The sequence below is a fragment of the Psychrobacter sp. Sarcosine-3u-12 genome (assembly GCF_002836005.1).
In the GTDB taxonomy this organism is placed as follows: domain Bacteria; phylum Pseudomonadota; class Gammaproteobacteria; order Pseudomonadales; family Moraxellaceae; genus Psychrobacter; species Psychrobacter okhotskensis.
In genome coordinates this window covers 1-230,686 of sequence record NZ_PJBY01000110.1, presented here as the reverse complement: position 1 = coordinate 230,686, position 230,686 = coordinate 1, and the positions used below count along the sequence as shown (strand labels likewise).

Sequence of the window (230,686 nt, the reverse complement as noted above, 5' to 3'; positions counted from 1 at the left end):
AGGCGAGCATTTATCTTTTCATTAATATCGCTAGCACTGCTACTGGGTATGCGCCCCTGTTGATCGATAAAAAGGTTGATAGTGTCAAACTGCTGCGCTAAAACGCTGTTATTCGCCGAGCTTTTGGTGACAGGCTTTATATCGTCTAATAAACCAGTACTGTCATTTAAAAAAATATCGTCTAGTGTTTTGTACTCACGACTTTGATAGATCTCATCGAGTTTAATCATGACTGTTGGCTTCTCGCTTAGCTTTTTGGTTTCTGACATAGGAGATAACTTCAGTCATACGCCGCTCGATAGCATCTTCTGAGTTTCTATTAGGCTGACGACCTTTATTCTTGATAAAAGCAACTATCTTTGGCCACATCAGGACCGCTTCCGCTTCAGTTACGGTAGAACGGCTGGCATGCACGACGTCATTGATGGTTTGTAGTACTTCTTTGTCGACGGTTCTAGAGAGGACTTCATAAGCATCATGAAATGGGTTGACCGATTTAACAAGATCAATGGGAAGGTTGTTTACATTGACAAACTTACTGCCAACCTTCACAAAGCCGTTGCTAGGATTTGAGTCATTGCTACTGCTTGATTTGGTTTTAGGGTTATATATTTTTGCGTCAGCTGGCAAGTGGCGCTCTTTAATAATGTCGTTTTCATTGAGCTGACTTTTTCGTTCAGCATTGAGAGTAGCGATATCTACATACTCAGTGCCTTGCTTAATGAAACAGCGTTCATTTTCGATGATCGCATCTTCAGGAATATCCTTACCTTCAACCACGCCGCCTTGGCGGTTGATGGTCATATATTGCATCACACCTTCTTGTACCTGCCTTACTTCGTTGGCATCTAGTGATGGATACTTGCTACGAATAATACTTGGGATGACGGTATCCGATACAGCCTCGGTCTCGACGTTATTGGTTTCGGCGGCGATATACTTTTTAATATAATCTACGTTCTGGCATAGCTGAGCTAATATCTCTTCACGGTCTTGGTTAAGTATATTCATCACTCGATCAGAGGGAGGGTTCACAGTGTCATCAATAACAATGGTACCTGCCGGCAAGTCTAGCGTGCCTAATATGTCTATCTCACTACGACGTTTAAAGTTGATATTAGGTTTAAGCACTTGCTCCATAAGCAGCGACAAGGTAATGGCTTTTAGTAAGTCATTAACAGAGCTTGTCACCTCAGACTTATCCGCTTCTGGCTCAGCGATTAGGTTAGTAAATTGAGCATGGTGTTTGCCCGCGCTATCGCGTGTTGAGCGCCCAATAATCTGTACTACCTCGGTTAGAGAGCCGCGATAGCCAATGGTTAATACATGCTCACAATACTCCCAGTCGAAGCCTTCTTTCGCCATTCCAAGAGCTACGATGATATCCATATCATCACGAGAGATAATATCAGCTAAGTAAGCCTGTGTATTCACCCTTATGGCGTCATCAGTGACTAGGTCTGCGAGTAGTAAGCGTCTGCCATCATGCGTACGTATGGTGATAACGCCAGTATTCTCATCACGAGATTCACTTTCACCGATAATATCTATGATGCGACCAACGGTTTCGTATTTGTCTGTCTCAGCCGTTAAGCTATTGACGTTAGGGATGTGAATAATGGTCTTTTTACTGGTATCTAAGCACTCGTTTAAAGCATCAAAGAATGACTTTTTATAAAAGTGATAGCCCAGTCCCAGTGACTTTAAGTGTTCATAACCATTTAGCTGTTCGTAATAGGTGTAAGTCACCTTATCGAACTTTTCTTCATCGCTATCTGACAAGATAGGCACTGAATCGCCACGGAAGTAGGAGCCAGTCATTGCCACGATATGCGCGCTAGTTTGCGTCATAATGCCATCTAGTATGGCTCCCAAGCGGTTAGAGTCATCTGCTGATACATGGTGGAATTCATCAATACCGATCAGCACATCGTTAAATAGCTCGATACTACCGCCATCTTCGATTACCTTATCAAAGCCATATCTAAAGCTGTGATGGGTACAAACTAGGACTTGGGGAAGAGAGTTATCACTGACGTCTGAAGTTATAAACTCTGAGAAGATAGCAGTCTTGCGAGTATCACTTTGAGCAAGACTTAAGCATAAGTTATAGCGATCTGCTACTTCCCAATCGGCAAAAAAACCATAATCACTAAGCGCGGTAGATTTAAAAGACTTGCCAATGCTCATCTCAGGCACGGCAATGATGACTTTTTTGATGCCTTGATTTATCAGCTTGTCGAGTGCCAAAAACATCATGGCGCGTGACTTACCAGAGGCAGGTGGAGACTTAATAAGCAAATACTGGCTATTACGCTTCTCGAACGCACGTGCCTGCATTTCACGCATGCCCATCGAATTATGTGTTTTGCTTTGACCCGTGCGGGCATAAGTTTGATTTAAGATATTAACGGGCTGAGACATGGTTTACTCTACTATGGACAAGATGTGTGGCGTTATTTTTTAGGCTGCGGCTCGTATAAAAAGCTACTTAGCTTTCTTTTTACCTTTGCTCTGTTTTTCAGCTTCGATAAGCTGCTCATAGCGTGCCAGCAAATGCGCCAAGCGCTCTTCGGTATTGGCAAATCCTTGCGGGCGATACAGCTTATCCACTGCATCATCGAGTGTGCTATGCGCTTGTTTTAAGTCGTCAGGCATCTTATCAGGGTCATATAATTCTGCGAGAGTCATGCCAGCATTACCGGCGCGGGCAAGTAGTATTTCTTCCGCGAGATTTTCAATGTTCTTTTTCTGCTCGTCAGTGGCATCAGGGAAGGGGAAAGTGTTATATACGATGGTTCCAGAATAGTTGTAATCGCTTTTTAATCGACCAGTTACTAGACGCATCCATTCGTTATGAATTATAGAGTTTAAAATACCAAAATCGTAGAGAGTGCCATTTGGTATCATTTGATTACGATCACTGCTAATAACATCTGAGCTGAAAAATCCCATGGGTATATATCGACGACGCTCTGAAGATACTCTAGGAACAAGAATATAATCCCCTGAACTAGGTTGTCTGATTTCTCCAAATAAATGAGGCTTATCAGCTAGTTTATTGGTTGCAGGCTTTTTGCTAGCAAGACGCATTTTCTCGACAGCTTCTATTTTTCTATATACTTCAGGGTTACTAGTAAGCTCACTCAGACTTTCATCTACTAGCCATAAGCACCAGCGTTCTTTAGAGTTTAAAAACTCAACAGACCCAAGCATTCTTTGTATCCACTTTTCTGAACTTGGTTCGTTATGAATCAAATTCATTTTTTCTTCAGAAGTTAATATCAAATGCCCTCCATCAACTGGCTTATTACCGTAAATCATTTTTGAGCCATCATGAATAGGTATGCCTCGACTTTCAACAGCGATATTTGAACCAGATATTAAGTAAGGGCTTATATTACCAACAGTTTCACTATGCCAAGCTCTATTAATTAGTTTAAAGATTGTTTTTTTACTACTGGATTTCGCAGATAATCCAATAATTACTACGTGTACAGCAGCATTATGTTTAGCGTTATTGCGCCATGGGAATGTTTGATAGGCAAAGCGAATATGAATGCTCAAATTAAATATATAGGGGAATAGCATAGCTACTTGTTCACCCTGAGCAATCGAGTTGGTTGATACTAAGGCAAGTTCGGCATTAGAATTAGCAATATACTGTGCACCTTTCCAAAACCATGAAGTCACATAATCGAGAAATTTAAACTTTTTGAATCCTTTAAATACTCGCGTCATATCCTCTGTTTGTTCATCTGTACGATTTCCTGAGCCTCCAAATGGTGGATTACCTACGATATAAATCTCGTCACTGCCATTATTTGGACAGACTTCATTCCAGTCCAAGCGTAAGCTGTTGCCATACACAATATGCCCACTCTCTTTGAGTGGCAGCATCGGCGTGGATGCGCCAAGCTCTTGCTCGAATAGTACATTCATTTGGTGTTCAGCGAGCCATAGTGACAAACGCGCAATTTGACTAGCAAAGTCGTCATACTCGATACCGTATAAATTATCCAAGCTGACCACACTATCAAAGCCTAGACCTAATAGATTGTCTTTCGAGCCTAGTAAATCGCGTTGTGCTTTTAATACATCAATTTCTAGTTTCCGTAGCTCTTTATACGCAATAATCAAAAAGTTGCCTGAGCCGCAATATCCGTAACATATTATAGTGGTGACATTGATAAAACCCTTACAAATCCATGATATCAGGATGATTTCGAATGTCACTAATTAAGATGGTTAAGTAGTGACATTTTATCTTTTTTGTCATCGCTTAGAGAATAGGTTCGTGATCACAGTTCCTTACTCAACATTCGTTATTTATGAAGTATAATAACCCTTGGTAGCTTAAGGGGTTTATTTTGGATTCAGGACAATTTCTTTATACTGTAATAAGCGATACTTTAGATAGAGAGCTTGATCGCAAGCGTAATCTTGAAACTAAAGTTATGTCATTATTTCGATTATGGATTTTTTTACTTACAACATTTACAACTGTAATAGTTTTCTTGATGAACTATAACTCAGATGTTATTCGCTCTTTAGTTGCAGTTAGTAGTTATTGGCTGAGTTTCTTTATAGTTATTTTTTGCGTAATTGCTTTTATCCTCTCACGTTTACTATGTCTTATGATTAAGATGGCTGGCGATTCATTTGGTATAAGCGACAAAGACGAAATTGGCTTTAAATCAAGTGAGATTGATAGCATGATTACTTCTGAAATTAACTCTTTATACTCTGGGGCATGTAAGCAACTAAACTCCAGCATCAAGGATTATGACAAGCACAATAAGAAAATAGGTGAGTCGATAAAAGAGTCGCTACCTAGAATCAACAAACTACTTATTGGCTTGTTTGTAATGCTTGTAATTCTAACTCTAATTATGATTGTTATTTAAGGCTATATTCTATGAACGATAAAACAGTAAATGACAACTCCACAACAGCAGGTGAGCAGCAAAATCATGAACCAACACAGGGTAGTGATAAGGCACAGATAACTCCTCCAACTGGAATGTTTCCCCGCTCTGTAGGCGACTCTCATCCTGACTCTAAATATAAAGACAGAAACTAAAGGTTAAGCGGTTTTTGATAAAACCTTTTAATCCACTGTGATTGTAGAATGCTATTATTATAACGATAGCATTCTATGCTCCCACGATTTTACCACTCGCACTATCCATTCTATAGTCTTTAATATCTCCAGAAATAACTAAATTAATTGCTTTTTCAATCTCAGTAAGCGGAGCATCAAACCATTCGGTTGCCTTGTAAACCTTGTCATCAGACCCTTTCAACGATACTTTTACCCTCTGATCATAGAAAAAAGCATGCAAGACACCTTCAACACTTCGGGCGTTTGCATCATAAACTTCCCACTCAGCAATAATATCTACTGCTTGTTGTAAAAAAGCTGTATCCCTAATCGAATGCTTAGTTCTGGCCTCACCTGTCAGGGTGGAAAAACCAATTTTATGAAGGTTTTTGTAGTGCGCTAAATTGTCTGGAGTATCAATTAGTTTTGCAATATAGATAACACCAGTTAGTTGACGTTTATCACCGAAATTTTTAGCTAGTTCTGTGTCTATCCATTCTGAATCGTTGATTAAAAGTTGGTAGCTATTCTCGTACTTATATTGAGCAGTAGCTAGTGAATGAGTGAGCATATTCGACTCTGTGCCATTAGCAAATATTAGGCGCAGACGCTCTTGGCTACGAGTATTCTTTCTGGCTTCTGCTTTATAAATGTCAGCCACATAGCAAAGCAATCCATTCAAAACAAAAACACTTCCAATGGTAATGCTTTTTGAGGAGGCGAAGTTTGTTTTAGTAAAAGAGCCAGACTGTATTGCATGGTATATGCGCTCAAATGTTGCCTCAAACTTATAAAAATCCTTGCACTCAAAGCGTCTCGCTACATCCTCATCATCATACTGATCATAGGTGGCGCGTAGACTGTTTTGACTGTCACTGATTAAGATATCTGATTGAACATCGTCAAAAATACCCAGCTCATCACTGTTAAAAATATCTTGCAAACTGGTAAATGAAACTGATTCACTAGGAGGTTCTATTTCGGCCTGTTGTTCTTCGTTGCTAATATCTTGATAAGCAGCGTCATCTCTATCGCTTATCTCCTTATCCAATAACGTATGCTCATTTGGAACGTCAGAGTTGGAGTTTTCACCAACCAATAGTCCATGCTTATCAAAGGCGATTAATTCTTTAGCAAACGAGCTATTGGCCTTCATAGAGGCAAGCTGCCGCGAGAGTATCTTTTCATTGATACCGCCAGTATCCGCATTGGGTAAACGCTCATGTGTATCAATAAACGAGTTTATCTCAGCAAACTGCTGTTCTAAGAGGCTATTGTTGGTTGGTTTTTGAGAGATGGGTTTAACGTCATCGAATATACCCATAGTGTCATTGGCAAATATATCTTCTAAAGATTTATACTCACGACTTTGATATATCTCATCAAGCTTAATCATGGCTATTCACTTCTTGTTTCGCTCTTTGATTTCTAGCATAGGACATGATTTCTGCCATACGCCGCTCTATATCACTATCTGCATTCTTATTAGGGTTGCGACCGTTTTTCTTAATGAAAGCAACTATATTAGGCCAAGCTATAACTGCCTCTGCCTCAGTTACGGTTGATCGGCTAGCATGGACGGCATCACTAATGGTCTGTAATACTTTTTTATCAACTGTCCTAGAGAGAATTTCGTAGGAGTCGTGAAAAGGATTGACTGACTTCACTAACTCAATCGGAAAATTGCTTACGTTGACAAACTTACTGCCTATCTTTACGAAGCTATTGCTAGAATTACGCTCATTTGTACTGCTAGAATTGCTTTGAGGATTATAGATTTTAGCATCTGTAGGTAAGTGGCGTCCTTTGATAATATCACTCTCGTTTAGCTTGTTTTGGCGCTCTAAGCTTAGTGTAGAGATGTCTATATACTCACTACCTTGCTTAATAAAAAACCTTTCATTTTCAATCACGGCATCATCTGGAATGTTCTCACCCTCAATCACACCGCCTTCACGGTTAATCGCCATATACTGCATAAGACCTTCTTGCGTCTGGCGTATTTCATTTTCATCTAAGGCTGGGTATTTACTTCGAATGAGGCTTGGAAGAACGGTATCTGAAACCGCTTCGGCTTCTATGCCATTAGTTTCTGCTGCTAGATATTTTTTGATACTGTCTGGGCTTTGGCATAACTGGGCCAGTAGCTCATCCCTATCTTTATTAAGTATATTCATCACCCTATCAGATGGTGGGTTCGTAGAGTCATCAATAATTACGGTGCCAAGTGGTAAATCTAGTTTGCCTAATAGATCTATTTCGCTACGTCTTTTAAAGCTAATACTAGGTTTAAGGACTTGCTCCATGAGTAAGGATAGGGTAATGGCTTTTAAGAGGTCGTTTACAGTATCTTTAACTGTGGATTTATCATCATCAGGCTCACCAATTAGGTTGGTGAATTGGGCATGGCTCTTGCCTTCGCTATCTCGCGTAGCACGGCCAATAATTTGCACTACCTCAGTAAGAGAACCACGATAGCCAATGGTTAATACGTGTTCACACCAAGGCCAGTCAAAGCCTTCTTTAGCCATGCCAAGAGCCACAATGATGTCCATCTGATCTCTGGATGTTATCTCGGCTAAGTAGGCTTGGGTATTCGCTCTTAAGGCATCATCAGTCACCAAGTCAGCAAGTAGTAATCGCCTACCATCGTGTGCGCGTACTGTGATTACCCCTGTATCGTCATCACGGTCTTCCATTACACCTATAATGTCAATAATGCGGCCAACCGTTTCGTATTTATCGGTTTCAGCGGTAAGGCTATTAACGTTAGGAATATGAATGATGGTTTTTTTAGAGGTATCCAGGCACTTATCTAAAGCATCGAAAAATGACTTCTTATAAAAATAATAGCCTAACCCTAATGATTTTAAGTGCTCGTATCCATTAAGCTGCTCATAGTAGGTGTAGGTCACTTTTTCAAATTTTTCTTCATCACTGTCAGATAGAATAGGTACTGAGTCACCACGGAAGTAAGATCCCGTCATTGCTACAATGTGAGCGCTGGTCTGCGTTATGATACTGTCTAATATAGCGCCAAGACGGTTCGAATCACTTGCTGATACATGATGGAACTCATCAACACCAATAAGCACATCGTTAAATAACTCAATGCTACCGCCATTTTCTATCACTTTATCAAAACCATACCTAAAACTGTGATGGGTGCAGACCAACACCTGTGGTAGAGAGCTTTCATCCGCATCCTGAGTGAGAAATTCAGAAAAAATAGCCGTCTTTCTGGTATCGCTTTGGGCGGTATTCACACATAGGTTATAGCGTTCTGCTACTTCCCAGTCTGCAAAAAAACCGAAGTTGCTGAGTGGTGTTGATTTAAAAGACTTACCAATACTCATCTCTGGTACAGTAATAATGATTTTTTTAATGCCCTGGTTGATGAGCTTATCTAGGGCTAAGAACATCATTGCTCGTGACTTGCCTGATGCTGGAGGTGACTTGATAAGCAAATACTGGCTATTACGCTTTTCAAATGCACGTTCCTGCATCTCGCGCATACCTAAAGGATTATTTTGTTTGCTCTGACCAGTTTGAGCATAACTTTGATTTAATATATTAACAGGCTGGGACATACCGATATTCACTCCAGAAAAGATAAAATAAGAAATATTGGTTTAGGTTTTTTTCTTTTTAGTTTTAACCTGTTTTTCTGCTGTAACAAGATTTTCATAGCGAGCTAATAGGTGTGCTAATCGATCCTCCGTATTAGAAAATCCTTGTGTGCGGTATAGCTTGTCTACAGCATCATCAAGATTGGCGTGTGCCTCTTTTAGATCGACTGGCATCTTATCTGGATCATAAAGCTCAGCTAGTGTCATGCCAACATTACTAGCACGAGCTAACAGAATTTCTTCCGCTAATTGTTCTATTTGCTGTTTCTGCTTATCAGTTACTTCGGGGAAAGGAAAAGTATTATAAACAAGGGTTCCTGAATATCTATAACGGCTTTCCAATCTACTTCCCACTAAGCGCATCCAATCAAGATGCGCAGTTGAACTTATAACACCAAGGGTATAAAGATCAGCGTTTGGAATTATAGAAACTAGATTAGAAGCTATAGTATCTTCACTTGAAGCTATATCAAAAGGAATAAACTTCCTTCTCTCCGAAGATACCATTGGTGCGATAATGAACGTACCTGTAGAGGGATGCCTGTCTTCACCAAAAAGATGAGGCGTAAGCGCAAGTTTTTGAGTTGCCTTTTTTTTACTATCTGACCTCATTTGAGAAACTAACTTTAGTCGCTCATTGATTGGATGAATGTCTTGTAAAAACTCTAGTCGCTCATCTTTTAACCATAGGCACCATCTTTCTTTTGAGTGTAGAAATTCATCTGAGCCAACAAACTTTTTGATATATTTTGTTAATTCAGGATAGCCCTCTATTAGTTCTTTTTTTTCATCAGTTGATAATATCAAATGACCTCCATCTTTAGGGGCGCTACCGACTGTAATGCTTGGTATTTTACTGAAAGGATTCCTGCGACTCGAGACTATAGTTTTGCTTCCAGCAACAAGGTATGCACTAATTAACTTTGTTTCTTCGACATGCCATGTGCCGTCTATAAGTTTATGAATTAATTTTCGGTCATATTTTTTTGGAGTTAGACCTATAATTACAACGTGTACACCAGCATTATGCTTAGCATTATTACTCCAAGGAAAGCTTTGATAAGCAAAACTAATATCTATACCTAGCTCAAATATATGCGGAAAAAGCATTGCTACTTGCTCACCCTGAGCAATCGAGTTGGTTGATACTAATGCTAGTTCAGCATTAGAGTTGGCGATATACTGTGAACCTTTCCAAAACCAAGAGGCTACATAGTCGAGAAATTTGAATTTATCAAACCCGTTAAACACCTTGGTCATATCTTCTGTTTGTTCATCCAACCGATTCCCCCAGCCTCCAAAAGGCGGATTACCAATGATATAAATCTCATCACTGCCGTTATTAGGACATACATCATTCCAATCAAGGCGTAGACTATTACCATGAATGATATGACCGCTATCTTTTAAGGGTAACATTGGTTGAGAGAACCCCAGCTCTTGCTCAAACAGGACATTCATTTGATGCTCAGCTAACCATAATGACAATCGAGCAATTTGACATGCAAAATCGTCATATTCAATACCATAGAAGTTATTCAAACTGACTACGCTATCAAAAGATAGCCCTAATAAATTATCTTTAGCCCCTTTCATTAAGTCGCGCTGCGCTTTTAATATATCAATCTCAAGTTTACGCAATTCTTTATAGGCAATGATCAAAAAATTGCCTGAACCTGCACAACTGTCGAGATTTTTAATTTTACTAATACGCTCAAGCAAGGCACTTAAACGCTCAGCCTTATTGTTTTTATGACGATTATCATTACTAAGCTCTATTACAGAATCCAGCTCCCCTCGTAGCTCATCTAAGAACAAAGGTTGAATTACTTTCATAATATTACTGACACTGGTGTAATGCTGTCCTAAACTGCCACGCTGCTCAGGATCAATCACTGCTTGAAACATTGACCCGAAAATATCTGGGTTAATCTCAGCCCAATTCAATCGTGAGCACTCTAGCAAAATACGGCGAGTACGAGCATTAAATATAGGGATGGCAAATGGGTACTCAAACAAACTGCCGTTTACATAAGGAAATGCCGTGAGGTGCGTAGGTTTAGTTTTACGCTCTATACTAGACTCATGCAGGTCAAGAACCTCAAATAGATCAAACAGCACACTATCAACATCATTACCATCTATATTTGTGGTTGAGTCAATAAGGTCGTGGAACTGATTTGGCGCAAATATGCCTGTATCTTCGGCATATAAGCAGAATAAAAGACGAGTCAAAAATATATTTAGTGCATGTATATCGTCAGCGGTATCAAACTCATTATATTTGCGAATATGATCAAATAAGCGCCCCATTTTCTCAGATGCTTGTACATCCGCAGGGTGTTCAGAATATTCACGGGCGCGTTCTAGCCCAGCAAGCGGTAGCAGAAAATTATAGTTCTTATAGAGATCAGTAAAGTCACAATCAAGAGTTTCATCGAATCTTGTGTCATTAACCAGTACGGTATCAAAGTCTGTCACCATGATCATACGGATTTTGTGCTGGCTAATAGTCGGGCTGTTTTTTAATTCATTTAGGGTTTTATTCAGGTCTTGACCCACACTCACGGGCTTAAAGTAGATGCGCTGCTTATTGGCTACCTCGCCAGTTTCAGGACTGGCTGCTACGTTATAACGACTGTCACTTTTCTTAAGCGAGGTGATAGTAGCTTTCGAAACGTCCAAAAGTGCTAGGAACTCATAAATAAAGTCATCTTTTTTATCTTTATTTACCGTTTTAGTGGTTAGTTTCTCTAAGTCTTCAAAAAACTGAGTTTGATTAAATGCCATTGTGATCTCTAATTATTGATTATCGGTTGATGTGTTGTTATAGATTTTATCTAGCTTATTTAAACAGAATGTATAATCTTAGGTCAGGCTTACTGCATTGAATAAAGCTCTCTCACATCACTCCTTTCTCTTGCGCCCAGTGAGTGAAAAATATTTACTTATGACATTCTCGATACATCAATTGCTGGTAAGCGGGCTTTCAATCGTTCATTTTCCAACGTTAAATCAACAATTTCACGCTGAGTCTCTACTAACATTGATAGGGCTTTATCTCTTTGTTCTTGTAACGAAGTGACTTGCTCCCTTAATGCTCTATTTTTTGATCTCTGAGCAAGCATCATTTGTCTTGAAGACTTCTGGACGGGATCTTCCTTGTGGTCTTCTATCCATTTTTGAATTTGTTGGGATAGCTCAGGATATCGAGAACTCCGTAAGGCCGATGGATTCACACCTGCTTCTTTAGCAACGTTATTCTGACTTACAATAGTTCCTTTAGGTAAGATTTCTGGCTTATTAGATTTTAAGCGTTCAAATGCTTCCAAGAACCTTATTTCCGCCTTGCTCAATACTCTTTCTTTGACCTTTGGTTTAGCTTCTATGAATGACATGAATGGCTCGCTCCGCTGATTCTAGTTGGGCTTGTAGAGACTCATGTAGTGGTGTTCCAATTTCAACAACACTTATTTGGCTATTTAGCACATCTTTTAGCTGATTGATCATTGGTAACTTTTCTTTATCTATCAATGCAGACTTACATGGCTTTTCATCACCAAAGCCCATACAAGAGCTAATATTGCTTATTCCACCTAGAGGACAGGGTGGTCCTAAATTGGCACAACCACCAAGAAACGTCTCACGGTAGCTTACCTTGCCAGATTTAGCAGCCGCTAAAAGCTGCTTATGATCTTTTTCTGATATCTCAGACAATAGCTGTTCTTTTCGTTTTTCAGTGTGTGGAGAGATGTAATGGTCAGCTTGTAGTTCTTTAAGGTCTCTGACTATAGACTCGTACATTTCACGTAAATAAAAACTACGAGCTTCATCATTTAAGGGTTCTTTTAACTTATAATAATTCTGACCGTAATACTGGCTCATAGCTCGACTAGCATGCTTTAGCTGGTACTGTACTGAGAACTCTGAAACAAGCCCACTTGCAAGCATATTGACGGCTCCTGTACGTCTTAATTGATGCCATGCTAAAGGCCAGACTTTACCAACCGAATATTTTTCTGGATCTAAGCCACTTGTAAGTCTATTAGCCATTTCTAGATCTGTTTCAGTTATCCGAAGTTCATTTTCATCGAATAACTTAGGCCATATCTTTAAGGCTTCGTTATACTTACGTGAATTTCTGAACAGGTTTTTATTTTGAGATACTCTTTTAGGCACCCAAGGTTCATGTGAAGTGCATTGTAAAACAGGATTATCTATAAACTCTTTAGGTAAGTTTACATAAGGGTTTTCTTGAGCAGCTAGCATTCTTAAAGATGCAATACTAACCATAGCGTCAATAGCTGTCTTCACACTTGGAGATACTATCCAACGAGCATTGCTATCTTCAAGAGTCTTAGTGGTAGCTCCTCTTATTAAATAAATATCAGTGCCTAATGGGTCTACTTCAACTTCAAAACAGTCAGCTCTTAGCCTATTGCCTTCTTCGACACGCATTAGAGAGAAGTTAAGTGTATAAGCCAACCCTACAAAGCTAATTAAGCTCATATAGCTTGAAAGCGCTCTGACACCATACACCTCGTTAGCATTGCTCCATTTTTTTAGCAAAGTATCTATTTCAAATCTCTTAGCTATATTATCAAAACCACCATAGAATATCTGGCCTGACTTTCTCTTGCCTATATGCCTATTACGATTGAAAGGCGACTTCTCTGCCAACCCGTCAAATGTGCTTGAAAGCTTGCCATCAGCATTATTAGCATAAGCCTCCAAGCAAAACTTATAACATTCTTCTATCTTTTCTCTATGTGCTATAAAGTCATCTAAGCATTCTTTCAATCGCGTTACCTGATAGTGCCATAATCTAGTAGGGATGTAAGCTGTTTGAACCTTATCGCGTTTAACTATTGCGCTGATAAAGACTTCCATACCCTTTTCATCAAGAATAGTAAACCCAAGTTCTTTTGATACAAACATAAGATCGTTGAGGTAAGTAATTAGATGTTTTTCTTTAATCGTAGGATTAGAGGCTATTTCTTTAATTATGTCTGGAAAGTCAGACAGCTGAGAGGCACTAATGTTATGTTGTGAGCAAATTACAAATACGGGCTTTATTGTTGCAAACTTAGAAACTAGAGATCTTGGGTTAGTTACTGCTGCATAACCCCAAAGCCACCAAGCGACAATTTGTCGTAATAAATTGGCGTTATCTTGACTAAGTTTATAACCTTGCCCGTGCCCATCGCCAAAGTAAATCTTTAAATTACTACCCTGCCAAATTGAAAAATCCCATCGAGCATCACCGTACCGTGAAATGACACTACCATCTGTGTCAACAACAACAGGAAAGTCAGACGAAGGAGGCCAGCAATTAGGACGGAAGTTAGGTGAATCTGCCTCAATAAATGAAGCAGCAATTTGTAATCCTGGAAGGTTTGATATATTCATACCATAACCTCCAATAGTCTTATATAGCCATCCCAAGCAGGATGGTACTTACCTGAGCGAATAGAGTTTTGAGCATCTTCCACCCATGTATTTCGGATCTCACTACCATCAGAAATGGCTTTGAGCTTTGATGTGATTCTATCCATTACAAGGTTACCTGGGTGGATATGGTTATGTTCAGATGGTTTATAGAGATTAGTTTCAAGTCTTTTGAGTTGTAAGTGTGATGCCAGTTTCCAACAATATTCTGAACTCATTACATCCCTATGTTTCTCACAAAACAGGCAGCCTTCTGGACTTATACAGTCAGGCTCAGGTGCATTTTCTGGGAAATTAACTACTTGCTTAGGTTGATGTGAGTCTACGCACAGTCCTGGACCAGGCGCTAATTGAGCGGGGTCTACCAAGTTATGAAACTCTATAATTTCACTTGATGCTCTTTGATGATGAGGGCGCATATAGTCTTTCAGCAACACTTCTGTTGTATGACCCATTTGCTCTGCTGTGAGATTTAAGTCATTTGTTTGCCTTAATAACCAGTTGATACGTGTATTGCGCAATTGAGTAGGGTTAATAAATAGAAGGTTATGCTTTTTGAGCAAGTTCTTGAGAGTGCTGATGCTTACCTTAGATGTTTTGGTACGAATCATGCCTCGGCTTATCATTGGGAATAGCCTTTCATCGTTTTGACTTAACTCTGTCTCATCCAGCCAATCTAAGTATCTCTGTAGGTGGTCACGATACGCTTTATAACAGCGAAAAATGGCTTCACCCTCTCTGCGACCCTTATAGACTCGAAAAACTTCATAGTCCTCTCCATCAGACTGCCATCTGTAAGTGCTTTTGCTTAAAGCTACTGCTTGAGATAGGTTCATCCCAGTTTGTGCTATGAATATTAGTAACTCTGATTCAATTCGGAGATTTAGAATTGATGACCTTTTATGAGTATCTAAAAGACTGATGCTCTCTGCTAATGGTTGTCGCGCAATGATAGCCGCTTTCTTTGTACTACTATTTTTTATTGTTTCAACATCTAAGTAAGGATCAGCTAAATTGCCAGCGACCGTTAAGGACTTATTTTCATTGAGTAAGATTTCTATAGGTAAACTGCCGCGCACAGTTTTAATGTCTAAATGATTACAAATGGTAGTTAATGTATGTCCAAACTCAAAGGTGTCTACTAAATTCTGCTTATCAGCTTTTGTGTTCAAAACCTTAGTGGATTTTTTTGGTCTTTTGAGCCTCGTTGTAAGCATAAGACTGTGCCCAGGCTTAGCACCTGGTAGGTCTAAAGCTTTGGCGATTAAATTTGCTATCATTGAGGCTCTTTTATATGCCGTCATTTGAGCGATATCTTTATTAACCTTAACTCTATTTAGTAAATGCTCAGTCCAAGCTTTAAAGGTAGGTATGATAGCCTTCTCTGTAGAAGGCATATCAGTAATATCTATCCAACTATAGAATGACCATATACGTTCTAAATATGTACGCAGAGTTTGTTGAGAACTTCCTTTACTAACATAAGAATTTAAAACTTCATGCAACCTTATAATGAAAGGCAGCCTGTCTTGAACTATATCTCCAAATTTACCATCACTGATAGCTTGGATTACTACATCACGTCTAACACTTGTAGCCCCTCTATATAACAAGACTTGCAAATCCCAAGGTGTTTCATGAGTACCTAATGCTAAACCTTTAAAGGTAAGATCTAATTCAGACATTTTTATGGCTCTCTATTAATCCCATAAAAGCTTGGGTAAATGCATCAGATACTTCTTTCATTGCTTTGTTGTTTTCAATGAACTTAATGTACTTCATAGTTGTGATTTCATCCTTATGGAGACATGCTTCTCTGACGAACTGAATAGACTCACTAACGGGCATGAATTTTAGAGCTAATTTCATTAGCTCGGTAGCATACGTGGCACGAGTTCTATGAAAATGAAAGCCTCTTAATACCTTTACACCACAATCCTTTCCTATACTGCGAAAACGAGACATCTCAACATTTACTGCACGACTATTATCACCGCTATATGTGTTGCCATATCTAGTTAAGAACAGAATATCCTGATCTTCATGAGACGCTAGGGCTTGACGCTTTAAACGCCTCGTACTCATAGCGTAATCTAACAGAGTATCAACCAACTCTTTTGGTATTGGAACTGAACCTGTTACATCAAACTTTGTGGCTACTGGCGGTCTAGCGCCAGGTCCTACAGATAGGGTGTTCAACCCAACATTTGGGATAAGAGTGGCATTTTGAAGGGTAGATACTTTTAAGTCAGTAATTGAGCCAAGTCGCAAACCTGTGAAAAAACCTATTCTTAACATCAAAGCAAATTCCTCAGAAGCCCGTTCATCAGCCAAGGTTAAAATTTCTTTCATACCTAAAGCTGATACGGGTAATAGCCCATCTTCAAGGTCAATAGACCCTGCTACTTTGCGATTCGGAATAGCTAGATCTGTACTAGATACACGTAAAGTGTGCTCTAATCCAAATCCGTTCGTGATCTTAATTCCTACGAATTTATCTTGCCACATAGGCCAATCTGGAGAAATTAAACCTTTCTCTTTTACCCATTTATAATATCGGATGACTGACGACATTCTTTGAGATGTCGTACTAGGGGCTAACTCACCTAAGTTTCTAGCTTGTATTAGTGCGCCTCTAAATCGAATTAGGCATCGTTCATTCTCTCTCTCAGGAAAATGCCACCAATCAATTGATTCAGCCTCTAACCATTTTGCATAAGCCAGTAGGTGAGACATATTAGATCTTACAGTCTTTATACTACGCTTAGAAGAAGTCGCCTGTTCTAAAGCCCATAAGTTTGCTTCTGCCCAAGTTGAGTTATCTTCCCAAACTATTTGAGGCAGTCTGTTGATGCTTTTAATTTTGAGTTTATTCCAGGATATAGAATTATTCTTGACTTGAATTGAGCGAGGTTGGTAATTGATAAATTCTAGGCTAGCCACTTTTATTTCCTTAATACCAGATCATCATTAGAAGTAATGTACTAATAATCAAATAATGATATCTATGTATTAAGTCATCATTATGTCACTAGGTTATCATGTATGATGTGTTATTAAAAGTACCTATGTAACGTTTACCGCAAGCTGGGTCAAATACTTTGATTTGGCTAATACGGGTAAGCAGGGCATCTAAACGCTCAGCTTTATTATTCTTATGGCGATTGTCATGACTCAGCGCTATCACCGTGTCTAGCTCTGTACGTAGCTCATCTAAGAATAGCGGCTGTATGACCTTCATGATATTGCTAACACTGGTGTAATGCTGTCCTAAGCTGCCACGCTGCTCAGGGTCGATCACTGCTTGAAACATGGAGCCGAAAATATCAGGGTTAATCTCGGCCCAGCTCAAACGTGCGCACTCTAGCAAGATACGGCGTGTCCGCGCATCAAACTCCGGAATGGCAAACTGATATTCGAATAAGCTACCGTTTACATAGGGGAATGCACTTAGATGAGTGGGCTTGGCATGACGCCCTGGGCTAGACTCAGGTAAATCGAGAACTTCAAACAGCTCATACAAGACGCTATCGACGTCACTGCCATCTATATTGGTGGTTCTATCAATCACGTCATAGAACTGATCTGCTTTAAAGATACCGGTATCTTCGGCATAAAAACAGAATAGTAGTCGCGTTAAAAATATATTGAGCGCATGCAAGTCATCAGCAGTATTAAATTCATTGAGCTTACGGATATGGTCAAACAAGCGTCCCATCTTTTCAGACGCTTGGACATCAGCAGGGTGCTCTGAGTACTCACGCGCACGCTCTAGGCCGGCAAGTGGCAATAGGAAGTGGTAGTTCTTATAAAGATCGGTAAAGTCGCAGTCGAGTGTCTCATCATATTTAGTATCGTTAATCAGTACGGTGTTGAAGTCCGTTACCATTACCATGCGGATTTTGTGCTGATTGATGATTGGGCTGCTTATCACCTCACTTAGTGCTTTAGCAAGGTCTTGATCTTCATCTACAGGCTTAAAGTAGATACGATGCTTATTGGCAACCTCGCCAGCCTCGGGATTGGCTGCGACGTTAAAACGACCGTCATTCTTTTTAAGAGAGGTAATAGTAGATTTTGAGACATCTAGCAGCGTTAGAAAATCGTATATAAAGTCTTCTTTTTTATTCTTATCAATGACTTTAGTGGTTAATTTTTCTAAATCTTCAAAAAACTGGGTTTGGTTAAATGCCATGGTTGTCTCTGTAGATGAATTACGGGTGTAAATAAGCAGGCTAATGTGCAATTATAGCGCTATCTTATCGTATTTGAAGTCTTAGATGTTCTGAATAGAGTGGATATAGTATTTTATTGCTTATGTAGTCAATACGCTACAAGCTTATTAAAAGGGGTCAATGATGATAGTTGGTACTAAGTTTCAGGGTGATTCTACTCGTATTGCAAAGATTCAACATGACAGCTATGGGGAAGCGTTACGTATAATCATTGATTTTGCCACCAATAAGCATCTTAAAGCTGAGCAAGTCGTCGATGTTCGCACAGAACTGAGCGACTTACGTGATGAGCTTACAAGTTTTGATCATAGAACTTTGCAGTGGCTGCATGATTCTATTGCAGCTGCTTTTCGTATGGATTACTGTCTTAACGCGGATCTGTTTACCTATGCGACGCAAAACTCTCATACGTTAGCAGAAATTATTGATCTTTGGTCTGATTTTCTAAGAAAAGAGCTGGTGAGAGTGTTTGAACAATATTTGCAGTTTCCAAGATTAGTTCTTATCGCGGCTCTCTATCCAAACCCTGATCCCAAGGGTTCAGATGCAGAAGATGAGCTATATAGATTGACCAAAATTTTATATCCTGAATTAGAATAAATATTTATCTTAAGTTTTTACAATTATAATTTTACGAGCCATATCTTTTATGACACTCTTAAAGTAGCCAAGGGAGGCCAAAGTTGTCAAAGAATGAGATACTGAAGAAGCTAGTACTCAATCAAAGTAATAATGGTAATTATTTTGCTGAGTTCGAACATAATGGTGAGCCATGTCAGGTGCATTTTGCTAAAAGCAAAGTAACAAGTGACCATTTTTATACGCCACTAATTACAGGGATTAGTTATTGGGCGAGCGTTAATCTAGTAGACGGTAAAGGTTACGTGAATCATCTATTGCCTTTATCTAAACACCAGCATCAAAGTTCAGAGATGCAATACTATTGCCATTGCAAACTGCTAGAAAACGGTTGCGTTAAGTTGAGCCATAAAGTGAGCGAAAACGAAGGTAATCGCGATATAACATTACCTAAAAGTATGATCTCCAATTTTGAATATCGTATATTTCATAATAGCCAAGTCATAGTGACGTTTGGGCACAATAATAACGGTTTTTTTATTAAAGATTGGCAAACTAAGTATCCTAATAATATTGATAAAGGTGATCTGACATCCATAATTAAAAAAAGTCCGCATCCAAAAGCACCTTATATTGCTAGATACAAAGTTGAAGATACTTATTTGCCTGTTGAGATATGGTCTAGTTTATTAGAGAAGGAAGGTATTTGTAACGTTAATGAAGAGGCTCGTATTAGCGCGACGCTAACAGTAGATGATCAGCAAAAAAAAGCAAATATCTCACTAACCTTAGACCATCAAGCACTGATGAATAAGTACAACCAACCCAAAGCAAAGCTGACGTTTATCGGTATTAAAGACACAGGAAAAAGTGAACTTTACCAGTTTGAAACAACATTAATCGATGGCATCAGTCTCTTAGTCACTGTTTTTTCGTACGAACTCAAATTTATGAATAAAGGTATTGGCTCCTTTCAAGCAGGGCAGTCCGTTTCTGTATGTTTAACCTACCAGATAAAAGATAAGTGGTGTAACTTTAAAGTACCCGTAGCATCAAAAAATGACTACAACGAGCAATTTCGCTGTATAACAATGACCTCTGTAGATAATGAAGGTATGGCATTACTAGAAACCATAAAACCGCCACATGATAGAGTGCTGTTGCCCACAAGTGAACTGATAAAACACGGGATTTATAAGATTCATTCAGAGGTTATTTTTGGTTTACATATCACACGAGAGGCCTTGGATAAGCCTTGGAAAGAAAAGCTTTGGCACATTGAATGCATAAATTCAAACTTCTTTGTTGGCCTTGAGAATGGGGTTAGTTATAAGAGCGAATGTACGATTATTGAATCTTGGAGCCGCTATGACAATCGGCCTGAGTATGTGGTTGATCTTGATAGATATGATAAAAATAAATACAAGGAGGATATCTATGCCTTTCATAACCACTGCGCCGCTAAAATAAGTAATCAATATGCTGATCTATTAGTAATTATTCCTAAATCTTTATTAGTTCGATCGGGTTTTAAGGCGCTCAGCTCTGAGGTTAAGCTAAATATCGCTTTTAAATCAATTAAGTTCCCAATGTTTGGAACCAAAGCGGCAACTTTTTTATGTGCTGATCGTCTGTATAGTAGTGTTGAGTTAACGCATGGTGCTGATGAGAGTAGATATGTCCTCGCGGAATTTTATGAGAAGTTAGGCTCTAATGGCTCTAAAGAAAAGTATCGATTTTCTATCGTTGGGAGTGAAGATACCGTTGATTTTACAGATTGGAGTAGTCAATTAAGCGGTATTCCTGATCTAGATAAATATCGATATAAAATACGTATTAAACAAAATAAACAATACATTAATGTCAAAGAACTTATTTCAGCGAGCATAAGATGAGCCAAACGCTACAAGTGTTTTATAAGCAAATGAGTTTTGACTCATTGACTAAGCTTAACGAGGCCAGACGTAATAGGTTACCACTTCCTAAAGATCTAGAGTCTTGGTCAACCATGCTCAGTCAAGAAATAGTATTAAGCAATGACTCTTCTTTTAAGCGAGATCAACGCTATTATGTGTTAGTAGAGTTTGTCAAACGAGGAGCCAAAAAAGGCTATGTGTTATTGGCAATACCAGTCACTCTCGATATACCTCAAAAAAACCCGCAGTGCCTGCATTTATTACCCAATATTGCAGAGGGTATCTCATTAAATGCAGAATACTATTTAGGAGAGCATAATCATGACACACCTAAAATACAGCTAAACGATACACCTTTATCAACAGAATCACTCACATGCTTTGTTTGTGTTGGCACAGCACAAACTTGGTTTGAAGAAGCCTGTCAGTTTTTTTACAAAAGTTGCAATGTCTCTTCGCTAAAGGAGATACAAGAAAAATTACAAAAGCAATTAAAAGATCAAGAGATTTATCTTCAGTTGTCTTTGGTCGAAAAGCCCGATGATGGCCCTAAGAAGCAATTGATACAGTTATATGAGGGTTTATTATCTGATGGCGCTCAAGCTTATAATCATACTGCTTTGCCTAAACTACTATCGGTTTATGATTTTGATTCGGTGAATCCTCAAGCATTAGACTTTACGGAGCAGCATTTGTATGACTCATTGTTGACTACAGCTAAGGATAGCTATAATCCGAATATGCCGTACTTGTTAGGTCATATGGACATCCAAAAAAGTAATGATCAACCAAAAAATAGTCAAACAGAGCAGTCAGACTTATCAAGCAGACAGCAAAGAATTACGCTAGCCAATAGTCGTGAACTTTTCCCTTTAGACAATACTCAGCGTCATGCGTCAATAGCTGCTGCTTGTTTAGACCTCAATTATGACAATAATAATAGCTATGGTCGAGTGTTGGCGGTCAATGGTCCACCAGGCAGTGGTAAGACCTCAATGCTCAAAGCAGTGGTTGCACATTATGTGGTAAAAGCGGCACTGCTCAAAGAGCCATGTCCTATCATCGTGGCAAGCGGTGCAACTAATCAATCAGTAAAAAATGTCACCTCAGCCTTTCCTGATGTAGTGCAAGATGATAATGATGAGTGTTTGCTTGAATATCAGCGCTGGATTCCAGATTGCCCAACCTACGGCAGTTTTTTCGCCTCACAAGACGCTGAAAAAAAGTTAAGTCACAAAGAAAAAGAGCAAATTCCAATTCTAAGTATCGTGGGACAAGACAAGCCGTATAATTTTGAGTGGAAAAATGTAGGGGCGCAGCTTAACGACTTGCATGCCAATGATAAGTTAGCCATTTATTATCTAAAAAAGGCTAGAGTATTTTTTAGTCAACAAGCTCTACCAGCACCAACTGATGTACAGCAAGTCGTCGATGATTTGCATCATTTACTGTCTTATACTTATCTTGAAATGGCAGATGCATTGCACAGCGCCAAAGAGCAACTTTTCTCGGACAATGCTGATTTGGATAAAGTATTTCCGTTACATCAAGAAGAACATCATCTGCCAGCTTTTAAAAATACTCGTGAAGACTTAATTAAACTTTATAAACATGATGACGTAAAGGTTTATGAAAAAGTATGCCGTGAAATGATACGTGATGAAGCTATTGAGTCTGAATATTATCCACTTGTATTGCGTCGAGCAGCGCTAAACTTGTTGATCGAGCAATGTATTGATTTAGAGTACCGCACCCAGCTGTTTCATTTGGCTGCTCGTTATTGGGAAGGTCAATTTATTATTGATCAAGCCTCTAATTTGCACTTTTCACGTACCGAAGACAATATAATCGCAGGTTTGCGGCGTGTATGTATGATAACGCCTGTCATTATCTCAACCACCAATCGTCTGCCAGCTTTACTAAAGATTAAAAGCTATCCGCAGGGAGCGACTCAAACAGATTATGTGTATGGAGGCATCGACTTACTCATCACTGATGAATCGGGACAAGCAACTATTATGAGTGCACTGCCATTAGCATCTTTGACCAAGCGTTTAATTTCTGTTGGTGATGTATCGCAATTAGCACCTGTGATTAATACAAAGTCAGATGTCTCACCGTTTGATGAATATCTAATTTGGCTAAAACATGGATATTCATCAAAGCAGATCGCCACACTGTTTAAAGAGCAATTCTCAGTGTCGCATGGTAGCTTTTTGCATGTGGTACAGGAGAGCTCTAGTTTAAACTACCAAAGCAAAGGCTTTATGTTGCGAGGGCATTATCGCTGTTATAAAAATATTATCGACTACTGCAATCGCTTAGTATATGAAGAAAAGCTGTTTTATATTCCACCTTTAGATAAAGACCGTAAAGATGAAGGGTTGCCTGCAATGGCCTATGTAGAGTCAACAGGGTCTTCTAGCAAAGGGGACGGTGGTTCGTCTAAGCAAAATAAAGATGAAGCTGAAATGATTGCGCAGTTAGTGTTGGAAAGTTATAAACGGTGGCAAGAGCTATTGGAAAAGAAAGGTAGAGTCCCACGCTTGCAGGATATGGTGGCTATTATTACGCCATTTAATAAGCAACCACTTGCTATACGACAAGCTTTAATTGCTGAAAATAAAGCTCAAGGTATAGTCATTCCAGAACAAGAGATTGTAGAGACCATTATCGATACCATTCATACGCTACAAGGTGCCGAAAAAGATATTATTATCTACTCTGGCGTACAGTCTCATGATGATGGCGAAACCTTATTTTTTGAAGATCAACCTTACCTTTTAAACGTGGCAGTCTCTCGTGCCAAACAGTCATTTATTGCCTTTTTATCACCGACATTATATAAATTGGACAGTCCTGAAGTTATTGGAAACAAAGATTTTCAAACAACCAACTCTATACATTATCTAGGCTGGTACATGGCTAACTTTGGTATACGTCTTTTCCCAAATTATCTATTTGTCGTCGAAGCGCCGGGTAAGCTAAAATCACTTCAAAAAATATTAAAAAGTGACTATATTGTATATGCCACAGGTGGTGCTATTACCAATATAGATCTTGAAGATGCCTCGGTAGAGGTGGCAAGCAAGCAGCTACGACCCCAATATGAGCTACTGCCCAATGGGGAAGACACGCTGAAGGTGATTTTAGAGCAAGGTCCACAAATCAAAAAGATTTATGTAGCAACTGATGACGATAATGTTGGTGAGGCAATAGCTTGGCATCTGTATCATGCTATCAAACAGCGTGCGCCACAGCTTATAGAGAAATTTGAACGGGTGGCATTACGATCAATAACTGAAGATGGGGTACGTGAGGCGCTTAATAATTCAAGACAGATCGATCAAAATATGGTGTCCGCTGAGGTTGCCCGGCAGGTTATCGACCGTTGGTTGGCACAGTATATGTGGACGTTGCTAAAAGAGCATTTACCCTATGGACATGCTGGTCGTCAAGGTATGGGGCGAGTAAAGGCGGTGATATTGGATTTGATAGCTCAGCATGAAGCAAGCGTAAAACAGCATAAATCCACTACTTTAAAAGTTAAATTAATAGTGAATGGGCGTGAAGTGATGGGACAGGTGGCAAACGTGCCCGATTACTATCTAAAGATGGTAGCAGAGCGCATTGAAGAAACGGGTAAACCTATCACAGCAAATAGTGAAAAATACACACTGGTTGATATTCAAAGAGATATAGTTGAGTATGAGCCTTTTAGCCGCTCAACGCTTGAGATTATGTCATTAGCTTGGCAAAAGTACCGCATGACGCCCGCAACAACCATGCGCATATTACAGCAGCTTTATGAGGGGAATTCATGACAAATAGCGCCCACGATGATATCTCTATTATAGATGAAGATGCATTAGCTCATATTCACAAGGATGATGAGCGCAAACTATTTACACTCATTAAAGAGATGCAAGACAGCGAGGACTTCGGTGCTGCTCAATTTATGCGCCAAAAGATACAGCTTGAACTTGAGATGGCAGAAGGGAAAGATAATCTTTTTATCGACCTGCAAACTAATATGGCTTTAGAAAAAGGCTGGCTAGGTACGCCTTTGGGCGCACTTTTCAATAGTGGTAACAATGAGCAATCGAGCTGTTTGTCAGAAGAAGATATTAAAGCTATTGAAAATGGCGACTTTATTATGAAGCTATCTTTACAGGATGATTCCGAAGCCTTATCACTCACCCATCTATTACAAAATATGGATATCTTTGAGGTGGGTCGTCCATCTACAGCGGCATCTGTGATTGAAACTCTAATGCATGACAGTGAGCTGATAAATATAGTAAAAGAAGGCGATAAAGTAGAGATGACCGAGCAGGGGCGTGAGACCTATGCAGTGTTGCAAAAACACTTGGGCGATGTGGCCACCTTAGATTGGAACAGTCACTTTATATCGCAACTAAGCAAAGTTGAATCCGGTGAAATACCACCAGATATGCCTATCTTTGCAGTATTTGAGAGGCTATATGGTAAAGAGGAGAGCGAGTCTTTGCAGTATCTAAGCTGGACCAATCCTGACGATTTGTATCAAGCATCCGATATAGACGCTCATGAAGACCAAGCGGGCATCGATAATGCGGCTATCGGAAAAATAGCCATTGAACGCAATAATAAGCAGTCATAGTCGTGGGCTATATTACTTATCCCCGTACAAGCGGCTCAAAAAAAGACATCAAGCGTGCACAAGCTATATTGACGTTGATTGAACAATTATTACTTAGCTTTAATCCCAATGATTTAAGTTTGCTGTTAACACTGGTCGCAAGGATTGGCTGGGCTAATTTACCGCCCGCACTTCGCAATAAACTATTACAGCTTCTTTATTACGATTTATTTAGGAGAATCAACGCACGTAAAGTTGAGGACGCTAAGGCGCATCGTAGTACCGTCAGTATAATGACAAAGGCGCTAGTTGATGTTACGTTCAGCATCTCTAATAAAACTGCCTTTGATGAAGCAGAGCTGCCTTTACATGAATACCTCACAGCCAGTGGTCATTGGGCAGTGTCATTAGGGCGGAAGGTAAACCCAGTTCACTATCCTCAGGATTTACTTATATTTGATAACGGTATACATGTGATATTGACCGCTGGTATGAGCCGTGAAAAATACGATACCGACCAACAAAAGCAAATCAGGACTGCCGCTAGATTATATGACACTGATGCCTTGCAAACTCTCAAGGTCGCGCATAAACAAGGTATGCTAGTAACGCTTAATTTATTAGCTGATTATATAATTGAAGGTAATATGGATAGGGGTTATGATTTAGAAGCCATACCCAAGAGTTTAATGGATTATCATAGCGTAAGATATGAAGTGTTGAAGCTTATTAAACCATTTAACAATTATAACCAATCTGCCCACGCCAATAATTTACCACAACAAAAAATTCACCGCGGAAAAAATATATCTTTTGCCTTTTATTTGACAGGGCTTATCAGAGAAAGCGCATTAAGCTTTTGGGTAGAAGATAGTCAGACTAGAGGTACTGAATGTCGATTTTTAACCATTCAGCTTATCATCATAGCTCGAAGATTTATAACACAACGACGTGAGCCAACCCTTTTAGCGTGGTCGGAAGAAATAGAGATCGCATTGATTGATTTTTTTACTACCGTTCGTGTAAAACGAGCAATAAATAGCTCACCCCGACTGTATCTTAAAAAAGAAGCAGAGGTGCTTGCTGCTTGTATAAAACAAGAGCTATTACAACATCCACTGTCTTCAAATAAGTCTGTGCCGATATTAGCAGCGTTTCCTACAGCGATGCCTGATATCGTAACAAAGCTACCTAACTTAGAAAGCTCGGAAAATGAGTATATTGAGTTCTTATAATGAGTAATGATTTTGACTATATCACAGTAAACAAGGTGCTCATTCAAGGTGGCGGCATTATCTGCTTGCAGTCCTACGAAAATGACGATATGCACGTTATGCCGCCCGCCGCTATCAAAAAAGTTACTTTAAATAATGAGTATTCTTATAAAACTACTTTGCTTACTACAAACGTCACCTTAGCAGACATAACCGTATCCTCACTGGGCACGATTTGGGCGGTGGATATGATGGGGCATTTATATAGTTCTAAATCTAAGTTAAATGGTAGTAACTTGTATGAAAAGCTGGAAACTCAAGCGTACGCATTAAAATGGTCTTATCAGAGGATAACAGAGCAAACGCCCGCTTGTATCATTGGTGAAGATAGTGACTTATGGATAGCAACCTTTGAGGGTACGTTGATTCATTATGATGGACAAAGTTTTACCAGTTATGCCGGTATAAAGCGCCCCATCAGATTTAAAGAAGTAAATGGTGATTATTTCTTAATGGGGTATGGCTGCCAGCTAATGCAGTATGAAAATAAACAATGGCATGCTATGACGTTTGACCTCTCAATTACATCAGACACACCTATCAATGATGTCACCTATGCTAATGGTCAACTGCTGGCGGTGTCAAATTTAGGTTTGATATTACGCCAACAATCTAACAACATATTTGTAATCGCTATGAATATGCCAGATATTCCTTGGTTTGGCTGTGACACCTTCAAGGGCGCAGTATATTTGGCAGGGGGTAGCAAGGGTGCTTATATGCTGCCAAAATCAGAGAATAATAATTTGTCCGAAGTTACCCTGATCAAACAAGGGTACTTTGTGGCAGTTGAGGCTTTGGATAGCAAGGTGATATTTTTACAGGCAAATACCACAAGCGCAAATTTTGTGTGCCATCTGCCATCCGCACGAAGAGAGTGGTTTCTGGTCAGCACTTAGATGAATAGACCACTACTTAAATCAATAAGGCAGGGGTAAGCTGAATGAAACTAAGTATGGATAAGGTTGAAGTGAGTTATGTCTAATATAGTTTTAACTCCCAAGAACAAGGACGGTGTGTTTTTTGATTGGGATTATACGGCCGATGAGTGTATTGAGCAGCTATCACTATTGACGCAAACAGAATATAGCGACAATGATACTGGGAATGCTGACCTGATATATACTTCAAAAGAGGTCGCTATTTTTTCAGAATGGATCGCTTTATCGCTTGAAACGCAATCGGTTGTATACTATCAAAATGAGTTTAAAGAAGTAAGCAAATTAATAAACGCAATAGCGTCTGCTACTCTGTCACTGGCTGCTTCTTTAACCGCTCGCACTTGTCTGCGAGAGTATCCTAATCTACTGAACACAGGACTGCGTGCAATATTGACGCAAACTCAACATAGAGTAGATTATAATCGGTTATTAGAATTATATCGTCTGCTACCAAAGATACCATGTGCCAAGACGCTAGATATTTATATCATGTTTCAATGTCACTTTGGTTTTAGTAATACCCTCAGCCGTTGGCAAAGCGATTTTAATTATCATAAGCAGGAGAATGGCTGGCACGATTACAATGCAGTGCAACTTGAAGTGGGTATAGCCTTAATTAAAGCGCGTACTTATGAAGAGCCTTCATTGACGACTAAACTAGATGAACAGTTTTCGGACTATATCCTAGCCTTAGAAGGTATGCCATTAGCAGCCGAATGGTTTCCTTGGTTATTTTGGTTTATTTCTCATAAAATCTGACGAATGATATCGTTAAGAAACTTCCTAATTCTTTGAGCTAAGCATAACGCTTTGCGGCCTGAATTTAGCTCAGGCCGCAAAGCACAGATAGGTATTAATTTACATAAAACCAATAACTTTTAAATCATGTTAAGTAGCATTGAATAGTTCTGTCTTGAGGCGTATAAGATGCACTCATATCTTCATTTGACCCCTTCTTTGAATATAACTTTATACTCGCCCGCATGACCACCTATTTCAATGTTACTACCATCGCTGTATTTAATTTCTTTAATCACGTCGCGATACTCAGGTAACCACTGTGCTCTTGGTTTAACGAAGTAGTTATATTCGTTACTAGCATAAAAGCTATCAATAAAAGCGTTGTAGTCTTTTCTAACTCCATTATGAGCGGGATTCTCTCCGGTGCAGGCATCTTCCATCCAACCAAGCAAGTAAACCATATCGTTACTTGTGATAGCATTTGATGATTTAGTGAACGTAACAGTAGCAGTTTTAGCATTGTTTGATGAAGTGATTGTTTTATCTACGCTGCTTGGAAAGTTTTTATCAATCCCTTTTTGTACGCCTGTAGCAAAGCTATCAACTAGACTCAGCGCTCCTTTTCCTAAGGTACTGTCTGCCCATTGTTTGACTTTCAGCGCAGCCAGATAAAGTCATAAGACTTCCAATAGCCAAGATCGATAGTGTTTTATTTACTTTCATAATTTATCCTAATGATTTTTTATTATATTTAGTGAGAATTAAACGTCGAAAGAACAGACGGTATTGTCGATTTCGTTATTTCGGCTTCTCAGATAGGCAAGGGGATTGACATACTCAGGTTTATAGAAATCATTTAAATTTTTTGCGATTCCATAATCAGTACTTAAAACAGCAGCTGATGAATCTCTGATTACATAAATGTAGAGTGGTTCTTGTCCTTCTTGCTCCCATTTATAAAATTGTCTTGAAAACGAATCTTCATCATTGACATCACAGTCCGAAGTCACACGAGTCAACTCGCTTATTCTAAAAAAATCATCAAGCTCATAATCTGCATTAACCTTACCTTCGTCAGAACCAAAAGTTATAGCATTGGGCTCTGTTTCTGTACCTTGAACAAAGATACCTCCATAGTTTTTCAAACTACCATTCATATAATAATTAAAACCTTCGGGTGAATATCTATCTTGAACTGGAGTTTCATTAAGCCAGCTTTCGACTCCGGGTAAACCAGAAAGAGTACTCCAGTTCCAATTTTTATTAAGTTCTACGGCAATATAATCAGTAATCTGAGTAAATTTAGGCGGGTTTTCATCTACCACTTCGACGACTTCCACTTCTGCTACAGGCTCAGTAATAGCTGTTGATTCAGCCGTAACTGTTTCTGTGGAAGCTACTGCCTCAGAAGTAGCGACTTCTGTGGTTTCCTCTACTGGTGTTTTTTCAGAGCAACCTGTCAGAGCAACTAGGCTACTCAAGGCAAATAAAGATAAAATTCGATTGGCTTGCATTGAAAACTTACCTAATATTATAAGTGATGAATAATAAGTAGTGAGACTCGACTTACCTTTGAAATTATAATGGCTGATTTACTCCTGAAATTAGTGATCCGACGAACGGTAATTCTAGCTAAGTCTCTAAAACAGAGGTCTTCAGGTGAATAAGATAAAAATATGAAACTTTTTTTGATAAGTTTTGATTTTAGCTTTAGAAAAAGACACTATTTTCTATTGCTTAGTTAGTTGTAGCTCTCTTCAAGTACGTCTGATAAGTAATCGTAATTCTTAAGTTCAAGACTCTTTACCCTTTTTCTCAATAATAATAGTTGTCACTTTTTCATTATCAGCATTTTGATAGACATCGATAGTACCGTTTTCAAAGTAACCACCAATCACATCAGGTGAGTCGCCCATAGGATCGATATAGACATGATCATATTTGGGTTCGATGACGACATTGCCTGAGGTATTTATAATCTTTTAACACTGTAGCTAAACCGCTAGAGAAGTCCAAAGCTGTCTCGTATGTAAAAAGAATCACTGTATTACCTTCTTTATCCATATAGCCCCACTTATCTTTTTTTAACACTGCCACCAATCCTTCAGAGAAGTCTCTAGCATCTAAGAACCAGCCATAATCTGCTGCGATATCTACTGGTATGACAAGCTCACCTAAGCTATTGATATACCCAATCATATAAGCGCCTTCAGAATTTTTATTTGAGTTGTTCTTAAGGTATGCCATCTCTTCATTAAAACTGCCGCAAAAGTCATATTCTGCTTTTACGGCTACGTTGCCTGCTTCCTCCTTAAAGCTGCATTGTTCTGAGTACTCGCCATTGACTATAGCTTAGTGAACTAGATCAGTAGTAACTTCAGGCTTTGTCTCATCTTCTAATATGGTTACTGGTCCTACTGGTACTTCGGTTTATTCGACTACGTTATCAGTAGTTACGATATTAGTTTCATCAGATGTAGCATCATTGTTACTGCAACCACTGAGAGCAAAAGCTGTGATTATTGACAGCGTTAATAGTTTCGTTCGCAACATGCTAGTTATCCCCTAATTTCTCAAAAATAATTAATAATAGCAATATTTTGTTTGCTTTTATTCTAGAGGTTAGACAAGTTAAGTTTTTTTTCTAAAGCGTTTTGCATTAAATCATACAAGTGAGTACTTAAAAATTTGAATTAAACGAATGTTTTAATTTACATTTGCCACATAACACAAAAATATCACTTCTGGAAAGCTATCCGACGAACGGTAGCTAAATATTTTCGTTATTTAACTACCGTTCGTCGGATTGTTAAAAATAATACGTTTAGCCACTTATAATTTATACACAATTTCTGGCTAACAGAGTTTGCCACTTCAAATTACAAAGGAAAGCAAATGAAAGTATTTAAAATGCTAGCTGTACTCAGTACTTTAGTTTTTACGTTAACCGCATGCGAAGAGAAAGTAAGGAGTGTAAGCTACTACAATGAAAATCCAGATGAAGTGAGAAAGATGAAAGAAAAATGTGAGTTGGAGAGAGAGAAGGGTTATGAGTTGAAGGGTACTTTAGCTCAAAACTGCAAAAATGCTACGTCAGTCTCTATTAGTAGTATTGCTTCGAGGATAAGACAGTAACAAACCTCAAGTTAACATCAGTTAGCTAAAAAATACAAATATCAAAAAACTATATAAGCTAATTTCGATACGGTTTTTAGAAGTACTTAGCTATATTCAAAGTAGTAAACTTTGATATTCGTATTGAAAATGATAAGTAAGCCTGAAGTCAAAAATCCTAGTGAATTTATACGCTGTAAATCAAATATTAGTTGAATAAATAAAGTAGGTTTTTAAACTTATACTCAGTATTTATAGACTAAAAATCATCACAAGGATTGTCTATTAGTTTTTCTAAAATTTTTTTATCTAGCACTGCCAATGACTGTATTAGCTAAAGCTACTGTACAAGCCAAAGATGTTGGCCTTACGAATAACGTAGTATTGCTACTAATATGTAAAAAGCTGATTTTTGTCATGTGTATAAAGCAGCGTAGTAATCTCCCTCTAACTGATTAGAGAATCATCATTATGACCATTCAAACTGTATTTGCGCCTGACAATAACGCTCCTAAGTTTGACTTAGATAAACCAAGCCAGCTAACACAGCTGCTTACTAATAAGAACTTTTGGATAGTCGTCGCGATTTTATCTGCTCTGTTCATGCTTATTGTTGGTAGCGTGGGCTGGCTAATCATTATATATGTAATATTTGGGATACTTGGCTTTATATATTCTATATTGAGCACATTTATTAAAGCACTTATTACAGAAAGTAAGTACGACAAAATTCCGCCTTACTTTCAAAATACCCATGACTACTTCAAACGTCACTTGGTACAAGATCACAACTTCAATGTAGATTATGAGTCGGTAGGTATTTTGATTGATGCACAAGCTAGACGCATTGCCTTTACCCTTGACCCTAAAACGCGTCCGCAGGTGCTTGTATGTAACTTCAATGATGTACAGCGTTGGCAAGCATATTCTCAAGGAGTGGAAACTCAAAATCAATATGGCGCCACTCTAAGCTCGATGAGTAAGTATTATGTTAGCGTTTATATTAGAAATCCTGAGCAGCCTAGGTATGATTTTTTTACTACAGATAGTACAGATGCTGATCAATGGGTAGCAAGATTAGGTGCATTATTAAACTAGTAGTGCATATAATACAGAAATAAACTAAAATCGATTATTAAACAACTGATATAGGAATATGCATTATGAACAAAAAAACGTTTAGTCTAGGTATCATGCTTGGTTTGTTACTAAGTGCTCCCGCTATAGCTGCCGATTATAATAGCTTCTTAACACCAAGCTCTTTGGGTAAGGATGTTAAAACTTTGAGCAGTCAGTATAAGCTTGGTCTAAAAAAACAGAATGGTAGTAGTTATAATAATAGCGATGCTTACGATTGCAACGTCAACGTGAGTGTCAATAGTCGTAACCTAATAACGCATATTAAAATCTCTCCAAACACTGAAAAATGTGATTATAAAGCAACCTCAAGTGGCGTTAATTTCAATTCGAAAACGACTAAAGCAGTAGATATTCTTAACCAAGCTAAGCTTAGCGATATTAAGTTTATACCAGGATGTTTTAACTGTCCTTCTCGTATTGAGTTACCTGACAGTCTAGTCGTTAATAAAGATCAAGATAACTACTACACCGAGTTTGAGATAGGTGGTTATAACAGTGAGTATCTTAAGTTTATGGGTAAAAAGCTACTCGGCAGTTTTAGCGAAGATGACTACTATCCAACTATGGATAAACTCGAGACCAAGCTTGGGAGTAGTCCTAGCAGCTATAACCGTAAAGACTTCAAGCTTAAAGCGATTCAAACCTATGATCTTCAGCAGCAACCATGGAACTATGCTATTGGCCTTAAATAGCTGAGCAAAAAAATTGTCTGATGACAATATAGTATTTAAATAACTAATAAAGAGATGGAGAACTACCAGTATGAGAACGATAATAAAAAGTCCTTTGCGAACCATAACGCTGGCAGCAATAGTGAGCGCAGGCTTAGCTTTGTCAGGCTGTAGTGAGATGAATACAGTCATGACCGATTTGCAAAATGCGACCACTTCGGCTATGCCCAGTCAAAGTACACCTCAAGTTAGAAAGGTATCACCAAAGCCTACCGAAAAGCTAGATTTAGTTGGACTAGTCGGCTGGTTTGAAAATAGCTGTGGGTTTGATGAAAGATATAATTTTTTTAAAGAAACATTTATGGGAGAACAGTATCAATCTGGGGTAGGTTCGGTCGCTTATGTCAAATCTGATTATCGTAAGAACCTGCCAGCTGCCATTAATAATGTTATTAAAAACATCTCTGTAGTACAAGATAATCAAGGCGTACATTATTACGTTGATTTTATCAATGCGACTTATCGTGGCTACGACTTATCACGCTTAGAGCTGTTTTATCAGCCTGAGACTGACTATATCTATGATGTACTCTACTTTAAAAATAATAACTTTATAGAGCTAAAGCCAATCTTTAAGACCACCACAGATGATTTGGATAACCTTCAAGGCGGTGAGTTTAATGTACAAAATCGTTCGGTAACGTGTTATTTGGGGTTATAAGTTAATAGCATAGCTTTGCCCCGTCACAATCGACCAAACCCCAAGCTTAACCTTCTTACCTAATAAAAGTATAAAAATCAATAACCTCTTAAAGCTATATTCTTTATAGTTTCAAGAGGTTTTTTTATGCCTAAAATAATACTAACTGCTTAATAATACTAATTATTTTACGATGTTAAGCCCCACAACACTAAAGCGTTTGACACCTAGATGATTATTGGATAACATGAATTATATTCACTGTTATTATTTATATGATGAAAAATAATAAACTTAAGGTTGGGCAAAAACTTGCCAATCCTAGTAAGGATGATTTATATGTACATCCGTATGCTAAAGCGCCTTTATGTGTCTGGCAGAGATTGAGACCTAAAACGACTTATATCAATATGAAGTCTTTGGACAACTTCTACCGTCCACCACTTCGTTTGATTGATGGAGAGGACGGTACTTTTTATTTCTTTAATGATTTCCAAAGAGTCGATCAGGTCTTAAGGTTCGAGAGTAGTAGTGATTACCCATGTTTAATAATTCCTGAAAGCATTAAAGATGTTCAGCAGCTCGCATGGAGGGATGTTATAGACTTAATTTTCTTGAAAGGTATTCACCATCCTGATTTGTTTAAAGCGCTTAAAAGTACGGCGCCTCAAAGTGTTATATGTCAGCTTATGGGGGTTAAGCAACTGACTGTAAGAGAGTATTGCCATTTTGCAGGTATTAGCCAGAGTAGTTATGAATATCGCCAATGTAAGTTTGCACTAGAAGAGCGAGTTCTAGGTATTCCTCAAAGTATGAGCTGGTTGAGTGGTGCACCCTAATGAATATAAAGCAGTTTGATAACAGCGAATTACAGAGGGTTTTAGATCATCTAGTGCCACTGGATTCACCGTACTGTATAAAGGTACAAAGTCTGATTATTAATACTCTTTATATTAATCCAGGCTTTTGCCTACATATCAGTGAACATGCCAACATAGATATGCCAGTATTTGCATCGTCTGAATGTGAAGCTATTGTCAGGGAAGTCGTCAAAGAGAAAAAGATCGAGGCTTGGGCAGTCACTTATATGCTGGTCTTGTTTTACCAGAGGTATGGCCAAGCACGTAGGGATGATGAAGCGTGGCAGTTTATGAGTGCATATCTGCAAATAATTATTATGATTGCTATACGTAAGGATGAGCACTCTGCCAAAGTCAGTCAGCTAAGTGTGCGTCTAAGGATGGGGTTAAAGGACAATAACCCACAATCTGAGATTGTTAAAAAACTGATTAATATCCATGCTCAACATGTTTCACTGACGAAGGCACTAGCAGCATTACGCGTATATGAGGCTAAGATAAGAAGTGATGAAGAGTCAGGTAAAGTGGTTAATCAAAAGTTGGCTGGTAAAATTGGTCAAATAAGACTTGCCTATGAAGTTGTTGCAGAGAATAAAGCGTTTGTGGGTAAAACCTATACCAACTCACAAAACAATGAGCTTAGTAAAGAACACTCTAATAAGCGATACCTTGATTGTACTGATGAACCATTAAGAGCAACAGTATTTGGCAAACCCCATAAAAATGATAACGTGGCGGACGCTGAAAATACTGCTGATGATGACCCGCCTGCGCTCTTAGATAATGATTTTAAGCCTTCCAGGACAACCGCTAAATCCTCAGAATTACAGCAATGGAAGCTAAAAAACAATTATCGACATGCCCGCCGTAACCAGTTTCATTTTCCTACTAATCTACGTCAACTAAGTCTACTGAGCTATCAGATGTTATTTGCTCGGGTGTGGCAGCTTTTTGGCGTTGTTAGCTATAAACAGCGTCAGGTTTATGCGGTCATATTACTATCACTACTAAGTGGTCGGAAGATTCAAGACGTGATTTATGAGTTAGAACTGGATAAAAGTCAGCGCAAGTGGTTGAGTCATGAGAGCGGTTCGGCTGCTGATAGTTATGCTATGAGTAATACTATTAACGTAACTTCAAATCGTAGAAGCCACTTATTGCCACATCGTCAAAGCCATGATAATGAATTTAAATTACCTCTGCCAGCGAGGCTACAAGCAGTTATTGAAAATAAGTTTTCGGTGGATGGCAATGAAGTGTCTGAAGTGCTGGCAAGCTTGAAAGTGAAACTAGAGCTACCGGTGTTATCAAATCAGCATATTGACGCTTGTTTATATACAGTTATAAAGAATGAGCTGCAAGAGCCATTACATGCCGACATGATTACTGGAGTTGATGTGAAACACAGCTCGCCCTTGTACTACACCAGTATTGAGACAATAAGCTTAGAGAAGACTTACTACAGCGCCATACAACTATTGACCGAATACTGTACTGCGGACAGCCAAGGTGAGCTGCGACAGCTTAGTATGTCTAGCACGAAAAGCAATCGTTATAAAAAATATATTGGTAGTGACATGACTTTAAATATTGATATCTGCCAAAGATTTTTTGATGAGCTTGCTGAAGCAACTGAGAGTTATAACGGTCGATTAAAGCGGAACGTAAGCATAAGGCAGGACCGTTATATTGAGCAGTTTAATGCTTATGGTGTCTGGTTATGGCACATCATCTTTATTCAGACTGGTATTAGACCCGTAAAGCATGCGCCTGGGCTTTTAAATCAATTTGATTTTAGGCAAAGGCTGTTATGGGTGTCGGATAAAGAAGAGCGTCAGGGACAAGGGCAGGGAAGGCTTATTCCTCTTAGTGATTTCTTAATCACAGCGATTCAAAATTATATTGAATATATCAAGCAATTTGCGGTCATGCATAATTCTATATATCCCAATGACCAATTTCCTATAAATAAAATTTTGAACTCTAGTCAGCCACTCATTCAGCTATTTAGCCAAAATCCCAAAGGCTTTAACGGTATCACGCCTAGTAAGGTTCGCTATCAGATAAAGCATTTTTTTAGTCATCAAGATAATTGGCTAAGACACCAATTACGTTCACTACTAACGAATAGGTCTCCTGAGCATTTGATCTGCGCCCTATATGGTCATGAACATCCAGATCAGGAGGCTATGCATCCCATGTCGTCATTATCCATTAATGAGCTAAAAGCGTTATCCGCTGACTTAGAGAAAGTTGCAGTTGCGCTTAATCTACGACAAGTTGAGGTGAATATATATGGATAATGCCGTTGCTCATCAGTTAAGAGAAGAAAATAAAAGCAAGAGTCATGAGAGTATCAAAAATGAGGCAAAATTTTTGATAGCTGCGTATATTGATGACAATCACATACTCACAGGAACAGACCTAACTGAATACTATCAAACCATTGGTAGCATACTTGAGGTGCATTTTGATACTGCGCATAGCTATCACTTAGCCAGACAAGGATTTTTAGAATACATACGGAGTTATAACAAATCTCATGAACTGAGTATGGATGAACCAGTTGTGCCAGTCATAGCAGAGCGTGATCATTTAACAATATCCTATGATTGGATGGTAAGTGGTGCTCAAGTAAGCCTTGCTAGCCAGCAAATAATTGAGATATGGCAACGGAAAAGAAGGTTCTCAAACAATGATTTGATTGAGTCAGTGCTCTACTGTAGCGTGATGTATGGGGGATTGAATGACATAGATGTGTTAAAAGCACTGTATCAATGGCTCCTAGGCGAACGTGACATACATCAATTGAAGGTACCAGCAACTGATGAATTACCAGATTCAGGTGTCAGCAGCGAGAGTTTGGCGCTAATCTTGCTCAGTATTGATGATGACAATTACGGTTGTTCTTATACGCAAAGTCATACCTCAGAGGATGTATCTGCTACAAGCTTACAGCGCTATGTAGAGTACATACCTGATGATATGACACTTTGCTTTTTATACGCGCTAAAAGATAAAAAGTTAAAAAAAGAAGATGTGAAGTCGTTTGAAACCATTATCAGTGATATTTGTAAGAAGCTAAAACTACAAAATAAAGATAAAAGTAAACCGCATTTATCACAGTTAATAAAATACGCTGACTATCATTGGCGGCAAATGAAAGGAGGCGATATAGACACTGCACTGGCTATTGTTAGACAGGGCAAGATTAAAACGACGGGCTTAACCACAAATAAGCTTATTAATTATAATCAAGAGGTGATTAACTCAAATCTACAGCCGCTCACTTGGGAAGAGTTATTTGTAGCAAGCTTTTCAGAATCTGACGAAAAGGGTACCAATAGTAGGGAGTATCCAAATTTTAGTAAGAATCTCATTAAAGAGGTTCAAGATGCCCTTAAAGGCAGTAAAGCATCAGCTATTATGCAAGTAGAGTTGTTACAACAGGGGTTTACCCAGCCTAATGCCATGCGTCTCTTAGGATGGGTCAGAAGCTTGTTGAGTGATAGTAACAACAGGTTAGATACCATTAGTAAATATCTGGGATGTATTGGTCGGGATTGGCTGATGCTAACAATGGATGAGAATCTTGATGAATGGTCTGGTGAGGACTTTGAAGCTGTATATGAGGAGATCATTCAAAGTAAGATTAAGGATGGAAGAAAGCAGTCTATTTTAAACAAAGAATCAGACTTTGGCGAAGACAATCTAGATACGGATGATGATTTAGTTGGCTGTGCAGACGATGTGTTAAGTCAAGGTAGTCTCAATGTCTTGAATAATGTGTATTTAAAGAAAAATAAAGTTTCATATCTGGATAAGCTCAAAGATACTCAAAAATTTACTTATGGCAGACTACGAGCTTTCCATGATTATCAGCGAGCGCACTATAATGCGCCATTTGTGTATTTCCCGTGGGGTAATAAACGCCAAGTGGTAAATGCGAACATGATATCACCTCGGATATATCTTGCGATGAAAGAGTATCTGGTCAACTCGGATTTAGGCGATGAACAGAAAAACCTGTGCTTAGTAGTCTTAAGTCTTGCGTATCGGACAGGGTTGCGAATCAAAGAACTTATCGGTGTTAAAGTTCGTGATATAGCTGACATCTATATTGATGAGCATGGACAACGAATAGAGCAGCCACAAATATGGTTAAGACCAAATCGCTATCGGAGATTGAAAAGTAGCAGCGCAAGCCGCCTTATACCCATTAACTGCCTACTTAAGAAAGACGAGCTAAAACAACTTATTCAGTTATATCGTCAGCAGAAAAGATTGAAGCGTCGTTACTTGTTTTCTCAAGGTTCAGGCGATCAGCCATTACCCAGTGTGGTTTTTAGTAATCTCATGAAGTTAATTTGGGACAGATTGCTAGGAAAGCACGACTTCACATTTCATAGCTTTAGGCATACTGCGATTAGTCAGCTGGCGTTAGTACTAAGTAAGTCGCCATTGGCACAGGTGATGACTGATTATGATAATGAGCAGTGCGAAAAAGTAATAAAAGGCGTCCTTGGCTATCACAAGGATCAAGGCTCCTGGTTTGGGCTGGCTAGCTTTGCAGGGCATTTAACGTGCGACACAACCTTCGAGCATTATATTCATACTGCTCATCTGCTGGCAGGGGAACAGCTCAGTAACGCTTACTTAGAGCTACCTATAACCGTTTTAGACTTAATAACAGGACTAGATTATTCTGTTATATATAGACAAGACAAAACTGCTTATGATGCAACGACAAAGACGGTGCAGCTAAATAAGATAAGATCATATTTACTTAAAAAAATAGCTATTAATAAAACACCATTATTTAAGAACGTAGATGAACCTGATAACAATACTAGTCACCAACTGTTGAAAGGTAATTTGGATGAACTTGAAGAGTCGAATACGAGTTCAATTTTCATTCATCCTAAATATGCGGACGTTATAGGTTTTCTAGAGGAGCTACAGAGGCTAAACATAAATTCTCGAGATAAACTGTTACCTGAAGTTGCTATTAGACATGGTATAAGTCTAAATGAATCTAAATGCTTATATCTGCGCGCTAGTGAGCTGTTCGACGATGATAGGCTATTATTAGGTAGGCCTAAAGGTAGTAAAAACCAGGAAGTAATCATTAGAGCATTAGATAGGGCATATCAGATGTCTATAAAGGATCCTGAGAAATTGAGAATGTTTATTGAGATATTTACGGATAAGCATAACTTAAATAACTCATCGATTCATTTCGGTATTAAGGAAACCCAGCTGAAGATGCTACAGAGTTTTATGCTGTTAGGTTGTCAGCTTATTGATGCCAGTCATTGGCAGGTTAGGGCATATAGCGAGCAAGCTGTAAGTGATATTAAAAAAGACTTCAGTCTGAACAGCTCAATACGTGTCGGTGCTCGTGAAAACTTCCACGGCTATGAGGTAAGGGTAGTACAGAAAAAACGTAAACACTCTGACAAAAACTTGGCTACCACTGATCACTATTATGCATCATCGGGGGTGCTTAAATATCTAGGGTATCTTTTGATTGTGTTAATTAAACATGATGATAGCTAGTTAACAATCATTGTCGTTGCAAGTAGCAGCTATGAAACAATTAAGTTCGAGTAATTAAATTAGGGGCTGTCCTAGATAAGCAAAATTATTTAGGTTTATTATGTGAATCAACATCTAAGCTATCTAGCTCAGACCTATATTCTTCAATTACAGACTCCGCTGTATCGATAAAGACAGTTAAGTTTTGAATGCGTTCTTCTATATTTTCAATTTTATCTGTCTCTACTGTCTCATCACCATAAAACCTACTTAAAAAGGATTCTGGAGAGTTAAAAGCTTCAATAGACTCAATGAGTTTCACAATATCACTGTTTTTATCAGCAATATCGTTAAGGTGTTTTAAGACACAATGTGACATGACTACTTTTGACGATTTGTCAATAGCTAACAGTCTTTCTTGCCATCCTGCTTCGCTAACTTCAAGTGTGTCTTTACTATCATAGGGATTAAAAAACGAGCTAATGGGTATAAAGGACTGAGGGCTTATCTTCTCTAACGTATCAATAAGGGCTTGGTTTTTCTTAAATAAACTATCTTCATCTGCTAAGCAATATCTTAAGCGCCAAAACTCTAAAATTATTTCTTTAATTTCAAGTTGAATGGTTTTTGTCTCGTCGGGATTATTACATTCTTTTTCTTTATCAAAAAGTTCAGCTAAATAGTGAAGCATCCATCTTTCTAAAGTATTGGTAGAGCTTTCAAGCCCATATTCTTTTATAAGGGTCTTGCCTAACTGCTTCAGTGAGTTAATATCCATATAGTTCGCTTTCCTTAGTGATTAAATATGCTTTTTTACTATTAGGAATATACCCAAACTCCTTGTAATAATCCTCCTCCTTTCCATGTCTTGAATGAAGTCGATGTTCACCTGAAAATGATACTATTAAGTTCATATTTAAAGCTTTAAGCATACTGATGAGAAAATGCTTAGAAACGAGCATTTTAGTACCACGGGAGTACTCTTGATTACGAGAGCGCAAACGCCCCCAATAAGACGTTCTAATAACTTCACTACCATTTTTATCAAACCAAGTCTTACCAAGTGAGTCACAGCTTATGTTCATAAGTTCAATAATACTGTCAGTAGGCTTTAGACTTCTATACTCAATAGATGCTGACCAAGGGTCTTTCTCGAAAATGGTATTATCGAACCATTCAGATTCTGTTATAAATGATGTTAAATTAAAGATACCGTTGCCAATGTTAAAGTCATCGCCTTGTTTTGGTAAACAATAATCGCTAGGGTCTGTGTAAGACTGCAACGAACGTAATAAAGCAAAAGATGTCTTAGGATTTACTAAGCTTGAACGCATGTTAAAACTTTTTTCTTTTCTATCAAGTACTTCTATCCAACTACCCCATATGGGTAACCAATCGTTATCAAAATTTAAATGTTCATCAAAGTCGCTTGATGACATACTGTACTCCCAACTTGGACTATTCTGCTCTATACCAATATGCCACTCGGTCGTTCGTTTAGGTGTAGGGTCTCTATAGTTCGATAGCCAAACGCCATTCAGCAATGTAAAATCATACTTCGATAGCCAATAAGAAAAGGTGTCCCAGTCTTGTTGAACTAAGGGCCTTTTATTTAGCAATATATCTGCCGCAATCATCAGTGAATGATAGTTTTTATAAAATTCTAAATCTTCTACTTCTGGTGCTGAGCCATGACTATGATTTGTTGCTTGCCACTCATATATTGAAGATGAGTGTCTATGATCTGTTAATTTATTCGGATTATTAAACAAGCTATCTTTGACAAGAGATACTTCATAGTAGGCATATTTGGCATGTAAACCAAAATGTTCGCCAAGAGGCTCAATCCAATAAGGTCCAAAATCAATACCAAATGAATCTACTTCAGACTTATCGATATTCTGATATTCATCTAAATTAACAGCTTCTTTTTCTATAACCTCAAAATTTGAAGTTCCAATTGACTCGTAAGCTTTTACTTCAGTCAGTGTTAAACTAATAATATCTTGCTCATGTAGGTTCAGAAGAATTTTAGCAGAATACAAACGGATTAAAATGTGAGGTTTATCTGGATTTATATTAGACTTGAAGAAGTCAATATAAGGTGCTATTGCGCTGGTGTGTCCATTAGAAACCTTTAAAAAAGCTATGAGCAACCATTGAAGGGCAGTATAACTGTAACAACTGAAACGGTTGTCTATAAAAGCTTTATTAGCTTGAGTGTCTATTTGGTTTACTAAAGCATCTAATACGGGTTTTTGTTGGAGCTCTCCCAGTACTTTGACAGCATGAGCATTAAGCCAACGTGTATAAAGAAATGGTGAGGCTAGCCCTGAAACAAGATAACCTGCATAGGCTTCCTCAATAGTATCTGGAGGTATCAAGTGAGCAAGCCACTCACCGTCAGATATATCATCAGATAAATCTTGTTCCAACAAGGTTAAACCATATTCTAATACGTCTTTTGAGTCTCCAGGATCGATGATTTTACTAATCATGCTTACCATGTTAAATAGTTGGTCACTATCTAGAAGTTCCGCACTTTCTGAACGCCCTAATAATACCTGTCCAAGTAACTCACTCTCTGGGAGATTAGATATTAAACTCATTACAGTAATTAACTTTAAGTCACCATAGCGAAGACTGATAAATAGTTCTAATGCATGCCTGCGACAATATACTTTGAATTGTTCGCTAAAACATTCTCTTACGGCTTCACGTCTTTTCCATTTATCAGGTATTGTTTTCAAAATAAAGTTTAATCTATATATTCCTATTTTTGGATCATTTAAGGTCGACTCTATATAATCGTAAACGTAGGCATTGGACAGCCTATTATGAAGCTCGCTATAGTATCTATCATCTAATGAACTATATTCTTTAATACTTAGGTATCTATCTTGAGCTGATTGATAATCGTATTGGCTATCTAGTTGATCGTCGATAAAAACGCTGCCCCAATCTATACTCTCGACTGTAGAGCTACAATCATAGCTGGAGTCTTTTGATTTCAATTCATCAGGCTCATAGGTATCTAAAAACCGTTGTATTTCATCTATTTGTAGTGAGTAATTATCGTATAGCTTTTTAAGTATAGTTATATTGTTTTCAGATGGATTAGGTATAACTTGATATTGATAGACTATAAGAATCACAGCCTTTTGGATTTCATTATCTAAACTATTAAATTGAATACTATCTAATATTTCTTTTAAATAAGAACCTGCTTCTAAGCAAAGCAAGGAAAGAAGTGCTAATGGTGAGATAAGCTTATGTTCTAAAAGCTTTTCTCCTATTGTATTGATTACTAATTCATCTTCTCCAAAACGTCTATCACGCCATCTACTTGCAATAGCTAAAGCTGAATTTGGATGGATATCAACGAGTGCTTTAACGGTTGCATCCCAGTTAAAATGGTCTTCGTATATATATTTATATGTGAGCTCAGAACATCTAGCGAATCTGTAGGCTAGTTCAGGTTGTTCACTATACATTAACCCATTGGTATTAGAAGCATGATAAATTAAAGCTTCCCATCGAGAAAAGTTTTCATCGCCAATCTTACTACTGACTTCTATAGCTTTATTAAAATATGACTCAGCCTGCTTGGTATCTAACGGTAGTATTGCTCTCGCAACTTCTACAATATCGTCCAGTATCTCATTTGCATTTACTTGAGCTTTAATTGCTCTCTCGAAGTTTTTTTGGCTCAAATCGTAAGCGAGTTCTTTAAGTTCAGAATGCTGACAGCATATTTTTGTAAACTCATTTAGGGTTCTAGGAAGTAATGTAATTTTCCTAATACTTAAATAATCAAATAACTCCTGTACTAACTGTTTTATGTTTTGACTATTAGTAATGATAATTTTAAACCATGCCCATACAATGTCTTCTGCCATACTACGATTAAAGCGATATTCATCTGTCTTAGGGAGATAGGAGTCATTTAAAACCATAATAATCGACTCTTCAATACCTGAAATGGTTGACGTAGATAACAGGCTATCAGCTAACAATTTATACCAAGGAATTAATTTTTCAATATTATTGGTAATTTCATTCAGTTCAGATGAACTGTTAGATTCTTCGATTTTTTCTTTAGTGTCTTCGTCAATAATGTCTTCTATTGTTAATTCGCTAGCTTGCCACTTAGCTAATAATGCATAAGCAAGCATATATATTGATTTTTCATAGTGACCACGAGTATCTTCAAGTTCATAAGGGAGTCTAGTTGGCATATAACGAGATAATACATCTGAGGCAGTTATGTTATTACAGACTCCAGACCTATAACAGGCAAGTAGATAGTTCGTTATGGTATTCAAACTTATAGTTTTAATACCATCTTCCAATTTAATCAAAACGCCTTTACGACTTATAATTTTGAAAGATCTTGATAAATATTGAGCGGGAATATCATAGTTATGTTTAACGGTTTCGTTTACTATACCCAATGTGAAATAAATGTTATTGCTGGCATGTTGTAGCATGGACTTTAAATCTGCCAACTTGTTGTAAAGTAGAAATTCCTGTGCTACTTGAGTTGCTACCACATAGATTACTGATTTTGGTTTCCATTTATTCAGCCAAATTAAGCTTTGTTCAGCGCCATGTATGTTGAAATGAGCAATAAATAGCCGCACAATATCTTTATCATCAACTCCTGTATGATATCTTTCATCTTCAGGTTGCTTGAACAAGCTATGAAGCCAGTCTTCAGCTACTCGAAGTTTACTTCTTGCTTCACTCATTAAGTTTTCTTTATATGAAAGCAGTTGCGCTTCATAGGCGAATTTTGCACCTAGCCATTTATTTTCTAAAGTGAAAATATCGTTAGCGATTAACTCTTGTAACTTGTTATCATCAAAAAAAACTGAAGCTAAGTCTAAATTTTCTGCTATTAAAGCATTTTGTCGGGTTTGAGCGGCACTTTCACCCCCAGCCATTAATGCTAGCTTAGCAACATCAACTAACCTATTAAGCTTAATGCCTGCTTTGATTGCAAATTGAAGCCGTTGTACTTCAATGTGTCTTCTTTCTAGTGAGGAGGTTTCATGTAGAAGTTTAGAGCTTAAGACTGCATCGAAAAGATCTTCATATTCCTCAGCCTCTAGCATTAGCTGTGGTAAAACTGAGGCAACATAATGTGAGTCGCTAACCAGAGGTTTGAGCGTAGTGATATAAGCTCCAAGTTGTTGACTGTCTTTGGGACGATACTTGTCTCTAAACCAAGTTTCTGTTGGTTCATCAATAAATTGGATATAATCATCTAGTAACCGAATGGGATGTCCACCAATATCTGCGATAAAGCTTCTGATTTGCTCTTCAGGAACCTGTGATATTTTCGCGAGTACCTCGATAGGTAGTAGAGGTCTAAGAATCGCAATAGACTCACACAGCTTGTCTATTTTGGCGCTCTCAATAAAGTTATCTTCTTTAATCTTATCGACGGCTGCTTCTAATAAATCACTTATAGTGTCTTCAATGCTTTTAGGGTTTGTACCGAAGAAGCGTAGGGTTTCTGGTAAGCTTTGCTCTTTTGCCAGTGCCATATATTGGATACGTGGATTTTGAGATGTTAGTCTGTGAAATTCCGACACATCTGCAGGCGATATTTGATCATAGTGTTTTTCTAAATTATGCTTAGTCTCTTCAAGAGTAAAGGGGTTTAAATTCAGTAACTTAACTGCTGAAGGTGCATCAAGTAACGTCAATCTGTAGGGTCTACAGAAACTAATTAATTTGACATTGTCAGGAAAAGATTCTTTGATTAAGTCTTTAATAAAAGATCTGACTTCTCCAAATTCTTCAGCTGCCATTTGAGCGTTATCAGCGGCATCAATCACAATCGAAAGGATTGCGTTAGGGTTAATGTAGCTAAGCTTCTCTGCGGCTTGCTCAATTCTTGATAAAAATGCTTTAATATAATCGAAATCTGTAGCTGAGGAGCTTGGAATTAAAGGATGGGATAACCCTTTTGCTGCTAGTTCATTAGCTATTTGAACCAAAGCTGTCCTGTGAGTATGCCTTAAAGTTGAGGTGTTTCTATAATCCCCATCTCCAAAACAATCGTAAACAATAGAGATTGAATCTTCAGGTAGGTATTCATGAATGTGAGAAGCAAAGATAGTTTTGCCAACACCACCTTCTGCTTGAATTATAAAAACATTGAAATTATCATCAATAATCTGGCTAGTAAGTTCTTGCTCTTGATCACGTTGAATAGGGTTCTCAACTGTCTTAATTAGATTTTTCACTGGAAACAGAGCATCTTCATTCGTATTAAGCGTTCTTAAAACGTCGATTTTATTAATAGAGTTGCTATTTTGACTTTCGCTTAACGCCTTTCTCGTGATTAGCTCTTTTAAGCTAATAGGGGAGTGTGCGTCAGAACCAGCGAGATAAGTCGCGGTTTCTGAGGCAAGAATATTACGTTGTTCCCAGTAATCGTCAGCAGTGATATCAAAAGTTATTAATTTACAAAAGTCAGAGAGATGGTGACCGTTTAAGCCTGTATATAGCTCAAGTTTTCTTTGATTAGTCAGATTAGTAGAGTGCCCTAAAGCTACTTGTTTGATACTCTCATGAAAGCCTTCATTAATAGATCTGTTCGATACGAATATAAACTTGAGCTTAGCTTGGGCTGATTCTTTACCAATAACCTCAATAAGAGCTTTGTAGCGGTCGCTGAAACCTTTTATCGTATTTCTTAGTTTACTTGGGTCAAAAGGAGTTTCTTTACTTTTCGTCGTATGCTTTAGCTGATAATATTTTATGCTATCAGCTGTCTCAAAACTTTCTCCGCCATAATATTCAGCGACGTCAACCACATATTCTCCATCAGAAACATGCTGGTCACCTAGCTCAACAGAAGAGACTCCTTCTATCGTTATTAGCTTTAATTTGGAATCGGACTGTAGCAGTAATAAAGCTCTTCTTGATGCCCATAAATAGTGAAACTGGTCACCATCACGGCTTGTTCTGACTAAATCAGTTGACGACATTTTAAAGAACTCTTTTTGGGATTTTAGTAGGTTAGTAATATTTACTGATTATTTCAGCTTGTGTCAAGCAAGCATGCTGACAATAGAAAGACTCTATTGAGTTTAAAGCGTCTCTTAATTGGCGCTGTGATACTTGAATATACTGTAGAGTGACATCATCGCTCGATTTAGCTTCACGATGATTGAGCAAGCGTTTAAGGACTGGATAGCTGATATTTAAGCTATTGGCTACTGTGCCAAAAGTACGACGCAAGTCATGAGGCGTAATATATAGGTTTGCTTGATTACCTATTGCTCTATAACTACCACTTAAATCTTTTATATGGTTGTCGCTGGCTTGCAAGTCACTTGGGAATACCCATTGCTTACCAGAACTAATTCTCCACCTTTCTTCGAGCAGGGCCTGTAAAATATTACTAGTAGGCATATGATAATCAGAACCATTTTTGGTATCTTTGAATATTATCCTGCCCGCCTTAAGGTCGATGTCAGACCACTTTAAAGACTGTGCTTCGTTTAAACGCACACCAGTGAACATAAAAAGTAGCATGATATCTCGTGCATTATTGCTATGAGGCGCTTGCATGTGTGAGCTTCTATCAACATAGTTTAAAAGCGTTTTTAGGTACGTACCTAAATATTCTTCTTCTATATGTTTGGTACGTGGCTTAACTCTATTCCAATCTTTCTTTGCATTAAGTATGCGTATAGGTTGCTCTTTGATTAAAAAGTCTTCGTCATCATCTAAAAAGCTATCACGGCAGTAATTCCAAACTGATCTCAGAGCTCTCATAGTTGCATTAGCCTGAGCTTCGCTATGCTTACTTATCTCTTTATGTTTATCACTTATCATTGACTTAGTAATATCATTTAGAGAGATATTTAGCCAGTCTTTCAGCTTATTTAGTATTTGACGATCATAAGTGGTTATAGTGCCTTCGGCTAAGCCCGTCTTTGTTGATTTGAAGTAGTCATATGCCTCCTTGAGAGTTGGTACGCTATTAGTCTTATTTTTCGGCTCTTCCAAGTTCTCGTGAAGACCATCATAAACATGCATACCTTTTTTTATATTTGCCATCATTATGCTGGCTTTTTCACGTGCTTCGGTTAGCGTAATCAAGTGTGTTTCTTCTACTTCATCTCGATATAGCTTTCCATTTATACGCTTATGTAATGTATAGCGTTTAGACTGCTTACCTACACGTAGCGCAAATCCAGTTAATACATCATCCATATAGATATCAGTACCTTTAGCGGTATAGTCTATTGAATCAATAAATTTTTTGGTAAGTCTAACCTTCATATATCACCCATGCAGCAGTACATAACCATAGTGTTAGTAGTTATCATACTTTAATTACTATAAGGGTCAAAGTATCAAGATAGTATCAAAAAATTAATTACATAAATGCGTTCCCATAAATTTTAGACAATAAAAAACCCTTACGAGTCAATGACTGCAAGGGTTTGAATATGGTGGGCCCAGTAGGACTTGAACCTACGACCAAAGGATTATGAGTCCTCTGCTCTAACCAACTGAGCTATGGGCCCTAACGGTAGACGCACAATGATACCTGATTTTTTTTATTTTTCAAGTAAAAGTTAGCAAATCGCGTAGAGTATTTGACGGCTTGTTAATAACTGCCACCGGCCAGCGTCAAACTACGTCCACCATCTACCGCGACTATCTCGCCGGTTACATAACTTGCTTTAGCCAAATATAGCACACTATGCGCAATTTCATCAGGCATTCCTATTCTTTGCATAGGAATGGAGCTAACGATGCTTTGTTGTTGCTCATCATCAAGCGCTTGATCGCTATCAGTCTCAGGCAAAATATTGACTCCAGGGGCAACGCCATTGACACGTACATCAGGTGCCATATCGAGTGCGAGAGATTGTACCATCATTCGGTGAGCGGCTTTCGCCATGTTATAGATGGTATAAGTGCTGAATGGCTTATTGTGTGCATGGATATCGAGTAGGCTAATGATGCAACCTTGCCGTGCTTTAAGATAGGGATATAACGCTTGGCTTAATAGTAAGGGCGCTTTTGCATTAGTCAAAAACAATTCGTCCCATTGCGCGTTTTCGATACTACCAAGCGGACTCGGATAAAACCGTGACGCATTATGTACCAGCACATCGAGCTGACCAAAACTTCCTATGATATTTTGGATGAACTGGCTAAGAGCCGAGCTGTCATTAACGATTGCCAAATCAGCGACGATTACCACGGCACTATCGGCTCGATTTTCATTTAGCTCATTGGCTAGGGTATTTGCTGCATTCTTACTATGATGACAATGGATAATCACCCGATAGCCCTGATAGTGTGCGGCACGAATAATAGCGGCACCAATACGCTTGGCGCTGCCAGTCACCAGCATCACTGGTGCAACAGTATTTTCTGTTAAAGATATCTTAAGTTTTTGATTCATAGTTAGGTTTTAATAGACATTGAAGAGTGATTTCTAAGCCATCTTTTCAGAAGGTATTGATGACATATCGTGCGCTTGTAAGTGTTCAATTCTGGCTTGTCGCAATGCAGCACCAATCGCTGGACCTTTGAGGTCTGATTCGATATCTTTGACGCCAATAGCATGGAAGCTGCCTAGAGCTAACATCATCTCACGGTGCTGAGAAGCGAGCTGTAACACGTGACTGGTTACTAGCAGTTGCGAGAGCTTATCAGGCTCTTTATGAGCACTATAGGCTTGAATAAGGTCTATTTTTTCGCTCGGGCTCAACTCGTTTATACGCTTTAATTTTTCGCCTTGTTGCACGAATAAAGTCGCAAACTGAGTTTGGGCTTTTGGTATTTTGGCGGTGTTGCCTATTTCAGTAATGGCTTTTGTGGCAGACATCGTTTCACTGGGTACTAAACCGAATAACGCCGGATTAAGGCTCGACAGTAATAACGCCCAGCGTTGTGATAAGTTCAATTGCATTTGACCCGCGAAATACAGTGCGGTCTGTACCGTCTCTCTTATGTGACCGTTAATGCTCCACGTCTGATGTAAGGGCGCAAAGTATTCTGTTAAAGCATCGATTTCGAACAGTTGCTGCCAGTATACCTGAGGAGAGACCTGCATCATTGCACGGCTCGATTCTTGCCAAATGCGCTCGCTACTTAAATGTGTTAGTTCGCCCGAGCTGACCAACTGACGCATCAATTCCAGTGTTTCGCCAGCGATGATAAAGCCCAAGTCATAATACCGTCCATAAAAGCGCGCGACTCGCAGAACACGTAATGGGTCTTCGCTAAAAGCACTAGAGACATGACGTAGGGTTTTGCTTTTTATATCATCCAGTCCACCATAGTAATCGACCACTTCGCCACTGATAGGGGTGGCGTCAGTGAGGCTAGTAACTTCGATTGCCATGGCATTGACGGTCAAGTCGCGACGTTGTAGATCGTCTTTTAAGCTGATATCAGGACTGGCATGAACACTAAAGCCTTGATAGCCTTGACCTTGCTTACGTTCGGTACGAGCTAGCGCATACTCTTCATGACTGGTAGGGTGCAAAAACACAGGAAAATCTGCGCCGACTTGTTGAAACCCAGCAGCTATCATCTCAGCTACTGTCGCCCCAACGACGACGAAGTCTTTGTCTTTGATAGGACGACCTAACAGTCGATCACGTACTGCGCCGCCGACGAGATAAACTTGCATAATATTCCCTAGGTATTGACCCAATTGGCATTCATAGCATGAATAGAAGTGGTACTGAGCAAAAAAAACCAGTCAATGCTTTATTAAAAGCGTTGACTGGTTTTAGTATAGCAGACCGTCGCGATAAATAAATTATAGCGACGGTCTCAATAGTGTACTCATACTATCATTGAGCTTCGTCCTTTAAATCCTGAGCTTCATTCTCTAGATCTTGAGCTTCCGTCACGGCAAGCGCAGTCATGTTGACCACACGACGAGCGGTAACTGATGGCGTTAGGATATGGACTGGTTTATTCGCACCGAGCAAAATAGGACCAATAGAGGCGCTACCAGTTGCTGTTTTGAGCAGGTTAAAGGCGATGTTTGCTGAATCAAGCGTTGGCAAGATAAGCAAGTTTGCGGCACCTTTTAATGGGCTTGATGGCATATCTTCTAGACGAATCGCTTCGTTCAGAGCAGCATCACCTTGCATCTCGCCTTCAAAATCAAAATCAACATTCATATCGGTTAGTAATTGATACACTTTACGCATTTTGACCGCGCTGGCACGGTTTGAGGTACCAAAGTTAGAATGTGATACGAGCGCAACACGTGGCGTGATCCCAAAGCGGCGTAATTGATTAACGCCCAGAACGGTCATTTCAGCCAGTTGTTCAGCTGTTGGATCTTCATGGATATAAGTGTCAGCGATAAAAATATTGCGATCTTGCATAAGTACGGCATTCATCGCATAAAAATCTTTGACGCCTTCTTTTTTGCCAATGACGCTTTGTACGTAGTCTAAATGCAATTGATAATGGCTAAACGTACCACATATCATACCATCGGCATCGCCATTTTCGACCAATAGTGAGCCGATTAATGTGGTCTTGCGACGAACATCACGGCGGGCAAGTTCAATACTAACGCCTTTACGCTTGTTCTTCTCATAATAACCCTGCCAGTACTCTTTATAGCGTGGGTCGTCATCTTGATTGACGATAGTGATGTTCACGCCATCTTTTAGACGCAAGCCCAGTTTTTCGATATTGGCTTCGATAACTGAAGGACGACCAACCAAGATAGGTTGCGCCAGCTCTTCGTCGACGACGACCTGAACCGCAAGTAAGATGTTATTGTCTTCGCCTTCACAATAAACAATGCGTTTTGGTGCGGCTTTGGCACGAGCAAAAATAGGCTTCATGACGAAGGCTGAGTTATAGACAAACTCAGACAGACGTTGACGATACGCCGCAAGATCTGTGATAGGGAGCGTGGCAACACCGGAATCCATCGCCGCTTTGGCAACCGCAGAAGCGATTTCAATGATTAAGTTTGGCTCTAGTGGACCGGGGATTAAGTAGTCACGACCAAAACTTTTCATCGATTCGATGTTTCTTACGTTTGTGGTCGGTGTCGCTTCAACGTGCGCCATGGCAGCAATCGCACGTACACAGGCAACTTTCATCTCTTCATTGACAGTTGTGGCACCGACGTCTAATGCACCGCGGAAGATGTAAGGGAAACATAAGGCATTGTTGACTTGGTTTGGATAATCCGAGCGACCAGTTGCCATAATGACGTCTGGACGCACAGCATGTGCCAACTCTGGCATAATTTCTGGTGTGGGGTTGGCAAGGGCAAATACAATAGGGTCTTTTGCCATACGACGAACCATATCTTCTGATAAAGTTCCTGGCATAGATAGCCCAAGGAACATATCGACATCATCCATCACTTCATCGATAGTAGTCGCGGTCGTGTCACGAGCGTAGCGTTGCTTTGTTTCGTCAAGGTTTTCACGGCTGGTGCTAATGATACCGCGTGAATCTGACACAATGATATTGTTTTTATTGACACCAAGTGCACAAATAATGTCTAAGCAAGAGATTGCTGCTGCGCCAGCACCTGAACAGACGACTTTGATATCTTCAATTTTTTTGTCAGTGATAATCAACGCATTGAGCATGGCAGCGGCAACAATGATTGAAGTACCATGTTGATCGTCATGAAATACGGGAATGTTCATGCGCTTACGCAATTCACGTTCGATTTTGAAACATTCTGGTGCTTTGATGTCTTCTAAGTTAATACCACCAAATGTTGGCTCAAGAGAAGCGACGGCTTCGATGAACTTATCTGGATCGTTTTGGGCAATTTCAATATCAAAAACATCGATACCTGCAAACTTTTTGAATAGAACGCCTTTACCTTCCATCACTGGTTTTGACGCCAATGGCCCGATATTACCTAGACCCAGTACGGCAGTACCGTTGGTGATGACGCCGACCAAGTTGCTACGCGCTGTATACTTGGCAGCCAAGGCTGGGTCTCTTTGAATTTCAAGACAGGGTATGGCAACACCTGGTGAATAGGCGAGTGCCAAATCACGTTGATTGGCCAATTGCTTGATAGGCGTAACTGAGATTTTACCCGGCCTTGGGAACTCATGATAATGGAGGGCAGCTCGTTCAAACTGCTCTTTTTCCGTAGTAGGGTTATCCGTATTCAAAGTGATATCGTCATTCATAATAATTGCCATGGTTGGAATAAATTGGAATAGATTAAATGGTGATAAAAAAAACTAACGCCTAACCCTCAAAAAACCATGAGATATGATGAGAAGAGGGTAAAGTCACACTAAAAAAATAAGTATCGGCAAAAGATAAGTATCGGCGCTTAGATAGCAGCGAAAAAAAGCAATCCTGCAAAATAGTCATTCTAGCATTATTGGCATTTCACTGCCTAGTCAACAGCTGTGAATTATGCGAATAATATAATTAAATGATATTCATCATTTAGCCCGTTGATAATGCCAAAGATTGGAGTCAAATATCAACCCCATTCCTATTATGTTTCAAAATATTACAGTATAGCAGGCTTATTAAGACGAACAACTAATGGGCATTTGCGGTGCATGAGGCGTAGGCGGCTTACTATCCAGTTCGATAGCGATATCTTGAACATTATAAGGGTCGGCGAGTAGCTCGAACACCCGATTAACTTCTTCAAATTGACCTTGTTCAGCGGCAGTAATGGCACGCTGAGCCATGCTATTACGCAGCACATAAACGGGATTATTCTCTCGCATGCTATCGAGCGCTTGTTTGACAGACACTGACCGTAATTGGGCCAGATAGCGCGTCGACCAATCTTGCCAAACTTTACTTGCCTCATCGGTGAGTTCTGCTGTCAGGGTAGACAGTAGCTGCTGCTCATGAGGATAATCATCTGGTGCTACGAGAGCCAATAATGCTCTAAAGCTATTGGTATAATCGAGTAAGTTATCTTCGAGCAAGGTGAGCCATTCAAAGGCCAAGGTTAAGCTCTCTTTTTCGTGCGGCAGACCGAGCTTACGGCACAGTCCCTGTTGGTAGTGCTGCATAAAGGTCGCCTCGTAAGGCGCCAAACAGTCAGCCAATGTCTCACGGGTGACTCCTTCTAGGCGCATAAAATGCGGTAGCCAAGTATTGAGATTCCAATGTCCGATAGCAGGCTGATTTTGATAAGCGTAACGCCCAGTATGGTCAGAATGGTTGTTAATCCACGCCGGATCGAAGCGCTCCATAAAGCCAAACGGCCCAAAGTCTAAAGTGCTTCCTGTAATGGATAAGTTATCGGTATTCATCACGCCATGAGCAAAGCCGATTAGCTGCCAGTCCGCAATCATTCGTGCGGTACGCTCAACCACGGCGGTCAAAAATGCCAACACGGGTGTCTCGCTTTGGCGGCACTTTGGATAGTACGTATCAATCATATAATCGGTAAATTCATTGAGTAAATCAGGGGCGAAGCTGGCAATCCACTCGACATGACCTAAGCGAATATGACTGTCAGCCACCCGCATCAATGCCGCACCTGCTTCCACACGCTCGCGACGTACCCGAGTATCTGAAACCACAAAACCCAAGGCATTGGAAGACGGGATACCTAGCTGAGTGAGGGCATGACCACATAAATACTCGCGAATAGTACTGCGTAACACGGCGCGCCCATCACCCATCCGCGAATAAGGCGTTAGGCCGATACCTTTAAGATGTAAGTCTTGCAACGTATCATTATTATCGAGCACTTGTGCCATCAGTAAGCCGCGCCCATCACCCAATTGGCCTGCCCATTGCCCGAACTGATGACCCGCGTAAGCCATGGCTAAGGGTTCAAAATCTGCTGGCAAGTATTGACCACCGAGTATCTCAACCCAGCGCGCCATTAAATCCTCATCATCTGCCCAGCCCAATTGCTGTGCCACCTGCAGGTTGAAGTGACCAATCCGTGGATTTTCTAGCGGTGTAGGAGGTTGTTTGTGATAGAGACGTGTGTCTAGATTGACGTAGGTGTTTTGATAGCGCATACAAGGCTTTCCCATCGGCTGATAAAATCGAATTATAAAGTGAGTAACTTACTATAGCATAGCCTTACCATTGCAGCGTTTCGCTCTGTCCATCTCTTGTAATCTATACCTTCAAATTTTGCCTAATTAATCCTGTCCGATTTCATGCGCCTTGCAGATAAATAAGTGCTGTGAATAAACGCTAAACAAAAAAATCCCCCTATCTTTACAGATAGAGGGCAGGAGAAACGTACAATAAAAGCTAAGATAATAAATCTATAAACGCTTACGCCGCTTTTGGACTTTGACCGATAGAGCGAAACGCCGTTTTTAGATTGCTGTTATGCGCCAGTATTTTTTGCTCAACTTTGGCATAGTCGTGCTTTAGCATCTCTTCAACTTCATGCAAGCGATCAGCAAACTCGGTCTTTTTCAGCTCAATAGTTTTGGCTTTTAGCGCTTGCCATTCTTCGACCGTTTGCGTAAAGGCATCATATTCAAACTTGATGCGATCTTGGAAACTCTTCATCGCATGCGGAATATCAAGTCCGTTTGCAGTAGCATTATCAATCTGCTGTTGAGCCTTTTTGAACTGCATTTGCACTTCAGCATGCTTAATGGTGGTGTCGTCAACCGTGCGTAATTCACTGGTTAGCCCAAGTTTAGATAAGCCCAAGATAAGCCATTTAGTTGGATCATATTGCCACCATTTCACGCCATTACGATAGTCGTATTGGAAGAAGTGATGATAGTTATGATAGCCTTCACCCCACGTAAAGATAGCAAGGAAAAAGTTATCGCGTGCACTATTGGTATCTGTATAAGGACGCGTACCAAATATGTGGCATAGCGAGTTGATAAAGAAGGTAAAGTGGTGGGTCAGCACCAAACGCAGTAGACCTGCCAATACGAGCGTGCCCCAAACGTCACCGATTAACCAACCAACTGCCGCAACCATCGCCACGTTGGTAGCCAGTACCCATAAACCATAGTATTTATGCTGAATCTGTAGCACTTTATCTTTGGTCAAATCAGGAATGTTTTTATAATCAAAGCGACCACTAGGATAATTGCGTAACATCCAACCGATATGACTGAACCAAAAACCACGTCTTGCTGAATAAGGATCTTCCATGCGGTCATCAACATGACGATGATGCGTACGGTGGCCCGATACCCAATCAAAAGCAGAGCCTTGAACCGCAAGGGTTGAGCCAAGTAATAGGAAGTTTTTTACCAAGGGATGGGCTTTGTAAGCGCGATGCGACAGTAGGCGGTGATAGCCTGCAGTGATACTAATACCGGTCCACACCATAAAGGCACCAAACACACCCCAAACTGGCGCACTAACTTGATGGGTCAACAGGTACCATGGCGTAATGACGGCAGCAGCAATAGGCGTCGCAATTAGAAAAATCGCTGGAACCAAGTTGATTGGCGACTTTTGAAATTCAAGCTCAAGCGGATCGATACCCTCATAGTTAGCGACTGCATTGGCATCTTTATAACCGCTCGTCGTCGCAAACTGCGTATCGGCAGCCTCATCAGTTTTGCTTTTGCCAGTATCAAGCCACGTCTTCACGCGCAGCGCCTGAGTACCAGCATGCTGTATAAGCGAATCACCCGACTTCATGGCGAAACGCAAGCCCTTAAGTGGTAAGCCTATTACTTTTTTAGCAATCATGTAATATTCCTAATGATATTAATTTCAGCCTCCATATTAACCTAAAAGACCAGTAAAGTGAACAGTTATACACTAGAAAAATATTTCTAAATAACAATAACTTGTAGGAGTTATGGTAGCGATTAACCCAAATAATCCCTTACTTATCAGCAATTAAGTGAAAGTGTAAGTAAAAAGATAAATATGTGTGCGATAAAAATGTATAAATGACTATCGAGCCAATTAATTAGCTGGCTTTCTTAAGCCATTTTCAAGCAAGTTTTTTGAAATATGACAAAAAGATAGGTAAGAAGCTCCCTTACTTAGCGCGTGAGAAAATAGGTTGGATAATCGGTGATGATGACGTCGACTTGCCACGTAATAAGCTGTTTAATCGTTTCGCTATCATTGACGGTCCACGCGCTGACTGGCAGGTGATAACGATGACAGTGCTTAATGACAGCTTGAGTCAGCAATGGATAGTGAATACCTAGCTGGACGCAGCCAAGTTGCAGGGCAGTTTGTGGTGCGCTTAGCAAAGTTTTAGGGGTGCGAATCAGTAAGCCACGCGGAATGTGTTGTAAGGTTTTATTGCGTTGCAACCGCGCGTGTAGTTCGACATCGAAGCTGGTCAGCGCTATAGGCAAGCTGGCAAGAGGACTATCGATTAAATCGTGCATTAATGCTCTAATTAATTTGCCGTAATCCGTGCGCTCATGAGTCTTTATCTCAAGCTCTATATAGCTAAAATTGGTCAATGCTTGATATGCGCGGTCTAAAGTAATAAGTGGGTGTTTATCCTGACGATAGCGCTGAATCTCAGCGAGCGTTAATTGATCGATGCGCGATTGCTGACCACACATGCGTTGTAGATTGTCGTCATGGAATACGATTAATTGCTCATCCGCACTCAACTGTACATCAAACTCAACCCCTGCTAAACCTTGAGGATTGAGACGTTGAGCGTGTTCAAAACCTGCTAAGGTATTCTCGACTGCTTCACCACGCGCACCGCGATGACCGAGTAAAAGTGTATTGTTAAGATTTATCATAATGAGGAACTGTCGGCTATTTTTACGAGTAATGATATAGCGTCCAACCGACAGAATCTAACGAAATTTGCAAAATAGTTTTGGATTAAATACCGTCTTAGAGGGTTGTGATATTGAAAAGTAAGCTAATATTTGAAAGTTGTTTCAGGAATAGTTTGTTGCAAGTTTCCGCTAGAATTAAGCCCTTGTTTAAATATTCTTAGCGATGATATAAGTATGTATTTGTTATGTTTTTGCAACCAAACATAGGTTTTGGGCACAATGTAAGACATTATTTGTACAGCAAGGGGTCACACTAATGACCATCTCATTTAAACACCGTATAATAATGTGATTTTCAAATCTATCGCGGCAAGTGTTGCGATCTGAATGTCAAATACTGTCCATCGCTGACGGTAAGAATTAGTAAATTGGGAGCAAATTGAGTATGAGCGCAACAAAAAGCAAGTGGATCAAATGGCAGCACGTCGCCGGTATTAGTCTGATATGTGGTTTGGCCGTGACAGGTTGTGATCGCTCAGATAAAGACGATAGCGCTGAGACGACAGAGGCAACAGTAGAACAGCCAGCAGTTGACGATAATGTCATCACGCCTGCCGTCAGTTGTGATGATCCGATGGTACAAGACCGCTTGAAATCCGCGCTAAAAAACACGCTCAATCAGCAGGCTCAAACGTTGGCTGCCAATTATGTCAATGAGGCAGAAATCAGTCTAAATAGTGGTGTTGTCACTGACAAAATCAATGGTATTGTCATTGACGTACAAAATGCAGCGATCTTACAAGAAGCCAATAACAACGGCATGACCACTTGTCAGGCAAGCGTTAGCATGACTCTGCCAAGCGAAGATTTGTACCAGGCCAGTCAAGTACAAGCAGCCGGTAACCAGCCAAGCTTGCAGTCTCGCTTAGCGCAAAACAATATTCGTATCAATAATAATATGCTCGTTGACGACGCCTTTACTTATGTCGTTGGTACTCAAGGTGGTCAAGTTCGTACCCGTATTGCTGGACAACCGGCATTATTGACTGTGGTGGCAGATGTGATGGCAGGATCTGCATTTAAGTCAGCAGTTGATGAGCAACGTTCCCAGCGTGCCGCTCAACAGGCTGAGCGTCGCCGTGACACTGCACAGAACAATAATAACAACAATCAATCAGCGCCAACCCGTCAGCCAAGAACTGTGACGCCGACGGCCCCTGCTCGTCCAGCTGAGCCTGCTACGCCACCGACTATTAACAATCCAAGTAGTAGCCAAAATAACAGTCAGAGCAGTGCTACAGAAAATAATCAAGCAGCGCCAAGCACTGACACCAAAAAACCGGCAACCCAAACCTCGCCAAAATTAGTACCTAATGATGAGAGCATTGATATGGTCATCATTGAAGATGACAGTGCTACTTATTAAGTCATAAAAACGCAGCAGTTGCTACGTGATACAACTATAAAAAAGCCCGCTACATTAACGTAGCGGGCTTTTTTATAGAACTAACCTTTTTGGATAAGGTGGGATTGCTATAGTAAAACTACATCATTTGCCTTTATGCTATGGGTGACTATTTATCATTAGCAAAATCTTGCAAGACTTGATTGTCCCACAGCACCTCAGAGACTTGGGCAGGGTCGGTACAAAAACGCGCGGCAACGAACAACCAATCAGACAAGCGATTGATAAAGCTAACGGCAGTACTGCGAATCGCTGCTGGACGCTCTTGCTGCAATAGTACCGCTTGGCGCTCAGCGCGGCGGCAAACCGTACGCGCGACGTGTAGTTGACTGACCAATAGTGAGCCTGTCGGCAAGATAAAGTCCTTGAGCGGTGGCAGAGTTGTGTTCATCGCATCAATTTGTTGTTCTAGCCATTCAATATGGCTGGCATTAACGCCTTCATATTCTGGCATGGCGAGCTCACCGCCGATATTAAATAATAAATGCTGAATTATGACCAAGGCTTGAGCAAAGTCTAACTCTTTTTGCTGTTGTAAGCGTTCAGGCAGATGTTGTTGGTTTGCGTTTTCATTATCAGTAGCTTGTGTTAAGTGTGCCCGTACCAAGCCGATGTGTGAGTTGAGCTCATCGATATCGCCCATTACGCTAAATAAATTGTCGGCTTTACTTACGCGACTGCCATCTGCCATACCGGTGCTACCATCATCTCCGGTGCGCGTATATATTTTGCTTAAGCGATTGGCCATTTCTACATCCTTAACGGTTTTTATCATTGAATAGGGTTAGTTGCGCGCTCATTGTAGTATTTTCCAGCCGATTTCGCTAAGATAATGGGTTAAGTTTTATAAAGCGTTTATAAAGCGGTAACTTTCAAGTTTATAATCTTATTAGTCGCGGTTAGTGGCTAATAGTACGATACTCATATTTTATCGTCATCTCAATTTATCTATCTTGTTCTAATTAAAAGGCTTTTATACCATGACCACACCTCTTGCCGATGCGATGTCTCAGCTTGCCATTTATGATTCACTGACGGGCGGTAAACGTCAGTTTGTACCACTTAAAGCCGGGCAAGTAGGTATGTATGTGTGCGGCATGACCGTTTATGATTATTGTCATATTGGTCATGCGCGGATGATGATTGGCTTTGATATGGCAGTACGTTGGCTAACACAAATAGGTTATGACGTTAATTATGTGCGCAATATCACTGATATTGATGACAAAATCATCGCGCGCGCGAATGAAAACGGCGAGGCTATCAGTGCATTGACTGAGCGCTTTATTAAAGCAATGCATGAGGACTTCTCAGCCCTTGGCTGCTTGACGCCTAATACCGAGCCGCGTGCGACTGACCATATCGATGAGATGCAACAAATGATTGAGACGTTAGTTACCGGCGATTATGCGTATGCTGGCGATAACGGCGATGTCTATTATGCTGTAGATAGCTTTGCAGATTATGGTAAGTTATCAAAACGTAATCTCGATGATATGCAGGCAGGCTCGCGCGTTGATGTCGAAAACGACAAACGCAACCCGTTTGATTTTGTCCTATGGAAAGCGGCTAAACCTCATGAGCCGCAATGGGCATCACCGTGGGGTCAAGGACGTCCAGGTTGGCATATTGAATGCTCGGCGATGTCGACCAAGTGCCTAGGCAATACCTTTGATATCCATGGCGGTGGTCATGATTTACAATTTCCACACCATGAAAACGAGATTGCTCAATCTGAAGCAGCGACTGGCTGCGAGTATTCACGTAACTGGATGCACGTCGGCTTTATCAACGTCGATGGCGAAAAAATGTCTAAGTCATTAGGTAATTTTTCCACAATTCGTGATGTTATTGCACATTTTCATCCTGAAACGCTGCGCTTCTTTTTATTATCCAGCCATTACCGTAGCCAAGTAAACTTCTCGGATAGTGCGTTAGATGAGGCTCATAATAGCCTAAGCAGACTATACCAAGCGCTCAAAGTTGCTGAACAGCAAAAAGGTGAGGAATTGACGATTAATGATTCTTTAATAAATGACGCTTACAGCAGCCCTGCTGGACAAGATTTTATCAAAGCCATGAATGATGATTTTAATAGTTCAACGGCGATTAGTGTCTTGTTCGGGCTGGCACGTGATATTAATAAAGCCATCAAAGCTGAAGATTTAGAGAGTGCTTGGCAATGGGCGCAGCAGCTCAGAGCCTTGGCACAGGTACTAAATATCTTGCAGCAACCAGTGTCACAGTTCCTACAAGCAGTCATTGGCGATAAAACCGATGATAATTTAACTGATGCGACTATTGATGGATTAATCATTGAGCGTGCAGAGGCTAAAGCCAATAAAAACTTTGCGCGTGCCGATGAGGTGCGTGAGCAATTAAAAGAGGCGGGCATCGAGCTTGAAGATAGCCGAGCTGGCACGACTTGGCGCCGTGCTTAATAGTGCTGTGTTTAATAGTGCTTTGCTGAATATAGAAGCTATCAACAATAAAGTACGTCAACTAATAAATTAAGTCAGCATTGCGCTGGCTTTTTTTTGTAGACTGCATTAGGTTAGAAACACACCGAGGCCAAGACTTTTCGTATGCAAAATTCCTTTCATTCTCTAAATAATACACCAGTTAAAAACGTCAATCATAAATCTGATGCCATTGAAGATTTTGGTATCGATGACAATGCTATGCGTCATCATAGTAGACTGACACTTTTACTCAGCATGCTCGTCATGGTATGCAGTGTGTTTTATCTTCCTGCCTATGCGGCAACCAGTAGCGATACAACAGTTGATAGGCAAGACACTACAAAAAATACTGAGATGGCAAAGCCAGAAAACCTGATAGATTATACAGCGCAGAAAATTGATCAATTCAAACAAGACGGCATTAGTGTCTCAGATATTGCAGAAGAAACCTTCAATCCTTTAGACAAGGATGCCGTGCAGCAGGCAGGCATACTGCAAGGAGATACTGGTCTCACTGGTGATTATAACGAAAGCTATTATTCCTTAAACAAGCTAAATGCAGGATTGCCGCCGTTAGCTGAACCACCGAATTTATCTACGCCGCTTGCCACATTAGAGTTTTTTCAGTCAGCCGTCATGAAGCAGCAGTATGACTTGGCCGCTTATGCACTCAATATGAACCTCATTGATGACAAGTTGCAGCGTAATCGGGCGATTGAGCTGGCCAAACAGCTTGATTTTTTGTTGGTTGAAAAAAAACTCTATGTTTTTGATAAATTGCCAGACCGTCCTGATGGTTTGATTGAGCCACCGCTTGGCAGCACCAACAGTATTCAAGGGATTCCTAGACGCTCCATTCAGCTTGGTTATATCGATTATCGTGAACGTCGCGTACCGATACATTTGGAGCGTGTGCGCATTGATGATAGTGCGCCTTTTTGGATATTTTCTGCCCAAACGGTTGGTAATATCGATAACCTCTATGAGCAATATCATCCTGCAAAGTTTGAGCGTTATTTACCGGCGTGGACAAAATTACAGTTATTTAGTATCGCCATCTGGGAGTTTTTAGCATTACTTATCTTCTTCTCATTTACCATGGGGGTTGGCTGGTTATTGAGTAAAGGCGCAGGCAAGCTCCTTAATTGGTATGTTAGAGATAAAGAAGGCAATCGGCTGGGTACGGTTCACCATAATAGCGTGGAAGATTTGGTCAATAAGTTGACGGTACCCTTGACCTTTACCATCAGTTTTTCCTCGGTATTTACCTTGGTATCGGGCGGTTTTCCTTACTTGGATGCGGTCGCTTCATCGACACGTCCGATCATTTGGGTGGGATTGGTCTTTAGCGCGTTGTGGCTGGGTATTCGAGCGATTAATTTTTTTGCCAATCGCTACAAAGATTTGCAGATTGAAAATCTAGGCGACGAGCAGTTTGATAAAGGTCGTCGTCGCCGTACTTACGTTTCTATATTTCGCCGCATTTTTATCTTCGTCATGATCCTTGGTAGTATTTGGATTGGCCTCAGTGAGTTCACCAATATTCAAGGATTGGGTAAGACCTTGCTGACTTCCGCAGGTATTGCTGGTGCCGTTATCGGTATCGCCGCTCAGCCGATATTGGGTAATGTCATTGCTGGTATGCAGGTTGCCATCACTCAGCCAGTGCGTATTGGTGATACGGTAATGATGGAAGGTGAGTGGACGACGATAGAGGATTTGGGCTATACCTATGCGGTTCTGCAGACTTGGGATGAGCGTCGGTTGATTATTCCAATGCGCCACTTCGTCACCGAAATCGTAGAGAATTGGTCGCATACAGACTCGCATCAAACCTGTGTTATTTATCTCTACGTCGACTATGGCGCTGATATCGAAGCAATCAGGCAACAATATATCAAGCTGGTCAAAGCGAACGACTTATGGGACGGTGAAACTGAGCCTGAAATGTATACAGTATCCGTGTCCGAAAACACCATAAAATTACGCTGTAGCCAAGCGTCTGATAGTCCTATCAACGCTTGGCGGTTGGAGTGTCAGGTACGCGAGCAGATGTTAAGTTATTTATATGCTGAACAGCAAGCTTATCTCCCCGCTGAGCGCTTGATATTTAAAGACACTAGCGTATAAGTTGGAACGGTCAATAGGTATAGTGGACAGCAAGCAAAGTGGCAAAAACAGACAAACTATTGATGTTAAAATAAGCTAACAAATAAGCATGCGATTTGCTTGTTTATTTGTTATAATATGGCGTTATTTTTAAGGGATAACTGAGCGATTAAAGATAAGAGGTTGCAGTATTTGTGTCTTCTTACCACTGATAAATCAATAGCTGTTTTCCAGTGCTTTTGTTTACTGATAAAAAATATCTAATGACAAATAACAACTGGTACATTGCTTATTATCTAAAGCTCTATGATTCAAAGCCTTTCATAAATAAGGGTTGAACGTCGTAAAGTCATAATGGTGATCTTGATTGATTGTCTTAATGCGAAAATCCCACCCATCAAAATAACCACCACTAGGGGTCTGTATGTTACGAATTGTCGATGAAGCCTTTACCTTTGATGACGTTTTATTGTTACCAGCCTACTCTGAAATTCTGCCAAAATCTGCTGATCTGTCCACGCGTCTGACCAAAAGTATCACACTGAATTTGCCATTAATCTCGGCTGCTATGGACACGGTCACCGAATCTGAAATGGCCATTACCATGGCACAGCTAGGTGGTTTGGGTATCTTGCATAAAAGCATGGATATCGATAAGCAGGCCACGCAAGTACGCCGCGTCAAAAAATTCGAAGCAGGAACCGTGGTTGATCCTATTACCGTTCACCCTGAAATGACGATTGGTGAATTATTAAGATTGACTCAAGACAATAATATTTCAGGTGTACCAGTGGTAGAGAAGGGTACTGATAAAGTCGTTGGTATCGTGACCCATCGTGACTGGCGTTTTGAGACCAATTTGTCGTTACCAGTTAGCCATATCATGACGCCAAAAGAGCAGCTAGTCACCGTGCAAGAAGGTGAAAGCAATGAAAATATCAAAAAATTGCTGCATGAGCACCGTATCGAAAAAGTGATCGTGATTGATGAAGACTTTCGTCTGCGCGGTTTGATTACGGTCAATGACTTTGCCAAAGCTGAGAATAATCCAAATGCGTGTAAAGATGAGCAAGGTCGCCTACGGGTTGGCGCTGCTGTCGGCACTGGCGCAGATACGCAAGCGCGCGTTGAAGCCTTAATCGCTGCTGACGTCGATGTTATCGTGGTCGATACCGCCCATGGACATTCAAAAGGCGTGATTGAAAAAGTCTCTTGGATCAAGAAAAACTTCCCTCACGTACAAGTCATCGGTGGCAACATCGCAACCGGTGATGCCGCTCTAGCATTACGTGATGCGGGCGCTGATGCAGTAAAAGTCGGTATTGGCCCTGGTTCTATCTGTACCACCCGTATTATCGCGGGTATTGGTGTGCCACAAATCTCGGCCATTGATAATGTAGCCAGCGCCCTGAAAGACAGTATTCCATTGATTGCTGATGGTGGTATTCGCTTCTCAGGTGATATGGCAAAAGCTATCGCGGCCGGTGCTTCATGTATCATGGTCGGCTCACTAATGGCTGGTACCGAAGAAGCGCCAGGCGAAGTTGAGCTATTCCAAGGTCGTTATTATAAAGCGTATCGCGGTATGGGTAGCTTAGGTGCGATGTCAGGTCAAAACGGCTCATCAGATCGCTATTTCCAAGATGCCAAAGATGGGGTAGAAAAGCTGGTTCCAGAAGGTATCGAAGGTCGCGTTCCTTATAAAGGACCAGTGGCAGGCATCGTCAATCAGTTGGTTGGTGGTTTACGCTCATCAATGGGCTATACTGGCTGTGCGACTATCGAAGATATGCGTACCAAACCACAGTTCATTAAGGTGACGTCTGCGGGGATGAAAGAGTCGCATGTTCACGATGTGCAAATTACCAAAGAAGCCCCGAACTATCGAGTAGATTAATTCATATTCTGTAGTCCTACTGACGTTGATAATTGCTGACAGACAGTAGGATAGTGACATCAAGATACAAACAGCCAACAATGCCCCGTCATTGTTGGCTGTTTTTTTTGTAAAATACACAAATAGAATATACTGGTTATTGCCTTGCCTACGCGCCCGTCTGGCGTTTCATTTTTAGACTTGAGGAACATTTATAATGAGCTACTTTGGCACTGATGGTATTCGCGGAAAATTTGGTGAATTACCGATTACCCCTGATTTTATTTTAAAATTAGGCTATGTGACTGGACTGGTGCTCATAGAAAACAATGACAATCCTACTCGTAAGCCGAGCGTGGTCATTGGCAAAGATACTCGTCTATCAGGCTATGTCATCGAAGGTGCGCTACAAGCAGGCTTTAATGTGGCAGGCGTTGACGTGTATATGGTAGGACCATTACCAACACCAGCTATTGCGCATCTCACCCGTAGCTTTAACGCGGATGCTGGTGTCGTTATTTCCGCATCGCACAACCCATACTATGACAATGGCATCAAATTATTCTCAGGGGATGGCAAAAAATTGACCGATGCGATGCAAAATGCCATCAATGATAAATTAAAAGCCATGATGGCTTCTTCTGATAGTAATGATGCGCTCATGCCTATTCTTGATCCAGCAAAATTAGGTAAAAACAACCGTATTGATGATGCCAAGGGTCGCTATATTGAGTTCTGTAAAGGCAGTTTCCCTTATCAGTACGACTTAGATCATCTGACCATCGTGGTCGATTGTGCCAATGGTGCAGGTTACAGCGTCGCCCCAAGAGTCATGCGCGAGCTGGGCGCCAACGTGATTGCTATCAATAATACACCGGATGGTATCAATATTAATGCTGACTGTGGCTCGACCCACCCAGAGAGTTTACAAAAAGCCGTGCTCGAGCATGAAGCAGATGTCGGTATTGCCTTAGATGGCGACGGTGATCGTATCGTGATGGTCGATGAAACCGGTAAGTTGGTTGATGGCGACGGCATCTTATACGTGCTTGCTACTCAAGGCAAAACACCTGCAGCGGGAGTGGTTGGTACGCTCATGACTAACATGGGCCTAGAGTTGGCATTGAAGGAGGCGGATATTGCCTTTACCCGTGCTAAAGTAGGCGATCGTTACGTTATGCAAGAGCTTGCAGCTAATGACTGGATACTAGGCGGCGAACCATCTGGGCACATATTATGCTTAGACAAAAGTCGTACGGGCGATGCTATTATTGCAAGCTTACAAGTATTGGCTGTCATGCAAGCGCAGGATAAAGCCCTAAGTGATCTCACAGAAGGTTTTGAAGTCTTGCCACAAAAACTGGTTAATGTACGCTTATCTACTATGCAAGATCCTTTTGAGCACAAAGAGCTGGTCGCCGCTTTTGATAAAGCCCGTGCCACTCTAGAGGGTCGTGGTCGTTTACTAATTCGTCAATCGGGTACTGAGCCAATGATTCGAGTGATGGTCGAATCAGATGATGAGATAGAGTGTGACGTTATGGCAAATGATTTAGCTGAGCAAATCAAAACGGTATTGGGTTAATCGATATTTATAACATGACAACAGTCAGTAAAAAACTGATAATCGTCATCAATAAGAATATGAATAATAAGGAAGCAGTATGAGCATGGACTTTACCGATCAGCGCCTCTCCTATGAGAAGGGCACACTTGATCAACAGTCAATACCCACCTCACCATTTGAGCTATTGAAAGCGTGGATGAATGAGGCACTAGCACAAAAAGTGCAAGAACCATACGCCATGAGTTTGGCAACATGTGGGGCAGACAACAAGCCCAGTGTACGTATCGTATTACTGCGCGAGATTACCGATAATGGCATTATTTTTTATACTAATTATGAAAGTGCCAAAGGTCAAGATATCGCTGAAAACCCCAATGCAGAAGTGCTGTTTTTTTGGCATGAGCTTGAACGTCAAGTTCGTATCAGTGGTTCTATTGCTAAGATTGATACTGCAAAATCCGCTGCTTATTTTCAAAAGCGTCCACACGATAGCCAAGTAGGCGCATGGGTCAGCCAACCACAGAGCGGTGAAGTGGCCAGCCGTGACGTCATGGAACAGACCTTTAATCAGCTACAAGCTGACTATCCAGACAATAGCCAAGTGCCAGTGCCAGCATTTTGGGGTGGTTATGAGATTACCATTGAGCAAGTTGAGTTTTGGCAAGGCCGTGCCAATCGTATGCATGACCGCATTGTGTATACCCAAGATAGCAAACAGAATAATGCCAGTTGGACAACTAAACGTTTACTACCATAAAGTTAAATGAATAAGTGTAAGACTGATATATTTCAGCTTGTTTTAATGCTAAAAAAACCACTTTAAATCCAGTTATATTGGTATTTAAAGTGGTTTTTTTATGCTGGAGTGTATTCACTATGCTCTATAGTCAAGATATACTAAAAACGCGACGATATTGCTGATATCATTTTTTTGTGACCTCTGTCTGTGCAGGCACAGCAAGCAAGAAAAATGGATATCAGCAGTCTTAGGGTCTGTTGAACATTCAAATGTGGCACTGGCAGTGGCTATTTTTTAGACAATACGCAGTGAAATTTTTGACGCCTAGTCGTTCTAGGTTAGATAATTTCGCTATGTATTGGCAAAAAATAGCCCTGCCCTGAAAGGCTGATACTAAAATCACCCCAAACGTTGTTGTAAACCTAGCTAAGGTCTCGACATTATCGTCGGTTTACGCCTGATTTGATAAAAGGTTTGGGACGATTTTAGCAATCAGCAGTCCTAATATTTGAATGTTCAACAGACCCTAGTTTTTTGCTTTAATATTGGTATCGACATCGACCGAAACAGACATACCGGGACGTAATTGGGTAAGGGCAGCCTGATTTTGGTCTAAATCAATGCGCACGGGGATACGCTGGGCAATTTTAATATAGTTGCCCGTCGCAGGGTTGGCAGCTGCAGCACTAAATTCACTGCCAGTGGCTGGTGAGATGTTGCTGACATGACCACTAAATTTGGCACCACCCAGCGCGTCAACATGGATGGTTGCAGGTTCACCAATAGCCATATTAGCAACTTGCGTTTCTTTAAAATTTGCGATAATCCAAATGCCTTTGGGTACGATGTACATGAGCTGTGTACCCGCACTGACATATTGCCCTTCTTTGACACTGACTTGACTCAACTGTCCGGCTTCAGGGGCGGTGATAATGGTGTTGTCTACATTAATCTGCGCTTGCTTGAGAGCTGCTTCAGCATTTTTTATATTGGCATCGAGCGAAGCGCGGCTACCACTGGTCTTTTTACGGTTTTCACGAGCTGCTTGTAAGTTCGCTTCAGCTTGTTGAACGCCTGCCTGCGCTTGTGCAAGTTGTGCTTTTATATGAGCCACTTCTGCCTTTGATACCGCGCCGATGGCATCTAAACCCTGATAGCGATTGACATCTTCACGAGCACTATCGACACTCACTTTGGCGCTATATAAATCCGCTTCGCGTGCTTCAATCTGTGCTTGGCTGGTTTGTGTGTCCTGAGCATTGCTAGAGCGGTTGGTAACCGCCACTTCAATATTGGCCTGCGCCTGCTCAAGCTGTTGTTGAAACGCGCGATCGTCTATTTTTATTAGTAAATCACCCGCTTTTACTTGGGCAAAATCCTGTACGGCTACTTCGGTGACATAGCCAGATACTTGCGGACTAATAATGGTTGTTTGCCCTTTCACAAAGGCATTGTTCGTTTGCTGCAAAGTCGGGGTAAAAGGCGGTAGCTTCCATGCATATAAAATCAATGCCACGCCAATGAGTATTAAGGCAATCAATAAACCTAGATTTAGGTAGGATTTTTTCATAGGTGACCAGCCAGTGGCTGCCACAATCGGCTCTTTGGGCGGCATTGGTGGTTTATCACTGGTATTTTGGCTATCGACAGCCGATTTATCTGTATTTTTATTTGTATTGATATCCGCTTTTTTATTCGAGTCGGTAGCGGCAATTTCAGGCTCTACTGATTCGTTATTATTTTTTGGAGAGGCAGTTACTTTTACTTTAGCTGTATTAAGGGTCGTATTAAGCAGCGCGTCAGTTGGCGTCTGAGATTTTTGGTTAAGCTCACTGGGGTTTTCTTTGCTCATGACGCGCTCCTAAAGTTTGAATAAATATAACAATTATGTTCGATATTTCGATGATGTTATGCAAGATGGCGAGCAAAAATTAAGGCATTTAAAGCCGCTATTTTCCTTCACGCATTTTGGCAATGACAGCCAGCTCGTTAGCAAGGGGATTACGTTTGTGATAACGGTTATAGAGATAATTTATCAATAAAATAACAGCCGACAAAGTCGCAATACTGGCCATAAGAAAAAACAAGTCATCGTAAGCTGCGACGGTAGCTTGCCGCTGGATGCCTTGCAGAACTTGTCCCATGGCAGCAACGTTGGCTTGGGTAGAATCTGTTATTTGACCTGATAAAGCCCTACCTGCGCCTGCAACTTGTGCTACTAACTCAGGATCCCCTAAGTTGAGTGAGCTGACCATATCGGCATAGTGCACTTGCGTGCGAATAGTGGTAAAAGCTTGAATAGCCGCCGCTCCTGCAAGCCCGCCCACCGTCTGCGAAATACCAAAAATCACTGAAAAACTAATAATATACGCAGGGCCACTGGCAATGGCTCGTAAAAACCCTTCAAAAACCAGAGGACCCATAAAATACACTGCGGCAAAAGCAATGAGGAATTGGCTAAAATAAAACATCGTCGGCGCCGAGTTAATCGATACACCCGTATCCAGCCAAGAACCTAGAGCGATTAGCGCCACTGCAAAAATAACAGGTCGACGCAAATCTATTGGATTGGTACTAAAAATACTAATGACCAATGCCAAGATACTGGCTGCTAATATCACAGCATAAAAAGTGACCAGCTGATCATTACCATAGCCAAGATTGGCCAGTAGTCCGGCAGCGCCAACACTTTGCTCGGATAGCAAGATACGCATGACCGCACCCGTTGTCATAAAAGCAATAATGTTGCGACTACGCATCCAGCGCACCTGTAGCATTGGGTTTTTTCGGTGAGTCTCAATCCATAGTGCAATGCTAATATTGACGCTTGCAATGATGAGCGGGTAGCTCAGCCAAGGTGTTGTCCACCACTGTATACGGCCTTGTACTAAAAACACCGCCAATGCTGCAAGACCACTGGCAAAAAAAGCAAAGCTTAAAAAATCCAGTTTTTCGAATACTTTTTCAGTATTGCCCGGTGGTAGCTCTAATATATTAATGAGTCCAAAACAAATCAAAGCCAAACCAAATTGAAATAAAAACAAGCTTTCAAGCTGACCATCGACAGCGAGATAGGGTGAGATAATCCGTGATAAGGGAATTCCAAACTGTACCAAGCCAAAGCCTAATATCAAGCCACTAGTACGTTTGACGGTTGGCATACCTTGCAAGCAATAGAATAAGCCTAATATGGTCATGCCACTAGCAACCATACCACTGAGTCCTCTAGCAATGATTTCTAAGTAATAAGGATCAATTTGGATACTGGTAGCGTTCAATAGATGGCTACTGACCAACCACTGCAAACTCGTGGCCGCCAATAAAAAAAACAAGGTAATTTTACTAAAGAGTGACATGCCAAATTGCTGGCGAATTTTGTACAGTAGCACCGTAATACAAGCATTGGTCATATTATAGCTGACAGATATCCAACCACCTTCGACTGGTGTTAAGCCCATTTCGCCCTGAATTTGGGACAGGTTTGCCACCAATAGCCCATTTTGAAAGCTGGCGGTTATCCCAATAAAAATTCCGATCATTAAATAACATAGTTTACGGCGTGTAGGATGATCAGGGTTGGCAGGAGAACCAACCATCATTGGCTGTTCATGCGGCTTAAATTTGTATTCAGTATTCATGGGCGTAAGATGATCGGCGTGGTTGGATAGAACAAGACTGGACAAAACAAGACTGGGGTATTGCTACCCATAATGGGCAGCGCTATCATCAGAGTGATAAAATGAGAAAAATAGCCCAAGCTGAGTTTGGGCTATTTTATCATAAATTTTATGGTTGCTTACCGTTTTGCCTGTTAGCAACATTGCATTTTGGTAACATTGTCTAATCAGTAACGGTCTCGTCATATTTGGCTTCTAAGCGTATAGCACGCTGATGACTATCAAGACTGGCCAAGTGTAATGCATACTGCTTAATATTTGGATAGTTGTCTAATTTCTGACGACTGGCCAAAATAATTAAGTCAAATGACAACATAAAGTCAGCACCGCTAAGCTGGTTGCCGACGATATAAGACTTACCCTCGACCGCTGCATCTAAATACTTGAACAGTCTGGTTTTTTCTGTCTCTATATAACCGTTCAAAAACTCATTGTCATTGATACCTGCTTTTTTGGTAAACAATTCAAGCATTAATGGCAACATTAGCGAGCTTTCAGCAAAATCAATCCACTGTAGATAATGGCCATAATCTGTGCTATCAGGAGCAGGGCGCAAACGATCTGGCGCAAAACGCTCAATCAACAATTCAGTAATGGCACCTGACTCCGAGTATATTTCACCATCCATTTCGATGACCGGTGACTTACCAAGGGGATGTACGGCTTTTAAGCTATTAGGTGCCAGATGCGTTTTAGCATCGCGCTGATGGCTAATAACCTCATAAGGCTCGCCTAGCTCTTCTAGCAGCCACAAAATGCGTAGCGAGCGTGATTGGTTTAGATGATGCAGTCGAATCATAATAGTACTCTTCTTTACTTTGTCAATTGGATTAACCGTTAAGCTTTGCGATCAAACGCTTAGCGGCTTCTTCTGACGATGCTGGGTTTTGACCTGTGATTAACAAGCCGTCTTCTACCACAAACGATTCCCAATCAGCTGCTTTTTCATAATTACCGCCATTGGCTATCAGCGCATCTTCTACTAAGAACGGCACTACATCGGTAAGGCCAACCGCCTCTTCTTCTGAATTGGTAAAGCCAGTGACTGTTTTTCCTTTCACTAAATATTCGCCATCGATTTTGACATTTTTGAGGGCAGCAGGAGAGTGACAAACAAAAGCAACCGGCTTATCTTGCTTCACAAACGTCTCAATCAAATTAATAGAGTTTTTATCCACTGCCAAATCCCATAATGGGCCGTGACCACCTGGATAAAATACTGAGTCAAAATCTTCCGCTTTCATATCAGCAAGTTTTTTGGTATTGGCAAGATGCTTCTGCGCCTCAGAGTCTTCTTTAAAGCGCGTCGTATCTTTCGTTTGCGCATCTTCAGTATCGCTACTAGGATCAAGAGGTGGCTGACCGCCAGCAGGAGAGGCTAGGGTTACATTGACACCAGCATCCAAAAACGCATAGTAAGGGGCGGCAAATTCTTCTAGCCAAAAGCCTGTCTTCTTACCAGTATCGCCTAGTTGATCATGTGAGGTTAGTACCATTAAAATATTCATAAGTGTCCTTATTTATTGTTGATGTTGTTTTTAAATTATTGAGTATTAGCAGTCATGCTTAACTATTTATACTGAATTAATTATTCGTACTTAATTAATTTAATATTGTCATTAGCAATGACTGCTAACAGTATTCATGGTTAATATGTCACTTTCAGTAGTTGTCGTAACGAATTATGTTGTGAAGTCGTTATTTAATGACTTAATTAACGTCACTTACTCGACGTCAGCTACTTTTACGACAGTTTTACCAAAGTTATCGCCATTGAGCATACGGACAAAGGCATTTGGCGCATCATCTAAGCCTTCAGCCATATATTCTTTAGTTTTCACATCGCCTGACTCTACCCATTTACTCATGGTTTTCAAGAATTCTGGGAAATGATCGCCATACTCTTCAAAGATGATAAAGCCTTTGATGGTTAGACGGTTGGCCAATACTTGACCCATTAGCATACCCAAGCGATCTTTACCATCAGGCAGTTCAGTCGCGTTGTATTGTGAGACCAGACCACATACTGGGATACGTGCATGAGCATTTAGTAATGGAATCACTGCATCAAACACTTTGCCGCCGACGTTTTCATAATAGATATCGATACCGTCTGGGCAGGCAGCTTTTAATTGCTCAGCGAAGTCATCCGCTTTATGATCAATACAGATGTCAAAGCCTAGCTCATTGACAGCGAAATTGCATTTATCGACGCCGCCGGCGATACCAACCGTACGTACGCCATACTGATTACCTACTTGACCAACGGTTGCACCAACTGGACCGGTTGCAGCAGCGACGACTAGCGTTTCGCCTTTTTGTGGTTTACCGATATCGGTCAAACCCATATAACCGGTAAAGCCCGGCATACCGAGGACGCCTAAGCCATAAGAAGGGTTTGGCATATCTTTATCTAATTTCAACACGCCTTCGCCATCACTGACGCTGTAATCCTGCCAGCCTGAATTTGATACCACCAAATCACCGACGGCAAATTTATCAATGTTAGATTCAACGACTTGGGCAACCGTTCCACCCATCATTACGTCACCGACTTCTAAGGGATCAGCGTAGCTTTTGGCATCGCTCATACGTCCGCGCATGTACGGGTCTAATGATAGGTAAACCGTACGCAGTAGCATTTCATTGTCATTTGGCGTTGGGATATCGCTGGTAGCCATATCGAAGTTGTGAGCTTTTGGCGCGCCATGAGGACGACTGGCCAGTTTAATTTGACGGTTTGTTGCTTGGTTTTGTTGCTCATTAAAATTATTGTCAAAGCTCATAGTGAAGCCCCTTTTTTATTTATTAAGTGTTAGATGTTGATGGTCAGTTAATGACTAATATTTAGACAGTTAACGGTTTAACGGTTAGATATTGCATAGTCGTTTTTTAATAGTTATTGACTCTTTGCTTGTTGAAAGCTAATGGCGGATTAAAAGGGCAGTAACTACTCATATTTGAATAGCTACTGTTACTGCAGTCATTAAAGATACTGGTATTCTAAAAAGTGGTATTTTGGCTATCAATATTTTGAGCGTTGTTGTTTCAGCCAAATACCATTCAATCTCAGACAGCATTCGTTTACTGTGTTGATTGGTTACGAAGCTTTGCTGGTCACTGCACGATCTAAGATGCGACGTGATACGTCAAGATCATTCGTGCCGTGCTCACCCAGTTTGACCATTTTATGAGATTCGAGCTGCTTAATAATAGGGTCAATTGCTGACTGGTCTAATTCAGCATCTTCTAAACTGACTGGTAAACCAAGCTCGCGGAAGAAGTTCTCAGTATTGACAATCGCTGTCTCAATGATGGTGTCTTCGTCTTGAGTGCTATCAGTAAGGTTCCAGACATTGCGTGCATACTGGAGCAGTTTGTCTTTTTTGCTGTCTTTTAGCTCACGTAGCACTGAGGGTAAGACGATGGTGAGCGTACGTGCATGATCAATGGCGTGCAATGAAGTTAGTTCGTGACCAATCATATGCGTCGTCCAATCTTGTGGCACACCAGTACCAATCAGACCGTTCAATGCCATGGTCGCGGTCCACATGATGTTTTTACGCGTTTCCATGTTTTCTGGATCTTTTTTGACGGCAGGGCCTTCTTCAATCAAGATTTTTAGTAAGCTCTCAGCGAAAGCATCTTGCACTTTTGCATTGACTGGGTAAGTCAAATACTGCTCCATAACATGGACAAAGGCATCTGCAACACCGTTCATTACTTGACGTTCAGGCAATGTTAAGGTTTTCGTTGGATCTAAGATTGAGAATTTAGGGAAGGCCAATGGGTTACCAAAGGGCAGTTTTGCCTGACGTTCGCTATAGTTGACGACACCGCCTGAGTTCATCTCTGAGCCCGTTGCTGGAATGGTCAATACAGCACCTAAATCAACGGCAGAGTCGATATTTCTGCAATAGCTAGTCAATGCATCCCATGCTTGCTCACGTGAGACAGACCCATCTTCTTCAGTTAATGAAGACACAAGCGCGACAAACTTACTGCCATCAATGACTGAACCGCCACCGACTGCTAATAAGAAGTCAATGTTATGTTCATTGACCATGTCAGCTGCTTTCAATAAAGTCACAAATTCTGGATTGGGCTCGATACCACCAAACTCAAAAATTTCACGATTGCCACTGGCTGCTAACGCTTCTTTAACTTCATCTAAAGTACCAGTGCGCTGAGCTGAGCCGCCACCGTAAGTAATGAGGACGCGAGCATCAGTAGGGACGAGCTCTGATAGTTGTTTGATTTGGCCTTCACCAAAAACGATACGTACTGGGTTGTAATATTGGAAGTTGTTCATAATTTTCCTAAAGGTTGTAGAGTGTATGTCTTACTTTTTAAAACTAAAATTCGTGATGCGTGTTCTAAACATCTGCACGCATTGTACATGAATTAGACCGGTCGTCTAGAGCTTGACCGTGAATGGTTACAAAACTATCGTAAAGCAAATGGTATGAATCTAATGAATGACTATCTATAACCACGGTGCGTTTTTATCAAAAATGTACAATCTAATTTATCAGAAGCATAGACCTAATTAGAGACGTACAGCTTCATGAAAAACAGGCGGCTTCGTTGAAAAAGCACCGTGAGTGACAGTGTGTGATGATGGTGCGTGCTGACAGTTAGCGACCCATTTGCGAAGTCGTCATTTGCCATACTTCGGCAAGCGGTGTATTGGTTTGGCTGGTTTTGGCGATTAAGCTGGCACCAAGCCACGCAAAATACCAGCGCTTAGCCATACTTTCGGCAGCGATATTGTCAGAGTGTGGTACAGAACCATCTATCCATCCCGCTTTTATTTGTGTGGCTAGCCAAGTAATGGTCTGCTGATAACCCGCGTCTAGCGCTTCACGCATGGTCTCTGACATATCTGCCACCTCTGCGCTAAGCTTGACGACCAAGCATTTTTCATGGTCGCAACCATTCTGCTGGGTGTCATACCAGTTTTGAAAGTAGTTATAGAGTTTTTGCTGCGCATTCACATCCTGCCCGCCGATCGTTTCTAAACGGTTCTTATAATTGACAAAATAGTGACTGATGATTGCTTCACCAAACGCCTCTTTTGACGCAAAGTAATGGTAAAAAGAGCCTTTAGGCACACCTGCGGTATCCAATATTTGCTTGATACCAACGGCGGTAAAGCCTTTTTTGGCAATCAGTTGATAACCTGTGGCTAACAGATGGGCTTTAGTATCTGGTGAAGTGGTGGTTGCAATAGCAGACATAAAGGCAATGTCCTCCTAGATTTTTTTTGGGTAATTTGTATGAAGTAACTTAAAAAATAGTACGTGAAAAAATAGTACGTGAAATTCAGAGCGTTATGAACAAGGATACTCGAGTATTTTTTTTAGCAATTTCTATCTGATGTTACGTTTATTCAACAATATTTAATGATAAATAATTCTTATTTTCATAAGCTCTATGGTAGCATTAGACCAGTCGTCTAGCAAGTTACGTTTTATAACCGCTTACTTATAACTGATGATTGATAACTGATTATGATTGAGATTTTATCAGATACTAAATTTTAAAGACGTTGACGAGATTTTTAATCTCTACTCGTTATCTTTTAGAATAGTGCGTTCAATAATGAAGTTTTATCAAAAATGTTTTCACATAGATTTTTTGGATGACGTTACTTATTAAGGGCATCATTTATTAATAATATTATTAGTTATCTATCATATTGCTAGCTCAACCGTTCTACCTCATAACCATAAGATAAATAAGGACAATTATGTCAACTGATACCAATAAAACCAACGCTTACAATGATTTTCATCTGCAATATATCGCAGGCTCATGGCAGCAGGGTAAAGACGATAGCGTCAATACCAACACCAATCCCTTTAATGGCGATACATTGGTCGAAATTCAGCAAGCAACAGAAAAACAACTTGATGAAGCGTATCAAGCCGCCAACAAGGCACAACAAGCTTGGGCCAAGCAAACGCCCGCCGAACGTGCAGCAGTGCTTTATAAAGTCGTTAATATCTTTGATGAACGTCAAGATGAAATTGTAGATTGGCTAATCAAGGAGTCGGGTAGTACTCGTATTAAAGCCATGGCAGAGTTTAGCAATGCGCGCGCGATTACTTTGGAGTCCGCTTCATTTCCTAGCCGTGTACATGGTGAGATTCGCGCTTCTAACACCCCTGGTAAAGAAAACTATATTTATCGTGAGCCGATGGGCGTCATTGCCGTTATCAGCCCATGGAATTTTCCATTACATCTAACCCAACGCTCAATTGCCCCAGCATTGGCATTGGGTAATGCTGTGGTGCTTAAGCCTGCTAGTGATACGCCGATTACTGGTGGTCTATTGTTTGCAAAAATATTTGAAGAGGCGGGTCTGCCAAAAGGCTTGCTCAACGTCGTCGTCGGTGCTGGTAGCGAAATAGGCGATGCCATCGTTACCCACGATATTCCAAGTTTTGTCTCCTTTACGGGTTCTACGTCGGTAGGCAAACACATCGGTGAGCTGGCCAATGGTGGTGATTACATCAAACAAGTCGCGCTTGAGCTCGGTGGTAATAGCCCATTTGTGGTATTAAAAGACGCGGATATTGAGCAAGCGGTAAAAGCCGCCGCCTTTGGTAAGTTCCTGCATCAAGGTCAAATCTGTCTCGCTATCAACCGTATTATCGTTGAAGACGAGATTTATGATGACTTCGTAGAGCGATTCTTAGCTCATGTTAAAACCTTAAACGTTGGTGATCCGAACAAGCAAGATACGGCAGTGGGTCCAATTATTAATGAAAAACAAGTCAAATCGCTGAAAGAAAAAATCGCTAAAGCACAGGAAGAAGGTGCCAAAATGATTTTGAGTGGTGAGATTAAAGGTCAAGTCGTACCGCCGCATATCTTTACTGAAGTGACTCGCGAGATGGATTTGTCACGTAATGAGGTGTTCGGACCATTGGTTGGTATTATTCGTGCCAAAGATGAGGAGGATGCGTTATCGATAGCCAATGACTCCATGTATGGTTTATCTAGTGCGGTATTTACAGCAGATATGCAAAAAGGTCTGCGCTTTGCTCGCGGTATCAGAGCGGGCATGACCCATATTAATGATATCTCAGTCAATGATGAGAGCAACATGCCATTTGGCGGCGAAAAAAACTCAGGTATTGGTCGCTTCAATGGTGAGTGGATACTGGAAGAGTTTACCAGAACGCATTGGATATCAATGCAAAACGAACCGCGTCAATATCCATTCTAATTTAGCCGTTTTAGCTAGTCTTTTTAACTAGCTGTTTTAATAGTATGTTCTAGTCGAGTTAGAATTGTTAATAATGAAAAAGACCGCTTTTATAGCGGTCTTTTTTTTGTGAGTGTCAGCTGTCATTGTGAATCGCTTTATCTAAAAACAGGCTATCGAGAATGAAAACCTAGCAAAGCTTCAATCTCTTCAATAGTTATCTTTCTAACGAGCGCTTGCTCTTCTACTGATAGGCGATTGGTATGTTCTTTTATCATCGTATGGATGCTACGGGAGATCTCAGATGTCGTTGCATAATACATTTGCGGCTGTTCTTTGGTCAGCGTCATCAAAAACTTATTAACGATTTTACGCTTTTCAGCAGGTGCATTTTCTTCAGTCATAGTATTCTCCTAAGTGTCCACCATTTAATCAGCCCACTCAAGTAGAGTCAATGCTAGCGATTACAGTAGCTGCAAAAAGGCAGGTATTTAACACGTCCTATACTGTATCGCTTTTTTTAAAATATTATAGTCATAGCGTAGGGGCTTTTAAATTCTAAAGGATAAGCATGAGCAATCAGTTAGTAGCTAATGAGTCAGGTGAAAAAACAGTATTAATGCTGTTTCATAATGATCTGCGCGTGCATGACAATGCGACTTTGAGTCACGCTGCAGCGTTGGCTGATAGTGGGTCTTTAATAATGGTTTATGCGTCGGAGTTGACCGATAGTCAAACGCCAAACTGGGGGCAAGCTTATCACTTTGATGAGAGGGGATTGGCGCGCCAGCAATTCTTAATGGAAAGTTTGGCAGATTTGAAGTCATCGATACAGCGTTTAGGCAATAGGTTGTTGCACTTAAATCAAGATAAAAAAGCAGACGAAGATGCGTTTACCCAGCTTTGTCAGCTTATTGAATCACAAAATGTTAATGATATCTGCGTTAGTAACACCGCCGACTACGCTCAGAATTTGGCTTATAAAGCGCTACGAAATAAGTATCCACAAATCATTTGGCACTATCAATCGACCGCAACGCTGTTTGGCACAATGCCAACTCAAGAGCTACCCAAAAGCTTTACTCAGTTTCGTAAAAAAGTAGAGTATGAGCATAATCTATTGAGCGCTCAAGACGCTCTTGCCATTTGTCAAACTCCTACTAAGCTACCATCTATGCCTAAAACGCTAGATAGTAGCCATTATACTTTTGAAACCAAAACATTTGATAAATCTGTACAGCTAGAGCCAAACTTCAAAGGCGGAGAAGGGCAGGCACTTGTACATCTAAACAATTATTTCGAGTCGGATGCGCCAAGTAGCTATAAGACCACTCGTAATGCGTTCGATACTTGGACTGACTCAACGAAGTTCTCGCCATGGCTGGCTAACGGTTCACTATCGGTCAAAGTCTTATTAAACCGTTTGCGTCAGTACGAGCAGGAAGTGATCGCTAATGACTCGACGTACTGGATATGGTTTGAGCTGTTATGGCGTGAATATTTTTACTGGTATGGCGTCACTCATGACAAGGAATTATTTTTATTCAAAGGTATCAGTCATCAAGCGCCAGCCAATCGTCATAATCAACAGCGCTTGGAGGCGTGGCAAAATGGCGAAACGAGATATCCTATTATCAATGCTTGTATGAAGCAGTTGAATAGCACAGGATATATGTCGAATCGAGGTCGGCAACTGGTTGCCAGCGCTTTTATTCATGAGTTAGGACTCGATTGGCGCTACGGTGCGACTTATTTTGAGCAGCAGTTGATTGATTATGACGTCTGCAGTAATTGGGGCAATTGGCAGTATCTAGCTGGAGTCAGCGCTGACCCTAGAGGATGTCGTCAGTTCAATCTAAAAAAACAAATGCAGCAGCATGATCCAGCAGGCGTGTTTATGGATAAATGGTTGTCTTAAATATTTCTTATCAGCTCAAATAACATATAAGTATGACTTATGAAAAAACCCAGTCCTTATTTAACGTTTGCCGGCGTCATTCCGTTCGTTGCCTGCGCCATCTTTATCACTATGGGCATTGACGCTATACGGGTACTGGGCGCAACCACGCAGATTCTTTCAGTCTATGGGTTAGTCATTGCCTCATTTATGGCAGGCGCGCATTGGGGCAATCATCTGGGGTTGGCTGATAACCATCCGTGGGCTGTCAAGCTACCTGTGCTCAGCAATATTATTGCGCTGCTGCTATGGCTTGGCTTTTTAAGTCTATCAACGACTGGTTTTGTCTGGTTGCTTATGATTGGTTTTATTTGTCTGCTGCTCATCGATCATGGCTTACGTCGCGCTGATGTTATTGATAATAAATATTTTACCGTTAGAAAATACGTGACCCTAATCGTGATTTTTTCTTTGTTTGTAGCCGCTATACAAATCTAAGGACTACTTGCTTAACATCTGTATTACTTTATTAAATAGACATTAGAATTTAAGGCTATCACTATAGTCGCCTTTGTTGCATACATTCATCATTCTATAAGCTATCCAGTACATTAGGCATATTGTATAATTTATAACATTCATTTAATATGAACTTTTAAGTAAGCGATTTAAATCAATTCTAAGAAGACTGCTATGCACTCTATCAAGCTACCGAGTAAAGCACCATACTCTCCACATCCTATTCTTAACCTCAGCTTTCGCCTATTTTTTAGTGCAGCGGCAGTATTTGCGATTATCATGATGGTGTTGTGGTCGTTTGTGTTTACCGGACATACCGACATCGATGCTCAGGTTTTAAACCCGCTGTACTGGCACGGTCACGAGATGATTTATGGTTATGCACTCGCTGTGGTGGCGGGTTTCTTACTGACGGCAGTAAAGACATGGACAGGAGTGATGATGCCGCATGGTTATTCGCTACTGGCAATCTTTGCTTGTTGGTTGCTGGCGCGTTTAGGATGGTTGGCTTTTGGGCTTGGCGTCACCATTGCAGGAAGTAGTGCATGGTTATTATATGCAGCGGCATTATTTGATTTGTTGTTTGTCGGCTCGATGGCTTTCGTTATATTTCGCGCAGTGCTACAAGTCAAACAATACAAACAAATGGGAATTTTGGCCAAGCTGGCGCTACTAACACTGGGTAACGGTCTGTGCTACTGGGGTATTATAAGCGCAGACATGAGTACGACCAGAGTAGGTATCTACTTGGGCTTTTACTTAATCATTGGCTTAGTGCTAACTATTGGGCGGCGAGTAGTCCCTTTCTTTATTGAGCGCGGATTAAGTGGGGCTGGCACTGGCACTATAACGCTACGAAATAGTAAAATTCAGGATATTGCCAGCTTGGCTTTTTTCTTCGCTTTCTTTTTGGCCGATTTGTTTTATCCTAATAAGTATTTGCTGACGATCACGGCACTTGGCGTAGCCGTGGTCAATATCATTCGTTTGTTGGGATGGTATAATCGCGGTATTTGGCAAAAGCCACTGCTGTGGTCATTATATATTGCCTTTTTGGGAATGTGTCTGAGTTTCCTGCTCTACGCTTTGCAGCCTTGGCTGGGCTACGCGCATAGTATTGCGCTGCACGGATTGGCCATTGCAGGGGTTGGGATGATGACGGTGGCGATGATGACGCGGGTATCGCTTGGACACACGGGCCGCAGTATTCATCAGCCACCAAAGAGCGTGAATGTCGTATACATTCTGATGATACTGGTATTTGTCAGCCGAGTGTTATTACCGCTGGTTGATATGAATCATTATTTGTTATGGATTATGGTGGCACAAAGCGCGTGGATTGCTTGCTTTGTACTGTTCTGCATCAGTTATTTACCGATGCTAGCACGACCAAGACCAGACGGCTTATTTGGATGATATGCATGAGAGCAAAAATATCGAAAACGTATAATATGAAAGCATTAACTTTTAATAATCTCAAACTAGACAGGAGCGCGAATCAATGCGACTAACCAATTATAGTGACTACGCGCTGCGCTCATTGATTTATTTAGCGGTGAAACCAGATCAGCATTCACTGGCCAACATCAGTGATATCGCCAACAGCTATAATATCTCAAAAAGTCATTTAACAAAGATTATTCATCAGCTCGGTCAGCTTGGCTATATCGATAGCGTGCGTGGCAAAAACGGTGGTATCCGGCTGGCATGCGCGCCAAAAGACATCAACTTGGGCGTATTGATTAAGCAGATCGAACCAGATTTTGCGCTAGTAGAATGTTTTGCGACGCAGTTGCCCAATGGCGAGCGCCAACCACATTCAAAAGGATTGCCCATTACGCTAATAGATGAGTCCGCATCTATCTCTAAGGTAGGCTGTGTGATTAGTCCAGTTTGCCAATTAAAAGGGGTGTTTTTTGAAGCGCTTACAGCCTTTATTGCGGTGCTTGAGCGCTATACATTGGCTGACGTGATGAATAATGAAGCGGAGTTGGCAGCATTATTGTCTTAAATTGCTTTACCATCAAAATCATTCTGTTCAAGGTTTTGGAAATAGACCCTATAATAATAAATTCATAAAAAAGCCGCTGATAATAGCGGCCTTTTTGCATTGAAAAATTTAGATACTGATAAGCTTTAAGCGCTTTCTAGTTTAGGACGCGCTTTATCAATGGTTTTTAACAATGCGGCGGTGAATTCGCCTGCTTCAAACTCGATCATATGGGTATGTGCCGCGCAAAAATGACGGACATCCCAATCATGAGCCAAGCTTGTTGCCCAGTCGCAATACTGTTTGCCAGCATTAGTTTCATTCTTCAGGGCTTTTTCGGTATCAGGTTGCAGTAGTACGTCAGGCAACACGGCATCTAGTAGCTTTAAAGGTGGCGTCACAAAGGTATCATCGACGTGCAAGCTGCGGCTGTCAGGATGATAAACCAATAGCGAACCAGCATGAATCTTTTCATCAGGCGCAATATAATAAATGCCCTTGGGTAAAGAGAAAGCCAGCTCAGGATAGCGCTGAGCTACTGCTTCGCTTTCAACCAAATCATCTGCCCATGCTACCTCTGGCACTTGTTCGGCATGACGGCTACTACCGTAAAATATAGCCTTTGGAAAGTCCTTGGCCATTTGCGCACAGTGTACCGTATGGAAGGGGTGGACATTGAGCACCGCCTCGACATCTTGACCGTCATTGGTCAATGCCATGACCTGAGCACGAACCTCATCGGTCAACGTATAGCTGTCCAAGAATACAAACTTTCCTGACTGTAAGCGTACCAAAGAGCATTGCGCGCCTATATTAACGACACCGCCTATTTTAAACGAGCCGCGTATGTTCCAAAAGCCTGAGCCCAAATCATGAATCTCGTCTGACATAGTTATTATTCCTTTTCATTTTTATTTATCATAACGGTACTAATCATAACGGTTCTACGACGTTACGCCTGCTCAAGCTTAGGACGCGCTTTGCTTACTGCCTTGACTAACGCCTTTTCAAATTCACCTTCTGCAAAGGTTGTTAACTCTGAGTGCGCTGCGCAAAAGTGACGCACATCACGCCACTCATGAGCCAAGCTCGTTGCCCAGTCGCAATACTGTTTACCAGCATCAGGCTCGCTTTTTAGCGCTTTTTTGGTCGTTGGGTGCAACATTATCTCGGGTAGCACCGCGCGCAGTAACTTTGATGGTGGATTCATAAAAGTATCATCGACGTGTAAGCTTTTACTGGCAGGATGAAATACCAATAATGAGCCTGCGTGAATCATCTCGTTAGGCGAGATATAATGCACACCTTGGGATAAAGAAAACTCTAGTTCAGGATAGCGCTGTGCCACCGCTTCGCTCTCCACCAAGTCATCTGACCATTGGACCTCAGGTATTTTTTTATGATGGCGGCTACTGCCATACATAGTGGCTTGCGGGAAATCCTTTGCCATCTGTGCGCAGTGAATCGTGTGAAAGGGGTGCAAATTAAGCACCGCTTCGACATCTTGACCGTCATTGGTCAATGCCATAACCTTGGCACGAATATCACCGGCCAATGCATAGCTGTCCAAAAATATAAAACGTCCCGATGCCAGCTTGATCAGTGAGCATTGGGTACCGATATTTAGGACGCCGCCTATACGAAAAGTTCCGCGTATGTTCCAGAATCCTGAGCCTAAATCTATAATTTTGTCTGTCATAATTATTTCTCCTTAATTGATCAATGATAAACAGTCTCGCCATGGATAATGACTTAGGACACGCTTAAAGTCTGTTATAAAAAAGATGTTATGTGTGGCGATATTCCATCAGCGCAGTGAATTCAAGAGAAATTGTCATTAATAAACGCGCATTCGCTTGGCTTTTTTCACTGCTGATGGGTTTTAATGCTTATAATTTACGCTTATTATTTGTGCTATTTCTTGTGATTGTTTAGACCATTCAAGTTAACTCATTTAAGCCTTCTCAAGCTCAGAACGGGCGCTGTGGATAGTAGACAATAATGCTGCTTCAAATTCACCTTCTTCAAACACTACTAAACCTGAGTGCGCGCCGCAAAAGTGACGCACATCGCGCCAGTCATGTGCCAAATTGATGGCCCAATCGCAATAATTTTTGCCCGCATCTGGTTCATCTCTTAGTGCTTTTATCGTCGTGGCATGTAAGTTTATACCCGCTTGTACCGCATTGAAGCGTTTTGACGGTGGCGTCTCGATGGTATCGTCGACATATAAGCTTTGGCTGGCAGGATGGAATACCAAGAGCGAGCTTGCATGTACCGTATCGTCAGGGGCAATATAATGAATGCCTTGCGGTAGTGAAAATTCAAGCTCAGGATAACGCTCGGCGACCGCTGCACTTTCAACGTAATCCTCACTCCAGGTTACTTCTGGCACTTCTTTATGATGACGTGCACTCCCGTAAAATAGAGCATGTGGAAAGTCTTTTGCCACTCGCGCACAGTGCACCGTATGAAAAGGATGTACGTTGAGTACGGCTTCTATGTCCTGCCCATTGTTGGTCAGCGCCATCACTTGCGCGCGGACGTCACCCGTGAGCGTATAGCTGTCTAGCAGCACAAACTTTCCAGAGTGTAACTTTACTAAGGCTGATTGATTGCCTATATCGATCATGCCTTGTCTCACGAACGAGCCGCGAATGTTCCAAAAACCTGCACCCAAATCATGTATCTGGTCTTCCATTGTAGATAATCCTCTTTAAATCATAGCTGAATTCGATACCTAAATTCGAATGTTCTTAGACCTAATATACGCAAATAAAGGGAGACTTAAAGCAAATGTCACCATTCCTATACACCGCTTTACGGACAGTCTTTATAATTGTAAGCAGAAATGCGCGGGTTTTTGCTATAGTTTTCGTTGGCACATAAAAACTTATCGAAGCGTGTGTCATTATTAATATGGCGCTGCATCCACGCGATGCCAGGCTTACTCAGCAATATCTCGTTAAAGCGGTAACTTGGACAAAAGTGGCTACCATTGTTTACTTCAACTATCATTTTGGGGCCGGTGGCATTTTTATAGAAAGCGTTGCTATATTTATTGTTAGGCGCAATCCGATCATGCTCGCAGGTAATGACTAAGGTTGGCGTTTTTACCGCGCCATAGCTTTTGTTATGGTAGGGTGCTAGTGGCATGATGGCTCGTACTGTGCTGCGCTCCGTTGCCAGTCTAAGCGCACCGCCGCCGCCCATCGACCAGCCAATAGCACCCAACCGCGTAGGATCTATCATGCTGCCGACGGTGTCATCAGTGATCATGTGGTCGAGCGCGGCGTTCAATTGAGCCGCTCTGCTATCTGGATCGTCATAGATAGAGTGGGTATTGATAGTGATAACGACGAAGCCCCAAGATGCCAGACGCGGCCCCCACCATTTAATAGCAGCCTCGTAAGACACATAACCCGGAACCACAGCGATAGCGCCTAACAGACCGCAGCCGCTAGCATTGGTCGGGTAGTGAATCGTACCACCACCGAAACCCTTTGCTGACTGTCGCGAAACGCGTTTGGTGCGGACAGAGAAGGGACCATTATCACGAGTATCTGACAGAGCATCTGCCGTGATTGCGCTATCTGCAATACAGTCTGATGGCATCGCTGGTACTTCTGGTAATGCTTCATTTACTGTATGAACTGTAATCTCAGATAGGCTGAGTTCAGCCAAAGTCGGCATAGAAAAAAACAACGCGCCCGTGACAATAATAGCTTTTGCAAGCCCAGCATTTTTTACCATGATAAACATTCTTGTATGTGAGGGTTGTATAATTTTGATTGGCTTAGCTATTGATTTTTTATTCTATTTTTGACGCTATACCTGATAAGGCAAAATAATAGTAGACATTAATCTTTTAATTGTCAAAGCCATAAACCGCCTGCACGGTATCGAATGCGACTAGGCTACAATGCCAATTTGAAGGTAAAGCGTGGCTAATGTTAAGTAGCGCGGCTAATTTTAAGCAAAGGTATTTCTATAAATGGCGGCGCTATGATATAAAGAAAAATGGCAATATTTTTTGGTCAAATAACAAGGCTAATGTAGCGCCAATAACACATCTAAAACTGAGTATGAGGTCTGATGTGGTAACATAACTCGCTTGTCTTTAGGATAAATATTTATCATTTAAGAGGTGTTTAGTATTTAAGAAGTATTTACTATTTAAAAATACCATTTTATCCTATAGATTTATCATATAACGCTTTTAGTATCTATAGTCAGTGAAAAGTAATATCGAACCATCACGCACTACTGATATCCATTTTCCTTGCTTGCTGTGCCTGTGCAGACAGAGGCTACAAAAAATTGATATCAGCAAGCAATACCGTCGCGTTTTTAGGATATTTTGACTATAGCTGTATCAACCATCTTTCATCCAAGTCAATAACAGGTATTTATCACTGTCATGGCATAACCAATATAGTCAGCCTCCTTGTGAATCATTCTACTGATCAGACCCAATATACCGCCCCACCGCCTTCCACTTCGCCAAATGGTTCTACGTCATGGGTTTTAAAACTCACCTTTGGCTTGATTGGCATGTTTGCTTTTTTACAAGTGTATTCTATTCAAGCGGTGCTACCTGTCCTGATGCTAGATTTTGCGGCGACTGAAGTCCAAGCGGGCATGATCGTTGGAGCAACTGTGTTAGCGATTGCTATCATGTCACCGTTTTTGGGTATGCTCTCTGATGCTGTGGGGCGTAAATCATTTATCGTTGGCGCGTTACTGTTTTTAGCGATTCCGACGGCGTTAATTGCGCAAAGCCCTAGCATTGGCTGGATGGGTATGTGGCGCTTTATACAAGGGTTGTCCGTGCCCGGTATCACTGTGGTGACGATTGCTTATATCGGTGAAGAGTTTGAGGGGCGGGCAGTCACTGAATTGATGTCTTTTTACGTCTCAGGCTCAGTGTTTGGTGGCTTTATGGGACGGTTTTTGCTCGGTCATTTACACGAGCTTATCGGCTGGCGCGCAGGCTACTATGTAATGGCAGCGATGACGCTGATTGGTGCGCTTTGGGTGGGTAAGATACTACCATCGTCACGTCACTTTGAAGCCAACCCGAACTTTCGCTCAGCGATACAGACACTTAGCGAGCACCTGACCAATCGTTATGTGGTCACTGCCTGTTTACTTGGTTTCTGTGTGCTATTTTCCTTAGTTGGCTGTTTTACCTTTATCAATTTGTACCTAGCAGGCACGCCCTATGAGCTTAGTACTGGGGCGCTGGCTAATATTTTTGCGGTATATTTAATTGGGGTGGTCATTACGCCATTATCCTCTACCTTGCTAAGACGATTTGGTTCAGCACGAACCGTTCGGGTAGCCGTTGTTGTATCAATGCTTGGGGTATTATTGACCCTTGTGACGCCACTTTGGGGTATTGTGGTAGGACTTGCAATTATGTCCTCGGGCGTGTTTGTCACGCAGGCGGCAACCATCAGCTATATCGCAGTCAATGTCAAAAAAGGTCGCTCATTGGCTTCTGGTTTATACTATATGGCCTATTATGCAGGTGGTACTTTAGGTGCTTGGCTATGCGGGATAGCCTATGCGCGCGGTCAATGGTCGCTTACGGTAGGGTTGTTATTATTCGTGCAAGTCTTAGCGTTATTGGTCGCTAGCTTTGGGATGGTTAAGACAAAATACCGAGCCACTTAAACGATATATAACCCAGTAAAAGCTATAGAAAAATTACGGCTACTATGTCAATACTTACGCAAGCAGCCTTTACATATAAGCGGTTTTTTCTTACTATCAGTATCAGGCTTATCGAACATATCTTTTATTAAAACAATAATTTTAGTTTGCCTCAAACCCTTTAATAGCTATTAAAATTATCAAAAATACTCAACAAGGACGTCAGATTTATGTCAAATATTTACCACAGCGCACCAGCTGCTTATGAGTTTCCACTTCTGATCAAGCAATTGTTAAACCGTGCCAAAACCGTCTCACAAGATCAAGAAATCGTTTATGCGGATAAAAAACGCTTTACTTATAAAGATCTGTTTAATCGTATCAATCGCTTAGCGAACGTTTTAGCCGACTTGAATCTCGCTACTGGTGATGTGGTCGCCGTCATGGATTGGGACAGCCATCGCTATTTAGAGTCCTACTTTGCAGTGCCGATGTCGCAGTATATTTTGCAGACCGTCAATATCCGCTTATCACCAGAAAAAGTGCTGTACACCATTAATCATGCGAAACCAAAAGTGCTGATGCTGAACTCTGAGTTTGCCGCACTGGTGAAGGATTATCAGTTTGAGAACTCTAGTATCGAGCATATCATCTGGCTAGATGACAATGGCATGACAGTAGAAGGGGTCTTTGGTGACAATCAAAAGCGCGTAACGGGTGAGTACGAAGCTTTGTTAGAAGCCGCTGATGATACTTTTGACTTCCAAGACTTTGATGAAAATACCATTGCGACGACCTTTTATACTTCGGGCACCACAGGCGATCCAAAGGGTGTGTTTTTTAACCATCGTCAGCTAGTACTACATAGTATGGCAGAAGCCGCCACCCTAGGTATGTTGCCGAACAAACAAGGCGTGAGTAACGGCGATGTTTATATGCCGATGACGCCGATGTTCCATGTACATGCATGGGGCTTTCCTTTTACCGCGACGATGGTCGGTCTCAAGCAGGTCTATCCGGGACGCTATGCGCCTGATACCTTGCTGGATTTGATCATTAACGAAAAAGTCAGTATCACCCATTGTGTGCCGACGATTTTGCAAATGGTACTCAAAGAAGCACAAGATCGTGGGGCCAGTTTTAATGGTCTAAAAATGATCATCGGTGGTTCAAGGTTGACCGAAGGTTTAGCAAAGTCTGCATTGGCGCAAGATATCGAAGTCTATACGGGCTATGGTATGTCAGAGACGGCGCCGCTTATTAGCTTGACAGAGTTTAGCCTCAACGAACCAGAAATGACGGAAGAAGAGGATATTGCTCGCCGTTGTATGACGGGCAAGCCAGTGGTCATGGTCGATGCACAGGTATGGGGCGAAAACAATCAATCGGTGGGTACGGGTGAAGAAAATACAGGTGAGCTGGTACTGCGCGCACCGTGGTTGACCCAGAGCTATCTGAAAAATGACGATGCAGGCAAAGAGCTGTGGGAAAACGGCTACATGCATACTCAAGATATCGCCTATGTCCGTCCTGATGGCTACATTAGAATCACCGATCGTCTAAAAGATGTGATCAAATCAGGTGGCGAGTGGATATCATCGCTTGAGATTGAGACGATTTTATCTCTGCATCCAGCAGTGGCTGATGTGTCAGTTATTGGCGTTCGCGATAAGCAGTGGGGCGAGCGTCCATTGGCCTTGGTGGTACTCAAGCCTGATTGCCAAGATACCAAGGTGGAGGACATCAAAGCCATCGCTGAGAAAGCGGTAGAGCGCGGTATCATTCCTAAATATGGTGTGCCCAGTCAGTTTAAGTTCGTTGATGAGTTGCCCAAAACTTCTGTAGGCAAACATGACAAAAAAGTCATGCGTGAGATGTATGCCGATCAGACCGAGGTATAACGTTACTGGCCCACTTTTTTAAAGCTATAGGCTGTTAAGGTATTTGAATGCTGATGATAATCAAACAGATTAGACGCTTAATAGTTGACCTTTATTGTTAGCTCTGCTACATTTTAAACCGATACATAATGTATCGGTTTTTCAGTTCTGGCACGGATGACCAGTACCTTATTACGATATTATTTATCACCGCTATATTTACAATTATATTGCATCATATCTTGTTTACGCTAAGGACAGCTATTATGAGCGACCCAATCAAAAACCAAGCCACAACCCAACCTTCTCAAAATGGCCAAACTCAAGTCACTCAGACTCCAAGCTTTGCTGATATTTATCACGATTCTATTAACGACCGTGAGCAGTTTTGGGCAGAGCAAGCCAAGCGTATCTACTGGCATAAAGAGCCTGAGCAAATCCTCGATGACAGCAATTTGCCTTTTGCCAAATGGTACGTCGGCGGTGAGACCAACCTTTGCTATAACTGTGTCGATCGCCATCTGGCAGAGCGTGCAGAGCAAGATGCCTTTATTTGGCTATCCTCTGAGATTAACCAAGAGTTAGTAGCAACATTCCCAGCAGTCGTCGATGCCTTTAGCGATTTAGGCAATAACGTCGAGTTTTATACCGACTATACCAAGCGCCGCCTGACTTATAACGATTTGTATAAAGAAGTGAATTACTTCGCCGATGTGCTACAGCGTCATGGTATCGAGAAGGGCGATCGTGTCATTATCTATATGCCAATGATTTTGGAGGCCGCTTATGCGATGCTAGCATGTGCTCGTATTGGCGCAGTTCATTCTGTAGTCTTCGGTGGCTTTGCCGCGCACAACCTAGCGATTCGTATGGACGATGCTGAGGCAAAAATGGTCATTACGGTAGATTCAGGATTGCGCGGTGGCAAGGTTATCAACTATAAAAACCTCGTCGATCAAGGTGTTGAACAAGCCACTGTGAAGCCTGAGCATGTGCTGGTCGTCAATCGAGGTATCTTGCCTTATGAGCCAAAAGCTATCGATGTCGATTATGCAACCCAACGCCGTATCAGTTGTGAAGCCAATGCGATTGTCGAGCCAGTGTGGTTAGAATCCAATACGCCATCGTATTTGCTCTATACTTCTGGTACTACGGGTACACCAAAAGGCGTGCAGCGTGATACCGGCGGTCATGCAGTGGCGCTAACAACGTCGATAGATTATATCTACGATGGCAAAGCCGGCGAGACCTTTTGGGCAATATCCGATATCGGTTGGGCAGTGGGGCACTCTTATACCATTTATGCGCCATTGCTCGCTGGCATGACCAGTGTGATGTATGAAGGCTTGCCGCATCGTCCAAACCCTGGTATCTGGTGGCGGATTGTTGAAGCCAACAAGGTTAATATCCTATTTACCGCACCGACGGGTGTGCGTATGCTGAAAAAGCAAGATGAGACGTGGATGACACGCTATGATGTCTCTAGCCTCAAGTCATTCTTTTTAGCAGGCGAGCCACTTGATGAGTCAACGGCCAATTGGTTGACCAAGCATTTAGGGGTACCGATTTTAGATCACTATTGGCAAACAGAGTCTGGCTGGCCGATTTTAAGCAATACGCCCAAATTTAATCATAAACCGCACAAACAAGGCTCGCCCGGTTATCCCATGTATGGTTATGATGCCCACGTCATCAATGAAGAGACCGGCGAGCCTTGCGCGGCTGGTGAAAAGGGTTTGCTAGCGATTAAAGCGCCATTACCACCCGGTTGTCTTACTACGGTATGGCGTAATGATGAGCGCTTTGTCAGCAGTTATTTCGGTCTGTTTGATGGTCAACAGTATTCCACCTCAGACTATGCGGTAACGGATGAAGAAGGTTATTTTTATATTCTCGGTCGTACCGATGATGTGATAAATGTCGCGGGTCATCGTATCGGCACCCAAGAGATTGAGGAGGCAATTAGCATGCATCCAGAGATGGCTGAGTGTGCGGTCGTGGGTATTCAGGATCAGTTAAAAGGCGAGTTGCCCATTGCTTTTTGTGTGCTAAAAGATCATGACCAAGTAGCGACGACCGAAAACCGCTTCCGTATTGAGCAGCAAGTGATTGGGGCAGTGGTAAAATCTCTTGGTGGTATCGCAAGGCCCGCGGCGATTTATTTCCCGCAAGCATTACCCAAAACGCGCTCTGGCAAAATCCTACGCCGTGCTATTCGCGCATTAGCAGAGAATAAGCCTACCGGAGATATGTCAACGCTTGACAATCCAACGGCCATTGACGCCATTAAACAGTCTATGAAAGATTATTAATCTAATGGCGTATCAATTGAAAAAAACCAGCCACCTTTGATACCGAAAAAGCCCATGCACAATCATGGGCTTTTTTTGGCCTAAATGTAGAGACAAGCAGTACACATAAAACACTTGACCCTAAAATTGATTTATTGTTATAGTCAATAATGATACAAAATAAATCACTTTAAAATAAAGCTTTATTCGTAGAAACTTATCGTTTCTAATTCTCTTTATAGATATGAAGATACCGTCAAACGGTAATCTTGCAAAAAAGATAAGGATATCTTATGCACCACGTTCAGCAGCTCATCAATGGTCAATTTGTTGATTCTAATACCAGCGAATGGATTGATATCACCGATCCCGCCACCCAAGAAGTTATCGCTAAAGTCCCTCAAACCACTGATGATGAAATCAATCAAGCCGTCGCTGCCGCTCAGAAAGCCTTTCAGACGTGGCGCAAAACGCCAATCACCACGCGTGCGCGTATCTTTTTAAAGTATCAAGCACTCATACGCGATCATATGGATGAGCTGGCAGAAATCCTGACAGCAGAGCAGGGCAAGACTATCGCTGACGCTCGCGGTGATGTATTCCGTGGTCTAGAAGTCGTCGAACATGCCGCAGGTATTGCCAATCTGCAAATCGGCGACTTCGTTGAAAACGTCGCCTCAGGCGTAGACACTTATAGCATTTGGCAGCCACTTGGCGTCTGTGCTGGTATCACGCCGTTTAACTTCCCAGCGATGATTCCACTATGGATGTTCCCAATGGCGATTGCTACAGGTAATACATTCATTCTAAAGCCTTCTGAACAAGACCCGATGGTGACCATGCGTTTGGTTGAGCTTGCCGTTGAAGCGGGCGTACCTGAAGGTGTGTTAAACGTCGTACATGGCGGCAAGGCGACGGTTGATGCCATTTGTGATCATCCAGATATCAAAGCGGTTTCGTTTGTTGGTTCTACCAACGTCGGCAAGCATGTCTACGAGCGCGCTAGTAAATCTGGCAAACGTGCCCAGTGCATGATGGGTGCCAAAAACCATGGCGTTATCCTACCTGATGCCAATAAAGAGCAAACACTCAATCAGCTAGCGGGTGCAGCCTTTGGTGCCGCCGGTCAACGTTGTATGGCATTGTCAGTCGTGGTGTTAGTCGGTGCAGCAGGTGAATGGATTGACGATATCAAAGCCAAAGCAACAGGCTTAGTCGTATCCGCAGGTAAGCATGATAAAGACTTAGGTCCACTAATTTCTCCTGCCGCAAAAGCCCGTGTTGAGCATTTGATTGATACTGGTGTAGAAGAAGGCGCTAGCTTGATTCTTGATGGTCGTGGCATTACTGTCGAAGGCTATGAGAAAGGCAACTTTGTAGGACCGACTATCTTTGATAATGTCACAAGTGATATGCAAATTTATCAGCAAGAAATCTTTGGGCCTGTTCTGTGTATCATGCGTGCAGCTGACCTTGATGAAGCGATTGAGCTATTGAATGCCAACCCACATGGTAATGGTACGGCGATCTTTACTCAGTCAGGCGCTGCGGCACATAAATTCCAACAAGATGTGCAAGTCGGTCAAATCGGTATTAACTTACCAATTCCTGTGCCACTACCGATGTTCTCATTCTCAGGCTCGCGTGCTAGTAAACTTGGTGATCTCGGTCCTTATGGTAAGCAGGCGGTACAATTCTACACCCAGACCAAGACGGTTACTGCACGTTGGTTTGATGATGAGGCAAGCCGCGGCGTGAATACCACTATTTCAATGTAATCGTTAATCCACTATATTGGCAGCATCTCAACAACATAGCGACAATCTTACTCAGTATGTTTTGACAAAGCATGATTTATGATTGTCGTTTTGTCGCTGCTATACTGTATAACGATATTGAACTGATGACTTATTAAACTTTCTTCACCATATTTGCTATGCAAGCACAAGGATGACCCTATGGATTTCTCATTAACGGAAGACCAAATTGCTTTTCGCCAAACCGCTCGGCAATTTGCCCAAAAAGAGCTAAAGCCGAACGCGGCTGAGTGGGATCGTACCTCACATTTCCCAATCGATGTCATCAAAAAATCAGGTGAGCTTGGATTTTTAGGGTTATATACCAATCCAGAATATGATGGCTTAGGGCTACCGCGCTTAGACTCTGCGATGGTGTTTGAAGAGCTGGCATGGGGTGATACGGCAGTCGCTGCTTATATGAGCATTCATAACATGGCGGGCTGGATGATCGGTGAGTATGGTAGTGATGCTTTGTGTAAAAAGTATTTACCCAATATGGTCAGTGGTGAATGGCTTGGAAGCTATTGCTTAACTGAGCCAAACGCCGGTTCTGATGCTGCCTCATTACGCACCAAAGCTGATAAGCAAGGCGACCATTATGTACTCAATGGCGAAAAAACCTTTATCTCGGGCGCAGGCTCGACTGACGTCTTAGTGGTCATGGCACGTACAGGCGGTGCAGGCCCAAAAGGGGTTTCAGCATTTGTGGTAGACGCTGACAGCGATGGTATTGAGTATGGTAAAAACGAGCATAAAATGGGTTGGAAAGCGCAGCCGACGCGTACCATCAGCTTTAAAGATGTCAAGGTGCCAGCAGAGAATTTAATCGGCGAGGAAGGCCAAGGTTTTCGCATTGCGATGAAAGGCTTAGATGGCGGTCGTATCAATATTGGTATCTGTGCGGTAGGTACGGCGCAGTCAGCGCTAGAGACAGCGACAAATTACGTCCAAGAGCGTAGCCAGTTTGGTAGCCCGATTGCCAGCTTACAGTCCGTACAGTTTAAGCTTGCGGATATGCTCACTCAGACCATTACCGCGCGACAAATGCTGTATCTAGCGGCTAATAAAGTCGATAACAATGATGGGCAAGCTTCTACCTATTGTGCGATGGCAAAGCGTCTTTCCACTGATCTTTGTTTCGATGTTGCCAATGAAGCCTTACAGCTACATGGTGGCTATGGTTATCTAAATGAGTATCCGCTAGAGCGACATGTACGAGACTTGCGTGTTCATCAGATTTTAGAAGGCACTAATGAGATCATGCGAGTGATTGTCTCGCGTCAGCTCATGCAGGATGATGCATTGAGTCAATTGCGTTAATCGAAGTACGCAACTATTTTATGACAATACTTTTATAGCAATACTTTAAGTTCGCTATGGTTTTCTATAGCTATTTTACCTAGCGCTTAACCAATAAATCTTACCAAATTCAGATAAAATAAAGGATTATTTATGACGGATTATACCAACCTCAAGTTATCAATTGACGGTCACATTGCTACCGTAACACTGAATAACCCACCAGCCCATACGTGGACGATGGACAGTCTACCAGCGCTAAAGCAGCTGGTTACTGACCTCAATGCCAATGATGATGTTTACGCCTTAATTATCCATGGCGATGGCGAGAAGTTCTTTTCAGCAGGTGCGGATTTAAACAATTTCTCAGACGGTGATAAAGGCCAAGCAATCAGCATGGCAATCGCGTTTGGTGAAGCGTTTGAAGCGCTATCAGCGTATCGCGGTGTCAGTATCGCGGTTATAAATGGTTATGCGATGGGCGGTGGACTTGAGTGCGCGCTGGCCTGTGATATTCGTATCGCAGAAGCGCATGCACAGATGGCTTTACCAGAGACGGGCGTGGGCTTATTGCCATGCGCGGGCGGTACCCAAAACCTCACTATGTTGGTTGGCGAAGGCTGGGCGAAGCGTATTATATTGTGTGGTGAGCGCGTCGATGCCGAGACCGCATTACGCATTGGCTTAGTCGAAGAAGTTACGGCAAAAGGTGGCGGTTTATTAGCGGCACAAGCATTGGCGCAAAAAGTTGCTAAGCAATCACCTGTTGCCGTCAGTTACTCTAAACAGCTTATCCAAGCCGCAAGAAATACCCCGCCTGCACAAAACCTTATCCATGAGCGCGAAGCTTTTGTTAAGTTATTCGACACCAAAGATCAGCGCGAAGGCGTGCAAGCGTTCTTAGAAAAGCGTAAACCCACTTGGCAAAATAAATAGGCCAAATTAAATCAGACTTAGCGCTAATATTTTTCCTTTTAATTTTTAGGTTACTTTTATGACAGCAGCTACGACAGCGACGGACGATACTAATAATCAAAATTCCGTAGAAACAATCACACAAGAAGCGCCAGTACTGTTCGATACCGAGCCGACAGAGTGTGGCCATCTTATTGGAATAATGACGTTAAACACGCCCAAATCTCTCAATGCGCTCAGTGTTGAGATGTGTCAGTTATTAGCCCAGCAGCTAGAGCAGTGGCAAAATGACGATCAGATAGTGGCATTGGTATTAAAAGGAGCAGGCGACAAGGCGTTTTGTGCTGGCGGCGATATCCGTAAGCTGTATGACAGTATGTCTACCAGTGCGCCGCTACCGAACCCATATGCGACAGAGTTTTTTGGTCATGAATACCGTCTTTATCGGCAGATGCATTTTTATCCAAAGCCATTAATACTCTGGGGTGACGGCATTATTATGGGTGGCGGCATGGGTTTGATGGCTGGCTGTAGTCATCGTTTGGTCACTGAGCGCACCCGCTTTGCTATGCCAGAAGTAACTATTGGACTGTTTCCTGATGCTTCTGGCAGTTGGTTTTTACAGCGCATGCCAGCTAAAACAGGTTTGTTCTTAGGGTTAACAGGTGCGATGTGTAACGGCAATGACGCTTTATTATCTAATCTTGCAGAGTATGCCGTTGCCAGTAGTGATTATGATGCCATCATACAAAGCTTAAAACAGAGCGATTGGCAAGTGGCAGCAGGTAGCACCGATAAATGTCACAACAATAGCGCTCATAGTATCGTTAGTCGCGCGCTGGCAGCACAGCCTGTTGCCGAATTGCCTGCTAGCAAATTAGCAACCTATTGGCATCCTATCCAACAGTTGATGAACAGCGGTGGACTGGGAGATATTGATGCACTTCTACAAAGTGACGAAGCGCTAGCAAAGCTAAACTCAGACTTTGCAGCAGACAGCTGGACGCAGTGGGCAGCAGACACATATCGTCAAGGTTGCCCAGTTACCGCCGCTTTGACCTACGCGCTTTATCATAAAGTCACGGACTTATCGCTAGAACAAGTTCTGTATTTAGAGGCCAACGTAGCGGTACATTGTGCGGCCAATCCTGACTTTAAAGAAGGCGTACGTGCGCTACTAATTGATAAAGATCGCAATCCACAATGGTCGCGTTCATTAGCAGACTGTCTCAGTACCGAAGGGCAGGAATATATACATCAGCACTTTGTGAACCCTTATGCTAAAGGCGAGCATCCTTTGGGCGATTGGTTGGGTGATGAAGCTTTAGGCAGCCAGCTTGTGCGCTAAGAGCTTGTAACCTCGTTATAAGAATCAGGTATAAATTAAAAAACGTAAAACTATGTGTAGCACTGTCTGCATAAGCAATCATCAAGGAGCGATGAGATGGGAACAAAGGATTCAGGTTTAAGCAATAAAGACTCAAATAATACTGGCAAGCCAAATATAGCCTTTATTGGGCTTGGCAATATGGGCGCACCGATGGCAGAGAATTTATTAAAGGCAGGTTATATGCTCTCTGTCTATGATTTGTCTGAAGACGCTACCCAGCGCTTGCAGAAAGCAGGTGCCAGTGTGGCTGCTAGCCCTAAAGATGCTGCGAACAATGCACAAGTCGTCATTAGCATGTTGCCTGCGGGCAAGCACGTCCATTCTGTCTATTTAGGTAATGATGGAGATAATGGGGCCGAAGGCCTACTGGCAGAATTGCCCAAGGGTACGTTGGTCATCGATAGCAGTACCATCGCGGCAGCTGATGCAAGATTGGTAGCAGAAGCAGCAAGTAAGCTTGGTATAGACTTCTTAGATGCGCCAGTCTCTGGCGGTACAGGCGGCGCCATCGCTGGTAGTTTAACGTTCATCGTTGGTGGTAGCGACGATGCGTTCGCCAAAGCTGAGCCGATACTCGCTGTTATGGGCAAAAATATATTTCATGCTGGCGACCACGGTGCTGGACAAGTCGCGAAAATCTGCAATAACATGCTGTTAGGCATTCTAATGGCCGGAACGGCAGAGGCGATTAATTTGGGGGTTAAGAACGGCCTTGACCCTAAAGTGCTATCAGATATTATGCTACAAAGTTCAGGTCGCAATTGGACATTAGAGGTCTATAACCCTTATCCGCAAGTAATGGAGAACGTGCCATCTAGCAATGGTTATAAAGGCGGCTTTATGAGTAAGCTCATGCAAAAAGATCTTAACCTTGCGATGCAAACGGCTAAAGATACGGAAGTTGAAACCCCAATGGGAGCCAAAGCGACAGAACTTTATGAAGCACATACGGTAGACAACGGCGATAAGGACTTTTCTAGTATTATGGCGCGCCATGATAGCTCAGTACTATCTTAATGCTCTAAATGATTAAGTCTCTTAAGCAGTTTTGAATACTGTGGTTTAATGAAGTATTAAAAGACTGTTCTTGATAGTGCGACTAAGAAAAGTATAAAAATAGCCCTGCCCTGAAAGGCTGATGCTAAAATCACCCCAAACGTTGTTGTAAACCTAGCTAAGGTCTCGACATTATCGTCGGTTTACGCCTAGTTTGGGACGATTTTAGCAATCAGCAGTCCTAATATTTGAATGTTCAACAGACCCTAAGTTCATCTATCTATTACCTTCAATTTTGTAGCTCGTATACCAGCGTCTGAATATCCTTCGCCGCTGCCTGCAAACGCGGCACGTGTGTCATTAGCTCATCTAATGACACGCGGATGGTTGGGGCGTGAATATATAAAGAAGCCAAATAGCGTGACTTTTTATCCAACACAGGCACCGATACCGCTACCATCTCTGAAATAAACTCTTCATTATCGATACCAATACCTGTTTCAGCGATACGATCAAGCTCGGCATTTAGAGTATCAACGTCAGTGATCGTATTTTTGGTGAATTTGTCTAGCGGCAGTCCTTGGAGGATTTTGTTGCGACTGGTGGTGGACAATTGACTCAGGTACAGCTTACCTGTAGCGGTACACCACATCGGTGATTTTGCGCCCACTGGTAGATAAATCTGTAATGGCAGCGACGTTTGAGCGCGGTTGGTATAGAGCATATCCATGTGATAGGGAATAGCAATACCACAAGTTTCTTTGATCTCATCAACTAACTTGTGCAAGATCAGCTGTCGTTCATTAAAAAACTGGCGCTGTTGCCAGAGCTCGACACTTAGGTTGCGGACCCGCTTACCGGGTATAATACCGCCACCGATATCAACGGTCACAAACCCTTCATCAACCAAGTTCTGAATTAGTCGATGGATGGTGGGTTTTGGGATATTTAGCTCTTGCGACAGTTCAAGTGGAGAAAGAGGTTTGGAGGCATAGGACACCGCTTCGATAATCTCTAACACACGGGTAATCGACGATACTTTAGGCATAAAAATGGCTCAATAATAAAAAATAATAAGGCAGAGAACGTCAAAACGTTTTAATCGATGAGTCAAATACTGGTAAAGCTAAGACACGACTGAATAACTCTCTAATTTAGCATAATATCAGTCTCAGACAAGCAATAGTCGCACTATGTAGTCAATCCGCTATAAAAGAGTGACAGCCTTTACCCAACTTGAAGTATGATTGCTAATTCTGCACTCGGTTGCCTTTACTCTCTTTTAAATGGAATCAACCATAATTAGTTGAATTATTATTTAAACATAGGCTTGTCGTATGATTCCTGCTCAAAATGGTCTTAGGCCAAAAGCTGCAGGATAAGCAATAAAAGATACGTCAACTCACAAATCACAACAAACTGTAGTAATAAGCCATATAACTACTATTGAATTAGTTTCATGGCTCGTCCATCATAATGACATATTTTGTAATACCATTACATGAACATTAAGCCATTTAGTATTCGTGTCTGTGCTCTTAAGTTACTTTGAGAGCGTTGTGTAACTGGAAGCCGAAGTTTTGCTGGTTAGTGTAGTAATTATTACAATTTCTATGCAATCTTTACATAATGGCAAATAAAAAGCGCGTTTATAGGGGTGACTTTTTGAGCCAAAATTGTTTTAATCTGCTCAACAAAATGATGGTTTAAAAAAAGCTGAATTATCATTTTTTATGGGCGAGTTATTTCACACTTTAGGAGAGTAATTATGAAATTTATTAAACTATCTGCAATCTCTGCCGCTATTCTAGCGTCAACTGCGGCTTTAGCTGCTGAACCTGTTATCGTTGTTGACGAAGCTGATGCTGTTGTATACGAAGCTGAGCCTGTTGCAGTTGCCTATGAAGCTGAGCCTGTTGCTGTCGCTTATCAAGCTGAACCTGCTTATGCATACAATGCCGACGCTGGCATAGTTCGTAACACGACTGGCGCAGTTTTTGGTGGTACTAAAACTTTCTTCCAAACCGCTGTTAACCCAGCCGCTGTTAGCGCTGAAGTGGGTACTTTAGGTTATGGTGCGAACATTGCTTGGTCAATGAACGAAAAAACTGAACTACAAGCTGGTTGGGCAGGCGGTGATGTAGCTGACCTATTCGGCGGTGATTTTGATGCAAATGATGTTAATTATGAAGTTGATTCAGACTTCAGCAACCCGTACCTTGGCGTTCAATACCGTCCTGCAGCTAACTGGTTCACTATGGGTGCTGGTGTTATTGTTCCTGACAACGATATCGATGTAACTGCTAATGCTAATGGTGGTGGTGAAAACAGCTATTACCAAATTAACGATGTTAAGTATAGTGCAGATGATGTAGGTACTCTACAAGGTACGTTGGAACACCGTAACAAGCTAGCTCCTTATGCTACTATTGGTTTCCGTCCTAACATCGGCAACAACTGGGGTGTATTCGGCGAAATCGGTGCAGCATACATGGGTAAAACTGATGCGACTGTTAATGCAAAAAACCCAGAAAAACTAGTAGGCATTTCTAATGGTGTTAATAATGTACCTTCTGGTTTAAATGCTGGCCAAGTTGCAAATCTTGCTGAGCAAGAACTTGAAGATAAAGATTGGTTAGAGTGGTTCCCAATTGTTAAACTTGGTGCAACTTACCGTTTCTAATCTAATCGCAGTCTAAGCACTGTATTTAGAGTAAGTAAAAAAGGCGGCCTTCGGGTCGTCTTTTTTTGTTTGCATTAAAGCGGTAATCAGTAAAGTATTATCCAAGTAGGTGAATAATCTGGGCTATCTAAAAAATAACGACAGTTTGCTGCGACGATAAAACCGCAATGTGATAGTCAGTCTTATCATCACCAGTGATAACGAAAGATGATTTCTCACTCATTTTGTCAACCAAGCTGGGCAGTAAATAAGAGTAATCCATTCCCAATCCTTGCGCCAATTTATACTGATGAATCTTGATAAAGCTTTCTTTTATTTGCCAAAACAGCTTAGTCATGGTGCTGCGATCGCTTGCTGATAAGGCTTGTAAGGCGGCAATTTCATAAGGATGATAAAAGCGCTGTGCCACGTTCCGTGCAACCTCATTGGTCTCTATATCGATACCTACGGCGTGACGTCGACTGATGGCCACTGCAATTTTATTATTAGAAGATTTATGGCTAGGGTGACGAAAGTCTGTATCACTATCTGTATGCCTATCGTTTTTATAACCCGCACCCGTATGGCTAAAACATACGTAATATTTACTGTTCATCAGTCGATACGGGAAGTCGGATTCATCTAAGGTGTCAGTGATTGCTAACTTATTGAGCAATGCTTTTAACAGTAGCCGAACGCCTTTGCGTTGTTGCTGACGTTGATTGTAAGCGATATCCCGCACAGACAAATGACTTTGCGATGTATAATGCTGCCAGTTAGCATCATGTAGCTGATGCAAATTCATATCTGGTATATTAAAAACGGATAAGCATGCCGATTTACTCCTTGTTTCTCTAAGGTGTAAAGAGAGAGATTCGCTCACCTCTGCGGTAGCGCACCATGTCATTGGAGCAAGCTGAGTATATTTAACGTCTATTAACTGCAATTTTTGCATCATTATTATTCATTTTGTGCTTTTTGATATCCGCTATCTTAACTGACTGAAATGCAAAAAGCCCAGCAATATTGATATTACTGGGCTTTGATAAAGCGTATAAAGCTTTATGGATTATTGGCAGTTTACTTGATTTTAGTAAGACAACTCAGCACGGCGGTTTTGTGCATAGGCGTCTTCAGTATTGCCAGCTGCCGCAGGACGCTCTTCGCCATAGCTGATGACACGAATGTTATTTACAGCAACACCTTGAGCAGCAAGATAGTCACGTGCTGCTTGGGCACGGCGCTCACCAAGGGCGATATTGTATTCACGGCTACCGCGTTCATCGGTATGACCAGCGATCACGACACCAGCGGCTGGGTTTGAGCTTAACAAGCCTGCGTGTTGGTTCAACACACTGGCTGCTTGTGAGGTGATTTCACTGCTATCAAAGCCAAAGTAAACAACCGCTTGTAAGTTTTCAGCACCAGTAATAACGGCGTTTGAATTGTCTACAATAACAGCACCATTGTAGCCAGCTTGACCACCTGGGATACCTAGTGGTGCAACCACGACTTCAGAGGTAGCACGCTTGGTTGCACAACCTGTGGTAATGGCAACGGCGCTTGATAATACAGCGAGGACAGCGATCTTAGAAAAACTGATTGACATGACGAGCTCCTAAAATTTTAATTAGATTTGTTGTTTTAAACTGCTTACGATAAAACTTAGGCAATTACTATCTATCATATACTAAATGTTACTTTATGTAAGTAGTATTACTGTAAATAATCTGCAAATTACATAAGGTCTTTCATACTATTCAAACAACACGCGAATTTTTACCAACGATGTTTGCCCCAGTTTTCAGGATTGGCCCAATAATCTGCATTGAGCCAGTTTGGTAATTGCTTATAATCGTACAAATTAAATTGCCATAATGTTGGTAATGAGGAGTCTGGTAGGGAGTCATCTATAGCACTGCTGCCAGTTACTTTCACAGACGGTTCGTCTAAAATATCAAATGGCGTAAAGCCATAAGCTTTTAGGTCTATGGAGCTATCAAGTGCAATCAGTAGATGCGCGGCATAAAGATCGCGATAGCGCATGAGCAATGGAATATATTGTGGTAATAGCTCTGCTGATAAAGTGGGTAGCCAAAAGCAGGCGAGCTCATAACGTTCTGATAATTGCTGTTGCGTAAGTTCTGATAACGTTGATAAATGCATTTTTCCATTTTCATCAGCGTATTTTTTCAGTGTTGGCTGTAGGGCTAAACGCTCAGTTTTATCTTGCACCACCCACAGCAAATCAGAGCTATCATTGATTTGATCAAAAGTGATTTGATCAGCAGTGGTTTGTTCATTCGTGTCTGGCGACTTCACTTGTGTTGCTAATGATGGTAATAGCACATCAATATAATCTATTAAGAGTGGTAGGGTAATAGTTGCGCGATTAGCAGATTGTGTTGTCATTAATAAACCATTGATTGTTGGTGAGCTGTGTCTCTATTAAATCATTTTCATGGCGACTATCCAATGGATGATTGACGCTTTTGATATTTGCGTCGGATGATAGGCGTAATAATCTTGAGGGTTGCTCTTGAAATCTGCTGGTTTAGGTCAATGTAGCTAAATGTCGCTATTATTCTAATGATCATAAAAATTGTGCATAATTGACGTCCCGCCCTAATGTGATTTACCCAAATTTTTACTATAAATAATAATAGGAATCCCTATGTCTACTGCTGAAACTGATGCTCAAATTATCAACCCTGAAATGCCAGATGTGCCGCCGCATGCACCGAGTAAGATCAACTTAAAAGATTATAAAAAACCAAGCTTTGATGTAGAAACGGTTGATTTAGATATTAAGCTATTTGAAGAATATGCTCAGGTAGACAGTACCCTGAAGATGGTGCGCCAAACCGCTGGGAACATTGTATTATTTGGTGAAGAGTTGGAACTGCTGGCTATTACCATGAATGGTCGTAAGTTATCAGATGCAGATTATCAGCAACAAGCCGGTAAACTTACCATCACTGATATACCTGATGAACTTGAGGAAATCACTTTAGAGATTCAAGTACGTATTTGTCCGCAGACCAATACCGCCCTTGAAGGGCTTTACATGGCAGGTAGCGGTGACGATACCATGTTTGTGACTCAATGCGAGCCAGAAGGCTTTCGCAAGATTACTTTTTATCCAGATCGCCCCGATGTACTCGCGATATTCACCACCCGTCTTGAGGCCGATAAGCGCTATCCGACGTTACTAGCCAATGGTAATTTGGTAGAGGCAGGTGAGGTTACTGGTGCGTCAGACCGTCATTATGCGATTTGGCATGATCCGACCAATAAGCCAAGCTATCTGTTTGCCTGTGTCGTCGCTGACTTAGATGTATTGACGGATTCTTATACCACTAGCGAAGGTCGAGGCGTTTTACTAGAAATATACGCCAAGTCTGCCGATATCGATAAGTGTGATGTCGGTATGCAAGCCCTAAAAGATTCGATGAAATGGGATGAGGTTAATTATGGCCGCGCTTATGATTTAGACCGCTATATGATTGTCGCCGTTAGTCAGTTTAATATGGGCGCAATGGAAAACAAGGGTCTGAATATCTTTAATACCGCTTGTGTGTTGTCTAGCCCTGAGACCACAACGGACTCGCGTAGCTTTAGTGTGAAAGCTATCATCGCGCATGAGTACTTTCATAACTGGACAGGCAATCGCATCACGTGCCGTGATTGGTTCCAGTTGTGCTTAAAAGAAGGCTTTACTGTTTACCGCGATCAATCTTTTTCAGCCGATCAACAGTCGAGTGCCGTACAGCGTATCGATGATGTCGCGACTTTGCGTGCCCATCAGTTTGCTGAGGACGCAGGGCCACTGGCGCATCCTGTACGCCCTGAAAGTTTCGTTGAGATTAATAACTTTTACACGACGACCGTTTATGAAAAGGGTGCTGAAATCGTTCGTATGATTGCCAATACTTTGGGGGCAGATAACTTCCGTAAAGGTACTGATGAGTATTTCCGTCGTTACGATGGGCAAGCAGTTACCGTTGAGGACTTCTTGTCTGCGCTTAGTATTACTGATGATAAAATTGAAGATTTTATTGATTGGTATCGTCAACCTGGTACGCCAGTGGTGTCTGGTCACCAAGATTATGACAGCGCTACGCAAACATTGACCATTACTTTAAGTCAGCAAACCCGCCATGTTAGTGGTTTTGATGCGCCAAAACCTTTGCCTATTCCCGTAGCGACCGCGCTATTTGACCAAGATTCTGGTGCTATCGTCGCCGAGCGTATGCTGCTACTCGATCAAGCCGCGCAAACCTTTACCTTTGAAAATGTGACTAGCGAACCAGTAGTATCATTGCTGCGTGACTTTAGTGCGCCAGTACAGCTTAATTATGACTATCAAGATGAAGATTTGGCATTCTTACTCAAGCATGAAACCAACGGCTTTAACCGCTGGCAAGTGACGCAAATGCTGGTCAATCGCATCTTGCTGCAAGACCAAGGCGAGAAGAGCAACCCTGAAGTGTACCTACAAGCATTAGCGCAGACCTTGCCCGTGCTCGCAGCTGACGATGCGATGTTGGCGGCGCGTTTGCTTGATATTCCATCAGCGCAAGAGTTGGCTTCTGCTATTGCTGAAGATTATGATCCAGAGTTGGTCAAAGCGCAGCGTGAAGGCTTATATCAGCAAGTGGCAGAGATGCTAAAAGACCAATGGGCAGTACTTTATAAGCAGCTGCCCATGCAGTCTTATGAAGATAGCGCCGCCGCTCGTGGTACTCGTGCCTTGCGCAATGTGATATTAGACATGGCATTGACGGCTAACGTTGATGGTGCCAATGAATGGGCACAGCAGCAGTATGACAATGCCAGCTGTATGACGGAACGTTTTGGTGCATTAAAAGTGATGGTTAATCATCAATTGGCAGATGCGGATGCCTATTTGGCGGACTTTTATCAACGTTTCCAAGCAAATGACTTGGTTATCGATTTATGGTTTAGTGTGCAAGCATCAGCTGATACGGTCACTACTGAGGCTATCCAATCGTTGCTCACTCATACTGATTTTGATTGGAATACGCCCAATCGTGTGCGCTCAGTGATTAGCGCTTTTACCTCGCAGCCGACCGTCTTATGGACGGCAGAGGGTTTAGATATCTATATTGCTGTGATTAAAAAGTTGGATGATGCCAATCCTGTCTTAGCATCGCGCTTGTTGCAGGTGCTGGCGCGCTGGAATACCTTGGCTGAGCCACGTCGTCAGATGGCGCATGATAAGCTGTTAGATTTGCAGCAAGCCGTGTCTTCTAAACACGTGCTCGAAAGCTTAACGAGCGTACTAGGCGCAGCAAGTGAGTAGGACGGTTAGCTTAAGGCCTGTCCTCAAATTTATAAGCTGAAGTATAAAAAAAGCCCGTTTGACATTAATTATGTCAAACGGGCTTTTTGCTGAGTGGCCTAATAACGATTTATTATGACCAATCGCTATTAACGGTTAGGCAATACATCTTTTACCATGTCACGTAGATTGTATAGCGCAGTGACTGTGCTATCCCAATCTAAGCAACCATCGGTGATAGACTTGCCATACTCAAGCTGGCTCAAGTCAGCAGTTAGCTTTTGACTGCCGCCTTTAAGATGACTCTCAACCATCATGCCGATGATGGATTTGTTACCGTTTTGGATTTGCTCGGCGACGTTATTAATAACCATCGGCTGCAAGTACGGGTCTTTACCTGAGTTAGCATGGCTTGAGTCAATCATAATCTTGCTGTTGGTTTTTCCTTTTGCTAGCTCATTTTCCACTTGCGCAACAGCAGTTTCATCATAGTTAGGCTTGCCATTACCACCGCGTAGTACCACGTGTGCGTAAGGGTTGCCTTTAGATTTGATGATAGAGACTTTGCCATCTGAGGATAACCCTAAGAAGCTATGACCTTCTTTAACCGCTTGCATGGCGTTAACCGCAACCGTCATACCGCCGTCCGTACCGTTTTTGAAACCAACTGGGCATGATAAGCCAGAGCTCATTTCGCGATGCGTTTGGCTCTCAGTGGTACGTGCGCCGATTGCTGACCAGCTGATTAAATCCTGCATGTACTGCGGAGTATTTGGATCCAACGCTTCAGTCGCGCAAGGTAAGCCTTTCTCATTCAAATCAAGCAATAACTTACGAGCGGTACGCAGACCTTTTTCAATATCGAAGCTGTCATTCATATCAGGGTCGTTGATCATACCCTTCCAGCCGACCGTGGTACGCGGTTTTTCAAAATAAACGCGCATCACAACGAATATGCTGTCTTCGATCTCTTTTGCCAATGCAGCTAAGCGATCGGCATATTCGTGAGCGGCTTTGATATCGTGGATAGAGCAAGGGCCGATGACCACAAACAGACGCTTATCTTTACCATCCAAAATATCTTGGATCGTATTACGCCCTTTTAGGACGGTTTTATAGGCTTCGTCTGATAAAGGTAGCTCAGTTTTTAGCTCAGCGGGGGTGATCAAGGGAATGAATTTTTCAATATTCACGTCATCAATATCTGCATTATGGGTAGCTGGTGTTGTCATGATTATATATCGTCTAGCTGATTTATAGGAATAATCATTATGAGGACAAAAGTGCTGATTGACAAGGGTAGTGGCGCAGTTAATTAACTGATAACTGGAATGTGTAAACCAAAACTTCGTTATACTTCACCGTACTTTGTTCTGAACTGGGACTTTTAAACACCAGCTTACTGCGCAATTTTTTGCTTATGAAAGCGTCTTTGGGGGTTATCAGCCAACTGTGCTGAACTTTTATAAGCTAATTTAGCTATTTATAGCACGGTAACGTATGATGACAACATAAATGATATAACGCTACAATAGTAGTGAGGCAAGCATTTGCAGCTGTTAGCGCGGCATTACTCACTCGGTGGGTTATATTTTATAATAATTCTATTTTTGTTCATAATAATTGTACCCATTGTCATTTTTCATATTGAGAGCTTGTTATGACCGATTCTGCTACTTCCCATAAACATACTGACTTTATTGATCAGACAGATACCAATCAGCAGATGCCTGAATTTAAGACGGCACCACTGGTTATTGGTATTGTCGCAGGTGAGGTGTCAGGTGACAGTTTGGGGGCAGATTTTATGCAGCAGATGAATAACCTGCGTGATGATATCGTTTGGGTAGGCGTTGGTGGTACTAAGATGCAAGCGCAAGGATTGCAAAGTATTTTTCCACTAGAACGTCTGGCAGTGATGGGCTTGGTGGAAGTCATGGCGCAATTGCCTGACTTACTTAAAGCGCGCCGCGAGTTATTGAGCGCCTTCAAAATCGCTGATATCAATTGGTTTATCGGCATTGATGCGCCTGATTTTAATCTACGAGTCGCCAAAAAGTTAAAGCCAAAAGGCGTGTTTTGTGTACAGTACGTTAGCCCCTCTATTTGGGCATGGCGCGAGTCGCGTATTCATAATATTAAAGCAGCGACCGACCTTGTACTCTGTCTATTTCCGTTTGAGCTGCCAGTATATGAGCGCCACAATCATCCAGCGATATGTGTGGGTCATCCTTTGTTACGTACTATTGATCAGACCTTGATAGAGACGCCTATCAATCAGAGGCGCAGTGAGTTGGTCTGGCACAACGATGGTTTGCAGCAGTTTTTTATCGAGCGGTTCGATGATGTCAGCCAGCTTATTTGTGTGATGCCAGGCTCTCGGCGCGGGGAGATAACGGCTATTTTACCTCTTATGCTGGATGGTATTCAAAAGTTAATATTACTAGATCCGAAGCTGTGTTTTATCATTCCAACGGTCGATCAAAACCATCAGTATATCGTCCAAGACGTCATTGATCGACGATCAGAGCAATTGCGTGCCGCTATCGTGGTGGTCTATGACGACAGCCAGCCAGCGTTTAGTCAGCAGGCTATGGCTGCCTCGGATCTGGTGATGCTAGCATCTGGCACGGCAACCCTTGAGGCGATGCTGCTTGAGCGCCCAATGGTGGTGGTATATCAATTAAATAAGCTGACCTATCAGATTGCCAAGCGTCTGATCAAAGTCCCTTATGTGGCACTGCCCAATATTTTAGCCGACACCGCCATCGTCCCTGAGCTGATACAGGAGCAGGCGAGTGGTGATAATATTTGCCGCACCGTCATGCGTCTGTTGCAACCGCGTGCTTATGCAGAACAATTAAAAGCGCTTGTCGCTACCAAGCAGCTATTGCAGCAGCAAAGCAATCATGAGCCTGCTAATAGCGTGATTGATCAATGGTTTATGCAAAACCAGCATAAATCCTAAGGGATAATTGCGCATTATTTATCTTTAACACCTAAATCAATAAGACCACAAAAAATCATGAGCATTCAGAACAACCCTACAGATAGTATTATTCCGATTGACAAAAAAATCCAACAGATTGATATAAAATCCCAGTGCATTGATTTAGCCGAACCTATCCATTTATATGGGCAAGTGAATGTGACTAAGCTGCTCACTGAATATGGGATAAATACAGAGCCACACTTAAATACACAACAGCATGTAGAACGCTCAACGCTGCACAGCTCAACGCTGCAAATAGGTGTTGATGAAGCAGGGCGCGGACCACTTTTAGGTAGCGTTAATGTGGCCGCAGCGATACTGCCTGCCACGTGGTCAGGATTGATTGAAGAACAACCCTTAAAAGACACGCCTTTATCCATACTGACGGATTCTAAGCAGTTGAGTGAGAAAAAACGCGATATTCTTTATCCATTGGTGCAGCAAAATGCTGTGGGTTTTATCATCGCTGAAATACCAGCAGCGGTCATCGATCAGGTCAATATTTTGCAAGCAACGATGCTCGGTATGCGCTTATGCACTGAAGGATTGTTAGAGGCTATCGCTGAGCATCTTGCCACATCTATGCTGACATTTGAGGTTTTGTTCGACGGAAATCGCTGTCCTCAAGTAAACAATACCAAGCTCGCTGAATTAGGCATAGATCACTCTGCGATTGATTGCCAAGCATGGGTAAAAGGGGATGCGCGTCATACCAGTATCGCCGCAGCCAGTATATTGGCAAAAGTCAGCCGTGATACTACTATGTATACACTCGATACTCAGCATCCTGAATATGGGATTGCCAAACATAAAGGCTATCCAACCAAAGCGCATATGGAGGCGATTCAACAGTATGGGGTGCTACCCGAGCATAGACGTAGCTTTGCACCAGTGCGAAAGGCGTTGGAGAGTTAAAGACAAATGGAGAATTGCTTATTTATATAAATAGCCTAAGCAGAAATTATTTATCAATTTAAAAAAACATCCCTTAGTCAAAAATGAATGGTTTTTTGAGATTATGCGTATTAAGTTTTCATGTTTTATTAAATGACATTTGAATCGTTATTCGATAATATCCGTCATAGCTGATTTATTGCTCATAATAGGCACACCACTATCTTACAGGATAAAAGATGACTCTCAAATTACGAGAAAAAAACCTCGCGGCAGTAATATTTTTAACAGCGTTTTTGACGGCTTGTGGCGGCAGTGGCGGCAGTGGCGGAGACTCAGATGGCAGCACTAACAATACTACGCCCAAGCCAACACCGCCTGTTGCTAGTCCTGATGATACCTCGACTGATAAGCCTAATGACCAGACTGATAATGAGGCAAAAGCTGCATTAATTGCCAATAATACCTTTAGTCTAGCGCGCACCAGCTGTGGTCTAAGTGGTTTGTCTGCCGATACTGCACTGGATAATGTTGCGATTCAACATGCAAAATACATCAAGCATGTATTTGCTAATAGCACGCCGACTGCTTTTAGTCCGCACTATGAAAATAAGATTGCAGATATCGCCAACGTCACGGGTGATAATAACCCATTCTTTAGCGGAGTCAGCTTCACAGATCGGTTGTTACAGGCAAACTACGGCAACGCCCAATATGGTGTGACTGAGAATATTGCTCAGTCGGTCTATTATAGCTCGGCTGGCAATATTATAGGCTCTGATATAGTGGCAGGTGCAATGGCGAAGTCATTATTGGCAGCGCCTTATCATCTGCGTTCTTTGATGCTACCAGGCTCGAGTTTGACGGGTACGGGTATGGTCACTTATAAGCCTTATGGCAAAGACACGACCAACAATCAGGGTTATATCTTAGTCAACCATGCCTCAGCGACCAAGGCAAGCAAAGACAATACGGTGGTAGGCATATTCACTTATCCTTGCCAAGGGGTCAGTGGTACGGTGACTGCGCTGTATAACGAAACGCCAAATCCTGTCAAAGGAACGGGTCGTGACCTACGAGCTGATCCTATCGGGCAGCCCATCTATGTCAGTATGCCAGCTGCCCAGACCATTAAGCTCAGTAATATCAAGTTCCATGATGTTCAGCGTAACATCGATGTGCCCACTGAACTGCTTGATTATGGGCAAGATCCCCATAAGAATACCGTTTATGAGCTACCAGCGAACGAAGCTTTTATTTTACCCATTACGGATAATCTAAAAAGCTGCAAAATCACCACTAAAAAAGATCAAAACTGTGGTTTGCATGGCGAGAGTGAATATCGTGTAAGCTTTGATGTGTTAGTGGACAATCGAACGCTAAAGCAGCAGTCGTTTAGCTTTAGCACGGGTAAAGTGAACTACTAATCTATAGGGTATACCCTAGAATAAATAGGATAAAACAAAACAAGGGCTGAACCAGTTATCTGATTCAGCCCTTGTTTTTGTTATTATAAGTAATAACGCTTAGAATGAAGAATTCGGCTGCTGTAAAAATGCGTCTTCTTCTGCAGTCGACTCACGACCCAAGGCTTCATTACGGTGTGGATAGCGTCCAAATTCATCAATAATGTCTTTATGACGGCGTTCAAAGTCTAAAGTGGTTGGGTCATTTAGTTGCTCAAACAGCGGCAGATAGCGTTTATGGATAACAGCTGATTCAGAATGCATAAACGGCATAATAGTAAACTTGCGCCACTCCATCGGTAGGGTCTCAAAATGCGGCTGGGCAATGGCTTCTTGCGCTAATGCCACGGCCATACCGTCTTGAGCAAAGGCGCACGCTTGCTCGCGACATAGATTGCGGGAAAACTGATCTAAGACAATAATCTCTGCCAATCGTCCTGCCAAATTAGTGATTGAGCTATTCACATCGTTGTGATTGTCAGACCATCGCCACGGCGCACATTCACCGTGTTTTGCTGCTTGCCAGATTTTGCCAAACTTAGCCTTTATTTGCTTATCAAAGTTGTCATTTTGGGCAAACCAATATGGCTCATTATCTTGGTCGAACCAAAAATCCAACACTGCGCGCGCCTCAGCATCTAGATACTCTACATTAATATTCTTTGAATCGAGTTGCGATAAATTGGCTTGGCTAGCAGAGCTGGAATAATCGGTTGATAATGACATAAGATATTCTAATTACGGTGGATTTAGTCTACTATAGCGCAAATATTTATATCTGTCATGATACCAACAGCAGCTATTAGGTAACCTCTTATGAATGCAAAAACTTCGCTGAAAACCACAAAATCATCCTTGCCACCAACGCCTTATTATCTACTCGACGAAGCGGCAATCGTTGCCAATATGCAGATTATCGCGCGACTGTGTGAGCTGTCAGGCGCTAAAGCCTTATTGGCGCTCAAATGCTTTGCGACTTGGGGCGTGTTTGATGTGATGCAGCCCTATTTGCACGGAACCACTTCGTCGTCACTCAATGAAGTCAGACTTGGCTACGAGACTTTTGGTAAAGGTAAAGACAGTGATAATGAAAAAGAAACGCATGCTTATAGCGTCGCTTATAGTACGGATGAAATCGATGAAGTATTAAGCTATGCCGATAAGATTATCTTTAATTCAATCTCGCAACTTAACGCCTTTAAAGAGCAAGCGGCGGCAAAGGGTATTCCAGTTGGGCTACGCTTAAATCCAAAGACTAGCAATTCATCGTTTATCATCGCTGATCCTGCGCGTCCATTTAGCCGCTTAGGTGAGCATGATAAAGATAAGATTGCGGCGGTATTGAGTGATATCACTGGCGTCATGATTCATAACAATTGCGAAAATGACAGTTTTGAGGCTTTTAGCGACAGCTTGGCTGATATCGAAGCTAGATTTGGTGACGTTTTAGCGCAGCTTGAGTGGGTCAGTTTGGGCGGTGGTATTCACTTTATCGCCCCTGATTATCCACTAGAAAAACTTGCTGAGCGGTTGAAAGGCTTTAGTGAAAAATACGGCGTACAAGTTTACCTTGAGCCGGGTGAAGCGAGCATTCATGGCGCTGGATCACTAGTTACAAGCGTTTTAGATACTATGCATAATGAAAAAAACCTAGCAGTCGTCGATGCCTCAATAGAGGCGCATATGCTGGACTTACTCATTTACCGCGAGTCAGCACCCATTGCAGCGATTAATAAAGAGTCGATTAATATCTTACCTGTCGATATGGCCAAAACAGCTGACGTGGTGGACAACACTATTATTTATGGTCGTTCTTGTTTGGCAGGCGATATTTTTGGTGAGTATGCCTTGCCTAACCAATTACAGGTAGGCGATAAGATTGCGTTTGGTAATGCGGCAGGCTATACCATGGTAAAGAAAAACTGGTTCAATGGCGTCAACATGCCAGCGATTGTAATTCGTCGTCTGGATGGCAGCATTGATGTGCAGCGCGAGTTTGATTACCAAGATTATAAGGCGAGTTTGTCATAACACTATTATGCTTGGCATTATTCAATAACACTGCCAAACAACTATCTAGAAATGAGTATTGCTCTCAGATTTTCTAAGTTATGTTGTAATTTTTGCCGAAAAGTAAGTAAAAATTGTTATAATCGCCACGGGCAAAAACAGCTGATTTTGCCCGACGGGTGCGTGGGTTTTCCTCGGTCTTCCTTTTTAATTCACGCATATCATTCACTCGTTTCTGTTTTGACTAGCCACCTCTTAGGCGATGACAGGGACACAAAGGAGGATTGTTGCATTGAATACCAACCAACAAGCTAAGCCCAATAAAAAAGACGTACTCATCATCGGCGCCGGCGGTGTCGCTCAAGTGGTCGCGCATAAATGTGCGATGCATAATGATGTGCTCGGCGAGATTCATATTGCCTCACGTACCAAGACTAAATGTGATGCCATCGCGCAAAGTGTCAAAGACAAAGAGAGCTTTAAACAAGCTGCTATCTTGCACACGCACCAAGTTGATGCCATGGATAGCCAAGCATTGGCACAGCTTATCCAAGATACTGGTATACAAATTGTTATCAATGTCGGTTCGGCATTTGTCAATATGACTGTATTAGAAGCTTGTATCGAGACAGGTGTTGCCTATATTGATACCGCCATTCATGAAGATCCGCGCAAGATTTGCGAGACACCGCCATGGTATAACAACTATGAATGGCAACGTAAACAGCGCTGTGCAGACAATAATGTCACGGCGATTTTGGGTGCAGGCTTTGATCCCGGTATGGTCAATGCCTATGCGCGTCTTGGTTACGACATGATGGATGCAGGCTCGGTCACTGATATTGATATTATTGATATCAATGCGGGCAGCCACGGTAAATACTTCGCCACCAACTTCGACCCTGAGATTAATTTCCGCGAATTCACCGGAACGGTCTACTCTTGGCAGGACAGCAAGTGGCAATCTAATAAAATGTTTGAAGTAAAGCGTACTGACGATTTACCCGTTGTTGGTGTGCAAAACAGCTATTTAAGCGGTCACGATGAAGTTCATTCATTGTCTGCTAACTTAGATGTGCCCAACATTCGCTTTTGGATGGGCTTTGGTGAGCATTATATTAATGTTTTCACCGTGCTACAGAACTTAGGTCTATTGTCTGAGCAGCCAGTGATGACTGCGGAAGGGCAAGAGGTTATTCCGCTAAAAGTGGTCAAAGCCGTGCTACCAGATCCAAGCTCGCTTGCACCAAACTATACGGGCAAGACTTGCATCGGTGACAAAGTTAAAGGTAAGATTAATGGCGTTGATAGCGAAATCTTTATCTATAACGTCTCCGATCATAAAGACGCTTATAATGAAGTCGGCAGCCAAGGTATCTCTTATACCGCAGGCGTACCACCTGTCGCGGCTGCGATGTTAGTCGCGACTGGCGAGTGGGATGCTGGCAAGATGGTCAACGTTGAAGAGCTAGATGCCAAGCCATTTATCAATCTGCTCAATAAAATTGGCTTGCCAACGCGTATCAAAGATAGCGAAGGTGACAGAGCATTAGAGTTTGATGTTTAAATAACGAGTTTGATTTAGAAAAGCCTATCTTTTATAGATAGGCTTTTTTATGTCGGGATTTTTTCATTAATTTTATGAGAAAGGGGGAGAGCTCATTGTGTCATCCGCTATTATCTGCCATTAAAGAGTATGACTCACCTAGAAATGTCAGTCATATTATAAATATAAGTCACTGAACTGCCTGCTTCAATAGTTCAATCAAATTTTATCAAAAAGACAGTCGAAGCTTAATTTTTTAATCAAATTAAGCTTACTAAATATTGCTTAAATGTATGTTTTAGCTTATTCTTGTAACAAATGTGTTAGTCAACATTCATCCATTAAAGCATTCTCTATTTTTATGAATTCTAATATACTGTTTTTAGAAAAAATAAAAAGTGCTATCCAATTTAACTATTAACGAGTATAGGGGAATTTTATAATGAACTGTCTAAAATGTGGTTCTGATAATTGTCAGCGACTTGAAGTGGTATACGAATCTGGAACTCAACAGATTAATACCACCAGTCGCACAGTTGGTGGTGGTGTTGCTAGGGCAGGTGTAGGTGGAGGAGCTGCTCACACTACCACAAGTGGCACATCACGATCTACACTTGCAAATAAAGCTGCCCCGCCTGTAAAACAAGGTATCGGTGTTTTTATCATTATGATTGTTGTAGGCGTTTTTATGCTAGCTGGTGGGTGGTTTTTAAAGCTTTTAGGTATCGCTGTAATAGGGTTTGCCATTTATCTTATGAAGAAGGCATTGAGTTATAATAAAGTTGAATTTCCAGAAAAGTATGATTATTGGATGAATCAGTGGATGTGTCATAAGTGTGGTGATATTTATCATAAAGCATTTGATTGAATTTGATATAATTTTATTTCTCTGAAAGATGCTTATATTTTAATATAACAGTTTTAACTCAATTAGTATTATTTTAATAAACCTCTTGCATAAGTCGTCACTAGCCTTTGAATCACTTTTCAGTAAAATAGTGCTTTTGCAAGAGCTCTAATATTGCATAGTTATTTGAGTTAACAGATAACATCCATTTCAAGCCTATTCAATCAAGCAAAAACTTAATCCGTCACACATTACTAAAATAAATTAGATACTATGCGCCAGTTATTGCTAACAAAGAGGTAGATAGCTGCCCCGTATTTGTCATCTAGCGCTATCTCCCTATTGCCAAACTAGCCTAGATAAATAATGTTAAGGCTTGCCGATATAAAATATCTATCATTATAATGCTACAGATTTTCAATAGTGTCTTAGTAGTCAGCGGACACAATGAATAAAGATAAAAGCATGAATTCAACAAAAACTTGTGGGTGGTCTTATGAAATCCTTAGCACTAAAAGTACCACCACCAGCACAAGTCATCATTACGGCAGCTGCCATGGTTGGCGTGTCTAAAGCTGCTCCTGCTTTGAAGTTCTCCTTCAGCGGCTCAACTACGCTAGCCATTGGTTTGGGTGTTATAGGGTTGAGTAGTGGCATTATGGGCGTGATTCAATTTAGAAAAGCTCAGACCACCGCCAATCCACAAGCCCTTGAGCAGGTCTCTAGCTTAGTGACTGATGGTATATATCGATATAGCCGTAACCCTATGTATGTAGGTTTGGTGTTTGTCTTATTAGGCTGGGCACTATATTTGTCTCACTATCTAGCGTTTGTATTATTACCCATTTTTATACTTTATATGACACGTTTTCAGATCCAGCCAGAAGAGCAGATGATGAAGCAAAAATTTGGTAAGAAGTATCAGGTTTATATATCAAGAGTCAGACGCTGGATATAAAAGGAGCTAATGAGCCTTAATGTAAGTAAGTATTGGCCAAAAAAAATTTCAATAAAAAATATGAGAATGCTATGCAACTAGAAATTAATGTCGTTGATGCTTTTACGGATACTATTTTTAAAGGCAATTCAGCGGCGGTTATCATTACAGATAGCTGGCTTGCTGATGAGTTAATGCAATCGATTGCCTTTGAAAATAATTTATCTGAAACGGCTTTTATTGTGGCTGATGACAAAGACATTTATCATATCCGCTGGTTTTCACCATTGACTGAGATTGCTTTTTGCGGACATGCGACTTTGGCTTCTGCTTTTGTGTTATTTAATAAAAACCCTAATTTAGCGTTTATTAAATTTTCAGCCAAAGCGGTTGGTATATTAACCGTCGTGCAAACAGATGATGGCAAAATACAAATGGACTTTCCTAATGCTAAGCCCGAGAAAGTTGATAATATTCCCGATAGCTTGCTAGCAGGATTATCTATTGCACCAGCTGAAGTTTATAAAAATACCCAAGCTTATTTTGTGATTTATAATACTGAAGCCGACGTATTAACAGTAGCGCGCGATAACGAACAGCTAAAACAGCTCGCACCCTTAGATGTGGTGGTTACTTGTCAGGCTAAGTCTGCTGAATATAAAGAATACGATTTTATTTCTCGTTATTTTTGGCCAGCCAATGGTGGCGATGAAGACCCAGTCACAGGTTCGGCTCATACGGGACTTGCGCCACTGTGGGCAGAGCATTTGGGTAAAAATGAATTGATTGCTTATCAAGCATCAACTCGAAGCGGGGTTTTAGACTGTGTCGTCGCAGGCGATAGAGTGCTTATTTCTGGCAATGCCGTGCAGTATATGACAGGCTTTATCACGGTTGAGGAGTAGCGGGTTTTGACAGAATTAAAGACAGTAGCGCTGTTCGCTTTGACAGCATTAGCTGAGATTGTCGGTTGTTATCTGCCTTATCTATGGCTGCGGGAAGGTAAGTCAATTTGGCTGCTTGTTCCCAGCGTGCTTAGTTTGGCCGCTTTTGTTTGGTTGCTGACATTACATCCAACGGCTGTGGGTAGAGTCTACGCAGCTTATGGTGGGGTATATGTGGTGATGGCGATTTTATGGTTGTGGACGGTGAATGGTATTCGACCAACCACGTGGGATATAGTGGGTTCGGCGGTCGCGCTGTTAGGGATGGCGATTATTATGTTTGCACCGCGCAGTACTTAGGGCGTATCTTCAATTCACTCGATTGTATCTAAATGGTCTAAAAATGGCTAAATTTTGCCGAACACCGTCAAACAGCTGACTAATATCCCGATATTATTTGCGCTATTTTCTCGTTTGACGGCGATTTATCTCATTTTTATGACTATTTTTAAAATGAGGATACACCCTAGTATCAAAGCATCATCTAATATAAGAAATGCCAATCAAATATAAGAAATGCCAATCAAATATAAGAAATGCCAATCAAACCTTGAGGTTCGATTGGCATAGCTTTAATTAATAGGGTTTCAATTAGCACAGTGGTGCATTGAATATTAATGTTTACCTAAAATACTACCACTGTCTTCTTTCTTTGATTGTTTAGCCGCTTTTTTCTCTTTTGCCGTTAACAGTGGCTTCTTTTTTACATTCTTCTTACTATCTTGACCTTTACTCATGATTTTTTCCTTTTTAGGTAGCTTATACCATCCTCTAAGCCAAATTAGCTGACTAGTAGGCGATATTGCTACAATGGCCGCAAACGCTGCGTACTGGATTGAGTATAGGCTGAAGGGTAGGTAATAGATAGCCTCTGCACAATTCACCTACGATTCGATCCAACCCTGCCTTTGTCGATGCTATGCCTTAAATTCGTATTTTATAAATAGACGTTGTAGGCAATAGATTTATTTAGCCAATGTTGCTATTAATAAGTGCTTACTTACGGATACATGCCAATTTGCTATAATAAGCGACAAGCCAATGATTCGCTGTGGCAAACCTTTAGTTATTAATATTTAGCACGATAGTGCTTACTGTTTTGGTCAAAATTATTATGCGTATCCGTAAACTTTTTAAATTTGAAAATGCTCATATCGTGCGTAACTGTAGCTCTGAGCGTTGCAAGCATTCTATCCATGGTCATAGCTATCAGATTGAGCTGATTCTAGAAGCCAAGCGCTTAGATCACGGGCAAATGGTCTATGATTTTGGCTTATTAAAGTCTTCGATTAAAGACATCATCGACAGCTTTGATCATGCCATTTGCTTTTGGAATAAGGACGATCCTGAGTATATTGAGGCTTGTAAAAAGTTCAGCGCACGCTGGATAAGTTTGCCAGTCTCGCCGTCCGCAGAGCAGTTCTCGCGCGTGATATTCTTTTGGGCGCAAGAAATTCTAAAACAAACCCAAATGCAAAACGGTGAGTCTGATGTCAGCGTTTACTCGGTGATTGCCCATGAGACGGCAACCGGTTACGCACAGTGCTTTGCTGATGATGTGGCAAACGCGCAAATGGGCGAGCTTAATTTAGAAGAATTTGAGTTCAGCGACCAAGTGAGTGCTGAATGGCATGACACCGAGTTGTATACCAAGCTGATTCGCGGTGAGCGCTTTATCAATCCATCCGTGACTATGCAGGTACATACGCAAGTACAGACAGGTAAGCCTGATGCTTAATAGTACAATGGAAGACAAAAACGTAAAAATGTTGACGCTGTATTCTGAAGCCGATACTCAGCGTTTGGCGGCACAATTGGCGGCATTACCACTATCCGGTAGTGTCTGGCTAGCGGGTGATTTGGGCGCAGGTAAAACCACGCTGACGCGTTATTGGTTGCAAGCGCTCGGACATTCGGGTGCCGTTAAAAGCCCGACTTACACCTTAGTGGAACCTTATAGCATCGAGCAAAATGACGACTCAATTAAGCCTGTTTATCATGCTGATTTATATCGTCTGCAAGACCCAGAAGAGCTGTCTTTTATCGGTTTCGATGAGTATCTCGATGAACCAAATGCGCTGGTCATTATCGAATGGGCCAGCCGTGCGGACAGCTACTTACCACCGCCGACTATGTTTATCGATATGACGCAAGCCAACAGCGCTGATATAGATAAAGAGGCTCGTCAAGTTGAGCTGCGACTATCGAAGGCGGGCCAAGCACAAGGCTTAGATTTATCCTCTCTTAAAATTTAGGTTAGACCCCGTTAATGCTGCTGAGACTATAGAAAAGTATGACATCCATTAATGCCAGATAATCTCTCCAATAGCCGCATCAAAAAATTATCGCCGTTGCTCATCAATCAATTAGCAGCAGGTGAGGTGGTCACGCGTCCAGCCGCAGTGGTCAAAGAACTGCTTGAAAATGCGATTGACGCTAGTGCGAGTAATATTGAAATTCATATTACCCAAGGCGGCATGGGAATGATTGAAGTGATGGACAATGGCACGGGCATTCATCCCGATGATATGGTCATGGCCATTACCCGTCATGCGACCAGTAAAGTTGCGGATGTCGCTAACTTACATGGTATTACAACGTTAGGCTTTCGCGGGGAAGCCTTGGCAGCGACGGCAGCAGTTTCTCGTTTGACCTTGACCAGTAGTCATGATGACAGTGGCATCGGTCGTCAGTTGCAAGTTGCTGGTGTATTGGACGATGTGCCAAAGCTCATACCCGTTGTGCATCATCGTGGTACGACCATTACCGTAAAAGATTTATACTTTAACGTGCCAGCCCGTCGCGGTAATTTAAAGTCTATCGCGACCGAGTTTGGTCATATTGAGACAATAGTCCGTGAAGTCGCACTGGCGCGAGCAGATGTGGCATTGACGCTGTTTCATGATAATAAAAAGCGGCTGTCTCTTTCTTCAAGGTCTGTCGATAACAACAATCATAGTAATATAAATCGTCTGCCATTATCGCGTCTTGAACAAGCGACTGGGTCATCACTAATGGATAATGCGTTAGAAATAGCGATAGATCTCAGCAGCTTGGTGCAGTCACCTGCAGAGTATGCTGGCAATAGCTTTGGCGCTCAAGCAAGCATTAATGGTTGGTTGTGGCCTATCGCTCATTCGCAGGATACTTTACCAAAGCTAATCTATGTGAATGGCAGGCTAGTAAAAGAAGCCTTGGTTAGCAATCAATTGCGCCAACTTGCCCAAAGTACTCAGCTGGCAGGTATTGGCTACGCGCTTTATTTTGATTTGCCAACCGAGTGGCTCAATATCAATGTACATCCATCCAAACAGCGCATCAAAATCAGTCCGCTCAACAATATCATGGCGCATCTAAGTCATGATATTCGGACAAAGCTTAAAACGATTATTAGCAAAAAGACCATTGATTCTGCTAATGATGATAGTCAAGTATTAGATAATCGTCTACCTATATATAACGCCTTTGCTGCTGAAAGGGAACAGACATCATCTACCATTCGTTTAACCAAAAGCCAGCAAGTACAAGCACCCAGACAGCCATATCAGTTGTCAGTAAGTAAAGCTTTTTCGCAAAATTTAGAAGAGCGTCTTTCAGGAAAATTCTATAGTGATGACTCTTCAGCGAAGAGTATTAAATTATTAAGTCCAGTTTCAACCAATAACGCTAATATTCTAAGTAGCTCGTTACTAACAAGCGAGTCTTTACCAGTTTGCTTAGACATCATTACGAGCTTAAATAACCTAGCAATCGAATCTTCTTATGCTAAAGACATCGATAATAAATCACTGCCTTGGTTATTATTTTACTATCACGGGCAATGTTTACTCATCAGTGCAGCAGATTGGCAGTCGATGTTAAGCTCATTATTTGAGTCACAAGTGCTTAGCAATAATTTTTCCAAAGAAGGGGAAATATTAGAGGGCAAGTCGATAGATAGTGCAGCATATATTAATCAGCAACTGGCTACCGTGAGCGCGCAAATGTCAGCGCAAGATTTGATAGTATTCTTAGCTGATATCGACTCGTTACTTATTAATAACGCACTCAAAACGATAGACAGTCAGCAGTTAGTCGCGTTAATGCTCTCGTCTGTGAATAAAAAAAATAACTAAATTCTCTTTCTGTTACCCAAAACATTATTAGTAAAGGCAACTTTATGCAACATTCGTCTGATAGCTCGTCTTATCGCCTAAATCCCAATTTGGCAGATAATAGCGTGGTGTGTTTGATGGCACCAACCGCGAGCGGCAAGACAGCACTGGCTTATGAGCTGTATGATACAGGGCGTTATGAGCTCATTTCAGTAGATTCAGCGCTGATATACCGCGACATGAATATCGGTACAGCCAAGCCTACGACGGAGGAGCTGGCGCGTTATCCGCACCATTTAGTTGATATTATTGACCCGACGCAGAGCTATAGCGTTGCAGAATTCGTTAATGATGTTGCTCGTCTGATTGATCGCTGTCATGAAAACGGCAAAATACCCTTGCTCATTGGCGGTACCATGATGTATTACATGGCGCTATTAGATGGGCTATCTCCAGTACCAGATAGCGATGATAGCGTCCGTGCGCGGGTGGAGCAATGGCGACAAGATGAAAGTATAAGTGTGCTATATGACTATCTAGGTGAAGTTGATGCGGTGAGCCACCAGCGCCTCAATGCCACTGATACTCAGCGTATTACCCGCGCTATTGAAGTGTATTTGCAAACAGATATCCCAATTAGTGACTGGCAGCGAAAGCCCAAACAAGCATTGGCCCATAATCCCAATCAGAACTGGCATGTATTGGCAGTGATGCCTGATCGTCCATGGTTACATGAGCGTATCGAGCAGCGTTTAGACATCATGTGGAAAGAGGGTCTGGTAGCTGAAGTAATCAGGCTGCTTGAGCAGTATCCACTAACACCGAATTTGCCGTCGATGCGCTGCGTTGGCTATCGGCAAGTCTTAGAATATCTCGTGCATACTAATCATCCAATATTTGAACAGCCGCATTTAGACAAGGCGTTGTTTTACGAGGCTTTTGGCGAATTAGACAGTTCACTAAGTAATAAATTACAACAAGATAAAGCGTCTCAGCCTCTTCTTGAATCAAGTTTGGCCGATAGCCAAACCGAGGTGCTTGCTTGTCAGCAAATGCAAAATAAGGCATTATATGCGACAAGACAGCTAGCAAAGCGCCAGTACACTTGGCTTCGCAAAGTAATGCAACTGCCCAGTACTGCGACACCAGTAGCAATAAGTCCCAACTCTGCTGATGATGCAAATGACTCTATGAACCATACGTTAGAGATTAAAGCATTCACAACAATGGCAGAGGCAAGAAACTATCTGCTTTAGCCATTCTTAAAGGCGTTATTTGCTTTAAAGTCTGTCTTGATTTTGCTCCATCTTATTAGAAAAACAACATAGCAGCAACGCTTCATAAACACACTAGAAAGTAATGACAATTAGTTTCAAAATACAACGTTAATAGCTGTTATAATTTAAATTCAGTAAAGTGGTGTATTTTGCGCGATCGCCATTGCTTTATTAACTATTATTAATTGACGTTTGTTGATAAAAACAGTTTATGAAACAAGTAGTTACTTAATTATCTACAATAATAATGTATTCACGATAAAGTGGAATCGCTTAAGAAGGACCAGTGTTTATTTAGATACGTTTTATAAATAAAACTTATTATTGTATCTACTCTTAGCCATTATAATTGAATCAACACTTAAAATAATTGGCGCTTAAAACATAATTATATAATATTTAGGAGAGATTTCATGTCAAAAGGACAAACTTTACAAGATCCGTTCTTGAACTCGCTGCGCAAAGATCGCATTCCTGTCTCTATTTTTTTAGTTAATGGTATCAAATTGCAAGGTCAGATTGAGTCGTTTGACCAGTATGTCGTGTTGCTCAAAAATACCGTGAGCCAGATGGTTTATAAGCATGCCATCTCGACGGTTGTACCAGCGCGTAACCCGCGTAGTAGCACAGCGACAGGCACTACCGCTCAGCCTCAGAGTGCCGCGCCAACCAGTTATCAAGGTAGTGGTTTTGAACGTGGTAGTAATCCTGCTAGCGGCAGTGGTTTTGAAGAGCGCGGTTTTGCTGCTAATCGTAGTGGCTTCAACCGTGGTGGCTTTAGCCAAGGTCAAGATCGCGGCTTTGAGCGTGGTAGTTTAGGACAAGGTCAAGATCGCGGTTTTGAACGTGGTGGTTTTGGTCAAGACCGTGGGTTTGAGACGCCAGCAGACAGTGCGAGCTTCGAAAGTAAGCCAAATAACGAGTCTGATGATAACAACTAAGTTGATAATAAATAACCGATCATAGACAGGAAGTATTTTGCCTATAGATGCGTTATCTCGACTTGATATACTTAATCAAAACCTGCTGCTATAGTGGGTTTTTTTTGTATAAATAGACGTATAATAACTACTAAACATTGATATCGATTTGACGTTGCTATTGGGTTTTGCGGGGCATTATTAATATTGCTCAGAGTATAGTAAAATATCTTATCGATTCATTATAAACATAGAGCTGATGCATGAGTAATAGCCAAAGCAATCTGACCCATGAGCAATATATTAGTACCGCTATCGAAGCCATCAATACCGAGATATCGGCGTTAGCACTACTGACAGAGCAGATAGACGATAGATTTGCACAGGCTTGCGATATTATCTTGGCCTGTAAAGGTCGGGTAGTGGTGACTGGTATGGGTAAGTCAGGATTGATTGGGCGCAAAATCGCTGCGACCTTTGCCTCTACTGGTACACCCGCTTTTTTTATGCATCCTGGTGAAGCGGGGCATGGAGACCTAGGTATGCTGGTGAAAGGCGATGTGTTGCTGGCCATCTCAAACTCTGGCGAGTCAGACGAAATTAAAATGCTGCTGCCTGTGGTTAAGCATTTAAATATTCCACTGATTAGTATCAGCCGTGATAAGCGTGGCATGTTACCGCGCGCAGCTGACATTGTATTGACCTTGGGTAAATCGCAGGAGGCCTGTCCGCTAAATCTTGCGCCCACTTCTAGCACCACCGCTACATTGGCGCTAGGCGATGCCTTGGCAGTGGCTTTAGTGCATGCGCGCAATTTTACGTCAGAGGATTTTGCTTTATCGCATCCAGCAGGGGCGTTAGGTCGTCAACTGCTCACGCGCGTCGAAGATTTGATGCATACTAAGTCAGAAGATTTGCCACTTATCAATCAACAAGCCCCATTGCAAGAGGCGCTTTTTACCATGTCTGCTGGGCGTTTAGGTATGACAGTGGTCATTGATGATAATGACAGAGTTGTCGGCGTATTTACAGACGGTGACTTACGCCGTGGCTTAGAAAAAGGCATTGATCTACAAACCCCGATGCGCGATGTGATGGTACACGACCCACGTCGCATCAGTAAAAGCATGCGCGCATCAGACGCTTTGAGTGTCATGAACGAAAACGGCATTAGCCAGCTATTGATTATCGATGACGAAGATCGCTTGGAAGCGATTATTACGGTTCATGATTTACTGCAAGCAGGCGTTAAGTAAGCATTATCAACGCTACATAAATAATAACTAAAAAGTCTTTGAGAAAAATATATTTAAGAAAGAGATAACTTATGCAAGACTTAATAAAAAAAGCGGGACAAGTGAAGCTATTGGTATTGGATGTTGATGGCATTTTGTCGAATGGACAAATTATCTATGATGCTAACGGTATTGAGACCAAGGCGTTTTCGGTACACGATGGTGTTGGCATTAAGTCGTTAGCACGTTATGGCATTTTGACTGCTATTATCACGGGTCGTAGCAGCGCCATGGTGGATAAGCGCGCTGTCGAGATGGGCGTGCATTACGTGGTACAAGGTCGTGATGACAAGCTTATTGCCTTAAATGAGTTGATATCTACCCTTGACCCTGCCCTCAATATTACAGCTGCTGATTGCGCTTATATGGGTGACGACTTGCCCGATATTAAGGCGATGCAAACTGTGGGATTTGCGGCAACGGTGCCCAATGCTCATGCCGAGGTCATTAAGCGTAGCGACATGGTTACCACCCGCGCAGGCGGTACGGGGGCAGTTCGTGAAATATGTGATCTTATCTTAAAAGGTCACGGTCATTATCAAGACTTTATCGCGCACTATACGCTTGATGAGGTACAAACTCAGGATAACTTGTCGTGAATACTCGTGTTTTAATAGTTTTAGCGTTGATTATTGCTGGTATTGCTGGCTGGTTTTTTCAGCAGCAAGGAGATATATCACCGCCAGTCAGTATGGAAGCGACGGATGTTGATTATGAAGCGACCGACATCAAGGCGGTGCAAACCAATGAGCAAGGCGAAACGGAATATGAGCTTACTGCTGAATCGTTGACACACAATCCGGTGACTAATGAGGATGAGATGTCCGGTATTACGATGAATTGGGAGCCCTCAGATGAGCAGCGCTATCGTATCGAAGCGGGTAGTGCTGCTATTAGCCAACAGACTGGAGAGCTGAGTTTGTCTGGTGGCTTTACCTTAGTTAGTGAAGATAAAGCTGATGGCGCATCAGATATTGAACCCATCAAAGTGACGGGTAATACTTTAAAAGGCAATACCAAGTCAGGTCAAGTTTATAGTGATGAAGCGGTCAAGATTGAACAAGGGATGAATCGATTTGAAGCATCGAGTATGAAAGCCAATCTTGAGACTGGAGAATATGAGTTCGGTCAGGTCGCTGTGAATTTTTCTCCTGCTGACCGTCAAGACAAAGCCTTGTTTTAATCACCGTTGCCTTTTACAGTAAATGATTACGTCAAAAAGCATTAAAACAATATAGTTGGTTCAGAATAATTGAGAGACAGGACAGATGAGCGAAAGTGCTATCTATAGTACGCCGAGTGACTCTAATAACCTGAGACCGTGTCCGATTAATATAGAATTGACTATCGTTAGCATAAAGTTTGCAAATCCTACTACTACTACTAATAATAAAACGAGTAATATTTATGAAATCTAAATTTTTGCCTACTTTGCGCTTATTATCGACCCGCTCGATTCAAGTCTCTCCTCGTCTGCGCACGCTATCGGTCATGATGTTGCTAGCGTTACCACTATACAGTCATGCGCTGCCATCAGACGCCAACCAACAGATCAAGCTGTTGGCAGATAAAGCCACGTATAGTGAACGTACCGGCGTCACGAGTTATTCTGGTGGTGTGGTTATTACTCAAGGTACGTTTAAGATGACCGCAGATAATATTACGGTCAACTTATCACAGGGTCGTAGTATCAACTCTGCAGTAGCGACCGGTCGTCCAGCCACTATGCAACAAGTAGTTACCCAAGAAAAAGGTGTGGCGAAAGGTCAGGCCAATAAAATTGATTATAATGCCATCACTGGTATTATCACGTTGACTGGCAATGCAAAGCTTGTACAAAATGGTGCCAGTTTCGCAGGTAATGTCATTCGTTATAGCTTAAAGGCGGGTGATGTAGAAGCGACTGCTGGCGGCAATCAGCGCGTGGAGTTGGTTTTCCCGCCCAGCAACAGTAATAGCCAGAGCGGTGTACGCTAAGTTGTACAAACCAGTCTGTAGCAGCGCTTAAATTTCGATAACACTATGAGTAAGTTATGAGTGATAACCAAAATCTTGACCCTTTAGCCCCAACCATCAACGCTGAGCCTGTCGCGCGCTTGTGTATGAAGAACTTAGGTAAGCGCTATGGCAAACGTTGGGTCGTCAAAGATGTCTCGTTTTCTGTTGATCAAGGTCAAGTGGTTGGATTATTAGGCCCTAATGGTGCCGGTAAAACCACCAGTTTTTATATGGTCGTCGGACTGGTTAACATGGATAAAGGCAGCGTCAGCTTAGGCAACATGGATTTATCCAAATATGCCATGCATGAGCGTGCTCGTGCTGGTATTGGCTATTTGCCGCAAGAAGCCTCTATCTTCCGCAAACTGTCTATTGAAGACAATATCTTAGCTATTTTACAAACGCGTACAGAATTGACGGCCAATGAGCAGCGCCAAGAGCTTGAAAAACTAATCGGTGAATTCAATCTAGGACATGTACGCAAATCTTTGGGAATGAGTGTATCGGGCGGTGAGCGTCGCCGTTGCGAGATTGCCCGTGCCCTAGCAGCTGATCCGAAGTTTATCTTGCTCGATGAGCCTTTTGCGGGCGTTGATCCTATCTCTGTTGGTGATATTAAAGATGTGATATTAACGCTAAAAAATCGTGGTATTGGCGTACTAATCACGGATCATAATGTCCGCGACACGCTCGCTATTTGTGAAAAAGCTTATATCGTCTCAGAAGGTGCCATTATTGCTGAAGGTACAGCTTGCGATGTTTTAGATAATGAATTGGTGAAATCTGTGTACCTAGGTAAAGATTTTCAGGTATAAATCAGTAAGTTAACCACTATTCACGTTCGTTTCTGTTTTTATAAGTTGGCATAAAGTCTCAGCTATCTTTTGTGTCAACGACCATAATTCATACCCTATTCGTTATTATCCCTGCTACACAGCCTGTCATCTTAACGGCTTCTTCATACAATTATTCTCATATAAACACTTAAAAAAGTATTCTGATATTTTATTATTGATCGTCTGTATAAGGCTCATACATTATGGCAAAAAATAAAAGCAGTTATGTCTGTCAGCATTGCGGGGCGCATTTTGGCAAATGGGCAGGGCAGTGTACGGATTGCGGGGAATGGAACAGCTTGGTTGAAGCGCCAAACGTCAGTATGCCGCATCATAATAAGAATACTGCTAAGCCTAATGCTAGTCGAGCGGTGTCTCGTAGTACAGGTGCACCCGCTGGCAACTATGCAGGCACTCATAGTGCGGTCATGCCGCTTAATGCTGTCAGCGTCGGCCTAGATACGCGCTTGCCCACTGGCATTAGCGAGTTTGATCGTGTGCTTGGCGGTGGATTGGTTGCTGGATCTGTCGTATTAATAGGCGGCGACCCCGGTATTGGTAAGTCGACTATCTTATTGCAAACAGCGACCAATATGGCTCGTGCTGATTCGCTGGCAGGTAGTGCGCTTTATGTGACCGGCGAGGAGTCACTGGCTCAGGTTGCTATGCGTGCCAAACGTTTGGATCTGCCTGCTGACAGACTTCGGGTATTGGCCGAGACCAACGTCGAGACTATTTGTGCGGCTTTAACTCAAGAGCAGCCAGCCATTGCTATTATTGACTCTATTCAGACTATTTATACAGATGCCATCAATTCTGCACCGGGCGGCGTCAGTCAAATTCGAGAATCTGCGGCTATTTTGACACGGTATGCCAAGCAGACGGGCACTGCGCTATTTTTAGTGGGGCATGTGACCAAAGAAGGTACGCTCGCAGGGCCACGCGTGCTTGAGCATATGGTTGATACGGTATTGTATTTTGAGGGACAGTCGGACTCCCGCTTTCGGATGATTCGCGCCGTCAAAAATCGTTTTGGTGCGGTTAACGAGCTCGGTATTTTTGGTATGACCGATATGGGACTGAAAGAAGTCGCCAATCCGTCAGCGATATTTTTGAGCCGTTATGATAAGCCCGTGGCTGGATCGGTCGTTATGGTCAGTCGTGAGGGTACGAGACCGCTATTGGTCGAGGTACAGGCGTTGGTTGATGATTCGCAAGGTCAACCTAGACGTATGGCGCTGGGGCTAGATTTTCAACGCTTATCCATGCTGCTGGCCGTCATGCATCGTCACGGCGGTATTCATACCAGTGGACAAGACGTGTATGTCAACGTGGTTGGCGGCGTCAAGGTCATAGAGACAGGGTCTGATTTGGCTGTATTATTGGCTTGTGCTTCAAGTATCAAAGAAAAGCCCTTGCCTTCATCCTTAGCCGTGTTCGGTGAAGTAGGCTTGTCTGGAGAGATACGCCCTGTACCTAACGGTCAAGAACGATTGAAAGAAGCGATGAAGCATGGTTTCAAGCACGCTATTATTCCTAAAGCTAACGCACCTGCGAAGGATTCTCCTCAATTTAAAGGCATTAATGTGATTGCCGTTGAACGTCTCGACGATGCTATCGAAAGTGCGTTTGAGTTGTAAGCGATAGGCTTATAGCTTTATATTAAAAAAGATAAATGTCAGACATAAAAAAGCGCCTAACTCATTGTGGTTAGGCGCTTTTTTCGTTTTAGCTATAACTTTAGTTATAAAAATGTAGGTTTAGAACTAGGGTCCTGAAACACGTTCAATCGAGACGTTACCAACCCCTTTGCTAGTGATACCTAGTTGCTTAGCAGCACCATAAGACAAATCCATTACTCGGTTACCGTGGAATGGACCGCGATCATTGACTTTTACCACGACGCTTTTGCCATTGGTCTTATTGGTGACTTTGACATAGCAATTTAATGGTAGTGAACGATGAGCCGCTGTCAGGGCATTCATATCAAAAGTATCACCACTGGCCGTTTTGCGACCATGAAATTTACGGCCGTACCAAGATGCCAAACCGGTTTGCTTAAATTTGCTCACTGAGTTAGACGCGACTGCTGTTAAACGCTCTAGCACGTCTTCGTCATTGCTTACTTGAGCGGTATCGCTCGCTAATAGTGAGCTGCTAAGTGCTAATGAGGTAGGCTGACGGGCAGACTTAACCAAGCTTGAAGCACCGTCATGTTGACGACTAAGCTCACCGAGGACACGGTCGATATGGGAGGCGTTATCTTGCGAAATCATTGCAAGGGTGGTTTTTGCTTCTACCGCATTGGCATTAGATGCGACTGCAGAGCCAGCAAATAGACATACTGACATTGTAAGTAAACCAGATAAACGCTTATTCATAAATACCTCTATAACTTATACATTAAAACCTAACTCTAAAAATCTTAGATCGAGTGTGACAGACTTAGACCAATCTAATCGTGTCGCAAGCTCTAAAGCCTATATATCAATCGGTTATTCTAATCACGATTGATGCAAAAGATGGCTTTTATAGGGTCTAACATATGATAATTTTCATTTTGTTATCATAAATGCGTTGCAGTAGTAAATGACTGAAACGTTTACGATGTGCTCAAATGATAGTTAACAACATTAATTAAGTACCGACTCTCATAGTTAAATAACTAAAGTTTCAATGGTCAGTACCGACATTTATCATATCCGATAAACAAACTTCCATGTATTGCTAAATTAATAAACGTTTTAAAGTGTATTACGTATTACTTTGTTATTAAAGCGTTAACTAAGTAGTCGATTTGAAAGTCTGAAATCTCGGATTTGCTAACTATACGGATGAGCTATAACTAAAATATAATTAAATGCTAAGTTTGTTAGTAGCTCTGTACGGGTTATGTAGCAAAACACAATAAAACGAGGTTAACGCAATTATTTGTAAAAAACAAGGATTAAAACCTATCAGTGTAGAGTAACAATAGGGGGAGTTTTAGAGGAAAAAAGCTGTAGTATAAATATATTTTTTCTAACTATATCAGTAGTTTAAGGTAGGATGTGGCTATGATAAATGATGGGTAATATCAAAGAATATGTAGCATTAATTACAAATAAAACGAATTATTAGCTCCTAAAAACTGCTTAAATTCTATCTTAATATTCTAATTTTTGGATATTAAGGCTGCTATTTTTTAATTAATAAGTCGCTATAGTTTGCGTTTTTGATACTTTCAAGAGTCACGTATGGCGTGTTTATACAGACATTCCAAGTCCAAAGTTTCATGTAGGCTTTAAAAAAAGACGCCATAAAATAGCGCCTTTTTAGCTGTTACCGACATAGTATTTTTTCATTATCTCATATTAAGATTAAAGCCATGCTCTAGTTAGATTTATGGGTATGAATGGACATTAATAACCCAAAGCCTGCCATCAAAGTGACGATTGCCGTGCCGCCATAGCTAACGAAAGGTAGAGGAACGCCAACAACAGGTAAAATACCGCCAACCATACCGACGTTGACGAACACATAGACAAAAAACGACATGGCGACCGCGCCTGCCAATAGTCTGCTATAAACATCGGGATGGGTAAAAGCAATATATAAGGCGCGTGTGAGTAGACAGGCATACACGAACATCAATAACATAACGCCCAACAGACCGAATTCTTCAGAAAACGCGGCAATAATAAAGTCAGTATGGCCTTCTGGTAAGAAATGTAGATGCGACTGTGTGCCTTCCAAATAGCCTTTACCCGTCAGCCCCCCTGCGCCAATGGCGGTTTTGGACTGAATAATATTCCAGCCAGCACCTTGCACATCCGCTTCCGGGTTGAGCAATGTCAATACTCGGGTTCGCTGATAGTCATGTAACAAAAAATTCCAAGCGATGGCGATAAGCGGTATCGCTAAGATGGCCGCTCCTGAAATCATTCGCCATGACAGACCTGCTAAAAAAAGCACAAAAATGCCGCTGGCCGCGACCAGCAGCGAAGTACCCAAATCAGGTTCTTTGGCAATCAATAGCACCGGAACGATAATCAACGCTAATGTAATGGCGATACTTGAGGCTGAAGGAGGTAGATCGCGCTTAGACAAAAACCAAGCGCACATCATCGGCATGCCAAGTTTCATAAATTCTGAAGGCTGCACGCTGCCAAATCCTGGCAGGTTAATCCAGCGCTGTGCACCCATGCGCACCTCGCCAATAATATCTACCAATACTAATAGTACGAGTCCTAGAACGTAAAAAACAGGCGTAAAGCTACGATAAATGCTGGGCGGTATCTGAGCCATGGTAAACATGACGGCAAACGCTACCCCGTAGCTAATCATCTGGCGTATGACCATGCTCCCATCTTGGGTCGAAGCACTATATAAAATCGTTAAACCAATACAACAAACCGTCAATAAAAGCAGAGTCAACCATGGGTCAATATGAATACGTTGCCATAGCGTCGGTGCATGACCCTGACCTAAATGGTGGCTCTGACGGGAAAAACGGTATTGCGGATTAGAAGACATAGGCAAAATGTGGCTGGCAATTGGCGTAAAAGAGAAGTCTGATTTGACACAAACAAATGATTAATCAATAAATATAAGGTATTCATTCTAATAGATGCTAACCAATAAAGTAACACATTAGTAATAAAGTCACGTAACTATGAAGATTATAAGGATAAGTGTTAATTACGAATAGGTCGCTAAGAATTAGATGCGATAGTTTAGCCTGCTTGCTAAAAATTTGATAGTATCGGTAAAACGTTTTTAGCGGGTGTTTCTTGCAATGATCAATAAAAAAAACCATGTCTATGGGCAGATTCACAAGCCTATTATTGCCTTATTGGTTTGTGCCAGTAGTATCAGCGTTCATGCGGCTATCGTGAGCGACAGCAGTGAGCGCCGCATTCAAGTCCGTCATGGCAATAGTAGCGATAATAGTAGCAGTAATCCCTATATCAAGCCTTCTACTAATGCGACATATAACTCTGGTGTTACTATGTTAAGTGGAGCAAGGCTAAGTGGCGCAAATGTGGTGACTGGCGATAGCATGCAGGGCTTGATTCAGCAAAAACAACGCGATTTCAATTTTGATGCCAGTGTATCCATTGAAGAGAACAAACGCGTCAACATCAATAGACACGCGCCTAGCTACAGTACCACCTATCCCTCTACTTACAGTACCAGTAATAATACTTATAATAATTTTACCAGTATAGATTTTAACGGCTGGCTAAACAGCAATAGCTACCGAGCGAGCCAAGTTGCCGACTATCAACGCTATTTAAATGCGCGAGTGGGTGCTCGTAATGTACCGCCCTTGTCTCAATTACTCACGACGGCACGCAGTTGGGATAAATGTGGCTATGAGCCTTATCAGCTGCCGCCGCAAGAGTTATGGGCCAATGTCGTGCCCACATTGCGCCTGTATAGTGAGCTAAAAAACCAAGGTATTTTACCCGCTAGTACTGAGATACGCTCGGTATATCGCAGTCCTGGACTCAATGACTGTGCTGGCGGGGCAAGTAGCAGCAAACATATGACCGCAGGCGCTATAGATATTTGGGTGCCTGAGTACGAAGACAATTTATGGCTGCTCAGCACCATGCAAGATGGTTTATGTCAGTTCTGGCAATATCAAGGTCAGTCTCATAACTTTGGGTTGGGGTTGTATTCCACAGGCGCTATCCATTTGGATACTGATGGATACCGCAAATGGGGCTTTAATCATGCCAGCAGCAGCTCTTCCTGTCGCTATTGATAAAGCCGATATTATCGTAAAAACGAATATAATTATCCAGTTATACTCATACGTATATAAACCATTTTCTATTGCAACAAACGATGGTGTATTATGTCAAAAATAATACACCATCGTTTGCTGTAAGCGGGATTTATGAAAAAGCGGTACTCAGCAGTAGAAAGATTGAGTCAATCAGACAGACCTAAAAAAAGCACTTTGCGCTCAACCTCAATGTATACAGGGCTATGTTGCTCAGTGTTGCTGTCTCTTCTGTGTGTTAGTGCTTGCAGTCCAGACCCTGCTTCTGAAAATAGCTTGCCCAATGCAAATGCTTCGGATGCAGAAGATATCGAAGAAAATATCAGAAATTCTTATGCGCTTCTCGCCGCTAAACGTCCTGATATATGTCCAAAACTGCTGCAAAAAAACGTCGATGATGACACTATCGTCCGTACGGCTGAGGTCTTGATATCAGATTATTGTGACTATTATTTATACCCAGAAGCAGGTCAAAGCATCGATATTAATATTAATAGCGATCAAATCGAGACGTTATTAATTGTCCCAACCATGCATAACTTTGCCAATGGTCCTTATCAAGTTCAATCTTATGATAAACATGTGATTCGCTTAAATTATGTCGGGGCAACTCACAAACCCACGCGCTTAAGCTATGACGTAAACATCACCATCACTAGCTAACGTAACCTAAGCTGACGACTTTACATAATAGTTAGTACTTGTAACGTCATCCTTTATTTTTCTATTGTCTATTCTTCTTGTATTTCATATAGTTACTTTCAATAGTTACTGCCAATAGCTATCTTTAATAATTTGTCTAAAAGCACTTTTATAAGTGCTTTTTTTGATCTTCATTATTATTAATAATCACTATTTATCGGCCTTCCAAGGATCCTCTTGTCCAACAGTGACAATCAAAAAGTTATCAGGTTTGAGCGTATCGCGCATGGTTTCATTGACCTCTGGTAATCGTACTTGCTCAATACGGCTCACATAATTGGTCAGATAATTATTGGGCAATTGATAAAAATTCATCATTCCCAATAAGCTATTGATACCGGCGTTGCTGGCAAAGCCCATCGGAAAACTGTTCTTTAAATTGTCGGTCGTCAAGCGCATCTCAGTGCTAGTAATACCATTATCCAAAGTATCATTGATGACGTCTAAGCTGGCATCAATAGCAGCGCGCGCTTTATCATTGCGCGTCGAAAAACCAATCTGGTAAGGGCCGCGCGCTAGCATCGGACTCATTGAGCCTGAAATACCATAGGTATAGCCAAGGTTTTGTCTGATTTCAGTCATCAGCCGCGCATTAAAGTCACTTCCTGCCAGCACTTCGTTACCCACGGCAAAGTTAGTTTGCTTCTGCTGTGCGATAGCATCGGTGGCGCGTTTATCGCCCAGTTGTCCCATTAGTACGGTCGTTTGGGTGCTGGGAAAAGGAATGTGAATATGCTGCGCTTTTGTCAGTGGTTTGGGCTCAGGTAGCGTTGTCGCGGCTTGACCGACCGGCAAGTCAGCAGTGATATTGTCAGCAAGTTTTTTGGCTTGGCTTAAAGTCAGATTGCCTGTCATCGCGATAGAAGCATTTGCCGCAACCAAATAGCGATTTTTGAAGTCGATTAATTCTTTTCTTTCAATAGTCGGTACACTGTCGAGTGTGCCAACGGAAGGGTGGGCGTAAGGGTGGTCGCCATATAAAGCTTCATTAAAAGCAATACTCGCAAGGCTATTGGGGTCTTGTTTTTGCTGCTGCAAACCGACCAATAACCGCGCTTTGTTACGAGCTAGGATATCTGCATCAAACGCTGGCTCATTCAGCATTTGAGTCATCAAGTCGACGGCAGGCAGTAGATGTTTGTCATCGGATAAGCTGCGTAGCGAGACGATAAACATATCTTTATAGGCGCTACTGCTCAAATTCACTCCCAAGGTTTCAACAGCGCGGGTGAACTCATTTTCATCTAAGCTTTTAGAGCCTTGTTCCAACATCGTAGCGGTCATATTGGCAATGCCAAAACCGGCTTTGCGTATGCTGCCATCTCGGGCACTACCTGCATTAAAGCGTAAATCAATATCAACAATGGGCAGGGCGGTGGTGCGTACAAAAAGCACAGGAACGCCAGATTTGGTTTTGAACGGTTGAATGGTTGGCACTGTGACTTTTAATGGCTTGGCATCAGCGACACTTGTGAGTGTTGATAGTGCGGCTATTGGTGCATTTATATCAACGGCAGATGATGGCGTACGAAAGTCTTCGCTACCAGTGGTATCTGCCTGAGCGGTGGTCGTCAATATCGTCAAACCTAATAATATACTTAGGCTCAAGTAGGAACGCTGCTTAAACCCAGGTTCGAAATGAGGTTTAAATTCGCGCTTTACTAATGACATTAAAGGGCTTCTTTTTATATTCATGAGAAAAGTAGTCTGAGTCATGGCTTTCTTCTTATTAATAAGGTCTTTAGCATTGTCTTATCAGTGAAAATATTGACAGCACGTTGTTATTATTGATTTTTGCTTACCGTTTTTTGACTTATTTGCTTTGTAGATGCTTTTTCTTCGGAGGCTTGCTCTGTCGGCGGTATCACATGCATGACGGTCAAATTATCTTTGACCAAGTACTTTTTACTGGCCGCTTGAATATCAGAGATTTTGACACCATCGAGCTTGGCTGGTAATTCAGCAAGCAGCCTGTCATCGAGACCGATAGACTGTAGCGAGCCAATCATGCGCGCCTGACCCTCCATGCTATCTTGCGCATAGACCAATCCAGTGACCGTATTGGTTTTGGCGCGACTGATTTCGTCAGCAGCAATAGGATCGGTTTTGAGCTTTTCTATTTCAGAAATTATGGCTTGCTGCGCTTGTTCTAAGCTGACACCTTCACGCGGCGTCGCTTGAATTAAAAACAGTCCATCACCGCGATCGAGCAAGTCATAAGAGGTGCCAACTGTGGTGAGCAGGCCTTGTTCGCGTATCAGTCGGCTCTCTAAGCGAGCAGACAGACCACCATCCAATACGTCTTGTGCCAACGATAACGCGTAAGCTTGTTTTTCATTGGCTGTGCCGGCAGTGACGAGACTGGGCACGTTATAACCCATCAGCAAAACCGGTACTTGTACCACTTGTTCAGACTCAACTTGCTGATAACCCCGGAAGCCCTTTTGACTGACAGCAGGTCGTTTGGGCAGATTGCTTGGTTTTAGCTCACCGAAGTAGCGTTTGACTTGCGCCAACACTTCTGTTGGGTCAACATCGCCAACTATCACCAAGGTTGCATTGTTGGGTGCGTACCAAGTCTTGTACCACTCTTTTAGCTCTGGGAGCGTAATGGATTCAAGCTCACTCATAGGGCCAATGACAGATTCGCCTTTTGGGCTATCAGGTAGCGCCAACAATCGAAATGATTCATAAGCTTTGGCAAGTGGGTTGTCATCAGTACGTTGGCGTCGCTCCTCCATGACCACTTGGTGCTCTTTGGTAAATTCTTTGTCATCAAAGATTAAGTTTTTCATTCGATCGGCTTCAAGCTCTAGCGCCAGTGGCATACGGTTGGCTGGGAATAGCTCGTAATAACCCGTATAGTCATAACTGGTAAAGGCATTGTTAACGCCCCCAAATTTGGCGATTAGGCGTTCATAGTCGTCACTTGATACAGTAGAGGTACCTTTGAACATCATATGCTCTAGCAAATGCGAGATGCCGCCTTTATCAAGCGGCTCATCTGTCGAGCCTACTCGATACCAAATCTGGGTCATGGCGACGGGTGCGCGGTGGTCTTCTTTTACCACGATCTTTAGACCGTTTGCTAACTGATACTCATGCCGACCTGACATATCCATAAACAATGCTGACGATGGCTGGGATTCCTTGCTGTCTGGGCTTTGGACAAGCGCGTTTCCATCCGCTGACGAAGTAGTGCCAACGCTGTTAGTCTGACAAGCGGCAAGGGTAGTTGCTATCGCCAAAGCGCAGGCAAGGCGTAAGAAGCTAGCAGGTAAGGGTAAGGTCGAGGACATGGTAGGTTCTACTTATATAAAAAGATGGCTGAATGTATGCATGCTAAATATAGTAATCGACAGTGCTGGCGTTACAGCGATTTATGCGCGCCAACCATCACGCTAGCCGTCGGCTTAAACTCTTGCGTGGTGTTACAGCCAGTCGCTGACAGCGCGATGGTGGTTATTAATAGAGCCGCACTGATATTGGCAATTTTTTTATAATAATCTGATAGCGATGACATAGGTGATTCCTAATATGAAGTTATTGAATAAAGCTCGCTAAGAGTAGGCGAAGTTACGCATATTGAAGGTCAGATTTTTGTGTCCAAACCTTAAGCTAAACTTTCTCAACCATTCATCTCATCTAATGAATTCTAGCATTTAACCTCGGTCTAGGATGGTAAAGGCTGAGAGCAACTTGAATTATGCTAAACTAGGCTAAAAATAATCTATCATTTGAATGATAGAAAACGGACGATATACTGACCGATTTTAAAATAAACATCTTACTAATAATGATAACTTTTAGGGCAAGCTTATGAATAACCCAAACAATAGCAATCGTGTGGTCATTAACCTTGAAGGTGGTCTTGATGATTTAGATGACGATGATATTACCTTACCCAGCCTACCGGTGCAATCTATGCCCATCGTTGATGAGGATATCGTACCAACCAAACCGTTAGATGATGCTGGGATGACCGATAAGCATCATGACAATGCGGCAAATAATGACAATGCAGTGAATAATGATAAGGCCACAGAGCAAGAAACGACGACAAACAAAGACGTCTCAAGCGCCCATGCTGCTGAGAGTATCGCTTTAGCCACGCCGATTGTCATGACAGAGGAGCATAACGTACCTAAAAGTTCCTCTGAAAGTTTTTCGCGTGCCAAGGAAACACAAGCTAACAGCAAGACTAATACGGCTTCAACCATTTCAACCATTCCAACCATGCCATTACAAGAGCAATTGGGAGATACAGCAAGCGTAAGCCCAGAAACTAATAAAGTACAACAAGCAGAAAAGCCGTCGCCATTGCCAGAAGACTCACAAGAACAGCAGGATAATAAGAAAAAAGGCAGCTGGTTTAACCGTATGAAAACGGGGCTGAGTAAATCACGGAAGAACTTAGCCGAAGGGATGGTCAGTATCCTGATCGGTGGCAAAGAGATCGATGATGAGCTGTTAGAAGAAGTCGAAGATCAGCTATTGGTCGCCGATATCGGTGTCAACGCGACCAACCGTATCATCAAAAGTCTCACTGAGCAGACAGACCGTGGTGACTTAATTTATGCCCATTCATTGTATAAAGCGTTGCAAACGGAACTGGTTGATATCTTAACGCCAAAAGTCGCGCCACTGGTGATTGATACCAGCAAAAAACCCTTTGTAATTTTAGTAGTGGGCGTCAATGGGGTCGGTAAAACGACGACGATTGGTAAACTTGCCAAGCGCTTACAAGGCGAGGGCAAATCTGTCATGCTCGCAGCTGGTGATACATTCCGTGCTGCCGCAACCGAGCAGCTACAAATCTGGGGTGAGCGCAATAATATTCCAGTCGTGGCGCAGGGTCATGGCTCTGATAGTGCCTCTGTGATCTTTGATGCCATGCAATCTGCCAAAGCAAAAAATATCGATGTACTGATCGCCGATACTGCTGGACGTTTGCAAAACAAAACGCATCTCATGGCGGAGCTAGAAAAAGTTGTACGCGTCATGCGTAAAGCTGATCCAAGCGCACCGCACGAAGGCATGATTGTTCTCGATGCTGGCACGGGTCAAAATGCGATCAATCAAGTAGAACTCTTTAACAAAGTCGTCCCATTAACGGGTATTACGATTACTAAGTTAGATGGAACGGCCAAAGGTGGCGTGGTCTTTAATATTGCCGAAACCACAGACGTGCCGATTCGTTATATTGGCGTTGGTGAGTCGATTGATGACTTACGCGCTTTTAGTCCAAAGCAGTTTGTCGCAGCCTTGTTCGAAACCGACGATAAAGAGTAGTACTCGATAGTTTGTTTGAGTCGATGGTCAATGATAGAGCCTTAAAAACGTAATGATTTAACAGGGGAAAACCATGATAGTCACCGAAGCAGCTTTTGGATCTAACCAGTTAACGTTAATTGCCAGCGTCAATGAGCATAGCAGCCCTAAACTGGTTGAAGTCAACTGGCAGCAGACGGGTGACGCTTGGCATAGCTCAAAATCCATTCCCAAACTTAAAAAGCACTATGGCCTTGTTGATAAGAGCTTTACGTTTATCAATGAGGATAAGCTAAGCGAAAATGAACCGGCTCAAGCGCTACTATTAGAGACTATAAAGCAGTTGGATGAGTACTTTAAGGGTGAGCGTCAAGCGTTTGACTTAGCATTAGATCTGTCTTTGGGCACGCCATTTCAGCAACGAGTATGGCGGGCATTACAAAACATCGATCATGGCGCAACTATCAGCTATGCAACGCTGGCACGAAATGTGGATAATCCCAAAGGCTTTCGCGCGGTGGCCAATGCCAATGGTAGGAATCCTTTTAGCATCATCGTTCCTTGTCATCGCGTCATTGCTAGCGATGGTAAGCTTGGTGGTTATACGGGTGGGCTGGATAAGAAAGAATATTTGTTAGCGCTTGAAGGGGTCACTTGCAAGGCTTAGTCTAAAATAAGTGCTTATCACTCGTCACTAAAAAAAGGCCAAACATTAAAAAACGTTTGGCCTTTTTATTTGATATTCTCAACCCGAACTATTGCTCAAGTTGCGCCATTACCTCATCTGAGAAGTTCACATTGCTATAAACTTCTTGCACGTCATCGATGTCTTCTAGCATATCAATCATCTTCATGACTTTTTCGGCATCATCCACATTGTCTATCTCAGCAGTAGTTGACGGCGACATGGTTACTTCCGCGTTGTCAGAGACCAGACCTGCAGCATTAAGCGCATCTTTGACTTGACCGAAAGTTTCCCATTCGGTAATGACCAGCAAGCTGTCGCCATCATTTTCGATATCAAGCGCACCAGCATCTAGAGCGACCAACATTACTTCGTCTTCTAAGCTTGTGTCATTGAAGGTGATTTCACCGCGCTTAGTAAAGAGATAAGCCACTGAGCCAGAGGTGCCAAGATTACCGTCATTCTTAGTAAAGGCATGGCGTACTTCGCTGACGGTTCGGTTAAGGTTATCAGTCATGGTTTCGACTAATACTGCCACACCGCCAACGCCATAGCCTTCATAGCTCACTTCATCCATATTGTCATTGTCATCGCCACCCGTACCGCGAGCTACTGCACGATTGATAGTGTCCCTAGTCATATTGACTGACAATGCTTTTTCGATAACAGCACGTAAGCGTGGGTTTTTATCAGGGTCAGGGTCGCCTTGCTTGGCAGCTGAGACAATTTCACGAATAATCTTGGTAAATACTTTGCCTTTTACCGCATCTTGACGCGCTTTACGGTGTTTAATATTTGCCCATTTTGAATGGCCTGCCATATGACATCCTTAAAGTTTTACGTGGTTTTTATGGTGTGAATAAAAAGACTATGAATGATAATATTTGATACTTCGTAAGCGGTTTTTATTATATGATTGAGCTGTTTTTTGAGGTAATTGACTTACCTGCAAGTTAACGATTTGTATGTCGTTAGCAGTGCTTTTTTGCTACACTATTATTTTTTGCGTTATGGCTGCCTATATCGTCACTTATCGAACCTTGATAATAACTATTGATAGTCATAAGGTGTGGGATATTATAAACCACTTTTACGCGTTTTGACCAATCTTAGCTTGTCCATGCTAGCCTAAATCGTTCGGTTTTTTTAAACCATTGATCTTGTGACTCTATTGACTCTATGAAGCAACCAACTAACGAAGCTATTACTCACCTGCGTAACCGCATTCATATTATTATCGAAGGCACAGATACCCGCATGGGTAAGCTGTTCGATGTTGTATTGTTGATAGCCATTTTGGCCAGTGTTGGGGTGGTAATGCTGGACAGCGTGCTATATATGCGTTTGCAATATGGCACGCTGTTTTTTTATGCAGAATGGTTTTTTACGATTTTATTTACCATTGAGTATGCATTGCGCTGGTTTTCAGCGCCCAACCGCTTTCGTTATGCCTTTAGCTTTTTTGGGGTAGTGGATCTACTATCCGTATTACCCAGTTACTTAAGTTTATTGTTTGTAGGCGTGCAGTATCTGTTGGTTATACGTGTTTTGCGTATTTTACGTATCTTTCGCGTACTCAAGCTCAAAGCTTACATGCAACAAGCAGGTTTTTTGGCCTCGGCACTCAAAACCAGCCAGCAAAAAATTACGGTATTTTTCTTATCGCTGGTATTATTGGTTACGATTTTCGGCTCGATTATCTACGTGGTAGAGGGGCCTGAAAATGGCTTTACGAGTATTCCACTGTCTATCTATTGGGCGGTTGTTACGATGACTACGGTAGGGTATGGCGATATGTCACCTAAAACTCCGTTGGGTCAAGCGATTGCGAGTATGGTCATGATTACGGGTTATTCAATCATTGCGGTACCAACGGGCATTTTTACTTCTGAGCTTGCTCGAAATATGCGTCCACAGCTTAACCCCATTACGTGTCCAAACTGCGGAAAATTTGGTCATGCCGTGAGTGCTGTTTTTTGCGACCGCTGCGGCCATGCACTGCATGTGTAATGTTCACTAGTCTTTATTTTTCTATGTAGGCTAGAGGCTAGGGCGTGTCCTCAATTCAACCGATAGCAATCTAAATGGGCTAAAAATGGTTAAATCTTGCCAAACATCGTCAAATAGCTAGGTAATACATCGATATTATCTGCACTATTTTCCTTGTTTGACGGCAATTTACCTCATTTGTATCACCATTTTTAAAATGAGGACACGCCCTAGTTGGTTATATACTCAGCGACCAGTGGTGACAGGTCTATTTCAACACCCAAATTGACTAGGTTCCAATATTGTCCTGACACGGTACGATCTAGCATCATCGTCGTGGCTGAAGGTTGAAATTGCCCGAAGTATTTTAATGAGGTGCGCATTTGGCTGATGGCTTCATGATGAACTTGACTGCTGCCAAAATCAAAAGCCCCTTCTTGATAAGGTGCAATGGATAGCGGCTTCATACCAATAGCCAGCCACTTTTCATAGAATTCACCCGGCACATTTTTATCATCCTCACGGCGAATATCAAGAGCGATTAAGTCTTGCTCTAGTGCGGTCACATCACCTTTGACGGCATGCTGCGCGAAGCGGCGAAACAATTGAACCTCACTATGACTATAGCTGCGAATACCGCCAAAATCATAGGCTACGACACTGCCATCATGACGAAACGCAAAATTACCGGGATGGGGGTCACAGTGCATCCGGTATAAGCCAAACAGTTGACCTGCAGTAAAGTGAAACAGTCGTTTGGCGATTTTCTGTTTGATCTCATTATTCCACGTCGCGGCGACGGTCAGCGTCTCTCCAATCTCCTCAGTCAATGTCAAAACCCGTCTGGTAGAGTGGCTGTTAATGACTTTGGGGATAATAAGTCCTTGGTCATCAGTATGAAAAGCACCGAATACCTGTAGGTTGTGAGCTTCTTTGACATAGTCCAACTCATCATGCAGGCTTTGACGAATCTCGTTAAAGAGCTGCTCCTGCAATTGTTTGCTCATATTCAAGACGCCAGCGATTTTTAGCGCCATGCGCACTTGTTTGAGGTCACTATCACAGTTTTCATCGACATCGGGGTACTGTACTTTGACCACGACTTTTTGCCCAGAGGGTAGAATAGCCCTGTGTACTTGTCCAATGGAAGCGGCGGCAAAGGGTGTTTCTTCAAACATCGTAAACAGTTGATCGACAGGAGCTTTGAGCTCACGTTCTATTTGTGCCCGTATCTGCGCATAAGGCATGGGCGGTGCATCTTTTTGCAACTTTTCTAAAGCGGTCGCAACCTCAGGTGGAAATACGTCCTTATATTGTGAGGCAATTTGTCCCACTTTCATCACCGCGCCCTTCATTTCACCAAGCGTTTCGGCTATTTGAATACCCACGTCTTGCATCAATTCTGAGCGTGCCTGCAGACGTTTTTCTTCGTCACTTGATAGGTGCCTTAATGAGTTTTTAGCGGCTTTGCCGGCAATACTCGCTGTCATGCCAGCCAGTTTCATAAAGCGTTTTCCGGACGATTTTGCCATTCATATCACCATGTAGAGGTTTATTTACCAAACCGTAATTTTATTATTTTAAGCAAGTAATTGCTGTTTGACTAGTGTGCTAAAGATAAGGTTGTCTTGCGCGAATGAGTTTTTTCTTTCTGTATGACTTTCTCAATATATTTTAGCATCAGCCTAAAAGGACAGGGCTATTTTTTGCTGATTCTTTGATAAAAAGAGACGCTTAGAATGACTAAACTTACTATTTTTATCTTTGAATCGCCTAAAAAACAGTCTCTGTCAGTGCCATGATCGAATGTTCAACACGCCCTAATCATTTAGGTTTATCTTATAGGTATTAGCTAGCCAATAATCTAAAGCCATCTGATAACCTCTATGTCCTAAGCCACAAATGACACCGACTGCAATATCACTAAAGTAAGAATGCTGCCGGAAAGCTTCGCGAGCGTGTACATTAGACAAGTGCACCTCGATAAATGGCTTTTGCGTGGCCGATAACGCATCACGGATTGCGACCGAGGTGTGAGTGAACGCTGCAGGATTGATAATGATGGCATCTACTTGCGCTGCTGACTCTGCTAAAAGCCCATAGTGTTGAATCTCATCGACCAGCTTGCCTTCATGGTTTGACTGTATGCAAATCAGCTCAACACCGTAGTTTGCCGCGCGCTCAATGAGGCCCTGCTCAATATCTGCCAGCGTCGTATGGCCATAAATCTCCGGCTCACGCTTGCCCAGTAAATTGAGATTGACGCCATTAATCAATAATAATCTTTGGGTCAAGGTTGTTTTTACTGATTGGTCAACGTGTGCTACTGGCGCTGCTGATTGAGAAGGGGTGGTCATAATGCTCTCTATCGCTATTGAAGGCTACGGATGATTGATGCGTTACTGCTAAATAAGTAGGGTTAATACAGAAAAAGCTGTGCCATAAAACCCCTCTTATCGCATTATGATAACAGCTTGTCAGCAAGGTTATAAAAAAATTACATCAAAAATCAAGCTAAGTTTTAAAAACCGTGTTAAAAGTCTTTATGTTGCTAAAAACCCGTGCTATGATATTTTTTAAGCAATCTATATTGCGAATTTGTTACTACTACCATTATAAGTTTTTATAATGAAGCATCTAACATAAACGATGATGAGTACAAAAGCTATTTTGGTATGAGTAAAAGGTATAGCAAAACAGTACATTCAACATAGTTAAGATAAGCATTCATCTTGTCTGTCTATACGAATGTATGTTGCGTCATAGCGTTTAATTCTGATTTCTCAATCTTAGACCCCGTTTATATGCAATGTTGCAAAGGAATTTGGGGCTAAGTGACTTTTTTAGGAAGTAATATTATGTCAGCTCGTGAGCAAGGTATCGTTAAGTGGTTTAATGACTCAAAAGGCTTTGGTTTCATTCAACGTGATAGCGGAGAAGATATTTTTGTCCATTTCCGCGCGATCCAAGGTGATGGTTATCGCTCTCTAAAAGATGGCGAAAAGGTTGAGTTCAGCGTGGTCGAAGGCGACAAAGGTCTTCAAGCTGAAGAAGTCAGAAAAGTAGAAGAATAGTCGATACAGTCATTAGCACAGTTTAGTTATAATGTCTGGATAAACTACTGATATACTACCGAGTCAAGCCCGTCTTATCTTACCTATGTTGATTTTCATTCAGCATGATTGGTGAGAGTAGGCGTTGTGCTTGGCTTTTTTTATGCTTATCAATGTACAACTTTTAGAGGCGTACTTATATTGGTAGCGATATACAGCTAGGCTGAGTCTTGGCATAAGCCTATCATTGATTGAAAAATACAAGCGATTCATACAAAAGGATGATTTTTTGAGTAATTTTACAGCGTTTACTGATTTACCACTCTCTGCACTGACCTTGCGCGCGGTAAGTGATTTAGGTTTTACTGAACTGACGCCTATCCAAGCACAAATATTACCGCATACCTTGGCAAATCAAGACGCTATCGGACAGGCACAAACTGGCACCGGTAAGACGGCAACGTTTTTGTTGACCATTATGGAGGCATTACTCAAGCGTCCTTTTACCAGTGATGAAGAGCGCTATCTAGGTGAGCCGCGCGCAGTGGTTATGGCACCAACCCGCGAGCTTGCACAGCAAATATTTGATGATTGTATCGCTTTGACCAAATACACCTCGCTACACAGCGTTTGTATTATGGGTGGCACCAATTATGAGACCCAGCAGCATGAGCTTGAGCGTCAAGATGTCGATATTTTAGTAGCGACGCCCGGTCGTCTAATTGATCTTGCCAATAAGGGCATGGTCTATCTGGATCGAGTAGAAGTGCTGGTGCTAGATGAAGCAGATCGCATGCTGGATATGGGTTTTATTCCGGATATCAAGCGCTTGGTTGGTCGGATGCCTTCGAACACCGATCGCCAAAGCTTGTTATTCTCAGCCACTTTTAACCAAGATGTGATGAACTTGGCCTATCGTTGGTTACATGAGCCGCAATTTGTTGAAATTGAGCCTGAGCATAAAACCAGTGAGTTGGTCGATCAGCACTTTTATTTATTGACAGAAGATCAAAAACTAGCGGCATTGCAGCGTATTATTAGTGATAGCGCTGTCGATAAAGTGATTGTCTTTGCCAATCGCAAAGATCAAGTCAAGCGTCTATATCATAAGCTTCGTCAGGGACATAAAATTGTGATGTTGTCAGGCGATGTCATTCAGCAAAAACGCGAAAAATACTTACAGCGTTTTAAAGATGGTCACGCTTCTATCTTGGTTGCCACCGATGTCGCAGGGCGCGGTATTCATGTCGATGATATCAGCCACGTGGTCAATTATACCTTGCCTGATCAGCCAGATGATTATGTACACCGCATTGGTCGTACGGGACGCGCTGGACAGACTGGTATCAGTATTAGCTTCGTTAGTGAAGATGATGCTTTTAACATCCCTGCGTTAGAGAAGCATTTAGATACTAAGTTTACGCTTGAGCAATGGCAGGAATAAGTGGTCTGCTTAATAATTTCGGATGTATAGAAAAGACCTTAACATCGTGATTGATGTTAAGGGCTTCTTTTGATTAGGGCATCACAATGCCAAGCGCTTTAATTTTTATTCAGCATTTTCTATCATAGTATCCTGATTGTTTTCCATGTTTGCTTCACTACTCGTATTGCTCATATCATGCATACTGTGATCCATTGTGTCAGTCGTAGCAAGTGTCATCTCATGATTCATTTGACTCATATCATGATGGCCATGGGTATCTGTATTTGTATCAGTAGTCGTCGCAGAATGGCTGCCATGATCCATCGTTCCATCCATGGTCATATCCATCATCTGTGAATCATTCATCTGCATATGATCGCCATGCATAGTGGACATATCATGCCCACCATGCATATTTGCCATCACTAATGGGACGACAATGATCGCCATACCTGACACGACCATCAGTGCTCCATTCATCTGACGTAGACGAAAGCGTCCAATCTTGTCGCGTAGCCAGCCAACGGTCTCGTGCGTGGCAACCAGCATCGGCACTGTACCCAGGCCAAAGACGAACATTAATGCCGCGCCGCTTAATGGGTTGTGGGCAACCACTGCAATCAGTAGAGCGCCATAAACCAAACCACAAGGCAAAAATCCCCACAATAGACCCGCTGACAATGCTCGTGGAAAAGTGTTTAAAGGAAAAACTTTTTGACGAAGGGGACTGAGATACTGCCAAAAACGCATGCCATAGCGCTCAAGCTTGCTCAAAAATGGCGCACCAAGCATGGTCACACCAACAAACACCAATACCAAACCTAATAAGATACGCGGCATATTATTGCCTCGCATCAAGGGTTCTAAAACAGTCGTACCAATCAAACCTGCGACTAAACCCAACAGCGCATAGCTGCTAAGACGCCCTAAATGGTAAGTTACCACAAGGGCGCGGCGTTTAGCGGGACTAATGTCTTTCATCGATAGACCAAACGCTGTCACCAGACCCCCGCACATACCCAAGCAATGTGGTGAACCAAAAAATCCCATTAGTAATGCCGCAACAAGTAAGGCGGTGGTCATGGGGCAATTCTCCTAAAAATGGCAAAAGGCGCGCCTACTTTTATAATTGGTCTTTAATATAGCGGGTCAGCAATATAGTTTGATTACTGACAAAAAAATCAACAGTAGGGCGCACAGGTAAGATGATTTAAAGCTATGGTTTGAGGTTGTCATCGATATCATTATCGAAGGGATTTTCCCCATTCGCTAATTTGTCATTATTAGCAGTATCCGTCGCGACGGTAAGGTTAATCTGTGTACTTGCAGCTGATTGCTCGTGAGCCTGCATGGTTTGCCGACGTTCTTGACGATCATCTAATATAATACGCTGTGAAGCGTTGTCTAAATCTTCAAATTGGTTTGATTTAACCGCATAACGTACTGCCCAAATGGCAACCACAAACAGCATGAGACTTAATGGAATTAATAAAAATATACTGAGCATGGCAAATCTCTTTTATAGCAGTTTCTGACGTTATTATACACTTGTCATCAGGGTGATGGACGACTTGCAGAGTTGAAAGTAATATAGTAGATGATTGGAAAAGGAGCAGGTACAGAGGTTAATGGTGGCGAAAACTCATTACCAACGTTATTGCACAGGCGTTTTTGTTGCATTTCCTCTGGGGGTCAATAGCTGCTGTGAAGTGACATCATTGGCATTGCGACAGTCCATCTGTGGACGTATCACATCACGCAAATAGGCGGCGACTTCATAGACGGCGCGCCGTGAGTGGCTCAAGTTTTGTGCTGGTTTCATCCAATCACGCCTGACGGGCAATGGCGCATCAATAGGCGTGCTATTGATACCATTTAAAGCAAATTGTCTACGCGCCCGTGCCATATGGTAGCTGTCGGTAATAAGATACACGTGATGTAGCGGAATGCGCTTAGCGGTAAAGCGGGCATTTTCGCAGGTATTCATGCTAGCATTTTCGCTTATCAATCCATCAATGCCATGCTCGATGAGCCATTGACCGAGCCACGGCGCTTCGGCACCGCTGAGGACAATAGGCAACGGTAAATCGTGATAAGCGGTGGCAGCAGTACGGGCGCGATTAAGACTGTAGCTATTGAGGATGATTTGGTTATTGTGATCGTTGGTGAGGCCGCCACCTAGCACCACATAAGCAGTAGGCGGAGAACTCTTGGCAGCCGGAGGCATGTTAGGTAATGGCAAAAGCGAAAACATATAAACGATCGCTTGCGAGAATAGCGGGGTGAATAAGCTAATTAGCACTAAAATAACAGACGTTGAGCCGAGCAAAAAGGTGATGTTAATGATGCGAAACAGCTTCACCATACGTTCGGCTGACTGCAAATAATAGCGCCATAAGCGTTTGGATAATAGGCGCTTAGACCACATGCTCATCATACCCAATAGAGCCATCTGCATTTATCCAAACCGGCTCACGCGATAGTTGAATCGCAAATTTTTCATAGACGTGAGCAGCGATGTAGTATTGGGCAGTTGCTACGTCATCTTGGGTTGCTTGATAAGGGCTATGATTGGTCAGTACCAGCGCCTGCTGCTGATGGGTAACAATAGGGGCAATACCACCCCCTTTTAAGCCAGCTTGTTCAATCAACCAACCAGCGGCAACTTTCACCGTTGCATCAGGCATTGGGTAGCCAACGATAGTAGGATAGATTTCTTTAAGAGTGGCGAATTGTGCTTGCGGAATAATTGGGTTTTGAAAAAAACTGCCACAATTCGGTAGCTGTTTAGGATCAGGGAGTTTTTGCTGACGAATATCGATAATTGCTTGCATGACATCGGCAGGGGTAGGCTGTAGGCGATTTTTCTGCTCAGCATAGCGCTGCGCTACTGTCTGTACATCACCGTAACTGGCAAGAATTTTACTCGCATCGGTATGCAATCTAAATCCCACACGGCTGATCAACCATGTATTGAGTGCGCGCTTAAAAATACTATCGCGATAGCCAAACTGGCAGTCTGCCAGCGATAGACGATGCCACGTTTGAGTTGGCAAATGATAAGCACGAACGTATTGCAAACAGTCTTCTAACTGGACACCGTAAGCACCGATGTTTTGTACAGGTGCGGCGCCGGTCAGACCCGGTATCAAGGCTAGATTCTCTAGTCCATACCAGCCTTGGTCAACGCTATAAACCACTAAGTCATGCCAGTTCTCACCCGCCATCACTTCAATATCGACATAATTCTCTGTTTGCGCCGTCATCGTGATGCCACGCATCTGTGGCTGTAATACCGTCGCCTCTAACTGCGCTGGCAACAACACATTGCTGCCGCCAGACAGTACAAACAATGATGGCTTACGCTCAGGATTATTGGCATAGCTTGCCATAAAACTGTCTAGCTGAGCTTCATTTGTTAGGGTCACGACAGAGTCAGCGACACATGCCAATGCCATGGTATTACCATGCGACAAATCGACCGACTTAGCATTAAGTAAGCTAAGCGGTAAATCAGTCGACATAGTCTGTTGAGCGCTAGAATCAAGGCGAACAGCTGAGGTCATAACATAGCCTATATGGCAAATATAAAAAATTATGCGATGTTTAGGGTCTATTGAACATTCAAATATCAGCCTTTCAGGGCAGGGCTATTTTTTGCCAATACATGGCGAAATTATCTAACCTAGAATGACTAGGCGTCAAAAATTTCACTGCGTATTGTCTAAAAAATAGCCACTGCCAGTTCCACATTTGAATGTTCAACAGACCCTATTATAAAGGATGCAGGGTGCAAAAGTAGCATAAATATAGATTGTTTGGCTAGCAAGTCTTCCAGCTTTCAATCCAAGCTTGTGCACTTGACTCGATACGTTCAATCACTTCTTCAAAAGCATCGCTATCGCCTTGATAAGGGTCTGGCACGTCATCGCCGCCGTAGGTTGGATCTTCTTCACTGAATAATGCCAACTTCGCTAAATGGTCATCTGTAACCGCTAAGCTATCCTTGATAGCTTGTAGATCAGCTAAATTCTGCGTGTCCATCGCCAGTATCAAGTCAAAATTACGAAAGTCGTCTGCACTCACTTGGCGAGCGACCAGTTTATTGATTTTATAACCATGGGCTTTTGCATGGCGCTGCGCTCGCTCATCAGGGGCATGACCAATATGCCAGTCGCCAGTGCCTGCTGAGTCTACTTTAATTGACAAGCCTGCGATCGCCGCCTGCTGACGAAAAACTTCCTCGGCAGTCGGTGAACGGCAAATATTTCCTAAACAAACCAATAATACAGACGATGGGGTACAAGTTTTCATCAGCATAATATGACCTTTTCTTACAGCAAAAAAAACATGCCATAAAAAACCAGCATGGGTAATGCGGTTTATGAGCATGCTATCTAGTAAACTAATAAGGGATCAGCGTAACGCTTAATACCTTGAATGGCAAGGGCAGAAGCTAAACAACAGGGTCACGCCAGTGATTATTGCTCAGCTGCTCAGCTTTTAGATATAGAATGATTTGTTAACATTAGTCTTGGTTGCTTTTAAAGCGTTGTAAATCGCGGCGCTCTTTTTTATTGGGCTTGTTATCAGGGCGGGCAAGGTTGGCAAGTTTGCGCTGCTCGGCATAATAAGCGCGGCGCTCTTCACTTTCCTCGGTCTCTGAATATAACACTTGCGCGGCAGTCGCATTACCACGTTGTGCTGTTAATGCTTCGACGACGATGGTTTTTTCGGTCATGGCAGTGGCTGAGCCTTGGCGAATACTCAATTCATCTCCGACGGCAATCTCTTTGCTGGTCTTGACTCGGCTACCAGCATAATGCACCCGTCCGCTTTCGATGGCTTCTTTGGCAAGGGTACGGGTGCGATAAAAACGCGCGGCCCATAACCATTTATCGAGACGCATACGCACAGCATCGGGCTGGCTATGGCTGGGTTGATTGTGGTTTTTATTGTGTTTACTCATCAAAACCTCATAGATATCAATAAACTAAGATAATAATGGTGCTTTTTTTAGATATTAAAAGAGTGATGAGTGATTAAAGTTTTTCAAAATGGGGTTTTATGGTGAATAAGTAAAAAAAATTAGCCTTCATTTTGATTTGTAACTTTAACAGCCATTTCTTTAGCGTCATTTTTATGTAAATGCTCTAAGCCATTTATCACCCCTGTGATGTTTTCTACAGTTTTATTTTGGCTTAGTTTAAATTGGGCTTGTATCGAATCAATAGACAATCTAAAGCCAATAATACCGCGGCACATGGCATCGATATAAGTAGCTGGTGCGTCATCTAACGACCAAGGATTATTGTTTATTACTTCTTGCTGCGCCGTCATGGTAGCTAATATCCATTTAAGGGTATCAGTGTCTTCAAGCAGCTCAATTTTAGATTGAATATGGACGCTTTGATAGTTCCATGTCGGCACTTCTTTATGAGTTTTAGCTTTGCTAGGGTACCAGTTAGGGCTAATGTAGTGTCCAGAATCTTGAAAGATAATTAACCATGAGCTGTCTGCTAAAGCCTGTTGGTAAATAGGATTTTTGCGACCAAAATGACCGTAAAGATAGCCGTATTGAGAATTGATGTTTGCATCATCTTTATACCAAAATAACGGTATATGACAGGCTTCCATACCATCATTAGTTTGGGCAATCAAAGTTGCTAACGGATTAACGGCGATAAATTTAATAATATTGTCAAAATTGTCTTCGGCAAAAACAGTAGGGATATGCATCGCGTTCTCAATATTAGTAAGCGGCCAATCCTAGTGGGGTAGGCCGCTTAAAATATGTTGTCATCATTATGGTTAAAAAACCATTTTTGAGATTACTTTAAAAATAATTGATAACCGACATTGTCAGTGATGGAAGTACAATCATAGCCAATATCAAGTAAGGCATCTTGCAGTAAACGTGAGTTGCTTTCAGAGGCTTGTAGACCCACTAACACGCGTCCTTCAGCAGCGCCATGGTTGCGATAATGGAACAAGGTAATATTAAAGTCGTCACCCAGTTTTTCTAAGAAGGTCAATAACGCACCCGGACGCTCAGGAAAGGTAACTTTTAATAATTGCTCATTTTCGACATGGGCATGACCACCAATCAAATGACGGATATGCGATTTAGCAATGTCATCATCAGTCAAGTCATGCGCCGTATAACCATCTGCTGCCAATTGATCACTGATCGTTTGACGCTCTTTATCGCCTTCTTTTAGGGCGATTCCGACGAATATGGCTGCAGGCTCCATCGAGTCTGGTGATTTTTTGCTATCGGCACGGTAGTTAAACTCGGTGATATTACGACCATGTAGGCTACGGCAGAAGTTTAAGAATGCCCCAGTCTGCTCAGGAATTGTCACGCCAAAGATGGCTTCTTTTTTCTCACCTATCTCAGTACGCTCAGCGATATAGCGCAGACGGTCAAAGTTCATATTGGCACCGCAGATGATGCTTACGCAGTTTTTGCCTTGTAGATTATGAGCTTCGATATATTTTTTCATGCCCGCAACGGGTAACGCGCCAGCAGGCTCAACGATGCTACGGTTTTCTTCAAAGATGTCTTTGACCGCCGCACAGACTTCATCATTGGTACAAGTGACAACGTCAGGCTCGACCAAAGGCCCTGAGTTATCGCTTTTTTGCATACGGACGATATCAAAAGGCAATTCACCAATTTGCGCGACTGCCACACCATCGACGAACAGTCCTACTTGCTCAAGTTTTACGCGTTCGCCAGTCTCTAACGCCGCTTTTAGGCAGGCCGATTGTTCTGCTTCTACAGCGATGACTTTAACGTGCGGGGCAACTTCACCTAGGAAGGCTGCGACACCTGAGACCAAACCACCACCACCAACGGCAACGAAAACATAATCCATGTTGCGCCACTGCTGGGTTAGCTCAAGTCCAATAGTGCCTTGTCCAGCGATAACCAATTCATCATCGTAAGGAGGAATGAAGGTTAAGCCTTCACGCTCAGCACGATCAATCGCATAGCGGTTGGCTTGATCGAAGCTATCACCATGCAGATCAACGTTGCCACCAAGCGCTCTGACGGCATCTACCTTGATATCAGGGGTAGTGGTTGGCATAACGATGATATTATTAAGCGATAACTTGCGTGCCGAGTAAGCCACGCCTTGCGCATGGTTACCTGCCGACGCACAAATCACGCCGCGCGCTTTTTGTTCATCGCTCAATTGGCTGATGCGGTTATAAGCACCGCGCAATTTAAAGGATTTGACTGGTTGCAGGTCTTCGCGTTTAAATCGAATATCATTAGCAAAACGTTGGGTCAGCTTGGGTGCCGCTTCAAGTGGCGTTTGAATAGCAACGTCATAGACAGTGGCTTGTAAGATGGCGCGTACCCAATGTGACAGCATAATGATCCCTAAAAAATGAATATAAAAACGAAATAGATTAGCCTATGCTGATTTTGATTATCATGCAAGGCCCTATTGCAGTTTTTATAGCAGTTTTACTGCACTGATGGTTTTTAAGTAAAAAAACAGCCTTCTTATAGGGTAGTGAATTCAAAAGTATTGAATTATTTCCATATGTCTGTATTATTGGACATATGGAAATAACAAATGCTATCGCAAGCTTCGCTGCGCTGTCTCAAGATACTCGTCTCAAAGCCTTTAGGTTACTTGTCAGTCAAGAGCCTGAGGGCTTGCCTGCGGGTGAGATAGCCCGTCAGCTGTCTGTGCCGCATAACACTATGTCGGCGCATTTATCGGTGCTGGCACGAGCAGGGTGGGTAGTGTCAAAACGCCAAAGTCGGCAAATAATCTATCGCGCCTCGTTGTCGCATATGGAGGCGGTCGTGCAGTTTTTATTGCAAGACTGCTGTGCGGGACATCCAGAGCTGTGTGCCTCGCTCATGGAAATTTTGAGTGGATGTGAGACTGCTAAACTTAATAATAAAGACAATCTGTAAAGTAAGCGCTAAGCCGATAGCTGACTCAATAACTATCTCTTAACTAATAGAAGTAGTAGAACTAATAGATTCTTAATAAACGTTTTCTGAACAAATATATTATTAATAACCATACCCATAAAATAGGTGAGATTGCTATGAAACCATTAATTTTTCATAATCCTAACTGCGGTACTTCTCGCAATACGTTAGCCATCATGAAGGCATCAGGCGAGCAGCCAAAAGTAGTGGAGTATCTGAAAAACCCGCCAACCCGTGATTACTTGGTTGAGCTATTGGCAAAAATGAACCTCTCGCCAAGAGAGTTGCTACGTAGTAAAGAAGCCATCAATGATGAGCTGGGCTTAGACAATCCTGAGTTATCTGATGACGACATTATCGATGCGATGATGGCCCATCCTATCTTAATTAACCGTCCTATCGTGGTCACGGATAAAGGCGCAGCGTTATGCCGACCTTCAGAGCGAGTGTTTGAATTGTTAGAAAACCCAGTGAGCAGCTTTACTAAAGAGGATGGAGAGGTTCTACATCATGGTAAAGGTTAATACAGGGCAATCTGACATACACGATTTATCCAATCTAGATGGCTTATTCAATCTAGATGACTTGCCCAATATTGATGCCAGTCAATTACAACCGATTGATATTGAGTCATTGATTGCGCCAAATGATCCGCGTCATCCGCCTAAAATACTAGTGCTATACGGGTCATTACGTGAGCGCTCGTTTTCGCGGCTGGCGGCTGAAGAGGCAAGCCGTCTATTACGTTGGTATGGCTGCGAGGTACGGATGTTTAATCCATCGGGTCTACCGCTGCCAGATGATGCTGATATCAATCATCCAAAGGTACAAGAGCTGCGCGAGCTGGCGCAGTGGTCAGAGGGTATGCTGTGGGCGAGTCCAGAGCGTCACGGTAGTATGACTAGCATTATGAAAGCACAAATCGATTGGATACCACTCGCACTGGGCGGCGTACGTCCAACCCAAGGCAAAACCTTAGCGGTGATGCAAGTCAGCGGTGGCAGTCAAAGCTTTAATACCGTCAATCAGCTGCGTATTCTTGGGCGCTGGATGCGTATGATTACTATCCCCAATCAATCGTCTATCCCTAAGGCCTTTTTAGAGTTTAATGACGATAATCGCATGGACAAGTCGCCCTTATATCTGCGTCTCGTTGATGTCTGTGAGGAGCTAGTAAAGTTTACTTGGCTCACTCGTGGACGCTCAGCTTATCTGACTGATCGCTATTCAGAACGGGTAGAAAGTGCCGAAGCAGTGTCGCAACGTGTCAATCAAAAGTCGATTTAGTCTTTTATATAGTTGACCCACTTTAAAAACGATACAGTACGGTTGGGATGAATTTTGTGCAGCATCGAAAGATAACAGCACGCAAGGAAAATTTATCCCAACTGCACGATAACATCAGCGTATCGATTTTATTTCGAACTGATTATAGATTCAATCGGCTAAACCAAATAGCTCAACAAAATCGGTTAAACCAATACGGTTAAAAAAGCCAGCTCAAATAAGGTTGCTCCATGCTCGCATTAATTATCTTTATCGTGACTTTGGTTTTGGTGATATGGCAGCCTAAAGGATTAGGCATTGGTTGGAGCGCGCTGGGTGGGGCTTTAATCGCCTTAGCTTTTGGCGTGGTGCAGTTATCCGATGTCGGTATTGTATGGGACATCGTCTGGGATGCAACCTTTACTTTTGTGGCGCTAATTATCATCTCGCTTATCTTAGATAGAGCGGGATTTTTTGGTTGGGCGGCGCTACATGTGGCCAGACTTGGCAATGGGCAGGGACGGTTGTTGTTTCCCATGATTGTGATACTGGGCGCATTTATCTCCGCGTTTTTTGCTAATGATGGTGCCGCGTTACTACTAACACCGATTGTCATCGCTATATTGCTACGTCTTAATTTTTCACCGCCATCTGCGTTGGCTTTTATCATAGCCACTGGCTTTATCGCTGATACCGCCAGCCTGCCGTTAGTGACTTCTAATCTGGTTAATATTGTTAGCGCCAATTATTTTGATATTGGCTTTGGACGTTATGCAGCAGTCATGGTGCCGGTAAATATTGTCTCTGTCATCGCGACATTAGCAGTGCTATGGGTGGTATATGCCCGCCAAATTCCAACACACTATTCTATTGCCAGTCTTAGTGCACCTGCATCCGCTATTGAAGATCCGATGGTGTTTAGGGCAGCTTTTCCGCTATTAGCATTATTAATGGTTACTTATTTCGCGACTGAATCACTAGGTATTCCTATTTCCCTCGTCACTGGCGCTGCTGCACTGCTGCTAATAGCTATTGCAGGGCGCTGTTGGCAAGGTGGTCGGGGTGCTATTGTTTCTGTATCTGATGTCGTACGTAAAGCGCCTTGGCAAATCGTGTTGTTTTCAATCGGTATGTACTTAGTCGTTTATGGCTTGGGTAACGCAGGATTAACGGCTTATGGTGCTCAAATACTTAACTGGTTAGGGCAGCAGGGCAATGTTATCGCTACAGTAGGGACTGGATTCCTTTCGGCTATCGTGGCTTCTATCATGAATAATATGCCATCGACCTTAGTGGGCGCACTGGCTATTGATAGTGCGCAAGTACCCGCAGCCACTCGTGAGCTGATGATTTATGCTAATGTGATTGGTAATGATTTGGGACCGAAATTTACGCCTATCGGTAGTCTGGCGACTTTATTGTGGCTCCATGTATTGGCAGAAAAAGACTATAAAATAAGCTGGGGGCAGTATATGAAAATCGGTCTGCTCATTACGCCGCCAGTATTACTAGTCACGCTGTTGGCCTTGGTGTTTTGGTTGCCTTATCTGTCTTCATTTTAAAAGTTGAGTAAATGACTTGCGATTAGTGTGGCTATTACGCTGACATATATCAAAGTCATCGGTTATAATAGCGGCGCATTTTACCTTTTTTACAATGATACGTTTATTCTGCCAAGGATTTATGATGAGTGATCAGCAAGTACAGAAACAAGCCGCAGCCAAAGCTGCTCTAAGCTATATCGAAGACGACATGATACTTGGAGTAGGCACAGGCAGTACGGTGAACTGTTTGATTGAATTGTTGCCGACCATCAAGCTTGCTGGCGCGGTTGCAAGCTCGCAGGTGACGGAAGACAAACTTCGTGCTTTTGGTATTGAAATCGTTGATTTGAACTTTGCTGGCACGCTAGATGTCTATATTGATGGTGCTGATGAAGTTAATGCCCATTTACAATTGATTAAAGGCGGTGGTGGTGCACTGACTCGTGAAAAAATCGTCGCTGCAGCGTCCAATAAGTTCATCTGTATGGTTGATGAGAGTAAGAGCGTTGAGATATTGGGTCGCGAGTTCCCCGTACCGATAGAAGTACTACCACAAGCGCGCTCGTATGTGGCACGTCAATTGGCTCGTCTAGGCGGTGATCCTGTTTACCGTGAAGACTTTGTGACTGATTATGGTAATGTAATTTTAGATACTTATGATTTGGATGTTAGTAATCCGATAGCGCTTGAGAAAGAGTTGAACAATATCGTTGGGGTCGTCTGTAATGGTATCTTTGCTGCCAACCAAGCCGATGTATTATTAAAAGCGGGCAGTACTGGCGTAACGACCTTTACCCGTTAAAGGGCTTGTTAACTGACTAATAATTGTTGGGCGACAATAAAAAGGCAGACCACAATAGATGTGATCTGCCTTTCTTATATGGTTTATTTTATAATTACTTCGGGCAGAGGTTTTTTATGCAGGTATAGTTAGCGAAAAGTAATATCAATAAATGACGCACTGCTGATATCAATTTTCTTTGCTTGCTGTGCCTGCGCAGACAGAGGCTACAAAAAATTGATATCAGCAATACCGTAGCGATTTTAGGATATTTTGACTATAGTTTAATCTTATCTTTTAATAAAAATTCCATCAGTGCTTTTTGGGCATGCAAGCGGTTTTCTGCTTCGTCCCACACTACTGAACGCGGGTCATCAAGCATATCGTGAGAAATCTCTTCACCGCGGTGCGCTGGCAAGCAGTGCATAAATACCACGTCAGGATCGGCTTTATCGAGTAGTGAAGGTGTCACTTGATAAGAGGCAAAACGGCGTGCACGAGTGTTTTGTTCAGACTCTTGCCCCATACTGGCCCAGACATCGGTGACAATCAAATGAGAGTCTTTCGCTGCCTCTTGAACGTCTTCCACAATACTAACGCAATGCGAGAAGCGTTTCATCAGTTCAGGGTCAGGCTCGAAGCCATAAGGCGCCGCTACACGTAACTCAAAGCCAAATTGATTGGCCGCTTGCATGTAAGAAGCACACATATTGTTGCCGTCACCAACCCACGTGACGATTTTATTTTCGATACTGCCGCGATGCTCATAATAGGTCTGCATATCAGCCAAGAGCTGGCAAGGATGAAAGTCATCGGTAAGGGCATTGATAATAGGCACGCTTGAGTATTCAGCAAAGGTTTCAACTTTCTCATGACCAAAGGTACGAATCATGATGATATCAACCATACTAGAGATAACGCGAGCTGAATCTTCTAATGGCTCACCGCGTCCTAGCTGGGTATCGTTGGGTGACAAAAAGATAGCACTACCGCCAAATTGCCCCATACCAGTCTCAAATGAGATGCGCGTACGAGTGGACGACTTCTCAAAGATCATGCCGAGCGTACGACCCACAAACGGTTGATATATCTCACCGGCGTGTTGCATCTTGCGCAACTCGCTGGCGCGTTTGATTAGGTTTTCTAGTTCTTGTTGGGTTAAATCAGATAAGGTCAAAAAATGGCGCAAACTCATAGTAATCCTAGCAGTCGATCGCGGTCAATGAAACGTCATCAGTCTGTAATAGCATTGCGTCAGTGCGTATGCTGGGGTGACAACAAACTTTTAGTATAGCGCAATTAGTCTTAATGTAAATGTCCAATTTTTCTGCGCCTAATATACCCATCATTCGAGTGTTAAGTTTATGGTTACCTTGCGATATTAAGCTTGTATACGGTTTGGCCTTAAGCTGAGACGGCATAATAGCTCGTAGCTAATGGTGCCAGCGTGGGCAGCGACTTCGTCAACGTGTGGCGCATCGCCCCAGAGTATGACCTTACTATTCAACGCGGTATCTTCTGGTACGCTACTGACATCAATGACGATCATATCCATGGCTACTCTTCCAAGTACCGCACATCGGTAGCTTTGATGATTTATGCTATCTATGACAGAGACGTAAGCGTCGTCGCTGACCACACGCGGATAGCCATCACCGTAGCCGATACTGACCAGTGCCGTTTTGGTGTCCTGTTGTGCGGTCCAGCGGCTACCATAACCAATGGCATCTCCTAGATCGACCGTCTGCAGTGCCATAATCTGGGCGCTAAACTCCATCGCTGGCTGCAAACCCAATTCTTGCGCATTTTTATCAATGACGGGGGCACTACCATATAAGATGATGCCGGGACGTACCCAGTCGTAATGGTGCTCTGAGAAATTGACGATACCGGCTGAATTGCATAAGGAACCTTTAATATCGGCGCTAATGGTTGCTTGCAACGTACTTAACACCTCCGAAAACCGCTGAATCTGTAGCACGTTTAATGGATGAGTGCGGTCATCGGCATTGGCAAAGTGAGTCGTTAAAATAAGCTGATAACCTGCTTTATGTAACTGTATAGCCGCTGCAATCACACCTTCTGCATTGAAGCCCAAGCGGTTCATACCAGTGTTGTATTTAATCCAAACTACTCTGGTTGCGCTATCAGCGGCTGGCATATTGTCCAACGCCCACTGCAACTGCTGGTTATGATGAATCACGCAGCTAATATCATGCTCAATCGCTTGTTGCCACTCATCAGCGGTAAAGGCACCTTCGATTAAACCAATGGTTTTATCCCAGCCCAATTGTCTGGCTTCCAGCGCCTCAGTTAAGGTTGCAACGCCGATACCATCAGCTTGTGATAATGCGGGCAGTACCGCTGCGATTCCGTGCCCATAAGCATTGGACTTGACCATAGCGAGGACTTTAGACTGGGGTGCCAGTTTTTTAACTTGGTTAAGATTATGAGTGATGGCTTTTGGTTTAATAGTAATGGTGCGCATAATCGGCTTCTTTATCAGCAAAGTTATAAAGCCAGTGAAACATCGATCAACTGATGAATCACTGGCCTTTTTATTAATCGTTATTTATTGATGGATACTTATTCATCATTTTCGAAACTCGCGTTTTGATAGTATTCTGGCGTCAGGTTAATAAAGCGGGTAAATTGCCCTTCAAAGCCCAAACGTAGGGTACCGATAGGGCCGTTACGCTGTTTACCAATGATGATTTCAGCCACGCCTTTGTGATCTGAGTTTTCATTATAAACCTCATCGCGATAGATAAACATAATCAAATCGGCATCCTGCTCAATCGCGCCCGATTCGCGCAAATCCGACATGATAGGGCGCTTATTGGGGCGGTTTTCTAGACTGCGGTTAAGCTGTGATAAGGCGATGACGGGGCATTCAAGCTCACGTGCTAGCGCCTTGAGACTCCGTGAAATCTCAGAGATTTCCCCAACACGGTTGCCATCAAGATTAGGGACTTTCATCAACTGTAAGTAATCGACGACGATAGCGCCAAGTTTGCCATCATGGTTTTTTGCAATACGGCGGCAGCGTGAACGCATCTCAGATGGTGGCAAAGCAGTACTATCATCAATATAAAGGTGCTTAGATTGCAAGTGTTGAATGGCATTCATCATTTTTGCCCATTCATCTTCATTCATTTGCCCAGAACGGAGATGCGTCTGATTAATCGCGCCCCATGAGGACAGCAAACGCATGACGATAGACTCTGCGGGCATTTCCATCGAAAATACCACCACGGGCAAATCTTCATTAAATAAAATCCCTTCTGCCAAGTTCATGGCAAAGGTGGTTTTACCCATAGAAGGACGCGCCGCTACGATGATTAAGTCACCTGCTTGCAAGCCTTGCGTTTTGTTATTCAACTCCGCAAATGGCGTTTGTAGACCAATCATGCCGTCTGGATTGGACTTTAGCTCTTGAATTTTATCAATAACGTTGGTCAAAACCGCGGTAATGCCGACGGGTCCACGCTGCTCAGCGCGTTTGTTATGCTGCTCATTGATACTGAATATCTTGCCCTCGACGCTGTCCAAAATATCACTGACGGTTTGGTCTTTGGGATTATAGGCCAGCGTTAGCATCTCGTTGCCAGTCGTGATCAATTGGCGTAGGGTAGACAGCTCACGTACGCGCTGGGCGTAGGCGGTCAGGTTGAATAAGGTGGCAGGGCTTTGGCTCAAGATGTCGGCCAAATAACTGTCACCGCCCGCACTTTTTAGCAGTTTCTGTGCTTCTAGCCAATCATGAACCATGACCGTATCGTAAGGCTCGTTGACCGCCGCTAGATGAGCAATGGCATCAAAAATATACTGGTGCCGCCCCGCATAAAAATCGTCTTTGGTGACGATATCTGCAATCTTGTCATACGCCTCTTCGATACTCATCAAAGACGCGAGCAAGGCCTTTTCAATATCAATATTGTGCGGCGGTGTCTGATTGAGTAAGTCGTCGGTTTTTTCTTTATCTGCCATGAGTGCCTAATATGTCAAAAGTCGTATAAAAAAGGGTGTGAAAAGTGTTTAATATAAATGCTTATTTTAGCAATGATACAGCAAAGCAAGCGCGCTGCACTTCTACGACAGTAGTACCAAAAGGTGGTCTCAGCGTTTGCTTAAAAATGTTAAAATGAGAAACGAAAGTTTAACACATAATGCACTTTTTTCAGACGCTATAAACAACTATCTAACCTAAATCAGGGTTGTAATACGTAAAGAAATCGTTTATACAATGTGAATATAAATATTTTTTCTAACAATAAAAATAATAATTAAATCAAATACTTATTTTGAATATAAAGGGGTTGCTATTATGCAAGATACACAAAAAAAACTGCCATTATTAATCACAACCGGTGAACCGGCAGGCATTGGTATGGATGTGGTACTGCTATTAGCGGCTGCGGGCAAGTTGCAAGATTTTGAACGTCCAATATGGGTCACGGCAGATAGCACCGCTATACAAACGCGGGCAAACGAGCTTGTGGTGGCTGGTGTGCTCGAAAGCTGTCCTGCTTGGCAAATACTGGATGTAAATATAGAAGCTGATGATTTTTTAAGTCAACTATCACAGCAAACTATGGATAGCGATAGTGCTTTTATCCTGCTGAATACGCCTTGTGCTGCGCCAGTCGTTCGTGGAAAAATCGACATTAACAATTCAGCGATGGTTGCCAAGCAATTAGCAATTGCCCATCAGATGGCAACCAACCAAACAGTCGCTGCTATCGTCACAGGGCCATTGCAAAAATCAGCGTTGATAGATGCTGGTATAAAGTTGCTCGATGGCACGATGTTTAGTGGTCATACTGAATTTTTTATGCAGCAAAGTGGCTGTGAGAAAGTCGTGATGATGCTCGCTAATCAAGCGATGAAAGTGGCGCTCGTCACCACACATTTAGCATTAAAGGATATTCCTGCCGCCATTACCGCTGAGAATGTGCGGCAAACGGTACAAATTGTCATTGATGATATGCGCGAGAAATTCGGCTTAACGCAGCCGCGTATTTTGGTCTGCGGTCTCAATCCGCATGCAGGCGAGGGCGGGCATTTGGGCGTTGAGGAAATTGAGATTATCAATCCCGTATTGCATGAGTTTATCGATGCGGGCGTCGATATATCAGAGGCAATGCCAGCGGATACCTTGTTTACACCAAGACATTTGGCAAATTGCGATGCGGTGATTGCGATGTATCATGACCAAGGTTTGCCGGTGCTCAAATCGCACGGCTTTGGCGATACGGTCAATCTAACCTTGGGTTTGCCTTATATCCGTACTTCTGTCGATCATGGTACGGCGCTTGATTTAGCAGGCTGCGGCGGTGCGAGTGCGACCAGCTTATATCAAGCGTTGAATATGGCTAATGAAATGGCAGACAAATCGCTTATTAATAGACCTCTGGCATAAGTCGGTGCCTTAGCGAGATTTATCGCGCAGTATTTATTGGTTAGCTTTATCGTAAATAATGACTATTTATAAATCATTGAACATACCCTGATATAAGTGGTTCCATTATACAAAAATTCTATTACTCGTCATCCAAGCAAACAACATGGAGAAAGTTTTGGTGATTAGATTACTTATACTACTTTTGTTTCTTTGCTTAGCATCAGCTTGTAGTAGTGAAGTAAAACAACCATTCAGTTTGGATTACCTATACAGTGCAGATCCTACAGCTGATGCTCTGAAAGCTATTTCGAAGGGTGATTTACACGTTTATGCCACTTACAGTGGTGGTCCCTACACTCCCGAAATAAAGCGAGGGTGCGTTAGCGATGAAAATATTGTTCCAATAAGAGGAACGTCACATGGATATGAAACTTATAAGCAGCATCAATTCAATACTTCAGCGGATTTATACGCTAAATATTATAATTTTCAAATTAAAGCTTATCTCATTAGAAACGGAGATAAATGTTTGAGCTGGACAGACTAAGGTTAATGAGATCATCCCATATTCTGTGTAACAGCCATTTAGATTAAATGCTTACTAATACGCTCATCAAATATAATCACTCTTATATGAATAAGGGCGGTTGTTTAGTGAGGACTTGAACTTTATCCTGTAGACTAATAGTATCAATGGTTTAAGAACAAAAAAGGCTCTGCGTCGGTTGCGCTAATGTATGAGCAGTTTACCGATAAAATTTCTCAAAAATACAGCAAATTTATGAGCTGTGCTATAATTTGTCATTATAAAGCCAATATATCACTGGCATCGACTTATCGACCCTTTTTTTTACCTATTAAGACTTTTTTATGTCCAAGACTCCGTTTGATGCTCAAACTATTTCCAACAGCTTAAAAGCTGCCAAACACCAACCGCGTAAACGCTTTGGTCAAAACTTCTTACATGACCGTAGTGTTATCCGTGAGATTGTTGAGAGCATTCGTCTAGAGCGTGATGATAATTTAATCGAGATTGGGCCAGGAATGGGTGCGCTGACTGAGCCATTATTGGCAGAAGTCGATGCGATGACCGTGGTAGAGCTGGATCGTGATTTGGCCGATAGCCTTCGTATCCGTATCGGTGCCAATAGCCATCCAAATTTTACGATCATCAAAGACAATGCCATGCACGTTGATTATCGTGAGCTCTATAGCCCTGAGCGTGGCAAACTACGTGTGGTGGGTAATTTACCGTATAACATCTCTACACCGATACTTTTTCATCTGCTCAGTTATGCTGATGTGATTCAAGACATGCACTTTATGTTGCAAAAAGAAGTGGTCGAACGTATCACCGCTGATGTCGGCAGCAAAACCTATGGTCGCTTGTCGGTCATCATGCAATATCACTGTGATACCGACTATCTATTGACTGTGCCACGTGGCGCATTTAATCCACCACCAAAGGTCACCAGCGCAGTCTTTCGCCTGACCCCGCATATCAATAAGCCAATAGTGGCAGAAGACGAAGAGTATTTCGCCGTTGTCGTGCGCGAAACCTTTAATCATCGTCGTAAGACACTACGTGCTATTTTTAAGAAGTCTACCTTGTTGCCGACATTGAGCGAAGAAGACTTTGCTACTTGCGCTATTGATCCACAAGCGCGTCCCGAGACCTTGAGCGTAAAAGACTTTGTCAATTTGAGCAATCAGGCGCGCAAAATAGAGGTTTAATTCATCATTCAAAAATATTTATTTAGAAATAAAAAAAGTCATTAGATAGAGATATGAGGGTTTATGAGCTTTCGCCACCAGTACGTCATCGGTGATCTGCAAGGTTGTTATGGGGCGTACCTTAATCTACTCGACACATTAGATTTTGACTCTGCGCAGGATAAGTTGTGGTTTGCAGGTGACTTGGTGGCACGCGGCGAAGACTCGTTGAATACCTTGCGTCATGTAAAGGCGCTTTGTGAGCAAGGCGCAGCAGCGACAGTACTAGGTAATCACGATATTAATTTGATCGCTGTTTGGCGCGGCGCTGCAAAGCTCAAGAAAAAAGACAAAACAGCTCCTATTTTTGCCGCCGATGATTGTGATGAGTTGTTAAACTGGCTACGCCATCAGCCAGTATTGGCTTATCCTGATGAGCAGACGGTATTGGTACATGCTGGTATACCGCCGCATTGGACTATTGAAGCAGCCGCAGACTATGCCCAGCAGTTAGAGGCGCAACTGCGAGGCAGCTTAAAACAGCTTGATCGATTGTTGCCGAACTTATATAGCAAGACCGCTGATGAGTGGCATTCAGACATTGATGGCTTTACCAAGATGCGGGCGATTGCAAATTACTTTACGCGTATGCGTTTGTGCAAGCAGGATGGTTTGCTCGAGTTTAGCTTTACAGCAAGTTTAGATGACTCGATGCCAAAAGACTTTTTGCCATGGTTTGAGTGGCAAGTACCGCGCACGCGTAAGATATTATTTGGTCATTGGGCGGCATTAAAAGGTGAGGTCGATTTACCACATGCCCGCGCCTTGGACGGTGGCTGCGTCTGGGGTAATTACTTATTGGCTTATCGATTGGGCGATGAAGATGTCATTACCTCAAGTGCCCATTGTCATCCGCCATAACGGCTGGATTTGCTAGCCATAGCTGTAGAAACAGTTGGCTGTAACTGTTTCTATAAAAAAATCATCTGCTAGACAATAAAAGAAGCGATTATATAAGCCACCAAAACTGCCGATTTAACTGGGCAACTTAGGTGGCTTTTTCGGTTTTGGCAGTGGGGTTTTGGCATCGCCTGCGTTTTTGCTATCAGAGTCAGCATTCCCTGTCTCATCACTACTCACTTCATCGCTGTTAGCCGCCAGGCTATCAAGGGTTTTCGTAGTTTTATCATATTGAATATCATCGGTGTATGGCACACTATTGAGATCGTCATCCAGCAGACCATCATCGAGATCTACTATTTTTTTGGCCATGGTTTGATTCGCGGTGTTGTGCGCTTCACGATTACCCGTCGTAGGATCAAAGTTATTGTCAGCTGTCTGATTGTCGTATTGTATGTCGGTCACTGCTGGATCATTTTGCATATTGCCTTGCATTGATTTGGGTAGTATTTTTACGTCCGATAAACGTCGTACCACATAATTACTGGGTAAGGGCTTGCCGCCTTTTTGCGCTGAGGTATCGTCAAAAATCATGCGACCTTGGCTATCGATACGCGCATATTTCATGGGTTTATCACGTGGCCAAAAGAAGTCAGATGGATGACTGATAATGTGACCAAACACCAGTTTGGTCAGGCGACCCCATTCAAAGAAGCGCACTTCTTTTGAGCGTAGCGCCACGAACAAGGCGAGGGAGAAGCTGACCATTAAGTTGACGATACCGATAAGGGCGACACCAAGAATGGACAGTAAGATGACGTTCCAGCTGATTTGATCGGCAGGCATGTTGAATAACCCATGTGCCAAGTTGGCTGAGGCAAAGGCAATATGGCGAATATCAATGGGTAAGCCAAAGATAAAACCAATAGTGGCGGTGCTACCTAAAAATACGCCGAATAAGAAGTTGCCCATGATGGCACCCAAATTGGCTTCTACAAAGCCGCCTAAACGCTGTAACCATGATTTGGGAAGCAGGAACTTTAGCAACTTATGGCGCTGTATACGGGCGCCAACATGATTATAAACCGCTAAATTATCGTAATAGCCAGCGATCAAACCCGATAAAAATAAATACACACCAGCGATAGCAGCATGGGGCAGGGCGAGCGAGCGAAAAGGGTCGAGATCATGGAGGAGATGGCCCGCCTTCTCGGTATCAATCATCGGTGTGCCCGTATATTGCAGCCAAGCAAAAGAGATGATAAGGGCAACGGGTATCGCCACCATCACATTACCCATAATAGCGATAAATTGGGTACGCAAAATATCAACGACCAATTCTGACAGCTTGGTCAGCTGTCGAGATTTTTTACCAGAGCCGTCTGATATGGTGGAGGCAATAGCCGCCGCTGTCATGGCAGGCTGCTTGGTGGCGACCGTACCGCGAATGACATGAATAAAAACAAAGCCCAAACCATAAATCATACTATTAATAAATGCCCGACCCATCGGTGCGAGGGCCAAATGATAAGCCAGTATCTTGGTGGTCGCCATAAAAGCAATGATAAAGCCCCCAATTGAGGCTTTTTTGAACATTTCCTGATAACCGGCCTTATCAGTACTAATGTAATGCTCACCGACGCGGCTTGCATTTTCTGTCACTTTTCGCGAGAGTAACTTGGTATTATTATCGATCAAATAACCGATACTATAGCGACGATTGGCGGTGGTAATCAGCGTTTGGATGAGTTCAATGACGGCAAGATCACGCTTGTTATAATCATCAGTCACCAGCTCAGTCAAGATACGCATACGCTGCAAGCTTTGGTCTAGACGTAGCATCATATTGGTCAGACGAATAGAAATACCCGTCTTATAAATACGTTTACGCACCGTGGCAACGATGTCTTCGCACTGCTCAATCATGACGAGCAACGGCGCTGGATCGACCGCTTTTTCGGGGGTAATATCAGTCAAGGTATCAAGCTCATGCGCCTGTCTATATTGATTGACGAACAGTACTGCTTCTTGATTTTGTGCTACAAAAGACGCTGAGTAGTTTAATATTTGGGGGTAAGATTCCATCAAATCAGGGTGCAGACCGATACCACTGATGCGATAAGACAAAATGATAATCGCGTTTAAAATACTATTTTTCGCCGTAGCGACCAGATCTAAATGCGCTTCTTCGACTCTGATTAATTCAACCAGCTCATCCCACTTTTCTTTGTCGATATTGGCCAACCAGCGCTCGTCAGAGCGCTTATCAAATAAATAACCAACCAGCTCAACAACGGAGTCCTCTTGCGGCAGTAATGGCAAAAAGCGATGACCGACTAAACGCCGCAAACTGTTAAAAAATCCTTGATCCGACATGATGCCCGTGTCGGTATAGAGCGCAATTTGCCGGTATTGGATAATGAGTTTTAGTACAAAGCTTGCCAGCCCGTCTCCATATTCTGGATGATGGCGTAAGATATCAATCAAATCCTGAATGTTTTCATTGGCGAGCGCAGGCTCTTTATCGCTCACCCGTAGCTCATCTATTAAGCGTTTTAGTACCGCAGGATCGGGTACATCACTTAGCGCCGTAATCTGCTGTAAAATGCGTTTTAATTCTGGCACGTCGCATCCTCTATCATGGTGGTTTTAGCCGTTTTTATTGTTAGGTTTCGAATATTTTTTTTGTTAGGTTCCAAACAGTGTTATTTGGTATACCGTATAGGCTATGCTAAAAACTTGGTCATCTTATGAAGTCACTCGAACGCTATAGTCAAGGAATTTTAGAATCGCTGCAAGGCGACCGACCGCAGATAGTACACTGAGTACATCTAGGGCGGGTAACACCGTAGCGGTTTAGAAATGCTCTGACTATAGTTTGTCTTGCGTTATTCTAATCGGAACCATGCATTGATAGTGAGTTATTTTGTTAGCAGTTATGCTGAAAATATTTTTGGCAAAAAAAGGGACAGTAGCGTAACTGTCCCCTTATTTAAAATCTTATAGAATGGCGATGACGGCTATTTAGCTAGCAGGTACATCAAAGTAGTCAAGATCAAAGTTCATCATCGGATCGCTACCTGCTTTTACCATTTGCGCATGCGCATCGATACGTGGCAAGACACGACCGACAAAGTAATCAGCCAGTTTGGCCTTGTTGGTGTAGAACTCGCCCTCTTGACCGTTAGCGGCTTCCACCATCAATGCAAACATGTACGAATAGCACAGATAGCCAAAGGCATGCATATAGTCAACAGCACAGCCATTGATTTCGTTTTTACGCTCGCCAATATTAGCCAGTACCGTTTGGGTAAGAGTTTCTATCGTATCCGCAGCCTCTAGGGTTGCTTGTTTGATCGCATGATCCGCTTGCATATTATTGACGAAATCACGAATCTCACCTAAGAAGTGGGTGACGTATTTGCCATTATTTTTTGCCACTTTACGACCTAGTAGGTCAAGTGCTTGAATACCGTTGGTGCCTTCATAAATCTGGGCAATACGCGTATCACGAACGATCTGCTCCATACCCCATTCGCGAATATAGCCATGACCGCCGAAGACTTGCTGACAATCAACCGTGGCTTCTAAGGCTTTGTCGGTCAAAAATGCCTTGGCAACTGGCGTCAGTAGGGCAACGCGAGCGGCAGCAGCAGCAGCTGCTTCTGGATCGGTACTAAATTTTTCTTCATCAAGGTTTTTGGCGACATACATTGCAAAACAGCGTGATGCTTCAGTATTGGTCTTAGCATTTAACAGCATGCGGCGGACATCGGCGTGATGAATAATCGCGTCAGCTGGTTTTTCTGGGCTTTGTAGTTGGGTGTCGCTACGGCCTTGACCACGGTCATTGGCATACAGTGCCGCGTTTTGGTAAGCAAGCTCAGAACCACCAAGTCCTTGCAGACCCATGGTGACACGCTCATAGTTCATCATGATGAACATAGAAGACAGACCCGTGTTTTCAGCACCAACCATCCAGCCTTTTGCATTGTCAAAGTTCATGACGCAAGTGGCCGACGCTTTGATACCCATCTTATGTTCGATAGAACCAACAGCCAAGGTATTACGCTCGCCCAAGCTGCCATCTTCTTTGACCAAGAATTTTGGTACGACGAATAAAGAAATGCCTTTTGAGCCTTCTGGGGCGTTAGGCGTTTTTGCCAATACTAAGTGAATAATATTATCAGTTAGGTCGTGTTCACCACCTGTGATGAAAATCTTAGTACCAGAAATCTGATAGCTACCATCATCATTTGGCACCGCTTTGGTCTTGATAATACCTAAGTCAGTACCGGCATGTGGCTCTGTTAGGCACATGGTACCAGCCCATTCGCCGTTATACATTTTTTCTAGATAGGTTTGTTTCTGTTCTTCTGAACCGGCAGCATTAAGACACAATGTGGCGCCAACAGTCAAGTTAGGGTAGAGGGCAAACGATTGGTTGGCAGTGAAAACCATCTCTTCGGTCAGCATAGTGACCATTTTTGGGAAGCCTTGACCACCGTATTCAGCGTTACCGCTTAAACCAACCCAGCCAGATTCGGCATATTGTTTATAAGCGTCTTTGAAACCTGTTGGCGTAGTGACAACGCCATCACCCTGAAAAGTAGCACCTTCTTCATCGCCACTACGGTTAATAGGTAGCAGAACGTTTTTGGTCAGTTTTGCCATTTCTTCTAAAATCATATCGACAGTGTCCATGTCAACATGAGCCAGATTGTCGTTGTTTTGCCAAAATTCATTCGCTTTAAAAACATCATTTAAGATGAAGCGCATGTCATTAAGAGGGGCATTATAAACAGCCATAAACATTCCTTTGGTTCAATTGAATAAAAATTAAATACGTTAAGGTTATCGGTTGTTCTTTTTGAGTTAACCTTAATGGTCAATAGCTAAAGTTTAGCAAATTAGAGGCTTAGCTTGTGTATTTCTTCGTGAATTGCGCGTACACCAAAAATGTTTTTTTGGCAAATAATCGTTTTTATAAGCGCAACTGTATCGCAATAAGCAAATCGGCAACACACCTTGGTATGTTGCCGATTTTAATTACAATAGTGATGTTCATTAAGCAAATATTGGATCTACTTAGGGCTTATTAAAAAGCAAATTGATCAACATCCATCGTCATGTACGGTTCAACGCCAGTAGCGATACGCTGTACGTGAGTAGTGGTACGTGGTAATAGTTTTGCAAAGTAGAATTGTGCGGTTTTAATCTTGGCATCATAGAATGCTTGCTCGCTGCTACCGTTAGCGATTTCAGTTTGCGCGACCAATGCCATACGAGCCCATAAGTAGGCTAGAGTGACGTAACCACTGAAGTATAAGTAATCAACTGCCGCGCCGCCGACTGCATCTGCGTTTTCAGTCGCTTGCATACCGATACGTGACGTCAAATCGCCCCATTCTTTTAGATGCTTGGCAAGTGGACGGATAAACTGACCCATCTCGTCATTGTCACTGTTTTCTTCACAGAACGTTTGGATGATTTGTACGAAGTTGGCAAGCAATTTACCTTGTGAACCCAACACTTTACGACCTAAGAGGTCGAGTGCTTGTATTTCAGTAGTACCTTCATAAAGACAAGCAATACGTGTATCACGGACGTTTTGTTCCATGCCCCATTCGCTGATAAAACCATGACCGCCATAGACTTGTACGCCATGGTTAGCCGCTTCTAGACCAGTCTCAGTCAAGAATGCTTTAGCAATTGGTGTCAATAATGACAGCATTTGGTCAGCAAATTTCAGGTTGTCGCCTTCGCCTTTGGCAACGGTATCCGCAAAATGCGAGAGGTAATAAACTAGGGCACGACCGCCTTCTGCAAAGGCTTTTTCGGTCAACAACATGTTACGAACCGCTGGATGGACGATGATAGGGTCGGCCACTTTTTCTGGCGCTTTAGCACCTGATAGTGAACGCATCGCTAAGCGGTCTTTGGCATAAGTCAGTGAGCCTTGGAACGCATACTCTGCTGCCGTTAAACCTTGAACTGCCGTACCGATACGAGCGACGTTCATAAAGGTAAACATGCACTGTAAACCACGGTTCTCAGGGCCAATCAAGTAACCAGTTGCGCCATCAAAGTTCATGACACAAGTCGCTGAGGCTTTGATACCCATTTTGTGCTCGATAGAACCACAAACGACTTTATTGTTCTCACCCAAGCTGCTGTCTTCGTTGACCATGACTTTAGGAACGATAAACAACGAGATGCCTTTGGTGCCAGCAGGAGCGCCTGGTAGACGAGCCAAAACGATGTGAATAATGTTATCGGTTAAGTCATGCTCACCAGCTGAGATAAAGATTTTTTGACCAGTGATGCTATAGCTACCATCTTCTTTTGGCTCAGCTTTGGTACGAATGATACCCAAGTCAGAACCTGCATGCGCTTCAGTCAAGCACATAGTACCTGACCATTCGCCAGTGACCATTTTTTCTAAGTAAGTTTGTTTTTGGGCATCAGTACCATGATGTTCAATGGTCTGGATGGCACCATGTGATAGGCCAGGGTACATAGAGAATGACCAGTTAGCTGTACCAACCATCTCATTAATGACCGTCGATAATGAAAACGGCATGTTTTGACCACCGAATGCTTCTTCAGCAGACAACGCTGGGAAGCCAAGCTCACAATACGCTTTGTATGCTTCTTTAAAACCTTTTGGCGTGGTAACAGCGCCATTGTTAAACTGACAACCTTCAGCATCACCGCTTTGATTCAGTGGTGATAGCTCATTTTCAGCAAAGCTCGCTGCCATCTCAAACAGGCTGTCCATCAACTCGCGATCTGCTTCTTGGAACGCAGGCAAAGTTTTGTAGTGACTTTCGCTGTCGAGTAACTCATGCATCACGAATTGAATGTCACGTAAGGGCGCTTTGTATTGCATAACTTCCTGTCCTTTTTGGAATGCAATCGAGACCAATAGCTGGTTATCCTGTCTCATGCGCTAAAGTTTCGCGCATGAGACAGAACTGACTGTATCCGAAGTGTCTACTGGAATGGTAGAGACGGATACGGCTCATCTAAGGTGTCGATTGTATAAAATAGTATTGAAACGAATGGTGATTGTTAAAGTCAGTTTAATGTTCAATTGGCTCTAACAAATGCACCATAAAAGATAGGCTTTCATAGGCGATTATACAAGTTTAGTGACAGCACTGATAAGTCATGAACCTACCTTGCATCCGTTATGCAATCAACGTTAGGCGAAAAAAATGAATGATAATAATCGACTAAAAAACTAGCGAGTCATTTTTACAAAAAGATTTGAATTTGTCTTCAATCTGGACAAAAAAGGGATTAATAAGCTAGAAAGGGCAAAATCGACGAAAAATGGTATTAAATAAGTTGTTAATATCATTATGTTAACTGCCTTACTGACTTTAGTTTGCTGATATTTCTCTTGCCCTTTACTATCATTACCAAAGTCAATATATATCTTAAGATGTCTTATTTGGATGAGTACTGCTGCCTTAGCAGTTCGGTTGCGATATCAGCAGTCACTGGTTTGCCGAACCAATAGCCTTGCCCGTACTGGCAACCCATGTCTAATAGTAAATCACGCTGCTGCTCGGTTTCGATACCTTCAGCGATAACTTGCATGTCAAGTGCCACTGCCAAATCTAAAATTGCCTTGACGATGGCGTATTGAGTACGGTTGGTTTCAATCTTTGATATAAAACTTTTATCGATTTTGATAAAGTCAAAAGGGTATTCTTGTAAATAGCTTAAAGATGCATAACCTGTGCCGAAGTCATCTAGCGCCAAACAAATCCCCAACTCTTTTAGTAAATCGAGCTGTTTCTTGACATTGGCATGGCGTTGTATCAATGAGGATTCTGTTACTTCAATATGCAATTGTTGAGCGCTGATGTCGTACTGTAAAAACAAGTTGCTGACCATTTCATAAAAATCAGGATGGCTAAATTCAGCAGCATCCGCATTGATACAGATATGCTGATCGAAGCCAAGTTTTTGCCAAATTGATAGCTGTTGTGCAATTTGGACTGCCATTTGTGAGAATAGCTCAAACGACAGTTTGTGAGTAATGATGGCGTTCATAAAGTGGACAGGTTTTAGCAGTCCGCGAGTGGGGTGCTGCCAACGTACCAGCGCCTCAAAGCCAGTGATGGCTCCGGTATCTAAGGCAAACTTGGGTTGATAGTAGGGTATAAACTGAACTTCATTGCTGGCTGCTCTAAGCTCGGCCTCTAGCTGTAAACTATTGGCAGTCGCTTCGCTGATTGCTTTATTGTACCAACAGATGTCGTCGCCACCTTGTTGCTTCACATAATGTAAGGCCTTCTCGGCTTTGGTCAATAGCCCCGCCATTTCGTGATCATTTTCAGGGAAGTAACTGACGCCAACGGAGATGTGACAATAAATGTCCGCATCTTCGGCTGGCTCATCATTGATAGAGAACGGATGCTCACACATTTGCATCAAGCTATCTAGCTGATTACGTACGGTATTGGCGTCATTACATTCGAACAATAAAGCAAAATCATCACCACCAAAATGAGAAAAACAGCGTAAGTTGTCAAGCTTTAAGGTTTTGACCCGCAGTACAAAGTTCTCTATGAGTGTATTGATACCGTCAGGGCCGAGTAGGCTGGCAAGATTGCGATAACGATCAATATTAAGACGTACAATCACCACCTCTTGATAACTCTCTAACAACAGCTCACTGGTCTGACTCAAAAACACCTTGCGATTGGGCAAGCCGGTCAGTTGATCGTAATTAAGCAGATGATCCACTTGTTTTCTGTCCTCGACAACAGACGACATATCACGAACCACACCGACATAATAAGCCGTTTGCCCCACATAGATTCTGCGATAAGTAATGTGACAGTTTAGGACTTGTCCATAGCGATTCGCCATCGAAAAATCGATTTCATGAAATCCTTCGCTGTCTAAGGCTTTGGTGAGATCATGTAAAATTGCTTGCTCTTCTTTTGATAAGAATTCAGCCGCATATATACCAAGCGGTCGGCCCAGCAAAAAAGATTCGCTGTAACCAATCATAATCTCATAAATGGCATTGACTGATAGATAACGAAAGTCTGCATCTAGGATAAAGATGGCGTCTTCAGATTGCTCGCATAACTGGGTCAACAGTTGCTGCTTGTCCGAGAGTGGAAGCGTGGTAAAAGTAGTCATAGTTGGACTCATTAAATCAACATCAAGCCAAAAAAGTTAGCCAGTTTTTGCTAGACATAACCTTGGTAAATCATATCGTAAGCTTAGCGGTACAAGTTATACCCCCAGCGTGCAAGGCAATGAAAAGGGTCGTATCAGCACGCTTCGTTTACCCTAGCTATCAGCATGATATTGGCAATAACATTTTGTCGTTAATAACGAAGCGCGTGCAATGTCGCCAAGGCAACGACCGGCGCAGTCTCAGTGCGCAATACGCGATGGCCAATTTGCCAAGGCGCAAAGCCCATTGCTTGTGCTTGTGCGCGCTCATCATTACTCAGACCACCCTCGGGGCCGATGAGCAACTCTACGTAGGGTTTATCTCTTTTTAGTGCAATTGATAGCGTCTCTGGCCGCAAAGGTTGTCCTGCTGCTGGCACGCTCAGTTGCAAACGTAAATCTGCCGGTTGCTGTAATACTTGATAATAAGAATCTTGGCTCAGCTCAGCTACTATAGGGCTGACCACCATTTCTTTTTCGTTTAATTTTTCGCTAGCGGCTATATTTAATAGCCAGTCATCAATCGATAATGGCGCAAGAATAAGTGGTGGGCGATTGAGGCCGCATTGCTCACAGGCGGCGATAGCGACTTGTTGCCAATGCGCCAACTTTTTTTCAACTTGTGCGGGTTTGAGGTTGACCTCGCCATGATGACTGCTGAGGAGTTGGATCGCAGTAACGCCAAGCTCGGTAGATTTTTGAATGGCATAGTCCATGCGTTCGCCACGACTCATCACCAGCCCGATTTTAGTTAATATAGAAGCGCTGCGGTCATTCTCGATCTGGGTCAGTAAAGTCGCTGTGGCATTTTTTTTACTAATTGCTTGTAGCTGTACCTGATATTCGCCGCCAAAGCCATCGAACAAAATGCCTTGGTCACCGATATTTGCGCGTAGTACCCGGCACCAATGATGGACAATACTGTCTGTTAATTCGACACTAGCACCCATAGGCAAGGTGCTAAGTTTGGGGAAGGGGGTGTTCGTATCGTTACTGGAGGCATAAAAAAAACGTCGCACAGTCGCTTAATCCTTTAATTGAACAATAATCCATCCCAATATATTAGCAGAATATGAGCTGAGAAGAGAGGGGTATTGTTACAGGTGTTTGGGGAATAAAAACAGCTCAAATAAGGCTGTCCTTAGCATAAGATGAGTCATCAGCAAAACAAAAAAACTGGCGCTCCTAAGAACGCCAGTCATTAAGCAATACATTCGGTCAATATTTAAGCAATCAAACCTAACGCTTCAACCAAACGCTTGTTTGGCTCAACCTTATTCATGCTATAAAAATGCATGGCAGGTACGCCCTCGGCAATCAAGCGCTCACATAAACGATAGACCACATCAAAGCCGAACTCGCGAATAGCGGTGCGGTCATCGCCAAAATCTGCCAAGCGCTTACGCACATAGCGAGGAATATCAGCACCACAGCTATCGGCAAAGCGTACGAGATTGCTAGAGTTGGTAATCGGCATAATGCCTGCGACTAACGGCTGCGCTACTGTATCGATACCGCGCTTCTCTAACGTATCACGCAGATATAAATAACTATCCGCGTTATAGAAAAACTGGGTAATTGATGCATCGGCACCAGCCTGATATTTATTGACTAAGTTGTCAACATCAAACTCAAAGCTACGCGCTTGTGGATGCATCTCAGGATAGGCTGCCACCTCGATACGAAAATGATCACCTGAATATTCACGGATAAACTTCACCAAGTCTAACGCAAACGGTAGCTCACCCATACCTACTTGACCTGAGGGTAAGTCACCACGCAGGGCGACCAAACGCTGGATGCCTAAGCCTTTATAAAGATCGAGCAGTTCGGCGATTTGACTTTTATCATCACCGATACAAGACATATGCGGCGCAATATCAGTCTCACCGCGCGCGCACAAAGCTTGGACAATATCCAAAGTGCGGCTACGGGTTGAACCGCCCGCACCGTAGGTCACTGAAAAGTAAGCAGGTGATAGCTTATTCAGCTCATCATAAGTGCTGAGGAGCTTTTCATGTCCTTGCTCGGTTTTGGCTGGGAAAAACTCAAAGGAGAAAGCAGGCTTAGTCACAGTCTGACTCCTATTAGTATTTATAAGCGTCAGGCTTAAACGGACCTTCGACAGGTACGCCTAGATACTCGGCTTGCTTTTCAGTCAGTTTCGTCAAAGTACCGTTAAAGCCTGCAACCATCGCCGCCGCGACTTCTTCGTCGAGTTTTTTCGGTAACACTTTGACATATAAATTATCAAAGCGCTCATCGACTGGCAGCTCAGCGAATTTTTCTTCAAATAAGTACATTTGTGCCAATACTTGGTTAGCAAATGAGCCATCCATCACGCGTGATGGGTGACCAGTGGCATTACCTAAGTTCACCAAGCGACCTTCAGCAAGCAAAATCAAATAATCGTTTTCGTCATCCGAGCGGAACACTTGATGCACTTGTGGCTTAATCTCAACCCAGCGCCAGTTGTCACGCATAAACTGCGTATCGATTTCGGTGTCGAAGTGACCGATGTTACAAACGACGGCACCCGGTTTCAATGCTGCTAGCATGTGACGATCACAAACGTGATAGTTGCCAGTAGTGGTAACAATCAAATCAGTGTCTTCTAATAGGCGAGTATTGATGTTTTCTGCACCGCCGGTGTTATCGCCGTTGATGTAAGGTGACAATACTTCATAGCCGTCCATACAGGCCTGCATAGCACAGATAGGATCAACTTCTGAGACACGTACGATCATGCCTTCTTGACGTAAGCTTTGCGTTGAGCCTTTACCCACATCACCATAACCGATGACTAGCGCACGGCGACCGGCAAGGAACATATCGGTAGCACGTTTGATGGCATCATTTAAGCTATGACGGCAGCCGTATTTGTTGTCATTTTTAGACTTGGTAACCGCGTCGTTAACGTTGATAGCCGGTACTTTTAGCGTACCCTTATTTAGCATTTCAACCAAACGATGGACACCTGTAGTAGTTTCTTCAGAGATACCATGGATGTTATCAAGCATTTGGGCATAATCGTTATGAATCAAAGCAGTCAAATCACCGCCGTCGTCCAAGATTAAGTTAGCATCCCAAAGTTGACCTGAGGCTTCGCCGTCAACATGGATTTGTTGACGTAAGCACCACTCGTACTCTTCTTCGGTTTCGCCTTTCCAAGCATAAACAGAGATACCAGCAGCAGCAATCGCCGCAGCAGCATGGTCTTGAGTTGAGAAGATGTTACATGAGGTCCAGCGTACTTCCGCACCTAGCGCGACAAGCGTCTCAATAAGGACAGCCGTCTGAATGGTCATGTGGATACAGCCAGCGATTTTTGCGCCTTTAAGCGGTTGGTCGGCTTCGTAGCGACGACGCAAACCCATCAGGGCAGGCATTTCGGCTTCAGCTAGGGTGATTTCATGGCGACCGTAATCAGCAAGGCTAATGTCGGCAACTTTATAGTCAGTGAAAGAGGGGTCGATCGTATGGGCAGATGGGGTGTTAGACACTGCGTCCATAATATGCTCCTATCAGTTAATAGATAAAAAGAATAAAAACGCAGGTGCCGTTATTTGCGCTGTTCATAACCCAAAATGGTCATAAACAGTTAACCGAGCCTAACATAACAAATGATTTGCAAAGCGATAAAGCTTATATGCAATAAAATTTATTATGGCGCAACACCTCTCGGAGGTCGTTATTGTAATAGATGAATCAGTGATTGTCACCTATTGGATAACATAAATATTAGGCAGTAAAGGTATGAGTGATTTTGCCTTTTTGGTGGGCACAAAAAAAGGCCATCGTTGGATGACCTTGATTGTTGATATACATTTTGTGCAATTTGATTGGGTTTAGAACCAGTTATAAGTTAATGAGGTAAAGAAGTTAGTGCCGTCAGTGTTATAGCCAAGCGCTGTCACATAGTCTTTATTAGTAATATTATTTAAGCGAGCACTCATTGTTAAATTATCCGTCAACTGATAATTGCCACTAATATTAAATAGACCAAAGCTATCTATGATCTGTGAATCAGCATTGTTTACACTGTAATAATAATGACCTATATATTCATATTCAGCACGGATATCTAAACTCGGTAAACGATAGCCTAAGTAGATAAGGCCTTTGTTCTCAGGGCGAATAGGGAGGTAGTTACCATTGTAATCAATAGGATTACCAAGATAGTCGACTTTACCCGTGTAATCACTATCATCTTTAGCTTTTTGGTAGTCGTAACTGCCTCCAAATAGGTAATTATCAATTACCCAATCTGAAGTCAATGTCACCCCTTTGATTTTGGCTTTGTCAGTATTTATTCTTTGTCCATAAATGTATTCAGGGGTGCTTTTACCATCACTGGCAATAAGGTCGTCGACCTTATTATGGTAACCTGTGATGCGTGTCGATTGCAGTGAAGTATTATATTCAATGAAAGCTTCGTAGTTATCACTAGTTTCTGGTTTTAGATTTGGATTACTGCCCCAACTTTTAGGTCCGTATAAGTCATTAAAGGTCGGTATGCGATAGCCTTTAGCGTAACTTGCGCCAATACGAAAATCAGGGCTAATATTATAAGCACCGCCTAAGTTATAAGTAGTTTCGCTGTCGAAATCTGAATAGTCGTCATATCGTATATTGGCTTGCGCGTCGAAGCCATTATATGACAGCAAATAACCCAAAAAACCACTGGTAGTTTTACGATCATCGGCATCATATACATTTGACTCAAGTTTTTGCTTCAAATGCTCAGCGCCCAGAGTTAATTTGCCGACTGGCAAGTCTTGAACGCTTATTAAGCTTATTTGCTGCTGCTTAGTATCATATTGGCTGCCATTATTTGCGTCAGTCTCATAAGTCGTTGATTCGTCGATACTATAACCATATTGAAGTTTTGTGTTGCTGCTATCAGTAAAATGTTCAAGATAGGCACTAGCAGCCCCACTTTCTTGATCTGAAAAGGCATGCTTTAGAGCAGGAGCGCCCGTCATGTAATCATCATAAGCGTCAATATCTGTTGTTGATTTTGAATAAAGACCGCTAATTCCAAATCTTAAACTATCGTTAATTTTTTGATTAAGAAGTAAGCTGTAGTTATCACTCTCAAAGCCATCATCATCAGTCTGACTTGGTAGGTCACCAGGTAAAGTAGCGTTAAATCCGTCTGTTTCGTTATGACTGGCTGCTAGGCTCAGCGTAGTACCCTTGTCATTAGTAAATTGAGCGCTCGCTCCATATAAATATTGATTATGAGAGCCAATACCTGCGGTCACAGCAACGTTACTTTGTTCGATATTATTGCCTTTAGTGAATACTTGGATAACGCCGCCCATCGCGTCTGCACCATAAATACTAGAGCCTGAAGCACCATACAAGACTTCAATACGATCAATCTGATCCGCTGGAAGTAGATTTAAGGTTGCACCGCCCGCACTCAACGAGCTATAGCGTACGCCATCAATGAGCACTAAAACTTGTTTGCTATCATAACCGCGCATATAAAAATTTGAGGTAGTACCTGAGCCGCCATTAGTGTAATGACTGAAACCTGGCTGATGTTTCAAAATATCAAGTGCCGTCTGACCCTGATAACGTTGTAGCTCTTCACTATCAATGATCCGAGTTTGAGCAATGACGTTACTCGTTTTAGTAGGCGTACGTGTGGCGGTCACCACAATTTTATCAAGCTCAACTTGTGGTAATTCACTATCATTGACTGTTTCTAAGTCAGTGTCAGCTGGTGTGACAGCCATGGCTGTATTTACGGCAAATACACCAAGCGCACTTAAAATACAGCAGCGTAAATAAGTAGACGAAGAAGAACGTGTTAACAACATAATGATTTCCAAGGTTACATGAGCAAAGGTTAAGAAGGTAAAGTTTACAAAAAACAGTAGACAAGTTAAACAACGCTCATTATCTATAAATATGCCTGCTTTATAAACCACTTTTAGCCAATATTTATTCACGCTAAGCTGAGCCAGTTTCATGATAGTAGATTATTAAGTCATCCTCGTGCACTATACAAGGCATTTGTTCTCTGATTACTGTGTTCATACTCAGTACTGACCTATCATTAGACACATCAGTCGGCATAAAAATATGTAATCAAAAACACGACCGTTAGTTATAATTGCTATCATGGCAGCAGGTCATATTCATTATTGGCTGTTTCAGCTATTTTTTATGTATCACTGTTGATATTTATAAATATTTTATCTATAAATTAAGAGGTTTGTTTTGTCTACTAAGCGTCGTATGAGTCCTGCTAGCTTACCTTTGTCTTTAACGGCATCATTATCAAGAACACTGATTGTGCTGAGCTTATTGCTGACTTTATTATTTAGCCTGATACTGCCAAATGCTGCCCTTGCTGCTGAGGCCAGTGTATTGGGAATTGGCGGAACTAGTGAGGCTGCTAGTACCAGCGAGCCGCTACCTGATTCGTTCGGACGAGATACCCCGCGGAATACGGTGCAAGGATTCATTAGTGCGCTTGGCGAAAATGATTATTTGCTGGCGAGCAATTATCTTAATTTGTCAAAATCAGACAATCCAACGACTGCTGTGCGTCAATTTAAGCAAGCGCTTGACGCGGGTGGACGCTTTTCAGCTGATTTGCAGATTAATAATACGCTCGAAGGCAATTTAGCCGACCAACTACCGCCCAGCCAAGAAAATGTGGGTAACATCAGTATCGGTGATAAAAGCGTGCCGTTATTGCTTGAGCGCGTCGTCTCAAAGCAAGGTGAGCAATACTGGCAGTTTTCTACCGAAACGCTCAGCTCAATACCAGAAGTTCTAGAAAACACCGATCCTACCTTGGTGTCTCGTTATACGATCGACTCGCTAGAAGGTAAAAAGCTTTTCGGCTATCAATTGGTGGATCTGTTCGCCGCCTTGGCCATGACTGTGAGCAGTTTTTTATTGACCTACGTCATGGTATGGCTGCTGTATCATTTGTTAAAGCTCGTTTATCCACGCGTGCGCGGTGTGGCATTACCAGTGCCGGACAAGGTTATCTTGCCCCTTGCGGTAGTGATTATGGCGCTGATATTGTCTGAGGTGATGGTCTATTCTGGGGTGTCAGTGACGCTGCGTGAGCCAGTCAATCGCTTTACCGAGATTGCATCGTGGCTCGCTATAACGTGGTTATTACTACGTGTCATCGATGCTATTTTCACGCGTGCTGTTAACTTAAGCTATAAGAAAAACCATACTGAACGGGTTTCGATATTAGGGTTGATGCGAAAAGTTGTTAAGGCCTTACTACTGATATTTGCTGTGATCGTCATTTTTGGTAATTTAGGCTTTGATTTGACAACAGGTATCGCAGCCTTAGGTGTCGGTGGTTTGGCTTTAGCACTTGGTGCGCAAAAAACCATCGAGAACCTCGTGGGAAGTGTGGTCGTCGTGGCGGATTCGCCCGTACGTATCGGCGACTACTGTAAGTTTGGCACTTATGAAGGTACGGTCATCGATATCGGTATTCGCTCATCACGTGTACGCACCTTGACTCGCACGATTGTCACTGTCCCCAATGGTGACTTCTCGTCCATGCAAATCGAGAACTTTACCTCGCGTGATATGTTTCGCTTCTTTCATCAGTTATATCTCAAGCGTACTGCCGATATTGACGTGGTCTTCAAAATGGTCAAAGACTTAGACGAGTTTTTAAATGAGCATTATTTGACCAATAATGAATGGAATCAAGTCAATATTTTAGAGCTGCGTCAAGACTGTTATGTGATTCAGTTACAAGCTTATATTAATGCTAACGACGTCATGGAGTTTTATGACAAGCAAAATGTGGTATTCGTTGATGTGCTCAATCAAGTGGCAAAATATAAGGTCGAGCATGCGCTACCAACCCAACAGTTGATTGTCAATCAAGCGGAGCTTGAGCATCATATGGATAATGGTCGTGATAATAATACTGCGCTCGACTCTGTTGCAAATACGCCGAATGATGACAATGCTTATCACAATAGCAATGATAATCTTAGTGATGATGACGACGCTAATATTGATAACAATGCGGATAATAGTACTGCTAGTGATAGCGAGCATAAATCTATCAACGTCAGTAAAAATAGCAGCAAAGATGCCAGCAGTGCGAACAACGACAAAGTCGCTGACAAACAGAAAGAAAAGGCTAAAAAAGCTCAGTCAAAAAAAGCCCGTAAAATTCATACTTATGCGTTTGCAAAACGTAAGTTTAAGCATTCCAAAAGAAAATTTGGTTTCTCTATTTGGAACCAGCCATAGTATTTATGGTGAATCGACTTTGTAGAAATGGCTTTGCAGAACTGACTTTTAAACAGGCGGTAGCGGGTGAAATGAGGGCGACGGTCGTTGGCCATCCCTTTATTTTTTTGGTTTATAGCGATAAAGGGGCTGCCAGTTATCCAGTTATAATGGTACGGCAGTTTTATCCCGTAACAAGCCATAGTACGACCATAGCAGCAGACTGGCGGCGCTACGATGTGGCGACCAACTTTCGGTCAAGTGGTTTAGCTGTTTTGGGGTCGGACGCTCTGCTAGACCTAGTAACTCCATCGCTGCGACTTTAATCGCCAAATCGTCGACTGCCAATACATCTGCGCGTTTTAAAGAAAATAGTAGATACATCTCAGCCGTCCAGCGCCCAATACCAGTGACTGCTGTCAGAGTGTTTATAACCTCTGCATTTGCCATCCTTACTAGCGCCGCAAAGTCTATGTTATGGTCTACTAGTGAGCGGACATAACGTATCTTTTGCTTAGATAGTCCTTGAGCGCGCAATGTTTCATCCGTCGCTTCGCTAATGGCTTTAGGGGTGGTCAAACCTGCCGCAACAACTCGTTGCCAAATGCTAGCCGCTGCGGCTACCGATAGCTGTTGCCCAACCATCGCTCTCATTAATTGCTCAAAGCCACCGGCATTGTGCCTGAGACTGGGCACGCCAACTTGCTCATAAACAGGTGCAAATCTCGGTTCGATGGCAATCAAGGCGATGATATGCTCTTCTAATGCTTTAGCATTTTCAATAGTTTGTAGACTCATAAATATCTTATCCTCATTGATTGCGATACTGCTAAAGCTAGATGCTAAATATTATGTAAAGAGTTATTTTAAGAATGAGCATAACAAAAAGGACTGCATAGATGCAGTCCTTTTTTTTCTTTAACCGAGCAGCTTATTCGCTATCAGTTTTAGGCTTTTTAAGCAGTACCAATACAGCGCCATTGCCACCATCTTTGGGCGGCGCAGAGCAAAATGCCAATACTTCTGGCAATTGACGTAGCCAACCGTTGACGCAGGTTTTTAAAATAGCCTCAGAACCTTTACCATGAACGATTTTTACCATGGTTTCGTTGTTCTGTTTCGCTTGGCTCAATAGTTGAGTCATAGCCGCGCGCGCTTCGTCAATGGTACAGCCATGGATGTCTACTGCGTCATACCAACGCAGCTTGCCCTGTTTTAGCTGGGTAAAAACCTTATTTTGCAGCGTTGGCTGCTTATAAGACAAATACGCTTCGCCAGCGACGGGGTTGAGTAGCGCTTGCATATCTGATAAGCCTGCACCCAAGTCACTCGTTTCACTGCCTTGCGCAGCGGCACGTTTCGACAGAGTCGCGGCGTCAGGTTTGCGCACTTTTGCGGCATTGGCAGGGGAGCGGACATTTTTGTCCTCTAGCTGATCTACACCATGCATCGCTTGCATAAAGAGAACTTTATCATCATCGATATGCTCACTGTCTAATTGTTTGACCGTTTTTTTGACCTGCTTTTGGGTAAGTAGCGAGACAGGTTCTGTGGGCTTGCCATTGTCACCATCAGGCGAATTGGTATCGCGACCTTTGCTCAGTTGTCCTTTGAGCTCTTTGAGCTGGTCTTGCATTTCTTTTGAAAATAGAGAATTTGACATAAAAGTTAACGTATCGTTGGTTAATGAAGGAATGATTGATTGATTTAAACTGTTCAGAAGACTGAAGCCACTTTACCCGTCTGCTGCGACGCCCGCAAGTAAGGATTGTAACGCTTGTCCGGGGTGATCCGTTTTCATAAATTGCTCACCGATCAAAAAGTGCTGAATATCGTTATTGAGCATCAAACGAATATCATCGCTGCTATGGATACCGCTTTCGGTGACGATAAGCGGTTTCTGTGCTGTGGCTGCGCTATTAGCGTCATCCGCCAATGCTTCGATTAAAATATTTTTTAGATCAAGCGTGGTTTGTAGATCGACATCAAAAGTATTCAAATCACGGTTATTGATACCATAGATATTATGCTCGGAGCGTGGCAGTTTTAATGCGCGTTCAAGCTCAGCTTTGGTATGGACCTCAATCAATACATCCATGCCCAGCTCGATACTGAGCGCATGTAGTTTTTGTACTTGAGTATCATCCAGACAAGCCATGATTAATAATATACAGTCGGCACCCATGAGATATGATTGGTAAATTTGATACTCATCAATCATAAAGTCTTTGCGCAGTATCGGTAGGCTTGCGGCATTGGCAGCTTGAATCAGGTAGCTGTCATCGCCTTGGAAATAATCGCGATCCGTCAATACAGACAAACAGCTCGCGCCAGCTTGCTCGTATTGTTTGGCAAACAACGCAGGCGCGAAGTTATGATTGATAACGCCTTTAGAGGGAGAGGCTTTTTTAATCTCAGCGATGATACCGATACCATTGTCTTTAGCAGCGGTAACTCCTACAGCTCCCACAGCTCTTAGAGCAGCGGCAAAACCTCGACGTGATTTTTTATCAGTCGCTACTTGCGCTTTTAACGCTTCAAGAGATAGCACATCGCGAGCGGCTTTTACTTCTTCTACTTTGGTGGCGACGATGCGCTGTAATACCGAAGGAATATCTGTATTGGTTGTGTTCATACTGGTATCCGAATATTGTTAAAGGTAAATAAATAAGCAACAATGGCTATTTTTGCATCTCGTTAACACGGATGTATCCGTTAAGAGCTAGCCGCTAGCTGCTGAGTATATTTGGCTAAAGACTCAAGCTTGATTAACGCATCGCCATTTTGGATGACTTGTTGAGCACGGCTGACACCATTAGGATAATTGCTGGCAAGTCCTGCGGTATATATCGCCGCACCTGCATTTAGGGCAATCATATCACGAGCTTTTAGGACCGCGCGATCATGAGTCTCTTCACCTGATAAAGCGGCGCGTATTAGCTCAAGGCTTTGTTCTGGAGAATCTACATCAAGCCCAATCAGCGTTTGTGATTCGATACCCGCATCCTCTGGCATCATCTCATAGACAGAGATTTCACCCTCTTTTAATTCAGCTACTGTGGTCGAAGTGGCGAGGCTGATTTCATCTAAGCCATCCTTTGCACCGACGACCATGACATGACGTGCGCCTAGATTTTTCATCACTTTGGCGATTGGCTCACACAGCTGAGCAGTAAAGACGCCAATGACCAAATTGGGCGTGCCAGCAGGGTTGGTTAATGGCCCTAAGATATTAAAGATAGTGCGCGATTTGAGCTCACGACGGACTGGATTGGCATAACGCATCGCGCTGTGATGATTGGGCGCAAACAAAAAGCCAACGCCTTGATTTTCGATGCAGTCTTTTGCTTGCTCAGGTGTGAGCGACAGACTAATACCCGCTTGCTCCAACAAATCTGAGCTACCGGATCTGGTAGAGACGCCGCGATTACCATGCTTAGCAACTTGAGCGCCTGCCGCTGCCACCACAAACGCCGACGCTGTAGAGACGTTGAATAAATTCGCACCATCACCGCCCGTACCGACGATATCGACTAAATGAGCACAGTTCTTAGGTTCGATATTCGCAGCCAAAGCGCGCATGGCACTGGCTGATGCCGTAATCTCGTCGATGGATTCACCTTTCATACGTAAACCAGTCAAAATAGCGCCCATCATCGCATCGCTACATCTGCCTTGCATGATAATCAGCATGACTTGATACATCTCATCAAAGGTCAAATCAATATGCTGAAAAATTCGACCCAAAGCCGTCGTTAGTAGCTTATGGATGCCTTCGTCCGATAGTTGGGCAATATTATCTGCGGTGTGGGTGTCCTCTATCTTTACAGTACTCATTAGGCTCTCGCTTTATATTATTTATATTGGTGTATAGGGTGGTCAGAATTTTTATTATCAATCATGCATTTTTAGTAACATTAACCGACTTGTGGCAATGCCTTTGAGGCTGATACTGCCAGATTATGAGTTTGCAAAAAGTTATTGAGTAGCTGATAACCGGCTTCGCTCAAGATGGACTCAGGATGGAACTGTACGCCTTCAATGGCCAATGTGCGATGACGTATGCCCATGATTTCCTCAATACTACCATCGGCGTGCTGCGTCCATGCGGTCAACTCTAGACAGTCGGGTAGACTGGTTTTGTCGACGACCAGCGAATGGTAACGCGTGAATTTTGAGGAGCTAGGTAAGTTAGCAAATATGCCCTTACCATTGTGGTAAACGGCGGATAAGCGCCCGTGCATCACTTCGCCAGCTTTGACCACCTGTCCACCGAATGCTTGTCCAATCGCCTGATGCCCGAGACAGATGCCCAATATAGGGATAATACCCTTAAAAGTTTCGATAACGTCTAAAGAAATGCCGGCACGGTCTGGATCGCAAGGCCCTGGACCAATGACGATGGCATCGGGAGCCAAGGTTTGAATCTGCTCAATGGTCATCTGATCGTTACGCCATACCGTGATGTCCTGCTGCAACTCACCGAAGTACTGTACGATATTGTACGTAAAGCTGTCGTAATTATCGATCATTAGAATCATTGTGTAGTCAACTCATTGATTTTATTTTTCAAAAGGTAAATTTGCTCTTATTATTTATGCATTGAACTCAACATAAAAGCGGCTTGCTTTACTGGCTAGTTATTGTAAAGGACATCATCTTACCACTATTTTGTGGTCTATAAAATGTAGGACATGGCCTAGCGTTTCAAAGAGCCAAAAAATTAAAATGCACCATAAAAATGCAATGTTAATCATTGGTGCACTTGCTACTGCACTAATACAGTGCGAATATGCGCTTATATATACTACTCTTAAATGTTGTCCATAAAAATAATGGCTCAGTTACCTCTTAATATAGTTAAATTACTATTATAAATTACTGAAATTATTGCCAATAATTAGGTTGTTAGTACTAAATATTATATTTAGCAAGGTAACTTGGCACAGCAGTTGCACCATTAGTGTTATCAATATTATTAGATATTGGATATTGGTTACTCTAAAAATAATTGTTAATAAGCAATTGAAGAGTTCAGCATTATGAGTCAGATGTTGCTAAAATGGGGTCAGTCTGCATTTGGCTGATGACTATTTTGGGCCAATGATTTTAGACCAGTAATTTTAGCCCAATGATAGCTGCGCACACTGACGGATAGTGTCACGAGTGTTGATAAACATGAACTTGCAGGCGCTACAAAGCCGCTATGTAGATCCAAAAGCCAGTCCCATATTTTAAAAAGTTTTCATTCATTACTTTAAATCGTAATTTTTTAATTTATTACTTTAAATCGTAATAACGTCATAACCATAACGGAGATTATTCATGTCGAACAAACTACTAGATCTTATCAAATCCTCTAATGCCAAATGGGTCGATTTTCGCTTTACCGATACCCGTGGTAAAGAGCAGCACATCAGTTTTCCAGCGCATAGTGTAGACGAAGAAGTCATGGAAGACGGTAAAATGTTCGATGGTTCATCTATCGCTGGCTGGAAAGGCATTGAAGCGTCAGATATGATCTTGCGTCCTGATCCTGAGACCGCTTTTTTGGATCCGTTTTTTGATGCCGTGACCGTTGTGGTGACTTGTGACATCATTGAACCCTCTACGCTACAAGGCTATGACCGTGACCCACGCTCTATCGCCCGCCGTGCAGAAGAGTACTTAAAGTCTACTGGTATCGGTGATACGGCTTATTTTGGTCCTGAGCCAGAATTCTTTGTATTCGATGAAGTAAAATGGTCGATTGAGATGTCAGGGGTTAGCCATAAAATCGTCGCGGAAGAAGCTGCATGGTCAACCAATAATGACTATGAGTGGGGCAACATGGGACACCGTCCACGTGTTAAAGGGGCGTATTTCCCAGTACCACCAATCGATAGCTCACACGATATGCGTGCGGTGATGTGCGAACGTATCGAAGAAATCATCGGCGAAGGCTGTATCGAGGTGCATCATCATGAAGTGGCACCTTGTCAGTCAGAGATTGGTGTCGCTTTCAATACGCTCGTCAAAAAAGCGGATGAAGTACAACAGTTAAAATACGTGGTTCATAACGTTGCGCATCAGTTTGGCAAAACCGCGACCTTTATGCCAAAACCAATCGTTGGCGACAATGGTTCGGGCATGCACGTGCATATGTCAATCTCAAAGGATGGTGTCAATACCTTCTCAGGCGATGAGTATGCTGGTCTGTCTGAAACGGCGCTATATTTCATCGGCGGCGTCATCAAACATGCCCGCGCTTTGAATGCGATTACCAACCCATCGACCAACAGCTATAAGCGTCTAGTACCGCATTACGAAGCACCTATCAAGCTTGCGTACTCAGCGTCTAACCGCTCAGCGTCTATTCGTATTCCGCATGTTAGTAGCCCGAAAGCCGTCCGTGTCGAAGCGCGCTTCCCTGATCCAGCCGCCAACCCATACTTAGCGTTTGCTGCGCTATTGATGGCAGGCCTTGATGGTATTCAGAATAAGATGCATCCAGGCGAAGCCGCTGACAAAAACTTATATGACTTACCACCAGAAGAAGAAGCACAAATTCCAACGGTTGCTGAGAGCTTAGAAGTAGCGCTGCAAGCATTACGTGATGATCATGAATTCTTGTTAAAAGGCGATGTGTTCACCCAAGACATGCTAGAAGCGTTTATTGCCCTGAAAGAAGAGGAAGTACAGCGCGTCAACGTTACGGTACATCCAGTAGAGTTCGACTTATACTACAGTTGCTAATTAGTAGTGAGTAGGCTCAATTGTTTTAAATAAAAAACCAGCTAAATTGCATTTAGCTGGTTTTTTTATAGTACTTAAAACAACAATTGTTTTAAAATAAGCGTCTTAGGACGAATGCTTGATAATAAGTGCTCGTTACATCTCTACTCGCGATACCGTTTCTTACTGATGAATTTTTTTAGGATTTAAGCCCACGGTTTCAGTTTCTATAGGACGGCGCGGACAGTGAGTTGCAATGCTCAGTTTTTCATAGCCAGCCATAATAATGATAACAGCAGGCAATGCCATGAAACGCTCAACCTTAAGCCTTTTCTTAGTAATCACCTTGTTACTATTTCAAATAGGCTGTATGCAACAAGAAAAAAAGCAAGACCCCTATAAAGAGGGTGACATCGTCACTTGGAAGATTATAGATAAGAAAGGTAAATATGAATCAGAAATGTCTGATCAATACAATCTTCAATGTGTCATTCGAGACGATATTGGATTAGGTTGCTTTGGTAACTCTACTAACAGTCAAGTCTCTGGCATAGTTTTTTCATTTTGGAATAATGAGAAAGTCAAAGCTATTTCATACGAGCCTATTTATGGTGGTATCAAAGTTGAATGGTATTTTCATCGTAGTAACTTAGAGCATTGGCAAGAGATTGATGATGCCATTTGGCGACTATTAGACACTTGGAATATATCGCCAATAGAGTAAACATGGATTAACTCAAGAAGTCATATCCTCATAAATGCCTACATAAAAGTGCTGCTGTCGTAGATGTACTATTCTAGATTAGAGTTTGCTTTCCATTTATCTAATATAACAGACGCTACTGTTATTACTTTAAAAATACCCCATAATGGTATTATTATACTTATTAAACACGCGCACTTATTAGGTTAACTGACTATGGTTTCATCATTAAAAAGTACTGTTTTTTTAAATAAAGGGTTGTCGCTAAGTCTGCTGACAGGGCTCATCATTAGCGCAGCCAGTCTTTACGCACCGATGGCAAATGCCGCCGCTATTTATAAAGTTGTTGATGAGAAGACCGGTCAAGTCACCTTTACCGATCGTCCACAAAATTACGAGCAGCAAGCGGGCAAAGAGATTAGCCAGACGACGTTGACAACCGGTAATGAAACGAATAGTTCAAACAGCAATAGCACTGAAAGTAGTCAAACTGCTAGCAATGCCGCGCCCGCCAATGACTCAACAGCTAAGGCAGCGGTCAACTATCAGCTCACCATCACTGAACCGAGCGAAGAACGCGCTTATCGGCGTCCAGCGCAGAGTATCAACGTAGCGCTACAAGTTCAGCCCGCGCTGCAAGCAGGCGCTAGTGTCCGTATTTACTTTGATGGTAATGAAGTCGCTCAAGGTCTTAATGCGACGATAGCGACGATAGACGCTTTGCCAGGTGCGCATACGATAACGGCCGTCATTCAAAGTGATAAAGGTCAAACGTTGCAGCAAGTCGCCAGAACTGTCTATGTGATTCAAAACAATACCACCTTGCAAAATAATAAGAAAATTGCAGAGCAGCTTTTGGCGTATCAGAATTTACCGTGGCATCAAAAAGTGATGCTAAAATTGCGTCAAAAAAACGGGAAGCAGGCCAACTCTCAGAGCAGTAAACCTATGACTAGCAATGCTTTTACTAAGTAATTAAGTAAGTGGCTTATTTATTAAGGCAGCTAAATAAAGTATTAATTCTAGGTTGTATGGTTTTTAGACGTTAAAAAAGGGCAGTCACTGTATTCAGTGATTGCCCTTATTTTTAAAAACTATTTGAATATTCAACAGAATCTAATTATATCTATCTTTTCAATTTATTTAGTTAACTCAATCGTGCCGTTGGCAGTGACCGAGATAGTGCTCTCACCAGACTCAAAGCTTTGGCTTGGCACTGACTCATCAGATGCAGCTTTCATGCTCATTGCGCTATACATAGGACGAGGATAGTTGCTACCGGTGTTTAGATTGACAGTAACGACCCGATAACCGCGGGCATCCCAAGCGCGGGTGAGGTTTTTAGCTTGCTGTTGAAACGCACGAGAGGCTTCTGTCATTAGCTTCTGCTCTAAGGCGTCTTTTTTCACGTCTGAAACCCCAAAGTTTAGATTGTCCATGACCAAGGTTTCTTGCAAATCAGCAATAAGTTGGCTCGTTGCGGCGAAATCTGTACTTTTAAGATCGATGTTTGCTTGTCCAGTCCAGCCAATGATTTTGTCATTTTTATCATAGCGTGGATAGGTGCGCTGCTGTCCCGTAGTCACTGTCACCTTAGGGTAGCGCTTAGCGATTTTCATCGCATTATTGATAGAGGTATTGAGAGTGGTGGCCAGCGTTTTAGCATCGGTGGCTTGTGCTTTTTTATACAAGCTGGCTCGTACTTCATCGTTTTGAATATCTTCTTTGACTTCTGCCTGAAAGCTAAGCTGATCGTAGCCTGTTGGCTCTGCATGAGCGCTGCCCATCATTGCTGTCAGTAGGGCCGCAGTACCAGTAGCCAGAGCCGCTTTATTGAGTAGAGTGGTTTTCATTATGATCTCCTAATAAATGATAGTTATATGAGTCGTGTATTGATTACGCTTATTCTTATACGGTATGTTGTTTGTATCGTTTCTTATTCAACATACCTCAACTAAAATAGCAAAAATTAAAGAGGTTGCTGTGAGAATTTTGTCACTTAAGTTACAGGCTAAGTTATAAGAATGACGTGGTTATCTCCTTTATTACCTTAATTTTTGCCATTATTTAGCCTCTTAAACGAAGAGTTTTACGATTGGGGTTGTAATCACAAAAAATTCTTGTATAATCTGCAACTGGTGGCTCCATTGGTAGCCTCGCAACATTGTTCTATGAATCCCGCCAGGACCGGAAGGTAGCAACGGTAATAGTTATGATGTGTGCCGAGGATGTGCTTTTGGAGTCGCTTTTTTTTGCCTAAAATTTGAGTGCGATCTTAATAAAATATAAACAACGCTCATTTGCTATATTAAGCCCTTCATTGTAAAGGGCTTTTTTTGGCTCGCATTTCGTTAAATTTTAACTTCTCATTGATTAAGATAGGTTAAAATACAATGTATTAACTTTTATTAACATTCTAGATATTTTAGGATTCTTTTATGAAATTGTTCGTTTGGCTGTTCATTGCATTCGTGGTGCTAGTGGTGGTATGTGGCGTCTCGATATTTAACAAATTGGTACGCGCCCGCAACCAAGCAAAGAATGGCTTTGCACAGATAGATGTGCAGCTAAAGCGGCGTCATGATTTGATTCCCAATTTAGTCGAAACCGCCAAGCGTTATCTGACGCATGAAGAAGAGACGCTGACTCGTGTGATTAGTGCACGTAATCACGCCCAAAGCTTGCAAGACTCTAATAAACATCAGCCAGACTCGCTTGAGCATATGGCGCTATTTGCCAAAGCAGAGGGTATGTTGTCGAAAGCGTTGGGGCAATTTTCTGCGGTTGTGGAGGCTTATCCTGAGCTAAAAGCAGATAGCTTGATTAAGGAGTTGATGGATGAGCTGACCAATACCGAAAACCGGATTGGCTTTGCCCGTCAGCATTATAACGATAGCGTGATGTTTTATAACAATGATCGCGAAGTGTTTCCTAATAATCTTGTCAGCACAACTTTTGGCTTTCGTCCACTTAGTCCATTGGTATTTGAAGATAGAAAACTCATTGCTCAAGCACCTGTCGTCGATATGGGCTGATATTTACATACTGTCAAATGCACTTAGTTATGGTTAGGTAAGAGTAATAGATGGATTTTTTTGGTGCACAGCGTAGCCGTACTCAGCGCAGCTTATTGCTCTATGGGCTGTTTTTTCTCATTGTCTTTGCCCATTTGGCAGTAGCGCTGGCTATCATGGCGCTACTGCTGACGATATTTACTGGTGGCGTTTATAAGTGGGTATTAATACTGGTTGCTGTTTGGACGCTAGGTAGCTTTGTCATTGGTAGTTTTTTGGAATATGGTCGCCTAAAAGCAGGTGGTCGCGCTATTGCTCAGCGCGTGGGTGCAGTGCGGTTGTTTATCGATCACAGCCAAGATGCGTGGGAGCATAGTCAGGGGGTTGCCCATCAGCATCAGCCTGTACAAAAAGTTCGTTTTAGCACCCTTCATATTGCAGTGCGTGATGAGCGCGATTTCCCGCCTGTCTATCGGCGTTATTATGAGATTGCCCAGCAGCTAGCCATTGCTTCAGGTTTGCATATGCCAATTTTATATGTGCTGCCTGAAGAACAAGGCATTAATGGTTTTGTAGCGGGTCGGCATAGCCAAGATATGGTACTCGTCGTCACTCAAGGCTCGCTTGATAAGCTATCTGATGAAGCGCTATACGGGCTAATAGGGCATGAGTATGGTCATATATTGCATGGTGATGCGACGTTTAATTTGCAGTTAATGGTGATACTGGCAGGTTTGCAATTACTCTATGATTGGAGTGATTCTATTAATAATTTTGGTGCTAGTTATAAAGGCAGTCATAAAAACAGTCAGCAAAACTATTTTGATGGCTCTTTTATTAATAGTGCGGTTAAGCAAAACAACCCCTTGCCGCAAAGAGCAATTGATAGCCATGCGCGTCGCACTGAAGCGTTAACAGCAAACTTTAACACTCATAGTGAATGGGTAAGCTATTGGCAAGCTCAGTCGAATAAACAGTCACAAAGCCAGCAATCATCAACACAAACTCAGTCGATGTGGCTGCAAAATAATAATAAGTTCGATAGCCAAGCACCGCGCAATATTTGGACATTATTAATACATGGATTGAGCTTTTCCAGTATGGCCAGTGCGCAACTGATTAAACACAGCTTTAACCGTGAGCGCGAGTTGCTCGCCGATGCGACCAGCGTACAGTTGACCCGCTCACCGGCGATTATGGCAACGCTAAAAGCCATTCATCAAGACTCGCTTGGTTCGCGCTTAACTGGCATCACCGATATTAATGGATTAAGTCATTTCTTTTTTGCTAGTAGTGGTGCCGATTTGGGTGACGTATCGTGGTTTGCCACGCATCCAAGTTTGGCTGAGCGCATGAGTGCCATCAATGCCAATGCTTATCATGATTTCGCCGTGCAAGTGGCTAAAGAAAAACGTCTCAATCAGCAAAAGATAAAAGAAATTTATGAGCAGCGCCGCTTGGGTGATTGGGGTGTAATAGTAGTAAATAGCCTAAGCAATAATAAGCAAGAGAAAAATGCACATCAATCGCGAGTATCTGCAGTTCAATCGGCGTCAGATATTTATGAAAGCGCGACCGATAAAAACCGATATTCGGCTGATAAAAGACTTAATAGTAACTTCAATGATGTTATTGAAAAAGATGCTATCGAAAAAGAAATCGCTGCCTTTTCTACTAATGAAATGAGAGGTGAACCAGACACAGATAACGGGCTTGAGTTTGTTGTAGAGCAAGATGTTGTTATTAATGGACGTTTTCAGGTACAAGCACAAGATGTCGGTACGCATCAGTTGCTTAAGCCATGGCAAGCCAAACCTGATAGTGATTTGCCATCAGATACCTTGATTGGTATCGAAGATATACAAAAAGTATCGCTACCGCAGTATATGCTCAATCACAGTTATCACCCGCTAGGGGCGCAAGCTTTGATTGAAGCTGTGCTGCTTTGTCATCAGGGTTATGTGCTGTCAACAACAGCAACTTATGACTTAACTGATATCTGGCTCGGGCTTGATGAGGATAAGAAGTTTTCTGCTGAAATCACTACTAACTCTAGGGCGGATATTAGCAGTAACACACAAATTTTATCGCATACACTCGATCATAAATTATTAGCGGCAGTGGCAAATCTTGACAGACGATTAGACAGTGTTTTGATTATGTTGGCGTTAAAGCAACTACGCCAGCATGATTTATCAGAAAGTGCTATTGATGAATGGCGCTTAAAATATGAAGCCAGTCATAGTAATCAAGATCATCAACATTATAGGCAGCAAGAAAAGTGTCGGACGATGCTAGTGCGCTATCAGCAAGGTATCATTGAGCTGTTTGAAAACTCCCTTACGGCTGATCTAAGCCAAAATATCGCTGATAATATAAATAATGATGATTCTATTGATAAATCTACATCCGTATTAAATCCTTTAGAGAATACGCGCTCTCGATTGTCTCGCTCGCCTTCGATTTTAGCGTTATGGCAGGCGCTAAAGCTGCAGAAATTGTTGCCCGTATTGTCTGCCGTATTAAACGATACACAGGTTCAGTCGCATCTTCCCCCTCAATATCCATACTATCAATGGCAGCAAGTATTGCACGCCGGCACGGATGATATCTATGCTCAGCTTGACCCATCAGGGCAGGTGTTTGATGGTCTTGATGTTGCCGCAAAAACCATGCTTACTTTATTGGCGTATCGCTTAGCAAAGGATGCCAAGGGTCAGGTCGTATCTGCACTAGATAGCTCAGTACCTATCTCAGTACCTATCTCAACACCTATTTCAGTGCTCAGCTATAATAGTGCTAGCGTTGCTCATTATCTTGTAGATTTACGCCGTCATGCACGTTTGCTTGATATTGATTTAGCAGCCGTTAGTGAGGCAAATTTGCAATGGTTGTTATTGACTGCGCAAAGTTTAAATAGTGTTCAATTACTGGCATTGATAGAAGCGGTGCCTATTTTTATAGCGTCTGCCAGTCAATCGTCTGATTCTAAAGCCAAAGGTGATGATAATTATCGACAGAGGCAACAGGGCGATGCTCAAATAGATTATAATGCGATTAATAATGAGCCTCATGGTTATAATGATTACTGGCAATGGCTGAGTACGTTGCATACAGTGATGTTACACGATACGATAGTCAGTCAAGATGAGTATGATTGCTTGACCGAGCTTGCCAATCATTGGCTAGGCGTTCGGCAGCTTTTTTGAGCAATGTCATTAATTGCATTTGAGTATTCTTTTGATAGTAAAAGCCTGTAAATCCATTTTAGACAAGTAGGATAGTAAATAAGCATGAGTGATATCCAAGACCCGCTAATTGTATTGCAGCATCGTATGCAGCAGCGCCAGATTTTAGCGATGATGGGTATCAATCAGTGGGTGCAGCCAAGCTCTGAGACATTGAGTATCGCTGATATTTCTGCGCCTGCTCTGCCTGAGCAGACTGTAGCTAACTCAACTTTAGCTAATGCCAGCACTCCATCTAATGCTACAGCTTCTTCTGCGACGAGCACCGAACAGCCAAGCATTGAATCTTCTAATATTGAACCCCCAAATATCGATACTATAAACGTCGCCATAGCAGATATGGTAGATGATGAGTCTAATCATTCTTATGATGACGCTAATGAAACAGGCTTAAGTCCTTCTGACCAACAAAGCCCCGTCATCTATAGTTTTGACTCGACTGCCCCTGATATCTCCAAGCCGGCCGTTACCTCACTTGTAAATACGGTCGTTCAGCACACTACGATTGATAATATAAACGACGCTCCGAGCTTTGAAGACGTTGGTTTTAAGGAAGAGGGCTTTAAAGAGGAAAGCTTTAAAAAGGTAGCACCATTTGATTTACAAGGTGGTCGCTATGGCGATTGGGTAATTTTGGTTGATATTCAAGCCCTTAATTATGACAGCCAAAAGCTGTGGCAAAATATCACCCAAGCGCTCTCCATCAATTGTGAGACGACCTCATTCCCTATTTGTGAAGGTATGGATACCGCTGAGCTTGCTAATGCCAGCCTTGCAGGATATGTCTTTAAGATTGGTCGTCGCGAAGAGATAAAAGTTGCCGCATTGACAGTGTTACCTGACGGTCTTGAGCATCCGAACTTTACCACTGTGCCGACACTCGATGAGATGCTTACTGATAGTAGCCTTAAACGTCAGCTGTGGGAGCAGTTATCAAAGTAGTATTAAAGGCTTACCACTTACGATTATTACGACTACTACGACAGAGATTAAAAAGTAACGATAATATTCACCTTTATCATTGAATCTTTAATAACCACGATGATTTCATCATATCTAGGATAATGATTATGACCACCAAAGCCGCTCCTAACCGTGTACCCAACTTTTCAGCGGGACCTGCCACCATACCGACCGCCGTCTTATCACGCGCTCAAGAAGAGTTGCTTGATTGGCAGGGACGCGGTATGTCGGTCATGGAAGTGAGTCACCGTAGTAAAGAGTACATTGCGATTACCGAAAAAGCCGAAGCCAAATTGCGCTCGCTCATGGACATTCCAGATAACTATAAAGTACTGTTTTTACAAGGCGGTGCCAGCTTACAGTTTTCAGCGATTCCGTTAAATCTATTAAATGGTGGACGCGCAGATTACCTAACGACGGGTACTTGGTCTGGCAAAGCGGTTAAAGAAGCGCAGCGCTATGCCAAACTGGGTTTGGGCGAGGTTAATGTGGTCGCAACGAGTAAAGACAATAACTTTACCGATGTGCCAGACCAAAGTGATTGGAATCTGAGCGCAGATGCGGCATATTTTCATTACTGCACCAACGAAACCATTCACGGTGTGCAGATATTTGAGCCGCCACAAGTCGATGCGCCGATTATCGCCGATATGTCTTCTTGCATTTTGTCACAGCCCATTGACGTTTCTAAGTTTGGTATGATTTACGCCGGTGCACAAAAAAACATCGGGCCAGCAGGACTAATTATCGTCATTATCCGTGAAGATTTATTGGGCAAAGCGAGTGAGTGGTGCCCGCTGCTGATGAATTATGAACACCAAGCTGAAAAAGAATCCATGTCAAACACGCCAGCGACGTATTCTTGGTATTTAGCAGGACTAGTATTTGATTGGTTAGAAGAGCAGGGCGGCGTTGCTGCTATCGGCAAAATTAACCAACAAAAAGCGGATTTATTGTATAAAACCATCGATGACAGCCGCTTTTATAGCAATCCAGTAGCCAAAAAGTATCGCTCTATCATGAACGTGCCGTTTACGTTAGCCGACAGCAGCCTTGATAAAGTGTTTTTAGAAGAGTCGGCGGCAGCAGGCCTCATGAATCTAAAAGGTCACCGCGATGTCGGTGGTATGCGCGCCAGCATTTATAATGCAGTGTCATTAGAGTGGGTACAGCAGTTGGTTGACTTTATGATTGACTTTGAAAAAAAGCACGCTTAAGTTAGTACAGGCTTTGAAACAAAAGGCGCAACTTTAAGAGCTGCGTCTTTTTTTATGTCTATTAGCGTTTTTTTAAGTAGCATAATGCGTTATGTAGCATCCTTAACACCGCAAAGCATTAGGTTAAAAAACCTAAGTTTGTTATGATAAAATTTCTTCAATTGCCTATTTTGCCGTCAGTCGCGCATTTTTTATCCAAGTCGGTTTAGAGTAGAAGGTCGTTATGAGGGGTATTACATAGTCATGATGCTAAAAAACACCATGCTAAAAGCCGTCTTGCTTGTCATGACTAGCAGCTGGATACCTGTTAGTATCGCAGCGCCAATCACCACGACTGCGCTTGGGCACAATAGTACCACTGAGTATATTGACGTACCATACATGCCCTATGCCAATCCAAAGGCGCCCAAAGGTGGTACGCTTTCATTGGATGCACGCGGCACCTTTAATGCGGCCAATAAATGGATGACCACAGGTGTGGCGATGGTTGGTACGGACTATCTGTATGATACCTTGATGACAGGCTCACTCAATGAAGCCTTTACCATGTATCCGCAGCTGGCTGATAAAGTCACGTATGATCCTGATGATACCAGTTGGATTATTTACCATATTAATCCTGCCGCACGCTTTTGGGATGGCTCGCCGGTGACCAGCAGTGACGTCAAAGCCACTTATGATGCGATATTGAATAAAGGCCCGATGTATATCCGCAGTTATTTAGGCGATATTAAAGACGTTGAGATTATCGATAAGCAGCGGGTAAAGTTTGTTTTTAAGTCTGATGACAATAAAGAGATTTTATTGACGGTCGGCCAGTTTCCTATTTTTGCTAAATCCTCGATTGATACAGATTTTGAAAAAATAACCTTGACGCCGCTCATGGGTAGCGGTCCTTATAAGCTTGGCCGCGTCGATGCGGGGCGTGCGGTCAGCTATGTGCGTGATCCCAATTATTGGGGCCGTGATTTGATGGTCAATCGTGGTCGCTATAACTTTGATATGATTAAATTTGTCTATTATCAAAGTGATGAGATTGCTTTTGAGGGTTTTAAATCTGGGCAATATCGCTTCCGCCCGGAAAACAAAGCCTCTAATTGGGCAACAGGTTATAATTTCCCAGCTGTCAAAGCTGGTCTGATTAATAAAGAAACCATAAGCAGCGAAAATCCAGTACCGATGCAGGGTCTGGTGATGAATATGCGTAGGCCAATTTTTCAAGATATTCGCGTCCGCCAAGCATTGACGGCAGCTTATGATTTTGAGTGGATGAACAAAACTTTATTCCATGGGCAGTATGAGCGCTTACAAAGCTTCTTTCATGGCTCAGAGCTTGCTGCTACTGGTACGCCATCTGCGGCTGAGATGCAGATATTAAGCCCATTGCTGGCCAAGCTTGAACCGATTCAGCGACAAGCGGTATTAACGGAATGGCGATTGCCAACCAGTGACGGTAGCGGCTTTAATCGTAAAGCCTTATTAGAGGCGCGCCAGCTGTTGCTAGATGCGGGCTTTTATTATCAAGATATGAAGTTATATCAGCCAAACGGCAAGCTTGCTCAGATTGAGATTTTGATGACAGGCGAGACCATGGGGCGCGTGCTGTTGCCTTATATCCGTAATCTAAAGCGTTTGGGCTTTGATGCGAGCTTACGTCAAGTCGATGGGCCGCAATATTACGAGCGCATACGCCGTTTTGACTATGATATGGTCGTCGATGTCTTCGCCCAAAGTCTATCACCTGGTGCTGAGCAAGTGGGTTTTTGGGGCAGTGCCGCTGCTGATGAAGCAGGTAATCATAATACTATCGGTATTAAAAATCCTGCGATTGACAGTGTTATTAAAAAACTGGGCGACGCTAAAAATCGCGATGAGATCGTCTTATATACGCACGTACTTGATCGCCTGCTACGGGCAGGACATTATTTAGTCCCTTTATACGGCAAACCTAGCACCAATGTTGCCTACTGGAATCAATATCGTCATACTGCAAAACTCCCGACCAATGCTATCGGTATCGATTATTGGTGGACAGATAAAGAAGCAGAAGCTCGCGTTAATCTATACTTAAAGCAATAGTTTAAAATAATGGCTTAAAACAGTTATTTAAAAATTATCATTTAAACCAGTAAATAAAATCGTGTTTCATTTGGTTTTTAAAATTTAATAAAAAACATCAGTAATAAAGACAATCACTGCTAAGGATTTTATATGAGTATTCGTATTCACCCCATTAAAGCGTTCAATGACAACTATATTTGGACACTCATTAATGAAAATAATAAGCAGGCGATTGTCATTGATCCGGGTCAAGCCGAGCCAGTTATCGCCTATTTAGAAGAAAACGGCTTAGAGCTGACGTCCATCTGGACCACACATCATCACCATGATCATATCGGAGGCGTCGCCGAGCTACAAGAATCTTATCCAATGACTCATTTGGTTGCGCATACCGAGCACAATGTCGATGAAGATCAAACTATTAAAGACGGCAGTACGGTCAGTGCTTGGGGCTGCTCTGCCCAAGTATGGGATATCTCAGGTCATACTGCCAGTCATGTAGCATATATCTTGGATATCGATGGACAGAAGCATTGCTTTTGCGGTGACACCTTGTTTAGTGGCGGTTGTGGGCGTGTATTCACTGGCACGATTGAGCAGTTGTATGAGAGCTTTAAGCGCTTAAATGAGCTGCCTGCTGATACGCTGCTGTATCCAGCCCACGAATATACTGCCAGCAACTTACGCTTTGGTTTGTCTATCGAGCCTGACAATGCGGCTATGCAGCAAGCGCTGGCTCAAGCAGAAGAAAAAACGGCACAGGGCATTCCAACACTACCTGTGACCTTAGAACATGAGCGCGCGATAAATGTGTTTTTGCGGACGCAAGAGCCGAGTGTGATAGCAGGGGTAAAGTCTAAAGTCACTATCGATGATGATAAGTCTTTAACTATATTTGCAGCATTACGTGAGCTAAAAAATAACTTCTAAATGCTAAGTTGTCATCTCTCTTTATTTTAGGAAGCCGTCGTTATGGGTCGTTATATCTTGAAAAGGTTACTGCTGATATTACCGACGCTTTTTTTGATATTACTCGCAAACTTTGTGATTGTACAAGCAGCGCCTGGTGGTCCTGTCGAGCAGCAGTTGGCGCTTATCGAACAAGGCGCAAAAGACAATGTGCTTGGTGGTAATATTGGCGCGGGCAGTGCAGGCAATAACAGCACTTATCAAGGGACACGCGGTTTATCAGAGGAGATGGTGGCGGCGATTAATGCTCAATATGGCTTTGATAAATCGGCACCAGAGCGTTTTTGGCTGATGCTAAAAAATTATGCCCAGTTGGATTTTGGTGAGTCGTTTTTTAAAGGTCAGACGGTGACCGACCTGATTATAGAGAAACTACCCGTATCGATCTCGCTAGGGCTTTGGAGTACGCTGCTGATTTATATGATCGCCATTCCACTCGGGGTTTATAAAGCCATGCATCATGGCTCAGGGATCGATAAAGCCACTGCCATGCTACTGGCTATCGGTCATGCGATTCCTGTCTTTGTGTTTGCTGTCATATTACTGGTGTTTTTTGCTGGGGGTAGCTACTGGAACATTTTTCCACTGCAAGGATTAACTTCCGAGAATTTTGATCAATTAAGTGCGCTTGGTAAAGTGAAAGATTACTTTTGGCATCTGGCATTGCCGCTCTTAGCAAGTACCGTTGGCGGTTTTGCAGGCTTGACTTATTTGACCAAGTTTAGCTTTTTAGAAGAGCTTGGTAAGCAATATGTGCTTACTGCTCGCGCGAAAGGCTTGGGTGAGCGTCAAGTGTTATACGGTCATGTCTTTCGTAATGCCATGCTGATTATTATTGCTGGTATCCCAGCGGCTATCGTTGGGATTTTCTTTGCCGGTAATTTTCTCATTGAAATTATCTTTAAGCTTGATGGTTTGGGGTTGTTAGGTTTCGAAGCCATTCAGCAGCGTGATTACCCCGTGATATTTGGTACGCTATTTATCTTTACTTTGCTCGGATTATTATTGCAGTTAATTAGTGATTTGAGTTATCACTTAATTGATCCGCGTATTGATTTTGAGGGGCGCTAATGTCAAGTCATCCATTATCCTCAACACCCTCAACTGCCTCTTCTATTCCACTAGAGAAAAAGCGCCGCTTAAACCCTATTTGGCAGGCACGCCTTAATCGTTTTCGCCGCAATCGTCTCGGCGTGATATCGCTGTTTGTTTTTGCGATAATATTTGTCATTTGTATGGCAGCCAATGTGATTGCTAATGACAAGCCGCTGCTGGTGCAGTATGAAAGTAACTATTATTTCCCCGTATTAAAAGCCTATCCTGAAACAACTTTTGGCGGTGTGTTCGAGACTGAAACTAATTACAAAGATCCTGCTGTGCAAACGCTGATTAATGATCAGGGTTACTATGTGATGCCGCTCATTCCCTTTGCAGACCAGACACCGAACGTTGAGCTAGGGATTCCATATCCAGCCGCACCCAATAGCCAAAACTGGCTTGGGACAGATGATTTGGGTCGTGATGTGCTGGCGCGGATACTTTACGGCATGCGGGTATCGTTGCTGTTCGGTCTGGCACTGACGCTAGCAGGCGCGCTTATTGGTATTATCGTTGGTGCGATACAAGGGTATTACGGTGGCTGGGTAGATTTGGCAGGGCAGCGCTTCATGGAGGTATGGGGCGGTATGCCGCAGCTATTTATGATTATTATTTTAGTCAGCTTATTTAGCCCCAGTATCACCATGCTATTTGCTATGATGCTGTTGTTTGGCTGGATGGGGCTGGTCGGTTTGGTGCGGGCAGAGTTTTTGCGTGCGCGTAACTTTGATTATGTCCGTGCTGCTCGTAATCTTGGGGTGTCAGACAGCCAGATCATGCTAAGACATATCTTGCCTAATGCCTTAGCATCAAGCTTGTCACAGCTGCCTTTTATTTTAACAGCCAATATTATTGCTTTGACGGCATTAGATTTCTTAGGGTATGGTCTGCCACCCGGATCACCGTCGCTTGGCGAGCTAATGGTACAAGGCAAAAATAACCTTGATGCACCTTGGCTCGCGCTATCAGGGTTCTTTAGCTTAACCTTTATTTTATCATTGCTCATCTTCGTTGGCGAAGCGCTACGTGATGCCTTTGATCCGAGGCGCTCTTAATATGACAACTGCTAAGATGATAACCGCTAATACGACAACTATTGCTGAAAAAAATAAACTTTCAAACGAAAATAATAGCAATGCCCAAAACAAGCTCATGCTAGCAGTAGATAAGCTTAGTATCATGACTAATGCAGGCGTTGCTCTGGTAGATAAGCTATCGTACGAGCTAAGGCAAGGACAAACTTTGGCCATCGTTGGGGAGTCAGGCTCTGGTAAGTCGATTGCTAGCCTAGCGTTATTAGGTTTGTTACCAGACAATTTGACGGTTAGCGGTGAGGTGCAGTTAGCAGATGCAACAGGAATAGCTACATTGCCGGTCACTAATGATAGGGCACGTAATGCAGCACTGCAATCTGTGCGCGGGCAGCGTATTGGTATGGTGTTTCAAGAGCCGATGACGGCGCTCAATCCACTGCATACGGTAGGCAAACAAATTGCAGAATCCTTGCGTCTCAGCGGCGTAGCCAAAAAACAATGGCGTGAAAAAAGTATTGCCTTACTAGACGATGTCAACATCACCAATCCTGCTGATAAGCTGAATCGCTATCCACATGAGCTGTCTGGTGGTCAGCGTCAGAGAGTCATGATTGCCATGGCATTAGCGCAGCAGCCCGATATCTTAATCGCTGATGAACCAACCACCGCGCTTGATGTGACTTTGCAACATGAAATCCTTGCCTTATTAGATAATCTTAAATGTCAGCACAATATGGCGATGGTATTAATCAGCCATGATCTCAATTTGGTCAGGCGCTACAGTGATGATGTCATCGTTATGCGCCAAGGGCAGACGATTGAGCAAGGGCAAACTACAGCGGTATTCAGCGAGCCTAAAGCCGACTATACGCGCTCGCTTATCAAGCAAGATTTCGGACAAGCGCTCAGTTTATTGGATGATGAAAGTCAGTTACCAATCGTATTGAATGTCAGCAAATTACAAGTACAGTTTCCTGTAGAAAAAAGCTTGTTTGGCGGTACTAAACGCTGGTTTGATGCGGTAAAAGATGTCGATATAACCCTACAAAAAGGGCAGGCATTAGGCATCGTCGGTGAGTCAGGCTCTGGAAAGACCACCATTGCCCTTGCGCTAAGTCAATTGCTTAGCAATCAAGCACATATCAGTGGTCAAATAATGATCAATGGACAAGACATTACAGCATTGTCCAAACGTGAACTGCGCACCTTCCGCTCGCAGATTCAAATGGTGTTTCAAGACCCCTTTGCCAGTATCAATCCGCGTATGACTGTCATGCAAATCGTCGAAGAAGGATTATTGGTGCAAGGGGTCGATAAAGTAGAACGCCAGCAGGCGGTGATGGACAGTCTGGCGACCGTGCATTTACCGTTAGCGTTTGCGCAGCGTTATCCGCATGAGTTATCAGGCGGTCAGCGTCAACGGGTGGCCCTTGCGCGCGCACTCATTATGCAGCCCAGTCTGTTGATATTGGATGAGCCAACCTCTGCGCTTGATAGCACCACGCAGGTCACTGTGGTTAGCTTGCTACGAGAGATTCAACAAAAACTGCAAGTCAGTTACGTCTTTATTAGCCATGACTTAAAGGTAGTACGCGCGTTATGTCAGCATATTGTGGTGCTGAAAGACGGCATGTGTATTGAGTCTGGTCGTAGCGAAAATGTGTTTAATAATCCACAGCACCCGTATGCTCAGCAGTTATTACAGGCAAGCATGATTTAGCCTAGGGTCTGTTGAACATTCAAATGTGGCACTGGCAGTAGCTATTTTTTAGACAATGCGCAGTGAAATTTTTGATGCCTAGTCATTCTAGGTTAGACAATTTCGCCATGTATTGGCAAAAAATAGCTACTGCCCTAAAAGGCTGATGCTAAAACCACCCCAAACGTTGTTGTAAACCTAGCTAAGGTCTCGACATTATCATCGGTTTACGCCTGATTTGATAAAAGGTTTGGGACGATTTTAGCGATCAGCAGTCCTAATATTTGAATGTTCAACAGACCCTATTAAAAGATCAACAGTCAGAAATGAATAGCTACGTAATTACATAATCATGTAGCTGCACTAATTTTGAAATAAGTGGAACACTCTACATGATCGGCAGGCTCAAAATAAAACCTATCCAAGCCCGAGATATCAGCGAGTCAAATCGTCCCTCAACCACGCTTGAGCTGCTATTTGACTTGGTTTATGTCATTGCTGTCGCCGCCGCTGCCAATGGTTTTTATAATCGCTTGAGTGAGCACGATTTTTCAGGTTTTTTGACCTTTACTGTGGCATTTTTTATCTTGTGGAATGCGTGGACCAGCTTTACGTGGTTTGCGTCAGGCTATGACCCTGACGACTGGTTTTATCGCATCTCAGTCATGTTTCAGATGTTTGGCTCTCTCATGATAGCCGCCAACATTCATCAGTTTTATGAGCAAGGGCTGACTTGGATTGGGGTGACGGGTTATGCCATCATGCGGCTAGCAAGCTGTAGTCAATGGTGGCGTGTCTATCGACAAGTTCCAGGTCATAAAAAAGTCGCTGGGCGCAGTATGGTCGGTCTGTTAACTTTACAGGCGTTGTGGATTATCTGGTTGTTTTTACGATCCGCGTTACAAACGCCCGCCTTGTTTCTGTTCATAGCAGCAGAACTACTCATGCCAGTATGGGCACGTTCAGAGCAGTTTGATAACTGGCACCCTGGACACATTGCTGAGCGTTATGGACTCTTGACCATTATCGTATTGGGCGAGGGTGTGGTAGGGGTTAGTAACAGTATTCAATATTTTTTGGTCAACTCTACCTCTGCTGCGAGTAGCATCCTGTTACTCGGCTCAAGCTTAGTCGCTCTCGTGTTTTCTTTATGGTGGCTGTATTTTATCGTGCCCTTTGATACCATTTTAAATAAAGAGCGCCGACGTCATGATTTGTTTTTATTTGGTTATGGGCACTTTTTTATCTTTGCTGCCTTAGCAGGTTTGGGCAGTATGCTGAATTTGGTTACCGAATCTGTCGCCGGTGAGAATGGTGATAGCGTCCAAAAAGTCATTTCAGAACCTTATGCAATGGGCATGTTAATGAGCATGTTGGTGGTATTTTTATTGACGCTGACTATATTAAGAGAATTGATGTGCCGTAGATCGAGCCATAATGTTATTGCAATGCTCCTTGCACTGACCATCATTGGACTGAGCTATACAGCGGTCACGCAAGGATTGCCCATCACCTATGGCATTTGGCTGAGTATCTTGGCACCTGTGTTGATGATTTGGTATTTTGGGCAAGACAATAAGCATTGGCTGGTCAAAGAATATGTTTAAGGCTGACTTATTTATTAATACTGCTGCTATTTGACGATTTGATAAAAACCTCTAAAAAATCAGAACATAGCAGTTCATAATAATTACGACATCCTAAAAAATGTAGTGGTACAATAAATTTGAACACTAGTCCACTCTATCGATATATATATTTTACTTTTATATTTACCTGTTTGGCTTCGCTCCCAAGGCATGTTCTCATTTTAAAAATGGTGCTAAAAATGAGATAAATCGTAGTTAAACAAGGAAAATAGAGCAGATAATATCGATATATTAACGGGTTATTTAACGCTGTTTAGCGAAATTTAACCACTTTTAGTCCATTTAGATGACTATTGTTTGAATTGAGACACGCCCTAGTTGGTGGAATCAACACAGTTATAACTGCTATTAAAAGCATTATTAAAAAAGGATTTTTTATGCCCAGCAAAAAACAAAGCAGTCTTTCTAAGTTAGTAAATAACAATCCATTACAGCATGTTGGTTATTTGGCAGTTGCCAAGACGCGTGCCAAAGTATTAAAAGCCTTTTCTTACGTAGTGCCTATCAGAAGACCGATGCTATTCGTTGGTGAGACTGCCTGTGATGAGTTATGTGATATGCTCATTAACGAAGGTAGTAGCAATGTATTTATCGTCACTGATGCCGTATTGAATAAGCTTGGTATACCTGCCAAAGTGACCGACTATCTAGATAGTAAAAACATCCGCTATCAGCTCTATGATGGTGTGACACCAGACCCTACTTTTAAGGTCATAGAAGAAGGCCTGCGCAAATCTATCGATGCTAAGTGCGACTCTATACTGGCTATCGGCGGCGGTTCAGTCATCGACGCGGCTAAGATGATTGCAATGTCGCAGGGCAATAATTGTAAACCTAGACAACTTATTGGAATTCTAAAAGCCAGAAAACCTTCTACGCCGCTATATTGTATTCCTACTACTGCTGGTACGGGCTCAGAGGCAACGCTTGGTGCGGTAGTGTCAGACGATGAAACCCATCAAAAGGCCTTATCTATTGATCCAAGAATGGTGCCATTAGCAGCGGCCATCGATCCGGTCATTATGAAAGGCATGCCTGCGCATATCACAGCCGATACCGGTATTGATGTATTGACCCATGCACTAGAGGCGTGGATGAGCGTGAACGCAAGCGTAGAGACTGACTACTATGCAGCTTCCGCTGTTAAGTCTGTCATGAAATATCTACCGATAGCTTATAAAGATGGTGGTGATTTAAAAGCCCGTGAAGCGATGGGTATTGCGGCTCACTACGGTGGTATTGCCTTTAATAAAGCTGGTCTAGGTTATGTTCATGCTATCGCTCATCAATTAGGCGCGTATTATAGTATTCCTCATGGTCGTGCGAATGCCATCGTCTTGCCTTATGTATTGGACTTAAATCGTAAAGCGAGTGAAAAACGACTGGCAACATTGGCAAGAAAAACGGGCATGGTCAAGCACGAGCAAGCGAGCAGTAGCAATGGTCAGATAGCAGATGACTTAATCGCCCAAGTACGAGAGCTGATCAAAAGCTTAAATATTGATCCAACCGTCAAAGGTATGAAAACCAGTGACTTTGACAGTATCGCTAAAGCCGCTGCTAAAGAAGTCAGTGATACCTATGCAGTGCCGACTTATATGCCAGCGTCTGGTATCAAGGAAATCTTGACCAAGATTATGCAAGAAAGTGAAGCTCTTGCTGGTAAAGATAAAAATAGTGACAATGCAGCATAGCAGCATAGATTATTTTATCTATTTAATCATGTCGCCATAAACTAAAAAAGCTTATTATCATAGGATAACAGGCTTTTTTTATTAAAAATAACTGAACTCGTTGTATATATATAACAATATAGGAATATTGTGGTGACACCAAGGGGTCACTATAGTTACATGAAAATCCTTTTAGGAAATAGTTATGAATCGTATATTGCCGTCTAGAATTATCGGATTAGTGATCGTGGCAAGCAGTGCGTTGTACGCAGGTTGTGCTTCTACCGAAACCAACACCGCTGTGAAGGATGTAAATGCTGCCAATCCTTATGCGCCGACGACTCCAGGACTGGCAGTAGCAACGGTCGCTGGTGGGTGTTTTTGGTGCGTGGAAGCAGGCTATGAGAAAATCCCTGGGGTCATAGAAGTGGTGTCTGGCTATACAGGTGGTAATGTCGAAAACCCAACCTATAAACAAGTATCAGCAGGTGGCACGGGTCATACGGAAGCGGCGCAAGTATATTATGACCCTACACAGATTACCTACAACGGTATCGTACAGGCGTTATGGCGCATTGCTGATCCCACCGATAATAAAGGTCAGTATGTGGACCGAGGTACGCAATATCGCCCCGCTATTTTTTATAACAATGCGCAAGAAAAACAGATAGCAGAAGCTGCCAAGCAATCATTGCAGGACTCTGGGGTATATGCCAAGCCAGTGGTGATTGAGATTGTACCTGCGAGCACTTTTTATCCAGCAGAAGAGTATCATCAGGATTATTATAAAAAGAACCCACTACGCTATAAGGCCTATACCTTCAACTCTGGTCGCTATCAATTTATCGAAAGCGTCTATGGCAAAGACTATGAGCTAGATTTTAACCAGTTTAAACCGGCTGCGGCCAGCTCTAAACCGGCGGCCTCAAATGAAGCAGCAACAACTAAAGCAAGCACGGGCTTCAACCCAAAAACCTTTGTGAAGCCAACACAGGAAACACTGAAAAAGTCGCTGAGTGACATTCAATATAAAGTTACTCAAAAAGAAGGTACCGAGCGCGCCTTTGATAATGCTTATTGGGACAATAAAGCGCCGGGGCTTTACGTCGATGTGATATCGGGCGAGCCGCTATATTCTTCTCGTGACCAATTCAAGTCTGGTACAGGCTGGCCTAGCTTCATCCGTCCGTTGAGTGCCGACGTGGTCGTCGAAAAAGAAGATCGTGGTATTTTTTCAACCCGTACCGAAATCCGCAGCCGCTACGCTGATTCGCACGTGGGTCACGTATTTGATGATGGTCCAGCGCCAACGGGCAAACGCTATTGCATGAATTCAGCCGCAATGCGTTTTATTCCATTAGCGAAGATGGAAGAAGCAGGTTATGGCAACTGGATTGATGCCGTAAAATCAGTGAGTTAGGATTTGCTCAACACGGCACAGTATCTCTGTTTTAAACATATCTGAATTGCATAAAAAAAGGACACTTGATGAGTGTCCTTTTTTTGTTCTATAGTCAAAACATCCTAAAAACGCGACGGTATTGCTGCTATCGTTTTTTTGTAGCCTCTGTCTACGCAGGCACAGCAAGCAAGAAGATTGATAGCAGCAGTGCGTGATGTGTCGATATTACTTTTCACTCACTATAGAATACCATTTTAAAATGCCGGTTGACGCTTAGGTACGGCATTTAAAAACTCGTTGCGTGCTTGGTTATCATGCACATATTCACCAAGCATTGCTGTGCTGCGTGTGGTCGAATGCTGCTTATTGACACCGCGCATCATCATACACATATGTGATGCATCCATTACCACAGCTACACCACGGCAGCCCGTTACATCCATGATGGTCTGTGCCACTTGCTCACTCAGGTTTTCTTGAATCTGCAAACGGCGAGCAAACATATCGACGATACGCGCAAACTTTGACAGCCCTAAGACTTGTCCGTTTGGCAGATAACCGATATGTGCCACCCCATGAAAGGGGAGCATATGATGCTCACATAACGAATAAAACTCAATATTTTGTACTAAAACCAATTCGCGATTGGTCGACGGGAATACCGCGTCATTGACCACTTCATCCAAGCTTTGATGATAGCCTTGGGTTAAATGAGCAAATGCTTTCGCCGCTCGAATAGGCGTATCTAGCAATCCAGGACGATCTAAGTCTTCGCCAGTTGATTCAATCAGTTGACGATAGGATACAACGCTTTCTTGATAATCTGAGGAGACGATAGGGGTGTTACTCATAAGTTTGGCAGCCATCCAAAATGTGGGTGTAGCTTAACGCTAAATCCTTGTTTATAAACAACGGTTATAAAGGATTTTTATAAAAATTGTGCAAGCTGGGAGGGCTGTGATTATACTTGAAATCTGCTCAACTTCATACCGCTGTGGCAGTAGTTAAGTGTTTAATCAATATAGTCACTCGTTGAACACTCAAAATAGTTTACGACTGTATACTTAAATTATTTCGTGTATAATAAGTCATCTTTATATCTATCTTTTTTATTCATGGTTATTATCCTATTAAAACAAACTAAATAAATAACGTTGATCGACTCAAAAGGAAATATTATGCTAATGCAAGGACAACGGTTCGTCGTCACTGGCATCGCCAGCAAACTCTCTATTGCTTGGGCTATCGCAGAGGCGTTGCACCGCGAAGGCGCGTCACTCATCTTAACCTATCCTAATGATAAGATTAAAAAACGCGTTGATATGGCTGCGGAGAAGTTCGAAGCAGACTTGGTATTAGAGTGTGATGTGGCTTCTGATGAGTCTATCGCGGCGTGTTTTGAGCAAGTCACCGCACATTGGGGCGACGGTATCGATGGTGTGGTACATGCGATCGGCTTTGCCCCGATGGATCAACTCGATGGTGATTTTGTTAGCGCCACAACGCGTGAAGGCAGCCATATTGCGCATGATATCTCCAGCTATAGTTTCGTCGCGCTAGCCAAAGCAGCACGAGAGCTTTTGGCCATGCGTCACGGCTCAATGCTGACCTTGACTTATGAAGGTAGTATTTCGGTATTGCCAAATTACAACGTCATGGGTATGGCAAAAGCCAGTCTTGAAGCCAGCGTTCGCTATCTAGCGACCTCTATGGGCGGCGAAGGTATCCGCGTCAATGCTATTTCTGCAGGTCCTATCCGCACGCTTGCTGCCAGTGGTATTAAGTCTTTCCGTAAAATGCTGGATATTAGCGAAAAAATTGCACCGCTACAGCGTAATGTCAGCCAAACAGAAGTGGGAAATGCGGCTTTATTTTTACTGTCGCCTTGGGCTTCAGGTATCACTGGTGAGATTATGTTCGTTGACGCTGGTTTTAATACTGTTGCGATCAGTGAGCAATTAATGATGCTTGATGAGCCACAGAAGTAATTGTTTAAAAGGTCTTAATGGGCATTTATTGTGTTTTATCAGGGTGTGTTGAATATTCAATATGCCCTAATCTTTGAAAATTATAAAACCCATTGATCATGATAAACCTTTAGTGCAATCATAGTAGTGACAGAGAAGGCAGCCAACCGGCTGTCTTTTTTGGTTATACTACGGGCTTTTTGGTAACAAGCCTTTAGGTGCTAGATATGATAACCAAATTACCAAGGTGGATATTGTGGGGCGGTGCTGTACTTGCCTTTAGTGCGGGCTGCCTCAATACGGCAGCATTAATGGGATTTACCAATTTATCCGTGTCGCATGTCACTGGCAATGTGAGCCTATTTGCTGCCGCTATTGCTCATTTTGATGCTGTCAGTATTCTATATATTGGCGCGTCGTTGTTATCATTTTTGGCGGGGGCAGTATTGAGTGGTTTTGTCATTGGGCAAACCTCATTGAAGTTAGGACGGCGCTATGGCACTGCGCTTTATATTGAAGCGGCGTTATTATTGCTCAGTTATTGGTTGTATCAGCAGCATGATTATCTAGGACAATTGGCCGCTGCCATGGCGTGCGGATTACAGAATGCTATGGTGGCGACCTATAGCGGCGCAGTCATTCGTACTACTCATCTAACGGGTCTAACGTCAGACATGGGTGCTGCTATCGGTAATTGGCTAGCAGGACGCTCAATCAGTAGGCCGACATTGGGCTTTCAGGCGATTATTTGGTATTGCTTTTGCGGTGGCGGGGTAGTGGGTGCGTTTTTATATGCCAAAATTGGCTATGGCGCATTGTTTGTACCGATCACTATCGTGCTAACGGCGGCATTTGTCTATAACTATGCCTCAGATCATTTGCCAGAACAGAGACCACCACAAGCAAAAAAGCGCTCATCAGCAAGATAGGCGCTTTTAGACTATATTTTATGGCTTTTTATACCGAACCGAACTATTTATCTTCTTCTGGATTGTGATCTTCATGTTCGTGCATACCTTGCATCATATCTAAGGCAGAGTCATCAGTACGTTGTTGGTCTTTTTTATCTAGACCATCTTGATTGATATCCTTCGGTGCCATCTTCGTGGTTGCATCCGTTTTGTTTGGGTCTGTCATAACGTGCTCCTGTTTGTTTTTGTTAACTGCCAATAAAAATAGCTATATGCAATATTTATGGGCGTTTGGTTTTATTTCACATAGTAAGTATGAGATAGAGCTACCTTGTTGTACAGGTACGGTGTAGGCTTGTTTAGTGACGATGTGTAACGAGGTATCACTGGGATGCTGATGATTTCTGTTCAATGTCATTTACAATAGCAGAGAATAGGTTTCGAAATAAATTGCTGTTAGCAATTATGATTAAAAGTTATCTTTATATTTTAGTTTTTTCAACGTCTTTGAGGACAATAAGGATATGTTATGTCAGAGCAAAAGTTAGACAGCCATCTTCCTGATGATGGCAATGAGTATTTATTTACCGACACCTTTCCAAAGGGTACAGGCAAAGGGCTGATAGTGGTCATCATTGCTGCCATTGTCAGTATGGTTATTTATAATGTATTGCCGTTCGATATCAATGCCAATAAAGGCTTGGCCATGCTGTTCTTCATCGGCGTGCTATGGCTGACAGAAGCACTACATGTGACCATTACTGCACTATTAGTGGTGGTGGTTGGCGCGCTAATTGGTATTCCAGAATTCGATGCCGAAATCGGCTTGCAGAGTTTTGCTAACCCAACGATTTACTTGTTTTTTGGTGGTTTTGCTTTGGCTGCCGCCTTGCATGTACAGCAATTGGACAAAAAAATTGCGCTAAAAATTCTATCCATGTCAGGTGGCAAGCTTGGCACGGCTGTATTTTTAATATTTGGGGCCACTGCATTTTTGTCGATGTGGATATCGAACACTGCCACAGCTGCGATGATGCTACCTCTTGCGCTCGGTATCCTGACGCAGGTTGACCGCGAAAAAGATCGCGGTACGTTTGTGTTTGTATTATTGGGTATCGCTTACTCTGCCAGTTTGGGTGGTCTGGGTACGATTGTTGGTTCACCGCCTAACGCCATCGCGGCAAAAGCGCTTGATATTGCGTTTATCGATTGGATGAAATTCGGTATTCCAATGATGTTAGTGCTATTGCCACTATTACTGGGGGCGATGTATTTGTTCCTGAAACCCAATCTTAATCGTACGGTCGTCCTTGTCGAAGAGGAACCTATTGAGTGGAATAAGCCTCGGGTAGTGACGATTATTGTCTTTATCGTGACAGCACTCAGTTGGATATTCTCCAAAAAAATCGGTGCGGCACTTGATATCACCGATACCGATGCGGTCATTGCATTGTCTGCAGCAGCAGCGGTAGTGAGCTTGGGACTTGTATCGTGGAAGCAAGTCTCTGACAATACTGATTGGGGTGTGCTCATGTTGTTCGGTGGTGGTATCGCACTATCAACAATTTTGAAAGTTTCTGGCGCCTCCTTAGTGCTGGGCGAGACCGTGGCCAATGCGTTGTCTTCGGCACCACTTATTATCGTAATGATTGCGGTATCGGCATTTATTATCTTCTTAACAGAGTTCGCGTCTAATACTGCCTCTGCCGCGTTATTAGTGCCGGTATTCGCTGCTATTGCTGAGCAGATGGGTTTGCCCCATGAAGTGTTGGTATTGGTCATCGGTATTGGAGCCTCTTGTGCCTTCATGCTTCCTGTCGCCACACCACCAAACGCGATTGTATTTGGTACGGGGCTTATCAAGCAGTCAGAGATGATACGTACTGGTATCATTCTCAATATCATCGCCACCTTTGTAGTAGGGCTGTGGGCGTATTTTTTCTTAATTTAGCCTTATAATAATCTGACTATAAAACCATTAAACCCGATGTTTGAGTTACTCTCAAGCATCGGGTTTTTTGTTTCCTTTTAGGTTTAATGACTGTATAACATAATCAATAACGTCATCTCATTAAACGGATTTAATAAAAATGGCAAAACGTCTAACGAAAATCATGGTCTTTATTGTTTTGGGGCTACTTGTTTTATTGATAGCTTTAATCGCACTTTATTGGGCGGCCGACAGAAGCGTCGCCGACCTAGAGCGCTGGCAACTGCCCAATAGTGAGTTTATAGACGTGCAAGGGATGCAGGCGCATGTGATCAAATCGCCAAGATGCACAGCCTATCCGAGCAAAAATGCCGTAGAAAATGAGATAGAATCTGATCTTAATAGTGTTAAAACCATTGAGAGCTCTAAAACTATCGTATTACTACATGGCACTTCAGCAAATTTGCATACGTGGCAGGGCTGGACACGTGAGTTAAGTGATGACTATTGTGTCATCAGCATGGATCTGCCGGGGTTTGGCTTGACCGGCCCTTATACCGATGAATCCACTCAGTATGACAGTGCTAATTATGCTAAGTTTGTCATTGATGTGCTTGATCATTTAGAAGTGGGTCGCGTGACGTTAACAGGCAACTCGCTGGGTGGTAAAATCGCGTGGCGTACTGCGGCATTATATCCTGAGCGGGTTAATAAACTCATATTGATCGATGCAGTTGGCTACCCTGCAACGCCAAAACAGGTGCCTATTGGTTTTAAACTGGCGAAATACCCCATATTGACTCCACTGCTTAGCCGTGTGCTACCGCGTGATGTTGTGAAAAAAAGTATCTTAAGCGTCTACGCGGACGACAGCAAAGTCGATGAGGCTTTAGTGGATCGTTATTACGATTTGACTTTGCGTCAAGGCAACCGTCTGGCGCTAAACCGCCGCTTGCTGGAGATGGATAACACGGCAAATCAAGCACAAATCAAACAATTGGATTTACCAACCCTCATCTTATGGGGTGCGCAAGACGACCTAATCCCAGTAGAAAACGCCAAACGGTTTCATCGAGATATCGCTAATAGCCAGTTAAAGGTATTTGATAATTTGGGACATGTACCACACGAAGAGGATTCCGTAGCGACGGTTAAAGTAGTACAGCAGTTTTTGGTTGGTGAACAAATAGATGAATAATCCAAAAAACAAACGAATAACGACAATAGCCGCTGTTTCCGACATTCATAGCAACGTCTTCGCGCTTGAAGCTGTGTTGGCTGATATCAAACGTCGCGATATCGATCAAATTGTCAATCTGGGTGATATTTTATACGGACCTATTGCCCCTAAAGATACCTATGCGCTTCTCATGGCGCATCAGAACGATATCATTACGATTCGAGGTAATCAGGATAGACAGATTTATGAAGCGACAGCGGCGGATATTGCTGATAACGCAACCATGGCTTTTATCCTTGAAGACTTACCTAAAGCAGCGGTTGAATGGATGCAAGCTTTGCCGTTTGATTATCATGTCAGTGAAGATGTATATCTATGCCACGGGTCACCAACCGATGACATGGTATATATGCTCGAGAATATCGAAACAGGGCAGCCGATAGTACGTGATGACGCAGATATTCTGACATTGCTTAACAGTATTGAGAGTGCCGTTATCATCTGTGGTCATACTCATATCCCACGTACCGTTACGCTATCGACAGGGCAAACGATAGTCAATACAGGTAGCGTTGGTTATCCAGCCTATGAAGATAATTTGCCTATCGCGCATAAAATGCAAACCTATTCGCCCCATGCTAGTTACGCACTTATTAAAAAATGCGTTGGTGCTGAGCAAGGTACTATACAAAGTACTAAGCAAGATACAAGCTGGCAAGTTGAGCATATCAAAGTGCCTTACGATTATGAAGCTGCGGCCAAATTGGCTGCAATGAACGGTCGTGAAGATTGGGCGTTTGCGCTAAGGACAGGGCGGGTGTTATAACTATAGGAATGGTCAAACTGCCTTTAGACCAAGCTGATAACATTGAGTAGACTAACGATGGATTTTATATATTTAATAAGGACTGTGTAAGATGCCAACACTATTTATGGTGCAACTTGGTGGTCGCCCAAAAGGTCGTTTGATTGAGCAGCATGACATGTTTTTTGGCGTGGCCAATCAGGTGAGCGAGTTGATAGACGATATTAATCACCATTGGCCTGAAGTCAAAAATAAATGGCACATCGACTCGTATCGCGCTATTACTAAGATCGGTAATCACTCGATAAAGTTAGTCGAATCAGCAACTAGTGATGATAATAATGGTCTAGAACTATTTTTTATCAATTTAGGCGGCTATCAGCAGGGCAGTTTTGAAGAGTTTCATTACAAACTACTTATCGTTGCTGCCACTCAAGCCGATGCTATCAAAAAAGCCAAACAGAGTGCATTTTATAGAGAGTTTACTTTCAAAGATAAAGATTCACCTTTCGATGCCGCGTCGCACATTGATGATAAATTCGCGGTGGATATCGATGATATTTATAACGTTAATGATCTTATCTCAAACCTACAGATTTTAATTGAACCTATTGCTCATGATAGTCATGAACTTGTAAATACCGATGATGATAAAGAGTACGTCGGTTACCTCAGTATTAAGAATTTAAGGAAGTTGACATAATATGGCTTTAAATATGTACTTTAAGAACGGCATAATTCGCAAAACGCGCTGCCAAATCTCTGATGAGCTAGTACCCGCCCTATATCAGATTCATGATAATGGCAGTTTTCCACAGTTGACATGGTTGATTGATAATCTTTATGACAATCCGCAGATTCAACCTGATATTGCTCAAGCATTGGCTGATGAGATGGTAGGGTTTGAAAAGTTAATACTCTCGCTACACCTACCTTTTCCTAGGGTGCCACTGCAAAATTTGCAGACCTTTTTTACGGGAGCTGCGACTAGTCGACAGCTCATTCATACCAGTAACGCTTAATTTTACTTTTTAGGCCGTTTTCATTAGTTTTAGGGCGTGCTTGATGGCTTAACCAGGGCGTCAAAATAGCTATTACATTATCAATGCCATCAAAGCTAGGGCTCTCAAAACTGATAAAAGATTTCAATGTGCAAACCAAGCACTATAACCGTCTTGAATCATGCCCAAATTACCCCCATAATCTAACCACTTCCAAATAATAAATAGCCTAAGTAAATATGCCCAATACTTCTAAAAATGTCTCAGAAATGCCTACTGAAAACACCGCCAATGAACGAAACGCCAGTGCCTTTAGCCCCAATCAGCCAAGCAATGAATCAAGTAAAGCTGTTAACCCAAATAATGATGACTCAAATCTTACGCTACACACTGATAACACATCTTCGCACGCTAAAGTTGCCGCTGACTTACCCGTACTGGCAAAGGACAGCTATTATCTCAGTCGTCTAGAACGCGAGCTGGGGCGGGCTGCTGTTGCTAAGAATAAGAAATCGAACAACAATGCGAACGAGAAAAACGATAAAGCAGACGATATCCTTGCCAAAAAACGCGCGCAATATGACAAAATAAAAACCCGCTCGCAGCAAGCGGTGCAAGCGCGTATCAATAGTATTCCTCAGGATTTGCCAGCTAAGTTAAACCTTGATTTGCCTGTGAGTCAGCGTGCAGAGGATTTGATACAAGCCATTATTGATAATCAAGTCATTATCGTAGCGGGTGAAACGGGTTCGGGTAAGACCACGCAACTGCCAAAGCTGGCGATGTTGGCAGGTCGCGGTATTACTGGGCAAATAGGGCATACCCAACCGCGAAGACTGGCGGCACGCAGTGTATCGAATCGAATTGCGGAAGAATTGGGTGAGCAGCTAGGTAATACCGTCAGCTTTAAGATTCGCTTCAATGAGCAGGGTACGGCGCAATCGGTCGTGAAGCTCATGACGGATGGTATCTTGCTGGCTGAATTAGGGCATGATCGATTTTTAAGTAAATATGACACCATCATCATTGATGAGGCGCATGAGCGTAGCTTAAATATTGACTTTATTATGGGTTATCTGAAAAAGCTATTGCCTAGGCGCCCTGATTTAAAAGTCATTATCACTTCTGCAACGCTCGACACCAAGCGCTTTAGCGAATATTTTAGCCGTTATGATAATAAACTAAAACGTAACGTACCAGCCCCGATTTTTAATGTCGAAGGGCGCAGCTTTCCCGTCGAAGTTCGCTATCGTCCACTGACTGATGAGCCGGTTACTAGCTCAGATGATGACAGCTACGATGATTTTGAAGAGAACCTGCCGCGGGCGGTCGTGGCTGCGGTAGAAGAATGCTTTGGTGATGCACAAAGCAAAGGTCATGCTGATCAGGCAGATATCTTGATATTTGCCGCGACCGAAGCCGAGATTCGTGAACTACAAGAAGTGCTAGAGCGTCATGGACCCAAGCACACCGAAGTGTTGCCATTATTTGCACGGCAGACATATGAAGAGCAGCAACGTATTTTTCAGCCATCAGGTCGAGGTCGGCGTATTGTTATCGCGACCAACGTTGCTGAGACTGCGTTGACCGTACCGGGTATTCGTTACGTGATTGATTTAGGGTTTGCAAGGATTTCACGCTATTCATATCGCTCACGTGTACAGCGTCTCCCGATTGAGGCGATTTCACAAGCCGCTGCCAATCAGCGTAAAGGTCGTTGTGGCCGTGTCGCGCCGGGTGTTTGTATTCGTCTTTATAGTGAAGAGGACTTTACTGGTCGTCCTGAGTTTACGGAACCTGAGATTCTGCGTACCAACTTGGCGTCGGTTATTTTACAGATGGCGAATCTGCGTCTAGGTAGCGTTGATGATTTTGAGTTTATTGAGCCACCCGATAGCCGCTTGGTTACTGACGGTCATAAATTGCTTGATGAGCTAGGGGCGATCACCGCTAAAAACGAAGCAGTTGTCTCTACTCAAACCAACAAGCCAAAAGCAAAAAAAGGTCTCGATCATCTAAGCCTGACGCCTACTGGTCAAAAGATGGCACGTATGCCAATCGATCCAAGGCTAGCACGTATGCTAGTTGCCGGTAGCGATTTTGACTGTATTCGAGAGATGCTTATCGTGGTTGCCGCGCTTGCTGTACAAGATCCTCGCGAGCGCCCTGCCAATAAGCGTCAACAAGCGGATCAGAAGCATGCAGAATTTCGCCAAGATGACTCAGATTTCTTATTTTATCTAAGCCTGTGGAAAGCTTTGTTTGAAACCGATGAAGACGGCAACAAGCTCTCTGGTAATCAACGCAAGCAATTCACGAAGAAAAACTATCTGAGCTTTCCGCGGGTGCGTGAATGGAGTCAGACCCATCGCCAGTTGGTGCAAATGGTCACCGACCTCAAGCTTACGGATGTTAAAGAGGCAAAAACTACGGATACGTTAGAAAACGTGACTAACGATCCAACGGCGATTGATGATGAAGAAATCAAAGCGGTTAAGTATGCCAATTTACATCGAGCATTATTAACAGGTCTGTTGTCTACCATCGCCCACAAGACTGAAAATCGTGGTGAATATCTAGCCGCGCGCCAGCAAAAAGCTAAAATCTTCCCAGCGAGTACGGTATTTAAACAGATACCACCTTGGGTCATGGCGTTTGAAGTCGTAGAAACGTCGCAAGTCTTTATGCGTACCGTTGCCAAAATTGAACCAGAATGGATTATCTCAGCGGCAGGTGATTTATTAAAATATCACTACTTTGAGCCGCATTGGTCGAAAAAGACGGGGCGTGTCAAAGCTTACGCGCAGATCAGCTTATTTGGTTTGATTATTATCAGTAAGCAGCTGACCAATTACGAGCAAGTCAATCTGGTTGAGTCACGAGAAATCTTTATCCGCGATGGTTTGGTCACGGGTAACTTAGGTCGCCAAGCGCCATTCTTGCAGCATAACATGGACAAAATCGCTCATGTTGAGCGTATCGAAGACAAGCTGCGCCGTCGTGACTTACTCGTCGATGAAGAGACGCTATACCAGTTCTACGACAAAAAAATCCCTGAGCATGTCGCCAGTCGCAAGGCCTTTGAAGACTGGCGGGCTGAGGTTGAAAAAACTGATACCAAGCATCTATTCTTCACCGATGATGACGTGCTCAATAGTCAAGCACCGACCACAGGTGACTTTCCTGAAGTGTGGCAGTTGGGTGATTTAAAGCTGCCGCTACGTTATGTCTTCGATCCGGCGAGCGATGACGATGGAGTGACGATTCGCGTGCCACTCGTTGCGCTACCGCAGCTAGATGCTATCGAGCTGTTATGGGGCGTACCTGGTTGGCGTTTTGAGTTGGTATTGCAATTACTTAAGTCATTACCCAAAGATATCCGCCGTCAAATCGTACCAATTCCTGACACCGCTGATAGCTTGTTTGATGAATTGCAGCCCGCTGGTGGTCAAGGCTTACTTAAGCAGCTTTGCCAAGCCTTAAATCGTCGCGGCATTATGTCGGTGACAGCAGACAATTTTAATCCCTCTAGTATCGATCGTTATTTGCAGCCGCAAATCTGTGTGGTCGATGACAAAAACCGTATTATCGAAAAAGGTCGCGACCTACAAACGCTACAAATTCGCCATGCTAGTGAAACCAGACAAGCCGTGAATGAGCAGCAAGGCACGCATACCGAATTCCCTGAGCACTTTGCCTTTAGCAAAAACCATCATAGCGCAGGCGTGGTGATGAAACAGTTTGCCGCCTTGGTCGCTGACGAGGCCGGCGAGGCAGTATCGATTCATCAATATACCGATGTAAACGCTGCATTGCAGGCGCATCGTATCGGCGTTTTGACTTTAATCAAAGGCAAGCTTGGCGCTAAGAGAAAACAACTGACCAGTCAAATCGATAAAATATTCAAACTGGCATTTGCGCCCCTTGGCGATATGGACGCCCTAAAAACTATCGTTATCGATGCGACACTAGATGCGACGCTCGAAGAGCACTATGTCTTGTTTAACCATAGTGACGCCTTGCCAGAGAGCGCTGATGATATCGCGGTTGGCCTAAGCGAAGAGTTACCGTTCACGCCTGAAGAGTATCAGCAGACCCTCGAAGTTGTGTTGAGCAACTTCTTATTGACTGGTCAAGCGGTCATAAAAACCCTTAAAAATGTTTATACCCGCTGGCAGCGTATCCGTCAGAGTTTGCTCATGCTCGATCGAGAGATATTTGGTGAATCTATCGAAGACATTGAAGATCAGTTGGAAGATTTGCAATTGGCTAACTTCGTCTATCGCATGGATTACAGTCATTGGCAGCAGTATCCGCGCTATCTAGAGGCGCTGGAGGTTCGCATTGAGCGCCTTGAGCACAACTTAGATGCCGACCTCGACGGTGTCTATGCGCTAGATTTGCATATGGAGCGACTGTCAGGTCGCGCCAACAATGAGTCTATCAGCGAGTACCGCTGGATGGTCGAGGAATATCGAATCCAGCTATTCGCCCAGCCGATGAAAACCCGTATGGCGGTATCACCGAAGCGTCTAAGCAAGATGTGGGATAAGGTGAGTTAAGGCTCGATTTGAGTTTTAAAACTTGCTAATTGACAATATATGACAATTGCCTGATATAGCCCTTTAATCTAGTCGATAATATTTGATTAAATTAAAGGGCTATTATTCTTTTACACCAGAGTTTCTTGGACTTTATTCAATACATTAACGTAGGTGTTTGAGCAGGATAAAAAATAATGATTAAAGGTAGATTGATAATATTAGGATTTGCATCAACTATATTTATGAGTACGGGCTGTAATGAAACACAGGCCAGTAATAATAAAAATGCGAAGGCATTCGCGCCAACAAGCGTAGAAAAAGAGGTGCAGTTACGGGGCAGTTTTAAAAGAAGCTTTGAGGTTCATGAGTTTGTCTCTAATGGCATTACTTACTATGTGTCAGATCCAAAGCAGTTATTAATAAAAGATTCGAAAAGTATAAATCAAAAAGGCTATTACAAACATTTTGAAACTTGCGTCGTTGGGAAGATTGGCTCTATGGGTAAATATGGTCATCTAGGTAAGTATCAAATGCAAATAACGGTTCGTAGAATGTGTACGTAGTTTGAGTAGGTTGCGTTCTACGCACTAATTTTATCAGATCTATTTCTTATCAGTGAACTTAGTGAACCCTACGTGAACTCTAATATTCAAGCCAATACCGTTTGTTTAAAAAAAACTAGAATAAAGCATTCAAGCTAGCATTAGGTTGCCTTAGACATTAGTTTTAATTATTTAGATTTCCTTTTACCACACCCATGCTATAAGCCAAGAAAGCAATGAAGGTTAAAAAGACGATAAAAGGTGTAAACAGCCATATCGTAATATTGATGAGTAAGGGGGATAAGAAGCCATCGAACATATCGAAATCGAGCCTTAACGAGTCACTCAATACGTCAATTGCCCGCTTGGAAATGGGAAATAGCAATGTGCTTAGCGCTAACATATAGTTATATTTACCAAAATCAGGATCTGTCATTAATACGGCAAAGTAAAAGACCGAGTAAAAGACAATGCTTAAGGCCCAGCATTTGAGAGTGTAGCTTAAACGAATCATAGTAGCTCCTCACGAAATATGCTTGTGATTAACCTAGAAATAACGGTGTTTTGATAATCCTAAATGCATAAATACTCCATATATGTTATATTATGAATATACAGGTCAAGTCAACTGTTATTTTTTTGATTAGGATATTTCATGAGTGATTCGATTGAGAAGTTGAGTCGTCCAAGCGGCTCCTTGACGTGAATACGTAAAATAATAAAATGAAGTCAAAAGCTACACTGATCTAGAAGAAAAAAGTTATCAAAGCCTGAGTGTTATTTCATAATGTATACATCAGACAGATAGCGAACGGGTCAACCAATCACTTTTGGCGGTAAATAGATAGTAAACCTATTTAAAGGCTGAATAAGTACACTATAGGGGGTATTTTGCTCTGAAAGAGTGACAATGCCTAAGTCTGATAACAGCTTGAAATTGGCAGAAATCAAAGAGGCTGGCTGTACCTCAAGTCTTTTATGCCAGACCCGGTAAGTACCAAGCTTACCATCACGGCGATGATAAAATCCTGCCAGCGGATGGGTCAAATAAATAAGCGCCGATTCTGTATCAGGGAAGCCTGGGAACGAAAAATCATCCTCTGTATTTTGCGCAAGCGATACCGACGCCGCTGCCCATTCTGACTCAGCGTTTACCGAATACTTTACATACTTGCCAGTTGCGTCATCAAATTGACAATCAAAAGTCATTTTAGCGCTATGCCAAGGCAAACTCCATAAGTACCTTGGTACTGCTAATGTCCAAGAATCTAAAGTGGTGCCCAAAAACCATACGCAGCGCTCACCAGTCTTTTTATCTATGATATAGATACGATAGTTGGTCTGTCCCATGGTGAATGTTGGAAAAGGATAAACCGCAGAGGTAAAATCAACATCGATAAAGGGTACAATAGAGATCAAGCCTTTTTCTTCGCCGTCTATCATGACCGTATCGAGCTTGAACCTGTCAGGAAATATTCCCTCGAATCTGTGTACTGGCACTGCATACGTGATAATAGAAAAATGTTTTAATCCGCAGACAACGTCGATACCTGTGGGCTTAGGTCTCTTATATAAATAATCCTCAAAACGTCGTAATTCTTGCACGATATTTCCTTATATAATTATGATAATGGTTAAGGTTAAGATAATGAATCTACACCCTTTATAGCGCTCAAGGTGCGTCAGTTATTAATTAAGCTCACTGCTCGGACTGACTCCAAACAAACGCTTGTATTCACGGCTAAATTGACTGGGGCTTTCATATCCTACCTGCATGGCGACTTGCGAAACTTGTGATTCACCACGTTGAATAAGCTGCCTCGCTGCCATCAAGCGTAGGCTTTTTTGGTATTGCAGCGGACTTAACTGGGTAATTTCTTTAAAATGCTGATGAAACCCTGAGATACTCATACCACATTTACTGGCCAGCTCTTCGATGATGACGGGTTCACTCAAATGCGCTTTGAGCCAATCCGTCGCTTGGCTGATACGATGCGTATGACTGCCATTGACGACGAGCTGCCGCAATTTATTGCCTTGCTGTGCTGAGAGCAGTCGGTAGTAGATTTCTTGTTGAATTAATTTAGATAAAAATTCGATATCGTTTGGATAATCGAGCAAGTTGATGAGTCTCTCAAAAGCGGCGAGTAGGGTGTTATCCAGATGCCATTTTATACCCAGATGCTTTTCTTCTGTATTTCGTGCGGGCGGTATCTGGGCCAATATTTCTCTAATCATAGCAAGGTCTAACTTCATAGACAGCACAATGACAGGATTGTCTACTGAGGCGTGTTTGACATGCATACTCAGAGGAATATTTACGGGACAAAACATCAAATTACTATTATCAAATCTTTGGCAATCATTTCCTAAATAGATCTCTCGCTCACCTTGCAACACAATACAAATACTAGGCTCTTGAATATAGCTGACGGTTCTATTGGGTCTATCTGCACAGTAAAAAAATAAACCAGCAATAGCAGACTCGATGGTTTGATTCTTGGGCAGTATGTTAAGTAGTTGCACAATCGTTGTTGGCTGCATAATAGTTATCTTAGATAAAGGGGTGTTGATTGAAAGTTTATAAGTTTGGTGTTTCTCGGCTTGATGTTTTTTATGGTATGCGTTTGATGTAATGAATAGCTTAATCATATAATTATTTATAGGATTAGGCAAGAATTTTGGAGGACTATTCTAACACTTTAAGCTGAGAGTGCCTATAATAACTCCATTGAAACAAAACAAGCATGACTTCTAATAACATCAAACAAGGAATATATCATGAAAATTTTTTACAAAACTCGCGCAACAGCAACCGGTGGTCGTTCTGGACATACAGGCTTAGATGATGGTTCACTAGGCTTTGACTTGGTCTCTTTTCAAGAGCAAGACAAAGAGGGTGTTAATCCAGAGCAGCTTTTTGCGATGGGCTACGCGGCCTGTTTTGATAGTGCCTTGAACCTGACGGCGCAACACATGAAACTGCCGATCACGGCTTCGAAAACCTCTACCCAAGTTGGTATTGGCATGAAGCAAGATGGCAGCTATAACTTAGATATAGATTTATACATTGAAGTGTCTGGTATCGACGAAGCACAAGCGCAAACGTTGATTGAAGCGGCCCATCAAGTCTGCCCATATTCCAATGCCACGCGTGGTAATGTTGATGCACGCCTGCACGTGACCGTTGTCTAATATAAGCTCTATGCAGTAGAGTGCTTATATTTTAAAAACGCCAATAACTTAAGTTAATGGCGTTTTTTTGTCATCAATAAATATGATTTTCAGATGGAGGCACCACAATAAACAGCGATTTTATTACTCAACCAATCATAATATCTCTATCGTCATAGCTCGTAATGCGTATTATCTGGAATCACGGTCATTTTTATGCCGCCCCATGTGACCAATACCACGCCAATGGCTATTAATGAAGCGCCTAATAACAGACCTTCTGGTGGACTTTCTCCTTGCAGAAAAATAGCCACTGGCACACCAACGATGGCGCCGACTGACCCCAATAAACTCAATAGCACAGGACCGCCTGTTTTTTGTAATAAAAACAGCAGTAAAAACTGCCCAGCGAAGATAAAGGCTTGTAGCACAATCAAACCTAGCGGCAGTAATGCGTCCGTTGGCACCGTAAGCGAGAAGTTTGGCAATATACCGACCAGACCTAATAAGATAGCGGCGACAATGAGCATGCCAGGCGCCAACGAGCTGGGAGAAGCTGCGTCTGGCCAGCGCAAGGTGCGATAGATATTACCAATCGCTAGCAAAACAGGGCCACAAAGCGCGAGTAAAATCCAAAAAATACTAGCATCAGGGGCCGAAAACTTACGGATGGCTAAGACACCGACACCGCCTAGTGCTGCTGCTACGCCAAGGGCGCGCACGATATTAAATCTCTCCATACGCATAAATAACGCACCAAGATATGTGAGCAGTGGGGGCAAAGCGATCATTAAGGCCACGAAGCCTGCACCAACTTGTGGAATGGCGGAAAAGAAAATCAGGTTGGAGCCTGCGACACTGACAAGGGCAGCGACCGAATAATATTCTAAGCTACGTAGCGTCAGCGGCGGCAAGTCACGTAGCACAATCGTTACGACCAATAATAGGAGCGCTGCACCAGTAATCGACCAAAAAAGAAAGGCGAGCGGCGATAAGCCAATTTGCCCAGCAACCTTGGCCAGATTGGTAGAAATTCCGATCAATCCGCCACCGGCCAACAGGCAAATCACTGGGATCAACCATATGTGCTTGTTAGACAGCGAGTTATGACTGGTTGATTCACTCATGGGCTATCCTATAGTCAGTCCCAAATAAAATGAGTACAAGTATTACAACGTGGCACTGGTATAAATTTTCCTTGCTCGCTGTGTCTGCGCAGTTTCGATGCTACAAAAAATTTATATCAGTAGCCAGTTTATGACTCTTTATTCATAGAGAGACCAATTAATTAACTAGAATCATTC

The 230,686-nt window shown here is 42.5% G+C and carries 182 protein-coding genes, 1 tRNA gene, 1 other RNA gene and 1 pseudogene (1 of these 185 cut by a window edge); 100 read left to right on the top strand and 85 right to left on the bottom strand.

The window, feature by feature from the left end; all coding sequences use genetic code 11:
- The 3 genes from CXF65_RS14435 to CXF65_RS14425 form a co-directional block, all read right to left on the bottom strand.
- Positions 1-269, bottom strand: the beginning of a protein-coding gene (locus CXF65_RS14435; RefSeq protein ID WP_101212776.1) for a GIY-YIG nuclease family protein. Its footprint begins 1,123 nt before the window's first position; only the first 269 of its 1,392 coding nucleotides appear in the window; its start codon is at positions 267-269; its stop codon lies off the left edge, out of view.
- Positions 223-2,424 (bottom strand): DEAD/DEAH box helicase, encoded by a 2,202-nt coding sequence (locus tag CXF65_RS14430; protein WP_198552020.1) that lies wholly within the window; start codon positions 2,422-2,424, stop codon positions 223-225. The genes CXF65_RS14435 and CXF65_RS14430 overlap by 47 nt, the downstream gene beginning before the upstream one ends.
- 63 nt (positions 2,425-2,487) lie before the next feature.
- Positions 2,488-4,236 (bottom strand): class I SAM-dependent DNA methyltransferase, encoded by a 1,749-nt coding sequence (locus CXF65_RS14425; protein WP_319823092.1) that lies wholly within the window; start codon positions 4,234-4,236, stop codon positions 2,488-2,490.
- Between the two features lie 134 nt (positions 4,237-4,370).
- On the opposite strand from CXF65_RS14425, the gene CXF65_RS14420 reads away from it, so the two are divergent.
- Together CXF65_RS14420 and CXF65_RS14975 are read left to right on the top strand one after the other, a co-directional pair.
- Positions 4,371-4,907 (top strand): hypothetical protein, encoded by a 537-nt coding sequence (locus tag CXF65_RS14420; RefSeq protein ID WP_101212772.1) that lies wholly within the window; start codon positions 4,371-4,373, stop codon positions 4,905-4,907.
- Between the two features lie 11 nt (positions 4,908-4,918).
- Positions 4,919-5,083, top strand: coding sequence for a hypothetical protein (locus tag CXF65_RS14975; protein WP_157824084.1), 165 nt, complete (start codon positions 4,919-4,921; stop codon positions 5,081-5,083).
- A 73-nt stretch (positions 5,084-5,156) separates the two neighbouring features.
- Here CXF65_RS14975 and CXF65_RS14415 read toward each other — a convergent pair whose 3' ends face one another.
- From CXF65_RS14415 to CXF65_RS14380, 8 genes are all read right to left on the bottom strand, one after another.
- Positions 5,157-6,500 (bottom strand): GIY-YIG nuclease family protein, encoded by a 1,344-nt coding sequence (locus tag CXF65_RS14415; RefSeq protein ID WP_101212770.1) that lies wholly within the window; start codon positions 6,498-6,500, stop codon positions 5,157-5,159.
- Positions 6,493-8,694, bottom strand: coding sequence for a DEAD/DEAH box helicase (locus CXF65_RS14410; protein WP_198552019.1), 2,202 nt, complete (start codon positions 8,692-8,694; stop codon positions 6,493-6,495). The genes CXF65_RS14415 and CXF65_RS14410 overlap by 8 nt, the downstream gene beginning before the upstream one ends.
- Before the next feature lie 42 nt (positions 8,695-8,736).
- Complete coding sequence (locus CXF65_RS14405; RefSeq protein WP_101212768.1) at positions 8,737-11,523, bottom strand: DNA methyltransferase; 2,787 nt, start codon at positions 11,521-11,523, stop codon at positions 8,737-8,739.
- A 158-nt stretch (positions 11,524-11,681) separates the two neighbouring features.
- Complete coding sequence (locus tag CXF65_RS14400) at positions 11,682-12,131, bottom strand: hypothetical protein (RefSeq protein WP_101212766.1); 450 nt, start codon at positions 12,129-12,131, stop codon at positions 11,682-11,684.
- Positions 12,112-14,142 carry a hypothetical protein gene (locus CXF65_RS14395; protein WP_101212764.1) on the bottom strand — a complete coding sequence of 677 codons (2,031 nt, stop codon included), beginning with the start codon at positions 14,140-14,142 and terminating at the stop codon, positions 12,112-12,114. The genes CXF65_RS14400 and CXF65_RS14395 overlap by 20 nt, the downstream gene beginning before the upstream one ends.
- On the bottom strand, positions 14,139-15,866 hold the full coding sequence (locus CXF65_RS14390) for a site-specific integrase (RefSeq protein WP_101212762.1): 1,728 nt from the start codon (positions 15,864-15,866) through the stop codon (positions 14,139-14,141). The genes CXF65_RS14395 and CXF65_RS14390 overlap by 4 nt, the downstream gene beginning before the upstream one ends.
- On the bottom strand, positions 15,859-17,124 hold the full coding sequence (locus tag CXF65_RS14385) for a tyrosine-type recombinase/integrase (RefSeq protein ID WP_101212760.1): 1,266 nt from the start codon (positions 17,122-17,124) through the stop codon (positions 15,859-15,861). The genes CXF65_RS14390 and CXF65_RS14385 overlap by 8 nt, the downstream gene beginning before the upstream one ends.
- Positions 17,125-17,212: 88 nt before the next feature.
- The gene (locus tag CXF65_RS14380) at positions 17,213-18,376 is read right to left on the bottom strand and encodes a type IIL restriction-modification enzyme MmeI (RefSeq protein ID WP_101212758.1); all 1,164 of its coding nucleotides are present in this window, start codon (positions 18,374-18,376) and stop codon (positions 17,213-17,215) included.
- A gap of 163 nt (positions 18,377-18,539) precedes the next feature.
- Between CXF65_RS14380 and CXF65_RS14375 the strand changes: the two genes are divergently transcribed.
- The 7 genes from CXF65_RS14375 (at position 18,540) to CXF65_RS14345 (ending at position 28,506) form a co-directional block, all read left to right on the top strand.
- Positions 18,540-19,016 (top strand): hypothetical protein, encoded by a 477-nt coding sequence (locus CXF65_RS14375; protein ID WP_101212756.1) that lies wholly within the window; start codon positions 18,540-18,542, stop codon positions 19,014-19,016.
- A gap of 83 nt (positions 19,017-19,099) precedes the next feature.
- Positions 19,100-20,890 (top strand): hypothetical protein, encoded by a 1,791-nt coding sequence (locus tag CXF65_RS14370; protein ID WP_101212754.1) that lies wholly within the window; start codon positions 19,100-19,102, stop codon positions 20,888-20,890.
- Entirely contained in the window at positions 20,887-24,735 is a 3,849-nt protein-coding gene (locus tag CXF65_RS14365; protein WP_101212752.1) for an AAA domain-containing protein, read from the top strand. Before CXF65_RS14370 ends, CXF65_RS14365 begins: the two co-directional genes overlap by 4 nt.
- Positions 24,732-25,553 carry a DNA topoisomerase gene (locus tag CXF65_RS14360; RefSeq protein ID WP_101212750.1) on the top strand — a complete coding sequence of 274 codons (822 nt, stop codon included), beginning with the start codon at positions 24,732-24,734 and terminating at the stop codon, positions 25,551-25,553. Before CXF65_RS14365 ends, CXF65_RS14360 begins: the two co-directional genes overlap by 4 nt.
- Positions 25,554-25,555: 2 nt before the next feature.
- Positions 25,556-26,767, top strand: coding sequence for a hypothetical protein (locus tag CXF65_RS14355; RefSeq protein ID WP_101212748.1), 1,212 nt, complete (start codon positions 25,556-25,558; stop codon positions 26,765-26,767).
- Positions 26,767-27,705, top strand: a complete 939-nt coding sequence (locus tag CXF65_RS14350; protein WP_101212746.1) for a hypothetical protein — start codon at positions 26,767-26,769, stop codon at positions 27,703-27,705. The genes CXF65_RS14355 and CXF65_RS14350 overlap by 1 nt, the downstream gene beginning before the upstream one ends.
- A 78-nt stretch (positions 27,706-27,783) precedes the next feature.
- A complete protein-coding gene (locus CXF65_RS14345; protein ID WP_157824083.1) occupies positions 27,784-28,506 on the top strand; it encodes a hypothetical protein in 723 nt (240 codons plus the stop codon).
- A 182-nt stretch (positions 28,507-28,688) separates the two neighbouring features.
- Here the strand turns inward: CXF65_RS14345 and CXF65_RS14340 are convergent, their stop codons facing one another.
- From CXF65_RS14340 to CXF65_RS14330, 4 genes are all read right to left on the bottom strand, one after another.
- On the bottom strand, positions 28,689-28,949 hold the full coding sequence (locus CXF65_RS14340) for a hypothetical protein (RefSeq protein ID WP_101212741.1): 261 nt from the start codon (positions 28,947-28,949) through the stop codon (positions 28,689-28,691).
- Positions 28,950-29,249: 300 nt separating this feature from the next.
- Entirely contained in the window at positions 29,250-30,002 is a 753-nt protein-coding gene (locus CXF65_RS14335) for a hypothetical protein (protein WP_101212739.1), read from the bottom strand.
- Positions 30,003-30,281: 279 nt separating this feature from the next.
- On the bottom strand, positions 30,282-30,404 hold the full coding sequence (locus CXF65_RS15235; protein WP_264754744.1) for a hypothetical protein: 123 nt from the start codon (positions 30,402-30,404) through the stop codon (positions 30,282-30,284).
- A gap of 19 nt (positions 30,405-30,423) precedes the next feature.
- A complete protein-coding gene (locus tag CXF65_RS14330; RefSeq protein WP_227523289.1) occupies positions 30,424-30,837 on the bottom strand; it encodes a WG repeat-containing protein in 414 nt (137 codons plus the stop codon).
- 546 nt (positions 30,838-31,383) lie between these two features.
- Here CXF65_RS14330 and CXF65_RS14325 point away from each other — a divergent pair.
- The 7 genes from CXF65_RS14325 to CXF65_RS14295 all read left to right on the top strand — a co-directional run bounded on the left by CXF65_RS14325 (position 31,384) and on the right by CXF65_RS14295 (position 40,532).
- Entirely contained in the window at positions 31,384-31,623 is a 240-nt protein-coding gene (locus tag CXF65_RS14325) for an EexN family lipoprotein (protein WP_101212737.1), read from the top strand.
- Positions 31,624-32,073: 450 nt separating this feature from the next.
- A complete protein-coding gene (locus CXF65_RS14320) occupies positions 32,074-32,700 on the top strand; it encodes a hypothetical protein (RefSeq protein ID WP_101212735.1) in 627 nt (208 codons plus the stop codon).
- A 65-nt stretch (positions 32,701-32,765) separates the two neighbouring features.
- Positions 32,766-33,434, top strand: a complete 669-nt coding sequence (locus CXF65_RS14315) for a hypothetical protein (protein WP_101212733.1) — start codon at positions 32,766-32,768, stop codon at positions 33,432-33,434.
- 70 nt (positions 33,435-33,504) lie between these two features.
- The gene (locus tag CXF65_RS14310; protein WP_101212731.1) at positions 33,505-34,134 is read left to right on the top strand and encodes a hypothetical protein; all 630 of its coding nucleotides are present in this window, start codon (positions 33,505-33,507) and stop codon (positions 34,132-34,134) included.
- A gap of 254 nt (positions 34,135-34,388) precedes the next feature.
- Positions 34,389-34,952: a hypothetical protein gene (locus CXF65_RS14305; protein WP_101212730.1), complete on the top strand. Its 564-nt coding sequence runs from the start codon at positions 34,389-34,391 to the stop codon at positions 34,950-34,952.
- On the top strand, positions 34,952-37,276 hold the full coding sequence (locus tag CXF65_RS14300) for a hypothetical protein (protein WP_101212728.1): 2,325 nt from the start codon (positions 34,952-34,954) through the stop codon (positions 37,274-37,276). The genes CXF65_RS14305 and CXF65_RS14300 overlap by 1 nt, the downstream gene beginning before the upstream one ends.
- On the top strand, positions 37,269-40,532 hold the full coding sequence (locus CXF65_RS14295; RefSeq protein WP_101212726.1) for a site-specific integrase: 3,264 nt from the start codon (positions 37,269-37,271) through the stop codon (positions 40,530-40,532). The genes CXF65_RS14300 and CXF65_RS14295 overlap by 8 nt, the downstream gene beginning before the upstream one ends.
- An 85-nt stretch (positions 40,533-40,617) precedes the next feature.
- Here the strand turns inward: CXF65_RS14295 and CXF65_RS14290 are convergent, their stop codons facing one another.
- From CXF65_RS14290 to CXF65_RS14245, 10 genes are all read right to left on the bottom strand, one after another.
- Positions 40,618-41,289 (bottom strand): hypothetical protein, encoded by a 672-nt coding sequence (locus tag CXF65_RS14290; RefSeq protein WP_101212724.1) that lies wholly within the window; start codon positions 41,287-41,289, stop codon positions 40,618-40,620.
- A complete protein-coding gene (locus CXF65_RS14285; RefSeq protein WP_101212722.1) occupies positions 41,279-47,515 on the bottom strand; it encodes a hypothetical protein in 6,237 nt (2,078 codons plus the stop codon). The genes CXF65_RS14290 and CXF65_RS14285 overlap by 11 nt, the downstream gene beginning before the upstream one ends.
- A 31-nt stretch (positions 47,516-47,546) precedes the next feature.
- Positions 47,547-48,818 (bottom strand): tyrosine-type recombinase/integrase, encoded by a 1,272-nt coding sequence (locus tag CXF65_RS14280; protein ID WP_101212720.1) that lies wholly within the window; start codon positions 48,816-48,818, stop codon positions 47,547-47,549.
- Between the two features lie 171 nt (positions 48,819-48,989).
- Positions 48,990-49,066 (bottom strand) — tRNA-Ile (locus tag CXF65_RS14275).
- Between the two features lie 83 nt (positions 49,067-49,149).
- Entirely contained in the window at positions 49,150-49,956 is an 807-nt protein-coding gene (locus tag CXF65_RS14270; protein ID WP_101212718.1) for a pteridine reductase, read from the bottom strand.
- 33 nt (positions 49,957-49,989) lie between these two features.
- The gene (locus tag CXF65_RS14265; protein WP_101212716.1) at positions 49,990-51,192 is read right to left on the bottom strand and encodes a tRNA nucleotidyltransferase; all 1,203 of its coding nucleotides are present in this window, start codon (positions 51,190-51,192) and stop codon (positions 49,990-49,992) included.
- Between the two features lie 166 nt (positions 51,193-51,358).
- A complete protein-coding gene (locus tag CXF65_RS14260) occupies positions 51,359-53,701 on the bottom strand; it encodes an NADP-dependent malic enzyme (protein ID WP_198552018.1) in 2,343 nt (780 codons plus the stop codon).
- A 354-nt stretch (positions 53,702-54,055) separates the two neighbouring features.
- Positions 54,056-55,522: a protein adenylyltransferase SelO gene (locus tag CXF65_RS14255; protein ID WP_101212713.1), complete on the bottom strand. Its 1,467-nt coding sequence runs from the start codon at positions 55,520-55,522 to the stop codon at positions 54,056-54,058.
- A gap of 265 nt (positions 55,523-55,787) precedes the next feature.
- Positions 55,788-57,185: an acyl-CoA desaturase gene (locus CXF65_RS14250; RefSeq protein WP_101212711.1), complete on the bottom strand. Its 1,398-nt coding sequence runs from the start codon at positions 57,183-57,185 to the stop codon at positions 55,788-55,790.
- A gap of 302 nt (positions 57,186-57,487) precedes the next feature.
- On the bottom strand, positions 57,488-58,216 hold the full coding sequence (locus tag CXF65_RS14245; protein ID WP_101212709.1) for a glycerophosphodiester phosphodiesterase: 729 nt from the start codon (positions 58,214-58,216) through the stop codon (positions 57,488-57,490).
- 427 nt (positions 58,217-58,643) lie between these two features.
- On the opposite strand from CXF65_RS14245, the gene CXF65_RS14240 reads away from it, so the two are divergent.
- Positions 58,644-59,624, top strand: a complete 981-nt coding sequence (locus tag CXF65_RS14240) for a hypothetical protein (RefSeq protein WP_025650685.1) — start codon at positions 58,644-58,646, stop codon at positions 59,622-59,624.
- Between the two features lie 148 nt (positions 59,625-59,772).
- Here CXF65_RS14240 and CXF65_RS14235 read toward each other — a convergent pair whose 3' ends face one another.
- On the bottom strand, positions 59,773-60,411 hold the full coding sequence (locus CXF65_RS14235) for a cob(I)yrinic acid a,c-diamide adenosyltransferase (RefSeq protein ID WP_025650684.1): 639 nt from the start codon (positions 60,409-60,411) through the stop codon (positions 59,773-59,775).
- A gap of 232 nt (positions 60,412-60,643) precedes the next feature.
- Between CXF65_RS14235 and cysS the strand changes: the two genes are divergently transcribed.
- From cysS to pdxH, 5 genes are all read left to right on the top strand, one after another.
- On the top strand, positions 60,644-62,104 hold the full coding sequence (gene cysS / locus CXF65_RS14230) for a cysteine--tRNA ligase (RefSeq protein ID WP_101212707.1): 1,461 nt from the start codon (positions 60,644-60,646) through the stop codon (positions 62,102-62,104).
- 144 nt (positions 62,105-62,248) lie between these two features.
- Positions 62,249-64,255 carry a mechanosensitive ion channel family protein gene (locus CXF65_RS14225; protein ID WP_101212705.1) on the top strand — a complete coding sequence of 669 codons (2,007 nt, stop codon included), beginning with the start codon at positions 62,249-62,251 and terminating at the stop codon, positions 64,253-64,255.
- A gap of 403 nt (positions 64,256-64,658) precedes the next feature.
- Positions 64,659-66,131 (top strand): IMP dehydrogenase, encoded by a 1,473-nt coding sequence (gene guaB, locus CXF65_RS14220; RefSeq protein ID WP_101212703.1) that lies wholly within the window; start codon positions 64,659-64,661, stop codon positions 66,129-66,131.
- A gap of 196 nt (positions 66,132-66,327) precedes the next feature.
- Complete coding sequence (gene glmM / locus CXF65_RS14215; protein ID WP_101212701.1) at positions 66,328-67,695, top strand: phosphoglucosamine mutase; 1,368 nt, start codon at positions 66,328-66,330, stop codon at positions 67,693-67,695.
- An 85-nt stretch (positions 67,696-67,780) separates the two neighbouring features.
- Entirely contained in the window at positions 67,781-68,434 is a 654-nt protein-coding gene (gene pdxH, locus CXF65_RS14210) for a pyridoxamine 5'-phosphate oxidase (protein WP_198552030.1), read from the top strand.
- Between the two features lie 508 nt (positions 68,435-68,942).
- On the opposite strand, the gene CXF65_RS14205 is transcribed toward pdxH, so the two are convergent.
- The 7 genes from CXF65_RS14205 to CXF65_RS14175 all read right to left on the bottom strand — a co-directional run bounded on the left by CXF65_RS14205 (position 68,943) and on the right by CXF65_RS14175 (position 77,333).
- Positions 68,943-70,268, bottom strand: a complete 1,326-nt coding sequence (locus tag CXF65_RS14205) for an HlyD family secretion protein (protein WP_025650678.1) — start codon at positions 70,266-70,268, stop codon at positions 68,943-68,945.
- Between the two features lie 97 nt (positions 70,269-70,365).
- A complete protein-coding gene (locus CXF65_RS14200; protein WP_101212698.1) occupies positions 70,366-72,054 on the bottom strand; it encodes an MFS transporter in 1,689 nt (562 codons plus the stop codon).
- 202 nt (positions 72,055-72,256) lie between these two features.
- Entirely contained in the window at positions 72,257-72,892 is a 636-nt protein-coding gene (locus tag CXF65_RS14195) for a glutathione S-transferase family protein (RefSeq protein WP_101212696.1), read from the bottom strand.
- A gap of 31 nt (positions 72,893-72,923) precedes the next feature.
- Positions 72,924-73,601 (bottom strand): type 1 glutamine amidotransferase domain-containing protein, encoded by a 678-nt coding sequence (locus CXF65_RS14190; protein ID WP_025650673.1) that lies wholly within the window; start codon positions 73,599-73,601, stop codon positions 72,924-72,926.
- A gap of 216 nt (positions 73,602-73,817) precedes the next feature.
- Positions 73,818-74,879, bottom strand: a complete 1,062-nt coding sequence (locus tag CXF65_RS14185; RefSeq protein WP_101212694.1) for an NADP-dependent oxidoreductase — start codon at positions 74,877-74,879, stop codon at positions 73,818-73,820.
- A gap of 314 nt (positions 74,880-75,193) precedes the next feature.
- The gene (locus CXF65_RS14180; protein WP_025650671.1) at positions 75,194-76,405 is read right to left on the bottom strand and encodes an iron-containing alcohol dehydrogenase; all 1,212 of its coding nucleotides are present in this window, start codon (positions 76,403-76,405) and stop codon (positions 75,194-75,196) included.
- 325 nt (positions 76,406-76,730) lie between these two features.
- Positions 76,731-77,333: a TetR/AcrR family transcriptional regulator gene (locus tag CXF65_RS14175; RefSeq protein ID WP_101212692.1), complete on the bottom strand. Its 603-nt coding sequence runs from the start codon at positions 77,331-77,333 to the stop codon at positions 76,731-76,733.
- A gap of 512 nt (positions 77,334-77,845) precedes the next feature.
- On the opposite strand from CXF65_RS14175, the gene CXF65_RS14170 reads away from it, so the two are divergent.
- Positions 77,846-79,330, top strand: a complete 1,485-nt coding sequence (locus tag CXF65_RS14170) for an aldehyde dehydrogenase family protein (RefSeq protein ID WP_101212690.1) — start codon at positions 77,846-77,848, stop codon at positions 79,328-79,330.
- A 152-nt stretch (positions 79,331-79,482) separates the two neighbouring features.
- Here CXF65_RS14170 and CXF65_RS14165 read toward each other — a convergent pair whose 3' ends face one another.
- Positions 79,483-79,713, bottom strand: coding sequence for a hypothetical protein (locus tag CXF65_RS14165; RefSeq protein ID WP_025650667.1), 231 nt, complete (start codon positions 79,711-79,713; stop codon positions 79,483-79,485).
- Positions 79,714-79,880: 167 nt separating this feature from the next.
- Here CXF65_RS14165 and CXF65_RS14160 point away from each other — a divergent pair, with 167 nt between their 5' ends.
- From CXF65_RS14160 to CXF65_RS14145, 4 genes are all read left to right on the top strand, one after another.
- A complete protein-coding gene (locus CXF65_RS14160; protein WP_101212688.1) occupies positions 79,881-81,227 on the top strand; it encodes a DASH family cryptochrome in 1,347 nt (448 codons plus the stop codon).
- A gap of 39 nt (positions 81,228-81,266) precedes the next feature.
- On the top strand, positions 81,267-81,704 hold the full coding sequence (locus CXF65_RS14155; RefSeq protein ID WP_101212686.1) for a DUF3429 domain-containing protein: 438 nt from the start codon (positions 81,267-81,269) through the stop codon (positions 81,702-81,704).
- 195 nt (positions 81,705-81,899) lie between these two features.
- Positions 81,900-83,141 (top strand): NnrS family protein, encoded by a 1,242-nt coding sequence (locus CXF65_RS14150; protein WP_025650664.1) that lies wholly within the window; start codon positions 81,900-81,902, stop codon positions 83,139-83,141.
- An 85-nt stretch (positions 83,142-83,226) separates the two neighbouring features.
- Positions 83,227-83,736 carry an Rrf2 family transcriptional regulator gene (locus tag CXF65_RS14145; protein WP_101212684.1) on the top strand — a complete coding sequence of 170 codons (510 nt, stop codon included), beginning with the start codon at positions 83,227-83,229 and terminating at the stop codon, positions 83,734-83,736.
- A 125-nt stretch (positions 83,737-83,861) separates the two neighbouring features.
- On the opposite strand, the gene CXF65_RS14140 is transcribed toward CXF65_RS14145, so the two are convergent.
- The 4 genes from CXF65_RS14140 to CXF65_RS14125 form a co-directional block, all read right to left on the bottom strand.
- Complete coding sequence (locus tag CXF65_RS14140; RefSeq protein ID WP_025650662.1) at positions 83,862-84,605, bottom strand: hypothetical protein; 744 nt, start codon at positions 84,603-84,605, stop codon at positions 83,862-83,864.
- 62 nt (positions 84,606-84,667) lie between these two features.
- Positions 84,668-85,414 carry a hypothetical protein gene (locus CXF65_RS14135; RefSeq protein WP_025650661.1) on the bottom strand — a complete coding sequence of 249 codons (747 nt, stop codon included), beginning with the start codon at positions 85,412-85,414 and terminating at the stop codon, positions 84,668-84,670.
- Between the two features lie 255 nt (positions 85,415-85,669).
- Positions 85,670-86,416: a hypothetical protein gene (locus CXF65_RS14130; RefSeq protein WP_025650660.1), complete on the bottom strand. Its 747-nt coding sequence runs from the start codon at positions 86,414-86,416 to the stop codon at positions 85,670-85,672.
- 119 nt (positions 86,417-86,535) lie between these two features.
- Positions 86,536-87,468 carry a dienelactone hydrolase family protein gene (locus CXF65_RS14125; protein ID WP_101212682.1) on the bottom strand — a complete coding sequence of 311 codons (933 nt, stop codon included), beginning with the start codon at positions 87,466-87,468 and terminating at the stop codon, positions 86,536-86,538.
- Between the two features lie 792 nt (positions 87,469-88,260).
- Between CXF65_RS14125 and CXF65_RS14120 the strand changes: the two genes are divergently transcribed.
- From CXF65_RS14120 to mmsB, 8 genes are all read left to right on the top strand, one after another.
- Positions 88,261-89,394: an MFS transporter gene (locus tag CXF65_RS14120; RefSeq protein WP_198552029.1), complete on the top strand. Its 1,134-nt coding sequence runs from the start codon at positions 88,261-88,263 to the stop codon at positions 89,392-89,394.
- Between the two features lie 209 nt (positions 89,395-89,603).
- The gene (locus tag CXF65_RS14115) at positions 89,604-91,274 is read left to right on the top strand and encodes a fatty acid--CoA ligase (protein WP_101212678.1); all 1,671 of its coding nucleotides are present in this window, start codon (positions 89,604-89,606) and stop codon (positions 91,272-91,274) included.
- A 245-nt stretch (positions 91,275-91,519) separates the two neighbouring features.
- Positions 91,520-93,565, top strand: coding sequence for a propionate--CoA ligase (locus tag CXF65_RS14110; RefSeq protein WP_101212676.1), 2,046 nt, complete (start codon positions 91,520-91,522; stop codon positions 93,563-93,565).
- Between the two features lie 272 nt (positions 93,566-93,837).
- Positions 93,838-95,322 carry a CoA-acylating methylmalonate-semialdehyde dehydrogenase gene (locus CXF65_RS14105; protein ID WP_025650655.1) on the top strand — a complete coding sequence of 495 codons (1,485 nt, stop codon included), beginning with the start codon at positions 93,838-93,840 and terminating at the stop codon, positions 95,320-95,322.
- A gap of 180 nt (positions 95,323-95,502) precedes the next feature.
- Positions 95,503-96,663, top strand: coding sequence for an acyl-CoA dehydrogenase family protein (locus tag CXF65_RS14100; protein ID WP_025650654.1), 1,161 nt, complete (start codon positions 95,503-95,505; stop codon positions 96,661-96,663).
- Between the two features lie 132 nt (positions 96,664-96,795).
- A complete protein-coding gene (locus CXF65_RS14095) occupies positions 96,796-97,578 on the top strand; it encodes an enoyl-CoA hydratase (RefSeq protein ID WP_025650653.1) in 783 nt (260 codons plus the stop codon).
- A gap of 58 nt (positions 97,579-97,636) precedes the next feature.
- Complete coding sequence (locus CXF65_RS14090) at positions 97,637-98,905, top strand: enoyl-CoA hydratase/isomerase family protein (protein WP_227523283.1); 1,269 nt, start codon at positions 97,637-97,639, stop codon at positions 98,903-98,905.
- A gap of 96 nt (positions 98,906-99,001) precedes the next feature.
- Positions 99,002-99,964, top strand: a complete 963-nt coding sequence (mmsB, locus tag CXF65_RS14085; RefSeq protein ID WP_025650651.1) for a 3-hydroxyisobutyrate dehydrogenase — start codon at positions 99,002-99,004, stop codon at positions 99,962-99,964.
- Between the two features lie 268 nt (positions 99,965-100,232).
- Here mmsB and CXF65_RS14080 read toward each other — a convergent pair whose 3' ends face one another.
- Positions 100,233-100,991, bottom strand: coding sequence for an IclR family transcriptional regulator (locus tag CXF65_RS14080; protein ID WP_025650650.1), 759 nt, complete (start codon positions 100,989-100,991; stop codon positions 100,233-100,235).
- A 720-nt stretch (positions 100,992-101,711) separates the two neighbouring features.
- Between CXF65_RS14080 and CXF65_RS14075 the strand changes: the two genes are divergently transcribed.
- A complete protein-coding gene (locus tag CXF65_RS14075; RefSeq protein ID WP_025650649.1) occupies positions 101,712-102,626 on the top strand; it encodes a hypothetical protein in 915 nt (304 codons plus the stop codon).
- A 127-nt stretch (positions 102,627-102,753) separates the two neighbouring features.
- Here the strand turns inward: CXF65_RS14075 and CXF65_RS14070 are convergent, their stop codons facing one another.
- From CXF65_RS14070 to CXF65_RS14060, 3 genes are all read right to left on the bottom strand, one after another.
- Positions 102,754-103,563, bottom strand: a complete 810-nt coding sequence (locus CXF65_RS14070; protein WP_025650636.1) for a 4'-phosphopantetheinyl transferase family protein — start codon at positions 103,561-103,563, stop codon at positions 102,754-102,756.
- Between the two features lie 132 nt (positions 103,564-103,695).
- Positions 103,696-104,214 carry a peptidoglycan-associated lipoprotein Pal gene (pal, locus tag CXF65_RS14065; protein WP_025650635.1) on the bottom strand — a complete coding sequence of 173 codons (519 nt, stop codon included), beginning with the start codon at positions 104,212-104,214 and terminating at the stop codon, positions 103,696-103,698.
- A 170-nt stretch (positions 104,215-104,384) separates the two neighbouring features.
- Positions 104,385-105,017, bottom strand: a complete 633-nt coding sequence (locus tag CXF65_RS14060) for a DUF6231 family protein (protein ID WP_025650634.1) — start codon at positions 105,015-105,017, stop codon at positions 104,385-104,387.
- Positions 105,018-105,321: 304 nt separating this feature from the next.
- Here CXF65_RS14060 and pepN point away from each other — a divergent pair, with 304 nt between their 5' ends.
- Positions 105,322-107,931 carry an aminopeptidase N gene (gene pepN / locus CXF65_RS14055; protein WP_037024968.1) on the top strand — a complete coding sequence of 870 codons (2,610 nt, stop codon included), beginning with the start codon at positions 105,322-105,324 and terminating at the stop codon, positions 107,929-107,931.
- A 128-nt stretch (positions 107,932-108,059) separates the two neighbouring features.
- On the opposite strand, the gene CXF65_RS14050 is transcribed toward pepN, so the two are convergent.
- Positions 108,060-109,142 carry a 3-deoxy-7-phosphoheptulonate synthase gene (locus tag CXF65_RS14050; protein WP_025650632.1) on the bottom strand — a complete coding sequence of 361 codons (1,083 nt, stop codon included), beginning with the start codon at positions 109,140-109,142 and terminating at the stop codon, positions 108,060-108,062.
- Between the two features lie 494 nt (positions 109,143-109,636).
- Here CXF65_RS14050 and lpxB point away from each other — a divergent pair, with 494 nt between their 5' ends.
- From lpxB to CXF65_RS14035, 3 genes are all read left to right on the top strand, one after another.
- A complete protein-coding gene (gene lpxB, locus CXF65_RS14045; RefSeq protein ID WP_101212875.1) occupies positions 109,637-110,878 on the top strand; it encodes a lipid-A-disaccharide synthase in 1,242 nt (413 codons plus the stop codon).
- 57 nt (positions 110,879-110,935) lie between these two features.
- Complete coding sequence (locus CXF65_RS14040) at positions 110,936-111,817, top strand: ribonuclease HII (RefSeq protein ID WP_025650630.1); 882 nt, start codon at positions 110,936-110,938, stop codon at positions 111,815-111,817.
- Positions 111,818-112,035: 218 nt separating this feature from the next.
- Positions 112,036-113,223 carry a CAP domain-containing protein gene (locus CXF65_RS14035; protein ID WP_101212674.1) on the top strand — a complete coding sequence of 396 codons (1,188 nt, stop codon included), beginning with the start codon at positions 112,036-112,038 and terminating at the stop codon, positions 113,221-113,223.
- A 99-nt stretch (positions 113,224-113,322) separates the two neighbouring features.
- On the opposite strand, the gene CXF65_RS14030 is transcribed toward CXF65_RS14035, so the two are convergent.
- Positions 113,323-113,988: a DUF924 family protein gene (locus CXF65_RS14030; protein WP_025650627.1), complete on the bottom strand. Its 666-nt coding sequence runs from the start codon at positions 113,986-113,988 to the stop codon at positions 113,323-113,325.
- Between the two features lie 90 nt (positions 113,989-114,078).
- Between CXF65_RS14030 and CXF65_RS14025 the strand changes: the two genes are divergently transcribed.
- The 6 genes from CXF65_RS14025 to CXF65_RS14000 all read left to right on the top strand — a co-directional run bounded on the left by CXF65_RS14025 (position 114,079) and on the right by CXF65_RS14000 (position 119,846).
- Positions 114,079-115,293, top strand: a complete 1,215-nt coding sequence (locus tag CXF65_RS14025; RefSeq protein ID WP_101212672.1) for a carboxynorspermidine decarboxylase — start codon at positions 114,079-114,081, stop codon at positions 115,291-115,293.
- Between the two features lie 271 nt (positions 115,294-115,564).
- Positions 115,565-116,839 carry a saccharopine dehydrogenase family protein gene (locus tag CXF65_RS14020; protein ID WP_101212669.1) on the top strand — a complete coding sequence of 425 codons (1,275 nt, stop codon included), beginning with the start codon at positions 115,565-115,567 and terminating at the stop codon, positions 116,837-116,839.
- A gap of 421 nt (positions 116,840-117,260) precedes the next feature.
- The gene (locus CXF65_RS14015) at positions 117,261-117,686 is read left to right on the top strand and encodes a hypothetical protein (RefSeq protein WP_101212667.1); all 426 of its coding nucleotides are present in this window, start codon (positions 117,261-117,263) and stop codon (positions 117,684-117,686) included.
- A 475-nt stretch (positions 117,687-118,161) separates the two neighbouring features.
- Positions 118,162-118,623 carry a methyltransferase family protein gene (locus CXF65_RS14010; protein WP_101212665.1) on the top strand — a complete coding sequence of 154 codons (462 nt, stop codon included), beginning with the start codon at positions 118,162-118,164 and terminating at the stop codon, positions 118,621-118,623.
- Between the two features lie 71 nt (positions 118,624-118,694).
- A complete protein-coding gene (locus tag CXF65_RS14005; RefSeq protein ID WP_101212873.1) occupies positions 118,695-119,507 on the top strand; it encodes a PhzF family phenazine biosynthesis protein in 813 nt (270 codons plus the stop codon).
- A 6-nt stretch (positions 119,508-119,513) separates the two neighbouring features.
- The gene (locus CXF65_RS14000; RefSeq protein ID WP_101212663.1) at positions 119,514-119,846 is read left to right on the top strand and encodes a YnfA family protein; all 333 of its coding nucleotides are present in this window, start codon (positions 119,514-119,516) and stop codon (positions 119,844-119,846) included.
- A 314-nt stretch (positions 119,847-120,160) separates the two neighbouring features.
- On the opposite strand, the gene CXF65_RS15230 is transcribed toward CXF65_RS14000, so the two are convergent.
- Complete coding sequence (locus tag CXF65_RS15230) at positions 120,161-120,283, bottom strand: hypothetical protein (RefSeq protein ID WP_264673009.1); 123 nt, start codon at positions 120,281-120,283, stop codon at positions 120,161-120,163.
- A 377-nt stretch (positions 120,284-120,660) separates the two neighbouring features.
- On the opposite strand from CXF65_RS15230, the gene CXF65_RS13990 reads away from it, so the two are divergent.
- The 11 genes from CXF65_RS13990 to radA all read left to right on the top strand — a co-directional run bounded on the left by CXF65_RS13990 (position 120,661) and on the right by radA (position 131,606).
- Positions 120,661-121,284 (top strand): 6-pyruvoyl trahydropterin synthase family protein, encoded by a 624-nt coding sequence (locus tag CXF65_RS13990; protein WP_025651248.1) that lies wholly within the window; start codon positions 120,661-120,663, stop codon positions 121,282-121,284.
- A complete protein-coding gene (tsaE, locus tag CXF65_RS13985) occupies positions 121,277-121,801 on the top strand; it encodes a tRNA (adenosine(37)-N6)-threonylcarbamoyltransferase complex ATPase subunit type 1 TsaE (protein ID WP_101212661.1) in 525 nt (174 codons plus the stop codon). The genes CXF65_RS13990 and tsaE overlap by 8 nt, the downstream gene beginning before the upstream one ends.
- Positions 121,802-121,852: 51 nt before the next feature.
- Positions 121,853-123,661, top strand: coding sequence for a DNA mismatch repair endonuclease MutL (mutL, locus tag CXF65_RS13980; RefSeq protein WP_101212660.1), 1,809 nt, complete (start codon positions 121,853-121,855; stop codon positions 123,659-123,661).
- A 44-nt stretch (positions 123,662-123,705) separates the two neighbouring features.
- Entirely contained in the window at positions 123,706-124,896 is a 1,191-nt protein-coding gene (miaA, locus tag CXF65_RS13975; RefSeq protein ID WP_101212659.1) for a tRNA (adenosine(37)-N6)-dimethylallyltransferase MiaA, read from the top strand.
- A gap of 434 nt (positions 124,897-125,330) precedes the next feature.
- Positions 125,331-125,858: an RNA chaperone Hfq gene (gene hfq / locus CXF65_RS13970; RefSeq protein ID WP_101212658.1), complete on the top strand. Its 528-nt coding sequence runs from the start codon at positions 125,331-125,333 to the stop codon at positions 125,856-125,858.
- Positions 125,859-126,100: 242 nt separating this feature from the next.
- A complete protein-coding gene (locus CXF65_RS13965) occupies positions 126,101-127,093 on the top strand; it encodes a KpsF/GutQ family sugar-phosphate isomerase (RefSeq protein ID WP_025651243.1) in 993 nt (330 codons plus the stop codon).
- 71 nt (positions 127,094-127,164) lie between these two features.
- The gene (locus CXF65_RS13960; protein ID WP_101212657.1) at positions 127,165-127,731 is read left to right on the top strand and encodes a KdsC family phosphatase; all 567 of its coding nucleotides are present in this window, start codon (positions 127,165-127,167) and stop codon (positions 127,729-127,731) included.
- Positions 127,728-128,315: an LPS export ABC transporter periplasmic protein LptC gene (gene lptC / locus CXF65_RS13955; RefSeq protein ID WP_025651241.1), complete on the top strand. Its 588-nt coding sequence runs from the start codon at positions 127,728-127,730 to the stop codon at positions 128,313-128,315. Before CXF65_RS13960 ends, lptC begins: the two co-directional genes overlap by 4 nt.
- Positions 128,316-128,623: 308 nt before the next feature.
- Positions 128,624-129,109: a lipopolysaccharide transport periplasmic protein LptA gene (gene lptA / locus CXF65_RS13950; protein WP_173239370.1), complete on the top strand. Its 486-nt coding sequence runs from the start codon at positions 128,624-128,626 to the stop codon at positions 129,107-129,109.
- Positions 129,110-129,165: 56 nt separating this feature from the next.
- Positions 129,166-129,945, top strand: coding sequence for an LPS export ABC transporter ATP-binding protein (lptB, locus tag CXF65_RS13945; protein WP_025651239.1), 780 nt, complete (start codon positions 129,166-129,168; stop codon positions 129,943-129,945).
- A 224-nt stretch (positions 129,946-130,169) separates the two neighbouring features.
- Complete coding sequence (gene radA, locus CXF65_RS13940) at positions 130,170-131,606, top strand: DNA repair protein RadA (RefSeq protein ID WP_025651238.1); 1,437 nt, start codon at positions 130,170-130,172, stop codon at positions 131,604-131,606.
- Positions 131,607-131,732: 126 nt separating this feature from the next.
- Here the strand turns inward: radA and CXF65_RS15285 are convergent.
- A pseudogene (locus CXF65_RS15285) lies at positions 131,733-132,074 on the bottom strand (septal ring lytic transglycosylase RlpA family protein); the annotation flags it as partial.
- 1,264 nt (positions 132,075-133,338) lie between these two features.
- Complete coding sequence (gene rodA / locus CXF65_RS13930; protein WP_025651236.1) at positions 133,339-134,481, bottom strand: rod shape-determining protein RodA; 1,143 nt, start codon at positions 134,479-134,481, stop codon at positions 133,339-133,341.
- A 262-nt stretch (positions 134,482-134,743) separates the two neighbouring features.
- On the opposite strand from rodA, the gene CXF65_RS13925 reads away from it, so the two are divergent.
- Both CXF65_RS13925 and CXF65_RS13920 read left to right on the top strand, forming a co-directional pair.
- Positions 134,744-135,718 (top strand): D-Ala-D-Ala carboxypeptidase family metallohydrolase, encoded by a 975-nt coding sequence (locus CXF65_RS13925; protein WP_101212655.1) that lies wholly within the window; start codon positions 134,744-134,746, stop codon positions 135,716-135,718.
- Positions 135,719-135,853: 135 nt separating this feature from the next.
- Complete coding sequence (locus CXF65_RS13920) at positions 135,854-136,402, top strand: hypothetical protein (protein WP_101212654.1); 549 nt, start codon at positions 135,854-135,856, stop codon at positions 136,400-136,402.
- Between the two features lie 189 nt (positions 136,403-136,591).
- Here CXF65_RS13920 and CXF65_RS13915 read toward each other — a convergent pair whose 3' ends face one another.
- The 3 genes from CXF65_RS13915 to CXF65_RS14970 form a co-directional block, all read right to left on the bottom strand.
- Positions 136,592-138,157 carry a M16 family metallopeptidase gene (locus CXF65_RS13915; RefSeq protein WP_101212653.1) on the bottom strand — a complete coding sequence of 522 codons (1,566 nt, stop codon included), beginning with the start codon at positions 138,155-138,157 and terminating at the stop codon, positions 136,592-136,594.
- Positions 138,158-138,225: 68 nt separating this feature from the next.
- Positions 138,226-139,740, bottom strand: a complete 1,515-nt coding sequence (locus CXF65_RS13910; protein WP_101212652.1) for a M16 family metallopeptidase — start codon at positions 139,738-139,740, stop codon at positions 138,226-138,228.
- Between the two features lie 71 nt (positions 139,741-139,811).
- Positions 139,812-139,964, bottom strand: coding sequence for a hypothetical protein (locus tag CXF65_RS14970; RefSeq protein ID WP_156915594.1), 153 nt, complete (start codon positions 139,962-139,964; stop codon positions 139,812-139,814).
- Positions 139,965-140,677: 713 nt separating this feature from the next.
- Here CXF65_RS14970 and ftsY point away from each other — a divergent pair.
- Both ftsY and CXF65_RS13900 read left to right on the top strand, forming a co-directional pair.
- The gene (gene ftsY / locus CXF65_RS13905; RefSeq protein WP_374190021.1) at positions 140,678-141,733 is read left to right on the top strand and encodes a signal recognition particle-docking protein FtsY; all 1,056 of its coding nucleotides are present in this window, start codon (positions 140,678-140,680) and stop codon (positions 141,731-141,733) included.
- A 73-nt stretch (positions 141,734-141,806) separates the two neighbouring features.
- Complete coding sequence (locus CXF65_RS13900) at positions 141,807-142,379, top strand: methylated-DNA--[protein]-cysteine S-methyltransferase (protein ID WP_101212651.1); 573 nt, start codon at positions 141,807-141,809, stop codon at positions 142,377-142,379.
- Positions 142,380-142,467: 88 nt separating this feature from the next.
- On the opposite strand, the gene CXF65_RS13895 is transcribed toward CXF65_RS13900, so the two are convergent.
- Positions 142,468-143,217, bottom strand: coding sequence for a YebC/PmpR family DNA-binding transcriptional regulator (locus CXF65_RS13895; RefSeq protein WP_025651229.1), 750 nt, complete (start codon positions 143,215-143,217; stop codon positions 142,468-142,470).
- A gap of 359 nt (positions 143,218-143,576) precedes the next feature.
- On the opposite strand from CXF65_RS13895, the gene CXF65_RS13890 reads away from it, so the two are divergent.
- Positions 143,577-144,407 (top strand): ion transporter, encoded by an 831-nt coding sequence (locus CXF65_RS13890; RefSeq protein WP_025651228.1) that lies wholly within the window; start codon positions 143,577-143,579, stop codon positions 144,405-144,407.
- A gap of 209 nt (positions 144,408-144,616) precedes the next feature.
- Here CXF65_RS13890 and CXF65_RS13885 read toward each other — a convergent pair whose 3' ends face one another.
- Positions 144,617-145,918 (bottom strand): ABC1 kinase family protein, encoded by a 1,302-nt coding sequence (locus CXF65_RS13885; protein ID WP_025651227.1) that lies wholly within the window; start codon positions 145,916-145,918, stop codon positions 144,617-144,619.
- Positions 145,919-146,206: 288 nt separating this feature from the next.
- The gene (gene aroQ, locus CXF65_RS13880) at positions 146,207-146,743 is read right to left on the bottom strand and encodes a type II 3-dehydroquinate dehydratase (RefSeq protein ID WP_025651226.1); all 537 of its coding nucleotides are present in this window, start codon (positions 146,741-146,743) and stop codon (positions 146,207-146,209) included.
- 501 nt (positions 146,744-147,244) lie between these two features.
- Here aroQ and CXF65_RS13875 point away from each other — a divergent pair.
- Both CXF65_RS13875 and CXF65_RS13870 read left to right on the top strand, forming a co-directional pair.
- Positions 147,245-147,460: a cold-shock protein gene (locus CXF65_RS13875; protein ID WP_011513806.1), complete on the top strand. Its 216-nt coding sequence runs from the start codon at positions 147,245-147,247 to the stop codon at positions 147,458-147,460.
- Positions 147,461-147,728: 268 nt separating this feature from the next.
- On the top strand, positions 147,729-148,883 hold the full coding sequence (locus tag CXF65_RS13870) for a DEAD/DEAH box helicase (protein WP_101212650.1): 1,155 nt from the start codon (positions 147,729-147,731) through the stop codon (positions 148,881-148,883).
- A 105-nt stretch (positions 148,884-148,988) separates the two neighbouring features.
- Here the strand turns inward: CXF65_RS13870 and CXF65_RS13865 are convergent, their stop codons facing one another.
- From CXF65_RS13865 to ilvA, 8 genes are all read right to left on the bottom strand, one after another.
- Positions 148,989-149,948, bottom strand: coding sequence for a sulfite exporter TauE/SafE family protein (locus CXF65_RS13865; protein WP_101212648.1), 960 nt, complete (start codon positions 149,946-149,948; stop codon positions 148,989-148,991).
- 133 nt (positions 149,949-150,081) lie between these two features.
- Entirely contained in the window at positions 150,082-150,372 is a 291-nt protein-coding gene (gene ccoS, locus CXF65_RS13860) for a cbb3-type cytochrome oxidase assembly protein CcoS (RefSeq protein WP_101212647.1), read from the bottom strand.
- Between the two features lie 147 nt (positions 150,373-150,519).
- A complete protein-coding gene (locus tag CXF65_RS13855; protein ID WP_227523281.1) occupies positions 150,520-151,317 on the bottom strand; it encodes a YdcF family protein in 798 nt (265 codons plus the stop codon).
- Entirely contained in the window at positions 151,283-152,431 is a 1,149-nt protein-coding gene (murB, locus tag CXF65_RS13850) for a UDP-N-acetylmuramate dehydrogenase (protein WP_101212646.1), read from the bottom strand. Before murB ends, CXF65_RS13855 begins: the two co-directional genes overlap by 35 nt.
- A gap of 256 nt (positions 152,432-152,687) precedes the next feature.
- Positions 152,688-153,185: a low molecular weight protein-tyrosine-phosphatase gene (locus tag CXF65_RS13845; RefSeq protein ID WP_101212645.1), complete on the bottom strand. Its 498-nt coding sequence runs from the start codon at positions 153,183-153,185 to the stop codon at positions 152,688-152,690.
- A 208-nt stretch (positions 153,186-153,393) separates the two neighbouring features.
- Positions 153,394-153,834: an RNA-binding S4 domain-containing protein gene (locus tag CXF65_RS13840; protein WP_101212644.1), complete on the bottom strand. Its 441-nt coding sequence runs from the start codon at positions 153,832-153,834 to the stop codon at positions 153,394-153,396.
- Between the two features lie 119 nt (positions 153,835-153,953).
- A complete protein-coding gene (locus CXF65_RS13835; protein ID WP_101212642.1) occupies positions 153,954-154,604 on the bottom strand; it encodes an FMN-binding negative transcriptional regulator in 651 nt (216 codons plus the stop codon).
- Positions 154,605-154,696: 92 nt separating this feature from the next.
- Positions 154,697-156,250, bottom strand: coding sequence for a threonine ammonia-lyase, biosynthetic (gene ilvA / locus CXF65_RS13830; protein ID WP_101212641.1), 1,554 nt, complete (start codon positions 156,248-156,250; stop codon positions 154,697-154,699).
- A 194-nt stretch (positions 156,251-156,444) separates the two neighbouring features.
- On the opposite strand from ilvA, the gene CXF65_RS13825 reads away from it, so the two are divergent.
- The 5 genes from CXF65_RS13825 (at position 156,445) to rpiA (ending at position 160,440) form a co-directional block, all read left to right on the top strand.
- Positions 156,445-156,807 carry an ArsR/SmtB family transcription factor gene (locus tag CXF65_RS13825; protein WP_101212640.1) on the top strand — a complete coding sequence of 121 codons (363 nt, stop codon included), beginning with the start codon at positions 156,445-156,447 and terminating at the stop codon, positions 156,805-156,807.
- 137 nt (positions 156,808-156,944) lie between these two features.
- Positions 156,945-157,352, top strand: coding sequence for an arsenate reductase (glutaredoxin) (gene arsC, locus CXF65_RS13820; protein WP_101212639.1), 408 nt, complete (start codon positions 156,945-156,947; stop codon positions 157,350-157,352).
- Complete coding sequence (gene arsH / locus CXF65_RS13815) at positions 157,339-158,115, top strand: arsenical resistance protein ArsH (RefSeq protein ID WP_101212638.1); 777 nt, start codon at positions 157,339-157,341, stop codon at positions 158,113-158,115. Before arsC ends, arsH begins: the two co-directional genes overlap by 14 nt.
- Positions 158,116-158,345: 230 nt before the next feature.
- The gene (locus CXF65_RS13810) at positions 158,346-159,656 is read left to right on the top strand and encodes an arsenic transporter (protein ID WP_101212637.1); all 1,311 of its coding nucleotides are present in this window, start codon (positions 158,346-158,348) and stop codon (positions 159,654-159,656) included.
- Positions 159,657-159,780: 124 nt separating this feature from the next.
- Complete coding sequence (rpiA, locus tag CXF65_RS13805) at positions 159,781-160,440, top strand: ribose-5-phosphate isomerase RpiA (protein ID WP_101212635.1); 660 nt, start codon at positions 159,781-159,783, stop codon at positions 160,438-160,440.
- A 256-nt stretch (positions 160,441-160,696) separates the two neighbouring features.
- Here rpiA and argF read toward each other — a convergent pair whose 3' ends face one another.
- The 3 genes from argF to dnaB form a co-directional block, all read right to left on the bottom strand.
- Positions 160,697-161,614, bottom strand: coding sequence for an ornithine carbamoyltransferase (gene argF, locus CXF65_RS13800; RefSeq protein ID WP_101212634.1), 918 nt, complete (start codon positions 161,612-161,614; stop codon positions 160,697-160,699).
- Positions 161,615-161,800: 186 nt separating this feature from the next.
- Positions 161,801-162,907, bottom strand: coding sequence for an alanine racemase (gene alr / locus CXF65_RS13795; protein WP_101212633.1), 1,107 nt, complete (start codon positions 162,905-162,907; stop codon positions 161,801-161,803).
- Between the two features lie 98 nt (positions 162,908-163,005).
- Positions 163,006-164,409 carry a replicative DNA helicase gene (gene dnaB / locus CXF65_RS13790; protein ID WP_025651208.1) on the bottom strand — a complete coding sequence of 468 codons (1,404 nt, stop codon included), beginning with the start codon at positions 164,407-164,409 and terminating at the stop codon, positions 163,006-163,008.
- Between the two features lie 337 nt (positions 164,410-164,746).
- Here dnaB and pdxA point away from each other — a divergent pair, with 337 nt between their 5' ends.
- The 4 genes from pdxA to CXF65_RS13770 all read left to right on the top strand — a co-directional run bounded on the left by pdxA (position 164,747) and on the right by CXF65_RS13770 (position 168,457).
- Positions 164,747-165,841 (top strand): 4-hydroxythreonine-4-phosphate dehydrogenase PdxA, encoded by a 1,095-nt coding sequence (pdxA, locus tag CXF65_RS13785; protein WP_101212632.1) that lies wholly within the window; start codon positions 164,747-164,749, stop codon positions 165,839-165,841.
- Between the two features lie 145 nt (positions 165,842-165,986).
- Complete coding sequence (locus CXF65_RS13780; RefSeq protein WP_101212631.1) at positions 165,987-166,370, top strand: hypothetical protein; 384 nt, start codon at positions 165,987-165,989, stop codon at positions 166,368-166,370.
- Between the two features lie 323 nt (positions 166,371-166,693).
- Complete coding sequence (rsmA, locus tag CXF65_RS13775) at positions 166,694-167,557, top strand: 16S rRNA (adenine(1518)-N(6)/adenine(1519)-N(6))-dimethyltransferase RsmA (protein ID WP_101212630.1); 864 nt, start codon at positions 166,694-166,696, stop codon at positions 167,555-167,557.
- A 63-nt stretch (positions 167,558-167,620) separates the two neighbouring features.
- Positions 167,621-168,457, top strand: coding sequence for a symmetrical bis(5'-nucleosyl)-tetraphosphatase (locus tag CXF65_RS13770; RefSeq protein WP_101212628.1), 837 nt, complete (start codon positions 167,621-167,623; stop codon positions 168,455-168,457).
- Positions 168,458-168,571: 114 nt separating this feature from the next.
- On the opposite strand, the gene CXF65_RS13765 is transcribed toward CXF65_RS13770, so the two are convergent.
- From CXF65_RS13765 to CXF65_RS13730, 8 genes are all read right to left on the bottom strand, one after another.
- Positions 168,572-171,061, bottom strand: coding sequence for a site-specific recombinase (locus CXF65_RS13765; protein ID WP_101212627.1), 2,490 nt, complete (start codon positions 171,059-171,061; stop codon positions 168,572-168,574).
- A gap of 399 nt (positions 171,062-171,460) precedes the next feature.
- Positions 171,461-173,245: an acyl-CoA dehydrogenase C-terminal domain-containing protein gene (locus CXF65_RS13760; RefSeq protein WP_101212626.1), complete on the bottom strand. Its 1,785-nt coding sequence runs from the start codon at positions 173,243-173,245 to the stop codon at positions 171,461-171,463.
- A gap of 289 nt (positions 173,246-173,534) precedes the next feature.
- A complete protein-coding gene (locus CXF65_RS13755) occupies positions 173,535-175,328 on the bottom strand; it encodes an acyl-CoA dehydrogenase C-terminal domain-containing protein (RefSeq protein ID WP_025651196.1) in 1,794 nt (597 codons plus the stop codon).
- Between the two features lie 563 nt (positions 175,329-175,891).
- Positions 175,892-177,604 (bottom strand): putative bifunctional diguanylate cyclase/phosphodiesterase, encoded by a 1,713-nt coding sequence (locus tag CXF65_RS13750; protein ID WP_227523280.1) that lies wholly within the window; start codon positions 177,602-177,604, stop codon positions 175,892-175,894.
- Between the two features lie 191 nt (positions 177,605-177,795).
- The gene (locus CXF65_RS13745) at positions 177,796-178,662 is read right to left on the bottom strand and encodes a 16S rRNA (uracil(1498)-N(3))-methyltransferase (protein ID WP_101212624.1); all 867 of its coding nucleotides are present in this window, start codon (positions 178,660-178,662) and stop codon (positions 177,796-177,798) included.
- Positions 178,663-178,868: 206 nt separating this feature from the next.
- Positions 178,869-179,717, bottom strand: a complete 849-nt coding sequence (locus CXF65_RS13740; protein ID WP_101212622.1) for a methylenetetrahydrofolate reductase — start codon at positions 179,715-179,717, stop codon at positions 178,869-178,871.
- A 13-nt stretch (positions 179,718-179,730) separates the two neighbouring features.
- Positions 179,731-181,155 (bottom strand): adenosylhomocysteinase, encoded by a 1,425-nt coding sequence (gene ahcY, locus CXF65_RS13735; RefSeq protein ID WP_101212621.1) that lies wholly within the window; start codon positions 181,153-181,155, stop codon positions 179,731-179,733.
- Between the two features lie 336 nt (positions 181,156-181,491).
- Positions 181,492-183,474, bottom strand: coding sequence for a TonB-dependent receptor plug domain-containing protein (locus tag CXF65_RS13730; protein WP_101212867.1), 1,983 nt, complete (start codon positions 183,472-183,474; stop codon positions 181,492-181,494).
- 421 nt (positions 183,475-183,895) lie between these two features.
- Here CXF65_RS13730 and CXF65_RS13725 point away from each other — a divergent pair, with 421 nt between their 5' ends.
- Positions 183,896-185,905, top strand: a complete 2,010-nt coding sequence (locus CXF65_RS13725; RefSeq protein ID WP_413772508.1) for a mechanosensitive ion channel family protein — start codon at positions 183,896-183,898, stop codon at positions 185,903-185,905.
- Positions 185,906-186,049: 144 nt separating this feature from the next.
- Here CXF65_RS13725 and CXF65_RS13720 read toward each other — a convergent pair whose 3' ends face one another.
- The 5 genes from CXF65_RS13720 to CXF65_RS13700 all read right to left on the bottom strand — a co-directional run bounded on the left by CXF65_RS13720 (position 186,050) and on the right by CXF65_RS13700 (position 190,425).
- Positions 186,050-186,682 carry a DNA-3-methyladenine glycosylase family protein gene (locus CXF65_RS13720; RefSeq protein WP_101212619.1) on the bottom strand — a complete coding sequence of 211 codons (633 nt, stop codon included), beginning with the start codon at positions 186,680-186,682 and terminating at the stop codon, positions 186,050-186,052.
- 133 nt (positions 186,683-186,815) lie between these two features.
- Positions 186,816-187,547: a Smr/MutS family protein gene (locus CXF65_RS13715; RefSeq protein ID WP_025651188.1), complete on the bottom strand. Its 732-nt coding sequence runs from the start codon at positions 187,545-187,547 to the stop codon at positions 186,816-186,818.
- Positions 187,548-187,619: 72 nt separating this feature from the next.
- Positions 187,620-188,519 (bottom strand): indole-3-glycerol phosphate synthase TrpC, encoded by a 900-nt coding sequence (trpC, locus tag CXF65_RS13710; RefSeq protein ID WP_101212618.1) that lies wholly within the window; start codon positions 188,517-188,519, stop codon positions 187,620-187,622.
- An 80-nt stretch (positions 188,520-188,599) separates the two neighbouring features.
- Positions 188,600-189,721 (bottom strand): anthranilate phosphoribosyltransferase, encoded by a 1,122-nt coding sequence (trpD, locus tag CXF65_RS13705; RefSeq protein ID WP_101212616.1) that lies wholly within the window; start codon positions 189,719-189,721, stop codon positions 188,600-188,602.
- An 80-nt stretch (positions 189,722-189,801) separates the two neighbouring features.
- Positions 189,802-190,425, bottom strand: a complete 624-nt coding sequence (locus CXF65_RS13700) for an anthranilate synthase component II (RefSeq protein WP_101212615.1) — start codon at positions 190,423-190,425, stop codon at positions 189,802-189,804.
- A 784-nt stretch (positions 190,426-191,209) separates the two neighbouring features.
- Here CXF65_RS13700 and glnA point away from each other — a divergent pair.
- Complete coding sequence (glnA, locus tag CXF65_RS13695) at positions 191,210-192,619, top strand: type I glutamate--ammonia ligase (protein ID WP_025651184.1); 1,410 nt, start codon at positions 191,210-191,212, stop codon at positions 192,617-192,619.
- A gap of 162 nt (positions 192,620-192,781) precedes the next feature.
- On the opposite strand, the gene CXF65_RS15225 is transcribed toward glnA, so the two are convergent.
- Positions 192,782-192,907, bottom strand: a complete 126-nt coding sequence (locus CXF65_RS15225; RefSeq protein WP_264754743.1) for a hypothetical protein — start codon at positions 192,905-192,907, stop codon at positions 192,782-192,784.
- On the opposite strand from CXF65_RS15225, the gene CXF65_RS13690 reads away from it, so the two are divergent.
- The gene (locus tag CXF65_RS13690; protein ID WP_101212614.1) at positions 192,906-193,322 is read left to right on the top strand and encodes a hypothetical protein; all 417 of its coding nucleotides are present in this window, start codon (positions 192,906-192,908) and stop codon (positions 193,320-193,322) included. The two genes, CXF65_RS15225 and CXF65_RS13690, sit on opposite strands and share 2 nt — an antisense overlap.
- A 195-nt stretch (positions 193,323-193,517) precedes the next feature.
- Entirely contained in the window at positions 193,518-194,276 is a 759-nt protein-coding gene (locus CXF65_RS13685; protein WP_101212613.1) for a DUF4124 domain-containing protein, read from the top strand.
- Positions 194,277-194,440: 164 nt separating this feature from the next.
- Here the strand turns inward: CXF65_RS13685 and CXF65_RS13680 are convergent, their stop codons facing one another.
- Positions 194,441-195,154, bottom strand: coding sequence for an SIMPL domain-containing protein (locus CXF65_RS13680; RefSeq protein ID WP_101212612.1), 714 nt, complete (start codon positions 195,152-195,154; stop codon positions 194,441-194,443).
- Positions 195,155-195,446: 292 nt separating this feature from the next.
- Here CXF65_RS13680 and ffs point away from each other — a divergent pair.
- The 13 genes from ffs to msrB all read left to right on the top strand — a co-directional run bounded on the left by ffs (position 195,447) and on the right by msrB (position 213,346).
- Positions 195,447-195,543, top strand: an RNA gene (gene ffs, locus CXF65_RS13675) — signal recognition particle sRNA small type.
- A gap of 196 nt (positions 195,544-195,739) precedes the next feature.
- Entirely contained in the window at positions 195,740-196,336 is a 597-nt protein-coding gene (locus CXF65_RS13670; RefSeq protein ID WP_025651180.1) for a LemA family protein, read from the top strand.
- A gap of 50 nt (positions 196,337-196,386) precedes the next feature.
- Positions 196,387-199,524 (top strand): M48 family metalloprotease, encoded by a 3,138-nt coding sequence (locus CXF65_RS13665; RefSeq protein ID WP_101212611.1) that lies wholly within the window; start codon positions 196,387-196,389, stop codon positions 199,522-199,524.
- 84 nt (positions 199,525-199,608) lie between these two features.
- Positions 199,609-200,505, top strand: a complete 897-nt coding sequence (locus CXF65_RS13660; RefSeq protein WP_101212609.1) for a hypothetical protein — start codon at positions 199,609-199,611, stop codon at positions 200,503-200,505.
- Between the two features lie 128 nt (positions 200,506-200,633).
- Positions 200,634-201,743, top strand: a complete 1,110-nt coding sequence (serC, locus tag CXF65_RS13655) for a 3-phosphoserine/phosphohydroxythreonine transaminase (RefSeq protein ID WP_025651177.1) — start codon at positions 200,634-200,636, stop codon at positions 201,741-201,743.
- Between the two features lie 246 nt (positions 201,744-201,989).
- Positions 201,990-203,822 carry an extracellular solute-binding protein gene (locus CXF65_RS13650; RefSeq protein WP_101212865.1) on the top strand — a complete coding sequence of 611 codons (1,833 nt, stop codon included), beginning with the start codon at positions 201,990-201,992 and terminating at the stop codon, positions 203,820-203,822.
- A gap of 132 nt (positions 203,823-203,954) precedes the next feature.
- Positions 203,955-204,734: a hydroxyacylglutathione hydrolase gene (gene gloB, locus CXF65_RS13645; RefSeq protein WP_101212608.1), complete on the top strand. Its 780-nt coding sequence runs from the start codon at positions 203,955-203,957 to the stop codon at positions 204,732-204,734.
- 42 nt (positions 204,735-204,776) lie between these two features.
- Positions 204,777-205,844 (top strand): microcin C ABC transporter permease YejB, encoded by a 1,068-nt coding sequence (yejB, locus tag CXF65_RS13640; protein WP_101212607.1) that lies wholly within the window; start codon positions 204,777-204,779, stop codon positions 205,842-205,844.
- On the top strand, positions 205,844-206,926 hold the full coding sequence (locus CXF65_RS13635) for an ABC transporter permease (protein WP_101212606.1): 1,083 nt from the start codon (positions 205,844-205,846) through the stop codon (positions 206,924-206,926). Before yejB ends, CXF65_RS13635 begins: the two co-directional genes overlap by 1 nt.
- A 1-nt stretch (position 206,927) precedes the next feature.
- Positions 206,928-208,625, top strand: a complete 1,698-nt coding sequence (locus CXF65_RS13630) for an ABC transporter ATP-binding protein (protein ID WP_101212605.1) — start codon at positions 206,928-206,930, stop codon at positions 208,623-208,625.
- Between the two features lie 371 nt (positions 208,626-208,996).
- Complete coding sequence (locus CXF65_RS13625) at positions 208,997-210,211, top strand: low temperature requirement protein A (RefSeq protein ID WP_101212603.1); 1,215 nt, start codon at positions 208,997-208,999, stop codon at positions 210,209-210,211.
- Between the two features lie 419 nt (positions 210,212-210,630).
- Positions 210,631-211,947 carry an iron-containing alcohol dehydrogenase gene (locus CXF65_RS13620; protein ID WP_101212602.1) on the top strand — a complete coding sequence of 439 codons (1,317 nt, stop codon included), beginning with the start codon at positions 210,631-210,633 and terminating at the stop codon, positions 211,945-211,947.
- A 184-nt stretch (positions 211,948-212,131) separates the two neighbouring features.
- Positions 212,132-213,346: a peptide-methionine (R)-S-oxide reductase MsrB gene (gene msrB, locus CXF65_RS13615; RefSeq protein ID WP_101212601.1), complete on the top strand. Its 1,215-nt coding sequence runs from the start codon at positions 212,132-212,134 to the stop codon at positions 213,344-213,346.
- 236 nt (positions 213,347-213,582) lie between these two features.
- On the opposite strand, the gene folE is transcribed toward msrB, so the two are convergent.
- On the bottom strand, positions 213,583-214,179 hold the full coding sequence (gene folE / locus CXF65_RS13610) for a GTP cyclohydrolase I FolE (RefSeq protein WP_025651169.1): 597 nt from the start codon (positions 214,177-214,179) through the stop codon (positions 213,583-213,585).
- A 327-nt stretch (positions 214,180-214,506) separates the two neighbouring features.
- Here folE and CXF65_RS13605 point away from each other — a divergent pair, with 327 nt between their 5' ends.
- Positions 214,507-215,316 (top strand): enoyl-ACP reductase, encoded by an 810-nt coding sequence (locus tag CXF65_RS13605; RefSeq protein WP_101212600.1) that lies wholly within the window; start codon positions 214,507-214,509, stop codon positions 215,314-215,316.
- Positions 215,317-215,522: 206 nt separating this feature from the next.
- Positions 215,523-216,224, top strand: a complete 702-nt coding sequence (locus CXF65_RS13600; RefSeq protein ID WP_101212599.1) for a YoaK family protein — start codon at positions 215,523-215,525, stop codon at positions 216,222-216,224.
- Between the two features lie 43 nt (positions 216,225-216,267).
- Here CXF65_RS13600 and CXF65_RS15060 read toward each other — a convergent pair whose 3' ends face one another.
- Positions 216,268-216,432, bottom strand: a complete 165-nt coding sequence (locus CXF65_RS15060; RefSeq protein ID WP_173239989.1) for a hypothetical protein — start codon at positions 216,430-216,432, stop codon at positions 216,268-216,270.
- A gap of 303 nt (positions 216,433-216,735) precedes the next feature.
- Between CXF65_RS15060 and CXF65_RS13595 the strand changes: the two genes are divergently transcribed.
- The 7 genes from CXF65_RS13595 (at position 216,736) to CXF65_RS13565 (ending at position 226,229) form a co-directional block, all read left to right on the top strand.
- Positions 216,736-218,157 carry an SLC13 family permease gene (locus CXF65_RS13595; protein WP_101212598.1) on the top strand — a complete coding sequence of 474 codons (1,422 nt, stop codon included), beginning with the start codon at positions 216,736-216,738 and terminating at the stop codon, positions 218,155-218,157.
- A 139-nt stretch (positions 218,158-218,296) separates the two neighbouring features.
- Positions 218,297-219,334 carry an alpha/beta fold hydrolase gene (locus CXF65_RS13590; protein WP_101212596.1) on the top strand — a complete coding sequence of 346 codons (1,038 nt, stop codon included), beginning with the start codon at positions 218,297-218,299 and terminating at the stop codon, positions 219,332-219,334.
- Positions 219,327-220,142 carry a metallophosphoesterase family protein gene (locus CXF65_RS13585; protein WP_101212595.1) on the top strand — a complete coding sequence of 272 codons (816 nt, stop codon included), beginning with the start codon at positions 219,327-219,329 and terminating at the stop codon, positions 220,140-220,142. The genes CXF65_RS13590 and CXF65_RS13585 overlap by 8 nt, the downstream gene beginning before the upstream one ends.
- A gap of 91 nt (positions 220,143-220,233) precedes the next feature.
- Positions 220,234-220,824 (top strand): DUF1543 domain-containing protein, encoded by a 591-nt coding sequence (locus tag CXF65_RS13580; RefSeq protein WP_101212594.1) that lies wholly within the window; start codon positions 220,234-220,236, stop codon positions 220,822-220,824.
- Between the two features lies 1 nt (position 220,825).
- Positions 220,826-221,143, top strand: coding sequence for a hypothetical protein (locus CXF65_RS13575; RefSeq protein ID WP_101212593.1), 318 nt, complete (start codon positions 220,826-220,828; stop codon positions 221,141-221,143).
- Between the two features lie 218 nt (positions 221,144-221,361).
- The gene (gene hrpA, locus CXF65_RS13570) at positions 221,362-225,684 is read left to right on the top strand and encodes an ATP-dependent RNA helicase HrpA (protein ID WP_227523279.1); all 4,323 of its coding nucleotides are present in this window, start codon (positions 221,362-221,364) and stop codon (positions 225,682-225,684) included.
- A gap of 176 nt (positions 225,685-225,860) precedes the next feature.
- Positions 225,861-226,229 (top strand): hypothetical protein, encoded by a 369-nt coding sequence (locus CXF65_RS13565; protein WP_101212592.1) that lies wholly within the window; start codon positions 225,861-225,863, stop codon positions 226,227-226,229.
- 163 nt (positions 226,230-226,392) lie between these two features.
- Here CXF65_RS13565 and CXF65_RS13560 read toward each other — a convergent pair whose 3' ends face one another.
- The 3 genes from CXF65_RS13560 to CXF65_RS13550 form a co-directional block, all read right to left on the bottom strand.
- Complete coding sequence (locus tag CXF65_RS13560; RefSeq protein ID WP_025650811.1) at positions 226,393-226,722, bottom strand: hypothetical protein; 330 nt, start codon at positions 226,720-226,722, stop codon at positions 226,393-226,395.
- 302 nt (positions 226,723-227,024) lie between these two features.
- Positions 227,025-227,813, bottom strand: coding sequence for a DUF2071 domain-containing protein (locus tag CXF65_RS13555; protein WP_101212590.1), 789 nt, complete (start codon positions 227,811-227,813; stop codon positions 227,025-227,027).
- Positions 227,814-227,897: 84 nt separating this feature from the next.
- Positions 227,898-228,752, bottom strand: a complete 855-nt coding sequence (locus CXF65_RS13550; RefSeq protein WP_101212589.1) for an AraC family transcriptional regulator — start codon at positions 228,750-228,752, stop codon at positions 227,898-227,900.
- A gap of 237 nt (positions 228,753-228,989) precedes the next feature.
- On the opposite strand from CXF65_RS13550, the gene CXF65_RS13545 reads away from it, so the two are divergent.
- Entirely contained in the window at positions 228,990-229,403 is a 414-nt protein-coding gene (locus CXF65_RS13545) for an organic hydroperoxide resistance protein (protein ID WP_025650808.1), read from the top strand.
- A gap of 152 nt (positions 229,404-229,555) precedes the next feature.
- On the opposite strand, the gene CXF65_RS13540 is transcribed toward CXF65_RS13545, so the two are convergent.
- On the bottom strand, positions 229,556-230,509 hold the full coding sequence (locus CXF65_RS13540) for a DMT family transporter (RefSeq protein ID WP_101212587.1): 954 nt from the start codon (positions 230,507-230,509) through the stop codon (positions 229,556-229,558).
- Positions 230,510-230,686: the final 177 nt, after the last annotated feature.

What these genes read in the sequence shown, in the direction of transcription:
- CXF65_RS13755 (WP_025651196.1), bottom strand. Translation starts at nt 175,328, where the DNA reads ATGCAATACAAAGCGCCCTTACGTGACATTCAATTCGTGATGCATGAG.
- CXF65_RS14180 (WP_025650671.1), bottom strand. Translation starts at nt 76,405, where the DNA reads ATGAACAACTTCCAATATTACAACCCAGTACGTATCGTTTTTGGTGAA.
- CXF65_RS14405 (WP_101212768.1), bottom strand. Translation starts at nt 11,523, where the DNA reads ATGGCATTTAATCAAACTCAGTTTTTTGAAGACTTAGAGAAACTAACC.
- CXF65_RS14015 (WP_101212667.1), top strand. Translation starts at nt 117,261, where the DNA reads ATGAACTGTCTAAAATGTGGTTCTGATAATTGTCAGCGACTTGAAGTG.
- lpxB (WP_101212875.1), top strand. Translation starts at nt 109,637, where the DNA reads ATGCCTGAATTTAAGACGGCACCACTGGTTATTGGTATTGTCGCAGGT.
- ahcY (WP_101212621.1), bottom strand. Translation starts at nt 181,155, where the DNA reads ATGGACGCAGTGTCTAACACCCCATCTGCCCATACGATCGACCCCTCT.
- CXF65_RS14260 (WP_198552018.1), bottom strand. Translation starts at nt 53,701, where the DNA reads ATGAATGACGATATCACTTTGAATACGGATAACCCTACTACGGAAAAA.
- CXF65_RS13915 (WP_101212653.1), bottom strand. Translation starts at nt 138,157, where the DNA reads ATGACTCAGACTACTTTTCTCATGAATATAAAAAGAAGCCCTTTAATG.
- glnA (WP_025651184.1), top strand. Translation starts at nt 191,210, where the DNA reads ATGTCGAACAAACTACTAGATCTTATCAAATCCTCTAATGCCAAATGG.
- arsC (WP_101212639.1), top strand. Translation starts at nt 156,945, where the DNA reads ATGAAACCATTAATTTTTCATAATCCTAACTGCGGTACTTCTCGCAAT.
- CXF65_RS14080 (WP_025650650.1), bottom strand. Translation starts at nt 100,991, where the DNA reads ATGCCTAAAGTATCGTCGATTACCCGTGTGTTAGAGATTATCGAAGCG.
- CXF65_RS13670 (WP_025651180.1), top strand. Translation starts at nt 195,740, where the DNA reads ATGAAATTGTTCGTTTGGCTGTTCATTGCATTCGTGGTGCTAGTGGTG.
- CXF65_RS14195 (WP_101212696.1), bottom strand. Translation starts at nt 72,892, where the DNA reads ATGATTCGACTGCATCATCTAAACCAATCACGCTCGCTACGCATTTTG.
- CXF65_RS15235 (WP_264754744.1), bottom strand. Translation starts at nt 30,404, where the DNA reads ATGGGCGACTCACCTGATGTGATTGGTGGTTACTTTGAAAACGGTACT.
- tsaE (WP_101212661.1), top strand. Translation starts at nt 121,277, where the DNA reads ATGCTTAATAGTACAATGGAAGACAAAAACGTAAAAATGTTGACGCTG.
- CXF65_RS14315 (WP_101212733.1), top strand. Translation starts at nt 32,766, where the DNA reads ATGAACAAAAAAACGTTTAGTCTAGGTATCATGCTTGGTTTGTTACTA.
- CXF65_RS14070 (WP_025650636.1), bottom strand. Translation starts at nt 103,563, where the DNA reads ATGATGCAAAAATTGCAGTTAATAGACGTTAAATATACTCAGCTTGCT.
- trpD (WP_101212616.1), bottom strand. Translation starts at nt 189,721, where the DNA reads ATGAGTACTGTAAAGATAGAGGACACCCACACCGCAGATAATATTGCC.
- CXF65_RS14240 (WP_025650685.1), top strand. Translation starts at nt 58,644, where the DNA reads ATGAGCGCAACAAAAAGCAAGTGGATCAAATGGCAGCACGTCGCCGGT.
- CXF65_RS13780 (WP_101212631.1), top strand. Translation starts at nt 165,987, where the DNA reads ATGGAGAAAGTTTTGGTGATTAGATTACTTATACTACTTTTGTTTCTT.
- ftsY (WP_374190021.1), top strand. Translation starts at nt 140,678, where the DNA reads ATGCCATTACAAGAGCAATTGGGAGATACAGCAAGCGTAAGCCCAGAA.
- CXF65_RS13565 (WP_101212592.1), top strand. Translation starts at nt 225,861, where the DNA reads ATGATTAAAGGTAGATTGATAATATTAGGATTTGCATCAACTATATTT.
- CXF65_RS13730 (WP_101212867.1), bottom strand. Translation starts at nt 183,474, where the DNA reads ATGTTGTTAACACGTTCTTCTTCGTCTACTTATTTACGCTGCTGTATT.
- CXF65_RS14025 (WP_101212672.1), top strand. Translation starts at nt 114,079, where the DNA reads ATGAATGCAAAAACTTCGCTGAAAACCACAAAATCATCCTTGCCACCA.
- CXF65_RS14395 (WP_101212764.1), bottom strand. Translation starts at nt 14,142, where the DNA reads ATGAATATATCAAACCTTCCAGGATTACAAATTGCTGCTTCATTTATT.
- CXF65_RS13770 (WP_101212628.1), top strand. Translation starts at nt 167,621, where the DNA reads ATGAGCTTTCGCCACCAGTACGTCATCGGTGATCTGCAAGGTTGTTAT.
- CXF65_RS14140 (WP_025650662.1), bottom strand. Translation starts at nt 84,605, where the DNA reads ATGTCAGACGAGATTCATGATTTGGGCTCAGGCTTTTGGAACATACGC.
- miaA (WP_101212659.1), top strand. Translation starts at nt 123,706, where the DNA reads ATGCAACATTCGTCTGATAGCTCGTCTTATCGCCTAAATCCCAATTTG.
- CXF65_RS14970 (WP_156915594.1), bottom strand. Translation starts at nt 139,964, where the DNA reads ATGTCATCGCTATCAGATTATTATAAAAAAATTGCCAATATCAGTGCG.
- CXF65_RS13650 (WP_101212865.1), top strand. Translation starts at nt 201,990, where the DNA reads ATGCTAAAAAACACCATGCTAAAAGCCGTCTTGCTTGTCATGACTAGC.
- CXF65_RS14295 (WP_101212726.1), top strand. Translation starts at nt 37,269, where the DNA reads ATGGATAATGCCGTTGCTCATCAGTTAAGAGAAGAAAATAAAAGCAAG.
- hfq (WP_101212658.1), top strand. Translation starts at nt 125,331, where the DNA reads ATGTCAAAAGGACAAACTTTACAAGATCCGTTCTTGAACTCGCTGCGC.
- CXF65_RS13635 (WP_101212606.1), top strand. Translation starts at nt 205,844, where the DNA reads ATGTCAAGTCATCCATTATCCTCAACACCCTCAACTGCCTCTTCTATT.
- CXF65_RS13585 (WP_101212595.1), top strand. Translation starts at nt 219,327, where the DNA reads ATGAATAATCCAAAAAACAAACGAATAACGACAATAGCCGCTGTTTCC.
- CXF65_RS14270 (WP_101212718.1), bottom strand. Translation starts at nt 49,956, where the DNA reads ATGAATCAAAAACTTAAGATATCTTTAACAGAAAATACTGTTGCACCA.
- CXF65_RS14170 (WP_101212690.1), top strand. Translation starts at nt 77,846, where the DNA reads ATGTCAACTGATACCAATAAAACCAACGCTTACAATGATTTTCATCTG.
- CXF65_RS13550 (WP_101212589.1), bottom strand. Translation starts at nt 228,752, where the DNA reads ATGCAGCCAACAACGATTGTGCAACTACTTAACATACTGCCCAAGAAT.
- cysS (WP_101212707.1), top strand. Translation starts at nt 60,644, where the DNA reads ATGACCACACCTCTTGCCGATGCGATGTCTCAGCTTGCCATTTATGAT.
- pdxA (WP_101212632.1), top strand. Translation starts at nt 164,747, where the DNA reads ATGCAAGATACACAAAAAAAACTGCCATTATTAATCACAACCGGTGAA.
- CXF65_RS14410 (WP_198552019.1), bottom strand. Translation starts at nt 8,694, where the DNA reads ATGTCCCAGCCTGTTAATATATTAAATCAAAGTTATGCTCAAACTGGT.
- trpC (WP_101212618.1), bottom strand. Translation starts at nt 188,519, where the DNA reads ATGAACACAACCAATACAGATATTCCTTCGGTATTACAGCGCATCGTC.
- CXF65_RS13600 (WP_101212599.1), top strand. Translation starts at nt 215,523, where the DNA reads ATGATAACCAAATTACCAAGGTGGATATTGTGGGGCGGTGCTGTACTT.
- CXF65_RS14350 (WP_101212746.1), top strand. Translation starts at nt 26,767, where the DNA reads ATGAGTAATGATTTTGACTATATCACAGTAAACAAGGTGCTCATTCAA.
- CXF65_RS13560 (WP_025650811.1), bottom strand. Translation starts at nt 226,722, where the DNA reads ATGATTCGTTTAAGCTACACTCTCAAATGCTGGGCCTTAAGCATTGTC.
- CXF65_RS13925 (WP_101212655.1), top strand. Translation starts at nt 134,744, where the DNA reads ATGATCAATAAAAAAAACCATGTCTATGGGCAGATTCACAAGCCTATT.
- CXF65_RS13690 (WP_101212614.1), top strand. Translation starts at nt 192,906, where the DNA reads ATGAAACGCTCAACCTTAAGCCTTTTCTTAGTAATCACCTTGTTACTA.
- CXF65_RS14005 (WP_101212873.1), top strand. Translation starts at nt 118,695, where the DNA reads ATGCAACTAGAAATTAATGTCGTTGATGCTTTTACGGATACTATTTTT.
- CXF65_RS13605 (WP_101212600.1), top strand. Translation starts at nt 214,507, where the DNA reads ATGCTAATGCAAGGACAACGGTTCGTCGTCACTGGCATCGCCAGCAAA.
- mmsB (WP_025650651.1), top strand. Translation starts at nt 99,002, where the DNA reads ATGGGAACAAAGGATTCAGGTTTAAGCAATAAAGACTCAAATAATACT.
- CXF65_RS14360 (WP_101212750.1), top strand. Translation starts at nt 24,732, where the DNA reads ATGACAAATAGCGCCCACGATGATATCTCTATTATAGATGAAGATGCA.
- CXF65_RS14390 (WP_101212762.1), bottom strand. Translation starts at nt 15,866, where the DNA reads ATGTCTGAATTAGATCTTACCTTTAAAGGTTTAGCATTAGGTACTCAT.
- CXF65_RS14310 (WP_101212731.1), top strand. Translation starts at nt 33,505, where the DNA reads ATGAGAACGATAATAAAAAGTCCTTTGCGAACCATAACGCTGGCAGCA.
- CXF65_RS14245 (WP_101212709.1), bottom strand. Translation starts at nt 58,216, where the DNA reads ATGATAAATCTTAACAATACACTTTTACTCGGTCATCGCGGTGCGCGT.
- CXF65_RS14285 (WP_101212722.1), bottom strand. Translation starts at nt 47,515, where the DNA reads ATGTCGTCAACTGATTTAGTCAGAACAAGCCGTGATGGTGACCAGTTT.
- gloB (WP_101212608.1), top strand. Translation starts at nt 203,955, where the DNA reads ATGAGTATTCGTATTCACCCCATTAAAGCGTTCAATGACAACTATATT.
- CXF65_RS14100 (WP_025650654.1), top strand. Translation starts at nt 95,503, where the DNA reads ATGGATTTCTCATTAACGGAAGACCAAATTGCTTTTCGCCAAACCGCT.
- CXF65_RS14375 (WP_101212756.1), top strand. Translation starts at nt 18,540, where the DNA reads ATGATAGTTGGTACTAAGTTTCAGGGTGATTCTACTCGTATTGCAAAG.
- radA (WP_025651238.1), top strand. Translation starts at nt 130,170, where the DNA reads ATGGCAAAAAATAAAAGCAGTTATGTCTGTCAGCATTGCGGGGCGCAT.
- rpiA (WP_101212635.1), top strand. Translation starts at nt 159,781, where the DNA reads ATGAGTGATCAGCAAGTACAGAAACAAGCCGCAGCCAAAGCTGCTCTA.
- CXF65_RS13855 (WP_227523281.1), bottom strand. Translation starts at nt 151,317, where the DNA reads ATGGCTCTATTGGGTATGATGAGCATGTGGTCTAAGCGCCTATTATCC.
- CXF65_RS13890 (WP_025651228.1), top strand. Translation starts at nt 143,577, where the DNA reads ATGAAGCAACCAACTAACGAAGCTATTACTCACCTGCGTAACCGCATT.
- rsmA (WP_101212630.1), top strand. Translation starts at nt 166,694, where the DNA reads ATGTCCAAGACTCCGTTTGATGCTCAAACTATTTCCAACAGCTTAAAA.
- CXF65_RS14185 (WP_101212694.1), bottom strand. Translation starts at nt 74,879, where the DNA reads ATGAGCTTTGACAATAATTTTAATGAGCAACAAAACCAAGCAACAAAC.
- CXF65_RS13685 (WP_101212613.1), top strand. Translation starts at nt 193,518, where the DNA reads ATGGTTTCATCATTAAAAAGTACTGTTTTTTTAAATAAAGGGTTGTCG.
- lptB (WP_025651239.1), top strand. Translation starts at nt 129,166, where the DNA reads ATGAGTGATAACCAAAATCTTGACCCTTTAGCCCCAACCATCAACGCT.
- CXF65_RS13580 (WP_101212594.1), top strand. Translation starts at nt 220,234, where the DNA reads ATGCCAACACTATTTATGGTGCAACTTGGTGGTCGCCCAAAAGGTCGT.
- CXF65_RS14415 (WP_101212770.1), bottom strand. Translation starts at nt 6,500, where the DNA reads ATGATTAAGCTTGATGAGATATATCAAAGTCGTGAGTATAAATCTTTA.
- CXF65_RS13725 (WP_413772508.1), top strand. Translation starts at nt 183,896, where the DNA reads ATGAGTCCTGCTAGCTTACCTTTGTCTTTAACGGCATCATTATCAAGA.
- CXF65_RS13545 (WP_025650808.1), top strand. Translation starts at nt 228,990, where the DNA reads ATGAAAATTTTTTACAAAACTCGCGCAACAGCAACCGGTGGTCGTTCT.
- CXF65_RS13630 (WP_101212605.1), top strand. Translation starts at nt 206,928, where the DNA reads ATGACAACTGCTAAGATGATAACCGCTAATACGACAACTATTGCTGAA.
- CXF65_RS14265 (WP_101212716.1), bottom strand. Translation starts at nt 51,192, where the DNA reads ATGCAAGTTTATCTCGTCGGCGGCGCAGTACGTGATCGACTGTTAGGT.
- CXF65_RS13990 (WP_025651248.1), top strand. Translation starts at nt 120,661, where the DNA reads ATGCGTATCCGTAAACTTTTTAAATTTGAAAATGCTCATATCGTGCGT.
- ilvA (WP_101212641.1), bottom strand. Translation starts at nt 156,250, where the DNA reads ATGCTGTCACATTGGGTACGCGCCATCTTACAAGCCACTGTCTATGAC.
- CXF65_RS14110 (WP_101212676.1), top strand. Translation starts at nt 91,520, where the DNA reads ATGAGCGACCCAATCAAAAACCAAGCCACAACCCAACCTTCTCAAAAT.
- folE (WP_025651169.1), bottom strand. Translation starts at nt 214,179, where the DNA reads ATGAGTAACACCCCTATCGTCTCCTCAGATTATCAAGAAAGCGTTGTA.
- CXF65_RS13875 (WP_011513806.1), top strand. Translation starts at nt 147,245, where the DNA reads ATGTCAGCTCGTGAGCAAGGTATCGTTAAGTGGTTTAATGACTCAAAA.
- CXF65_RS14130 (WP_025650660.1), bottom strand. Translation starts at nt 86,416, where the DNA reads ATGGAAGACCAGATACATGATTTGGGTGCAGGTTTTTGGAACATTCGC.
- CXF65_RS14335 (WP_101212739.1), bottom strand. Translation starts at nt 30,002, where the DNA reads ATGCAAGCCAATCGAATTTTATCTTTATTTGCCTTGAGTAGCCTAGTT.
- CXF65_RS13715 (WP_025651188.1), bottom strand. Translation starts at nt 187,547, where the DNA reads ATGTCAAATTCTCTATTTTCAAAAGAAATGCAAGACCAGCTCAAAGAG.
- CXF65_RS13720 (WP_101212619.1), bottom strand. Translation starts at nt 186,682, where the DNA reads ATGAGTCTACAAACTATTGAAAATGCTAAAGCATTAGAAGAGCATATC.
- CXF65_RS13760 (WP_101212626.1), bottom strand. Translation starts at nt 173,245, where the DNA reads ATGGCTGTTTATAATGCCCCTCTTAATGACATGCGCTTCATCTTAAAT.
- CXF65_RS14125 (WP_101212682.1), bottom strand. Translation starts at nt 87,468, where the DNA reads ATGGTAAAAAATGCTGGGCTTGCAAAAGCTATTATTGTCACGGGCGCG.
- CXF65_RS13900 (WP_101212651.1), top strand. Translation starts at nt 141,807, where the DNA reads ATGATAGTCACCGAAGCAGCTTTTGGATCTAACCAGTTAACGTTAATT.
- CXF65_RS13575 (WP_101212593.1), top strand. Translation starts at nt 220,826, where the DNA reads ATGGCTTTAAATATGTACTTTAAGAACGGCATAATTCGCAAAACGCGC.
- arsH (WP_101212638.1), top strand. Translation starts at nt 157,339, where the DNA reads ATGGTAAAGGTTAATACAGGGCAATCTGACATACACGATTTATCCAAT.
- CXF65_RS14160 (WP_101212688.1), top strand. Translation starts at nt 79,881, where the DNA reads ATGAGCAATCAGTTAGTAGCTAATGAGTCAGGTGAAAAAACAGTATTA.
- CXF65_RS14075 (WP_025650649.1), top strand. Translation starts at nt 101,712, where the DNA reads ATGAAATTTATTAAACTATCTGCAATCTCTGCCGCTATTCTAGCGTCA.
- pepN (WP_037024968.1), top strand. Translation starts at nt 105,322, where the DNA reads ATGCCAGATGTGCCGCCGCATGCACCGAGTAAGATCAACTTAAAAGAT.
- CXF65_RS13590 (WP_101212596.1), top strand. Translation starts at nt 218,297, where the DNA reads ATGGCAAAACGTCTAACGAAAATCATGGTCTTTATTGTTTTGGGGCTA.
- CXF65_RS13895 (WP_025651229.1), bottom strand. Translation starts at nt 143,217, where the DNA reads ATGGCAGGCCATTCAAAATGGGCAAATATTAAACACCGTAAAGCGCGT.
- CXF65_RS14105 (WP_025650655.1), top strand. Translation starts at nt 93,838, where the DNA reads ATGCACCACGTTCAGCAGCTCATCAATGGTCAATTTGTTGATTCTAAT.
- argF (WP_101212634.1), bottom strand. Translation starts at nt 161,614, where the DNA reads ATGAGTTTGCGCCATTTTTTGACCTTATCTGATTTAACCCAACAAGAA.
- CXF65_RS14325 (WP_101212737.1), top strand. Translation starts at nt 31,384, where the DNA reads ATGAAAGTATTTAAAATGCTAGCTGTACTCAGTACTTTAGTTTTTACG.
- CXF65_RS14430 (WP_198552020.1), bottom strand. Translation starts at nt 2,424, where the DNA reads ATGTCTCAGCCCGTTAATATCTTAAATCAAACTTATGCCCGCACGGGT.
- CXF65_RS13885 (WP_025651227.1), bottom strand. Translation starts at nt 145,918, where the DNA reads ATGGCAAAATCGTCCGGAAAACGCTTTATGAAACTGGCTGGCATGACA.
- CXF65_RS13620 (WP_101212602.1), top strand. Translation starts at nt 210,631, where the DNA reads ATGCCCAGCAAAAAACAAAGCAGTCTTTCTAAGTTAGTAAATAACAAT.
- CXF65_RS14115 (WP_101212678.1), top strand. Translation starts at nt 89,604, where the DNA reads ATGTCAAATATTTACCACAGCGCACCAGCTGCTTATGAGTTTCCACTT.
- CXF65_RS14300 (WP_101212728.1), top strand. Translation starts at nt 34,952, where the DNA reads ATGAATATAAAGCAGTTTGATAACAGCGAATTACAGAGGGTTTTAGAT.
- CXF65_RS14190 (WP_025650673.1), bottom strand. Translation starts at nt 73,601, where the DNA reads ATGAATATTTTAATGGTACTAACCTCACATGATCAACTAGGCGATACT.
- CXF65_RS14250 (WP_101212711.1), bottom strand. Translation starts at nt 57,185, where the DNA reads ATGATTGCTAAAAAAGTAATAGGCTTACCACTTAAGGGCTTGCGTTTC.
- CXF65_RS14255 (WP_101212713.1), bottom strand. Translation starts at nt 55,522, where the DNA reads ATGCGCTATCAAAACACCTACGTCAATCTAGACACACGTCTCTATCAC.
- CXF65_RS15225 (WP_264754743.1), bottom strand. Translation starts at nt 192,907, where the DNA reads ATGGCATTGCCTGCTGTTATCATTATTATGGCTGGCTATGAAAAACTG.
- pal (WP_025650635.1), bottom strand. Translation starts at nt 104,214, where the DNA reads ATGTCAATCAGTTTTTCTAAGATCGCTGTCCTCGCTGTATTATCAAGC.
- CXF65_RS14225 (WP_101212705.1), top strand. Translation starts at nt 62,249, where the DNA reads ATGCAAAATTCCTTTCATTCTCTAAATAATACACCAGTTAAAAACGTC.
- CXF65_RS13960 (WP_101212657.1), top strand. Translation starts at nt 127,165, where the DNA reads ATGCAAGACTTAATAAAAAAAGCGGGACAAGTGAAGCTATTGGTATTG.
- aroQ (WP_025651226.1), bottom strand. Translation starts at nt 146,743, where the DNA reads ATGACCACCCCTTCTCAATCAGCAGCGCCAGTAGCACACGTTGACCAA.
- CXF65_RS14135 (WP_025650661.1), bottom strand. Translation starts at nt 85,414, where the DNA reads ATGACAGACAAAATTATAGATTTAGGCTCAGGATTCTGGAACATACGC.
- ccoS (WP_101212647.1), bottom strand. Translation starts at nt 150,372, where the DNA reads ATGCTCAGTATATTTTTATTAATTCCATTAAGTCTCATGCTGTTTGTG.
- CXF65_RS14095 (WP_025650653.1), top strand. Translation starts at nt 96,796, where the DNA reads ATGACGGATTATACCAACCTCAAGTTATCAATTGACGGTCACATTGCT.
- CXF65_RS14205 (WP_025650678.1), bottom strand. Translation starts at nt 70,268, where the DNA reads ATGAGCAAAGAAAACCCCAGTGAGCTTAACCAAAAATCTCAGACGCCA.
- serC (WP_025651177.1), top strand. Translation starts at nt 200,634, where the DNA reads ATGACCACCAAAGCCGCTCCTAACCGTGTACCCAACTTTTCAGCGGGA.
- CXF65_RS13910 (WP_101212652.1), bottom strand. Translation starts at nt 139,740, where the DNA reads ATGTCCTCGACCTTACCCTTACCTGCTAGCTTCTTACGCCTTGCCTGC.
- guaB (WP_101212703.1), top strand. Translation starts at nt 64,659, where the DNA reads ATGTTACGAATTGTCGATGAAGCCTTTACCTTTGATGACGTTTTATTG.
- CXF65_RS14290 (WP_101212724.1), bottom strand. Translation starts at nt 41,289, where the DNA reads ATGGATATTAACTCACTGAAGCAGTTAGGCAAGACCCTTATAAAAGAA.
- CXF65_RS14975 (WP_157824084.1), top strand. Translation starts at nt 4,919, where the DNA reads ATGAACGATAAAACAGTAAATGACAACTCCACAACAGCAGGTGAGCAG.
- CXF65_RS13625 (WP_101212603.1), top strand. Translation starts at nt 208,997, where the DNA reads ATGATCGGCAGGCTCAAAATAAAACCTATCCAAGCCCGAGATATCAGC.
- CXF65_RS14090 (WP_227523283.1), top strand. Translation starts at nt 97,637, where the DNA reads ATGACAGCAGCTACGACAGCGACGGACGATACTAATAATCAAAATTCC.
- murB (WP_101212646.1), bottom strand. Translation starts at nt 152,431, where the DNA reads ATGACCTCAGCTGTTCGCCTTGATTCTAGCGCTCAACAGACTATGTCG.
- CXF65_RS14035 (WP_101212674.1), top strand. Translation starts at nt 112,036, where the DNA reads ATGACTCTCAAATTACGAGAAAAAAACCTCGCGGCAGTAATATTTTTA.
- CXF65_RS13595 (WP_101212598.1), top strand. Translation starts at nt 216,736, where the DNA reads ATGTCAGAGCAAAAGTTAGACAGCCATCTTCCTGATGATGGCAATGAG.
- pdxH (WP_198552030.1), top strand. Translation starts at nt 67,781, where the DNA reads ATGGACTTTACCGATCAGCGCCTCTCCTATGAGAAGGGCACACTTGAT.
- CXF65_RS14030 (WP_025650627.1), bottom strand. Translation starts at nt 113,988, where the DNA reads ATGTCATTATCAACCGATTATTCCAGCTCTGCTAGCCAAGCCAATTTA.
- CXF65_RS13810 (WP_101212637.1), top strand. Translation starts at nt 158,346, where the DNA reads ATGCTCGCATTAATTATCTTTATCGTGACTTTGGTTTTGGTGATATGG.
- CXF65_RS14400 (WP_101212766.1), bottom strand. Translation starts at nt 12,131, where the DNA reads ATGTCATTCATAGAAGCTAAACCAAAGGTCAAAGAAAGAGTATTGAGC.
- lptA (WP_173239370.1), top strand. Translation starts at nt 128,624, where the DNA reads ATGATGTTGCTAGCGTTACCACTATACAGTCATGCGCTGCCATCAGAC.
- CXF65_RS13865 (WP_101212648.1), bottom strand. Translation starts at nt 149,948, where the DNA reads ATGACCACCGCCTTACTTGTTGCGGCATTACTAATGGGATTTTTTGGT.
- yejB (WP_101212607.1), top strand. Translation starts at nt 204,777, where the DNA reads ATGGGTCGTTATATCTTGAAAAGGTTACTGCTGATATTACCGACGCTT.
- CXF65_RS13700 (WP_101212615.1), bottom strand. Translation starts at nt 190,425, where the DNA reads ATGATTCTAATGATCGATAATTACGACAGCTTTACGTACAATATCGTA.
- CXF65_RS14365 (WP_101212752.1), top strand. Translation starts at nt 20,887, where the DNA reads ATGAGCCAAACGCTACAAGTGTTTTATAAGCAAATGAGTTTTGACTCA.
- CXF65_RS14280 (WP_101212720.1), bottom strand. Translation starts at nt 48,818, where the DNA reads ATGAAGGTTAGACTTACCAAAAAATTTATTGATTCAATAGACTATACC.
- mutL (WP_101212660.1), top strand. Translation starts at nt 121,853, where the DNA reads ATGCCAGATAATCTCTCCAATAGCCGCATCAAAAAATTATCGCCGTTG.
- CXF65_RS14040 (WP_025650630.1), top strand. Translation starts at nt 110,936, where the DNA reads ATGAGCATTCAGAACAACCCTACAGATAGTATTATTCCGATTGACAAA.
- msrB (WP_101212601.1), top strand. Translation starts at nt 212,132, where the DNA reads ATGAATCGTATATTGCCGTCTAGAATTATCGGATTAGTGATCGTGGCA.
- CXF65_RS14235 (WP_025650684.1), bottom strand. Translation starts at nt 60,411, where the DNA reads ATGGCCAATCGCTTAAGCAAAATATATACGCGCACCGGAGATGATGGT.
- CXF65_RS15060 (WP_173239989.1), bottom strand. Translation starts at nt 216,432, where the DNA reads ATGACAGACCCAAACAAAACGGATGCAACCACGAAGATGGCACCGAAG.
- CXF65_RS13750 (WP_227523280.1), bottom strand. Translation starts at nt 177,604, where the DNA reads ATGACTACTTTTACCACGCTTCCACTCTCGGACAAGCAGCAACTGTTG.
- CXF65_RS13965 (WP_025651243.1), top strand. Translation starts at nt 126,101, where the DNA reads ATGAGTAATAGCCAAAGCAATCTGACCCATGAGCAATATATTAGTACC.
- CXF65_RS13825 (WP_101212640.1), top strand. Translation starts at nt 156,445, where the DNA reads ATGGAAATAACAAATGCTATCGCAAGCTTCGCTGCGCTGTCTCAAGAT.
- CXF65_RS14305 (WP_101212730.1), top strand. Translation starts at nt 34,389, where the DNA reads ATGATGAAAAATAATAAACTTAAGGTTGGGCAAAAACTTGCCAATCCT.
- CXF65_RS13680 (WP_101212612.1), bottom strand. Translation starts at nt 195,154, where the DNA reads ATGAAAACCACTCTACTCAATAAAGCGGCTCTGGCTACTGGTACTGCG.
- dnaB (WP_025651208.1), bottom strand. Translation starts at nt 164,409, where the DNA reads ATGGCAGATAAAGAAAAAACCGACGACTTACTCAATCAGACACCGCCG.
- CXF65_RS14145 (WP_101212684.1), top strand. Translation starts at nt 83,227, where the DNA reads ATGCGACTAACCAATTATAGTGACTACGCGCTGCGCTCATTGATTTAT.
- CXF65_RS14150 (WP_025650664.1), top strand. Translation starts at nt 81,900, where the DNA reads ATGCACTCTATCAAGCTACCGAGTAAAGCACCATACTCTCCACATCCT.
- CXF65_RS14165 (WP_025650667.1), bottom strand. Translation starts at nt 79,713, where the DNA reads ATGACTGAAGAAAATGCACCTGCTGAAAAGCGTAAAATCGTTAATAAG.
- hrpA (WP_227523279.1), top strand. Translation starts at nt 221,362, where the DNA reads ATGCCCAATACTTCTAAAAATGTCTCAGAAATGCCTACTGAAAACACC.
- CXF65_RS14200 (WP_101212698.1), bottom strand. Translation starts at nt 72,054, where the DNA reads ATGAATACTGAATACAAATTTAAGCCGCATGAACAGCCAATGATGGTT.
- CXF65_RS13920 (WP_101212654.1), top strand. Translation starts at nt 135,854, where the DNA reads ATGAAAAAGCGGTACTCAGCAGTAGAAAGATTGAGTCAATCAGACAGA.
- CXF65_RS13840 (WP_101212644.1), bottom strand. Translation starts at nt 153,834, where the DNA reads ATGAGTAAACACAATAAAAACCACAATCAACCCAGCCATAGCCAGCCC.
- CXF65_RS14380 (WP_101212758.1), bottom strand. Translation starts at nt 18,376, where the DNA reads ATGGCATTTAACCAAACCCAGTTTTTTGAAGATTTAGAAAAATTAACC.
- CXF65_RS13835 (WP_101212642.1), bottom strand. Translation starts at nt 154,604, where the DNA reads ATGCATATCCCTACTGTTTTTGCCGAAGACAATTTTGACAATATTATT.
- CXF65_RS15230 (WP_264673009.1), bottom strand. Translation starts at nt 120,283, where the DNA reads ATGAGTAAAGGTCAAGATAGTAAGAAGAATGTAAAAAAGAAGCCACTG.
- CXF65_RS14175 (WP_101212692.1), bottom strand. Translation starts at nt 77,333, where the DNA reads ATGTCTGCTATTGCAACCACCACTTCACCAGATACTAAAGCCCATCTG.
- CXF65_RS14155 (WP_101212686.1), top strand. Translation starts at nt 81,267, where the DNA reads ATGAAAAAACCCAGTCCTTATTTAACGTTTGCCGGCGTCATTCCGTTC.
- CXF65_RS13540 (WP_101212587.1), bottom strand. Translation starts at nt 230,509, where the DNA reads ATGAGTGAATCAACCAGTCATAACTCGCTGTCTAACAAGCACATATGG.
- alr (WP_101212633.1), bottom strand. Translation starts at nt 162,907, where the DNA reads ATGCGCACCATTACTATTAAACCAAAAGCCATCACTCATAATCTTAAC.
- CXF65_RS14345 (WP_157824083.1), top strand. Translation starts at nt 27,784, where the DNA reads ATGTCTAATATAGTTTTAACTCCCAAGAACAAGGACGGTGTGTTTTTT.
- CXF65_RS13845 (WP_101212645.1), bottom strand. Translation starts at nt 153,185, where the DNA reads ATGCTGATGAAAACTTGTACCCCATCGTCTGTATTATTGGTTTGTTTA.
- CXF65_RS14060 (WP_025650634.1), bottom strand. Translation starts at nt 105,017, where the DNA reads ATGACAACACAATCTGCTAATCGCGCAACTATTACCCTACCACTCTTA.
- CXF65_RS14340 (WP_101212741.1), bottom strand. Translation starts at nt 28,949, where the DNA reads ATGGTTTACTTGCTTGGTTGGATGGAAGATGCCTGCACCGGAGAGAAT.
- CXF65_RS13660 (WP_101212609.1), top strand. Translation starts at nt 199,609, where the DNA reads ATGAGTGATATCCAAGACCCGCTAATTGTATTGCAGCATCGTATGCAG.
- glmM (WP_101212701.1), top strand. Translation starts at nt 66,328, where the DNA reads ATGAGCTACTTTGGCACTGATGGTATTCGCGGAAAATTTGGTGAATTA.
- CXF65_RS14320 (WP_101212735.1), top strand. Translation starts at nt 32,074, where the DNA reads ATGACCATTCAAACTGTATTTGCGCCTGACAATAACGCTCCTAAGTTT.
- CXF65_RS13665 (WP_101212611.1), top strand. Translation starts at nt 196,387, where the DNA reads ATGGATTTTTTTGGTGCACAGCGTAGCCGTACTCAGCGCAGCTTATTG.
- CXF65_RS14010 (WP_101212665.1), top strand. Translation starts at nt 118,162, where the DNA reads ATGAAATCCTTAGCACTAAAAGTACCACCACCAGCACAAGTCATCATT.
- rodA (WP_025651236.1), bottom strand. Translation starts at nt 134,481, where the DNA reads ATGTCTTCTAATCCGCAATACCGTTTTTCCCGTCAGAGCCACCATTTA.
- CXF65_RS14050 (WP_025650632.1), bottom strand. Translation starts at nt 109,142, where the DNA reads ATGACAACACCAGCTACCCATAATGCAGATATTGATGACGTGAATATT.